Below are 230,686 nucleotides of genomic sequence, written 5' to 3' on the forward strand. Positions count from 1 at the left end.
CTGATGCCTGCCATGAACGTTGGCACTCAGGTGTCCCTTGCCGTGGTCATCGCCTGGGGCATGTCCCGTACAGCCACGGGCGCTCTGCCCATCGAGGACCTCACCGCGTTCATCATGTACCTCTTCTACCTGGTGTCCCCACTGGTGATGCTGTTCATGTCACTCGGGGAGATCCAACAGGGCCGGGCGGCCATAGACCGGGTCAAGGACCTGGCCCGCATCGAGACCGAGTCCACCGAAGGCGCTCCGGCCTCAACACCCGTCGCGGAGACGCCCGCCGTCGAATTCGAAGACGTCACGTTCTCCTACAGCGACACCACCGCGCCCGTCCTGACTGGTGTGTCGTTCTCGCTGCCGCGCACCGGCGTAACCGCCATCGTGGGTCCGTCCGGGGCAGGCAAGACCACACTGTTCCAGCTCATCGAGCGCTTCCAGGTGCCCGACGCAGGCACGGTCCGTCTGGCCGGCACAGACATAGGCGCTATGCGCCTGGACGAACTGCGGTCCCGAATCGGCCTCGTCGAGCAGGACGCTCCCCTGATGCGCGGGACCATCGGGGAGAATCTCACCTACGCTCGCCCTGATGCCACTGCCGCGGACATCGACGAAGTCATCGCCGCGGCTCACCTCGCTGACGTCGTCAGTGCTCTGCCGGACGGCCTGGACACCCACCTGGGTGAGGGCGGCATCGGTCTGTCCGGCGGGCAGCGGCAGCGCCTCGCCATCGCCCGCGCCCTGCTCACCCGCCCGGACGTACTGCTCCTGGATGAAGCCACCTCCCACCTCGACTCCGATTCCGAGACAGCGCTGCGCGAGGCCATCTCCGCCATCGGTACGCGGTGCCTCGTCCTCACTATCGCCCACCGTCTCTCCACCACCATCGGCGCGGACCGCATCCTCGTGATCGAGGACGGAAAGCTGCGTGCCACCGGCACCCACACCGAGTTGATGGAGGGCGACACGACGTACCAACGCCTCGCCAGCAGGCAGATGACACCCGTCGGGGGAGGCGTGCGGTGACCGACGCCGCGATCGTGGGCACAGGTCCCAATGGGCTGGCCGCCGCTGTGACCCTCGCCAGAGCCGGCCTCAAAGTCGTGCTGTACGAAAAGGCCGACACGCCTGGTGGTGGTCTGCGCTCGATGTCGCTGTTCGATAGCGCAGTCGTCCACGACATCTGCTCGGCAGTCCACCCGATGGCCGCCGCCTCCGCGTTCTTCCGGGCATTTGACCTGCCTTCTCGCGGAGTCCGCCTGCTCCAGCCCGACATCCCCTACGCACACCCCCTGCCTGGCGGCCACGTGGCGGCAGCCTGGCGCAGCATCGCCCGCACCGCCGAGCACCTCGGTGCTGATGGGCGACGCTGGACACGATTACTGGGCCCGCTTGCGGAACGGTCCACCGCCGTAGTTGACCTGTTCCTCTCCGACCAGCGCTCCTTGCCCCGTGACCTCCTCACGCCCGCGTTCCTGATGCCCCGGGTTCTGGCGCACGCCACGAACCGCACACCGTTCACGACCCCGGAGGCCAAAGCCCTGCTGACAGGTGTGGCCGCCCATGCCGTCGGAAGACTGCCTTCGCTGGCGTCGGCAGCGGTAGCCCTGCTACTGGCGCACACCGCCCATGCCAGTGGCTGGCCACTTCCGGAAGGCGGAAGCATTCGTATCGCCGACGCACTCGTCGACGACATCACCGCCCACGGCGGCGCCATTCACACCGGCCACCACGTCAAGGACTTGGCGGAGCTGGGCAATGTACCCCTCGTCCTCTTGGATGTGAGCCCCAATGAGTTCCTCGCCATCGCCGGCGACCAGCTCCCCACGGCGTATCGCCGAGCTCTGCGCCGCTACCGCTATGGCCCGGGTGCGGCCAAGGCCGACTTCCTTGTCAGCGAGCCCATCCCGTGGACCAACCCCCTCTTGCGGCAGGCCGGCACAGTGCACCTCGGCGGCACACACGCCGACATCGTCAGACAGGAGAACGCCACCGCCGCAGGTCAGCAGATACCCGACCCATTCATGCTGGTCGTCGACCCGGCCGTCACCGACCCGACACGAGCCTCCGGCCGCAAACGCCCGGTGTGGGCATACGCCCACGTGCCCAACAAAGACACCCGCGATCCGGTCGAGATGATCCGTGCACGCATCGAGGAGTACGCCCCCGGGTTCACGGACACGATCATCGCCTCTCGCGGCCTGTCGGCAGCCCAGTACGAGACGTACAACCCGAATTACGTCGGTGGGGACATCGCCTCCGGCGCTCTGACCCTGCGCCAGACCCTGGCGCGCCCGACCTTGCGCCGGGATCCGTACTCCACCCCCCTGCCAGGCGTGTACTTGTGCTCGGCCTCAACTCCGCCAGGCCCGTCCGTCCATGGCATGTGCGGCTACTTCGCCGCGCTCTCTGCGCTCCGACGCCACCACGGCGTCCGGACATCGCCCGACCTCTCCCCGAAGCAGAAGCAGGAGTTCTTCTAATGCGCACACACGTCTGGGTAACCCCCGCAGTCCTTGCCACCGGCCTGGCGTTAGCCATCACAGCCCCAGCCTCCGCGAGCGAAGACACGTCAGCCCGCACTGTCGAGTGGTCGACGGAGTTCGAGACGGCCGCCGCGGCAGGACAGCGGTGGACCGAGCCGGGGAGCTCCGGCTTGACGCGCGACTTGGTACTCAGCGGAACGCTCTCCAGCACCGGCGACAACTGTTACTCGCTGTGGACACGGTTCGTGTTCGACCTTGCTCCGGGACCCACCCGCAAGCAAGCCCAGATATGCGGTCCCGGAACCGTCGACGTCGACGCACGCCAGGCTTATCGGCCCACCACCACCGGATACCTCACGATCTGCAAGGGCACGGAAAACACCAAGGAATGCGCCCCGTGGGAGAACGTCACCTGGTGGCCCATCAACCAGAACTGACCTCTTCTTCCCGCCGCGCGTGCTCGGCGAAGTCGGGATCGCTGCAGCCGAGACAGAGAAGGCTCGGACCCATGGTTGGGACGACTGCCATCAGGCCCCAGACGTTGAACGAGCTGGGGGCGGCCATCCATCGTTTAGGCTTCTTCAGCCCGCTGTCCGCGCGACTAGCCACACGCGGTGACCTGCGCAACCACGGGAGTTCGGGGCTCATTGGAACGCCCCAAGAAGCCCTTGCCGCAGCCGTCGCTGTGCGTTGACCAGGCCATTGAGGCCACCTCATCGCCGGACATCTGAGGCGAGGGTCGAGCCCTCGCCAACCAGCAGTGAATCGTCGCAACATCCAATGAACGAGGTGCACTCTTGCTGACGTCCCTGTGGAAACGCCACGGCTTACTCATCGCTGTCGGGGCGCTCTGCATCCTGGTGAACAGTCAGGGCTTGGGGCCGCTGTGGTACACGGGGGTCGTCCTTCTGGCGCTCGGCGGGTTGATGCGCTGGGGCCTGTGGCGCAATCAGCGTCCGCCGCAAGGACAGACACCGATCCCGGTCGATGTGCCCGTCACTGGACGCTGGCGGGCCATCAACGGCCCTGGCACGAAGGTCCCCAGCCACACGCACAGCCATGCGCAAACCTACGCCATCGACCTGACATACCACCCGGCTGCAGAGCCCACGCCGGCATTCCGCTGGCTCTGGCCGCTCGCTAGCCGTCCGCACCAATACCCCGCCTTCGGTAGCCCTGTTCTGGCCCCCGGCGACGGCGTGGTCGTCACGAGCGCCGACCGTCAGCGCGATCACTTGTCCCGTACTTCGCTGCCTGGCTTCGTCTATCTCTACCTGGAGGGCTTCGTACGCAGCCTGGGGTGGCCCCGCCACTTATGGGGCAACCACATCATTCTTGATCTCGGCGAGGGCGTCTACGCGGGGTTCGCGCATCTCAAGCGCGGCTCCCTCCGTGTGGCTGTGGGCGACCAGGTCACCGCAGGTCAGCAGCTCGCCGAGTGCGGAAACTCCGGGAACTCCTCCGAACCCCACCTGCATTTCCAACTCATGAGCGGCCCGGACTCCGAGACCTCCTACGGGCTGCCCTTCGAGTGGCGCTACCAGGACGACGACGGCGCCGAACACAACGGAGTGCCCAAGGACGCCGTCTACTTCACCTCACTCGAGTCCCAGTCTCATTAGTGGTGTTGCCGCCTACGCCGGAGGGCGGACGGCGTGGACGCTGATCGTGGGCATGGGCCGGCGGGCGCGTTCGAGGGTGCGTAGCCGGGTCTCGTGGTCGGCGACATCGTTTCTGAGTTCGGTGAGGCCCTGGCCGATGCCCTGTGGGGGGCGGATGCCGGCTGACGACGGAGCTTTCGTCCGGGACGGCGACCTGGATGCCGGGCAGCGGATTCCGGATGGGCCGCAGACGCCGTGACCTGTCGGGTTGAGTACGCGTACTCAACCGCCGTCGTCCCCCTGGATGACAGAGTTGCTCCATGCCCACTTCAACATCCGTCCAGCGCACGGTACTTGTCGGCGCGGCCCTCATTCTGACGCTCGGCGCCTGCGGTCAGCAGAGGGCCTCGGACTCGGCGGCCGGGGTCGGCTCCAGCGCCTCGCCCAGCGCCCCGGGAGCTTCTCCGTACGTGGAGCCGGGGGCCGGTGACGGTGCTCCGCACTACAACGAGAACAACGCCTACCGGCGAACGGGCGAGATGTCCCCGGCCCATGAGCGGGATGCCGAGCGGGAGGCCGCCCGTATCGAGCCGGTGCTCAAGCGGCTGTGGGAGCAGGGGAAGTGGGACCCCGCGACTGTGCGCGCGGCGCTGCTCAAGCTCGGGTACGAGGAGGGGGACGACGCGCTGACCGTCCGGGAGATGTTCCGGCGTTTCAAGAACAACGGGTACTACACCCCCGAGGGGGCCATGGTCGGCCTGAGCGTCCACCCCGACGCCTGTGTCACCGCGTTCGTGCAGAAGTCCAACTACGGCGTGCGGACCAACGGCCCGTACCTGGAGACAGGCTGCTTCGAGCCTCCCTACGGGCACTGAGCGGACCGAAGAAGGGATTGGCCTGCCCCGGCTGCGCCAGTTCGACGTGCGAAGCAACGACCTCACGCGGCTGCCGGACTGGGTCGTCGACATGCCCGCGCTTGAGAAGCTGGACGTGCGCTGGAACGCCTGCGAGCCCTCGCCGTCGCTGCTGACCGAACTGGAGCGGCGAGGCTGCGTCGTGCTCTTGTAGACCGGAAAACTGCTGCTCAGCGGCCCACCGTGCGTGAGCGATGCGTGAGCGGATGATGTGGCAGAGGCCATCACGGCGTGGACTGAGCGAGGAGCGGCACCTGCCTTGACCAGGTGGTTCCGGACACCGACGAACCGTCCGGAACCACTCGGCAAGCTTTGGCCAGGACTGGGATCCCGAAGGTTCCACTTCAGAGGTCATCGCCGAGGCCCGGCACCAGCTGCGTGTGCACTTCCGGGCCCGTGCCGAGGAACGCCGCCAGGAGCTGGTGCAGGAATGGCGGGCAGACGGGATCTACCCCTATGAGGGGGAACCGACCGAGAATCGTGATCGAGCGGAACGCGAGACCTTCGACGCGGTGGCAACGACCATCGTCCGGCACCTGCCGAACGTGAAGAAGACCCGCCGGACGACCTTCCGCTTCCTGCGCTCCGCCCTCGCCCATGACCCCAACGACGCACTGCGCATCGTGGAGGAGGTCTTCGCGCTCACCCGACAGGAGCACGAGGAACTCGCCCGGCTGCTCGACCGCACCCCGCTGTCCTCACTCATCAAGGCGTCCACCGCCGTCACCGACCGGCTGGATTTCCTGGCCGCCCTTGAGCACCTGGTCTTCAACCCCGAGGCGAAGGGGCGCGTCAAGGAACGCACCGAACTCCACCGCATCCTGGAACGCGAGACCTGGATCTTCGGCGAGGAGTACGGTTTGTACGTCAGCGACCGGAGCCTCACCGAAGTACTCAACCGCCACTGCGCACTCCTCGGCCGCCCCGCCCCCGCAAGCGGCGAAGTCCTACGCACGGACGGCCGGCGCGGCATCGTCGACCTGATGCTCTCCCGCTCCGGCCCCTTGCGCAACGGTGAGCGGCACCACCTCGTGGTCGAGCTCAAGCGTCCCAAGCTCACCCTCGGCATGACCGAGTTTGAGCAGCTCAGCAGTTACGCCGAAGCTGTGATGGCGGACGACCGTTTCCGGGACAACCGCGTCACCTGGGACTTCTGGCTCGTTGGCAACGATATGAGCGGGTCGCTACGCGGCCTCGCCCATCAGAAGAACCGCGCGCCAGGGTGTGCTGTCGAACAGGGCAACTACCGGCTGTGGGTCCGCACCTGGGGCGAGATCGTCGAGGAGTGCGCTACCCGACTCCGTTTCTACCAGGATGAGTTGGAGTACCAGTCCAACAACGAGCATGCGATGGACTACCTCATCCGCGAGCACTCGGACACGGTCTCCGCTCTCGTCTCCGACGGCATCGTCCCGACGCAGAGCGGCAGTTCACCAGGCACGCCCGTTCGATAGAGGCCACCTGCGACCGAACTCCCGCACTCTTGTGTTCACCTGTGTGAGGGCGCACACGGAGTATCGGGCCGATGGGGGCTCCGGGGTGCGATCACGGCCGAACCCCGGAGCCGGATCGAGGTCGAGGTCGAGGTCGAGGCTAATCAATAGCTTCCGGCCCAATTCCGCGAATTGCTTCAGATCGGATTCGGTAGCCAATCGTGGCTTCGATGATTCTATCTTTAGTTTTATCCACGGTGTCGGATCGAAATGTAGGCAAATCGAGGGCCGAAGCAAGCGTTCGGAGTTTTTCTCTATTGAGCCCCAACTCTTCAAGATAGGCGTAACCCTTTTCTCGCGAATCCATCGCCGAAAGTGCTGCTCGAACTTCGACGGGATTCGGGAGGTCTGAAGGCGAGGACCTCTTTGTGTAGCCTTTTCTGGGCAATGACTCACAGACCAGTCGAGCCTGCCCCGTGACCAGTGCATCAATTTCTTCAGAGGTAAGACGTCTCAATAGGTTAGAAATTTGCTTGAGCACTTCGATCGGGACATCGGCAGAGCTACTCATATCGTCAGATTCCCAGCTTCCCTGAGAACTCTCGAACGAGAGCCTCGATTTCTCCAACGATCTTACCCGCACCCGTGGATGAATTCATTACCACGGGAACACCATCTTGTGGAGCTTCGGCGAATAGAGTCTTATTCTCACGCAGGTGATTGGAGAAAACCGGAACACCCAGAGATGAAGTCTGCGCCATGAATGGTCTCAGGGCAGCAATCGGCCGACCCCCGTAAATCTGCATCATGGTGAATACTACGCCGAGAATCCCAGGATCGATCTTATCTACAACGGAGCCTCCATCCTCTAGCTCCGCATACTCGTTATAGTCTCCAACTAGCTCGTTCAGACTGCGGATTAGATAGTCAATTCCCAACGTCGACAAGTAATCCGCTTTGGCTGGAATTAGGATGTGATTGCTGGCAACAATTGCAGTCTTAGTCACAACATTGAAATTAGGAGGGCAGTCGATCAAAATTACGTCATATTCACTAAACTCTGGTTCCAGTAGACCTTCCGCAAGTCTCCGGTGGACGCGCAGATAGTTCAGCTTAGTCTGCTTCATGTTCACGCCCCCAAGTTCTGTTGCCAACTCAAGGTCCACGTTGATTAGCCCTAGGTGTGAGGGAATGAGATGGAGTGATCCGGGGCTATCTTTTAAGCAGTCTTTCATGGCACGTGGCTCGAAAATCAAGCTGGACAATTCCAGACTCACTTTAGAGGCCAAGGAGTCATACCACTGCTTAATTGTTTTTTTCGGGGCAAGGTGACTTTTCCAATAATCTGGCATCACGAGAGAAAATGTAAGACTAGCCTGTGGGTCTAGATCAATAAGAAGTACCTTCTTTTCTCGGAATGCCAACTCTGCGCCAAGATTAGCGGTGAGGGTGGTCTTCCCTACCCCACCCTTGTAATTGATCACTGAAACGACGGGCACTGATGTTCTCCCTAGGGGCGCGCAACATGGGTTAACGCATGTCAAGCTACTCCTCTTGCGGTTCGGCTGTCTGGCATCTCGGCAATCAACCGGCCAGGGCCTCGGCCGGCACCCGGCGCAGGCGGCCTATGAGGACGGAGCCGACCTCGCCGGAAGCGATGAGCGCGTACATGGTGGTGCGGCCGACGCCGAGGCGGCGGCCTCCTCGACGGTGAGCGCGGCGAGGGTCGTGTCAGGGGTGGGTGCCGTGTGTTCCAGCACGAGGGTGCGAAGCCGCTGCTCGGGGACGCCGAGCGCGTCGGCGGGATCGGCTCGACGCCCGAGCCCAGGAGATCCGCCCCCTGCTTCTCGCCGACAGCGGCGCCCTGCTGCGCTTCGGGGGCCCGCTGGAGCCCGTCGCCGAGTGGGCCGACGCGTTCCGCAGCACCGGCCGAGCGCTCGCCCGTGGCGTCCAGGACGGAACAGTCGACCGCGGGCCACGGCAGGTGCTCAGCTACCACGTGATCTTCCACTGGAACCGACTCGGGCTGTCCATGCGAGGGCAGAGCATCCTGGCCTGGGCAGCCAGGGCGGCAATCCTGCACGGCGAGGAGAGTGCTCAGGTGGCGCGGCTGGCCAAATCAATTGACGGCGGGTAGCCAAGCACACGAGGCTCCTGGTGGGGAACAATTGACTGGTTGTGGCAACTCCCACTAGGCACTTCATCGCGCTGCGGAGCCGTCCAACTGGAAAATATCGCAGACAGGTCGGAAAGAAGGCTTCCTGATTCTCTGGAAGCCTTAAGGGACGCAATTTTCTGGAGGAGACTCTTGGCGAATAGCCCGTTGAACCTTGACGAGGCTGGCGAGTGGTCAGGCATCTGGTGGCTACCCGACGACCCAGACCAGCCGATACCAGGTATCCTCCGATATTCGCCGGACGACGGCCTGGTGCTTTCGCTGATTGGTGCGTTCGAGAACCGCATCATGTCGACGCCCTCTCCTGGCCTCACCATTTTCCACGAGGGGAGCCGGAATTGGGACGTCATCCATGGCGCTGCCGAGCAACAGGAGATCTCCCTCATCGGCTGTTACCCGAGCGACGTGAGGCGAACCATCGGTTCACGGGTGAAGAGCCCTGACAAACAAACCGTCGTGGCCATGACCGCCCTCGTCGGAGCGCATGTCAACGGCGAGGATGATGCTGTGTTTTCCGCGGCGGAGATCGCCGTCGAGGACCTCGACTTCTGGGCCGCGTCGTCGGTGTTCGAAGGCTTCCTCGGTGCTACCGATGGCGAGATCGACGGAACTGGGAGCATCTCCGTGAAGCCGGTGCCAACGCGGTCGGTCCTGGTCGCCGGGACCGAATTCCGCCTGCAGCACCAGCACACGCTGCCGTTCTTCGACCACCGCAAAGGCGGCACCGTCGGGCGCATGCACGACACAGCGTTCGTGCGCATCGTCCCAGCCGCCCCATTCTCCCTGGGCGGCGCGCGGGAAGCGGCCAGTCTGGTGCAGGACCTCGTCTCGCTTGCGACCCATCGAGCCGCCGGCGTGATCTGGCTCCGGCTTGAAATGGCGGAGCCGGAGCCCACGCTGCTGCCGGACGGCCACCCCGCGCCAAGGCGACGCGCCGAAGTGATCTACTCGCCTACCGCGCTCGGCAGGGGAAACGCCAAGGCAGTAGACCACAACCGTGTCTTCTTCACGTGTGAATCGCTCCCGTTCGAGGAGGTCGTGCCCCGCTGGCACGAGGCACGCGGCCGGCTGAAGGCAGCTACCAGCATGCTCCTGGGCCTCCGCTACGCCCCGGCCCGCTACGTGGAGAACAATCTCCTGACGGCAGTGGGAGCCGCCGAGGTCCTGCACCGCGGTCTCCGCATCGACGAGAAGCCGTTTCCAAGGGCGGACTTCAAGGCGATGCGCGACGCCATGCTCGAGCAGGTGCCAGGAAGGCACCGGGAGAGGTTCAAGGGAGTCATCCGCAACGACCCAACGCTCCGGGATCGGCTGTACGCCCTCGCCGCGCGCCCCGACCAGGACGCGATCGCGCTGCTCATGCCAGACGTGGACCGGTGGGCCGAAAGGACAACTCGGGCCCGCAACGACCTGACGCACGAGGGAAGGACGCCGAATCACTGCACGGAGGAGCTGATTGCCGTCGTGGAGGTGACCACAGCAGTCATCATTCTCAATCTCTTGCACGAGCTCGGCCTGCCTGCCGAGCGGCAAAGCGAGATCGTGCGGAAGCATCCCCAGCTCAGGGCAACAGCCACCACTGCTCGCGAATGGCTCGTCTCGCCCGGTAGCGTCCCCTGAGCCGCTACGACTGACGACCTCGCTCTTGCGGAGAAGTACCCCGGAGGTAGGGCAGAGGGTTGCAGTTCGGGTTGCATACGGGAGTGTTCACGACCGTTCATACGGCCGATTCGCTACCCCTGCACCGCAGGTCAGAACACCGACGAACCCGCCCGGACCCGCAGACGAACATTTGGAAAGCGTGTTGGGGGCAACCCCTCACGAGTTCGAATCTCGTATCCTCCGCCAGTGCCTCACCGGGCACGATGTCGAAGGCCCCACCGCTTGCGGTGGGGCCTTCGTCGTTGTCCGTCTCAGTTTCCGTCTCAGTTGGTTTTTTCGGCAGCGGTCTCGGTACCAGGCAGCACCCAGAGCGCGTCTCCGACTTGCTGGGCGACCTTGCGGAGCATGGTCCCGGTCACGTGCATGTAGCGGGCGCGCATCCGGGCCGCTCCCCCGGGCTCCCAACCCATGATCGAGTCGATCACGACGTCCGGGACGCCGAGGATCAGGAGCACGGTCGCGGCGGTGTGGCGAGCGTCATGGAGACGGCCGTTCCGGACACCGGCATCCCGGAGCAGCCGCTTCCAGGTGTGGAAGTCGGTGTTCGGGCTCAACGGTCCGCCGACCGGCGAGGCGAAGACGTACCCCTTGCCCTCCCAGTCGGCACCGGCCGCGATCCGCTCCCGCTCCTGGGCTTCCTGATGCTGGCGGAGAATCTTGATCAGCGGATCGGGCAGGCCGATGGTGCGCCGTCCGGCCCGGGACTTGGTCGACTTGTGTTCGCGACGGGTCTGCTCCCGCTTGGGGCAGTAGCCCGCCTTCCGGCCGCACGGGTTGGGGCCGCAGCCGTGCGCGTACTTCGGGCGCAGCCGGTTCTTGCGGATGCGGACGTACCCGGCGGTGAGGTCGACGTCTTCCCAGTGCAGGCCGAGCGCCTCACCTTGGCGCAGGCCGAGCGCCAAGGCGATGACCCGGCGCGCACTGTTGCGGAGCTTGGCCGCCTCGACGAGGAGGCTCTGCACCTCCTCGATCGTGTAAGGCTCGATGTCCTCTTCTTCGAGGCGGGGAGCCTTGGCGATCTCGGCCGCGTTGGTGGCGACGTGGCCACGCCGGACCGCTTCCCCGAGGGCGACTCGGATCGTCCGGTGAGCGTGGTGGGCGGTGCCGGCGGAGCTCCCGGACGCCTGCATCTTCCCGTAGAAGCGTTCGAGGTGCTCCGGCTCCAGGCGGTCGAGCTTGTGAGCACCCAGGCTGGGGACGAGGTGAACGCGTGTGGCCGCGGAAGCCGAGCATGTGGGCGCATGCGCGCAGGCGGAGGTGTTCCAGGTCCTTACGGGCCACCCGCTCCTGCGGGGCCGCGGCAACCACCTTGCCACACAACTTGCCCACTCGTCTATACGAGTAAGCATGTTGGGGTGTACGAGTTCGGAGAAGCGTCCCCGCGCACCACCACCGGTCATGCGCTCACGTGGCCGGGAGTTGGTACGACAGGACGTAGGCATCCGCCGCCATGACCGTGTCGCAGACCTCCACGGGCCGTCCCTCGGTGTCGAAGGCGGTCCGGATCAGGTGGATCACGGGTACGCCGGCCGCCAGGTGGAGCGTCTTCACCTCGGCGGGAGAGGGCATCCGGGCGCGGATCTCCTCCTCGAAGTGGTCGAGGCGGTGGCCCAGTTCTTCGAGGCGGGCGTAGATGCCGCCGGGCCCGGGGTTGGGTTCGGCGATCTGCGTACCGCGGGCGATGTCGAGCGGCAGGTAAGAGGTGGCGAACTCGACCGGGCGCCCGTCGAGGAGGTATCGGCGCCGACGGGCGAGCACCCGCCGCACGGACCCGAGCCGGGTGGAGATGTCCTGACTGGCCTTCTCCTCCTTCACCTCAAGGCTGTCGACCTGCGGGTGACTGCCGACGGCATCAGCTTCGACGATGAACGCGGACTTCCCCTGTTCACGGTGTCGGCGGGCGAACCGGTCGGAGGCGAGACGCCGAACGGGTGGCCGTGGCCGGACGAAGACGCCCTTGCCATGCTCGGCGTGCACCAGGCCCTCACCCTGAAGGATGGAAAACGAGTTTCTGACCGTCATGCGGGAAACCCCGTAGTGGTCCACCAACTCGGCCTCCGAGGGCAGCTTCTCGCCCTCCCGGAACCGCCCACGGTCGATGGCCTCACGCAACTGGTCGGCGATCTGCCGGAAGACCGCACGATCGCTCGTGGGGTCGAGATCACCGAGCAGGCCCGAAGACAGGGGGCTCACGTGTACTCCTTTAGGTATCTAGACGAGTGGGCAAGTGATTATTGCTACGGTGGAGAGCCTAGTCATCAGAGAGGGCCGAGGAACGTGAGCACAGAGCGCCCGCACTCCGTGAGCGTGGCCGGGGTCGTCGTCGACGACCAGGGCCGGGCCCTCCTGATCCAGCGCCGCGACAACGGTCACTGGGAACCGCCGGGCGGCATCCTCGAACGCGAGGAGTCCATCCCCGAGGCCCTTCAGCGCGAGGTCCTCGAAGAGACCGGCGTCAAGATCACGCTCCCCGCGACCCTTACGGGCGTCTACAAGAACATGACGGGTCTCATCGTCTCGCTGGTCTTCCGCTGCGAAGCGGCCGACGGCACGCCCATCACCGGAAGCGAGACTCGCGCCCTGCGCTGGGCCACCCGTGAAGAAGTCTCCGAACTCGCCGACGAGGCGTACGCGATCCGCGTCATCGACGCACTCGACGCGGCGTCCCCGCCGGCCATCCGCGCCCACGACGGCGTGAAACTCGTCTAGTCCGAACCCGCTGCACATGGCGGCCTACCTGCACGAAGGAACTTGTATGCACGAGTATACGAGTACGGCGAGGGTCTGGGGGCTCAGTTGCCCAGGTTTCCCGGAAGAGGTCAGCCGGGCCCGCCGCTGGACCCGGGACATCCTGCGCAACTCCCCTTTCGCCGAAGACGCCGAACTGATCGTGAGCGAGCTCAGCGCGAACGCGATCCTCCACACCGCCAGCGGCCAGGCGTACGGCAGCTTCCACCTGGCCGTAGCCGTCTCGGCGCTGGTGGTCGCGGTCTCGGTGACGGACGACGGAGGCACGGGCACGGCCCCGAAGGCCGGCCACCAGGACCAGGACGCCGAACACGGCCGGGGTCTGGGCATGGTCAGCGCGATCGCCCACCGGGTCGTGATCCACGACAGCAACGGCGGCCGAACGGTCACCGCGGAGCTCTTCACGGACGTACGACGAGGAGGCCACCCATGCCGAGGACGGCGACCAGGCCCGGCTTCTGGTGCGAGTGCTGGACGGAAAAGATCGGCGGGCGGCAACCGCCTACGCTCTTCGGCTCCTTCGACGCCTACTCGGCAGTCGAGGCGAACAACTGGGTGGCGACGATCCTCCGCACCATCTCGCCAGCCCTCGACACGGCTGCTTCCCAAGAGGCGTGGACGCGGCTCCACGACGACCGCATCGACACGAGACGAGCCCTCTTGCGCCGGAAGCCCTGGACGGTCTCCATCACTCACGTCAGCACGCGCATCACATGGACGGTCCGACCAGCGCTCTTCCTGCCGATGGCACACCGTCGGGCCATGGAACTTCCCTCGTGCGCGTACGACTTCAAGCCCCACAGGACCCACGCGACCGACTGAGTCACAACTTTCTCTACTGGTTCAAGGCGGCTCGCTCCGCTCCCCGCGCGCGGCCCGGCCCCCGGCCGGGCCTGCGCTCCTGCCTTCGTCCCGCTCCCCGCCCGGCCGGTGTCCGTGCCACGCTCCCAGCAGTCAGCCACCTGACGCCAGAGAAGGGTTACATCTTGGCTGGGGCGGTCGGCTCCACGGCTTTAGGCCAAGGCCGTGAAGTTACGGCTTCGGAGGCGCTGACAAGTACGCGCTGATCTGCGGTGACTCAGGACGTGAGAAGCGGAGCCCCGGTAGAACTGGCAGTCGACCAAGACAGCCGTTCACAGCACCGGAGGCTCCGCTGTCCGATCAGTGTGTCATCACGCGTGAAATCACGGTAGCCAAGGGCTTGTTCGCCCCCGGGCACCTGGGGGAACTCACCCGGATCGTCCCGTTCGATATGGTCGATGCGGCCCTCACCGAGACCGGCGCCGTCCAGCAGCGAATGCGGAAGATCCCCGCCCGGGTGGTGGTCTACCTGCTGCTGGCCGCCGCCCTGTTCGAGGACTGCGGCTACCTGGCCGTCTGGCGCAAACTCACCGCCGGTCTGGAGGCGATACCGGTCGCGAGGATCACCGGCACGGCGCTCTGGGGCGCCCGGGCCCGTCTCGGTGTCCGCCCCATGCGGGCCCTGTTCGACCTGTTGCGCGGGCCGGCCACGGCGATCCGTACCGTCGGCGCCCGTTTCAAGGGGCTGCTGACCGTCGCGATCGACGGCACCTACCTCGACGTCCCCGACAGCCCGCCGCACCGGGCCCGTCTGGGCAAGAGCACCAACCAGTACGCGACCTCCGGCTACCCGCAGATCTGCCTGACCGCGCTGGTGGCCTGCGGCACCCGCGCGGTCCTGGACGCCGCCTTCGGCTCCCGGTCCAGCGGCGAGACCGTCTACGGCAAGCGGCTGATGCGCTCGCTGCACGACGGCATGATCGTGTTACTGGACCGGGGCTTCTCCGGCAATACGTTCCTGGCCGCCGTCGCCGCCACCGAGGCCGCCTTCCTCGCCCGCGTCTCGGCCGCCCGCAGACCGCCGGTCCTGGCCCGCTTCGACGACGGCTCCCACCTCTCCCGCTTCGGCGGCATCGAGGTCCGCATCATCGAGTGCGAGATCACCATCACCACCAGCCAGGGCCGCCGGACCGGCCTCTACCGACTGGCCACCAACCTCCTCGACCACCACCGATACCCCGCATCCGACCTGGTCAGCCTGTATCACGAGCGGTGGGAAGTGGAGATGTGTCAACCACAGTGCACTCATATATGCGGGTTGGCGGCGTGAACCTGGTTGTCTCGCTCTGCTTCGGGTGGGTCGGTCCAGCGTAGGCGGGTGTAGTAGCCGTGGGGGCGGTTGCGTCGTTCGCGGAGTTCGGCGAGATCGTCGGGGTCGGCTTTGATGATCCACCGCCTGGGCGGTTCGGCTTGTCGGCGTGAGGTGACCCAGTCGCGTTGAATCCAGGTGTAGAGAGTGATGGCGGGCATGTCCAGGGCGCGGGCGAGGTCCGCGAGCCACCATTCGTGTTCGCCGGGGGCGTCAGGACTGGTGGGGGCCTGGTCCGGTTGTGGGGTGGTGGTGTGGCAGCCGAGGCGTCGCAGCAGGTTGCCGATGCCGGCCGGGCCGAAGTGCTCGTTGCGTTTGGGAGGGCGGAAGCCCTCGGCGTCGACCTGGCGGGCGATCTGCGTGGGAGTCCTGCCGGCCGCGTGCAGGGCCCTCAGCCGCTCGACCAGCTGGGGGTAGTAGCTGAGCTGGTCCAGTCGGGCGACCGGGCGCACGGATTCGCCGCTGCTGGTGCGGCCGCCGGCCCAGGTGATGGTGACCGTGACGCGTTCGCTGGTGCCCAGCACGGTGAGCGTGATGTCCTCGACGAGCGCGCGGACGATCTGTTTGCGGTCCTTGTCCGTCGTGGTGGGAGCCGTCCACAAGCCCGGGATGTCCTGGGCGAGGGTGGCAATGGTGTGGCGCTCGGCATCGGTGAGGATGCGCGGGCGGGCGGCGAGGACGCGGTCGTGCTCCTCGGTCAAATGCTGCTGATCGGCCAGGGCCTGTTCCCAGTCCTTCTCCAACTGCCGTACCACCAGGCGGTTCTCCGGTTCGGCCAGGCGGTAGCAGCGGCGGGCCCGGTCCACGGTGATCGCGGCGCGTTCCAGGCGCTGGGCCCAGATCTGTTCCAGGGCGGCCCGGTCGGCCTGCACCTGCTCGGCCGCCCGCAGCGAGACCTCTATCGCGGCCGGCGCCAGGGCCTGGAGCACGGCGGCGGTCACGAAAGCGTCGATGCAGGCCCCGGACAGGGACTGGCAGGGTGCGGCGGCGCCGTAGTCGCCGGCCAGGCGCGCGCAGCGGTACTCGGGCACCGTTCCCCTCTCGCGCACGTGGTAGCCCACCGCCATCCTGCGTCCGCACAGACCGCACCGGGCCAGGCCCGACAGCAGCGCGGAGCCGGCCCGGGGCGAGCCGCGGGCGTCGGAGCGCGAGGCATTGGCGGCCAACTGGGCCAGGTTGGCCCGGTAGTGGTCCTCGGTGATGTAGGCGGGCAGGATCCCGGGGATGAAAACCAGCCAGTCGTCCTCGGCCCGCACCACCCGTCCGGTGCTCGGCCTGCCCGGCTGCTGGCGGCGGGCCTCGACCCGCCGCCGCCCGTAAGCGTAGATTCCCGCGTAGACGGGGCTGTGCAGCATGCACTGCAACGTCATCCGGTTCGGGCGGCGCCACTCCAGCTCGCCCTTGTCCGGACCGCCCCGCAGCCGGACCCCCAGCTCGACGCCGTGGTCGACCAGCCAGCGCAGCACCGCGTGCAAGGTGGTGAGCTCGGCGAACTTGGCGAAGACCAGCCGCACCACCGTCTGGACCTGCTCGTCCGGGTCGAGCACGGCCTCGCCCGAGGGACGGCGCAGGTAGCCGATCGGCAGCGGCACGGCCAGCTCGCCGCGGCGGGCCTTGTTCAACCGCCCGGCCTGCATCCGCTGCTTGATCAGGTGGAGTTCCGCCTCCGCCAGCGTCCCCTTGAGACCCAGCAGCAACCTGTCGTTGTACTCGCCGGGGTCGTAGACGCCATCGGTGTCGGCCAGCAACGCCCCGGAGATCGCGCACAACTCCATGAGCTGGTACCAGTCCCGGCCCGCGCGGGCCAGCCGCGACATCTCGATGCCCAGCACCAGGCCGACGTGGTCCATCCCGATCTCGGTGACCAGCCGCTGGAACCCGGTGCGGGCCACCGCGCTGGAACCGGACTTGCCCAGGTCCTCATCGATGACCATGACCCGATCGGCCGACCAGCCCAGCGCGACCGCCCGGTCCACCAGGGCGTACTGCAGCCGGGTCGACTCCTGATGGTCCAGAACCTGCTGCCGGGAGGACTGCCGAATGTAGATCACCGCGAGTCTGGCGATCGCCCGGTCCGTCACCTTGCTCCGCGAGACCTGCTCCCACGGCATCAACGCCGTCATGACAGCACCGCCTCACCGCTCGCGCCAGTCGCCGGCGGGATCGCGGCCAGCCTCCGGGCCGCCAGCACCACCAGCCACCGCACCGCCACCTGGCGATTCACCTGCGGCAGCAGCGTCCACGTCTCCTCGCCCGGCACCTGCCGGGCCTGGCTCTGGGGCAGCCGCCCCCTGCGTCGTCCACGACGACTCGCCTTCCATCCCACGAACTCGGGCCCGCAGCCGTTCGACCAGCTCGACCAGCCGCAACAGACCCTCACGTGCGATTATCGGCGCTTCACCCTCCTGATGGCTATTCATAAGTGCAGTGTGCTTGGGTGATTGAATCCGCCTACTTCGCGATCAAGAAAACGATGCTGGGCCGCCGGGTCCTGCGCTCCAAGACCTGGGCCGGCATCACCCAGGAGGTCTACGCCCTGCTGAGCGCTTACCAGGTCCTGCGGATCGCGATCGCCGACGCCACCGGGACCACACCCGCAGCCGACCCGGACAGAGCCAGCTTCAGCGTCGCGCTCCGATGCGCCCGCGACCAGATCATCCAGGCCGCGGGCATCATCGCCGACACCGTGATCGACCTCGTCGGAACGATCGGACGGGCCGTCCTGGACCAGCTCATGCCCGCCCGCCGCCTCCGCATCAGCCCCCGCGCAGTGAAACGACCTCTGTCCCGATACGCACACAAAAGCCTCAAGGTCGACCGACGCACCTACAAAGCCACCCTCAGCATCAACATCTTGACGCCGACGATCAGCCCGTAACTTCACGGCCTTGGGCTTTAGGCAGCCACTTTGGCGCGAGCCTCGAAGATCACGGCCCCAACGTCGCGCCGTACCGGGCAGGTCCACAGACTGCCCCCGGAGCTGCTTCGGCGCGAGTGATCATGGCCCCGTAAGCTTCCGGCGCGTCCCAAAAGCTGCTTCGCCGACATGGTTTTGAGGCTCCTCACTTCCCGACCACGCCGCATCGCATTCTCAAGTTCTCCTCAGAGAATTGATCATTTGATTGTCCTGTACATGCCCTAACCCTAGTGTTCAAGTGCTCGATCGCCACGGGGGCGGTCCACCGGAAAGGTGTCACATAGGCATCGGTTCACGGCGCGCTGCGACCGGCGCTGCTACTGCTTTGCTTCTCTGCTTCGTGACTGCGGGTTCTGCTTCCGCCGAAGAGTTGCCGACCGGCGCCAACAGTGCGATATCCGCTGACCAAACGACGGACATCAACGACAGACAGGTCTGGGAGGACGCCACCGATCGGCCAGTCTCCGAGAAGGTGCCGTCCCTGTGTGACACACCGTCCACGTGGTACACCATCACGTCAAAGACGGCTTACCACGTTCCTTCTTGGTGGAACGGCACCAAGTACAAGGACGGTCCGGGTGGCACCATATCCGTGTCCGTTACCAAGACCGGCACCATTTCTGCCGAATTCTCAGCCAGCGGGGAGTGGTCGGCCGGGGCAATCCTCGCGAAGGCCAAGACCACCATCAGCATCAAGATCGGTGCCAGTGTCTCGGTCGCCATCGGTCACAACTACTCCCATGACATCGCCCGGAACAAGTACGGCCATCTGCAGTACGGCTCTTGGGGGTACAAGGTGACCTGGAAGCGGTACCGTTCCGCTGGCGGGAGCAGCTGTGGGGGCGTTGAGATCGCTCATGGGTCTGCGACGCTGCCCACGTCCGAGACTGGCTGGAAGTACTGGGAAACTTCGGCATGACCTATTCGAGCCCGCGAGCATGGCTCGCCGGATGCGCCGTGGCGGCATCCATATTCATGGTCACCTCGTGCACGTCCGGCAGCGCCGACGGTAATGCCTCCAAAGATCACTCGCCGCCTGCTGCGAGTGGTTCTCAGGCGGTAACAGGGGCGTCAGAGAAGAAGCTGACTGAGCAGGCTCAAGCGGCCCTGGCCGCCGTACACAACGGGAAGATGGTCGAGGCCGGCGCGGAGCGGGTCACCGACGGCATCCACACCGAGCCGAGCCTGAGCGAAGGCAAGGCCTACAGACTCAACCTGGTCTGCGTTGGTAACGGCAGTGCGCAGTTGACTTTCACACCGGCAAGCACAGGCACAGAGGCCAAGGTGCCGTGCGATCAGTCAGTGGTCCAGCAGCGGATCACCGTGCACAAGTCGGTACGCATCGATATCGACGGCGCCAAGGGGTCAACCGGCGTGATCGCCTGGCGGATCGACGCCATCTGATCTGGGAATACGAGCGCCCCCAGCACGGCTGCTGGGGCCCTCAAGTCCGTACGGCAGCAAAGTACAGCAACAACCTCAGCGACCGGCCCTGACCAGCCGCGTCCTCGTATGACCCTCAATGGCCGATCTCTGTGGAGCTACGGATCAGAAGGTTGTAAGGATCCTGGGCCCGACACCAGCGTCTGACACCAACAAGCCCGCACAGCGGCGGTCAGCGCCGAACCTCAACGGACGGTCAGCCGAGGACCCCGACCAGATGACCGAAGTCGTCGCCCCCCTGATCGACCTGATAAGGATGAGGCCCGATCTCAAACTCTGTGTCCAGTGCGGCCGCCGTCCCTCAGCCGGTGGACGGCGCCCGCTGACTCAACTCGGCCTCGGTTACTGTCTGGAGGCCCGAGAGCCGGGCGCCATGAAGGGGAGGCCGCCGCCGTGTCGATGAGTGAGAACTTCGCCAAGCTCTTCAAGAGGACGGCCAAGACTCCTGACGGCGACCCGTTCGCGGTACAACGCCCGTGCCCATGCTCGCCGGCATGGCCCGGCTTGGAGACGACGGCGAACGGGCACATGCTCCCGGCTCAGCCCTCCAGCCACTACAGCGTTCTCACGAACCCCGCGGTCGGTCCGTTCATCGCGCGCTGCACTGGTTGTCACGCTCACTATCCCCACCCTTGGGTGATCCCGCAGGGCGCGCCGATGCCTTTCGACTGGGCTCGTGAGGCTCCGCCAACCGTGTGAGCGCCACGCAGGCCCAGCGTGCGCAGGCGGCGTCCTGACTCATGAACGGCCGCAGCTTCCCAAGCTGAGGGCGCCCGCCGTACTCGCAGGCTCCCCGAGGAGTCAGGGCAAGTCCTTCCAGAAGGGGACCGTCGCTCGCGGGTTCCAGCTCTCGTCGACCTCGCCCCGAGCCTCGTCGAACTCCTGGTGCATGTAGTCGACCAGGTCCAGGCCGTAATAGATGACGTCGGTCTGCCACACCGAGAGCACTGGGTGCCCGAAGCTTCCCCGGCCGGCCGGCAGGTATCGGTGGGCATACACGGGCACCAGTACCGGCACCTCCGCCAGCTGATGCCGCGCTGTTGCCAGTGCCAGCGTCCCATCAGCTGGACGCTCATCCCAGCTCTCGTGCCAGAACCCGTTGTGCTCAACGTCGAACAGAACCCCCTCGACCGGCCCGTCGAGCTGTCGACGCAAGCTGTCCAGGTCACCGCCCCGCCACTCAGGCCAGGGCCTGGACCAGGTCTGCCCTTCCTCAGGAGGGATGTTGATCGGGAGCCCGGCCGCAAGGAATGCTCGGTGATCGTCCGCGAACTCGAAGCCGTACTCGCGCTCGATGCGCGTGAACTCGGCCTCCGTCAGCCCCGCCTCGAACTCATAGAGGCCTGTCTTTACCAGGCGATGTGCGGCCTCCGCACCCAGGCGTACTCCCTCATTGCTGATCACCGCCGCACGCTAGCGCTGACCGCAGCCAACCGTCTTAGTTATGCGCAGGCTCCGTCTCAGTTTCCGTCTCATTCAGCCCCGTTCACGGCCGTTCAGACCGGACCAGGAGCCGGGTGCGCCCCACCGGCCAACCGTCCATGAACGCAGGTGAACACCCCTGCACAATGCCCGAGGCCCCACCACCACAGTTGGAAAGCGTGTTGGGGGCAACCCCTCACGAGTTCGAATCTCGTATCCTCCGCAACCGCCTGAACAGGCGAAACGAAGAGCCGGGCCGCAATTGCGGCCCGGCTCTTCGGTGTGCGTCGGTTGCAGTTTTGGTTGCGCTTACAGGTGACATTCAGGATATATCGACAAGCAGGCAGGCGCACGCCCCGCGCCCCCCGGCGGGCAGTCGGCATCAACCTGCACTGCGGGGCCTACGGAACTTGGCGGTAGATGTCGCGGCGGTTGCCTACGGCCAGGACCCACACGATCAACTGGCCGTCCTCAACGGAGTAGACAACGCGGTAGTCGCCGACTCTGAGCCGCCAGCGGGCACTGTGCCCCTGGAGGGCCTTGATGTCGAACGACGCAGTCTCTCCCGCGTCCATCGCCTTCTGGAGTTCGGCGAGGCGGTAAAGGATGCGCAGGGCGTCCGGGCGCGGGATCTTGAGCATGTCCCGCTGGGCGTGCGGCGTGAAGCGCGTGACGTGCCCCATCAGGTCAGCCCTGATCGGCACGCAGCAAGGCGGCCATCTCTTCGAGCGAGACCGACCCCTCCGCACCCTCGGACTCGGCTTCGTCGGCCAGCTGGTTGAGCCACGCCTCTTCGGCGTTCTCCGCGATCTCACGCAGGCGCTGGTACTCCTGGATGTCGATCACGACGGCTTCCTGCTTGCCCCGCCGAGTGATGATCGTCGGGGTGTCCTCCCGGCGGGCGCGATCGATGACGTCAGCGAGGTGACTGCGGACATCCGCCATGGATTCGATCACTGGCTCAATCATGTCATGAATGTATCAGATGTACATGAAGGCTCGGGTGGTACCGGGAGGCCGCGGCGACATCGATCTCCGCGGCGTTTTCATCCGCCTCTCGATCACGAGGTGAGCCCGCGCACCCCACTGTCATAGAGACCGGGCCGGCACGTGGCGATCAGGGGGCTGCCTCTCGCGGCTCGAAACGCTTCGCCGCCCGGCACTCCACGACGACACGGCCGCCGATCATGAGTGCGAATCCGCGAATCGTTGTGTGCAGATCGCAAACTCCGACCGAGAAACCCACTGGTCGTACGGCGCCCGGCCGAGATCAGTAGCCGTTTGCACCACGCCGCGTGTTACGGCCTCGACTCAACTCCGGCCTCGCCGGAAAGGTTCCATGTCGAGGCCAGCCAGGTCAGGTCGGCTCCGGCCTGGCGGCGGGTCGCCCGCTCGCGCGAGAACAGTTCCTCGGTCTTCGTCAGCACCAGCGTGTACGGGCGTCCCTGCCGCCTGGTCTGATGGTCTACGGGCAGCTCGGCCGTGTCGATCCTGCTGTGCACGTGCCGCCGTCCGTCCTTCGCCAGCGGCCACTCCAGTGTCCGCCGCGAACGGGAGCCGAGAAACGCACCCAGGGTGCCGCACAGCTCGCAGCCGCACCCGGTCCACGCCACCGACCAGTCATCCGCGGCGCGCGGCGCCCGTCGCGCGAGCGCGCCGAGCCGGTCCCCGCACTCCCGTGCCACCGCTCCGAGCCCCGCCGCCCGGGGCTCGCCCTCCGTCTGTTCCTGCGCCGCGTGGCGCAGCATCGGCAGCAGGCACTCGAGGGCCGTGTCCGGGCAGGAACGCAACGCTGCCATGATCCGGCCGCGCAGCTTCGCGTCGGCCGCTTCCAGGATGCGCAGCAGCGGCAGGCTCAGCCGCTCCAACTGCGCGTGGCGGATCTCGGCCGGCCCGGTTTCGGCCCACAGCCGCAGCTCACCGTCCACCTGGGTCCAGGCCCCGGTCAACAGCAGCTGGGCCACCGCCGGACTCCGGGCGGAGCGCAGCGCCGCGCACAGCTGGGGAAGCCGCTCGGTCCAGTCGTACCGGTGTTCCTCGAAGCGGTTCTGCGCGCCACCGAACCAGCCCTCGGTGACCTGGTCCAGCCACGGGACGCCGTACCGCTTCGCCACCGCGGCCAGATCGTCCGCGTATTCCGGAGTGAGTGCGTCGGTCCGGAACGGCTCGAGGAGCATCGCGGCGGTCCCGGGCGCCTGAAGGCCCTCGGCCACCCGCAGCGCGCTCCCCAGCTGCCCGGGCTGTACACCACTGCCCTTCCAGAACGGCGCGAGGGACTCGGCCGCGGCGCGTGCGCCGTCCCGGTCGCCCTTGGTGATACGGGCCTGCAGTTCCTGGAGTGCCCACCGCGATCCGGCCTCGCCGCGCGCCGCGAAGGCCCGCTCTCGTGGCCACACCACGACCGCGGCCCGCCGGTACCAGCGGTCCAGCGTGTTGCCGTAGTTGCCCATGTAGCCCTCGTACTGGGAGTCATAGGGCTTCAGGTGCGCACTCGGGGTACTGGCGCAACTCTCGTAGTCGCGGACGTACAACGAGATCTGCTCGCCGCCGGCGCCATCCGGACCGGTCCACCAGCCGAGGGTGATCTCGTCGTCGATCAGCTCGCCGAGCTCGTAGTCCTCGTCGGCACCCGCGCCGCCGACCGCGGCTGCTTCCTCTCCCTCTTCCTCCTCGTCCTCCTCTTCGTAGCCGTAGTCGTCCCAGGGGTCGTACCCGGCCGGAGTGGCGTCCCAGGTCTCCTTCACCTCGGCGAGGGCGAGTACCGTCTCGCACCCCGCCTGGGCGGCCGCGGCGCGCAGCAGCGCGGCACGCTCCGCGTCGGCGCCCTTGAGCCGGTCCCAGCCGAGACCCCTCTGGGTGTACTCGTGATCGAGCAGGTAGACAAGACGACGGGGCGGATCGAGGTCCTGGCCGCCGTAGCGCGGCCTGGTCGGTGCGTTGAAGTGTTGCTCCAGGCAGTGCGCCATGTCGCCGAGCGGGCCGGACTCCCGCTCCGGGGCCCCTCGCTCGGCCAGCAGGTTGAACGTGAGGGTCACCCGGTGGCCGCTCCTGACCGGTGTCACCTCGTGCGGGCAGTCGGCGTAGAAGGCCACCAGGCTCAGCTCCGTCTTCGACGCACGGTAGGTCCGGCTCTGCCCGGCGTGCCCGATGACCAGCTCGCCGCCGGTGTGTGGCGAGGGCAGCGACAGCACCAGCGTGCCCACCATGGCGTCGTCCTTCTCCGAGTCCTGGTGAGGGAGGAAGAACTGCCCCTTGCCGTACACGAGGAGCGCGTGCGGCTCGGCCCTCAGCCTGCTCGACGCGGGGAGCCCGAGTTCGCCCCGGAAGTACTCCAGCGCGCCGTCGAGCAGCGTCGGCCAGGCCGGGCCGCCCAGCGTGACCTGGTCCGGCGGGATCTGCCAGGTGTCGCGCACACTGCTGTCGCTCAGGGTGTCCTCCCCCCGGCCGAACAGTGCCGGACGCGCCACCGCGATCAGCTTCTTCACCTGAGGCGCGCGCAGCGGCAGCCGCACCGGTCCGACCCCGGCCACCTCAAGGCCGACGCCGTCCGCCGGTGCTTCGAGCCGGGCGCTGAACTCCGCCGCCTTCGACCCGCCGAGCAGCACGCCCAGCCGCTCCCTCGGGCTTTTGGCCATCACTCCGTCCTCCCTGTTCCCGCGGCCGTGTCGCCTCGACCCGACTCTACGGAGCAGCGGGACCGCGGGTGGCCGTCTCGCCCGTACGGGAACGCCTTCCCCTGCACGGACGGGCGGCCGGGAAACACCCGGTTCGGGCCCGCGTGCCCACGCGCGTCCCCCCTCCGGGGACAACGGGAACAGCCGGTCCCCGCACCTGACGCCCCGGCGCTGCGGAACAATCGCCCCGTGGACGACGACGATGCGCAACTACTGTCCCAGGTACGGTCGCTGCGGGAGAAGGGCAGCGGACCGAAGCAGATCGCGCGAGCGCTCGGACTGAAACCGGCCCGGGCGAGTGCGCTGGTGCGCCAGGTGGCCTACGAACAGCAGAGCACGGCCACGCCGACCGCGCGCCCGGTGGTGGGCTGCTGGGTGAGCGTCGGCTGGAGCACCGGCCTGGAGCTGTCCGGGGCCCCCGACTGGGCGCGCGCCGACGCCGAGTGCGCCGAGGATCCCGAGGTTGCCGGTTTCGCCCAGGTCCTGATCGCCCGACAGGAGCGTGCCAGCCGGGTCACCCTCTGCGGGTTCCTGGTCGACGTCTACTGCCTCGGCGTCAAGGACACCGTCGGCCCACAGGTGATGGGCGGAGGATCGCTGGACGCCTACGTACGCGACTACTACCGGGCGTTCGACCAACCTCCGCTGCGGATCGGCCTGGAGCAGGCGCAGAGCATCGTGCACGGTGGTGTGGCCTACGCCCGCACCCTCGGCTTCGAGCCCGCGCCGGACTTCGCGCAGGTCTCCGTACACCTCGGCGAGCCCGGCCCGGCCGCCCCGCGGATCGGCTTCGGTCGCCAGGGGAAGCCGTTCTACATCAACGGCCCACGCGACGACGCGCAGAAGATCGTACGCACGCTGGAGCGCACCTGCGGCGCAGGCAACTACCACTACGTTCTGGGGACGGGGCCGCTGTGATCAGCAACCACGACGAGCATCAGCTACGCACGACCGAGCACGAGGCGCAGGCCAACCTGAAGGTGGTGCTTCAGCTGTGCGCGGCAGGCCGACTGCGCTGCAGCGAGAAGACACTCCGCCCGTCCGCGGCAACGGTCAAGGCGGTCGCGGAAGCGCTCAGCAGCGGCGACTTCTACGCCGAGGAACCGATCGCATCCTCGCCTGGCCGCTGCTGCTCCAGGCCGGCGGACTCGCCGAACTCACCTCCGGAAAACTCGCACTGACCGCACACGGCAGGGCGGCGCTGACCAAACCGACACACGACACGCTCGCCCTGCTGTGGCGGCGCTGGCTCAGCCGCGGCGTGATCGACGAGTTCTCCCGGGTCGAAGCGATCAAGGGCCAGCGCGTGGCGAACGTCCTCACCGCTGTCAAGCCGCGCCGGGCCCAGGTCGGCGCGGCCCTGGCCGCCTGTGCACCCGGTGAGTGGACCGACGTCGACACGCTCTTCCGCACCATGCGCAAGGCCGGTCACGATCCCAGGATCGCCCGCAGTGAGCGCGCCCTGTGGAAGCTCTACCTGGAAGACCCCGAATACGGCAGCCTCGGCTACGACGGGTTCCACGACTGGGAACTCCTCCAGGGCCGCTACACCCTCGCCGTGCTCTTCGAGTACGCCGCGGTCCTCGGCCTGATCGACGTGGACTACCGGCCGCCGGTGGGCGCCCGCGACGACTACCGCGACAACTGGGGCGCCGACTGGACCGACTGCATCAGCCGCTACGACGGTCTCCTCGCCCTCCGCCTCAACCCGCTCGGAGCCTATGCCACCGGGCAGACCGCCACCTACCTCCCCGCACCGGCCGACACCGCCCCGAAGAGTACTAGCGGCCTGAAGGTGCTCCCCAACCACGACTTGGTGGCCCTCGACGGACTCGCCCCCGCCGAGACCCTCCTCCTCGACGCCTTCGCCGAGCGCACCGGCGACCGCGTGTGGGCCCTGACCTCCGCCTCGCTGCTCGCCGCCGCCGACACGGGCCGCGATCTCGCCGAACTCCGCCACCATCTGGACGCCACCGCCGCTCCGCTCCCGCAGACGGTCACCACCCTGCTGGCCGACGCCGCCCGCCGCGTCGGCCAGGTCCGCGACACCGGGCCGGTGCACCTCATCGAGTGCGCGGACCCCGCCGTCGCGGCCCTCCTCGCCACCGACCGCCGCACCCGCACCCACTGCGCCCGCCTCGGTGAACGCCACCTCGCCGTCCCCCTCGACAAGCTCCCCGCCTTCCGCAAGTCCGCCCTTGCCCAGGGCTACCCCGTCGGCTGACACACGCCCTCGTGGGCACCGGACACGGACCGGCACAGTCAGTGGTCCCCGGGTTCAGGCCGAGGAAGCTCATCCCGTCAGGGGTGAAGGCTCCCGTATCCATGGCGTGATGCCCGCGTAGGACCCGGTGGCCAGGCCGAGGCGTCCGATGGCACCCCACAAGGACCCTCACGAGATATACTTGACCCCATATTTGATATCAGGAGGCACATATGAGTCGGACGGTTATCGACCTGGACGACGACCTGGTCGCGGACGTGGCGAAAGCCCTCGGGACGAACACCAAGAAGGAGACCGTCAACACCGCTCTTCGAGAGGTGCTGGAGAGCCGGCGTCGCGCCCTGGCTCTCGCCCGGCTGCGGGCCGCGGCGGGCGACGGCGCATTCGATCTGGAACTGTTCGAGAACAAGGCGAACTACCGCCGGTGAACGCGGCCCAGTTCCTGATCGACACCAGCGCGCTCGCGCGGTTCATGCGCGGGGAAGCGGAGCAGTACGGCTGGGACCAGGCCGCCGCGGCCGGACTCATCGCAACCTGCCCGATCACCGAGCTCGAGTTCTTCTACAGCGCACGGTCAGCTGCCGACCGGGCGCGCGGCATCGAGGACATGCGGCTGATCTTCGGCTGGGTTCCCGTCGACGACCGCGCCTACGACCGCGCCTGGCAGGTCCAGGAAGCCCTCACCAAGCAGGGGAAACACCGAAGTGCCGGAGCTGTCGACCTCGTCGTCGCCGCGACCGCTGAGCTGCAGGGGCTCACCCTGCTCCATCGCGATCACGACTTCGAGTGCATCGCCGCAGCGACCGGGCAAGCCCTCCAGTGGTACGGCCCGGAACACGGCAAGTAGGTCAGCGGTGGTTGCAGTTCTGGTTGCGTTCACCGCCGTACGACATCGTTCAGAAGCCCCACCCGAGTCGGCTGCACCGCAGGTCAGAATGCTCCCGCACATCCCCGTACCCCCAGACGAACATTTGGAAAGCGTGTTGGGGGCAACCCCTCACGAGTTCGAATCTCGTATCCTCCGCCAGTGCCTCACCGGGCACGATGTCGAAGGCCCCACCGCTTGCGGTGGGGCCTTCGACGTTGTCCTCAGGCCTCGTTGTCCTGGCCTTGTCCACAGGGTGGGTTCCTGAGGCTCCCAGATCGCATCCGCGGTCTTCCGGGCCGCTTCTCGGCGTGTACCGGTCGCGTTTCCTGTTGCGTCGTGCCGGCGCCCGCCAAGGGGGAATCTCCCTCATCCGGCACCCTCGGATCACGGGATACGCCATCCTTGAAGCCGGTCCCGAGGCTCCGGCCCCGCTACGAAAGCTCCCTGGTCCGACGAGGTGCACCTGTATGAAGTCCCGATCAACGCTGGCGACATGGCTGGGCAGCCTCGACGCGTCTCGTCTGGCACGCGTGCTCGGGGCGCGGAAGGACGCCGCGTCGCCTCCCGAGCCGCGCTCGGTGGGGGAACTGGCGGACCGTCTGCAGCGCCCGGGATCGGTGGCGCTGGTCCTGCCGCGGCTCGCGCTGCCGCACCTCCAGGTGGCCGAGGCGCTGGCGGCGCTGGGTACACCCGCGTCTCGCGATGCCCTGGCGGAGCTGCTGGGAGCAGTGGACGACGCGACCACACGCGCAGTGGACGACGTGCTCGAGGTGCTGGCCGATCACGCTCTGGTCTGGCCGGACGGCGCGGGGCAGCTCCGCATGGCCGGACCGCTGCGGCAGGTATGGGACGCGCCCCTGGGGCTGGACGCCCCGCTGGAGGAACTACTCGCGGGCACGACCTCCGACGAGCTGCGCGGCATACTGGCGGCACTGGGCGTCAAGCCACCGGGCACCAAGCCGCAGCGAGTGGCCGCGCTGGTGAAACACCACAGCGATCCGGTGCAGCTCGCCTCACTGGTCGCCAAGGCGCCCGCAGCGGCCCGGAAGCTGCTCGAACGCCGAGCGGAGGCCGCGCCGGGGCAGCCCCCGCGGTTCATCATGTTGGGGCATCCCGACCCCTCCCTCGAACCGGGCGCCCGATGGGCACTGGAACGGGGACTCCTGTTCCAGGACCGTCACCGCTACGGCCCCGCCCGTATGCCCGCCGAAGTGGCGCTCGCGCTGCGCGGGCCCGGCCGGCACGCTCCGTTCGATCCTGTGCCGCCTTCCGCGCGACTGGCGTCCGTCACCCCGGCGGAGGTGGACCGCGAGGCGTCGGCCGCGGCCACGGCGTTCGCTTCCCATGCCGCCTCGGTCCTGTCGGCCTGCTCGGCGACCGCGCCCACCCGGCTGAAGTCCGGCGGGATCGGTGCGCGTGAACTGGCCCGGATCGGTAAGGCCGCCCACGCCGACGACGCCGTCGTACGCCTTGCTCTCGAGACCGCGTACGCTGCCGGGCTCCTGGGCCAGGACGGCGATCGCGTGGCGCCCACCGGGGCGTACGACGCCTGGGCGGAACAGGAACCCGCGGAGCAGTTCGCCGTACTGCTTCAGGCATGGCGGAACCTGCCGCTCACCCCCACCCAGGCGCGCGACGAGGACGACAAGGCGCTGCCCGCTCTCGCCGGAGCAGCGCCCTGCCACGGCTGTGCGCGGGCCCGCCACGGGCTGTTGGCCGCAGCCGCAGCGCTCCCGGCAGGGCAGGGTGTGAGAACCACGTCGGTTCTGGGGCCCTTGATCGCCTGGCACAGCCCGCTCGCCGACTCCTCGTCCCGGGACTCCCGGGACTCCCGGGACGGAATTCCGTTCGCCGCCGTGATCCGTGAGGCCGAGCTTCTCGGCGTACTCGCGCGCGGTGCCCTGTCCGCCCTCGGCATCCACCTGCGGACCGGCGACACGGAGGGGCTGACGATCGAATGCCGTCGGCTGCTGCCCTCGGCCACCGCGACGGCCCGGATCGGCACCGACCTCACCGCCGTCGTCACCGGCACACCGTCCGCGCGGCTGGCCGCGCTCCTGGACCTCGTCGCCGACCGGGAGACCAGCGGCACGGCATCGGTGTGGCGGTTCAGCGCCGGCGGCATCCGCCGGGCCCTGGATGCCGGCCGTGTCCCCGAGGACATCACAGCCGACCTGGCCGCTGTCGCCGCCGGGCCCCTGCCACAGCCGCTGTCGTACCTGATCGCCGACACCGCACGCGGCCACGGGCGCGTGCGCATCGCCCCCGCCGCCTGCGTCCTCCACGGCGACGAGCCCGCGCTCCTGGCCGAACTCGCCGCCGACCGCAGGCTCGCCAAGCTCGGACTGCGACAGCTGGCGCCGACAGTGCTGCTCAGCCGCAGTGCGATCGACACAACCCTCGCCGCGCTCCGGGCCGAGGGATACGCCCCTGTCGCCGAGACGGCCGAGGGCACGGTACGCATCGAGAAAGCTCGGCCCCGGCGGACTGCCGCTCCCGTTCCGGCTCCGCGCGGCGTCGGCGCGAGGGACGGCGGCCGGAACGCTGCCACGCGCGCGGCGAAGGCGCCCGCCGCCATCGACCCGGACACCTTGGCGACCCAGCTGCTGGCCGCCCCGCCCACGACTCCCGAACCCGCGCCGTTCGACGGAGGACCGCCCTTCGCCACGGACATCGAGGAGATCGTCGCGGGGTGGGCGAAGCGGCTGCCGTACGGCGACGTCCGCCAGCTCGCGCATGCCATCGATGCCGGTCTGGCCATCACCGTCGAGTACGTCGCCACCTCGGGCAACCGGACCGTGCGCACCCTCAGCCGCCTCACGCTCGACCCGCCCTACCTCGAAGCCTGGTGTCACCTGCGGGACGCCGAGCGCGTTTTCACCCTCTCCCGCATCCACAGCGTCATGAGCGTCATGCCCGCGTGAGCGTCATGCCCGAACGCCTTGTGCGCTGTTCACGATGCCGTCGGGTCGGCGAAACCGGGGCAGTGCATCCTGATGCGGGGAAGGCGGCGGGTCGGCGAGTCCAGCCTCGCCGAGGAATTTCCCCGACGCACCGAGGTGCCGTACCTCTTCTTCACCGCGGCGGGCGGCACGGCGGAGGACGAGCTGACGGAACTGCTCGACGCCGTCGCCGGATCCGCCCTCCCGGAGCGGGGACCGGATAAAGGGCGTCGACGCCCAGGGCCGGCAGTACCACGCGCTGGATCCCGACACCTACTACTGGGCGCACGCCGCCTTCTTCGTCAGCACGGTCCTTGTCGCGGAGCGCTTCACGGGCGGCGGCGGCATCGGTGAGGCGGAGAAGCGGCGGCTGTTCGACGAGCATGTGCAGTGGTACCGGATGTACGGCATGAGCATGCGGCCGGTGCCGGAGAGCTGGGAGGACTTCCAGCGCTACTGGAAGCGCATGTGCGCGGAGGTACTGGAGGACAACAAGGCCACCCGGGACATACTCGACATAGCCGGGATCGCGAGGCCGCCGTTTCTGCCGTGGCTGCCGGACGTGATGTGGCGCCCGGCCGGTGCGCTGATCGGGCGGACCTTCGTCTGGTTCACCATCGGGCTGTACGACCCGGAGGTCCGCGCCCTGCTCGGCTTCACCTGGTCGCAGCGCGACGCCCGGCGGCATCGCCGGATCTGCCAGGTGATCAGCGCTGTCTTCAAGCTCGTCCCGCACGACCGCCGCTACCACCCGCGGGCGCGGGCGGGCTGGCGTCGCGCCCGCGGTGAACTCGCGGCGGACGCCGAGCCGGTCGAGACACCGCGCGGAACCTTCCGCCACCGTCCGAACGCGGCAAGCCGGAGCACTACGCGCCGGATGTCTCCGGGGCGTGGTGAGTCCGTGCCGGGGGTGGGGTACCAGTTCCGCGAATGTGACACTTACCCCCTCGAGTGTCACGTTCTCGGAACTGGTACCCCGCCCCCCGTGGATTCGCCGACAGCATCCGCTTCGACGTCAGCGAGCGCCGTCCGCGAGCAGTTTCAGTTCGTCGAGGAACGTCTCCGCCAGGAGTCCGGCGTCCCGGCTGCCCGAGTTGGTGGCGACGCTGAGCGTGTGGCCCTGGGTGCAGCCGCCCAGCGCGAAGGTGGCCGTGTCGGCCGGGGGGACCATGGGGACGATGGTGAGGTGGCGCAGCGGTCGTCCGGCCAGGGTCTGACCGTGCTCGCGCAGATGGACGTAGGAGCAGGCCGCCGGGGCGTACGCGGGCGCGAAGATCTTTCCGCCGGCCAGGGCCATGGTCGCCCCGGGAACCACCGCGAGGGTGCCCTCGACCAGCTTCTCGGAGGTGCGCCGGGGGCGGGTGACGGTGGTGAGCAGTCCGGTGCACGCGGTCAGCCGGGCCGCCGGGTCGGACAGCGTCACCGGCGCGGGGACGCGGACGTTGGCGAACGCGTTGCCCAGGAACTCCCCGCAGTCGTCGGGGCGTTCGTCGACCGGGACGGACAGCCAGACCTGCCGTGATCCCGGGGCTCCGACCTCGGCCGGGACCTGTTCTGCCGAGCCGAGGCAGGAGCGGAGTACTCCGGAGACCGTCGCCAGGAACACCTCGTTGGTGGTCGCCGGGCGGGTCGAGCCTGCTTCTCCCGTTCCTTCCGTTCCTTCCGTTCCTCCCGTACGGACGGCTTGGCGTGCGGCTCGCAGGACGTCGGCGCGTAGTCGTACGACCGTGTACGCGGGCTCGCGCGCGCCCTGGTGCGGCAGGGGCACCGCGCGTCCCGTGGTCAGGAGGCCGGGCGGGCCGCCGGCGGCCGTGCTGTCGGGGCGGACCATGCGTCGGCGGGGGCCGGGTACCGCCAGGGAGGCGGGGCCGTCCAGCGGGCCGCCGTCGTCGAGGAGGGCGCGCAGGAGGGTCGTCAGGGAGCGGCCGTCGAGCAGGCTGTGGTGCATCCGGAAGAGGAGGGAGAACTCGCCCTCCGTCGCGCCGCGCAGGAGGTGCAGGCTCCACGGCGGGCGGTCGGCGGGGAAGGGGGTGTGGAACCACTGCCGCACCGCGTCCCGGAGGGTGACGTCCGCGCTGTCGACCTGCTGGGCCAGGTCGTGGCCGTCCCGCCGCGCCCAGCGGTGCCGGCCGGTCCACCAGGCCAGGCTGCCCGGGCGGGCGGCGCCGGGCGCGACCAGGGTCTGGGTGAGGCGGGGCAGCGCCTTCCAGCGTTCCTCGACCAGCGCCCGCAGTTCGTCCAGCGCGGGCGGGGCGCCTACGAAGTCCAGGGCGATCCCGGCGTTCGGCGGGCCGAACGGCCAGCGGGCCATCCCCTCCTCCATCAAGGGCAGATGCGATCCGGGCATGAGACTGCTCCTGTCATGGGCTGAGGACGACGACGTCCTGTACTCCCAACGGCCGATCCGGACCGGCGGTCACGTCCCACGGCGGTCGTGTGGCAGTCCCACGGCGGTCCCACGGCGCTCTCAGGGGTCAACGCGGGGCCGTGCGGGCTCCCTGATGGGGTGACACTCCAGCAGGTTTGGGGTCAGGAACGGCGTCGGAGCGCCTTTAATCGGGACTCCGCGTCTGCCGTCTCTTCCGCCGTCCGGACGCGCGTCCTTGAGTCCCCGCCCCGGCTCGGTGCCGGTCAGGAGTTGCGTGTCGTGCCTGGTACTCGTCCGAATCCCGCGCACATCGCCGTCTTCAACGTTCCGATGCACGGGCACGTGAATCCCACGCTGGGGGTCGTCGAGGAGCTCGTACGCCGCGGTCACCGCGTCAGTTACGCCGTCACCGAGGACTTCGCGCACCAGGTGAAGGCGGCCGGCGCCGAGCCCGTGCTCTACCCGGACCCGGGGGACGACTCGGACGCGCCGGAGGACATGGGCGAGGGGTTCGCCCGGGTCGTCCGGGTGGCGCTGGCGTCCCTGCCCGCGCTGAGCCGCGCGTACGGCGACGACGAGGTCGACGGCACAGGCACAGGCACAGGCACAGGCACAGGCACAGGCGGCGACCGTCCGGACCTCGTGGTGTGCGACATCTACGCCTTCGCCGGGCTGCTGCTGGGCGCGCGCTGGCAGGTGCCGACCGTCGTGGCGTCGCCCACGCATCTCGCCTACGACGGCATCGTCCCCGAGTTCTTCGGCGTGCCCGGCCTTCCGCAGGTCCAGGGCTTCGGCGAGCTGGTGGCCGCCTTCGCGCAGCAGGGGGTCGACGGTGCGCGGGTCCACGAGCTGGTGCGGCCCGAGCACGCCGTCGCGTTCTTCCCGCGCGCCTTCCAGCGCCGGGCGGACACCGTCGAGGCCCGGCGCGTCGCGTATGTCGGGCCCGCGCTCGCGGACCGCTCCTACCAGGGTTCGTGGCAGCCGCCGCGGCCTGATCTGCCGGTGCTGCTGGTCTCGCTGGGCTCGCAGTTCACCCGGCGGCCGGAGTTCTACCGGTCCTGCGTCCAGGCCTTCGCGGAGCTGCCCTGGCATGTGGTCATGTCCGTCGGCCCCGCCGTCGCGCCCGAGCTGCTCGGGCCGCTCCCCGACAACGTGGAGGTGCATGCGCATGTGCCCCAACTGGCCGTGCTGGCCCACGCGGACGCCTTCGTCACGCACGCCGGGATGGGCGGCACGATGGAGGCCCTGTACTACGGCGTACCGCTGGTGGCGGTGCCGCAGATGGCCGAGCAGCGGGTCAACGCCGCCCAGATCGAACGGCTCCGGCTCGGGGTCCATCTGCCCCGCGAGACCGTCACCCCCGAGGCGCTGCGCGAGGCCGTCCTGCGGGTCTCGTCCGACCGGGAGATCCGCGCCGGCGTGTCCGCCATGCGCCGGGAGATCACGGCGGCGGGCGGGGCGGGCGCCGCGGCCGACCTGATCGAACAGGCGCTTCCCCAACCGTAGGCCCGGACCCGTAAGTCCCTGCGTCGTGGTCCGGACCTGTAATCCGGGACCCGTAGGCCCGGACCCGTCGTCCCGGACCCGTGATCCTGGACCCGTGATCCTGGACCTGTATCCGGGACCCGTAGGCCCGGACCCGTAAACCCCGGCAGCTGCCGCCGCCCCGTAGTCCCGGCACCGAACACCGGCCCGGGAGACCGGAACCCTTGCCGTTCCTAGGAGTTACTGACACATGTTGACCCACGCCCTGCCGACCGGCATCCCCGCCGCCCGCCCCGCGAACTGCCGCCCGCACCTCTATCTCCGCCAGGTACGCATGAGCGACCTGGACTCCATGCAGCACGTGAACAACGCCCGGCTGCTGGAGATGATCCAGGACGCCCACATCGACATGTTCTACCTGCGCTCCGGGCCGCCCGGGCAGGAGATCCGCCCCCGGTTCGTCTACGCACGCCACGAGCTCGACTACACGGAACCGCTCGTGCTCCAGCCCGAGCCGGTCACCATCACCACGACCATCGGCGACCTGCGCCGCTCGTCCTTCCGGCTCACCAGCCGCGTCACGCGCGACGCGCAGGTGTTCTGCACCAGCGTCAGCACGGCCGTCGCCTACGACCCGGACGCCCGCTGCTCGCGCCGGCTCGAGGAAGCGGAACTGGCCCTCGCGGCCCGCCACGCCACCCCGCCGGACCCGGCACACTGACCGGCCCTGATCAATCCGGGCTCCGTCAGGAAGGTGATGGGCGGGCCCTGCCTCAGCGCACGATCCGTACCGGCTTCGTCTCGCTCGCCTGGTCGATCTCCGACACCCGCACCGTCGCCTTCATCTCCCAGGTGCCGGGGATGGGCAGGTTGACGGCGTCGGCGGCCCAGTAGCCGCCCCGGTCGGTGACCTTGGCGTCGATGGGGCCGATCTTCTGGTCGGGGAGGCTGAAGGAGAGGCGCAGTTCGGGGACGCTGACGAAGCCGCCGTCGGGGCCGTAGACCACGGCCTGGAGGCTGTTGTCGCCGACCCGGCCCGGGTCGAGGGTGACCTGCACCTTGCCGCGGACGGCGCCGACGTCGGGGGAGTCGATCTCGAAGGGGATGTTGGTCACCGAGGCCACGGGCAGCCCGGCCGACTGCTCCGCCGTCGCCGCCTCGGCCGCCGCCCGGCCCGGAAGAGTGCCGGTCAGCACGGTCGTGAGGACGAGTACGACGACGGAGACGGCGACCTCGGCCAGCACGGACCGACGCAGTGCCCGGCGGTGGGCGTCCTCGGCGGGGGTGAGGGGCGTGGGCTGCTTGGCCGGGGGCTTGTCGGCCGGAGCGTTCTCCGCCGGGGGGTTGTCGGCCGCAGGCTTCTCGGGCAGTGCCGAAGCATCCGCCGGTCCGCCTACCGGCTCCGGAACCCGCGCCTCCGCCTTCAGGGACTCCGTCTTGAGCGACTCCACCTTGAGGGACTCTGTCTTCAGCGCCTCAGCCGTCTCGGTCGCCTCGGTCGTCACGTTCCGCTCCGTCCTTTGCCTGGTGGTCCTTGCCGTGCTTGCCGTCCTTGTCGCCGTCGTCACCGTCTGGCGTGACCGCGCGCCCGCCGCCAGCAGCAGGGTCACCACGGCCAGTTTGGCGAGCAGGATCCGGCCGTACGTCGTGTCCGTCAGCGCGGACACGGAGCCGAGGCCGCGCCAGGACTGGTAGACACCGGTCACCACCAGGACCGTCACCGACAGGCCGGCCAGCCGGGAGAAGCCGGTGACCACGTGGGACGGGACGGACGCGCGGTAGAGCAGGGTGAGCAGGGACGTCAGTCCGCCCAGCCACACCGCCATGGCCAGCAGGTGCAGCACCGAGGACGTCATCGCGGCCGGGACCTGGATGCCGGCCGAGGCGTGTTCGGCGGCGGCCCAGGTCAGAGCGAGGCCCACCGCCAGCGCGGCGCCGGTCAGAAGCGCCGCGCGCGACGGCCGCTCCCCCTTCCGCTCCCCGTTCCGTTCCGCCAGGAGCTTGCGCTGCCGCAGGAGCAGGACCGCGGCCGCCGCCAGCAGCGCGAGGCGCGCCACCAGGGCCAGGCCCGGACGGGTGCCCAGTGTGCGGGTCAGGCCGGACGGGTCGAGGGCCTGCGCCGGGCCGGTCCCGGTCTCGTAGGGGGCGCGGAGCAGGAGCAGGAACACCGTCGATCCGGCGAGCGCCCACCAGCCGGCCAGCAGCAGCCGGCGCAGCGGCCGGACGTCCGGCGGCCGGCAGACGGCGACGAAGGCGGCGGTGCCGATGAGCAGCGCCGCGGCGAGGTAGGCGACGTAGCGGCCGATGTTGAAGAGGCCGCTGGTGGCCGGGTCCTCCACGGAGGCGCTGGGCAGGGGCGGCGGGGTCGCGGAGGGTTCGCCCACGGAGAAGGTGAAGGCGCCCGCGATCGGGTGGCTGTCCGCCGACACGACCCGCCACGCCACGGTGAACGTGCCGGTGCCGAGCTTGCCGGGCAGGGTGACGCGCGCGGTGTCGGCGCGGCCGTCCGCGTGACCCGCCCTGCCCGTCTTCACCCGCTGGTTGTCGGGGTCGAAGACGCGGAAGGAGTCGTCGAGCAGGCCTACCGACTCGGTGAAGGTGAGGGTGATGGAACCGGGGGCCGTCTTGACGACGCTTCCGTCGGCGGGGTCGGCGCCGCGAAGGGCCGCGTGCGCCGAGGCCGGTCCGCCGCCGAGGAGGAGCAGGACCAGCACGGTGCCCAGCAGCACCAGCCCCTGAAGCCGCCTTCGGCCGCCGCCGTGTCGCCCGGCGCCCGCTCGCTCACCGCCGTGCCGTCCGCCATCGTGCCTTTCGCTCACGTCAACCGCTCCGTACTGCCGAGACTCGAGACTCGTGTGCTCAGGGATACGTACGCATGCACAGAGCATCCGGTTCACCTGCCCTCACCACGTCGGGCGGGCCGAGACCCCGCCGTCCACGACCAGGTCGTGCCCGGTGATCCAGGACGCGAGCGGCGAGGCCAGGAACACGCAGGCGTCGCCGACGTCCTCGGGGCGGCCGAGCCGGCCGACCGCGACGGCCTCCCGCCACCGCCGTACCCCCTCCGGCCAGGCCTCGGCCAGGCCCTCCCGGTCGATCAGCCCCGGCGAGACCGTGTTCACGCGGATGCCGGACGCCCCGTACTCCTGCGCCGCCGCCCGCGCGTGCATCACGACCGCCGCCTTGGCGGCGGAGTAGTGGGCGTGACCCGGGGCGGGCATCCCCGCCTCGACGGAGGCGATGTGGGTGATGGTCCCGCCGTGCTCCCGCATCACCTCCGCCGCGGCCTGCGTGCACGCGAACACGCTGGTCAGGTTGGTGTCCACGACCGCCCGCCAGTCCGCCGCCGCCATCCCGGGCAACGGCTGCACGGGCTGTACGCCCGCGTTGTTGACGAGCGCGGTCAACCGGCCGCCGTCTCGCCGAGCACCCTCCTGCGCGCCCCGCTGAGCACCCCACTGCGCGCCCCACTCGGCGGCATCGGCGACCAGCCGCCGGCACTCCTCCTCGACGGTCAGATCGGCGCCCGGCAGGACGACGGCCCGTTCGCCGATCTCCCGCGCCAGCGCCTCCGTCGCCGCCACCGCCGTACGGCAGTGCAGCGCCACCGCCGCGCCCTCCGCCGCGAACCGCAGCGCGATGCCGCGCCCGATCCCGCCGCCCGCACCCGTGATCAGGGCCACCTGGCCCGCCAGCAACGTCGTCGAACTCCTCGAACTGGTCGAACTCGTCGGCCTCGTCAACTTCGTCATGGCCGGCACAGTTCCCTGATCAGGGGCGTGCGGTCCGGATAACGCGCCGTCAGGACGACCGCGTCCCCGTGTTCGTAGTCCCCGTAGGTGAAGCCAGGGGCCATCGTGCAGCCGAAGAAGGTCCAGGCGCCCCCGGCGACCACCCGCGCCCCCATCCAGGTGCCGGCGGGCACGGTGAGCTGCGGCTGCTGTCCCCCGAGGACGTCCGGGCCGAGCACGGCCGTGCGGGAGGTGCCGTCGGGGGCGAGGAGCAGCAGTTCGAGCGGGTCGCCGAGGTAGAAGTGCCAGACCTCGTCGATGGGCAGGCGGTGCAGTGCCGAGTGGTCGCCGACGGTGACCAGCGCGACGATCGCCGTGCCGGCGGGGCGGCCGTCCGGCCCCTCGGGACCCACCCACGTACGGCGGAACAGGCCGCCCTCGCGGGGGATCGGTTCCAGGCCGTAGTGGGCGACGAGGTCCTCGGGGGTGATGTCAGGGGTCCCGTCGGGGGTGACGTCAGGGGTGGTGTCGGGGGTGATCGGGGGAGTCACCCGGGGAACGCTACCTCCCGCCTCAGGAAGGCGAGCTGGGCCTGCTTCTCCGGCAGGTACACGTCCGGCAGGTCGACCTCCGGGAGCGTGACGACCGGTCCCGCCTCGAAGCCCTGCCGCAGGAACCGGGCGATGGCCTTCTCGTGCCGTACGTCCGGGTCCACCACGGCCCGCCGCCGGTCCAGTCCGATCATGACGTACGAGGCGAACGCGCCCATGATCACCGCCGACCAGCCCGGCCGCGCGCCCCCCTCGCCCGCCGGCGCGAGGAGCAGGTGCACGCCGACGTCCCCGGGCTCGACCTCGTAGACCTCGCCGACCCGGTCCGCGGTCGGCTCGTAGAGCTGGAAGAGGGCTGCCGGGACGCCGTCCAGCTCGGCGAGGAAGGCGTGATGGGTGTCCAGCGTGTCCATGTGGGCGTAGATCCCGGCGACTTGGTCCCGCGTCAGGCCGTTCATGCCCCAGAACGCGGCCCGTTCCTCGCTCACCCAGGCGTGGACGACGTCGGCGTCGCCCTCGGCGTCGAGGCGGCGGATGCCGACGGTGCCGAAACCGTCGACCACCTGCTCGTGCACATGGGCGTTCTGTGTGCGGGGGTCAGACATCGTCGCTCTCCTTCGTCAGGTGTGCCCAGTCGGTGACGACCGGGGCCAGTTCGCCCTTGAGCCACAGAGGGAGCTGGTCGTGGTGGTGGGGGTGGCCGGGCAGCCCTGACGCCCCGTACGGGACGACCCACAGGCTGTCCTCGCGGCGGGCCAGGTCCCACACGTAACGGGCGGCCGGGCCACGCGCGGCGAGGTCGGTCCAGCCGGGCACGGCCGAGGTGCACAGCACACAGTCGTGGTCGCCGGAGAGGGCCGGGGCCGCCTGGTCCGAGGCGTCGGGGAGTGCCCGCCAGGGGGCGAGGCGGTGGGTGTCGCCCCAGCGGCCGGACAGCTGCGACTGGGCCTGGACCTGGGCCTGGACCTGGGCCTGCGCGGCGACCTCCTCCAGGGCCTCCCGGACGAGTGCCGGCCGGTCGATCCCGAACAACTCCTCGGCGCGCAGCAGGTGTTCGAGGGCGAAGCCGATGCGCGGGAGGAGCGCCAGCCAGGGGAGGAAGACCTCCGGGTAGGCGGGCGGGGCCGTCAGGGCGGCGAAGGCCGGGTGCGCGGCGAGGCGGCGGACGAGGGCGCTGCGCAGGACGGCGAACCCGGCCGCCTCCCGGCTGTCGGCGTCCATACGGCGGTCCCAGCGCAGCAGGCGATCGCGGAGTCCAGCGGCCGGTCCGGTCAGGTCGCCGAGGGCGGCCAGGTGGTCCAACAGGGGGGCTGCGGAGGCGAGATACGTGTCCATGTGGAGGGCCGGCATGTCGGACGCGGTCCAGGCGCGCTTCTCCGCCAGCAGCGCCCGGATGCGGTCGGCGCGGTGCGGCGGGGCGAACTCGACGCCCAACTCCCCTGCCGGGCCACGCTGGTTGGCCATCACGGCAACGCCGTCGGCCAGTCCCGCGCGGGGCGTCTCGTGCCAGCCGGTCCACTCGTGGCCGGGTTCCCAGGCGGGCACCAGCCGGGTGCCGTTGGCCGCCGCGCGCTGTGGCACCCGGCCCGCGACCCGGTGCAGCAGGCCGCCCTCGGTGTCGGCGGCCTGGACGACGTTGACGGGCTCGGCCCACAGGTCGAGGGCGCGGTCCACGTCGGCGACCCGGCGGGCCCGGAGCAGCGGCAGCAGCGCGCCGAACCCCAGGTCGCCGGTGACGCGGGGCGGGTGGCGCAGGCTCAGGGCGAGCGGGGGGCCGTCGTCCGGGGTCCCGTCGTCGAGGCCCTCCGGACCACCGGCGATCACCGGCCCGCGTTCCGTCTCCAGGATCTCGACCTCGGCGGTCTTCTCCCCTGCGACGCGCACGAGTTCGGTGTGCCGGGCGACCCGCCGCCAGGTGCCGTCGGGGCCGAGGGCCTCCACGCCCGCGCCCGTGCGACGCAGCCGTTCGCGGTAGAGGTCCTGGTAGTCGGCCATGGCGTTGGTGATGGCCCAGGCGACCGTGCCGGTGTGGCCGAAGTGCGCGATGCCGGGGACACCGGGGACGGCGAGGCCTACGACGTCGAACTCGTCGCAGGCCAGGCGGATCTGCTGGTAGACGCCGGGGTCCTCGATGAAGCGGTGCGGGTCGCCGGCGATCACCGGCTGCCCGGTGACCGTCCGGGCGCCGCTCACCAGCCAGCCGTTGCTGCCGGAGGTGCCGGGTCCGTCGGCGGCGAACAGACCGACCGCCTCGGGGCCGAGATGCCGGGCGGCCTCCTCGCGCCACAGCTTGGCGGGAAACCCGGCGAACAGGATGTGCGTGGCCAGCCAGACGGCCAGCGGGGTCCAAGGCTCCCAACGCCCGGGCACGAGCCCGACCCGCGCGAACTCGGGGGCTTGGCAGGGGGTTTGGTCGGGAGATTGGCCGGAGGTTCGGTCTGCGGCTTGCCCGGAGGGTTGGCCTGCGGCTTGCCCGGAGGGTTGGCCTGCGGCTTGCCCGGAGGGTTGGCCTGGGACTTGCCCGGTGGCTTGGCCCGGGGCTTGGCCTGGGACTTGCCCGGTGGCTTGGCCCGGGGCTTGGCCTGGGACTTGCCCGGTGGCTTGGCCCGGGGCTTGGCCGACGGCTTGGTCGGGCGCTTGGCCCGGGGCTTGTTGGGCGGTCTGCTCTGGGGTTTTTGCTGCCGTCAGCCCCTCGTTGACGCCGTCGACGTACGCCCGTACCCAGTCCGCCGTCTCCGGGTCCCGTCTCTCCAGTTCGTCGAAGCAGCGTCTCGCCGTGTCGTCGAGGCGGGCGCGGCGTACGAAACGGTCCCAGGGGAGGGCTTCGGGGCCGAGGAAGGAGGCCGAGGTGCCCCGGGCGCGGTGCCGTTCGACCTCCAGTTGCCAGGCGCGGTCGCGGGCGGTGACCAGACCCTGGAGACGGGCGAGCGCGCGGGCGCTGTCGGCCCGCAGATGCGGAACGCCCCAGGCGTCACGGTAGATCTCGGTGGTCACCCTGTGCCCCATCTTCGCTTTAGGTTAGCCTTGCCTAAGTAAGTTGCCGGAATCGTACACAAGGGGTGAAGAGGTCATGGCGCAGGGGCGGGGCTGGGAGGGCGCGGTCCTCAAATTGATGCGCGCGAAGGACTTCACACTCACCGTCACGGGGGTGGAGGAGGTCACCGGCGACTACCGCCGGCTGCACCTCACCGACGGCGGGCTGCTCGCCACCACCGGGGTCCACCCGACGATCTGGGTCCGGCTCTGGTTCGACAACGCGGGCAAACCGCACCAGCGGGCCTACACCCTGGTCGATCCGGACCCGGCGGCCGGCGCCTTCAGCCTGGAGTTCGCCCTGCACGAGGGCGCCGCCAGCGACTGGGCACGGGCCGCGAAGCCCGGCGACACCATCGAGGCGACCGTCCAGGGCACCGGCTTCGAACCGCCCGCCCCGGCCCCCTCCCACGTCCTCGTGATCGGCGACCCGGCCTCCCTGCCCGCCATCAACTCCCTGCTCGGCCCGGACGAGGGCGCGCTCGGCTCCGCCCCGGCGACCGTCTGGTTCGAGGGCTCCCCAGACGGCACGGACGGCCTCCCCTTCCGGACCGACCCCGCCCGCCACGAGATACGGCACGTGCCCCGCCGCGACGGAGGCGCGGGCCTCGTCGAACGCGTGAAGGCGGAACTCCCCGCCCTCCTGACGGCCACCCCCGACCCGTACATCTGGATCGCCTGCGACACCCTCACCACCCGGACCCTGACGGCCTACCTGCGCAAGGAACTGGCCGTCCCCAAGGAGCGCGTGCACGCACTGGGGTACTGGCGCGCAAGCTGAGGGTGTGGCGGGCAGGCCCATGGAACCGGGGGCGCTGCACGCGAGCCGGGGGGCGTGACGCGCGAGGCGACGGCGCAGGCGGGATCATCGACGCATGGACGTCACCCTTCACCTCTCCCAGGACCCCGAGGCCGACGAACTCCTCGGGCGCTCCCCGCTCGCCGCGCTGGTCGGGATGCTGCTGGACCAGCAGGTTCCGATGGAGTGGGCGTTCAAGGGCCCCCGCACGATCGCCGACCGCCTCGACGCCGACGACCTCGACGCGCACGTCATCGCCGCCCAGGACCCGGAGGCCTTCGCCGCGCTCCTCTCCGAGAAGCCGGCCGTGCACCGCTACCCCGGCTCCATGGCCAAGCGCGTCCAGCAGCTCTGCCAGTACCTCGTCGAGCACTACGACGGTGACGCCGGCGCCGTCTGGAGCGGCGTGAGCACCGGCAAGGAGCTGCTCAAACGCCTTGAGGACCTGCCCGGCTTCGGCAAGCAGAAGGCCCAGATCTTCCTGGCCCTGCTGGGCAAGCAACTCGGCGTACGCCCCACAGGCTGGCGTGAGGCCGCCGGCCCCTACGGCGAACCGAAGTCCTTCCGCTCGGTCGCCGACATCACCGGCCCGGAGTCCCTGACGAAGGTACGAGCCCACAAACAGGAGATGAAGGCGGCGGCGAAGGCGGCGAAGGCCGCCAAGGGCTGAGCGGCCACGGGGCAGGCAAGCGACCGCTGAGGGAAGTCGTGCGGTGCGGCCCGCCAGGGTCCGCGCAGCCGTCCGCGCACCCTCCGCCCCGCTGAACACGCCCCCGCACCCCTGCTCCGAACAGGTGATTCTCGCGGCCCGCGTGCTGAACGGCGGGCGTGTCGCGGGGAGATGACCTGCCATGGGCAGCACCGCACGCATGCACCCCCGCAGCCGCGCCTGGCTGCGGGTACTCGTCATGCTCCTCGCCCTGCTGGTGCCGGGCGCGCCCGCCGAGGTCTCCGCGAAGCCGGTCGCCGCCGCCGAGTTCGCCGAGTACGACGTCGTCGAACCGGTGCTGCGACCCGCCCCCTGCGCCCACCGCCCCGCCGCACCCCTGCGCCCCGCGCCGCTCCCGGCCCCGGCGCCCGGGGTCCCGGCGGACCGGCCGCTCCCCGCGCCGCCGAGCCCGTCGTACGCCCTGCACGTCCTGCGCACCGTGGTCCTGCGCTGCTGACCGGCCCCGCCCCGAGGTCCGTCAGTACGACGCAAGGAGCACAGCCATGCCCACCGACCCGTACGCCGTCCTGCGCGCCCTGCTGCGCGCGGAGGCCGTCCGCAACACACCGAAACCGCAGGTGCAGGTACAGGTGCAGGAACCGAGTCCGCAGCAGCCCGAAAAGAAGCGGGACCGCTGACCGGTCGGCGGAGGCGGCACCCGGCGGACACCCGCCGGTCTACCGCCTCCGCCGGGCCGTACCGAACAGGGAACGGGTGATCTCACGGCCGATCTGCGTCCCGACGGAACGGGCGAGGGACTTGAACATGCCGCTGCCGACGACCTGTTCGACGACGGACCGTTCCTTCTCCGGCTCCCGGCCCTTTGTCGCCTTCGGTGCCTTGGTCTCCGTCGGTCCTCCGCTCGCCCCCGCACCCTGCCGTTCGCCGCCCCGGGCGCCGACACCCGGGACAGGTCGCCCTTCACGTCCGCGAGGAAGACGGGCACGCCCTGCGCCGAGAGCTGTTCGGCGATCAACTGGAGCGTCCTGGTCTTTCCGGTGCCGGTCGCACCCGCGACCAGACCGTGCCGGTTCAGCACGGGGAGGGGGATGCGGACCGGGGCGCCGGGCAGACGCTCTCCGTCCCACAACAGGGCGCCCAGGTCGAGGGCGGGGCCGGTGAAGGCGTACCCGGCGGCGATGCCGGCGGCACTCGGCGACTCACTCATCGGCAGCCTCTCCTTCCGTTTTACCCCTGTTCATCACGTCTTTTCCAGCGTCGCACTCCGTCTCCATGGCTGCGCCCGGAACGTCAGGACCGGTAGGCTTTCCGTGTGATCTTCAAGCGCATCGGAAACGGCCGGCCGTACCCCGACCACGGCCGGGAAAGCACCCGGCAGTGGGCGGACGTCGCGCCGCGCCCGGTCCGCCTCGATCAGCTGGTGACCACCAAGCAGCAGCTCGACCTGGAAACCCTGCTCGCGGAGGACTCGACCTTCTACGGCGACCTCTTCGCGCACGTCGTGAAGTGGCAGGGCGACCTGTACCTGGAGGACGGACTGCACCGCGCGGTGCGGGCGGCGCTCCAGCAGCGACAGGTGCTGCACGCGCGCGTGCTCGAGCTGGACTGACCCTCCGCCCCAGACAGCGCCGCAAACAGCGGGTCTACCCGCTGAGTTGACCCGTTCGGGTTCTTTTCGCGCCCCGGCACGGTGTCGGATGATCGTTTATTAGTCACGGCGTCCCGGGCGCACTACGCTGCGCCCATGAGCATGCTGACTCCCCCCGGCATGGGCGGTAAATACCGGATCACGGGGGACAAGTTCCCCCGCATGCGCCCCCATCGGCGACGCGGCAGGCTGGGCGTCGTGGTCGTAGCCTGCGGCGCCTTGCTCGGCGTGGCCGGCTGGGGCACCCTGCAGCTCATCGACGTCTTCACGGGCGGCGGAGGGACAGCCACGGCTGCCGGTGCCGACTGCTCGACGAAGGCCACCAAGGCTACGAAAAACGCCGCGAACGCCGCGAACGCTACGAACAACGCGAAAAACGCCAAGGCGGGCCCCGCGCCCTCCTCGTCCGCCGGTGCCACGGGCGCCACGGGCACGCTGCCCAAGCCCGCGCAGATCACCGTGAACGTCTTCAACGCCACGACCCGCAGCGGCCTCGCCAAGACCACCGCGGACGAGCTGAGGAAACGCGGCTTCAAGATCGGCGAAGTGGGCAACGCCAGCAAGCAGTACGACAAGAAGGTCGCCGGAACCGGGATACTGCTCGGCCCCGCGGCCTCCCTGAACACCTCGCTACCGGTCCTCGCCACGCAGCTCAACACCGCCGAGCGCCGCACCGACGCCGCCCGCACCGGGCCGACCGTCGACCTGATCATCGGCACCGGTTTCAAGGCGCTGACCAGCCAGGCGGACGCGACCAAGGCACTGACGGCCCTGGCAGCACCGAAGCCGACAGCAGGCGCCGACACGAAGAAGGCCTGCTGACAGGCCTTCTCGCTCAGCGACTCCCCGCTACCCGGCCGCGCCGTGGCCACGGCGCGGTCACGCCGTGGCGGCTCGGCAGTTACTCGGCCGAGCCGTACAGCCGGTCGCCCGCGTCGCCCAGGCCCGGGACGATGTAGCCGTGCTCGTTGAGGTGGTCGTCGACGGCCGCCGTGACGACGGTGACCGGGGAGCCCGCGAGCTCGCGCTCCATGAGCTCCACACCCTCCGGGGCGGCGAGCAGCACCACGGCCGTCACATCGTCCGCGCCGCGCCGGATCAGCTCGCGGATCGCGGCGACCAGCGTGCCGCCGGTGGCCAGCATCGGGTCCAGGACGTACACCTGGCGGTTGGAGAGGTCCTCCGGCATCCGCGTAGCGTACGTGGACGCCTCGAGGGTCTCCTCGTTGCGGATCATGCCCAGGAAGCCCACCTCGGCGGTCGGCAGCAGCCGGACCATGCCGTCCAGCATGCCGAGGCCCGCCCGCAGGATCGGCACCACCAGCGGGCGCGGGTAGGAGAGCTTGACGCCGGTGGTCGGGGCGACCGGCGTCTTGATGTCGACCTGCTCGGTGCGCACGTCCCGCGTGGCCTCGTAGGCGAGCAGGGTGACCAGTTCGTCGGCCAGCCGGCGGAAGGTCGCGGAGTCCGTGCGCTGGTCGCGCAGCGTGGTGAGCTTGTGGGCGACCAGGGGGTGGTCGACGACGTGGAGACGCATGTCCACAACAGTAACCGGGCCGAACCCACCCGGCGTCCCCACACACAGTGAACCTCCCCCCTCGACTCTCCCCCTCGGCTTCGGCCGTTCACTGGCGGCAAACCGCCCGTCGGAGGGAAAGTGGGAGAAAGGGATGGAGACGGACCGGGGTACCCGAGGTGGTGTGCCGATGTCTGAGCTGCCCGACTCGCCCGACTCGCCCGACTCGCCCGACCGCGACGCGCCGGATATGCCGGAGGCATCCGGGGCGCCGGACAGGGCACGGCCGCCCGAGTCCGACGCCGAGCGACGGCGGCGCCGCGCCCGGTTCCTGCGCGAGCTGGCCGAGGCCCGCGAACTGCGCGACCGGGTCCAGCCGCGCCGTGCCAAGACCGCCCGCCTGCGCCACGCGATGCGCATGCGCACGTTCCGCTGGTAGCCGTAGCCGTACGGGACTTGGGGCATACGGGGAAGATCGCCACCGTCACGGGTGTCCCCGGGGGTGGCCATGCGTGGCGCGCGGGAAAGCCGCGTACGATCCGCTCGTGGCGGCAACGGGTGCTGGTGAGTCGCGCACGGACGTACTCAGGGACGAGCTCACGGACGTGCGATCAAAACCACCGGACACAGGGAGCCGAAGAAGTCCCCTGAACGCCTTGTTTCTGCCACGATTCCGAGTGGGTGGGGCTCGGAGCCCGAGCTCTCGCTCCGCCCGTAACCTCCGCCGGGGGGATCCCCAACCGGCACGCCTAAGACCAGTGGGAGAGTCACGGTGTACTTCGCCGCACTGCTCGCGCGCACCGAAGACGGGTGGGAAGCGAGCGACACAGAGCTCGACGATGTGGAAACCCTGTCGGATCTGGCCGACCTGGCCCGGGAAGCCTCTCCCGACGACGACACGGTGCTCGTGCTGATCGAGCAGGAGGACTCCTGGTTCGGAGTCGTCCGCATCGACGGCGAGGAGGACCCTCGCATCTTCGTCTCCGACGCCGCTGCCGCCGCCCGGAGCTCGTACGGCGAGATCCTGCTCACCGACGAACTGCTCGGAAGGGATCCGGATGCCGACGACGCGGATCTGGACGCCCTCGACCTCGACGGCACCGAGGACGGTGAGAACGACAACAACGAGGACGACGACGAGGCCTCCGCCGGCCCCGAAGGCGGCGGCTCCGCCGAAATCGTGCCGCACGGCCCGCTCGGCGACTCCCGCATCCTCGACGACCTCGGCGTCGGCGAGAAGGAACTGAAGTCGCTGTCCGAGGACGCCGTCACCGAGATCGCCGAGGCCCTGGGCGCCTCGGAGGTCCTGGAGACCGTCCGCTGACCACACCCGACGCATCCAGCACACCCGACGCGTACGACCGGGGCGGCCGGACACCCGACCCCGTACGCGACCGGTGGCGGGCCGCGATGCGGCTCGCGCTGGACGAGGCCCGGCTGGCCGCCCGGGGCGGAGACGTCCCGGTCGGCGCCGTCCTGCTGGCTCCGGACGGCACGACGGTCCTCGCCGCCGGCCACAACGAACGTGAGGCGGGCGGCGATCCGACGGCCCACGCGGAGGTGCTCGCCGTCCGGCGGGCCGCCGCGAAGCTCGGCGAGTGGCGGCTGACCGGCTGCACACTCGTCGTGACCCTCGAACCGTGCACGATGTGCGCGGGCGCACTCGTGCAGTCCCGGGTGGACCGGGTCGTCTACGGCGCCCGCGACGACAAGGCGGGCGCGGCCGGCTCCCTCTGGGACGTCGTCCGCGACCGACGCCTCAACCACCGCCCCGAGGTCGTCGAGGGCGTCCTCGCGCAGGAGTGCGCGGGGCTCCTCACGGAGTTCTTCCGCGACCGCTGATCCCCCTTTGATCCCCCCTCCGAATACCGATTTCAAACCGGGGCTCACCTTGTTGTAAGGTCTCTCTCGGTAGCGTGTCCGAGCGGCCGAAGGAGCTCGCCTCGAAAGCGAGTGTGGCGCAAGTCACCGAGGGTTCAAATCCCTCCGCTACCGCTGGTGGACCAAGGGTCCGGCTCGATGAGCCGGGCCCTTTGTCGTGCTTCGTATGTTCTCGCTCGGCATGGTCTCGTGCGGCAGGCTCTCGCTTGGCTTGGGGCGTTTGCCCAGGTACAGCCAGGCGAGGGCGCCGATGAGCGAGGTGCTGAGGATGAAGAGCAGCCACAGCAGCTTCGGCACGTAGCGGACGCGCTCGGCGGGTGTGCGGACGCAGTTGAGCAACGCCCCCAGGTTCAGCACGGCTACGAGGACCATCGGAACGGCGGTCAGCAGTTGCTCCAGCATGCGTCTTCTCTCCTTCTCGCCCACTTCGCCCGCCTCCGGGCGGCGGCCTTCATCCCTTCATCGGACGAGCACCCCCGATCGGTTCACGAACGCGCCGTGGATGTTCAAAAGCAGTGTGAAAATCGGACTGGCGGTTACACTCACCGCCGGCAACAGGGGCCCAAGTGGGCACAACAGGGGAGGCCAGGTGGCGGTGAACGCCAAGAAGATCGCCGTCTACGTACTCGTGGTCTTCGTGCTCTATGTGATCATCACGGACCCCGCGAAGGCGGCGGACTACGTCCAGATAGGCTTCCAGGGCATATCGGACGCCGCCAAGGCCGTCGGAGACTTCTTCACCTGGCTGGCCGACGGGGCGCGGTAGCCGGGGGCGTCGCCGAGGCCGTCGTACGCACTGGGAGTGTTCATGATCCGCCACCTGGTCCTTTTCAAGCTCAACGAGGGCGTCGAGCGCGACGATCCCCGGGTCGTTCGGGGCGAGGCGGCCTTCCGGGCGCTGGGCGGCCAGATCGACGAACTGCGCTTCTGGGAGCTGGGCTGGAACATCAGCGACCGCCCCATCGCCTACGACTTCGCGATCAACTCGGCCGTCGAGGACGCGGACGCGCTGAAGCGGTATCTCGAGCACCCGGCCCATCAGGCGGGTGTCGCCCTGTGGCGGGAGTTCGCCACCTGGGTGGTCGCCGACTACGAGTTCTGAGCCGTCCCACGCGCCAGCATTCGGCAGCACTCAAGCCCTCCGCCGGAACGATGGGGGGCTTTTGTGCATCCTGATTCATGATCAATACCCCAACTTCTCCCTCAACACGGCGTTATGGGGTGCTTGCACACAGTGCACATGTCTTGTGATGCTATGACCGCTTTTGACGGATGAGTTGACCGATGGTGATCTGACGAAGAGGTGGCGTTGACCGTGTCGGCCAGTACTGCGCCGCCTCAGCACGAGGCACCCCCGGCACCCGCTCCGGCGCCCGCCCTGGAAACCGTCCCGGAGGCCGCCGCGGAGACCGTCCCGGAAGCCGCCCCGGCGCCCGAGCGGCGCCGCGGCGCCGACACCCGGGCGCTGACCCAACTGCTCTTCGGCGAGCTCAAGGTGCTCCAGCCGGGCACGCCGGAGCACAACCGGGTGCGCGGGGCGCTCATCGAGGCCAACCTCCCGCTCGTGCGCTACGCGGCCGGCCGTTTCCGCTCCCGCAACGAGCCGATGGAGGACGTCGTCCAGGTCGGCACCATCGGCCTGATCAACGCCATCGACCGGTTCGACCCGGACCGGGGCGTGCAGTTCCCGACGTTCGCGATGCCGACGGTCGTCGGCGAGATCAAGCGGTACTTCCGCGACAACGTCCGCACGGTCCACGTGCCGCGCCGGCTGCACGAGTTGTGGGTGCAGGTGAACAGCGCGACCGAGGATCTGACGACCGCCTTCGGGCGCACCCCGACGACGGCCGAGATCGCCGAGCGGCTGCGCATCGGCGAGGACGAGGTGCTCTCCTGCATCGAGGCCGGACGGTCGTACCACGCGACGTCCCTGGAAGCCGCCCAGGAGGGCGACGGGCTGCCGGGCCTGCTGGACCGCCTCGGCTACGAGGACCCGGCGCTGGACGGCGTGGAGCACCGCGACCTCGTCCGCCACCTCCTGGTCCAACTCCCGGAGCGCGAACAGCGCATCCTGCTGCTGCGCTACTACAGCAACCTCACGCAGTCCCAGATCAGCGCGGAACTCGGCGTCTCCCAGATGCACGTGTCCCGGCTACTCGCGCGTAGCTTCCAGCGACTGCGCTCGGCGAACCGCATCGAGGCGTGAGCCGGGACGTGGTGCTCCAGGCGTGAGCCGGCACATGCCCTGGACGTGCTCCAGGCGCGCTCTGGACGCGCTTCAGGCGTGCTCACCGCGTGCTCTAGGCGTCGCTCGATCGGGGATCGCATGCGCGAGCGAGATGTCACCGGTAGGAGCGAATCGCTCATCGGGGTTGTTCCCGACAGATCTGCGCTGAAATAACGTCACACCCCCTCTTTCCAGGGCCGATTCGTCACTGACATGTCGACATGTCACTACAGCGTGTTGCCGACATGTGACATTCTGCCGGAAGCGCGTTTGCCGGGGCTTCGGCTCCGGTATTCAGGTGAAGGCTGACGTTCCTCAAGCGGGAATGTTCGCCACGACCGTCCCGCGACCCAAAGGGGGTGGCATGTCCGCAGATCAGGGCAGCTCGAAGGTGCTCATGCTCACGAAGAGCGAGTCCGCGCCCGTCGTGCCTGTAGAGCCCGACGTGCTCGACGACGTCACAGCCCCCGAGGCCGCACAGGCCCCGGCACTCACCACGGCCACGGGGGCCATCGACACCCGCACCCTGTCCCGCTCCCTGTTCCTGCGACTGGCCACGCTCGCCGAGGACAGCCCCGAGCGCGTGTACGTCCGGGACACCCTCATCGAGCTCAACCTCCCCCTCGTGCGCTACGCGGCGGCCCGCTTCCGCTCGCGCAACGAGCCGATGGAGGACATCGTCCAGGTCGGCACCATCGGCCTGATCAAGGCGATCGACCGCTTCGACTGCGAACGCGGCGTGGAGTTCCCGACGTTCGCGATGCCGACGGTCGTGGGCGAGATCAAGCGCTTCTTCCGCGACACGTCGTGGTCGGTGCGCGTGCCGAGGCGACTGCAGGAGCTGCGCCTCGCCCTCACCAAGGCCAGCGACGAGCTCTCCCAGAAGCTGGACCGCTCCCCGACGGTCGCCGAACTGGCCACTGTCCTGGGCGTGTCGGAAGAGGACGTGGTCGACGGCCTCGCGGTCGGCAACGCGTACACGGCCTCCTCCCTGGACTCCCCGGCGCCCGAGGACGACGGCGGCGAGGGCTCCCTGGCCGACCGCCTCGGCTACGAGGACACGGCGCTGGAGGGCGTGGAGTACCGCGAGTCCCTGAAGCCGCTGCTGGCCAAGCTGCCGCCGCGCGAGCGCCGCATCATCATGCTGCGCTTCTTCGCCAACATGACGCAGTCCCAGATCGGCGAGGAGGTCGGCATCTCCCAGATGCACGTGTCACGTCTGCTCACCCGGACGCTGGCCCAGTTGCGCGAGGGCCTGATCTCCGACTAGATCGTCGTCGACTCGACCTGATCCTGGTTCCTGGATCCTGGATCCTGGGGCTTCTTTCCTGACGGAGCGTCAATAACACTGACGTGATGCGAAGTCCGAGGCGGGCATGTGGCCGCCGGGGCGCCTCATGGGGCGCGTCGGCGGCCGCCGTCGTGATGGCGGTGGTGGGGGCTGCGGGACTGCTGGCCGGGTGCGGGGGTTGACGGCCGTGGAGGCGACTACGTCGCGGTCGGTGCGGCTCATACCGCTGGATGAGGAGAGCAACTCCCCTGCGGGGAAGCCCTCTTCCGGGGCGGCGGCAGCGCAGGACACGGCGAGGGCCGAGGCGGGGGCTACTGCGGCCTCGGCCACGGCCCGACCCTGGCCGCGAAGGTGGCTGTGCCAGCCACGCCGAGTCTCCCGACGGCCACCCCCCACACCCACCGTCACCAGCCCGTCCGGCGCGTGCGGTGAACCGGCCGACCTCGCCGTGAGTGAGCCCGTCCGTGCGGGCACGGATCAGCGATGGCGCGAGGACGTCACCTTCACCCTCCACAACTCCGGTGGCACAGCAGTGTGTTCCGGCACGGTCGCCTTCGGGACCCATGCCGTCGAGGCGCTCGGCATCGACGGGGCGACCCGCGAGTCGACGGCCCCGCTCCCGATGCCGATCGCCGCCGGCGTACGCGAGGAGAAGAGCTGGAGGGTGTCCGTGGACGCGGGACGTGTCGGTGCGGTGGGAGTGAGGAGGGGGTGTGGGGGAGGGCGAGGGCTAGGTAGGGGCGCGGGAAGGGGGAGTTACTTCAGCGCGAGCCAGGCGACCGCCGCGACGATCACTACGGCGGCGACGATGCCGACGATCAGGCCGATGCGGGGACCGGCCGGCGCGGGAGCCGGCTGGGCGGCCCGGGGGGCGCCCTCGTCGACGAACGCGCGGAACATCTGGGTGCTGCCTGCGGGGTCGGGGTTGCCCTGGGGGTTCTGGGTGTTGGCCATGGGCCGAGACACTAGCGAAAACGGGCCGGGCGGCCCAAGTGGGGGTCGCTTCACGGGTCGTCACAGGGGTCGACACAGGAACCTGGCGGAAACCCGTGAAGACGAACCCGAAGAGGACCCTGAAGCAGCACCTGAAGCGGCACCTGAGGAAACCCCTACAGCGTCCCCGCCTCCGGCCAGTGCGCCCAATGTGTGTTCGGGGGCAGAGTCGGCCGGTAGCGGGACGCGTCCCCCGAGTTCAGCACCTCCGCCAGCAGCCTGAACGTCTCGTGCGTGCCGGGCGGGACGTCCCACAGCTCCTCGGGCTGGTTCCACTCGTCGAGCCGCAGCAGCGCCGGCAGATCGGCGAGGATCTCGGCCCGCAGTTCCGTCTCGTCGGCCAAGAGCAGTTCCCGGTGCTCGGGGACCAGCAGCCGGAACACGTCCTGCAACGGTGTTCCGGCGTCGGCGGCCACCGTCAGCGCCGTTCCGTCGACGATGACCGGGGCCCCGCCCGCGTACACCTCGTCGCCCTCCGGGTCGATCTCCGCCATGTTGTCCACCCGGTCCAGGAAGGTGCCGTACCCGGGCCGGCCCCCCGTGAGGCAGTTGCCGTAGACGTGGAGGACGTCGGCGAGGCTGCCCTCGCGCGGGTTGTAGCCGAGCAGTTCCACGAGCAGGGCCCAGCGGGTGGCGTCGCCGAACAGGTGGAGGCGGACGTCGACCGGGTGGACGTAGCCGTTGTTCAGGTCGGGGAACGTCCCCTGGTCGGCAGAGGCGTCGAGCTGACCCAGGATCGACGAGGTCGTCATCATGGGCCCTCACCCTAGGGCGGCCCCCTGACACGACCCCGACCGGCCGGACCGCCTCGATCGCCCTGACCGCTCGATCACCCCCGATCACAACCCCAACCACTACCCCCACCTGCACATTTACCTTCGCAATACTTGCCTTTGCCAACTTTTTGCGGCCACCGCTTCCCGTTTTATTTGCCTGTAGCAACCAACCGGTTTATGGTTGCCCCAAGCAACAAATTAGGCCGGGTTCGGGAGGTGTGATGGCAGCGCAGGCGCAGTACGAGGAACTCGCACGTCAGCTCAGTGCCGTCGGAGCCGTGAAGCGGGAGGTCGCGCGGATCATGCCGGCCGACTGTTCCGCCGGATCGGCCGCCGTCCTGGCCCTGCTCGAACAGCACGGCGACATGCGCATGAGCAACCTCTCCGAGCTGCTGGCCGTGGACATGTCGGTGACCAGCCGGTACGCCGCCCACCTCGCCGAGCGCGGCTGGATCGAACGCTCCCCCGACCCGGCGGACAAACGCTCCCGCATCCTGCACCTCACCCCCGAGGGCCGCACCCTGCTCGCCGAGCTCTCCCGGCGCAGCGCCGGCCTGCTGGCGGATCGGCTGGGCGACTGGACCGACGACGAGGTGAGCCAGTTGATCCGGCTGATGACCCGGCTGCGCGCCAGCTTCGGCGACACCCGGACGACGACGACCGCGCACCCGCACGCCTCTCGGACCCACCCGAGCCGAACCACCGGAAGCACCGGAAGCAGCCGAACCACCGGAACGACCCGCACACCCGCATAAGCGAATCAACAGACTTAAGAGAATTAAGAGAAGGAAGTTCATGGCTACGACCACACCGGCCGGTGTGCGGGCTCACGCGGAGCACGGCGGAGGGTCGCACGGTTCCGCCGAGGCCGCTCCGATGACGCACCGGCAGATCATGGAGGCGCTCTCCGGGCTGCTGCTCGGGATGTTCGTGGCGATCCTGTCGTCCACGATCGTCTCGAACGCCCTCCCGGAGATCATCGGCGACCTCGGCGGCGGCCAGTCCGCGTACACCTGGGTCGTGACCGCCACCCTGCTGGCGATGACGGCGACCACCCCCCTCTGGGGCAAGCTCTCCGACCTGTACGACAAGAAGGCGCTCGTCCAGATAGCCCTGGTCATCTATGTGCTGGGCTCCGCGGCCGCCGGGCTCTCGCAGAACTCCGGCATGCTGATCGCCTGCCGGGTCGTCCAGGGCGTCGGCGTGGGCGGGCTCTCGGCCCTCGCGCAGATCGTGATGGCCGCGATGATCTCCCCGCGCGAGCGCGGGCGTTACTCCGGCTACCTCGGCGCGACCTTCGCCGTGGCGACCGTCGGCGGTCCGCTGCTCGGCGGTGTCATCACCGACACGAGCTGGCTCGGCTGGCGCTGGTGCTTCTACGTCGGCGTGCCCTTCGCCGTCATCGCGCTGATCGTGCTGCAGAAGACCCTGCACCTGCCGGTCGTGAAGCGGGACGTCAAGGTCGACTGGGCGGGCGCGTTCTTCATCTCGGCCGCGGTCTCGCTGCTGCTGGTGTGGGTCACCTTCGCGGGTGACAAGTACGACTGGCTGTCGTGGCAGACGTACACGATGGTGGCCGGTTCGGTCCTGCTCGCGCTGGTCTTCGTGTTCGTCGAGACGCGGGCCGCCGAGCCGATCATCCCGCTGCGGCTGTTCCGCAACCGGACCATCACGCTCTCCTCCATCGCCTCGATGTTCGTCGGTGTCGCGATGTTCTCCGGCACGGTGTTCTTCGCCCAGTACTTCCAACTGGCGCGGGACAAGTCGCCGACCATGTCGGGCGTCATGACGATCCCCATGATCGGCGGTCTGTTCGTCTCCTCCACCGTCTCCGGGCAGTTCATCACCCGCACCGGCAGGTGGAAGGCCTGGCTGGTCAGCGGCGGTGTGCTCATCACGGCGGGCCTCGGGATGCTGGGCACCATCCGCTACGACACGGACTACTGGAAGACCGCGGTCTTCATGGCGCTGCTGGGTCTCGGCATCGGCATGATGATGCAGAACCTGGTGCTGTCCACGCAGAACCAGGTGGATCCGAAGGATCTCGGGTCGGCCAGTTCGACCGTCACCTTCTTCCGGTCCCTCGGCGGTGCGATGGGCGTCTCGGCGCTGGGCGCGGTCATGGCCCACCGCATCACCGACTACGCCAAGGACGGCATCGCCGACCTCGGCCCCAAGTACGCCTCCCTCGCGTCCGGTTCGAGCTCCTCCAGCGAGATCCCGGACATGGACAAGCTGCCCGCGCCGCTGCGCACGGTCATGGAGAGCGCTTACGGCCACGGCATCGCGGACGTCTTCCTGATCGCCTCGGCCCTGGCCCTGCTCGCCTTCCTGATCACCCTGTTCATCAAGGAGGTCCCGTTGCGGACCAAGGGCGCGATGGCGCAGGCGGCTGCCGACGGGACGCCGGCCGAGGGAACGACGGCCGAGGTGGAGGCGAAGGTCCCGAGCTGGGCCGACGTCACCGTCGAGGCCCCCCAGGTCAGCGCCCAGGTCGGTCCCCAGGTCAGCCCTCTGGACACTCCCCAGGCCTCCTCCCAGACCTCCACGGGCGGCATCCCGGTCCACGGACACGTCCGTGGTGCGGAGAGCGCGCCCGTCCCGCAGGCCGCCGTCACGCTGATCTCGCTCGCCGGACGGCAGCTCGGCCGGTCGGTCGCGCAGGCCGACGGCGCCTACGCGCTGGACGCGCCGGGTACGGGTTCGTACGTGCTGATCGCCTCCGCGGACGGGTTCCAGCCGCAGGCCTCCACGGTCGTCGTGAACGGCGAGCCGGTCGCGTACGACATCCTGCTCAGCGGGACCAGCGGGCTCAGCGGTGTCGTGCGGGCCGCCCGGTCGGGTGAAGGCGTCAACGGCGCGATGGTCATCGTCACCGATGTGCGGGGCGATCTGCTGGCCACCGCTGCCACCGGTGAACGGGGGGAGTTCTCCTTCGCGGAGCTGGTGCCGGGCGCGGTGACCGTCGCGGTGAACGCCGTCGGGTTCCGGCCGCGCGCCCTGCCCGTCGAGATCGGCGCGACGGGCGTGACCCGGGCGGAGGTCGTCCTCGACGCGGGCGCGCAGCTCCAGGGTGTCGTCCGGGCCCCGCACGGTCCGCTGGGCGACGCACGGGTGACGCTCGTGGACGCGGCGGGCAACGTCGTCGGCACGGCCACCACCGGCACGGACGGGGCGTACGCCTTCGCCGACCTCGACGGCGGCGAGTACACGGTCAGCGCGACCGGCTACCCGCCGGTGGCCACCGCGCTGACCGTGGCGGGCCCCGGCGTCGACGGCCACGACATCGAACTCGCCCACCCCGGCGAGTAGCACGCGACGAGCAGCAGGACGGACGGCACCGAGTGGGCGGCGGGTACGGATCCCGCCGCCCACCGGGCTCTTTGGAGGAGTTACCGGAGATGGCACTGACATGGCACTGACCGCGAGGATCCGCACCAGGGACGGCTGGGCTCTGTCGCACGCCGTCGTCACGGTGACCGACATGACGGGCACCCAGATGCTGCGGGCGGAGGCGGACGACGAGGGGGCCGTCCGGGACACGACCGAGCTCGTGCCCGGCCCGTACACGGTGATCATCACGGCCGTCGGGTACGCGCCCTCGGCCTCCACCGCGATCGTCACGGCGAGCGGGCGGGCGGAGGTCGGCACCGTGACCCTGGCCCGGCAGGGCGGCGCGGAACTGCCGCCGCCCGGCCCGTGGACCGTCGACCCGGCGCACTCCACGGTCGGCGCGGTCGCCCGGCACCTGGGCATCTCCAGCGTGCGCGGCCGGTTCACGGACTTCACGGCGTCCGTCGAGATCGCCCCGGACGACGTCACCAAGTCCCGTGTGGAGACGGTGATCCGGGCGGCCTCCATCGACACCGGCAACGACATGCGCGACACCCACCTGCGCTCGTCGGACTTCCTGGACGTCGAGACGTACCCGAAGATCACCTACCTCTCGACCGGCCTGACGGCGGCGGGCCCCGACCGCTGGACGGTCCACGGCACGCTGACCATGCGCGGTGTCGCACGGCCCGTCGACCTGGATCTCGCCTACCTCGGCACCGGCTCGGACCCGTGGGGCGGCACCCGCGCCGCGTTCCGCGCGACGGCGGAACTCCACCGCGAGGACTTCGCGATGGACTACAACCAGGTCGTCCAGGCCGGCATCGCCGCCATCGGTACGACCCTCAAGGTCGAACTGGACGTCCAGGCGGTGCAGGGGGACGCCCTGCCGCATCCGTAGGCATGGGGGTGGGGATGGGCGTAGGCGTAGGCACGGCAGGGTCAGCCGGAACGTGGGTTCTGCCGCCTAGGCTGGGCCCATGGCACCGAACATCGCGACGAACACCAAGGTCTCTCTGGACGAGCTGCTGGACTTCGTCCGCCCCCGGCATCATGCGATCCTGCTGACCCGGCGGGGCGACGGCGGGCCCCAGGCATCGCCGCTGACCTGCGGGGTCGACGACGCGGGGCGGATCGTCGTCTCCACCTACCCCGAGCGGGCGAAGACCCGTAACGCCAAGCGGGACGAGCGGGTGAGCCTCCTCGTGCTCAGCGACGACTGGAACGGGCCCTGGGTCCAGATCGACGGCACCGCCGAGGTCGTCGACGCGCCGGACTCCGTCGAGCCGCTCGTGGAGTACTACCGCAACATCGCCGGCGAGCACCCCGACTGGGACGAGTACCGGCAGGCCATGCTGAAGCAGGGCAAGTCGATCATCCGGGTCACGCCGGAGCGGTGGGGGCCGGTGGCGACCGGCGGGTTCCCGGCACGGCTCGCACAACAGGACTGAACCCCGGACGACCCAGACCGACGGACGGAGTCCGGCGCAGCGTCTCGAAGCCTGCGCAGCAGTGCGAGGGACGCAGACAGAAGGGGCCCGGCAGGCCATGCTGAAGCAGGGCAAGTCGATCATCCGGGTCACGCCGGAGCGGTGGGGGCCGGTGGCGACCGGCGGGTTCCCGGCCCGGCTCGTCCAGGACTAAAAAAACCGAAGCCAGGGCTAACCGCGTTTCACCATCGCCTCGATGCCCGCCACCAGCAGGTCCAGGGCGAAGGTGAAGTCGCGGTCCAGCATCTCGGCGACCGTGTCGCCGCCGCGGGCCGCCATGAGGTTCTTGGACTGCGCGACGATCTCCGCGGTCTGCGGGGCCTCGTGGCTCGCGCTCAGGGCATGTTGGAAGTACTCGTCCGGGGTCAGACCGGTGTCCGCGGCGCGTGTCAGGAAGTGGCCCTCGATCGTGCCGTAGCCGTACACGAACTGGAAGACGGCCGAGATCGCGCCGGTGATGCCGCGCTCGGGCAGGCCGGTGCGCAGGACGGTCTGCTGGACCGTGCGGGAGAAGCGCACGGAGTTCGGGCCGAGGTTGAGGTAGCGGCCGGCGAGCGGGGACAGCCAGGCGTGGCGGACCAGCAGCCCCCGGTAGGCCGTGGCCAGCGTGCGCAGTTGCTCGCGCCAGTCCGCGCCCTCGTCCTGCGGGTCGGGCAGTTTCTCCAGCTCGCCGTAGACCCGGTCCAGGGCGATTTCGAGGAGGTCGTCCTTGGTGTCGACGTACCAGTAGACGGACATCGCCGTCACGTTCAGCTCGGCGGCCAGCCGGCGCATGGAGAACCTGGTCAGCCCCTCGGCGTCCAGCAGGCGCACGGTGACCTCGGTGATCCGGTCCAGGTCGAGCCCGGAGGGCTGGCTCCCGCCCCGCCCACGCCGGCGCGCCTTGCCCTCCAGCCACACGCTGCGCCGCGCGGCGTCCTTGGCGGTCCCGGCGTCCTTGGCGGTCTCGGCCATGGCAGGGCACCTTCCTCACGTCGCGGTAACTGGGAAAGATGCTAGGCCTGAAGACGGAGGCAGCGGAAAGCGGCAGCGGAAAGGAAACAAAGAGACCGGGGAAAAAAGCAAAGGCAAGGAGGTCACGCGCTCCTTGCCACTTTCAACTTATAGCGCAGTGGGGGGCTTGCGGCAAGGCCCCCGTCGTGCCGCAGAATCTCCCGCCTGGGCCGGAATCTGCGGAAAACGGGGTCGTGGAAATGCGTGTGCTGTTGTCGACGTACGGGTCGCGTGGGGACGTCGAGCCGCTGGCGGGACTGGCGGTGGCGTTGCGGGAACTCGGCGCGGAGGTGCGGGTGTGCGCGCCGCCGGACGAGGAGTTCGCGGAGCTGGTGGGAGGTGCCGGCGCGGAGTTCGTGCCGTTCGGGCGGTCGGTGCGCGAGCTGGTGACCGGGGTGACGCCGGTGTCGGCGGCGGACGTGCCCCGGTTCGCGGCCGAGCTGGTCGCCGCGCGGTTCGACACGGTCGCCGCGGCGGCCGAGGGATGTGACGTGGTGCTGGCGACCGGCCTGCTGCCGGTCGGCACCCGGTCGGTGGCCGAGCGGCTGGGCATCCCCTACGTGTACGCGTGCTTCCATCCGTGCGAACTGCCGTCGCCGCACTACCTGCCGTCGCCGTCGCGGCCGGGCCCGCCGTTCCCGCCGGGCGTGACCGACAACCGGGTGCTGTGGGACCTGGACGCCCAGAAGGTGGACGCGCTGTACGGCGGGGCGCTCAACACCCACCTGTCGGCGCTCGGCCTGCCCCCGGTGACAGGCGTCCGCGACCACGTGTTCACCGAGCAGCCGTGGCTGGCGGCCGACCCGGTCCTCGGCCCGTGGCAGGAGCTGACGGACCTCGACGTCGTGCAGACCGGCGCGTGGATCCTGCTGGACGAACGCCCGCTGCCGGCCGACCTGGTGGCGTTCCTGGAGGCCGGCGCGCCGCCGGTGTACGTCGGCTTCGGCAGCATGCCCATGCGCGGCCCGACGGACGTCGCCCGGGTGGCCGTCGAAGCGGTGCGCGCGCAGGGGCGGCGCGTGCTCGTCGGGAGCGGCTGGGCGGGGCTGGGCCTGATCGACGGCCGGGACAAGGATCGGGACGATGGCCGCGACGACGGTCGGGACGGCGGATGGGACGACTGTTTCGTCGTCGGCGAGGTCAACCAGCAGCGGTTGTTCGGGCGGGTGGCGGCCGTCGTGCACCACGGCGGCGCGGGGACCACGACGACGGCCGCGCGGGCCGGTGCGCCCCAGGTGGTCGTCCCGCAGATCGTGGACCAGCCGCGCTGGGCGGACCGGGTCGCCGAGCTGGGCATCGGCGCGGCGCACGACGGTCCGACGCCGACCTTCGCGTCCCTGTCGGCCGCGCTGACGACGGCCCTGGCCGACGAGACCCGCGCCCGGGCGACCACGGTGGCCGCCATGATCCGCACCGACGGGGCGGAGGTGGCCGCGAAGCTGCTGTTCGACGTCGTCGGCCGGGGGCGGGGCGCGCAGCGGACGCCCCCGGCCGCGTGAGGTCCGTCACGCCGGTCCGGACGGTCCCGCCAGTCCAGCCGGTCCAGCCGCTCTCGCCGGTCCAGCCGCTTCCCGTCACGTGCAATGGTCGTAAGCGACCTCATATCGGAGCTGATGCAGTGAACCCCCTGACCACCAGCGCGTTCGACCTTCCCGACCGCCTGTCCGCCAAGGCCGACCCGGCGCTGATCGCCGGCGACGAGCAGCACTTCGCGGCCATCGCCGAGTGCCTCGAGGAGGCGATCGCCGAGCTGACCGAGCGCCTCGACGCCGAGCGCAGGTCGCCCGGCGGTATCGGCCGGCAGGCGATGGACCGGGACATGGAGATCCACCGGCTGACCGGCCGGCTGCGCGCCCTGCGCCGCTTCGGTCTGGACCTGTGCCTGGGACACATGGTCGGCGCGGACGGCCCCGAGCCCCTGTACATCGGGCGGCTCGGCCTCACCGACAGCGAGGGGCGCCGGCTGCTGCTCGACTGGCGTTCGCCCGCCGCCGAGCCGTTCTTCGGGGCCACCCACGCCAACCCGATGGGGCTGGCGAGCCGCCGCCGCTACCGCTGGACCGGCGGCCGGATCAGCGACTACTGGGACGAGGTGTTCACCTCGGACGGGTTCGCCGGGCACGCCGCGCTCGACGACCAGTCCGCGTTCATCGCCAGCCTGGGCGGCAACCGGTCGGACCGGATGCGGGACGTGCTCGGCACCATCCAGTCCGACCAGGACGCCATCATCCGCGCGGGATCGCGCGGCGCGCTCGTCGTCGACGGCGGTCCCGGTACGGGCAAGACCGTCGTCGCCCTGCACCGCTCCGCCTACCTGCTGTACTCCGACCCGCGCCTCGGGCACCGCCGGGGCGGCGTGCTGTTCGTCGGGCCGAGCCGGCCCTACCTGGGTTACGTCGCCGACGTGCTGCCCAGCCTCGGGGAGGAGGGCGTGCAGACCTGCACCCTGCGGGACCTCGTCGCGGAGGGGGCCTCGGCGGCGGTCGAGGCCGATCCGGAGGTGGCCCGGCTGAAGTCGTCCGCGAACCTGGTGCGGGCGATCGAGAAGGCCGTCAGGTTCTACGAGGATCCGCCCACCGAGGGGATGACGGTCACCACCCACTGGTCCGACGTCCGGCTGACCGCCGACGACTGGGCCGCGGCGTTCGAAGCGGCGGAACCCGGCACTCCGCACAACGACGCGCGCGAGCAGGTCTGGGAGGAACTGCTCGCGATCCTGATGGACAAGCACGAGAGCGTGCACGACGGCGACGACGTCTCGCCCGTCCTGCTCCGCAAGTCACTGCTGCAGAACAGGGAGCTGCTCACGGCCTTCAACCGCGCGTGGCCGCTGCTCGCGGCGCCCGACCTCGTCTCGGACCTGTGGTCGGTGCCCGCCTACCTGCGGATGTGCGCTCCCTGGCTCGACCGGGACGACGTGGCGCGGCTCCAGCGCGCGGACGCCCAGGCCTGGACGGTGTCCGACCTGCCGCTGCTGGACGCGGCACGGCAGCGGCTCGGCGACCCGGAGGCGGCGCGGCGTCAGCGTCGGCAGAAGGCGGCGATCGCCGCCGAACGGGCACGCCGGGACGACGTCATCGACAGCCTGCTGCAGAACGTCGAGATCGACGAGAGCGAAGGCGCGATGGGGATGCTGCACGGGCAGGACCTGCGGGACACCCTGGTCGACGAGAGCGGGCTGACCGCCATCGAACCGGACCTGCTCGTCGGCCCGTTCGCGCACGTCGTCGTGGACGAGGCCCAGGAACTGACCGACGCGCAGTGGCAGATGCTGCTCCTGCGGTGCCCGTCCCGGAGCTTCACCATCGTCGGGGACCGCGCCCAGGCCCGGCACGGGTTCACGGAGTCGTGGCGGGAACGGCTGGAGCGGGTCGGGTTCGACCGGATCAGCCTGGCGTCCCTGAGCATCAACTACCGGACGCCCGAGGAGATCATGACGGAGGCCGAGCCGGTCATCCGCGCCGTCCTCCCGGACGCCAACGTGCCCACGTCCATCCGCAGCGGCGGTGTCCCCGTCGTGCGCGGCGCTGTTACGGAGCTGGACTCGATCCTCGACACCTGGCTCGCGGCGCATGCCGACGGGGTCGCCTGCGTCATCGGCGATGCCACGTTCCAGGCGACGTTCCGGGCGACGTTCCGGGCGACGACCGGGGCGACGTCGCGTGTGCGGTCGCTGACTCCGGAGCTGTCGAAGGGGCTCGAGTTCGACCTGGTCGTCCTCGTCGACCCGGAGGGGTTCGGCGAGGGCGTCGAAGGGGCGGTCGACCGCTATGTGGCGATGACTCGCGCCACCCAGCGACTCGTCATCCTGACCAGCGCCTGACCGGCACCTGATGGGGTGACGGGTGGCCCGGCCGAGGTCCGACGCTGGTGGCGAATCCACGGGCGGCCGGGTACCAGTTCCACGAATGTGACACTCACGGGGGGATGTGTCACATTTCGCGGCCGATAGTACCCGGGCCTCGGGCACGGACTCACCGGGCCACCCGTCATCCACTGTCACAAGCCGCCAGCACCTGACCTAGGCGGCCAGAACCGACGACTCCTCCCCCTCCCCCTCCTCCTCCGCCCTGCGCAGCAACCCCGCCGCCAGCACCCCGCCCGCCAGCACGGCCGACGCCCCCAGCAACTGGCTGGTCTCCAGCCCGGCGGCGAAGGAGTCGATCAGGCGCGCCTTCTCCGTCGCCGAGTTCGCCGAGGCCAACGCCACCGGCAGCGACTCCGCCGCGAACCGCGAGGTCAGCACCGCGCCCAGCACGGCGACCCCCAGCCCGGTGCCGAACTCCCCCAAGGTCCCGTTGATCCCCGCACCCACCCCCGCCTTCGCCGGCGGTGTGGAACTCATGATCGCGTGGGCCATCGCCGGGCTCGCGACCGCGGTGCCCACGCCGATGAGGACGAGCCCCGTCAGCATCCCGGCGTAACCGTCGGCGGCGAGCGTGGCGATGGACACCAGGCCGCCCGCCATCACCACCATCCCCACCAGCACCGACAGCGGCCCGCCGAGCCTGGCCATCACCTTGGCCGACACCCCGGTGAAGTTGAGGGCCACGACGGTCAGCGCCAGCGGCGCGGTGCGCAGGCCCGCCTCCAGAGGGCCGTATCCGAGAACGAACTGGAGGTGCTGGGTGAGCAGGAACAGCGCCCCGCCCATCCCGAAGGTCACCAGCACCGCGCCGGCCACCGCGCCCGTGAACCGGCGGTTGCGGAAGAACGCCAGGTCGAGCATGGGGTACGGGATCCTGCTCTCCCAGTAGGCGAACAGCGCGAGGACGACGACCGCCACGCCCGCGCTCACCACCACCCGCGACGACGTCCAGCCGTACGCCGGACCGGAGATGATCGCGAAGACCAGCGAGGCCATGCCGACCGTGGAGAGCAGCGCGCCGAGCAGGTCGGGACGGTCGCCCTGCTCCGGGGGTCCGGGGGTTGTCCCCCGGGAAGACGCGGCCTTCGACTCCGGGACCAGGGCGACGACGGCCACCAGGCCCAGCGCCACCACCGGCAGGTTGATCAGGAAGATCGCGCCCCACCAGAAGTGGTTCAGCACGAAGCCGCCTATCAGCGGACCGGTCGCGAAGCCCAGCGAGTTCACCGCGGCCCAGATGCCGATCGCCTTCGGCTGCTCCTCGGGCGCGAAGATCTGCATGGCCACGGCGAGGGTGGTGGTGATCAGCAGCGCCCCGCCCACGCCCATGCCCGCCCGCGCGGCGATCAACTGGGCGGTGGTGTCCGCGAGTCCGGCCACCAGGGAGCCGACACCGAACAGTGCCAGTCCCGCGACGAGCATCTTCTTACGGCCGTAGAGGTCGGCGGCGCTGCCCGCGGTGAGCAGCAGCCCGGACTGGACGAGCGAGTACGCGTTGATCATCCACTGGATGTCGGAGGTGGTCGCGTCCAACTCCCGGGTGAGGGAGGGGATCGCGACGTTCAGGACGGTGTTGTCGAGCAGCACGGTGAGCTGCGCGAGGCAGATCACGCCGAGGATCAGCCAGCGTTGGGGGTGAGAGGTAGTCGTCGTCACCCTGTACACCGTAGAAGACTTCCCATACACCGTACAACCGAGATACGAGTAAGGGGCGATGACCATTGGCCACCGCCCCTTACCTCTTGCTCAGAGCACCGCCGTCAGCTACTCGCCTTCTGCGTCAGGTCGTAGAAGGTGGCCGAACCCACCGTCACCTTCTTGTAGTTGGCCTCGACCCAGGACGTGATCTGCGAGGACGTGCCGCTGCTGCTGCTACCGCCGCCCATGCCGCCGCCGGACGAGCCACTGCTGATGAAGTAGTGGATCCTGCCGTCGGTCACGTACTGCTTGAACTGCGCCAGGGTCGGGGACGGGTCGGTGCCGTTGAAGCCGCCGATCGCCATCACCGCGTCACCCGTGGCGAGTTGGTAGCTCGCGGCGTTCTGGGCGCCGATCGCGGCGGCGACCCAGGTGTACTCGCCCGAGTCGGCGTCCAGCAGCTTCTTGGCCTCGTCGGTGACCGACGCGCCGTTGAGCAGCCCGCCGACACCGCCGCCGCCCATGCCGCCGCCGTCACCGGTCTGGCCGCCGGGCATACCGCCCTGCGTGTTGCCGTTTCCGTTCTGGGTGTTGCCGTTGCCGTTCTGCTGGTTCTGGCCGCCCGTGCCCCCGCCGGGGAAGCCGCCGGTGCCGCCGCCCTGCTGGTTCTGGCCCTGGCCTTGCCCCTGGCCCTGACCCTGGGTGTTGCCGTTGCCGTTCTGCTGAGTCTGGCCGCCGGGACCGCCGCCGTTGCCGCCGAAGCCGCCCCGGCCGCCACCGCCGCCGCCACCCGGACCGCCGCCGCCCATCATGCTCGCGCCGGCCGGACCGGCGGTCACGATGGAACCGGTGTGGCCCTCCTGGAGGGTGCTGATGGTGTACGCCGTCGGTCCGGCCAGCGCGGCGACCATGCCCACCGAGGCCGCCGCGAGGGCGAGTTGACGGTTGAGGCGACCCGCGAAGGTCAGGCCGAGCGCGGCGACCAGGCCGCCGATCAGGACCAGCCACTTCAGCCAGGGCAGGTAGTCGGGGGTGCGGTTGAGCAGGACGTACGACCAGCCGGCCGCCGCGACCACCGAGGCCGCGAGGGTGATCGAGGCCCAGATCTCGGACCGCTTCTCCCACAGCAGACCGGCGCCCATGCCGATCACGGCCGCCATGTAGGGGGCCAGGGCCACCGTGTAGTACTGGTGGAAGATGCCCGCCATGTAGCTGAAGACGACCATGGTGATCAGCAGCGAGCCGCCCCAGACCAGGAACAGACCGCGGGTCGTCGACGTCCGCTTCAGCATGGGGGTCCCCCCGCTCGAGCGGAGCCGAGAGTGGGGGAGGGTGGCGACCAGGCCGCCGACCAGCAGGACCAGCGCGGCCGGCAGCAGCCAGGAGATCTGGCCGCCGATCTCGGAATTGAACATCCGGTCCCAGCCGGTCTCGCCCCACTGCCCGGTGCCGCCTCCGCCACCGCCGCCGCCGACGCTGCCGGTCTCCTCGCCGTTGAGGCGGCCGAGACCGTTGTAGCCGAAGGTCAGCTCCAGGAAGGAGTTGTTCTGCGAGCCGCCGATGTAGGGGCGGGAGGAGGCGGGCCACAGCTCGACGATCGCGACCCACCAGCCACCGGACACGATCAACGCGCCGGTCGCGACGGCCAGTTGGCCGAACCGCTTCTTCACCGACACCGGCGCGCAGACCGCGTAGACGATCGCGAGCGGCGGCAGGACGAGGAACGCCTGAAGCGTCTTGGCGAGGAACGCGAAGCCGATCGCGACCCCGGCCCACACCAGCCACTTCGTCCGGCCGTCCTCCAGCGCGCGGGCCACCATGTAGCAGGCCACGGCCATCAGCAGGGCCAGCATCGCGTCCGGGTTGTTGAACCGGAACATCAGCGCGGCGACGGGGGTGAGCGCCAGCACGGCGCCCGCGATCAGACCGGCCGCGGGACTGAACCGGCGGCGCACGGAGGCGTAGACCACGGCGACCGTGCCGACGCCCATCAGCACCTCGGGCACGAGGATCGCCCACGAGTTCAGGCCGAAGATCTTCACCGACAGCGCCATCGGCCACAGCGAGGCCGGGGGCTTGTCGACGGTGATGGCGTTGCCCGCGTCCAGCGAGCCGAAGAACATCGCCTTCCAGCTCGCGCTGCCGGCCTGGACGGCCGCCGAGTAGAAGGAGTTGGCGTAGCCGGAGGCGCTCAGGTCGTAGAGGTAGAGGAGGAGGGTGGCGGCCAGCAGGCCGAGGAAGGCCGGGCGCGCCCAGCGCGGGTCCTCGGGGCGGCCACGCCACAGTCTGCGGACGAACGGCTGCTTCGGCTCGCCCGAACCGGGCGCCGCGGCGACCGGTTCCCGGGGGGCCGCGGGCGCGTCGGCCGGCGGCCGATCCCAGGCGGTGGTCGTCTGGTCGAGTTCGGTGGTCATCGGGTTTCCCCCGCGTCGGTGTCGTGGGGGCGCACGGGCTGCATCCGCATGGTGGCGTCCCTCCAGGTACCGTCCGCGGCTTCACCGGCGCGGAACTGAGTCGTGTCGTACTGAGTCGTGTGGTACGTGGTGCTGTTGAGGCTGTGGGTGGTGTGGGTGGTGTGGGTGGTGTTGATGTCGTGGGTGCTGCTGGTGCTGCTCTGCTGGTGGTTGACCTGGCGCTGCGGCAGCGGCACAAAGGGGCCGCCGGCCTGCAAGGACGCGGTCGCCGGGGCTGCCGAAGCCACCGGGGCTGCCGGCTCCGCCGGATCCTCGCCGTCCCGCCGGTCGGAGAACACCCACGCGCGGAAGAGCAGGAACCGCAGCACCGTCGCCGCGAGGTTGGCGGCGACGAGGACCGCCAGTTCGGTGGCGTGCGCGGGGTGGGCGCTCGCCGCGTCCAGCGCCGCGAGCGAGCCGCTGGTCAGCGCGAGGCCGACGCCGAAGACGACCAGGCCCTGCGCCTGGTGCTTGACGGCCCCGCCGCGGCCCCGCACCCCGAAGGTCAGCCGCCGGTTGGCGGCGGTGTTGGCGACGGCGGACACCAGCAGGGCGAGCGCGTTGGCCACCTGCGAGCCGCCGAACTGGCGGAAGCCGCTGTAGAGGAGGAGGTAGAAGAGGGTGGACAGGCCGCCGACGACACAGAAGCCGACGAGCTGACGGGCCAGGCCCTTGGGCACGTCCTGGATCTCACGGTCGCGCGGATCGTCGCCGAACGGGCGGGTGAGCCGGTCGAGGGACAGCGAACCGGTGGCCAGGGCCTTGCCCACGCGCCACACCCCTTTCAGGTCGTCGGTCGCCGTCTTCACGATGTGCACCGTGGAGTTCGGGTCGTCGACCCAGTCGACCGGCACCTCGTGGATACGGAGCCCGGCACGTTCGGCGAGCACCAGCATCTCAGTGTCGAAGAACCAGCCGGTGTCTTCCACCAACGGGAGCAGAACTTGAGCGACGTCACGCCTGATCGCCTTGAACCCGCACTGCGCGTCCGAGAAGCGGGCCTGGAGCGAGCCGCGCAGGATCAGGTTGTAGGCCCGGCTGATGAACTCCCGCTTGGTGCCCCGTACGACCCGGGAGCTACGGGCGAGCCGGGAGCCGATCGCCAGGTCGGAGTGGCCGGAGATCAGCGGTGCCACCAGCGGCAGCAGCGCGTTCAGGTCGGTGGACAGGTCCACGTCCATGTACGCGAGGATCGGGGCGTCCGAGGCCGACCAGACGGTCCGCAGCGCACGGCCGCGGCCCTTCTGCTCCAGCCGGAAGGACTTCACCTCCGGGATCCGCGCCTCCAGCAGCCGCGCCACCTCGGGGGTGGTGTCCGTCGACGCGTTGTCGGCGATGGTGATGCGGAAGGGGTAGGGGAACGTACGCGCCAGGTGGTCGTGCAGTCTCCAGACGCACGGCTGGAGGTCCTTCTCCTCGTTGTAGACGGGGATCACTACGTCCAGGACAGGCGTACCGGCTGCCGCGGCCGGGAGGTGCTCCCGCGCCGGCAGGGTGCCGGGAGAAGAGTCGGTTCGCATGTCATCGACTTTCGTCAGGCGCCCTGTTGCACCCATGTGGTGGCACTGTGCTCGACCTGTGAGTCGAGTTGCCAGTTCGTTTCGGGCGCCGGCTGGGGCACGGCGGGGCCGAGCGCGGGCAGGTGCACGGTGAACACGGTGCGTCCGGGCACGCTGTCGACGGTCACGGCGCCGCCGTGCGCGGTCGCGACGGCCTGCACGATGGCGAGGCCGAGGCCGGTCGAGCCGGTGGCGCGGGAGCGCGCGGAGTCGCCTCGGGCGAACCGTTCGAAGACGTGCGGAAGCAGGTCGGGCGGAATCCCCTGCCCGTTGTCCTGGACGTCCACGCACAGCCACGGCCCGCGCCGCTCCACGCGTGCGGTGACGGTCGTCCCCGGCGCGGTGTGCGTACGGGCGTTGGCGAGGAGGTTGACGAGGACCTGCTGCAGCCGGGCCGCGTCCGCGGACACCAGGGCGGGCTCGTCGGGGAGTTCGAGCCGCCAGACGTGGTCGCGTCCGGCGGCGCGGGCGTCGCTGATGGTGTCGATGACGAGGGGGACGAGGTCGGTCTGCTCGAACTGCAACGGCCGTCCCGCGTCGAGGCGGGCGAGCAGCAGCAGATCCTCGACCAGGAAGGTCATCCGGCCGGCCTCGGACTCGATACGGCCCAGAGCGTGCTTGGTGTCGGGGCCGACCTCTTCGCGTCCGCGCCGGGTCAGCTCGGCGTATCCTCTGATGGAGGCCAGGGGGGTGCGCAGCTCGTGGCTGGCGTCCGCGACGAACTGCCGGACCCGCATCTCGCTCTCCTGGCGGGCGTGCAGCGCGCCGTGGACGTGGTTCAGCATCCGGTTGAGCGCGGCGCCGACCTGCCCGACCTCGGTGTGCGGGTCGGTCTCGGACTCGGGCACCCGCTCGCTGAGGTTGACCTCGCCGGTGTGCAGGGGCAGCTCGGAGACCCGGGTGGCGGTCGCGGCGACCCTGCGCAGGGGGCGGGTGGCGACACTGACCATCACGGTGCCCGCGAGCCCGGCCGCGATGAGGCCGGCGAGGGTGAGGCTGACCTCGACGATGATCAGGGTGCTGATGGTGCCGTCGACGTCGGAGGTCGGGAAGCCTACGTAGAAGTCACCGTTGTTGCCGTTGATGTACTGGACCCGGTAGGTGCCGAGGCCGGGGATCTCGACGGTGTGCTGCTTCTGGTCCTGCGCGACCGAGCCGAGCGCCTTCATCTGGGCCTCGGTGAGGTCCTCGGGGCTCACGTCCATGTAGCCGGCGGTGTTCTTCGTCCTCTCGCCGACCTTGCCGCTGGTGATCGAGCCGTTCGCGACCTTGGCCGCGATGGCCTTCTGCGGCCCCGGGCCCCGGCTGACGAACTCGTCGATGGTGATCTGCTTGGGCCCGTCGGTGTCGCCGGTGGCGGTGCCGGTGCCGTTCTTGGCGCCGTCCTTGCCGCCAGGGCCCCCGACCGGCCCACCGGAGACTCGCATGGCGGCCTCCTTGACGGAGTCGTTCAACTGCCCGTACAGGTGGTCGCGCAGTACGAGGGTGGTGACGGTGCCGATCACCGCGCAGACCACGGCGATCAGGGTCACGGACACGACGACGAGCCGGGTCCGCAGGGTGCGCGGCTTACCCGCTCGTCTCTTCTGCGGACGCGGCCGTCGTCGCCCGCTCATGACGCCGCGGGCTTGATCAGGTACCCGGCGCCACGCCGGGTGTGGATCATCGGCTCACGCCCCGCGTCGATCTTGCGCCGCAGGTAGGAGATGTACAGCTCGACGACGTTGGCCTGCCCGCCGAAGTCGTACGACCACACGCGGTCGAGTATCTGCGCCTTGCTGAGCACGCGCCGCGGGTTGCGCATCAGGAAGCGCAGCAGCTCGAACTCGGTGGCGGTGAGGTGGATGTTGTCCCCGGACCGCGAGACCTCGTGACTGTCCTCGTCGAGGGTGAGGTCCCCGACGACGAGCATGGAGTCGGAGCGCCGGTCGGCGGCACCGGACCGCCGGATGAGCCCCCGCAGCCGCGCCACGACCTCTTCCAGACTGAACGGCTTGGTGACGTAGTCGTCACCGCCGGCGGTGAGCCCGGCGATACGGTCCTCGACGGCGTCCTTGGCGGTCAGGAACAGCACCGGAACGTCCGGCAGCTCCCGCCGCAGCCGCCCCAGGACGGTCAGCCCGTCCATGTCCGGCAGCATCATGTCGAGGACGACGGCGTCGGGCCGGAACTCCCGCGCGGTCTGGATGGCACCCGTGCCATCCCCCGCACTCCGGATCTGCCATCCCTCATAGCGCAGGGCCATGGACAGCAGTTCGGTGATCGACATCTCGTCGTCCACCACAAGCACTCGGACGGGGCTCCCGTCCGGCCTCAGCAGTTCGGTGCGCCCCTGGGGCGAGGTCGTGGTCATGTTGGACACCTTCTCCGGGTCCCCTGAGAGCACTCTTTCACTTATCTGTGATTTCCCTGAGAAACGCACAGGGACCTCTCAGGCAACACCTGGGAACCCTTCACCCCGCCCCGACACCACAGGGCGCCGACCTGGCACACATTCTCCCGAGCCTCAGAAAGATCATGAAATGAAGAACAATCAGAACGATCAGAACAACCCGTCCTGCCGATGCCCGTCCCCGACGTCGAAGTGCCGTACGGGAAAGGTGACTTCACCACCCCCCACCACCGGAACCAGCTCCCACCCCCGTACCAACCGCGTGTCCAGGACGACGACCGCCCCTCCCTGAGTGGCCAGATGCAGATCGGGCCCGGCGGCCGCCACCAGCTCCCCGCCCACCGAGCCCCCGGCGACGAGCTCGCTCACCTCCCCGAGCGCGGCCGGCGCCCCGGCGAGCCCGAACGCCCGCACATGATCCACAGGCCGGCAGGGCGCACGCTCCAACGACTCGGGCCATCCCTCCAGTTCCACGGCCCGCCCATACACCTCCCGTATCTCACGTGCCCGTTCCTCCTCCCCGTCCGGCAGCGCGGCCCGCACCGCCCGCTTCTCGGCGTACGGAATCCGGTCCGGCACCCGCAGCGCCGCCCGCAGCAGCTCCTCGGTGCGCCGGGCGGCCATCAGCGGCCCGGCGCCGAGCCACGTGAAACAGACGGCCCCCTGCTCCAGCAGCCGCACCGACCCCCGCTCGACGGCGGTGATCCCGACCTTGACGAGCCCGGGCCCGAACCAGGCCAGGTACACCCGGTACGGCCGCGGATCGTCGGCGACCCGGTCCGCGGCGACGGAGTGGGCCCGGTCCAGCCGCCCACACTCCTCGCACCGCCCGCCCGTACTCCGCCCCGACACGACCACCCCCCGAGGACACACATGCCCCCGAGCCCCGGCACACCGCCGCACACCCCCCTCCACGACCCCGAAGGCCACCCGTTTCCCCCAGGACAGCGGGCTACGACGCCCCCCGTCCCACATCAGCACGGGACCCTCCGCCGACCACCGCAGCCCCGCGCACTTCCATGCCTGTGCCATCACCGACAACGGTAGGCCCGGCCACTGACAACGCGCCCGGCCCCCGGCTGAGGTCGAGGCGACCGCGTCCAGGTGCGCGGCACGGGCGGGGGGTGGCTGCTGTGGGGCGAGCGCAGCGTCCCACGACGCGAACAGGCTCGGGGCGTGCAACGACCTCGTCAGCCGTGCGTCTCACCCTGGCCGACACTCAGTGGTGGTTCCCGGGGAAGGCGGGCGGGTACCCCGCGTCCGTCAGGCGCTGGGCCAGTCGGGACAGGCGATCGGGGGTGTCGTCGAGGAGGAGCAGCAGTCTCGGGGCGGCGTTGTCGTCGCCGGCGGCCTCGCTCAAGAGGTTCAGGAGGATCACGAGCGCGTTCCGGGGCTCGTCGGCGAGCAGGTTCCCGGCCTCGTGGACGATGACGGCCAGTTGCGGCGGGTTCTCCTGGTCTGGTGTGTCGATGTAGGCGTTCGACACGGCGTCGTGGAGGCAGTCGCGGAAGGCGTCCCAGTTGTGGCCGAAGTAGTCCGGGAAGCCGAGCCCGACAGCCCATGCGGTGAACAGGCCCTGGCTGGTGCGGCAGCGGGAGCCGTGCACGTCCCTGCGCAGGGGGACGCCGGTTGTCGCCTCGGTCAGCGGGCGGATCCAGGCCGTCGTGCTGGTCATGGTGATCCTGTTCTTTCTGCGGTGGGGGGAGGTGCGGCGTGCGGATCCCCCGCCTGCCGCCACCTCCCCCTGTCACCACGGTCCGCGCCTAGAAGTGGCCCAGGTAGTGGAAGGTGACGTAGTGGTCGAACGTGGCGTAGACGTCGCCCGTGATGAAGTTGCGCACGATCCGCCGCGCGTTGCGCCCGCTTCGCGCCGCGCCGTAGTAGTCGAGGTCGTACTCCACGTAGGAAGACATGTGGGTGAACCCGATCCGGTTGGTGAAGGTCGAGTAGGCCCGGTTCGCCGCCACTCCGCGGTTGCGCTCCATCTGGGTGACGACACCGTTGTAGTCGTTGTACGTGCCGCCGTAGTAGATGAACTGGGTGCGGTGAACGGCGGGCTCCCAGTATCCGAACCACTGGCGGCCATGGTTCTGACCGGGCCACCCGTGGCCGACGTTCGGCTCGAGGACGTAGTAGCTCCGCGCGTTGGACCAGTTCACGGCGAAGAAGTCGATCTCGTGGTTGGCCCAGAAGTCCGCCGCTTCACGCGCGTCGTTCCAGTCTCCCTGCGTCACGCCTTGCGGAGACGGGTTCTGCGCCGAGTTGCAGGGGCACGGGGCCGTCGGAGGCTGGGCGAAGGCGGCGCCGGAGTCGGCGATCACGCCGCTGACGAGGGCGAGCAGCAGGCTCACGACGGTCAGGATACGGCGACGGCCCCTGAGCCCGGGCTTTGTGCGGCGTTCCGCGTCAGATGCGGACGCCGGGACAAGATTAGAGGACACCTTTACTCCTTCACTTGTGTCTCTGCGGTTCCCCGAGGCCGTGTGCCTCGGGGGTCGGCGTGGTCGTAGCGGCCGGGATCGCCCTGGTCTGCGGCGAAGGGGTTGGCGGCCACGATCAGTGAGGCGCCCATGGCGAGGGCGGCGGCTTCCTGGATGAACAGTGCTGCGCCGCCCCCGGTGGGGGGTGTGCGCCGGCTTTGGCGGGAAGGTCGACGATGACCTGTCGCCGCCGTTGTGGGGCGACCGAAGCGAGGCACTCGCCGTCGGCCAGAACCGAGACTCGACGGCGGAGAGTTGACGCTCAACCCCCGCTCATCAGCGGAATCAACCCGCAGTGCGGCCCCACAGGGCCGTACCCGAACGTCACAGGCCGCACTGCCGGCGGCCCACGAAGTCCTGGAGACCGGGGACGGTCACGAGGCGAAGTCCGAGCGGCTCGACCCCCGGGCCCGATCCGTAGGCATCCGTCACTCGCAGATCGCCATGACGCGGCGAAGCGGGCTGACATCAGCCTCCGACATCAACCGTCGCTGTACTTCTCTGCTGTACGACCCGGAAACACCAAAGGCCCCGGATCTCTCCGGGGCCTTCGACCTGTGTGCACTCGGCAGGATTCGAACCTGCAACCTTCTGATCCGTAGGATCGGGCAACAAGCCGATCGAGATGCCGACAGCCTCGGATTTCGATCGGCCAGGTTAGTCATCATGCGCGTCGGTGTGCCGTCGTTGCCGTCAGAACTGCCGTCAAATCTGGACTGTGACGCCACCGCCCGGCTGTCCGCGCCCGTCCCAGCCCCAGCCCCAGCCGTCATTCTCTGCTGCTTCAGGCGGCTCGCTCCGCCGCGTGCCCCGTCGCCGTGGCAGGGTCAGTCAACCGTTGTCGAGGGAGGCCTGGGGGGCGCGGGCTCGTCGGCGAGCATGGTGTCTTTCGGTCCTGCCGGGAGCACGACTCGATGCTTCGAGCCGGGTGCGCCGCCGGGCCCGCCTTGCGCAGGTACGGCTCCGGGGCCTGCCGCCGCTCCGGGCGCCGGCCGTCCGCTGTCCGTCCGCTGGACCGCTCGTCGGCAGAGCTGAGGCAGGAAGGTGTAGAAGCGGTCGGGAAGGAACACGGCGTCCGCGACGATCATCGCGCCGGAGAAGAGAGGCAGCCCCATCAGCACGGCGATGCCAATGTGCATACCCAGCAGCATGGCGAGGACGGGGTACTTGAGCCTGCCGAAGAGCACGAACGGGAAGGCCACCTGCAAGAGCACGGTCATGTAGCCGACGACGGCGACCACGATCGTGTGCTCGTCCACGAAGTGGGAGAGAGCGGGCCAGGGCTGGAACAGTTCGAGGTTCAGGACGTAGTGGAGCGCGGTGCCGCCGCCCCAGAACGCTCCCTGCACCTTGTACAGGCCGGCTGATCCGTAGAGAAGACAGACCTGCACCGCGATCACGAACATGCCGCAGTTGTGCACCACCGTGATCAAAGTGGTCCGGGCATCAAGGAGTTGCCGCATGAGATTCCCGGCCGGCTGCGACGCGGTGCCCGCATCGACCGCCTTCAGCCTGTTTCTGCGCGCGTCCAGGGACCAGCGTCGGCCGCACGCGGTGAGGACTAGGTAGATGGACATCAGCAGGACCAGGTTGTCGCCCCCGTCCGTCATGAAGATCGCCCGGCCGTGGAACGAGGTCACCACGACGGCGAAGAGGACCGACAGGACACGGGTCCGCCAGCCCAGCATGAACAGTGCGGTCGTGACCAGCGCCAGCACATAGCAGAGCTCGAAGTACGCGCGGCTGTCGGACAGGGTCAGGACGCTCAACCAGCCCGTCTGCTCGAAGAGCTGGTGTGCCAGGGCGGGCGTCCACGCAGAACCCGGACCCCAGATCTCGTCACGGTGTGGGAACTCGCGCAGCAGAAAGATCAGGTAGAGCAGTCCGTAGCCGATGCGCAGCACCGACGCCGCGTACAGGGACACCGGGCGGCCGGTCAGGAGGTCCCACACGGCGGTGATCCGGTCGGCGAGCCACCGGTCGACGCCGGCGGACGCGGTCCTCTGCGCCTCAGTTTCCATGGCGGGACACCTTCCACCAGGGCAGGAGCCGGCTCTCGACCGGCGTCCGCGGGCGATCGCCGACGGCGGGGCCGGCCGCGGGGATGGGCAGTGTGACGACGCGGAGCTGGATGAAGTCGAAGGTGCCGTCCTTGCGGGCGGCGGCGCGGTCCGCGGCGATGTTGCTCAGGTACTTCTGCATCATCAGGGCGCGTTCGGTGCGCGCCTTGTCGTCTCCTCCGTGCGAGTCGACGTAGCCGGCCCAGGCCCGGCGCAACATGTTCTGCGCCGTGTGGCTCGGGAACGGATCATGCACGACTGCGGAACGGTCCACGGCGGTCAGGTCGAACCAGGGACTCACCTGAACCGATCCGTCGGAACCGGTGTGCGCGGTTCTCGCCAGAATCTGCCGATTGACGGATTCGGGGTCCGGAGCGAAAAGCCGCCAATTCTGTTCGAAGAAGGGGTACACCCAGGCATTGATCAGCGGGCTGTATCGCTTGGAGACGGTGTTGGCCGGTGCCACGTGGAGGAACATCAGAATCACGTGGACGACACTCGCCGCCAGGCACAGGACCACGGTGGTGCACAGTCCGGATTTCAGCGCACGGGAACCTCTCGGCAACCTGGGCGGTACGACCGTCGCGTCAGGACATTCCTGCACGACCGGACCTGATTCGGAGTGCTGAACTTCCTTCACATCCGCTGAGTCAATTCCGCTCGGCACCGCGTACCCTGTCTTTCTCATTTCAGCTGCTCGCACCTGATTTCTGCGTCGGCTGCCACCGACGGCGCGCGGCGGACTCGATGAGAGTTCCGCCGCGCGCCGTCATCCGGTGAGCGGACTGGCCGCAGTGAGCTGCCTAGCCCTCGTGGTCCTTGGAGTGGTCGTGGCCCTCGTGGCCCTCGTGGCCCTTGGGCACGTCGTCGTAGCCGAAGTTCTCGTCGGACTGCTTGCCGTGATCGTCCTGGCCGTGATCGCCCTGGCCGTGATCGCCCTGGCCGTGGTCGTACCTGCCGTGGTCTTCCCGGCCCTGGTCGTACTTGCCGTGGTCTTCCCGGCCCTGGTCGTACTTGCCCTGGTCGTACTTGCCGTGGTCGGGCTTACCGGGGTGGATGTACTGCCCGAGGTCGAGCTTGCCGCCGTGGTCCGGCCTTCCGTTGCCACCGTTGTCACCGTGGCCCGGTCCGCCCGGTCCGCCCGGTCCGCCCGGTCCGCCCGGTCCGCCCGGCGCATGGTCGTTCCCGCCGGGGCCGTTTCCGCCGGTCGTGTTCCCGGCGCTGTTGCCCGCGGTGTTCCCGCCGGTGGTGTTACCGGCGGTATTGCCCGCGTTGTTTCCGGCGGTGTTGCCCGCAGTGTTTCCGGACGAGTTACCGGCGGTGTTGCCCGAGGTGCCGCCGGTCCCGACGATGGGGCCGCCCAGGACGCCACCCGTGACGAGGCCACCGCTGACGAGGCCGCCGCCGAGGAGGCCCCCACTGGTGGTCGTTCCTGCGGTGGTTCCGGTCGTCGTTCCCGCGGTGGTGCCGGTAGTCGTTCCAGCCGTGGTGGATGTCCCGCAAGTCGGCCGGGTGATCGTGTTGTTGATCAACGACACGATCCCGGACTCGGCCACAGCGCCGGCCAGCACCCGACCCTCGACCGCCGCCCTGTTCTCCATGGTGATCGAGGTGTGGGCCATGAAGGTGCCCACGGAGAAGGAGTCGCTGCCGAAACTGGCGGAACTTCCGATCTGCCAGAAGACATTGCATGCCGTGGCGCCGCCTGTGAATTCCATTCGGCTGCCGGATGCCAGCGTCAGCCCGGAGGGGACCTTGAATACCCAGACGGCATCGGGGCCGCCGTTCAGCGTGAGAACACCCGAGTTCGTGACCACACCGGGGACGAAGCCGTACAAGCCCGGGCCCAGCCCCGTCGGGCCGCCTGCGCCGCTGAGCTCCGAGTTGAGGGTGCCGTCGACGGGGCCCCGGGCCGCGGCGACGCCGTACGCATTCTGCAGTGCGGCATGGGCAGAGTTGGCCGGCCCGTTTGTGATGTGGACGGTCCCGTTGATCACATTGGCACACGGCGGGGATGCTGCGATCGCCGGCGGCGGTGGGTCACAGAACCCAGTGACCGAAGTTCCTGGTGACACCCCGGCGTCTCCGCTGATCAGGGAAGAACCGGTATTGGTGACCGCCTCGCCGCCCAGCACCGCGAAGCTTTCGGCAGAACCGAGGGGAACAGGTGTCGTAATGGCACTTGCCCGCGTCGGCACCATTACCACTGCGACAGCAGCGATCAACGCCGTGATGACCACCGTGATCCAGGCGGGCATTGTGCGAAATTGATTCGCACCAGAGATGTTCTGCGTCATCGAGGGGTCTACTCCTCTAGGGAAATGCGGTGAGTGTTTTTATGTCCCTGTCGATTAGTCGCGAGCCAAAACCTCTTCTCGCCCACATGCGCCGCTGGCTCAATGGCCTGCGCGGCGGTCTCGGGAAAGAGGTTTTGGATGGAGATTAACTGGCCAGGAACCGCAGAGAACTTAACAACACGATCCATATGGGTGACTTTTGACGGACGCGGTAAGTCTCGAATCGGAATATCATATAAAGTAATTGGCGTGACGTGCCGGCCTCGCAAAATCCGTACAGCCGGAATCGCAGGTGCGCCTCCCTACTGCACGCTCAGGGCAGGACACTCGCACGATCATGGATCGGCCGGAGCCCGGAGTAACCCATGGCGCGCAACACAGTTGTCAGGTTGATCAGGTCGGGCGGACGTCGCCCGCGACCTGCAGCAACGTGGAGGGAAAAATGGCCATTCCTACCGTCGCTCGGCGGACCGCGGTACGCACGACGACAGTCGCCGTTCTTAATGCGGGACTCTTGATCGTCGGCATCGCCAGCGCCCAAGCTGCCGAGGCTCCGGCCCTTAAGAGCCTGATCCCGCAGGTCAACAACATCCTGTCGGGCATCCTGAGCGGCAACGCCCTCAGCACGCTCTTGCCTAACGGCATCCTCGGCGGCTGAACAGCCCTTCCAGGGGCGTTGCTGTCACCCCTTGACGCCAAAGGCCCCCCGGATTAACCGGCGGGGCCTTTGACCTGTGTGCACTCGGCAGAATTCGAACCTGCAACCCTTCTGATCCGTAGAACTCGTAGGTTACGAGAATGTGCAGTTCCGTCGGACCAGATCTCCGCCTTGAGTGACGGCGAACTCACCGACGCCAAAGTCGCCGGATACATCGCGAAGTACGCCACCAAGAACGCGGAAGGCGCGGGCACCGTGGACCGCACCCTCATGTGTCGCCCCTGCGCCGGACGCGGCTACGTACGGGGCCCCGACGGCTTCCGCGACCTCTGCGCCGACTGCGACGGCACCGGCCAGGCCGAACCCCTCACCGGCCTCCCCGTCCAGCAGCACGCCCGGCAGATGATCCGCACCGCCTGGGCGCTCGGCCACCTCCCCGAGTTCGCCCACCTCAAGCTCTGGAAGTGGGCCCACATGCTCGGCTTCCGCGGCCACTTCTTCTCCAGCAAGTCCCGCGCCTACTCGACCACCCTCGGCGCACTCCGCGACGTACGCCGAGCCTGGCGCACCGCCCAAGCCGAAGCCACCCGCATCCGCGCCGGCCTCCCCGTCGACGACGAGAACACCACCCTCGTCACCGCCTCCTCGTGGACCTACCTCAGCAGCGGCTACCGCCCCGGCGAAGAACTCCTCGCCGCGCAGGTCCGCCACGACATAGCCCACTCCCAACGCGCCAAACAAGAAGGGCTGCTGCCTGCATGACGACGGCCGTGCTCACCGTGGACCAGGTCGCCGAACGTCTCGGCATCAGCCGCTGGAAGGTCCACGACCTGATCCGCTCCCGCGAACTCGCCTCCTTCAAGATCGGCCGCTGCCGACGCATCAGCGAAGCCGCCGTCGACGCGTACATATCCCTCCGCACCGAACAGGAAGCCGCTTGATGGCCACGCCGAAGAAGAACCCCAACAACGAGGGCACCATCTACCTGCGCAAGGACGGCCGTTGGGAGGGCAGTGCCTACGTCCTCACGACGGACGGCACCTACAAGCGGCGCAGCGTCTACGGCAAGACCTGGGACGACGCGCACGAGAAGCTGACCAAGCTCAAGGCCGACTCCCTCAGCGGCCTCCCGGTCGCCACCAACAAGATGACCATTGCCGAGTACCTGACGTACTGGCTGACGAACATCGCCAAAGGCAAGGTCCGCCGGACGACCTACGTCAACTACGAGGCTCTTCAGCGGGTCGGCGGTGAACTGCTGATTCAGCGCGCGCAGCAGATCGCCGACCGGAAGGGAGCGGGCAACAACTGGAAGGGGACAGGGCAGGGCCTCGTCTTCACCACCCGGAACGGAACCCCTATCGAGCCGCGCAACCTGAACCGCTCCTTCGAGGCGCTGTCCATCCGGGCCGGCGTCCGCAAGGTCCGCTTTCACGATCTGCGCCACACCTGCGCGTCGCTCCTCCATGAACAGGGGCGCCGACGCCCGCATGATCATGGAGGTACTCGGCCACAGCTCGATCCGCGTGACCATGGACATCTACACCTTCGTGCGGCTCGACTCGCAGCGCTCGGCCTTCGATCGCGTCGGGGATGCCCTAAGGGGTGACGGCAACGACCCGGACGATGACGACGGTACGGCCGGTGTCCCGGTAGCCGTCTGATTCGCCCCCGAAGGCGGTTGCCGTCAAGCACTGCCGTCAAGGCAAAAGCCAGAGGCCCTAAGGAGTGATCCTTAGGGCCTCTGGTCTGCTGTGCACTCGGCAGGATTCGAACCTGCAACCTTCTGATCCGTAGTCAGATGCTCTATCCGTTAAGCTACGAGTGCTTGTTATTCGGTTTTTTTGTCTTTGCTTGTGGTCCTTCTGGCCCGCTCGCGGCGACAGGAAGAACATTACATGACTGCCGCCGTCATGTGAAATCCGTTTGCCATACCCCTTGTGAGCTGCGGAAACGGCTTCTGAGGGGGCGGGGACGCGACGAAGCCCCGGTCGCCTGGACCGGGGCTTCGATGATCGAGCGGAGGCGGAGGGATTTGAACCCTCGATGGGATTGAAGTCCCAAACCGCATTAGCAGTGCGGCGCCATAGACCGGACTAGGCGACGCCTCCAGCACAACCTCTCGCGTGTGCGAGTGGTGCGTGCAGATGATGACACAGTCTCGCGGTGCGTCACCAATCGGCATCCACGGTACTAGGCAGGTGGGCCGTAGGGCAAAGGCGTTGTCGGGGCGCAACGTCGTCGGGGGCGCGGCGTTAGTCCGGTCATGTTCCAGGTCATCCCGTTCCAGGGCATCCCGCTGCAGCGGTTCGCCGTCACCGCATCTGCCGTGTCTGCCCTGTCCGCCGTCTGTGTCGCCGCGGTCGCCTCGGTGGTCGTCTGGCCTGTCACCGCGTATGCCGGGGCCGGCGGCCATGGCGTCTCGCTCGCGCCGCCGCCCGTCCGGGAGGAGGACCGGGTCTCCGGCGATCATCTGACGGTCACCGTCCGGCAGGTCGGCGGGCGGGGCGACGGGACGTTCGAGGTCTACTGCCACCCGGGGAGTGGCAATCACCTGGACGTGGGAAGTGCGTGTCGTGTCGTTGACCGCAACACGCGGTGGGGGCGGGATGCCTTCGCGCCCGTGCCGGACGGTGGCGTCTGCACCATGCGGTACGGCGGACCGGCCACCGCCCATGTCACCGGTCGCTGGGCCGGGCGTCCGGTCGACGCGACGTTCGACCGCAGCAACGGCTGTCAGATCGAGCGGTGGGATCGGTTCGTGCCGTTGCTGCCGGATCTGAGCCCGTCCGCCACGCAGTGACACCCGCCCGCACCCGCCCGCACTCGTCGGTACCCGCCGGCACTCGTCGGCACTCGTCGATATCATGACTTGTGCTGACTTACGTTGCTCACAGACCGCTCGTGACAGAAGCACCCGTTCCGTAAAAGTCGCGCGGAGGTCCCGCGGAGCCTGAGCAGGCGGTCGTGCGCGACGACACGCGAGGACAGAGGTGAGGACGGGCGTAAGGACATACGTTCTGTGTCACTTCGTCGTGCGAGCTGCCTCTCATCCGGCGGCGACGGCGGTACCCCAGCCCTTAGACTCCCTCGCGTGACACGCTGCGGACCGGTTGGCAAGATGGCCCGAGCGGTGGGCAAGGTGCGGTAACAGGGAGGAAGCGACTCGTGAGCAGCAGGCCATCCCGAGGCGCTGCTCGCCTCGCAGCCATACTCGACGCTCTTCCCGACGCGTTGGTGCTGGTCAACGCCAACGGGACGGTCGTCAACGCGAACACCATCGCGCTCGAGGCGTTCGAGACGCCGGGTACGGCTCTGGTGGGGCGGGGGCTGCTCGATCTGCTGCCGCAGTTCGACTCCAAGCTGATCCCGGGGTCCATGCGGCGGCCCGATCACATGGATCCGCGCGGTCGGACCAAGCCGACGCGGATGGTCGCGCGGCGGACCGACGGGACCGAGTTCCCCGTCGAGGTGACCAGCGCGAACCTCGAGAACGGGCAGCAGGCCTACGACGGCTACGGCTACCCCTCCGCCTCCGACGAGCTGCTGATGCTCGTCGTACGCGACCTGTCAGGCACCGTCGACACCGAGGCCGAGCTGGCGCGTTCGCAGCGGCAGACCGAGATGATCCTGCGGGCCGCGTCCGAGGGCGTCGTCGGGACCGACACCGACGGGCGGATCGTGCTCGTCAATCCGGCCGCCGCCCAGATACTGGGTTATCGGGCGAGTGATCTCGGCGGCAAGGAACTGCACGACCTCGTGCTGCACTCGCGCGTCGACGGCACGCCGTTCCCGTACGACGAGTCGCCGCTCGCCGACACCCTGCGCTCCGGGCGCAAGCATCGGGTGCGCGGGCAGGTGCTGTGGTCCAAGGGCGGGGAGAAGGTGTCGGTCGATCTGACCACCGCTCCCGTGCGCGACGGCGACCAACTCGTCGGCGCCGTCATGACCTTCACCGACCGGCGGCCCTACGACGCCCTCTCCGAGGAGAAGGACGCCGTCGAGGAGCGGCACGCGGAGGAGCTGGAGAAGCTCTCCGAGGAGCACGCCTCCGACCTCACCGCGCTGCGCCAGCAGCACGTCACCGAGGTCGAGGAGCTGAGCGAGCGGCACGAGGAGGAGCTCGCGGCGGGCGAGGAGCGCTACGCCTCGCTGGGCGAGCGGGAGAAGGACCGGTACGAGGCGCTCGCCGGGCGGCACGAGCAGTTGCTCACCCTGCTCGGGGGCTCCCTGCGCGGTCCCCTGGACGAGCTGCGCCGCGAACTGGCCACGCTCGCCGCGGACGACGCCGGCCAGCTGTGGCCCGAGGCCAACCAGGTGCTCCATCACCTGTCCGCGGGTTACTCGCGGATCACCACGCTCATCGACAACGTCCTCGGGTACCAGCGGCTCGACACCGGGGTCGAGTCCGTCGTCCGTACGAAGGTGATGCTGGACGCCGTCGTCGCCGCCGGTGTCGACGGGGCCGTCGAGCTCATCGGGCCGGGGCGGGTGCAGTTCGCCGTGCACGCGCCGCCCATCGAGGCCGAGGTCGACGTGCGGCTGCTGGCGACCGCGCTCGCGCATCTCGTGGCCGACGTCGCGGGCGTCGACGCCACCGGCAACGCGCCCGTCTCGGCGGGCGGTTACATGGACAACACGGTCGTGGTGGCCGCCGCGCAGCGCGGTGAGGTCGTACGGATCGAGGTGCGCGGGCCGTACGCCGGCGGCGACCCCGTGCACGAGCCGATCGTGCGCGGGATCGTGCGGGCGCACGGGGGCGTGCTGCAGACGCACGAGGTGCCGGGCATGAGCGGCAGCGCGTACGTGCTCGAGGTGCCGTTGGGTGGGGGTGCGGGGGCCGTCGTGGCTCCGGCCGCTTCCATGGCTCTGCCCGCCCTCGTGGCCGGTGGGGGCGGCGGGGGTGCGGGTGCGGAACTCCCGGGTGAGCAGGGTGTCGGGGGGCGTCGGCGGGCTCGGCGGTCCTCCGTGGACGCCTTCCTGGAGGGTGACGGGCCGGCTGCCGCCGAGGGCGGCGCCGAGGCGGAGGCCGCGGTTCCGACCGGACGGCGACGCAGGCGTGCCGCCTCCGACTCGACCTCCGACTCAACCTCCAACTCCGCGTCCGAATCCGCTGCCGTGGCCGTGGCCGTGGCCGTGGACGAGACGCCGGGTGAGGTGTCCGTCGGCGACGATACGGACGGCGCGGAGGGCTCTGACGGCACCGGGCGGCGGCGTGGGCGGTCGGCCGAGATCGCCGTCGTGGGGGCCGAGGCGGGGGCCGGCACCGGGGTCGACGGGGGGGTGAGCGAGGGCGCCGTCGTCACCGCCGCCGAGCACGCGGCGGGGACCGCGGCCTCGGGTACGGGGCTTGGCGGCACCGTTCCGCCGCAGGGTGTGCCGGTGCCGGTGCCGGGCGGACGGCGGGCCCGGCACGCGCCGGACAGCCCGCAGCCCCACCAACCCCAGCAACCTCAACAGCTTCACCAACCCCAGCAGCTTCAGAACGCGTTGCCGCCCGCGTTGCCGGCGATCGCCAGTGCGCTGCCGCCTGCGGACGCCTCGGCGACGGGCACGGGTGGCGGTACGGAGGCGGAGAGCGGGCAGCCGACGGGGCGCCGTCGGCGTGCCCTGGCCGCCGCCAACGAGCGCGCCGCCGCGCAGGAGGCGGGGCCGCGTGCGGTGTTCGCCCTGCCGCCCGCGGAAGCGGACCGGGTGCCGGAGCCGGCGGGTTCCGGCGGTACGAGCGCCGCCGATCAGGCACGGGCTGCGGGGCCGATCCCGGCTCAGGGTCACGCCCAAAGTCCTGTTCCGGCTTCGGGTCCGGCGCCGGTTCCGGTTCCGGTTACGGCTTCGGGAGCCGTTCCGGTGCCCGCCCAGGCTCCGATTCCCGCCCAGGCCCAGGCCCACGCCCAGGCGCCGGCTCAGGGTTCCTCCGAGGGCTCGGCGGGCGAGCACGGACGACACGACGCCGTCCCGCACGACCAGGCCGACGACCACACCCCGCCCCAGCCGCACCCCACGAGCGCGCCCACGGGCCGTCGTCGACGGGCCGTCGCCCAACCCGCCGTGGCCCAGGCCGCCGTCCCGGCACAGGTTCAGCACCAGCACCAGCACCAGCCGCAACCCCAGGCACAGGCGCAGCCCCAGGTACAGGCAGGGGAGGGCGTCGATCGGCCCGTCGCCGCCGGTCAAGGGCAGCCGCTCCCGGCCGAAGCCGCGCCCGCCCCCGCGCAGGCCGTCCCGGTCGTCCCGGCCATGCCGACGCCCGGTGGAGGCACCCCGTTGCCGCCCGAAGCCGCCGTCGGACAGCCGCGGGCGGCGCAGCCGTTGCCCGCCGAGGCCGCGGCGAGCCGGCCGATGGACGCCCACTCGACGCAGAGTCGGGCGATCAGCGTGCGGACGCTGGGGCAGGGCGTGCCCTTCACCCGGCAGGCCGCGGAGGTGCAGCAGCCGCAGCCACAACCGCAGCAGGCACTGCCGCTGCATCAAGCACATCAAGCACAGCCAGCACATCAAGCGCATCAGGCACAGCAGGCGCAGCCGGGGCTGCCGTCGGCGCAGTCCTCCTCGGCCACCCCGGCCCCGCACGCCTCTGGCGGTTCCGGGCGGCGCCGCAAGCTGGGGACCCCGCCCGACCCGGCCACGCGCCCGGAGCAGACGGCCCGCCCGCACCCGTCGGCCGAGCAGCCCGTCGTGGCGCAGGCACCACAGGTCCCGCAGGCACCGGTGGCACCGCAGGCCGCCCCCTCGCCCACCCCGACCGCCACCCCCACGCCCACCTCCGCGCCCCTCCCGCACCCCTCCCTCGCCGGTCAGTCGCGGCTCGTGCCGGGTGAGCCGGGGACCGAGGGGGCCGGGCGGTCGTACGCCATAGGGGCCCCGGACGAGAACGCCGCCGAGGGGCCCGAGCCGCTGGACGGGCCCGGCGGTGCCGTCGAGGTGGCGGATCCGCCGCGGCCGCAGCCGCTGGACGACGAGTTGCCGCCGGAGCCGCTGGACAACCCCCGTCGGCTGCTGGTGTGGCCGGCGCCGGACGTCAACACGCAGCAGGCGCTCAGCGACCGTGGCTACCGGCCGGTGATCGTGAACTCGCGCGAGGAGGTCGACGCGCAGATCGCCGCCTTCCCGGCCGCGCTGTTCGTGGACCCGCTGACCGGGCCGATCACCCGGACCGCGCTGCAGTCGCTGCGTACGGCCGCCGTCGCCGCGGAGGTGCCGGTGCTGGTCACTGCCGGGCTGGGTCAGGCGAGGCGCGAGGCGGCGTACGGCGCCGACCCCGCCGTCCTGCTGAAGGCGCTCGCGCCGCGTGACAGTGAGCAGCATCCGCCACGGGTGCTGCTCGTCGAGGAGCACGCCGAGATCGCCCTCGCGCTGACCTCGACGCTGGAGCGGCGCGGGATGCAGGTGGCGCGGGCGGCGAGCGACGCGGACGCCGTCACGCTCGCCGGGCAGCTGCGGCCGAACCTGGTCGTGATGGACCTGATGCAGGTGGATCGCCGCCAGTCCGGGATCCTGGACTGGCTGCGGGCGAACGGCCAGCTCAACCGCACCCCGCTGGTCGTCTACACGGCCGCCGTCGACCAGGCGGACCTGCCGCGGCTGGCGTCGGGGGAGACGGTCCTGTTCCTCGCCGAGCGGTCCACCAGCCCCGACGTGCAGAGCAGGATCGTGGACCTGCTGGCCCGCATCGGCACCAACTGAGGCCTCTCATCACTTCGAGGCCTCCGGTTTCGAGACCGGCATCGCCGGGCAGCGTGCCTCGCGTCTCCTGCCCGGCGTACACACGTGAACGGCCGCACGCGAACGGCCGGACGTGAACGACCGCACATGGACGGCCGGACGTGAACAGCCGCACGTGAACGGCCGGAAGGGGATCAGAGCCGGGTGACGTCCAAGTCGCCCTCCGCGTACCGCCTGCGCAGCACCTTCTTGTCGAACTTGCCCACGCTCGTCTTCGGGACCGCCTCGATGATCGTCCAGCGCTCCGGGAGCTGCCACTTGGCGATGTTTCCCTCCTCGGAGAGGAAGGCGCGCAGGGACTCGAAGTCGGCGGTCGCGCCCTCCTTGAGGACGACCGTGGCCAGCGGGCGTTCGCCCCACTTGTCGTCCGGGACGGCGACGACGGCGGCCTCGGCGACGGCCGGGTGGGCCATCAGCGCGTTCTCCAGCTCCACCGAGGAGATCCACTCGCCGCCGGACTTGATGACGTCCTTGGCGCGGTCGGTGAGGGTGAGGAAGCCGTCGGGGGAGATGGTGCCGACGTCGCCGGTCTTCAGCCAGCCGTCCTCGCTGAACTTGTCGGCGGGGCGCAGGGGTTCGGCTTCGGGGCCGTTGTAGTAGGCGGCCGCGATCCAGTTGCCGCGGACCTCCAGTTCGCCGGCCGACTCGCCGTCCCAGGGGAGGATTTCGCTGCCGGGGCCCGTGAGGCGGCCCTCGACGCCGGCCGGGAAGCGGCCCTGCGTGACGCGGTAGCCGAACTCCTCGTCGGTGCCGAGCGCGTGGGCCGGCGGGCGGGACATGGTGCCGAGCGGGGAGGTCTCCGTCATGCCCCAGGCGTGGTAGATCCGCATGCCGAGGTCGTCGAAGGCGCTCATGAGGGAAGGCGGGCAGGCCGCGCCGCCGACACTGACCTGAGTGAGGGAGGAGACGTCGCGCGGCCTGGCGGTGAGCTCGGCCAGCAGGCCCTGCCAGATGGTGGGCACGGCCGCCGCGTGGGTCGGCTTCTCGCGCTCGATCATCTCGGCGAGGGGCGCGGGCTGCAGGAAGCGGTCCGGCATCAGCATGTTGATGCCGGTCATGAAGGTGGCGTGCGGCAGTCCCCAGGCGTTCACGTGGAACTGCGGTACGACGACGAGCGAGGTGTCCCGGTCGGTCAGGCCCATCGACTCGGCCATGTTGACCTGCATGGAGTGCAGGTAGATCGACCGGTGGCTGTAGACGACCCCCTTGGGCTCACCCGTGGTACCGGAGGTGTAGCACATGGCGGCGGCCTGACGTTCGTCCAGCTCGGGCCAGTCGAACGTCGTCGGCTTGTCCGCGATCAGCTCCTCGTACTCGTGCACGCGCGCGTGGGCGCCGTCGAGGAGGGAGCGGTCGCCGGGACCGGACACGACGACGTGCTCGACCGTGGGCAGCTTCGCCAGCAGCGGCGCGAGCAGCGGGAGCAGGGAGCCGTTGACTATGACGATCTTGTCGGCGGCGTGGTTGACGATCCACACCAGTTGCTCGGCCGGCAGGCGGAGGTTCAGGGTGTGCAGCACCGCGCCCATGGAGGGGATCGCGAAGTACGCCTCGACGTGCTCGGCGTTGTTCCACATCAGCGTCGCGACCCGGTCGTCGCCGCGGACGCCCAGGTCGTCGCGCAGGGCGTGCGCCAACTGCACCGCGCGCGTGCCCGCCTCGGCGAAGCTGCGCCGCTGCGGTTCGCCCTCACCGGTCCATGTGGTGATCCGCGACCGTCCGTGCACCAGCACACCGTGCTCGAGGATGCGGGTGACGGTCAGCGGTACGTCCTGCATGGTGCTCAGCACGGCGTCCTCCCAGGGCGGCGACATTGCCTACGCGGTGGTAACGGTTGTGCTGATTCTGCGCACATACCGATTGGTATGTCACTAGGAAGCGGTGAACGATCGGGTCACGTCAAGCCGGAGTCAAAACCCCACGTCGACCCCCGTGTAACCCCCATGCAGCCCCCATGCAGCCCCCATTTATCCCCCACGCCTCCACCACGTCGCCCCTCACCTCACCCCACCTCACCCCACACATCACCCTGTTATCGAACAAGCACCAGCTCAGGGTCCTCGCGGAGCTTGCCGAGCGCCCGTGACACCGCCGACTTCACCGTGCCCACCGAGACGCCGAGCACCTCCGCCGTCTGGGCCTCGCTGAGGTCCTCGTAGTACCTGAGGACTACCATCGCCCGCTGCCGCGCGGGCAGCTTCGTGATCGCCCGCCACATGGCGTCGTGCAGGGCCTGGCGCTCGGCCGGGTCGTCCGTGACGGGGACCGGGTCCGGCTCCGGCAGCTCGTCGCACACGTACTCGTCGACCTTGCGCTTGCGCCACTGCGACGTACGGGTGTTCAGCAGGGCCCGGCGGACATAGCCGTCGAGCGCCCTGTGGTCCTCGATCCGCTCCCACGCGACGTACGTCTTGGTGAGCGCGGTCTGCAGCAGATCCTCCGCGTCGCTCGGGTTCGCGGTCAGCGACCGGGCGGTGCGCAGCAGCACCGGCTGACGGGCCCTGACGTACGACGCGAAGGACGGGTACGGAGAAGGCCGCGTCATGCCGTTCGAAGCGCTGGTGCAGACGGGTGTGGTCATGACTCCACGCTAGGTTCGGTTGCCGCTCGGGCGGATCGGCCGCAGGTCCCGAAGCGGAGTCCCTCTCAGGTTGTAGGGGCGGTGCCTGCCCCACCTCCTGAAGGTGGACGAGCAGACGTCGACTACTACGGGATGACCCCTGGGTGACGCCCCCTACGTCCCCTACACCCCTCAGGGCCCCCGGAGTCTCATTCGTCCGCGGTCAGGACCAGGCCCGACGTCGGCACCCCGGTCCCCGCCGTCACCAGGGTCCGGCTCGCGCCCGGCAGCTGGTTCACGGACGTGCCGCGGAGCTGCCGTACGGCCTCCGCGATGCCGTTCATCCCATGGAGGTAGGCCTCGCCGAGCTGGCCGCCGTGGGTGTTCAGCGGCAGCCGGTCCTCCGCCACGAAGGCCGCTGCCTCGCCGGGCGCGCAGAAGCCGAACTCCTCCAACTGCATCAGCACGAACGGCGTGAAGTGGTCGTACAGGATCCCTACGTCGATGTCGGCCGGCGCCAGCCCGGAGCTCCGCCACAGTTGACGGGCGACCACGGACATCTCCGGCAGGCCCGTCAGGTCGTCGCGGTAGAAGCTGGTCATCTGCTCCTGGGCCCGCCCGGCGCCCTGGGCCGCCGCGGCGACCACGGCGGGCGGCTGCGGCAGGTCGCGAGCCCGCTCCACCGACGTGACCACCAGCGCCTGACCGCCGTCCGTCTCCTGGCAGCAGTCCAGCAGCCGCAGCGGCTCGGCGATCCAGCGGGAGGCCGCGTGGTCGGCGAGGGTGATCGGCCGGTCGTGGAAGTACGCCGCCGGGTTCGTCGCCGCGTGCCTGCGGGCGGTGACGGCGACCGGCCCGAAGGCCTCCTCCGGGGTCATACCAAAGGTGTACAGGTACCGCTGCGCCGCCATCGCCACCCAGGAGGCGGGGGTGAGGAGCCCGAACGGCAGGCTCCAGCCGAGCGCCGTCCCCTCCGCCGAGGGCTCGCGGTGCCGCACCCCCGAGCCGAAGCGGCGCCCCGAGCGCTCGTTGAAGGCGCGGTAGCAGACGACGACCTCGGCGACGCCCGTCGCGACGGCGAGCGCCGCCTGCTGCACGGTCGCGCAGGCCGCCCCGCCCCCGTAGTGGACCCGGGAGAAGAACGACAGCTCACCCATGCCGCAGGCCTGCGCCACGGTGATCTCGGGGTTCGTGTCCATCGTGAACGTCACCAGACCGTCCACGTCGGCGGGGGCGAGCCCCGCGTCGGCCAGCGCCGCCCGGACCGACTCCACCGCCAGCCGCAGTTCACTGCGCCCCGAGTCCTTGGAGAACTCCGTGGCCCCGACCCCGACGATCGCGGCCCGGCCCCCTAGGGAGTCCCGCGCCCGCACGCTCACCCCGCACCGCCTTCCGGGAGGTCGACCGTCACAGTGCCGATGCCGTGCCGCGGGTTTCCCACGTCGCACCCCGGCACGGTGACCGTCACCGTCCCGCTGACGTGCCGTCCGATGCCGTTGTCGCCGATGACGCGCACCACGACCGTGTCCTCGTCGCGGATGTCCTCGACCGTGGCCCACAACACCATCGTGTCGCCGGGGTAGTTGGGCGCCCCCAGCCGGATGGCCACCCTGCGGAGCACGGCCGCAGGACCGAAGAGTTCGGTGATGTAGCGGCCCACCAGGCCGTTGGTGGTGAGGATGTTCATGAAGACGTCCGGGGAGCCTTTCGCGCGGGCGGCCTCGGGGTCGTGGTGCACGTCCTGGTAGTCCCGCGAGGCGAGCGCGCCCGCGACGATCAGGGTGCGGGTGACCTCGATCTCCAGCGGCGGCAGCACGTCACCCACCTTCACCCCGTCACCCCCTTGAACACGGGGAGCGTCAACTCGTCGTCGTAACAATGGAATTCGAGCCGCACCGGCATCCCGATCCGCACCTTGTCGTACGGCACCCCGACCATGTTGCTCACGATCCGCACCCCCTCGGCCAGCTCGACGAGACCGATCGCGTAGGGCGGGTCGAAGGCCGGGAAGGGCGGGTGATGCATCACGACGTACGAGAACACCGTGCCCTCACCGCCCGCCTCGACGGTGTCCCACTCCGCCGAGCCGCAGGCGTTGCAGCCGGGGAGCCAGGGGAAGCGGAGGGTGTCGCAGGCGGTGCAGCGCTGGATGAGGAGGCGGTGGTGCCGGACCCCTTCCCAGAAACCGGCGTTGTCACGGTTGACGACGGGACGGGGCCGGAGCTCCTGCGGCTTCGGCTGCGCAGCACTCGGTTCCTGAGCTTTCTGTTCCTGAGGTTTCCGTTCCTGAAATGTCTGTTCCTGAGGTTTCCGTTTCCGCCCGGCCGGCGCGTACTTGAGGATGCGGAAGCGGTGGGTGCCGACGAGGGTCTCGCCCACGCGGACGTCCGTGCGGGTCGTGACGAAGTACCCGGTGCCGAGCTTGGTCGTCTTGCGCGGCGAGACCGACTCGATGACCGTGTCGAAGGCGACCTCGTCCCCCGGCCGCAGGGGGCGCAGGTACTCCTGCTCGCAGTCGGTCGCGACGACCGAGGTGCAGCCCGCCTCGTCGAGCAGGGCGAGCAGCTCGTCGTAGGCCTGCGCGCGCCCCTGGTGACCGCTCAGGCCGCCCATGATCCACGCCTGGAGCATGGTGGGCGGGGCGATCGCGCCAGGGCCGGTGTACGCCGGGTTCCGGTCGTCCATCGCCTCGCACCAGTGCCTGATCATGGGCGCGTTGACGGGATCGCGGCCGGTGCCGGCGACGGCGGCGGGGCGGCCCACGTGGGCCTTCAGCCGTGCGTACAGCGGATCGTCGTCCACCGGTGCGCTCCCTTCAGGACCCTTGCCGTAGCAGGTTTCTGACTGTCTGTCAGATCTGACGACCTGTCAAGGAGAGTGGGAGCGTCCCGTCGAGGAAGCCGGAGCGACCCGTCAGGAAAGGCGGAGAAAGCGAAATACGGTCCGCTACCGGAAAGCGCGTCTGCGCGGCGACGCCGAAGCACCGCCGCGCAGACGCGCTACCACCCCACGAGCCACACCCGGTACGGAACTCCCCCGAGGACCGGCGCCGGACGCCGGCCCCCTCAGATCACCACCACAGCGGGCTGAAGCCGACGGCCACGTTGCTGTTGCCCTGGTTGACCGCCGTGAACGCGGAACCGTTGACCTGCGCGGTATTGCTCTGGTTCGAGGCCCCCGATCCGACGGCGTTCTGCTGTGTGGTGGCCGAGTTGCCGCTGTTGTCGTGCCCGACACCGCTGCCGACGATGCTCGAGACACCCGCGTTCGATCCGTCGTCCGCGAAGCCACCGTTGTCCGCCGCCGCGACGCCGGTGAAGAGGGCGGCTGCCAGCGGGAGGGCGGAGACTGCGGCGATGACGCGGGCGGTACGGATGCTTGCCATGTTGTTCCTCCAGAACATTCAGAACATGAAGTACGGCTTCCACCAAGGCAGTTGGCCGACCGCCCTGACGTTTCGTGCTCGACGTCGCGAGATCAGAGTTGCCCACGAATCCCCGGCGAACCACCCCGGAAGCCATGATTAGCACGCAAGCGTGATGACAAGTCGATAAACCCCTAGCACCACTTTTCCTGCCCGTGACCCCATAACCCCCGGCAACTCGGACACCCGCCCCTCAGGCCCCACAAGAGGCGAACCGTTCCGGCACTTTTCCCGCCGACCGACCACCTTCGGGCGCGTCGCAGCCCAACCCTCTTCCTTTTTTCGAACACACGTACGACCATGGATGCATGGCCACCACCGACCCGTACCGGTACCGGCACCCCCGACAGGCCACCACGCTGGCCCTCGCCCACGCCCTGTCGACCGCCGAACGCGGCCTGGCCGTCATCCCCCTGTCCCGGACCAAACTCCCGGCCCTGCGCTCCCCTCACCGCGCCGCCCCGGAACAGGGGAGGCCGGCGGGGCTGGCGGGACCGACAGGGCTGGCGGGACCGGTGGGATCGGTAGGGCCCATGGGATCGGTAGGGGCGATGGGGCCGCCCTGCCACGGCGAGTGCGGCCGTTTCGGCCACGGCGTGTACGACGCCTCCGCCGACCCGGCCCGCGTCCGCGAGCTGTTCGCCGCCGCGCCCTGGGCCACCGGCTACGGCATCGCCTGCGGCCTGCCCCCGCACCACCTCATCGGCGTCGACCTGGACACGAAGTCGGACACGGACTCCACGGCCGCCCTGCGCGAAATCGCCCTGCGCCACCTCTTCACGATCCCGCCCACGATCGTCGTCCGCACCCCGTCCGGCGGCCGCCACCTCTGGCTCACCGGCCCACCGGACGTCGTCGTCCCCAACTCGGCCGGCCGCCTCGCCCCCGGCATCGACATCCGGGGCGCCGGCGGCTACCTGGTCGGCCCCGGCTCCCACACCGCCCACGGCGCCTACACCACGGCCCCCGGCACCGCCCACCTCACCCCGGCCCCCTGCCCCCGCGCCCTCCTACGCCTCCTGCTCCCACCGCCCCGCCCCCACCCAGGACCGTACGGCGGCGGGAACAGGGCGGACGGTGCGCACGGCCGGGGCCTGCTCCAGTTCGTCCTGGGCGCCCACGAGGGCCAGCGCAACACCCGCCTGTTCTGGGCAGCCTGCCGGGCCTACGAGGACGGAATCGGCCCGGAACTCTCCGAGCACCTGATCGACGCGGCCGTACGAACCGGCCTGACGGCCCGAGAGGCCCGGGCGACAATCGCGTCGGCGGCCCGCATGACCCGGGACGGCACACCTGGGTCCACCTAGAGGCCGTGTCCGACGGTCGCTTGCCCGCTGGTGGTTCGGTTGCGGTCGCCGTGGTGCTGAGGGCGACGCCCCGCGCGTCAGCGGGAGCTCTGTGCTGCCCGTAGAGCCCCCTGCCAAGGACACATCACCGCAGCTCAAGGCTCAACGAAGGGGTGGTCGTGATGACCGTGAGGCCGGTCAAAAAACGGTCATGGACACGCCGGGACGCCAATATGACCACCGCCCGACCGATCCCGCCGACCCGACCGATCCGACTCATCCGGCCGATCCACCCGGACCTGCGCGCACACGACAACGGCCCCCGACCGATCCCTACCTGGTCAGGGGCCGTTCGCACTGCTCACCACGCGGTGGGTGTGGGATTTGAACCCACGGTGACATCGCTGCCACGACGGTTTTCAAGACCGACCGCTTTCACGCTACAAGAGGGGCCCTGACCAGCCGAGATAGCCCTTGCCATCCACCGACTAACTCCCGTTGGCCAGAAGATGGCCGCCAGCTCCGTAGGCGACGTCGCCGCCTCCGTGCAGCAGCATCAAAGTCCCGCCCGGGGAGCCAACGAGCGATCGCACGCAGATGCAGGTCGCTGTCAGTGCCAGCGAGTATCGTTCAGAACCAAGACTGAGGTTTGGATCCTGACACCCAGCAAGGCCACCGGTTCATCCTGATGCAGAGATTACTGACATCGGATACAGTACCGGCCATGACCGAGCAGGATGAGGTCGTCAGCGACCTTGCGAAACCAGGCGTGCTTGCTGGCATCACCTGGGCGGTGGCCTCCGCCTATGCGGACACCATGCGGGGCTACGACGCACGCAGGGGCTACAAACCAGGCACCATCGGCTATGTAGCCCACGGACTCATTTGTGACCGCATGGATCGAGTCTTCTCATGCAGGGACTACCGCCTTCCCTCAGGCATGCCTGCCGGGGCCGGCATGGAGGCCGTCAGAGACGGCCTGCACCCTGACGACATTGACGCGATGCCTCGACTCGGTCCCGACCTGGTCTCCTACGCGCCACTCAACAACTCGCCCGGCTGGCTGTTCGGCACACGGCGATGGCTCTTGCAGTCGTTCGAGTTCGGGACGGTGAAAAAGATCCCGTGGGCCCGAAAGAGCGAGACGAAACAACGTGTCGCCTCGCACCCGGACCCCGAGCCCGCATGGGACCTGTTCGCGGCGGGGGTCCTCATCATGGATGCACAGCCAGAGATCCCCCTGGTCATCGATCCCGCCGAGGATCAAGGCATCGACACATTCGTGGTTGCCCACAGCATCCACGAGGAACTCGGCGAGCGAGAGCTCTTCTTCGGCAGACCCAACCTGGTCCGGCACACGTCGTGGCACTGGAGGCTTGACCTGATGGCCAATCCCCCCGCGCCAGGAGGGGGTGTTCCTATCGGACGCGATCCGCAGCCCTACACTCCAAACCCGAACGAAGTCGTCTCCGATGCTCCCGTGCGCCTCCGCAAGACGCCAAACGAGCGCAACCGTAACGAAACGAGTGGTTAAGCATGAATTATCGTCACCGGTCCCCGGTTCAGGTCGGTGATGTTGCACAACTCTTTGACGGGAAACGCTTGCGGTTGGCCCGCCATCTGGCAGGCCTCCGCAAGAATGGCCTAGCCGACAAAGTCGACAAAACGCCCACAGCGATTGCCTCATACGAAAAGAACACAAAAAGGCCAGCCCCAGCTACCGTCGCGCAGTTGAGTCTAGCTTTGGGTGTCGATCCGGCTTTCTTTCTGCCGGGACCAGTCGAACTGGAATTTTCGGACGTGGTAGCCCACTTCCGCTCACTTAGATCCACCACACAGCTAGCGCGAGATCAGGCCCTGGCCTACGGACTGGCCACGGTAGAAGTGTCCGCAACCCTGGAACGGCACGTCGAATTTCCCGCCGCAAGCGTGCCAAACTTCGAAGTAAAAAGCGACGATGACTCGCCGGAGGAAGCTGCTAATTCTCTGCGATCGGCTTGGGAAATGCCGCTAGGGCCCATTTCTCATCTGGTGCGCAGCGCCGAAAACAGAGGCGTACTCGTCGTGTTTAGTCCACCAGCAAGCGCCAGCGTGGACGCCTACTCTTTCGAAGGAATGTCCCGACCCGTGGTGGTGCTAAATCCCACCAAGCGTGACTATTACCGGCAGAGATTTGACCTTGCACACGAACTGGGTCACCTAGTAATGCACAGCGATGCAGAGCCAGGATCAGCGAAGATTGAAGCTCAGGCAGATCGTTTCGCGGCAGAATTTCTCATGCCGGGCGAGCAGATTTCTGAACTGCTACCGAGTAAGGCGGATTGGGGAAAGCTGCAACGCCTAAAGGAGTCTTGGGGTGTGAGTCTACAAGCTCTCCTATACCGCTCCCGCGCGCTGGGAGAAATGAGCGAAGTGACACACCGCAATGCGATGATGTTCTTGAGCTCTAAAGGTTGGCGTCGACAGGAGCCTGGCGTTATGCCTGTGCTTGAACAACCGTCACTACTCCCAGGGTCAGTTTCCCTCCTGGAAAGTTCAGGCGTCACTGCGTGGGAGCTTGCTGAAGAATCTCGCGTCCCACTAGATCTGTTTCAGAAGATCTGCTCTAGGTCTCCGCTATATGTCGCCGAAGAGGGAATCGAAGCAGAAAAAGAAGCTCTCCCGAATGGCGTCGTGTCGATTTTCAGCAATCGTCACTGATACGCGCACTTAGATCCTGAACCTGAAACTCGTCACCGATGGTATGCGATTCGCAATCCGCACTACTCGCACCCACACAGTGGCCTCGTGACGTGGCGGCCCGCTGCATTATTATGATCATGCCCATAAATCAGGTGCAGACTGATTCGGACCCATCTAGAATGCGTCACAACAGAGGCCAAAGGGACCGAAATGATCAGAAACCTCAAACACTCACGCAAGACCGGTGATGAAGATTACTTCACTCGCATAATCGAAGATGCCATTCTGGAAAAAGTTCGAAACGGCTTCGACCCGGATCGGGTCGACGAACTTGTTTCCAAAGCGGTTCCTGAACTGATCAACGAGCTTGGACCAAAACTGGCCGCTTCGATGATGAAAGACAAGCGTTCGTTGCGAGCCTACAAGCGGGGAGAAAGAGGGTACGACAGAAGGCTCCAGAAAAGATGGGGTAAAGCACTCGATCTCTACGCAATTATGCATGTTTTGTGCCGTGAATTGGGTGAGAAGGCTGCCCATAAGGAATGGACGGACCTCACGACTAGCCAGGAATGCACCTTGGAAGCTCTTACCGGGCTCCACGTGACCGCCTGTCGCGTCGCAGGTGAGGTGCTCACTCTTATTTCGCATGGCCAGGCGAGGGGGGCCTTGGCGCGATGCCGAACACTCCACGAGACGGCTATTATTGCCTGCGTGATCGCTGACTCGGCGACCGATCCGGATCATAGCGACCTGGCGGAGCGTTTCATTGATCACGAGATCATCCACTTGCGGAGAGACGCTCTTCAGTTCCAAAAGGATCACGAGACCCTCGGCGAGGAGCCGCTTGATCAGGGGTACCTTGACGAACTCGAAGGCAGATACAACGAAGTAATCGCAAAGTACGGCCCAGATTTCAGACGTGAATATGGATGGGCGAAGAAGTTTTCTCCAGATGACAATCTGAGGAAGCTGGAGGAAAAGGCTTCCCTTAGTCACTTTCGACCTCATTACCAGTGGGCAAGTAGTGAAGTCCATTGCGGTGCTAGGGGCCTGGCTCACAATTTTCTGGAGTACCGTGGAATCATCGTACGGGATGCCGGAAAGACGAACGTAGGACTTATCGACCCGGCGAACATGGCAATTGGTTCGCTGTTGCAGGTGACATTCTCACTTGTAGTTGGAGGCTCTCCGAAAGGTGCAGATTTCGAAGCACTCCTTTGCATGAAAGCATTGGAAGAAATGAGGACAACTTGCCTCGATGCTTTCATGGATACTCAACTTGGTATCGACCGAGACGAGGAAAAGATTCTGAAGCGCATACAAAGGAAGTCTCACAAAAGGTGAGCGCGCTCTCGCGATCGCTTTCTCGCACTCAGCTCTGCCCACTGGCCGTTGGGCCAGATCAGTGTTGGGGCGGGTGCGAGCTGGATCAGACGAGACCGGCCGGTTTCACACCGTCAGATGAGCCCTGACCTGCGAATTCAGCCTTCTGTGTCCGACCTTTTGGGACATGTTGTCCAGAGGATGGCCACAAGGGTGACGGCATGCGAGTCACGCGCCCGTATTGAGGGTGCCCCCGGCACGGGCGGGAACGAGACGACTCGTGAAGCCACGGGACACAAGTCGCTGGTGCGCTCGTGTCACATCGGCGGGCACGTCTTGCGAGATCATGAAGCCCTGCGCCGGGTAGATCAACAGACGTTGCAGCGACCCCACAACCATGTCGATCACAAGGCGCGCGTCCTGAATCGAATCGACATATTCGGGGAGGGTCATCGGGGTGGAAGCGCTGACGAACTCCACCCCGGGCCACAGCTTCCGGGCGGTGGCGTACGACCGCCGTTCCTCGTACGGCTTGCTGATCAGCAGCACTGAGGACGTCTCGATCCCGCGCTCTTCGAGTAGCGAGCAGGAGAGCGTGATGTTCTGCCCGGTGTTGCGTGCGTGAGGCTCCACGAGGATGGCGTCCCCCGGGACTCCCAGTTCGATCGCGCGGTCCCGGTAGTGCTCGGCTTCGCCACGCGGCATGCGTTCCCGCGTGGTCCTGCTGGTCGCTCCCGTGAACACGATGAGCGGCATCATCCCACGCAGGAACAGGTCCGCCGTCGTGTCAGCTACTCCCAGATCATGGCTGCCCAGACCGATACCGACGGAGCATGGGCGCGGTTCGTGGTGCATCCGCTGGTAGTCCCAGAGAAGTTGGGTGTCTTCCCAGTCTCGTACGGAGATCACGTCAAGCCTCTCTCGCCGTTGACCTGTTGGCTGGCGGAATCAGGAACGTCGAATTCGTACTCCCACGCGAAGCGGGAGGCGGCATGAACGCCGACCGCGAACTCAACCACAGTGCCGTCCGCCGTGTATGTCGTCCGGTGCAGTTCGACTACAGGTTCACCGACGGGAAGCTGTAGGAGCTTCACCTCATCGCCCGTTGGCACGCGGGCGAACAGCGCCTCTTTCATGTGGTCGATCTCGTAACCGGCGTCATAGAGGACGCGGTAACCGCCACCCCGGCCGGCGGGCCCCGGCGTGGGATCGACGATGCGGGTTCCCTCTACGTGCTCGGGACGGTAGTAGCTGGTCAGGGTATGGGTCGGCTGCGTCCCTTCCTTCACCAGCCGGGCCCGTGCGTACACGCCGGACCCAACCGGTACGCCAAGCCCTTCGGCTACGAGGGCGGTCGCTTCGGCGCGGGTCACCGTCTGCGTCTGCTCGTCCCTCTTGTACGCCCGCCCCGACGCCACACGGTCAGCGATGAACGCGACCTCATCACCGTCGCGCCACTTCGCCTTGTCGTAGCGGGCGATTCCGAGCCGCTTGAGGGGGGTACGCGCGCGCACGACCGTGCCGTGCCCGCGTGACGACGTCACGAGTCCTTCGGCCTCAAGTGCCTTGTAGGCCTGATGGACCGTGGACTTCGAGCCTTCCCCTGCCTCCACAAGCTCTCTGATCTGAGGCAACTGGGTCCCGGGCTTGCGCTCGCCACTCTTGATCTCCTGCGCGATCCGATCCGCCAGTTCGCGCCACTTGGGTGCCACAGCCGAACTCCCTTCGATGCGATCCAGTGAAACACAGTCCCAGGACTGTTGACAGTCCTGGGACTGTACGCCATTGTCTTCATCAGCAGCTCGCAGTCCTAGGACAGCGAGTACGGAGGCTCCTCTTTGGGGTGCTCCGACAACTCAACAGCGTGATCCACCGCAGATACGACGGCCGTGACCGCACCGGCTGAGGCGAGTGGAGACCAGTCGGTCATCTCCCGTCAGGGACACGAGCCGACTCAAAAGAACGGATCTGCCCAAGGGCACGGACGCCGCGCGAAGAGACCGAGATGCGATTCCTCGGAGGAGCGGGACTGAGGCACAGATCCATATCGCGCAGTACGGGCCGTCACCTCCCGCAAAGGGTGTCCAGCGCGGCTCAAGCTCGCGCATATCTGACCTTCGCCGCATCCGTGCGGCGGCCGGTTGCCTCCGCTGCTCGTCTCGTACGAGCAGCGCTGAGGGGAGCCGGATTTCCGACTTCAACGGCGCGCACCCACCGGAGGGCCAACTCCGGTGGGTGCTGTTCGGGCCGTTCGCCCTGTGAGAGGAACACGACCCTATGAACCCCATCGTGACTGTTCAGGACGCTGTTACGGCGTTCGCCGACTGGATTGAGCCGACCAGCGCTGAGCTGGACGCGATCGAGCTGGAGTCCCCCGTCACCTTGGCGGAGGTCGACCTGCTGGACGCGCAGATCATCACGCTGGACCGCATCCCGAACGAGCTGGACGCCCGCCGCATCCGCCGGGCCCGGAACCGGGTGCTGGCGGCCCGTCGGGACCTGGCCAACGGCCCGGCCGCCGCGATGCTGCCCGGTGGTGCCGCATGAGCGCCCCGACGCAGAAGCTGACGGCCGCGCACGCCGAGGTGAAGGCGGAGATCGCGCGGACGGACAGCAAGACGGGCCTGTTGCTGGCGTTCGTCGGCGCGGTATTCGCCGGCGCGTGGACCGTCGCCCGCACCCTCCCCCTGAACGTCCCGGCCTGCATCGCGGGCGGTCTGGGCGTGGGGCTGTTGGTCGGGGCGGCGGGTCTGCTGCTGCGGTCGGTGCGTCCGAACCTGCGCGGCCGGCACGGCTTCCCGCTGTGGGCCACCCTCACCCCCGAGGAGATCACCACCACCGTCAACGGCGGTGACCTCGCCGCCGACGTCGCCGGACTGTCCCGGCTGGCGGTCGCCAAGTTCACCAGCCTGCGCCACGCGGTCGACCTCACCTACGCGGGCGGCGCACTGCTCATCCTCGCCGCCCTCCTCACGGCAGGGGGTACGACATGAACGCGATCCCGCACACGGCGGTCCTGTCCGTGTCACCCGCGACCGGCACGTGGCGGGTGTTCGTGACGGTGCCGAAGACCAGCGGTCCGTGGCCCGAGCACGTGTTCGCCACCCCGCAGATCCCGACGCCCGAAGACAGGACGGCCGCTCTCTCCCTGCTCGGTTACGAGGGCGTCGCGGGTGCCGAGTGGCAGTGGGCCGAAGACACCACCGACCCCGCCGGGCCGGTTCGTCTGCTCGCCGGCCTCGCGGTGCGGGAGCGGGCGGGGGGTGCGGCATGAGCGCCAAGACCGCACTCCCGGCCGTCGCGATGACGGCTGTGTCCATGGTGCTGACCCTGGCCGTGGTCGTGATGTGGCTCGGGGACTCGATGCCCAAGGGCGTCGCCCTGGTCGTCGGCCTCGGTCTGGACGGCGGCTGGCTGGCCACCCTCGCATACGAACGCCGTCTGGCCGCGCAGGGCGACCACAACTGGTGGGTGACCGGGGTCGGCTGGGGCTTCGGTGCTGCCGCGACCGGCGTCCTGGTCGCCCACGCGGTCGGGGAGGACTCCCCCGGCGCATGGCTGGCCGTCTCCTGGCTGCCGATCGCGGCCAAGGCCCTGTGGCTCGTACACGGGCTGTGGGAGCGCACCGCACTCACCCCGTCCGCCCTCGGAGCGATCCGGGGCATCCAGCAGGAAGCCCGCGACGAAGCCGCCGTCGCCCGCGCCCGACTGCGGGCCGAAGCGGCGACCGAGGAGACGCGGCTGACGGCCGTGACGGGGGCCGGGGCACGCGTCGCACGCGTCCAGGCCAAGACCGCCGAAACCCTGTCCCGGGCGTGGTCGACGCTTGAGGCGGCGCGGCAGGGTGAGGACACGGGCAGGGCGCTGACCAGCGTGACGACCCGCGTCACACCCGACGTCACACCGGGCGTCACACCCTGCTGGGAACTCCCCGTCTGGGGCCCCGTAGAGGCGGTCCCGGCCCTCGCCCTCGTGCCGCCACCCGCGCTCACCGACAGCGAGTTGGATGCGCTGGTCGACGAGATCCGGCACAGCGAGACGCCCGCCCTGTCCTACCGCGAGATGGCCGCCCGCTTCCGCGCCGCCGGCCACTCCGCATCCGAGGGCCGCCTGCGCGACGCGTGGAAGCGCGTCGCGTGACACGGGTTCCCCGCTACTCCCCCGACCGCTCCGCAATCCCTGAGGAGTGCCTGACCATGGGCAAGCCCGACACTCGCCGCCTGGACCGTGAGATTCAGCAGACGACCCGCAAGCTCGAAGCGGTCCGCAACCAGGAGATGTGGCCGCTGACCGGTGCCGAACGGCGTGCCGTGATCGGTGCGATGGCTGGCGGCTCCTACCGGGTCATGCGGGGCAAGAGCCCCGGCCGCGCCGAACGGAAGCTGGACACGATGTGGGAGTCGGTCCAGACCCGGCTGATCGCCGAGATCACCGCGTTGCAGATGGAGCGGCAGCGGATCGTGAACGAGGCCGCCGCCGCCAAGGCCGCCAAGAAGTCGTCGGGGTGGTGGTGACCGTGTTCCGTGCCGGGGACAGGGTCACGGTCGTGGCCTGCGCGGACGACCCCCGCGCGGTGGGCCGGATCGGCCGGATCGTCGACGAGGTCCCGCCCGGCCCCCTCACCAACGGCCGCTGGTCGGTTCACGGCGTCGGCCTGCTGGTCGGCCCCGTCCTGTGCCACGGCCACGAGATCACGAAGACCGGCTGACACACGGCCCCGCCGGGACGGCCGCCCCGCCGTCCCGGCCCCCTCTTCCTTCCTGCCTTTCCTGCCCCCGCCCGTAGGGGCGTTGAGGAGACTTCCGCATGTCCGAGAACGTCGTTCACCTGCACAAAGACACCACCCCCGCCCAACCGGTCATCCTGACCGTGGTCCCCGACCCGGAACCGGCCGTTCCCGCCGAGTCGTCGGTCGTGGCCGGTCCGGCTGTTGAGGCCGTCGACCTGCCCGGCAACCCGCTGGCCGACTGGCTCACCGCCCCCGAGTCGCCCGTGCTGCCCGTGTGGGCCCGCTCGCGTGCGTCCGTGATCGCCAACGTCCGCGCGTTCGGCCGACTCACCTGGTGGCACACCCGCTACCACGGCTTCCGCACCCCGAAGTACCTGGTCAAGACGGCGCTGCTGGCCGCGCGTGGCTTCTTCCGGGCCGCCGCCGGACTGTGGCCGACCCTGTCCGCGCAGGACCACAGCGCGACCGTCAAGGCCCTGCGCGCGCAGGTCAAGGCCCGCCCGGAGGACGTCGACCTGGCCGTGCGGCTGCAAGTCGCGCACTACACCCGCACACAGGCCCGCCGTTGGCGGTTCGGTGCCGCCGCCGCTGCGGTCGCCGCCGCCGCACTCGGTGTCGCGCTGGCACCCCCGCTGCTGCAAGCCGGCATGGGGGCCGCCGTCATCACCCCCCTCGCCTACCTGGGACGCGGCAAAGAGACACGTCTCCTCGACCAGGCGGCCCCGCCGCTGAAGGTGGACATGTCCGCGCAGCAGCTCAACGAAGCCCTGCGGGCCGCCGGCCTCCTCAAAAGCGGCAGCGGCAAGGACGAAAAAGACCTTCCGAAGGTGCTCTGCACGATGGGCCCGGTCCGCGACGGCCGTGGCTGGGCCGTGATCTTCGACCTGCCGCGCGGTGGCGGCAAGACCGCCTCCGACGTCCTGGCCAAACGGGAGGTCATCGCGCAGGAACTCGGGGTCGACGAGATCCAGGTCATCATGTCCCGCGTCCGCGCGGCCAAAGGCGGCAACGCCGGCCGCGTCTCGATGTGGGTCGCCGACGACGACCCCTACCTGGGCCCGCTCAACCCCTCCCCGCTCCAGAAGGCCGAGAAGTTCTCGATCTGGGACGCGGTCCCGTTCGGGCAGGACGCCCGCGGCAACCGTGTGGCCGTGCCGGTCATGTGGCAGTCGATGTTCTTCGGTGGTCTGCCCCGCCGGGGCAAGACGTTCTCACAGCGGCTGCTCACCGCCGCCGGTCTGCTGGACGCCTACGTGCGCCACTACGTCGCGGACGGCAAGGGCGGAGCCGACTGGATGCCCATGAAGGCCGTCGCCCACCGCCTCGTCATGGGCGCGGAGGACGACGCGATCGAAGCGCTGAAGGCCATGCTGCAAGAGCTGCTGGCGGAGATGGAACGCAGGTTCGCGCTGCTGCGGGACCTGCCGACGTCCGTGTGCCCGGAGGGCAAGCTCACCCCCGACATCATGGTCAAGTACAACCTGCCCGTCACCTTCGTGACCATCGACGAACTGCAGGAGTACTTCACCGCGATGGAGCGCGAAGACCGCGAGCAGGTCATCAACGACCTATGCCGGATCGCCCGCCGGGGCCCGGCAGCCGGGTTCATCTCCAACTTCGCCTCCCAGCGCCCCGACGCCGAATCCGTGCCCGCGAAACTGCGGGAGATCATCACCATCCGCTACTCCACCCAGGTCGTCGACCGCACCAGTTCCGACATGGTCCTCGGCAAGGGCAAAGCCGCCCAGGGCGCAGACGCCTCCGTCCTGTCCGAGGACCACAAGGGCGTCGGTGTCCTGGTCACCGGCCCCGCCTCGTTCGTGACCGTGCGCGCCGACTACCTCGACGGAACCGGGTTCGCCGCGCTGTGCCGCAAGGGCCGCGCCCTGCGCGAGGCCGCCGGACAGCTCACCGGCGACGCGGCCGGCGACGTCACCGCCGCCGCCGACGCGGCCGGACTCACCGTGCCCGCCATCGTCTCCGACGCACTGGAAGTCATGCGGCACTCACCGCGCATGTTCACCACCGACCTCCTCGCCGGACTCGTCAACCTCGACGAAGACGTCTACGGCGACCTCAACGCCGAACGCCTCGCCTCCGAACTCGAGACGGCCGGCGTCAAGCGCACCAGCAAGCAAGTCAAGATCAGCGGCGCGAACGGTGCCGGCTACCAGCGGCGCGACATCGAAGCCGCCGTGCCCGCCGAGATCCTCCTCAGCACCGGCAGGTAAAGCCCTCCCCCCTCTACCCACACCGCGCTGGACCCCCCTCTGCCCGGCCGCGCGCCCCCTTCCGCGACCGCCCCGGAGTAGAGGGGGCTCTTTACCCCGGTAGAGGGGGAGGTAGAGGCCCCTGACCTGCAAGGTAAGGCCGGTAAAGGGGGGCATGCAGCCCCCCGCCCAACCCCCGGAAGGGGGTGGTTCCACCTCCCTGGCCTGCTGCCGGGAGGGAATCCCCACACGTCCCGCACCCACCCCTCGCGCGCCCTCGAAGGAGGACTCATGCGCCGCTCCGACCCGCCCGGAATCATCGCTCCGCACATCCCCGCCGACGCCTACCACCGCGCCCAGACCACCGGCCAGCCCATCGTGATCGTCGTCCACACCACCGACCACCACGGCCGCCCCCTCAGCCACTTCCTCTACCCCCTCGCCGTCGCCACGGCCGGCGCGATCGGCGTGTTCGCCACCGTCGCCGCGCTCCTCGCCCTCCTCGACTTCGCCGTCCACACCGCCCTCGCCATCGCCGCCGCCACCGGCCCCCTCAGCGTGGGCGGGATCACCTTCAAGCTCTTCGACTCCAAGCGCTGAAAGGAAACCCCGTGTTCGAGATCCGGATCATCTGCGACTACTCCGACGTCGACCGCCTGACCAACACCCTGAGCGGCGTATTCATCACCGGGCGGGCCGTCGTCCACCCTGCCCGCGACAGCAAGCGCGCCCGCGTCTACCTCGACGCCGAACAGCGCGAGATCTGGCCCGACCCCGAGCAGGCCTACACCGGTGCGCCGAAGGTGCGCAGTGAGCTGACGTGGCTGTCCGAGCGTGAGCCGCACGAGCGGGACCGCGTGTGGTGGCTGCGCCGCGCCGCCGCCACCGACCGCATGGCCTGCGGACTGACCTCCGACGGCATCGCCACCGAGGAACAGGCCCTCAACGTGGCATGCCGCCTGATGAACCTCGACCGCGCGGCCCTCGTCTGCGACCCCCGCGCCTACACCCGCCAGCAGTACGCCCACTGGATCGCCGACAACCAGTAGCTACGCCAAGGGCGACCCCCCTCTCGCCAAAGAAACGGGGCCGCCCTTGTCCACCTGCCATCAACTGACATGTGGAGGTCATCCAGCATGACGCAACCGACCAACATCCGGCGAGCCCTCGCCCTGCGCCTCGCCGCCCACGGTGTCCCGGCCCTGCCCCTGCGCGTGGGGAAGGTGCCGTTCGGCAACTGCCCGGCCTGCGCCAAGAACGCCTGCGGCAAGACCATCTGCGGCGGCCGGCCGAACATGAAGAACCCCGGCCCCTGCCACTGCCCCGACGTCTGCCACGCATGGGCCGCAGCCACCACCAACCCCCACATCCTCACCTCCCCGCCGTGGGAGGCGGCATGGCGACGGGCCGAAGCCGTCGCCTACCACCCCGGCGGGGCCGGGGTGACCGTGGTCGACCTCGACACCCCCGCCGCCGTCGCATGGGCCAGGGAGAGCCTGCCCGCGACCCGGACCGTGCCGACGACGCGCGGCGAGCACTGGCTCTACCGGGGCGTGATGCGGTCGGCGAACGCCGTGCGGCCCGGGGTCGACGTCAAGTCGCTCATGCAGTACGCCCGCTGGCTCGGCCCCGGCACCGGCCGCATGACCATGCTGCCGCTGGCCGTGCGCGCCCTGGTCGTGAAGGAAGACACCACCCCCGCCCCGGCAGGCTTGGCCTCTTCCGTCCCCGCCCGCGCCCCGTGGAGCCGCAGCGTGGCCACCGGATGCCGCCACACCGAACGCTACGTCCGTACCGGACTCGAACGCGGCCTCGCCCTCGTATCCGCCCGCACCGAATCCGGCGCAGGATCACAGGCCTTCGGTGTCGCCCGCTTCCTCGCCGCCCAGCACACCCACTGCCCTGGCCCCTGCGCACTGGACGCCATCGGCGAGGAGATCGTGGCCGCCGCCGTCGCCGTGGGCGTCCCGGAGGACTACGCCCGCCGCGCGGTCACCAACGGCCTCCAGACGCCCTCAGGGCGTGCGGCATGACCAAACCATCGTGTAACACCGCAAACGACCCTCAGGATGCCGTACAGGGCGCGCAGGGCGTGAGCGTGGGCGTGCTGAAGGTCGCCGCCCGCAAGGGCGTCCCCATTGCCCTTCGCTCCAACCCGCCGCAGGGCGACGGCCGTTACCCCGTCGCATGGCTGCACATCAGCGCCCCGCGCAGGTGCGGAGGCACGCCCACCGCAACCTCGAAGTGCCTGTGTGGCTGGGACCGAAGCGCCGTCGGCCACACCCGCGTACTCGCCCTGATCGAGGCACACACCGCCCACCGAGACGCCTGCCCGCTGCGCCACCCTCAGGAAGGCAGGGCCGCCGCGTGATGGACACCCGCACCACCGACGCCGAGGAACTGCCCGCGCCGTCCAACCCGTTGGCCGTCGCCCGCCGTCTCCTGCCGGACTGGCAGACCGAGGACGGACAGCTCGTGTGCCGACGCTGGCGCGCGTCCTGGATGCGCTGGACCGGGACCTGTTGGCGCGAGCTGGACGAAGCCCAGATCCGCGCCGCCATGTACACGCGCCTTGAGCACACCGTGTACAGCACCCCCGGCAAGGACGGGCAACCGGAACAGCGGGAGTGGGCACCGACGAAGCAGAAGATCAGCAACCTGCTCGACGCGCTCGGGGCCATCACCCTGCTGCCCACCGACACCGACGCCCCCACCTGGCTCGACACCGACGGCCAGGCCGGGGACGACGGAGGGCCGATCGTGGCGTGCGAGAACGGCCTGCTGAGGATTCGGGACCGCGCGCTTCTCCCGCATGGGCCGGGGTTCTTCAACCTCGTGTCCGTCCCCTTCGCCTACGACCCCACCGCCACCGCACCCACGTGGGAAAGCTTCCTGGCGCAGATCTGGCCCGACGACCCCGACAGCATCCAGGCACTTCAGGAGTGGTTCGGCTACGTGCTGTCCGGCCGGACCGACCAACAGAAGATCCTGCTCATCGTCGGACCGTCCCGCTCGGGCAAGGGCACCATCGCCCGCGTCCTCAAAGAGCTGGTCGGCAAGGAGAATCTCGCCGGCCCCACCCTTGCCGGACTCGGCACCAACTTCGGCCTTGCCACCCTGGTCGGCAAGCCGCTCGCGGTCATCTCCGACGCCCGTCTGTCCGGCAACGACAGCAGCCAAGTCGTCGAACGGCTCCTGACCATCTCCGGCGAGGACACCATCGACGTCGACCGCAAGTACCGCGAACAGTGGACCGGCAGACTGCCCACCCGGCTGATGCTGCTGTCCAACGAACTCCCGCACTTCGGCGACTCTTCCGGGGTCATCGCCAAACGGTTCGTGCTGCTCAACATGCGGGTGTCGTGGTTGGGCAAGGAAGACACCTCCCTCACCGACCGCCTCGCGGCCGAGATGCCCGGCATCCTCAACTGGGCCCTCGACGGACTCGCCCGCCTCCAGCGCACCGGCCGGATCACGGAACCGAAATCCAGCCGCGAAGCGGTCACCACCATGCAGGACACCGCCTCACCCACCAGCGCATTCGTCCGCGAACGCTGCACCACCGGACCCACGTGCAGCGTGCCCGTGGACACGCTGTGGAACGTCTGGCGGGAGTGGGCCGAGGACAACGGCGTCCGCCCCGGCACCAAACAGGTCTTCGGCCGCAACCTCCTCTCCGTCGTCCCCCCGCTCAACCGCACCCGCCCCCGCGACGCCTACAACCGGCAGGTGGCCACCTACACCGGAATCACGGTGAACGCGTCCGAACCACATTTGCCTGAGTCGTGACTCATCGCGGCTCAAGCCCCCACCAACCCGCTCTGAGTCGCGATGAGTCACGACTCAGAGCAATGTGTTCAGAACCCCATCACCGCGCTACCCCCGCGCTGAGGAGTGCCATGTCTCGCCCCAAGCTGCTGAAACTCCCCGAGGTTCTCGAAGAGATCGACATGAGCCGTGCCGCCTTCTACCGCATGCGGGCACGCGGGAAGGCACCGAAGCTCATCAAGTTGCCCAACGGGCAGATCCGTTGCCGCCGTCACGACCTGGACACCTGGCTGAACGGCTGCCAGGACGCGGCCTGATCCCACCCCGCACATGACCCGAGGGGCCCGCCGTCCGGTGGGCCCCTCGGTATGAGGAGAGCACTTGAAGACCTACAACGTGCGGATCTGGGGCATCCGGAAGCGCGCCAGCAAGTCGGCCCCCTTCCAACTCCGTTGGCTGGTCAACGGAGAGGAGTTCCAGGAACCGTTCACGACTCGGACGCTCGCCGACGCGCGACGGGCCGAACTGCTCACCGCGACCAAGAACGGCGAGCCGTTCGACGTGGCCACCGGGGTACCGATCTCGGAGATGCGCGAGGCATCCTCGCCTACCTGGTACGAGCACGCGTGCGCGTACGCCGTGATGAAGTGGCCCGGGGCGGCGGGTAAGCACCGCGCGAGCGTGGCCGAGACGTTGTCGGCGGTGACGGCGCACCTGGTCTCGACTCAGCGAGGCGTACCTGACCGTGCTGTACTTCGGCGCGCGCTCCAGACGTACGCCTTCCAGTGCCGGATCGATCCGGAGAGCGGCGAGCCGGTCGCCCGCAAGGACAGTGAGGAACTGCCGCGAGAGGTCGAGACCGCACTCGACTGGGTGGCGTCGCACTCATTGAAGATGGTCGACGTAGCGGAGTCCGATGTACTGCGCGGTGTCCTGCGCGTCCTGTCCAAGAGGCTGAACGGCCGCCCGGCCGCCGACAACACGGTGCGGCGCAAGCACTCGGTGCTGAGCAACTCGTTCAAGTACGCCATCGAGCGCGACCTTCTGACAGTCAACCCGCTGAAGCGAATCGACTGGACCCCGCCGGCCACCTCTGACGAGGTGGACTTCCAGTTCGTCCCCGGCCCCGCCCAGGTCGTCGAGCTGCTTGAGGCCGTACAAGAGACGGGGACCCGAGGGGGCCACCTCCACGGGTTCTTCGCGTGTATGTACTACGCCGCGATGCGCCCCTCGGAGGTCGCCAACCTGAAGCGGTCCGCCTGCAAGTTGCCTGATCAGGGGTGGGGCGAGCTGGTGTTGTCCAAGAGCCGCCCCGAGGTCGGGACCGGATGGACCGACGACGGCAAGCCCTACGAGGAACGGGGCCTGAAGAGGCGGGCCCGCAATGCGACGCGCCCCGTCCCGATCCCCCCGGCGCTGGTCAGTCTGCTGCGGGCGCACCTGGACACGTACGGGACGGCACCGGACGGACGGCTTTTCCGGGGTATCCGGGGTGGACGGGTGCCGTCGACCGAGTACGCCGAAGTATGGAAGGCGGCGCGCGAGCTGGCACTCGACGCCGAGGATCTGGAGACGCCCTATGCCCATGTGCCGTACTCACTGCGGCACGCGGGGGTCTCGCTGTGGATCAAAGCCGGGGTCGATCCGGTGGAGGTGGCCCGCCGCGCCGGGCACAGTCCAGCCGTCCTGTGGAAGTTCTACGCGAAGATCCTGCGCGGCCACCAAGACGCATCCAACAGCATGATCGACGCCGCCTTGGCCGACGAGACGGACGCCTGAGCGGCGCGGCCAGCTGGCCGCAGGTTGGCCACACGCGCTGATCAACGCCGGGATACCGGCGAGTCAGGGTGAGACAAGGTGAACGAAGAAGGGGTGCCTCCCATCGGAGACACCCCTTCTGACCAGTGCATACGCTGATCTGGCGGTGGGTGTGGGATTTGAACCCACGGTGACATCGCTGCCACGACGGTTTTCAAGACCGTTCCCTTAGGCCGCTCGGGCAACCCACCCCGCGCCGCTGGTGATCGGCGGCGCGGGGACAAGAGTAACGGGTGGGCACGCGCGCGTGGGTGTCGGTTGGCGTTGAAGCGAGATCAGCTGTCGCCCTTGCGAGAGGCGAGGGTGAGGTCGACGGTGTGGGACTTGCCGCCGCGCTCGTAGGTGATCGTGACCTTGTCGCCGGGCTTGTGGGTCCAGATCTCGCCGATGAGGGTCCGGCCGCTGTCGATCACCATGTCGTCGAGCTTGGTGATGACGTCGCCGGGCTTGAGGCCGGCCTGGTCGGCGGGGCCGCCCGACTCGATCGGGGAGGCGCTGCCCGAGACCGGCTCGGTGATCTTCGCGCCGCCCGTCGTGTCCTCCAGCGAGACGGACGCGCCGATCTTCGCGTACACCGGCTGACCGGTCTTGATCAGTTGCTGGGCGACGTACTTGGCCTGGTTGATCGGGATGGCGAAGCCGAGGCCGATCGAGCCGGACTGGGTGGTGCCGCCCAGGCCTCCGCCGCCGGTGGACTGGATCGCGGAGTTGATGCCGATGACGTTGCCCGAGGCGTCCAGCAGCGGGCCGCCGGAGTTGCCCGGGTTGATCGAGGCGTCCGTCTGCAGGGCGCTCATGTAGGAGGAGGTGCTGCTCGTACCGTCGGAGGAGGCCACCGGACGGTTCTTGGCGCTGATGATGCCCGTCGTCACCGTGTTGGACAGGCCGAAGGGCGCGCCGATCGCGATCGTCGAGTCGCCGACCGCGACCTTGTCGGAGTCGCCGAGGGTGAGGGGCTTCAGGTCCGAGGGGGCGTTCTTGAGCTTGATGACGGCGACGTCGTAGCCCTGGGCGTGGCCGACGACCTCGGCGTCGTACTTCTTGCCGTCCGGGAAGGTGGCCGTCACCTTGCCTCCGTCGACCGCGTCCGCGACCACGTGGTTGTTGGTGACGATGTGGCCCTGGGTGTCGAAGACGAAGCCGGTGCCGGTGCCGCCCTCGCCGTTGCTGGACTCGGCCTCGATGGTGACCGTGCTGGGCAGCGCCTTTGCGGCGACCCCGGCGACCGTGCCCGGGTCGCGCTTGACGGCGCCGCCGCTGGTGGAGGCGGAGACGGTCGTCGAGCCGTTGTTGTCGTCGTTCTTGGCGAGGGTGTAGCCGAGGCCACCGCCCAGACCGCCCGCGACCAGCGCGGCGATCAGGATCGCGGCGACCATGCCGCCGCGGCCACGGCCGGACTTGGGCGCGGGCTGCTGGTAGGCGGCGCCCCAGACGGTCCCACTCCCGTCGGACCCGCCTGCCTCACCCACTCCACCCGCTGCGACGTCCGCGAAGCCGGCGGTGCCGTACGCGTGCGTGCCTGCGCCCGGGTCGGCGTACAGCGGTGTGGCCGGGGGCTGGGTCGGCCAGTCGTCCACGGGGGCGGCCGGGGAGCCCTGCGGCGGCGAGGAGGGCGGCTGCGCGGCGGTCGGCGGCGGCCAGTCGCCGTCGACCGGGGCCGCCGGTGCTCCCTGGGGCACGGTGGGCGGCGGCCAGCCGCTCTCGGGCGCGCCCGCCGCGGAGGCCTGGGCGGCTTCCGGCGCCTGCGGGGAGGCAGAGGGAGACTCCACCGGCACGGGGGGTGCGGACGGGGCCGGGGGTACCTGGGTGCCCTCGCTCTTGCCCTCGTTCTCGGTGCTCACAGCTCTTCTCCTCGATCCACGGCTGTCGTCGTCGGTCGCACTAGGTCGCACTGGGTCACGCTGGTAAGCACTCGTAAGTACCTCGTAAGCGCTGGTGAGCACTCGTAAGGCTCGTCGCGCTTTGTCGCACGCTTTGTCGTCTTGTCGGCGACCCGGCGCGCTGAAGCTGTGCAGGGGTGCAGGTGCTTTTTTTGTACGTCTCAGCTTTTCCCACAGGCCGTCAGAGCACCATAAGCGGTGGCTGTGGGTCCATGGCCATTCCTTATATGGGTCATTACGCACAATAAGTGCGCATCCTCGAAACATCTCAGAGGGTTCTCAGACGACCGGGCGCCGATGACACGATGACGCGGTGACCCACGCACGGCAGCACCACATTCAAGTCGTCGCTCACCGCGGGGCCTCCGAGGAGGCCCCCGAGCACACCCTGGCCGCGTACAAGAAGGCGATCGAGGACGGTGCGGACGCCCTCGAGTGCGATGTGCGGCTGACCGCCGACGGCCACCTCGTCTGCGTACACGACCGTCGCGTCAACCGTACGTCCAACGGCCGCGGCGCCGTCTCCGCCCTGGAACTCGCCGATCTCGCGACGTTGGACTTCGGCTCCTGGAAGACGCGGGAGGCGCGCGAGGCCTGGCACGCGCGCGTGGAGGATCCCGACTGGGAGGTCCGGCCCGAGGACCACGAGGAGACCTCCGTGCTGACCCTGGAGCGGCTGCTGGAGCTCGTCTCCGACGCGGGGCGCCGGGTGGAGCTGGCGATCGAGACCAAGCATCCGACGCGCTGGGCCGGACAGGTGGAGGAGCGGCTGCTGGTGCTGCTGAAGCGGTTCGGGCTGGACGCGCCCGCCTCTGCGGCCGAGTCCCCGGTGCGGATCATGAGCTTCTCGGCCCGCTCGCTGCATCGCGTGCGTGCCGCCGCGCCCACGATGCCGACGGTCTACCTGATGCAGTTCGTCTCGCCCCGGCTGCGCGACGGACGGCTGCCCGCGGGGGTGGGCATCGCCGGCCCGTCGATCCGGATCGTGCGCAACCACCCGGCGTACATCGAGCGCCTGAAGGGGGCCGGTCACCGGGTGCACGTGTGGACCGTGAACGAACCGGAGGACGTCGACCTCTGTGTCGAGCTGGGCGTCGACGCCATCATCACCAACCGCCCGCGCGCGGTGCTGCGACAACTGGGCCGGCCCGGCCGGCCTGGACGACCGGGCCAACCGGGCCAACCGGGCCGACCCGGCCGCTGAGCCCTCCCCCTCCGGGCCAGTCCCCTCTGGAGCCAGTCCCAACAACACCTCAAGTCTCATCCGTACCTCTTGACCCCACAGCGCGGCCACAGCATCCTCCAATCTCGGCCACATCATTCAGATCAAGCCACTCGCTGACAGGCCCCTCACAGGGAGTGCACCGGCGCGTTCGGTCCGTGTTCGACCATTCCGAATGCGTCACGGCACCTGCGTTGGCCGGTTTCCGGTACAGGCCAATGGGGCATCCACACCGTGGTTGGGGCGAAGGAGGTCTCGGGGGTGGCGTTGGTGGTGGCACAGGAGGTGCCCGCGTCGTCGAGCATGGCCGTATCTCATGGCCCTGCGGGCGTAGGAAACGCGAGACACCGCATGCGTGATCAGTTGCGCAGCGGCGGGGTGTCGGAATCGGTCATCGACGACGCTGTACTGATCCTTTCCGAACTTTTGAGCAATGCGTGCAAGCACGGCAGACCACTGGGCGACGCTCTGGTCGGGGACGGCGACGTCCGGGCCGCGTGGCGCGTCGATCCGGGCGGCCGGCTGGTGGTCGAGGTGACCGACGGCGGCGGCCCGACCCGTCCGGCGCCGGCCACTCCCTCCGTCACCGCGCACGGCGGCCGCGGGCTCAACATCATCACGGCGCTTGCCGACGACTGGGGCGTCCGGGACGACGCCCGCGGCGAGGTCACGGTGTGGGTCGTCGTCCACGCGGACGTGTACGACCCCGACGCCGGATGTCGCCGCGACGACTTCGCGTCCCGGGTCGCGGCCCCGTCGGTGGCGTCGATGCCCGGCCTGGACTTCGCGGACGCGTTCGACGACCTGGACTAGACCGATGCGGTGCCTTACCAAAGGCTTGCGAAGAGCCTTGTGAACGGCCCCATGGCCAACCCTGCGAACGGCCCTGTGGGCACCCTTGTGGACGACGCAGGGCCCGTTGTCCACAGACCCCGGGTTGTCCACAGGTTCCGGTGACGGAGCGTGCGAGCGGCTAGGCTCCCGCCCGTACCAGACGAGCCGTACCCGGGAGACAGCCAGATGGCCAAGAAGCGACCCCAGACGAAGGCCGGACGGCCGCAGCTCACCGATGGCGAGGTCCCGGTCGTCGGCGCGCGGGAGCCCTGCCCGTGCGGCAGCGGCCGCCGCTACAAGGCCTGTCACGGCCGGGCCGCCTCGCATGCCGCGACCGAGCTGGTGCAGCGCCCCTTCGAGGGCCTGCCGGGCGAGGGCGACTGGGTGGCGCTGCGCGAACTGGTGCCGGCCGCCACGGTCGAGCTGGCCCTGAAGGCGGGTCTGCCCGAGGGCGTCCCGTCGGTCACGCTCGCCACGGTGCTGCCGATGGCCTGGCCCGCCCTGCGCCGCGACGACGGCTCGGTGCTGCTCGGCCTGCAGAACGACACGCCGTCCGGCGACATCAGCCGCGACCTGGCGGACACCCTGCGGCGGGCCCTGGAGGCGGACCCCGGCACCCCGGTGCAGGCCCGCCGCGCCCCGGCCGACGGTCCTCGGATGCAGGATCTGCTCGACCCCGAAGGCGCGTTCGAGCCAGTCGTCCACAGCGGTTTCGAGTTCTGGGTGCCGGACCCGCAGAACGCCGCGCCGGAGGTGGCCGCCTCCCTGGAGCGGGCCAACGCCGCCGCGATCCCGACCGTGAAGCTGACCGGTGTGGACGCCGCGTACTGGTGTGAGACGCCGGACAAGAACCACCTGCGCTGGGTCATGCCGTACCCGGAGGAGCAGCTTCTGGACGCCCTCGCGCGGCTGCACGCGGCGGGCGGTTCGAGCCTCGGCGAGGGCACGCGCCTGGTGGGTTCCTTCCGGGCGCACGGTCTGACGGTGCCCGTCTGGGACCTGCCGAGCGCGCTCACCGCGGACGACGTGGAGAAGCCGGCAGCCGAGTTCGCCGAGCGCCTCGCCACCGCCCTGGCCTCGGGCGAAGCGCTCACGGCCGACGAGCGGCGCGCGCGTGGCGGCCTGACCAACCGACAGGTCACGCTGAGCTGACGCACAGGGACCGGACCCGGCCGCACTGACCGACCGGTCAGTATCCCGGGCGCCGGCGGCCTGCGTGACTCCGCTCACAACTGCCGCCCGCGCAAGGCGAGTCGACGCCAGAAGCGTCGATTCGCCGGTGTCCGGAAAGCCGATGGAAACAGGAGATCGAATTTGCGTAGCGCCGATCTCTTGTTACCGTTCGAGTAGCCCGGTTGCTGGTGCATCCCCCGTCGCCAGCAACCGGGCCTCTCTGTGCGCGGCTCCGTTTACACGATGCCAGGGCACGTCAACTGCCCGTGTCCGCCCGGGAGTTGCTCCCTGAGCGCAGCAGCAGCGGCCCGTCGTCGGTCGCTCGGGCAAACTCCGCGACCGCCGTGTACGCCGCCAGCTGACCCCGGGTCCGCTCATGGGGCGTCTCGCAGGATTCCGGCTCGTCCTCGGCGCCCACCACGCAGCTCGTCCGCACCGTGCGCCCCGCGGGCCCCATGAGGCTCAGGAAGGCGTCCAGGGCGCGTCCGGTGGCGTTGCGGTAGTAGGTGCGCGCCCAGGTGTCCTCACCCTGGGACAGCACGCAGGTCTGCGCCTCCACGCCGTCGGGGGAGGTGAGCTCGGGGCCGCAGCGGGCGGCGGTGGCCAGACCCAGGCCGAGCAGCAGCGGGGAACGTGAGGGGGCGACGGGGGGCGCCTTGGGATCCGTACCGCCGTCGGCGCGCGCGTCGGCCGCGACATCGCCGCCTGGCGCGGCCGCATCGTCGGAGCGTGGCGCGGCCGCGTCGTCGGAGCGCGCGTCGGTGTAGGGGGAAGCATGCGAGGAAGCGCGTGGACCGGCGGCCGCTCGGGTCGCCGCGCGCCCTTCGTCGCCGGCCGGCCCCGCGGACGCCATGGCCAGAGGCAGTGCGATCGCGCCTGCCACGGCGCCACCGAGGGCGAGGAGACGAAGGTTCATGTAGCGGAAGATAGAGGGCGAACCCGGGCGTCCTGCCCGGCGCGCACCCGACACCCCTACAACTCGGGGGCGCTCACACCCGTACGAGTGAGGGCGTCGACGACGGCGTCCACCACGGCCTCGACGTCGGGCACCCAGGGCGAGGCCGAGCCGGGCAGCGGTGCGCGCTCCCACCAGATGTCGCCGCGGCCGGTCTCGGACGGGGGCAGCGTGATGTAGCCGCCCTCGCCGTGGAAGCGCAGGGAGCCGGGCACGAAGTCCTTGGCGTAGAGCAGCTCACCCAACTGCTCCATCGTGTACGGCCGGACGAGGAGGAACCAGCGGGTGGGCGAGGCCACGACCGGGCCGAGGCGCATGCCCTGACGGTCGAGCGCCACGAGCGCGCGCGAGGCCGCGAGGGCGGGGAGGCTGACCGCGCAGGGGGCCGGGCCCCCGGTGGCCAGGACGATCGGCGCGGCCGGCCGGTTGCTCCACCACCAGCGCACCATGCGCCCGTCGGTGGTGGCCGCGAGGAGGCCGGGGTCGAAGGGGTGAGCACCGGGGACCGTGCACTCCGGGTCGGGGCAGCTGCAGCGGGACGTGCTCCGCTGGTCGGCCATCACACCCGGGAGGACGGGCCACTGCCATTCCGTCGCGAAGGTCAGGGCCGAGTCCATCAACTCGGCCCGTCCGTCGCCGCGCCGGGACAGGAGCCTGCGTCGCTTTCCGAGGATCTCGCGCATGAGCGCTCGTTCCTTTCCGTTGCACCGCTGGCAACACCGTGGGCCACATCACACCATGTGTCGATCACTTCACTGTGCGTACCTTTTGGCGCATCACACCCCTGTCAGAGACCAGGGGAACCCCTCAGGGTCGAGCGGTGACTGCTTCCGCGGTCACTCCGTCCGACTTGCGTCCATCTCACACATGCTTTGGGCGTGGCGTGGGGTGGCGAAGTCTGGCGTTTGACGTCGCGCGTATTTCTCTCCGCCTCCGCCACGGGAGGATGGGGCACGGTCGTCGATGACTATGACGCCCGGGCCGGTCACCAGGTTCCGGGATGCTCCGCTGAGCTCCCAACGACCCCTGGCCCTTACCGAGTACGTACCCATCACGACCGCTGTGACGCTCCGTGGAGCAAGGCCAGTCGACCGCAATCAACCGTTACCCGAGGCAGTTTTAAGCCAACTTTGCAATTTCGCAAGGGAGCCGGAAGAAGCGTGCGCGATTCCCCCGAAGACCCCACGGACACCAGTAATCCCAGCAGGACAATGCTGGACATCCCCTCACGAGTGCGTGTACATGTGGAGACACCGCTAGCGGCGCAGAATGACATGGGGGTTTGCGATGCTTTTGAGCAATACGCTCCGGTCCGAGAGCCGGACGCCATGAACGCCCCTCACCCTCCGAAAGTGGCTGGAATCGATTCAACGGTTCCCTCGCCCGCACACACTGTCGCGCCCGCGCCCGCCACCCCGGGCACCCCGACGGTCCCCGCGGCCTCACCAGGCCCCTCCGATTCTTCCGGTACCTCCGGTTCGGCCGGCGCCTCCGGGGCCGCCGTGCCGGGAGCCCTTCTGACGGACCGGCTCGCCGGCTGGGTCTCGGACCTCACGACCCTCCACGAACTCACCGAACGCCTCGCCCGCACGGACGCGCTGACGGACGCCCTGACGGAGCTGTTGCGGGCCGGAGCCGCCCTGGTGGGCGCCCGGCGCGGTCTCGTCGTCCTCGAACCCGCCGACCGGCTCGGGCCGGACACCACCATCGGCCTGGGCCTCGGCCGCGCCGACCTCGGCCACATCGAGACCGTCCCGCGCAGCGCCCTGGCCTTCGGCCGGATCCTCGACGGGCTGCCCGGCGGCGAGGGGGAGATCGCCGAGCCCGACCTGCTGGCCGAGGACGGCCTCGACCCCCGTCACCGCGAGGTGGCCGCCCGCCTCGGCTACGCCGCCAGCTACGCGCTCCCCCTGGAGACGGACGGCGCGTCGGGCCGTCTGGGCGCCGCCGTGTGGCTCTACGACGAGCCCGCCGAGCCGGGCGAGCGCCAGCGCCACCTGGTCGGCCTGTACGTCCGGTACGCCGCCGAGCACCTGGCCAGGCTCCTGGAGATCGAGCGCACGCGCGCGTGCATGAAGACGATGGCCGAGGAGCTGCTGCCCTCCCGGCTGCCGCGCGTGCCCGGCGTCCAGCTCGCCGCCCGGCACCGCACCGGCCCGCGCGGGGGCGGCGACTGGTACGACGCGCTGCCGCTGCCGGACGCCGCGCTGGGCCTCGCCGTCGGGTCCGTCACCGGGTCCGGGCCGAGCGCCGTCGCCGCGATGGGCCGGCTGCGCGCCTCCCTGCGGGCGTACGCCGTCATGGAGGGCGAGGACCCGGTCGCCGTCCTGTCCGACCTGGAGCTGCTGCTGCGCCTCACCGAGCCCGCCCGCTCCGCGACGGCCCTGTTCGCCTACTGCGAACCCGCCCTGCGCAAGATCACCCTGGCCGGTGCCGGGCACTGCCCGCCGCTGCTGGTCGGCGAGCGGCGCACGGAGTTCGTCGAGACCTCCGTGTCCGCGCCGCTGGGCATGCTGGCCTGCTGGGAGGCGCCGAGCGTGGAGCTGGAGGCCGAGCCCGGCGAGACGGTTCTGCTCTACACCGACGGCCTGCTGCACCGCACCGGCGACACCGTCGACCGCGCCTTCGCGCGGCTGCACGCGGCGGCCGCCGGGGTGCCGAAGCCGCTGCGGCAGGACCCCGGCGCGATCGCCGACCACGTGCTGCGCACGGTGCTGCCGGACGGGCTGGCCGAGCAGGACAGCGACGAGGACGTGGTGCTGCTGGCGGCCCGCTTCGAGTGAGCGGCGACGGCAGCGGCCGTAACAGGTCATTCGCCCCTGGACCCCCTTACGTACGACCGTACGATGGATGGGGTCCAGTGCCGTATCTAGGAGGATGACCGTGGCCGACGAGCTCACCCCGGCTGTGCCGGATGATGCTGCTACCGCAGCGGGCCCGGAGACTGAGTCTGAAGAGCCCATCAAGAAGCGGAAGAACGGCCTGTACCCGGGCGTCTCCGACGAGCTGGCCGAGAGCATGAAGTCCGGCTGGGCCGACACGGAGCTGCACGACCTGCGGCCGATCGCCCAGGCCGCCGAGACCGCCGCCCGCCGCGCCGCGCTCTCCGCGCGCTTCCCGGGCGAGCGTCTGGTGATCCCCGCGGGCAACCTGAAGACCCGCTCGAACGACACGGAGTACCCCTTCCGGGCGTCGGTCGAGTACGCGTACCTCACCGGCAACCAGACCGAGGACGGCGTGCTCGTCCTGGAGCCCGTCGCGGACGGCCACCGGGCGACGATCTACCTGCTGCCGCGCTCCGACCGCGAGAACGGCGAGTTCTGGCTGTCCGGGCAGGGCGAGCTGTGGGTCGGCCGCCGGCACTCGCTCGCCGAGGCGGAGCAACTGCACGGCATCCCGGCCTCCGACGTCCGCGAGCTGGCGGACAGGCTGCGCGAGGCCACCGGTTCGGTGCGGGTCGTGCGCGGCTACGACGCGGGCATCGAGGCGGCCCTGACCGACAAGGTCACCGCCGAACGCGACGACGAGCTGCGCGTCTTCCTCTCCGAGGCCCGCCTCGTCAAGGACGAGTTCGAGATCGGCGAGCTGCAGAAGGCCGTCGACTCCACGGTCCGCGGCTTCGAGGACGTCGTCCGCGTGCTCGACAAGGCGCAGGCCACCTCCGAGCGCTACATCGAGGGCACGTTCTTCCTCCGCGCGCGGGTGGAGGGCAACGACGTCGGCTACGGCACCATCGCCGCCGCCGGCCCGCACGCCTGCACGCTGCACTGGGTGCGCAACGACGGCCCGGTCCGCTCCGGCGACCTGCTGCTGCTCGACGCGGGCGTCGAGACGCACACGTACTACACCGCCGACGTCACGCGCACGCTGCCGGTCGACGGCCGCTTCACCGAGATCCAGAAGAAGATCTACGACGCCGTGTACGACGCCCAGGAGGCCGGTATCGCGGCCGTCACGCCGGGCGGCAAGTACCGCGACTTCCATGACGCCGCGCAGCGCGTGCTGGCCGAGCGGATCGTCGAGTGGGGCCTCGTCGAGGGTCCGGTCGAGCGCGTTCTGGAGCTCGGCCTGCAGCGCCGCTGGACGCTGCACGGCACCGGTCACATGCTCGGCATGGACGTCCACGACTGCGCCGCCGCGCGCGTGGAGTCGTACGTCGACGGCACGCTGGAGCCGGGCATGGTGCTGACCGTCGAGCCCGGGCTGTACTTCCAGGCCGACGACCTGACGGTGCCGGAGGAGTACCGGGGGATCGGCGTCCGCATCGAGGACGACATCCTCGTCACGGAGGACGGCAACCGGAACCTGTCGGACGGGCTGCCGCGCCGCTCCGACGAGGTGGAGTCCTGGATGGCTTCACTGAAGAGCTGACGAGCTGACGGCGGGCCGAGGCGACCGGGCGGGCGGCATCGGTGAGTTGACGGGCGCCGGTCGGGCTGGACCGGCGCCCGTCCCGGGCGTGCCGCGACCGCGTGCGATGACCGCCGTTCGCCGGACGGTCGTCCGAGTCGTGCTCGCCGTATCGCCTCGATGGACACCGTCCGCGTCAGGCGGCTCTGGTCGGTGTGGTGGTCGGTAGGGCGTCCACGAACAGGGCGCCTGCCAGGAGGCCCGCGCTGCCGCGGGGGCTCCACGCGCGCGCGTGGAGGTCGGTGTCGAGGTCGGAGAGGGCCTTGCGGCCCGCCGGGGTCGCCGTGCCGCCCGCCTCCAGGACGGTGCGGGCGCCGGCCTGGACGTGGCGCAGGCCCAGGGGGCCGGCGGTGTGCAGGAGTTCGGTGTCCTGGAGGGTGGACATCACGGTGAGCAGGGCGTCGAGCCGGGCGTCGGGCTCGTCCGCGCCGGCCGAGCGGGCCGCGCCCAGCGCGCCCAGGGCCCGCCGTACGTGCGGGAATCCGGCGCGGGCCTCGCCGCGGGCGCCGGCCGCGCCGTACTTGGCCGAGACCGTCGCGCCCCGCGAGGGCCGCCGTGGGGCGGCCCGGTCGGGGTGTGCGGCGATCCGCTTGGCGGTCGCGGCGACGTCGACGCCCCGCGCGCGGGGTTCGAGGGCGGCCGCCGCGACGAGCAGGCCGAGCGTCCACAGCGCGCCCCGGTGCCCGCCGCCGGCGAGGCCCACCGAGTGCTCGGTGCACCTCCCGATCGCGCCCAGTTCCGCGCGGAGCCGGGGCGTGGGTTCGCCGGTGCGGCGGGCGGCCGCGGCCATCGCCGCGAGGCCGGGCGCGAGCGCCTTGGCCGACCAGCGCAGCCCGCAGTGGTCCCTGCGGGTGACGCGGGCGGCCAGGTCACGGGGGTCGGGCAGGCCCGGCTTGGGAGCCAGGGCCAGTTGACCGGTCAGCGCGGCCACCGCGGCCTGCGCGAGCTCCTCGTCCACACGGCTTGTCATGACCGCGACCCTACGAGGACGCGGAGGCCGACGGGGCGCCGCTGGGCGCACCGCTCGGCGCACCGCTCGGAGGCGTGCCGCCACCGCCACCGCCGCTGCCCGCGCCGGTGCTCTCGGCGTCGGGGTCTACGCCCAGGGTGATGGACCCCTTGTAGCCCTTGGACGGGTCGGCCTTGTGCACGGCCTTCAGCGTCAGCAGCCCGCTGGACGTGCCGCCGCCGTCGTACACCATGTCGTTGTCGAGGGTGGTGTAGCTGCCGGAGTGCTGGGAATAGGGATCCAGCGTGAAGATCTCCTCGGCGACGTCGTCGGCGAAGAACAACTGGCCCGTGTAGTTGACCTTGCCGCCCTCGTAGGTGCCGTCCTCCTTCTGGCCGCCGGTGTGCACCTTGAGGTGGATGTGGCAGGTGCGCGGCGTGTACCAGCCGGGGAAGATCGTCTCGAACTTGACGACCCCGTTGGCGTTGGCGATCTGGTAACCGCGCAGATAGGTGCCGTCGTTGGCGGTGGAGCCGTCCTCGCTCTCCGCCGGGGCCGAACCGCCGGGGTTGGCCGTGGTGTAGCCGGAGTAGTAGCCCCAGGCGTCGCAGTGCCAGATCTCGACGGCGGCACCGGAGACCGGCGTACAGCCGTCGGTGGCGTCGACGACGGTCAGACGCAGGGTCAGCGGCACACCGCTCTTGCCCTCGGTGATGTCCTTGCGCACCAAGGCACCATCGAGGTAGTACGGCCCTTCCGTGACGCTCGTCATCAGCGTCATGCACTCGCTGCTGGTCGAACTGACGGAGGCGGCGGACGTCGCCGCGCTCGCCTCGGCGTCCGTGGCAGTGCCCGTGTCGGCGAAGGCCGACTGGTAGCCGGCGACGGCGAGTCCGCCGGCCGCGACCGTGCCGCCGGTCACCACGAGGGCGCGCCGCCGGGTGATGCTGGTGTCCTGGTGATTTCCCGTCATGAGCATGAAGGTAGGAACGCCACCAGTGCGCTGCATGGGGGAACGCTGAGAGGAACCTGTGAGTGCCGGGAGGCGCCCTCAGGCGCTCTTACAGACCCTCAGACGGCCATCAGCGGCGCGTCCTTCTGCCACTTGAGCATCTTGTCGAAGCTCACCACCGCGCCGCTGAACCCCGGCCTGTTGCCGATGTGGACGTGGTCGGCGAGTTCCTGGATGAGGTAGAGGCCGCGGCCGTGCTCGGCGTCGGTGCCCGTGCGGACCGGGGCGGGGGCGGGGCGTTCACCCGTGAACCCCGGGCCCGAGTCGGCGACCTCGATGCGGCACTTCTCGCCGTCGAGGTACGCGGTGACGCGGTACGCCTCCGAACAGCCGCCGTGCGCGGTGTCCCCGCCATGCTCCACGGCGTTGGCGCAGGCCTCGCTCAGGGCGACGGAGAGGTCGTAACTGACGTCGGGATCGACGCCCGCCGTCTCCATGGTGCCGAGCAGCAGGCGCCGGGCGAGCGGAACGCTCGCGGCTTCGCGCCGGAGATGGAGTGACCACCAGATGCTCATGCTCCAGCCTCCTGGCCGCGGCTCGACATACCGATACGTATTGCCGCCCATGGCCGTGCGTAAGCACGAACTCCGCGTGATGCCGCCCATATGGGGGATGCACGCGGGCTCGGAATCGGTGTATGTGGGACCCAGGAGCACCAGTTCGTACCAGTCCTACCAGGCCTAACCGTCGGACACAGAAGGTGATCTTCCGCATCACAGGGAACCTTGTGGACCTGCCGTATGGACGCGGTAAGGCCAGTGCGATGATGAGCCCGCCATGACTGCCCCCCAGGGTGAGCGCTCCGGACGCGATCTACGGCTGCTGCGGGCCACGATGTTCGCCGCGGTCTGCGTCGTGCTGGCCGCCGCCGGGCACACCATGGCCTCCTGCGCCACGGTCCCGCTGTGGACGCTGGCCGCGGGATTCCTGGGCGCCCTCGCGGTCGTGGTGCCGCTCGCCGGACGCGCGCGCTCCCTGCCGGGCATCGCGGCGCTCCTCGCGCTCGGACAGACCGTGCTGCACACGCTGTTCGGACTCGGCCAGCACACCGCCTCGGCCGCCGTCTCCGCCGCGTCCACCACGTCGGCCTCTGCCACTGCCTCCGCATCCGTCTCCGCATCCGTCTCCGACGTCACGCTCGTCGAACGGGCGGCGCGGCTGGTGTGCGGGGCGTCGGCGGCGGTGATCAGCCCCGCCCAGGCCCAGAAGATGCTCGTCGAGGCGCGGCTCTACCCCCAGGGCACCGGCGGCGGCGCCGACAGCGGCGTCGGCACGGACATGAGCGGTATGGGCGGTATGAACGCCATGAGCGGGATGGGCGGGTTCGGCTCGCACCATCCGGCGGACGCCCTGTCCTCCGCCGGTTCGTCGATGTCCCTGCTGCCGTCCCTGCCCATGCTGCTCGGTCACGTCCTCGCCGCCCTCACCGCCGGATGGCTGCTGCGGCGCGGCGACACGGCCCTGCTGCGGCTGCTCGCCCTGTCGGCGCACGGCGTCGCCGAGGGGGCGCTCGTACGGTCCCTGCGCGGGGCGCTCGCGCTGGTGCGTGCCCTGCTCGCGGGGCTGCCCGCCGCGCCCGGTGCGGGACCGCGCGTCCCGCACCCCGCTCTGCACGCACCCGCTCCGCCCCGCACCACCGCACTTCAGCACTCGGTGATCAGACGAGGCCCACCGGCCGTATCCGTTCTCGTCCTCGCTGCCTGACGCGACACGACCAGCACTCCACCACACCGGGGAGCTGCCGCCGTCGTGCGGCACGCGCGCGTGCGCACCCCACACGGTGCACACGCCTCTCCTCACCCGCAGAACTCACTGCATCGCTGGCTCACCGATTCGCTGAATCACTGAGAGTGGAGTGCTCGCCGTTATGAAGACCTCTCGTATCGCCTCCCGCGTCGCCGCCACCGCCGCCGTCGCCGGTTGCGCCGTCCTCGTCCTGTCCTCGCCCGCCCTCGCGCACGTCAGCGTCGCCGCCGAGGGCAGCGCCGCCAAGGGCGGCTACGCGGTCGTCGACTTCAAGGTCCCCAACGAGCGGGACGACGCCTCGACCACCAAGCTCGAGGTCGCCTTCCCGACCGACCACCCGCTGGCCTCCGCGATGCCGGAGCCGATCAACGGCTGGAAGATCGACGTCACCAAGGCGAAGCTCGCCAAGCCCATCACGATGCACGGCAAGCAGATCTCCGAGGCCGTCTCCAAGATCACCTGGACCGCCACCGGCAAGGGCATCGAGACCGGCTACTTCCAGAAGTTCCCGGTCTCCGTCGGCGCGCTGCCCGAGGATGCCGACGAACTCGTCTTCAAGGCGATCCAGACGTACTCCAACAAGGAGGTCGTGCGCTGGATCGAGGTCCAGGAGGACGGCGCGGAGGAGCCGGAGAACCCGGCCCCGGTGCTGACCCTGGCCGCCGCCTCCGAGGACGGCCACCACGGCACGAGCGCCGAGGAAGCCTCCGACAAGTCCGACGACGCCAAGGCCACCGCCACGACGACCGAGGCCGCCTCCGACTCCGGTAGCAGCGACACCACCGCCCGGGTCCTCGGCGTGGTCGGCATCGCCGTCGGCGCCGCCGGTGTGGCGTACGGCGTGCTCGCCGGCCGCCGTCGGACGACGACCGACGCCTGATCCCGCACTCTGTACCTGCTCGACCGCCGCGCGCACCGGGGCCCGACCCGTACGGTTCCCTTCGCACCTCGGGGTCCACGGGTCCCTCCGGGCCGTAGGACCCCGGGCCATAGGACCCCGGTGCGCGCCGGATTTCATACATCTGGGACATTTCTCTATGCGCAAGAAGACGTTCGCCGTGGCCGCGCTGCTCGCCGCCGCCACCCTCACCCTCTCCGCCTGCGGCAGCGGGGGCAGTGACAGCGGCAGCCCCGTCGCCGTCGTCTCCGCAGACACCTCGCAGCAGGCCGCGACCGTGCTCGACCAGCCCTTCACCAAGCCCGACCTGGTCCTCACCGACACCCAGGGCAAGCCGTACGACCTCCGCAAGGAGACCGCCGGCCACCCCACGCTGATCTACTTCGGCTACACCAACTGCCCGGACGTCTGCCCGCTGACGATGAGCAACATCGCCGTCGCCAAGAAGCAGTTGCCCAAGGCCGAGCAGGACGAGCTGCGCATCGTGTTCGTCACCACCGACCCGGACCGTGACACCCCGGTCGCGCTCGGCAAGTGGCTCAAGGGCATCGACCCCCAGGTCGTCGGCCTGTCGGGGAAGTTCGCCACCATCCAGGCCGCCGCCCGCACCGTCGGCATCTCCGTCGAGGCGCCGCACAAGGACAAGAACGGCAAGATCGTCTCCACCCACGGCACCCAGGTCGTCGCCTTCTCCCCGAAGACGAACGGGGGATACCTCCTGTACGGCGAGGAGGCCACGGTCGACGACTACACCAAGGACCTCCCCAAGATCATCAAGGGCGAGAACCCGTGAGGCACCCGCTGGGGACCACAGCCCGTACCACCGCCGTGACCAGCGCCGCGATCGCCGGCTCCCTGCTCCTGGCCGGCTGTGGTTCGGGCTCCGACGGCACGTCCGACGGCACGGCGGAACTGTCCGTCGAGTCCGCCTACATACCGCAGCCCGTCTCCGACACCATGGCCGCCGGTTTCCTCACCATCGTCAACAAGGGCGCTGCGAAGGACGAGCTGACCTCCGTCACCAGTACCGCGGCGGGCAGCGTCACCCTCCACGAGACCGTCGGGTCGTCGATGGAGGAGGTCACGGCCCTCGATGTGCCCGCACACGGTCAACTCGTGTTCAAGAGCGGCGAGAACCATCTGATGTTCGAGAAGCTGAAGAGCAAGCCGGTGCAGGGCGAGACGGTGACCGTCGAACTGCACTTCGCCGCATCCGACCCCGTCAAGGTCGAGATTCCGGTGGAGTCCGCCACGTACAACCCGAAGACCGGCCACTGAGGGAGGGACCACCTTGACGCAGACCATCGCCCCCCGCGTCCGAACGCTCGTGCTGCTGTTCCTGGCGGTCACCGGCGCGCTTCTCGCCGGCGCCGGACCCGCCTCCGCGCACGCCGCGCTGACCGGCAGCGACCCCACGCAGGGGGTGGTGGTCGACAAGGCACCCACCCAGGTGACGCTGACCTTCTCCGAGACCGTCTCGCTGAACGACGACTCGCTGCGCGTCCTCGACCCCAAGGGCACCCGCGTCGACAGCGGCAAGCCCGCGGGCACGAGCGGCACGTCGTACGCGGTGCAGTTGCATTCGGGGCTGCCCGACGGCACGTACACGGTGACCTACCAGGTGGTGTCCGCCGACAGCCACCCCGTCGCCGGCGCCTACACCTTCTCCATCGGCTCCCCCTCCAAGACCAGCGTCTCGGTGTCCGACCAGGAGGCCGGCGGCGGAGTCGTCGGCTGGCTCTACGGCTTCGGGCGGTACGTGTCGTACGCCGGGTTCATGGTGATGGTCGGCGGGGCCGCCTTCGTACTGGCCTGCTGGCAGCGCGGCTCCGGGGTGCGGGCGGTACAGCGGCTCGTCGTCTCCGGCTGGCTCGCGATGACCGCGGCCACCCTGTTCCTGCTGCTCCTGCGCGGCTCCTACACCAGCTCGGGCAAGGTCGGCGACGTCTTCGACCTCGACCTCCTCGGGCAGGTCCTCCAGACCAAGACCGGCGCGGCCATGGTCTCCCGGCTGCTGCTGCTCGCCGCGGCCGCGCTGTTCATCGCCGTGCTCTTCGGCGCTTACGCCCGCCCGTCTCCCACCACCACCCTGAACGACGGCGCTACGCGCCGCCCCCTTGATTCAAGGGAAGCCGAGGAGAAGCGGGACCTGACCTTCGGGCTCGCCATCGGCGGCACCGTCGTCGCCGCCGGGCTCGCGGCGAGCTGGGCCATGGCCGAGCACGCCTCGACCGGCCTGCAGCCCGGCATCGCGATGCCCGTCGACGTACTGCACCTGCTGGCGGTCGCGACCTGGCTCGGCGGGCTCACCGCGCTCCTCGTCGCGCTGTACCGGGCGCCCGCCGACCGGGCCGTCGAGGGCTCGGCCGTCCGCCGCTTCTCCCAGGTCGCCTTCGGCAGCGTCCTCGCCGTGATCGCCACCGGGGTCTACCAGTCCTGGCGTCAGCTCGGCTCCTGGTCCGCCTTCACCGACACCCGCTACGGACAACTGCTGCTCATCAAGATCGGCCTCGTGGCGCTGCTCGTCGGCATCGCGTGGATCTCCCGACGCTGGACGGCCCAACTGGCGGATACGACCGCCAGGACGGCGGCGCTGACCTCCGCATCCGAGGGCCCCGCACCCGAGACAGTGTCTGGGAGCGCGTCCGAGACGGCGTCCGAGCCAGGGTCTGAGGCGGTGTCCGAGGCGGTGTCCGAGTCCGCGCCCGAGAAGGAGCGCGTCACGGCAGCGGCGGCGACCGGGACCGGCGACTCCGTCGCGGCAGCCTCCGGCGACACGCAGAGCGGCTCCAGCGCCGCCGACTCCGGCTCCTCCGAGGGCATGAAGTCCGGCTCCGAGGGCACGAAGCGGGCCGCGCAGCTCGCCCGGCAGCAGGCCGCCGTCGACGCCACCCGGCAGAAGCGGCTGCGGGACTCCGACCCTGCCCGCTTCGGCCTGCGCCGCTCGGTGCTCGCCGAGGCAGGCGTCGCGGTCGTGCTGCTCGCCGTCACCACCGTCCTGACGTCGACCGAACCCGGCCGTACGGAGCAGGACGCCGCCAAGGCCAACAAGTCCTCCGCGTCCTCTTCTTCGTCCTCCTCGGCGGACTCCACCTCGGGCGCCCTGACGCTGGACATGTCGTTCGACACCGGCGGCACCGACGGCAAGGGCGTGGTCAGCGTCGACCTCGACCCCGCGCGCGCCGGTGCCAACGAGATGCACGTCTACGTGACCCGGCCCAACGGCCGCGCCTTCGACGTACCCGAGGTCAAGGTCGCCTTCACCCTCGAAGCCAAGGGCATCGGGCCGCTGCCCGTCAGCCCCGACCGCATCACCACCGGCCACTGGGCGGCGACCGGAGTGCAGATCCCCCTGGCCGGCGAATGGAAGATCGCCGTGACCGTGCGGACCTCCGACATCGACCAGGTGACCGTCTCCAAGAACGCGCAGATCGGCTGAACCGCACCATGCCCGACCAGTCCATTCCGCAGACCCGCACCCCCGTGGACGACGAGGGCGCCCCCTCGGGAACCTCCTCGGAGACCCCCTCCCCCAAGGGCCTGACGCGGCGCCGGCTGCTCGGCACCGCCGGCACCACCGGGCTCGTGCTCGGCGCGGCCGGCGGCGCCGTGGGCTATGCGGCCGCACCCTCGCAGGCGACGCCACTGTCCTCGATCGGGGCCGAGGAGGTGATGTTTCACGTGAAACACCAGCCCGGCATCACCCAGGGCCTCCAGGCGCGCGGTCACCTGATCGCCTTCGACCTCGCGGCCGGCGCGGGCCGCAAGGAGGCCGCCGCGCTGCTGCGCCGCTGGTCGGAGACGGCCCGGCGGCTGATGGCGGGCGAGGCCGCGAAGGACGGCGACACAGACGTGGCGCGGGACGCCGGCCCCTCCTCGCTGACGGTCACCTTCGGCTTCGGCAACAGCTTCTTCGCCCGCACCGGTCTGGAGAAGCAGCTCCCGGTCGCGCTGGACCCGCTCCCCGACTTCTCCTCCGACCACCTCGACAAGGCCCGCAGCAACGGCGACCTGTGGGTGCAGATCGGCGCGAACGACGCTCTGGTGGCCTTCCACGCCCTGCGCGCGATCCAGAAGGACGCGGGCAGCGCGGCGAAGGTCCGCTGGCAGATGAACGGCTTCAACCGGACGCCGGGCGCGACCGCCCACCCCATGACGGCCCGCAACCTGATGGGCCAGTTGGACGGCACCCGCAATCCCAAGCCGGCCGAGTCCGACTTCGACGAACGCCTCTTCGTCCCGGCGGCCGGCACCAAGGACCCGGCGTGGATGGCGAACGGCTCCTACGCCGTCGTACGCCGTATCCGCATGCTCCTCGACGACTGGGAGAAGCTGTCGCTCACGGCGCAGGAGCAGGTCATCGGGCGTAAGAAGTCCGACGGGGCGCCGCTGTCGGGCGGCGGCGAGACGACTGCGATGGACCTGGAGAAGACCGACGCGAACGGCGATCTGGTCGTCCCGATCAACGCGCACGCCCGCATCACCCGCCCCGACGAGAACGGCGGCGCGGCCATGCTGCGGCGGCCCTTCTCCTACCACGACGGCATCGACGCGGACGGCACGCCGGACGCGGGCCTGCTCTTCGTCTGCTGGCAGGCGGACCCGCTGCGCGGCTTCGTCACCGTGCAGCGAAAGCTGGACCGCGGCGACGCCCTGTCGAAGTACATCCGCCACGAGTCGAGCGGCCTGTTCGCGGTGCCGGGCGGCGCGGCCGAGGGGGAGTACGTGGGCCAGCGACTGCTGGAAGCGTGAGATGACGGCTGGGGTGACGGGTGGAGGGTGAAGTGACGGGTGAGGTGAAGCGCGAGGTTACGCCCCGTCGCGCGGATTCATTCCTGCGAGGGGCTGTCATACAGATACGTCGGCCCCGGCTCGGCAAGGGCCATTAGGGTGAGGTCATGCCAGCCAGCTATGCCTATCTCGGCCCCGAGGGCACCTTCACGGAGGTCGCCCTGCGCACGCTTCCGGAGGCGGCCACCCGGCAGCTGATCCCGTACGTGTCGGTGCAGTCCGCGCTCGACGCGGTGCGCACCGGCGAGGCCGAGGCCGCGTTCGTGCCCATCGAGAACTCCGTCGAGGGCGGGATCACCACGACCCTGGACGAGCTGGTCGCGGGCGCGCCGCTGACGATCTACCGCGAGGTGCTGCTGTCGATCACCTTCGCGCTGCTGGTCCGGCCCGGCACGAAGATGACGGACATCAAGACGGTGTCCGCGCATCCGGCCGCGCAGCCGCAGGTGCGCAACTGGCTGAAGGCGAACCTCCCGGACGCCCTCTGGGAGTCGGCCGCCTCGAACGCGGACGCCGCCCGCCTGGTCCAGGAAGGCCGTTACGACGCCGCGTTCGCTGGCGAGTTCGCGGCCGCCCGCTATGGCCTCACGGCCCTGGAGACCGGGATCCACGACGCCGAGAACGCGCAGACCCGGTTCGTGCTGGTGGGCCGGCCCGCCCGGCCCGCGGCGCCGACCGGCGCGGACAAGACATCCGTCGTGCTGTGGCCGCGCGACGACCATCCCGGCGGCCTGCGCGACCTGCTGGGCGAGTTCGCCACCCGGGGCGTCAACCTGATGCTGCTGCAGTCCCGGCCGACGGGCGCCGGCATCGGCAACTACTGCTTCTGCGTCGACGCCGAGGGGCATATCTCGGACCGCCGGATGGCCGAGGCGCTCATGGGGCTGAAGCGGATCTGCAGCGAGGTGCGCTTCCTGGGCTCGTATCCGCGTGCGGAGGTGAGCCCGGCGGACCTGCCGGCTCCGCTGCCCGGGACCTCGGACGGGGAGTTCATGGCGGCGTCGGACTGGGTGGCGCGCTGCCAGGACGGCCGCTTCTAGCCGGTCCTACCTGCATATCTTCGTTATCCACAGAAGTTATCCACAGGGCGGCTTCTCGACCTGGGGACAAGTCGACAACAAAGCACCGTTCGGTCGACAAATCGGCCTGGACCCTCTCGGGGCGACTCGCAACCCGCGCGTCACCCTTCGTCCACCTGTTTCCTTCGATCAATCCCTTAGGGCGACCTATTTCCACCCGAAAGTGGTCGCGGGCCGGGTTCGGGCAAGGAATTCATGGCAGGCAATCGAGCCTCCGAATGATCAATTCCCGTGTCCACAGATCTTTCGCACACCCTGTGGATAACTATTCCGAGCGCGTGGACGCCTGTGGACAACGCCACCTTCAAGTCCCCTCCCGCACAAGGAAATCGAGTCAACGAGACGCCCGCCACATGCCCCGTCCCAGGGAGTGAGACGCTTTTCATTGACACGCACGGCAATTACCCCATAGCGGAACGTAAGCCATGAATCGGAACCCCGGCCCGCCATTCGGAATGGCGATCGGAATGGTGAGTCGTGAGCCGCAACCCCGCACGGGTAGCCTTGGCCGCGTGATTGACCTTCGCCTGCTCCGTGAGGACCCCGACCGTGTGCGCGCGTCCCAGCGCGCCCGTGGAGAGGACGTCGCGCTCGTCGACGCTCTCCTGTCCGCCGACGAGCGGCGCAGGTCGTCCGGCGTCCGCTTCGACGAGCTGCGCGCCGAGCAGAAGTCGCTCGGCAAGCTCATCCCCAAGGCCTCCGCGGACGAGAAGGCCGAGCTGCTGAAGCAGGCGAGCCAGCTCGCCGCCGACGTCAAGGTGGCCGACGCCGAGCGCGACGCCGCCGACACCGAGACCCAGGAACTCCTGCAGAAGCTCGGCAACCTCGTGCACCCCGACGTGCCCGTGGGCGGCGAGGAGGACTTCGTCACCCTCGAGACGCACGGCGAGATCCGCGACTTCGGCGCCGAGGGCTTCGAGCCCAAGGACCACCTGGAGCTCGGCCAGATCCTCGGCGCGATCGACGTCGAGCGCGGCGCGAAGGTCTCCGGCTCCCGCTTCTACTTCCTCACCGGCGTCGGCGCCCTGCTGGAGCTGGCCCTCGTCAACGCGGCGATCGCGCAGGCCACGGCCGCCGGCTTCACGCCGATGCTCACCCCGGCCCTGGTCCGCCCGCAGTCCATGGCGGGCACCGGCTTCCTCGGCCAGGCCGCCCAGGACGTCTACCACCTCGACAAGGACGACCTCTACCTCGTCGGCACCTCCGAGGTCCCCCTCGCCGCGTACCACATGGACGAGATCATCGACGCGGACAAGCTCCCGCTGCGCTACGCGGGCTTCTCGCCCTGCTTCCGCCGCGAGGCCGGCTCGCACGGCAAGGACACCAAGGGCATCTTCCGCGTCCACCAGTTCGACAAGGTCGAGATGTTCTCGTACGTCACGCCCGAGGACTCCCAGGCCGAGCACCAGCGCCTGCTGGCGTGGGAGAAGCAGTGGCTGACCTCCCTGGAGCTGCCGTTCCGCGTGATCGACGTCGCCTCCGGTGACCTCGGCTCCTCGGCCGCCCGCAAGTACGACTGCGAGGCGTGGATCCCCACCCAGGGCAAGTACCGCGAGCTGACCTCGACCTCGGACTGCACCGAGTACCAGTCCCGCCGCCTGTCGATCCGCGTCCGCGAGGGCAAGCAGGTCCGCCCGCTGGCCACGCTGAACGGCACGCTGTGCGCCGTCCCGCGCACGATCGTCGCCATCCTGGAGAACCACCAGCAGGCCGACGGTTCCGTGTACGTGCCCGAGGTGCTGCGCCCGTACCTCGGCGGCCGGGAGGTCCTGGAGCCGGTGGCCAGGTGACCGCCGGCTTCCCCTACCGCCTGATCGCGACCGACCTCGACGGGACGCTGCTGCGCTCCGACGGGTCGGTCTCGCGGCGCACCCGTGACGCCCTCGCCGCGGCCACCGCGGCGGGCGCCGCGCACATCGTGGTCACGGGTCGCTCGGTCCCCTGGACCAAGTACATCCTCGAGGACCTCGGCTACCGGGGCCTCGCGGTCTGCGGCCAGGGCGCCCAGGTCTACGACGCCGGCGAGCACCGCCTGCTGACGTCGGTGACCCTGGACCGGCAACTGGCCGGCCTGGCGCTGGCCAAGATCGAGGCGGAGGTCGGCCCGCTGTACCTGGCGGCGAGCCGTGACGGCCTGGACGGAGACGTGCTGGTCGGCCCCGGTTACGCGGTCACCGGCACCCTTCCGGCGACACCGTTCACGGACGCGTCCGACCTCTGGTCCGCCCCGCTGAACAAGATCTACATACAGCATCCGACGCTGTCGGACGACGCGCTGGCCGAGGCGGCCCAGGAGGCCGCGGGCGGCTTCGTCGGTGTCGCGATGGCCGGCGAGGGCATCGTGGAGCTACTCCCCCTCGGCCTCTCCAAGGCCACGGGCCTCTCCCTGGCCGCCCGCCGCCTGGGCCTGAAGCCCGCCGACACGATCGCCTTCGGCGACATGCCCAACGACATCCCCATGTTCGCCTGGTCCGCCCACAGCGTAGCCATGGCCAACGCCCACCCCCAACTGAAGGCCGTAGCAAACGAACTGACGTCCTCGAACGAGGCCGACGGCGTCGCGGTGACAGTAGAACGGCTTCTGAGCTAGCGCCTGCTGGGACGGGCGCATGCTGGGGGGCGGGTGCCGGCTGGGGCGGGTGCCGACGGTCCCCGATCGCCGGAGGCGATCAGGGGCGCGGGGAACTGCGCGACCAGCCACGATGCACCCGCACCCACCCACACACCTACCCGGCCCAGTCCCATCGGCCCGGCCAATCCTCCGGGTGGGCGGCCCACGCGAGAGCGACTTCGCGTGCTCGAAGCGGCCGCCCCGGGCAGCTCCCCTGTGTGGGGCGGGTCGACGGAGGAGTAACTACTCCGGAGCCCGCCCCCGGCTGCCCTGAAGGGAGCTGGACGTACTGCCCGTGCATGGGCATCGTCCCGCTCCTCTCCCGGTCGGTGGCGCCGGATTTCTTCCGGCGCTGGGGGTACAACCACTGTGCCCGGCAGGCGAGTTGGACGCCAACGAATAAACCGGCCGTACGAGCCGTACGACGAGCGGGCCCGAGCGGTGACTACCGGCGGCGCCACCAGCGTCGACGCGCCTTGCTGAAGAACCAGCCCGCGGGCGGATCGTCGGAACGCCACGGCTGCGGCTCGGGCTTCTCCGCGCGCCAGCGCGCTGCCAGCATCCGGGCCCGGGCGGACGGCTCGGACGTCTCGGCGGCCCGTATGAAGTCCTCGTCCAGGACGAGGTCGTCCCAGACCTCGCTCTCGGACCGCCCGCGACCGCCGCTCACCGGATTGTCGTCCGCCATCCCCGTCCTCCTGGCCGTATCCGCTCCGCATCAGTGTGCCGGGACCGGGTGAAGCCGCCGTCAAGACCGAACGCCCCACCCGGCAGGACCCGTCACTCCTGGCTCGTCACTCCTCGCCCGCCAGCTTCAGCGTCCGCAGCTTCTGTCCCGCGTACCAGGTGGCCAGCACGGTCACCACGACCAGCAGCACCGTCGCCGTCGTCAGTCCGACGTCCGAGGTGACGAGGTCCCCGCCGGCCACCTTGTGGGCGACGGCCAGCGACCACTGCTGGACGCTGAGCGTGCGCGCACCCGGCACCAGGGACCCGAACAGGGCCTCCCAGACGAGGGCGTAGACGAGGCCGAAGACCACCGCGTGCCGCGACACCGTGCCCAGCAGCAGGAAGACGGCCGCGTAGGCGATGGAGGAGACCAGCGCGGCCACCGTGTAGGCGACGGCGATCTGCTGGCCGTTGCCGTTGAGGATGAATCCGGCGATGAGCGTGGGCAGCGCCGAGAACACCATCGTCACCGCGATCGCCACGATGAGCTTGGTGAAGATGATCGTCGGCCGCTTCAGCGGCTTGGACAGCAGGTACACCACGGAGCCGTCGTCGATCTCCGGGCCGATCGCGCCCGTGCCGGCGATGACGCCGATGATCGGCACCATCGTGGCCAGCGCGAGCCCGCCGAGCAGGTCGGACGCGGTCTGGTCGTCGGCTCCGGCGAGGCCGCGCACGACCACGGAGATCGCGATCAGCAGCAGGGGCAGAGCGCTGAGGATGAGGGCCCGGCGACGGCCGAGCAGGGCCCGGTAGGTGAGCCGGGCGACTGTGGGGTCGTACATCTTGGGCCTCCTACGCCGCGACGAGATACGAGAAGACGGACTCGAGGGACTCGTCGGACGGCGAGACCGTGAGCAGCCGGATGCCGTGGTCGCGGGCGACCCTCGGCAGCAGGGCCGTGAAGCGGCCGAAGTCGACGGCCTGGACGCGCAACGCGCCCTCGGCGACGTCGACTTCGATGCCGGCCGTCGACGGGTCGGCGATCAGCGCGGCCGCGAGTGCCCGGTCGTCGCTGGAACGCACCAGGTAGCGGTGCGGGCGGTCGGTCATCAGACGGCGGATCTTGCGGAAGTCGCCGCTCGCCGCGTGCCGGCCCGCGACGACGACCTCGATGTGCCGGGCGAGCTGCTCGACCTCTTCGAGGATGTGCGACGAGAACAGCACCGTGCGGCCCTCGTCGCCCATGCGTCGCAGCAGGTCCATGAGCTGCATGCGCTGGCGCGGGTCCATGCCGTTGAAGGGCTCGTCGAGCAGGAGCAGCGAGGGCTCGTGGACCAGCGCCGAAGCCATCTTCACGCGCTGGCGCATGCCCTTGGAGTACGTGGAGATCTTGCGGTCCTGCGCGTACTCCATCTCGACCGTGGCCAGCGCCTTCTGGGCGGCCTTCGTGCCGAGTCCGTGCAACTCGGCGTTGGCGACGACGAATTCGCGGCCGGTGAGGAAGTCGTACATCGCCTCGCGCTCGGGGACGATGCCGATGTGCCGGTAGATCTCCTCGTTGCGCCAGACCGGCTGCCCGTCGAGGGTGACCGTGCCGGTGGAAGGGGCCAGGAAGCCGCCCATCATGTTGATGAGGGTGGACTTTCCGGCGCCGTTGGGGCCGAGCAGGCCGGTGACGCCGGGGCCGACGGTCATGGTGATGTCGTTGACGGCGACCACGTTGCCGAACCAGCGGGAGACGTGGTCGATGCTGAGCGTGGTCACAGGCCCACCTTCTGGTAGCGGCGGATCAGGAGGCCATAGCTCGCGGCGATCAGGCCGAGGACGACGAGGACGTAGACCACGCCCTCTCCGTCGGTCGGGCCGACTCCGCCCGGGAAGGCGGAGGCCGCGCCCAGGAAGGCCGACTGCACCCCGTCGATGAGCGTGACCGGCGAGAACAGGCCGATCCAGGGGATGGAGCCGGTGCTGCTCTGCGCGTCGGCGATGGCCTGGAGCGTGGAGACGGCGCCGTAGGAGATGGTCAGGACGGCGATGACGGCGGCGATGCCGAAGCCGCGCCGCGGGGTCGCCGAGGCGATGACCAGGCCGATGCCGGCGAAGAGGAGCGAGAGCAGTGCCACGGAGACGAGTCCTTGACCGAATCCCTTGGTCTGGTCGGCGAAGTCGAGCTTGGCCAGCAGCGCGCCCACGTACAGCACCAGCAGCGGGGCCGCGGTGAGGACGAAGATCGCCGAGGCCAGGGCGGCGAACTTCGCGCGCACGTAGTCCGCGGTCTCGATGGGCCGCGAGAAGTACAGCGGCACGGTCTTGAAGCGCAGGTCGCGCGAGACGGACTGGGGCGCCTGCGAGGCGACGTACAGGCTGATGACGGCCTGCAGGATGATCGCGTAGCGCGTGTAGTCGACGGGCAGTTCCTTGGCCTTCGTGGCGACCGCGACGGCGACCATGATGGCCGCGGGCACGCACATCACCACGAAGAGCAGCATCGGCAGCACCTTGGACTTCACCGAGCGGCCGAAGCCGTAGGCGCCGCGCAGGGACTGCGAGTAGAGGGACCGGCGGGCGTAGGCGCGGCCCAGGCGGGGGCCGTCGTAGCTGCGGTAGCCGATGTTGTGGATGCGGGTCTGGTCGCCCGAGGGGGCGACCGGGTGCTCAACTGCCATGGCCGACGGCCTCCTTCCGCTGCTGGTCGTTGATGGCGTCGCCGTCCGTGAAGACCTCGGAGATGTGGTGCCTGCGCTGTTCCATGCGCACCAGGCCGAGGCCGAGGTCGGCGACCACGTCCCGGACGACGTCGTAGGTGTCCTCGCCCTGTGCGGTCAGCAGCAGGACGTGGCCGGCGCCCGGCAGGCCGATGTTGCCGTCCAGGACGTCCACCCCGCGCGCGTGGAGCGCCTCGCGGACCGCGCGGGTGCCGTCCGGGTGGTCGTCGGTGTCGGTGACCTCGATCGCGAGGGTGGTCGTGGTCTGGGTGAAGTCGGTGGTGGAGCTGGAGCGCAGGAGCTTGCCGCCGTCGACGACCACGACGTGGTCGCAGGTGCGCTCCAGTTCGCCCAGCAGGTGGGAGGTGACCAGGACCGAGATGCCGAAGTCGGTGTGGATGCGGCGGATCAGGCCCAGCATCTCGTCCCGCCCGACCGGGTCGAGGCCGTTGGTCGGCTCGTCCAGGAAGACCAGTTGCGGGTCGTGGACGAGGGCCTGGGCGAGCTTCACACGCTGCTTCATGCCGGTGGAGTAGCCGCCTATGGGGCGGTAGCGCTCCTCGTACAGTCCGACATGGCGCAGGGTGTCCGCGGTGCGCTCACGCGCGGCGGTGGGCGGCAGGCCGGACATGCGGGCCATGTGCACGACGAACTCGGTGGCCGAGACGTCGGGCGGCAGGCAGTCGTGCTCCGGCATGTAGCCGACCCGCTCCCGGATGGCGGCTCCCTTGGTGGCCACGTCGAGGCCGAGCACCTCGGCTCGGCCCTCCGTGGCGGGCGAGAGACCCAGCAGGATCTTGATGAGCGTGGACTTGCCGGCGCCGTTGGCACCGACGAGTCCGGTCACACCGGGTCCGATGTCCATGGACAGCCGGTCGAGCGCGGTCACCCGGGGGTACCGCTTGCTCAGGCTTTCGGTCGCGATCACAGTCACAGCAACGAATGTAGTGACGCACGCCATGGAAATCGTCAGACCTCAGAGCCGTTTTCGCGTCAGACCTCAGATGTACGGGTCCATAGGGGTTCCCCCTGCCTGAGAGCTACGGGGGCTGGCTCTCCGGGGTCCTCAAGGGTTCTCAGGGCTTCCCGCCCCGCCCTATTGACGATTTATCTAACGAGTGTCAGATTCGGCTGCATGGCGACGGCAGCGACGTTGGAAGGCGCGCGTGAGCGCTGGGTGCGCACGGGCGGGATCGAGCTGTGCGTGGCCGAGCTGGGGGACCCCGGGCGGCCGACGGTCGTCCTGGTGCACGGCTACCCGGACAGCAAGGAGGTGTGGTCCGAGCTCGCCGCCCGTCTGGCCGGCCGTTTCCACGTGGTGCTGTACGACGTCCGGGGCCACGGCCGCTCCAGCGCGCCGAAGCCGCTGCGGGGCGGGTTCACCCTGGAGAAGCTGACGGACGACTTCCTGGCGGTCGTGGACGCGGTCAGCCCGGACCGGCCGGTGCACCTGGTGGGGCACGACTGGGGCTCGGTGCAGTCCTGGGAGTTCGTGACCGTGCCGCGCACCGAGGGCAGGATCGCGTCCTTCACGTCGATGTCGGGACCGTCCCTGGACCACCTGGGCCACTGGATCGGCAAGCGTCTGACCAGGCCCACTCCGCGGCGGGTCGGCCAGCTCCTCGGCCAGGGCGCCAAGTCCTGGTACGTGTACGTGCTGCACACCCCCGCCCTGCCCGAACTCGCCTGGCGCGGGCCCCTCGGCAAGGCGTGGCCCGGGCTGCTGCGGCGGATCGAGAAGCTGCCCGGCACCGGCTATCCGACGGCGTCGCTGCCGTCGGACGCGGCCAACGGCGCCTGGCTGTACCGGGACAACGTACGGACCCGGCTGCGCCGCCCGCGCGCGGACGCGCACGCCCACGCGCCCGTGCAGCTCATCACGCCCCTGGGGGACAGGTTCCTGTCGGAGCGGCTGTACGACGAGCTGGAGCAGTGGGTTCCGCGGTTGACCCGGCGCACGCTGCCGGCCCGGCACTGGGTCCCGCGCACCCGCCCCGACCAGCTCGCCTCCTGGATCACGGAGTTCGTCACGTCGGTCGAGGACGGACGGCCGGAGCGGCGGGCCACCGGCCGGCACGCCGAACGCTTCGGCGGGCAGCTCGTGCTGGTCACCGGGGCGGGCAGCGGTATCGGGCGGGCCACGGCGGTGGCGTTCGCCAAGGCGGGCGCGCGCGTGATCGCCGTCGACAGGAACGCGGAGGGCGCGGGCCGGACCGCCGAGATGTCCCGTCTGATCGGCGCGCCCGAAGCGTGGGCGGAGGCGGTGGACGTCTCCGACGAGCAGGCGATGGAGAAGCTCGCGGCGAAGGTGCACGCGGACCACGGCGTGGTGGACGTGCTGGTGAACAACGCGGGCATCGGTCTGTCGGGCTCCTTCTTCGACACGACGCCCGAGGACTGGCGCAGGGTCCTGGACGTCAACCTGTGGGGCGTGATCCACGGGTGCCGTCTCTTCGGCCGGCGGATGGCCGAGCGCGGGCAGGGCGGCCACATCGTCAACACCGCCTCGGCGGCCGCCTATCAACCCTCCAAGGTGCTGCCCGCCTACAGCACCTCCAAGGCGGCGGTCCTGATGCTGAGCGAGTGCCTGCGCGCCGAACTGGCCGGCCAGGGCATCGGCGTCACGGCGGTCTGCCCCGGCCTGGTGAACACCGGCATCACCGCGACGGCGACCTTCGTGGGAGTGGACGCGGAGGAGGAGCGACGCCGTCAGAAGCGCGCCACGCGCGCGTACGGGCTGCGCAACTACCCGCCGGAGAAGGTGGCGGACGCGATCCTGCGGGCGGTCGCGCTCAACAAGGCGGTGGTTCAGGTCACTCCGGAGGCGAAGGCCTCGTATGCCCTGTCGCGGTTCCTGCCAAGGGCGTTGAGGGCGCTGGCGCGGGTGGGACCATCTCTGTGAGCCGCCATGGCCCGTCACGTGATCTTGGTGAAAGCTCCTGAAACGGCGGGTAGTTGTCCACAGAATCTCCAATTAGCCTGTGGATAACTACAGTTGGTTGTGGATCAAACCTCCGGCACAAAATAAATGCGTGATCCACGTCTCTCCCGTCATGCTGAGCGGATGAACGAAAAGGACAGAGAGAACAGCGACGAGAGACGCACCGTGAAGGTGTCGAAGTACCTCTCGAAGCATCTGCGGCACCAGCCCGAGCGCATCGGCCTCACCCTTGACGAGGCAGGCTGGGTGGAGATCGACGAGCTCATCGCCGCGTGCGCCGCGCACCACTTCCACTTCACCCGGGACGAGTTGGACCACGTCGTCGCCGCCAACGACAAGAAGCGCTTCGCGATCGACGGCACCCGAATCCGCGCCAGCCAGGGCCACAGCGTCGAGGTCGACCTCGGACTGCCCCCGGCGACCCCGCCGGCGTACCTCTACCACGGGACCGTGGCCCGCTCACTGGATGCGATCCGGGCCGAGGGGCTGCAACCCATGAACCGGCACGACGTGCATCTCTCTTCCGACCGGGAGACCGCGACCCGGGTCGGCGCCCGCCGAGGCCGTCCCGTGGTCCTCTCCGTCGACGCGGGGGCCATGCACCGCGACGGCCACGTCTTCCACGTCAGCGCGAACGGGGTGTGGCTGACGAAGGCCGTACCGCCGCGGTACCTGCGGTTTCCCGAGCACCACTGATCCCTGGCCGATCACAGGTACGGCTCGCTGCCGTACGTGGTCCACATCGCGCTCAGCCCGTGGCTGCCCCGCCGCGCACGGTGACTGTTTCACGTGAAACACGGTCCGCCGCATACGCTCGATGACATGAGTCTGCGCCTGAGCACCGTGGTCCTTCCGTGCCTCCGCTGGAACGAGGGCGGCCGTTCCGCGTGGACACGGGCCGAGCAGCTCGGCTTCCACACGGCGTACACCTACGACCACCTGTCCTGGCGCAGTTTCCGCGACGGCCCGTGGTTCGGCGCGATTCCGACGCTGACCGCCGCCGCGACCGCCACCGAACGCCTGCGGCTGGGCACGCTGGTGACCTCGGTCAAGGCTTTCTCACCTATCGCGGCGTGACCTGCGAGGATTTCCATCGGTCAGCTATCGCAGCTGTCCCCTCAGATGCCGATGAGCCGGACACGGTCGCCACACAACCGGGCCATGTCGTCGACATCGGAGGTCAGCATGACCACTGGGCCCGGCTGACGCAGAGCCACCTCGGCCACGGTCGCGTCAATCGCGTACTTGTGGCCGTGCAGACCCGCGGCTTTGAGCAGTTCCGCGGACGCCTTCGCCGCGTCCTCGGTCACCAGCTCGACCTTGACGCGGGAGAGCGCCCACCGCAGCCGAGGCATGTTCACCCGCCCGTGGCTGACTTCCACGATGGTGTTGGCTCCGATGACGAAATCGGCACCCACGGCATGGAACATCTGGAACATCGCGAGGATCTTGCGGTCCTGGGCGATCCAGGCAGAAAGCCCCTGGGAGTCCAGGACGACCGTCTCGACGTGCTCGTTCACGCCGCGCTCGCCGAACCGCCCGTATCCGTCGTCCCGAAGATCCTGGAGCGCGCCTCCGCCAACTCCTCCTCGGTGAAGGCCCCGTACTCCTCCTGGTGACGCTGCAGGTCGGCACCGAGCAGTTGGTGCCGCAGCTGACGCGCCACCGCCTCGGCGACATAGCCGGAGACGTTGTCGGTGAGCTTCCTCAGCTCGGCGACCTGCTCGCTCGGCAGCGTCACCGTGATTCGTGTCGTGTCCGCCATGACCCGAGCATACTGCGATATGCGCCCCATGGCCGTATCGCTCGGCACACGTCCGCACGCGGGCGCACCATACACACTGCCAACGACACCGGGGCCATGCTTGCCGAAAGGGAACAGCCGCCGGCATCCGGGTTTGAGGAAGGCGGCGCCGACCCTCCATGATGGGCCTGCCTGGTGAGCGGGACGCGGTGAGGGCCGCCTGGAACACGATGGGGCGAATGAGCGTGGCACGGGTCGTCGTACGAGAACCACGCACCAGCACGAGGATCACGCCACCGCTCGCCACACCGGAGGCAACCGCCTTCGCGGTCGCCCTGCTCGACGGCGGCTGGGCGGCGGTGTTCCTGCCCGGCGAACCCGCCCGCCTCGGACGGCTGCTGCTCTGGAAGCCCACCGGGGCAGCGACTGCAGACGGCACAGCGCCCGAGGGCATCGAATCCGAGTCGGTGGAACTGGTGCTGCCGCACGGCCGGTCGGTCCGACGCCGCAGAGTCGAGGGCTACGCGCTGCCCGCCGCCGTCGCTGTCGCCGCCCTGGCCGACGCCCGGCCGGCGCATCCGTCCGCCGCGGCCTGGCAGGCCGCCTCCCGCTTCGCACTGCGGCTCCTCGCCGACGGCCGTCTCCATCCGACCCTCACCGACGCCGGCTACGACACGTGGCAGGCGGGTCCCCTCACCGCCGTACAGCGGCAGACGCTGGACGCCCTCGGCGCCGCCTTCCCACCCCACGCCCACTGCCTGCCCGAGCCCGGACCGGCTCCACTGCGCATCGCGGAACCGGTCGCGCTGGTACGCCAGTTCTGTGACGCGGTCGCCGACGACATGGTCCGTACTCCGGCCGCTCCGCTCGCCATGGGAGCGCTGCCGTACGCCTGGCGCGAGACGCGTGCCGTGCCCGCGCTGCGGGAGTGGGCCGAGGAGACCGCCGCCGCGTTCACCGCCGACGTCGGCGTCTCGCTGCGGGTCGACGTACCCGAGGGTCGGCGTCGGCAGTTCCGGGCCGTTCTGCAGTTGCACACCGCGGCGGATCCGGCGCTCGTCGTAGAGGCCGCACGGCTGTGGAACGAGCCGTCCGAGACCGAGCGCCTCCTCGGCCCTCGCGCCGAGACCGAGACGCTGCTCGCACTGCGCCGCGGCGCCCGCGCCTGGCCTCCGCTCGACCGGCTGCTGAAGGACGCCGCTCCGGACCAGCTGCGGCTGACCGACGACGAAGCCTTCGACCTGCTGGGCGACGCCACCGACACGCTGCGCGCCGCCGGTATCGACGTGCACTGGCCTCGCGAGCTGGTCAAAGCGCTCAGCGCGACTGCCGAGATCGGGCAGCGCACCGCGCCCGGCTCCAGTGCCGGTGGTCTGCTCGACGCCGACGCCCTCCTCGACTTTCGCTGGCAGCTCTCGCTCGGCGGTGAGCCGCTCACCGAGGCCGAGATGGACGCCCTCGCCGAGGCACGCCGCCCCCTCGTCAGACTGCGCGACCAATGGGTGGTCGCCGACCCGAAGCTGGTGGCCCGCGCCAGACGCCGCCGAATGGAACCGCTCACTCCCATGGAGGCCCTGGGCGCCGCGCTGACCGGCGAGGTGGAGCGGGACGGGGAGACGATCACCTGCGCTGCGGTCGGGGCGCTCGGCGACCTCGTCGCCCGTATCCGCGACCCCGAATCCCGCACGCCCACCGGCCAGCCCGCCGCTCTGAAGGCCACACTGCGCGACTACCAGAAGCGGGGCCTGGCCTGGCTGGCCGAGATGTGCGAGCTCGGTCTCGGCGGCTGTCTCGCCGACGACATGGGCCTGGGCAAGACCATCACCCTGCTCTCCCTGCACCTGCATCGCCAGACCGACCCCTCCACCGCGGGCCCCACCCTCGTCGTCTGCCCCACCTCCCTGCTCGGCAACTGGCAGCGCGAGGCCGCCAGGTTCGCGCCGGCCACCCCCGTGCGCCGCTACCACGGCGGCGACCGCCACCTGAAGGACCTGGCCGTGGACGAGATCGTCCTGGTCACCTACGGAGTGCTGCGCCGCGATCGCGATGCCCTCGCCGAGAACGCCTGGTCACTGATCGCCGCCGACGAGGCACAGCACGTCAAGAACCCCTACGCCGTCACCGCCCGCGAACTGCGCGCCCTCCCCGCCCGCGCCCGCGTCGCCCTCACCGGTACCCCCGTGGAGAACAACCTCTCCGAACTGTGGGCTCTCCTCGACTGGACCACCCCCGGACTCCTCGGCCCCCTCGCCGCCTTCCGCGACCGCCACGCCCGCGCGATCGAGTCGGGCGAGGACCCGCGGGCCGCCGAACGGCTGTCCCGTCTCGTCCGCCCCTTCCTGCTGCGCCGCAGGAAGTCCGACCCGGGCATCGCGCCCGAACTGCCCGCCAAAACCGAGACCGACCGCGTCGTCCCGCTGACCACCGAGCAGGCGAGCCTGTACGAGGCAGTGGTCCGCGAGACCATGGCGAAGATCGCCGAAGCCGACGGCATCGCCCGCCGGGGACTGATCCTCAAGCTCCTCACCGCGCTGAAGCAGATCTGCAACCACCCCGCCCAGTACTTGCGCCAGTCCACACCCCTGCACGGCCGCTCGGGCAAACTCGACCTCCTCGACGAACTCGTCGACACCATCACCGCCGAGGGCGAGTCGGTACTGGTCTTCACCCAGTACAAGCAGATGGCCACCCTCCTGGAGAAACATCTCGCGGAACGAGGCATCCCCACCCTCTTCCTGCACGGCGGCACGCCCGTCACCGCACGCGAGGAGATGGTGGAACGCTTCCAGCGAGGCGAAGTGCCGGTATTCCTGTTGTCGTTGAAGGCGGCCGGCACCGGCCTCAACCTCACCCGCGCCACCCATGTCGTGCACTACGACCGCTGGTGGAACCCCGCTGTCGAGGACCAGGCCACCGACCGCGCCTACCGCATCGGCCAGGACAAGCCCGTCCAGGTCCACAAGCTCATCGCCGAGGGCACCGTGGAGGACAGGGTGGCGAAGCTACTGGAATCCAAGCGGGCGCTCGCCGACGCCGTCGTCGGCTCAGGCGAGGCCACTCTGACCGAACTGTCCGACGCCGACCTCGCCGAACTCGTCGCCCTGGGGAGGCAGTCATGAGCCCGTCCGTCCCCGGACCCCGCCGTGCACCCGGCCGCGGCAGGCGGGCCTTCGCGGCGACGTGGTGGGGTCAGGCGTGGGTGACTGCCCTGGAGGGCTCCACCCTGGATTCGGGGCGTCTGTCCCGCGGACGCACCTACGCCCGCCAGGGCATGGTCGGCGCGGTCACCATCGCCCCGGGCCAGGTCAAGGCCGCCGTCCAGGGCAGCCGTCCGCGCCCGTACCGCTCCGCCGTCCACCTGCCTGTCCTCACCAACGCCCAGTGGGACACCCTCCTCGACACCATCGCGGCCCGAGCCGGGCATCTCGCCGCACTCCTCGACGGTGAGATGCCCGCAGAGCTCATCGACGACGCCCGCCACGCCGACGTCCCCCTCCTCCCGCAACCCACCGAGCTCGACCCCGAGTGCTCCTGCCCCGACTGGGGCCACCCCTGCAAACACGCCGCCGCGCTCTGCTACGCCATCGCCGCCACCATCGACAACGACCCGTTCGTGCTGTTCGCGCTGCGAGGCCGCGGACGGGACGACGTCCTCACGGAGCTGCGCGCACGCCGCACTGCGGGCCGGACCGTCGACGCCCCGCCCGCTCCAGCCGGTATCCACGCGGCCGGCGCCTACGCCGCGTGGACCGCCATGGCCGAACACGATCCGGGGTGGCCCGGCCTGCCCGACCTGCCCGAACCGTCCGACCACGCCGCCGCACTGCCGGTCCCCCCGCCGGTCGGCAGCGGTCTCGCCAGCGCGGACCTGGAGCGTCTGATGACCGATGTCTCAGCACGCGCGGCACGGCTGCTGTCAGGCGACACCACCACCCTGCACCTGACCCAGCACCAGGACGCCGTACGCATCGCCGCGAGCAGCCCCGGCCCCGAGTGGTTCCACCACCTGGTCCAGAACACCGGCGCCAACCCCACCGCCTTCGCCCGTCTCACCCGCGCCTGGCGCCACGGCGGCCCCACCGGCATCACCGTCGCCGAACAGCCCCACAGCCCGGAACCGTCGGCGATGACAGCAGCCCGTACCGCCCTGACCACGGCCCTCGCAGAGATGACCGACACCCCCGTCCGCCTCAGGGCCTGGCGCAACCGCCTCACCCTCCCCGACCACAGCATCCAGCTGCGCCTGGGACCCGACGCCCGCTGGTACCCCTACCTCCAGGAGAACGACGGCGAATGGTGGCCGTCGGCGCCGGCCGACACCGACCCCGTTACCGCGCTCACCGCGATCTGGCAGCGCACCGGGACGTAGTACAAATCCCTCAGCATTGCTCGCAGTCACCGGAGCATAGGGTCGTAGGCATGCGACTGAGCACCGTAATCCTTCCCATCCACAGGTGGGGCGAGGGACAGAAGGTCTGGCAGCGCGCCGAAGACCTCGGCTTTCACACCGCCTACACCTACGACCACCTCTCCTGGCGCACCTTCCGGGACGGCCCGTGGTTCGGGGCGGTACCCACGTTGACCGCAGCAGCTACGGCTACACAGAGTATGCGGTTGGGTACTCTCGTAACCTCGCCGAACTTCCGGCACCCGGTCACCCTCGCCAAGGAGCTGATCTCCCTGGACGACATCTCCCGCGGCCGGGTGATCCTGGGGATCGGCGCGGGCGGCACCGGTTTCGACGCCACCGCCCTCGGCCAGGAACCGTGGACCCCGCGCGAGCGCGCCGACCGGCTCGCCGAGTTCGTGCCGCTGCTGGACCGGCTGCTCACCGAGGACTCCGTGTCCTACGAGGGCGACCACTACTCGGCGCACGAGGCACGCAACATCCCCGGCTGCGTCCAGCGCCCCCGGCTGCCCTTCGCGGTCGCCGCGACCGGACCGCGCGGGCTGCGGCTCGCGGCGCGGTACGGGCAGGCGTGGGTGACGACGGGCGACCCCAAGCTGTACGAGAACGGCACCCCCGAGCAGTCGGTTCAAGCCATTCGCGGCCAGGCCGAGAAGCTGGCCGACGCCTGTGCCGAGCGCGGGCGGGACGTGCAGGAGCTGGACAAGATCCTGCTCACCGGGTTCACCCCGGACCGCGGCCGCCCGCTGGAGTCCCTGGACGCCTTCGTCGATTTCGCCGGACGGCACCAGGAGCTCGGCTTCACGGAGATCGTGGTCCACTGGCCCATCCCGGACTCCGACTTCGCCGCTGACGAGAAGATCTTCGAGCAGATCGCCATGGGGGCCGCGGCGCAGCTGCGCTGACCTCGCCATCAGGTCATCCGTGCCCCGCCCGTGCCTCATGTGTGCGGGCTCTCGCACGATCGTGCGGGCATATGCGCGAGAATGGCCCGGTGACCTCAGCGACTCGACAGCCCGAGACCCCGGCCGCCGCCCTCCCGCCCCGGCTGATCGCCACCGATCTCGACGGCACTCTGCTGCGCGACGACAAGTCGGTGTCCCCGCGCACGGTCGCCGCCCTCGCCGCCGCCGAGGAGGCGGGCATCGAGGTCTTCTTCGTCACCGGCCGCCCGGCCCGCTGGATGGACGTCGTCAGCGACCACGTCCACGGGCACGGCCTGGCGATCTGCGGCAACGGCGCCGCCGTGGTCGACCTGCACGGCGGCCCCGGCGCCCACCGGTTCGTGAAAGTGCGCGAGCTGGCACGGGAGAACGCGCTGGACTCCGTACGGCTGCTGCGCGACGCGGCACCCGGGACCATGTACGCCATCGAGCAGACGTACGGCTTCTACCAGGAGCCGGAGTATCCGAAGATGCACATGGAGATCCCCGACTCTCTCGCGCCGGCCGAGCAACTGCTCGCGCCGGACGCGCCCGGGGCTGGCGAGCCGGTGCTGAAGATCCTCGCCTTCCACCCCACGATCGACCCCGACGCCTTCCTCACCCTCGCCCGCCTGGCCATCGGCGACCGCGCCGACGTCACCCGCTCCAGCCCCAGCGCCCTGCTGGAGATCAGCGGCCCCGGCGTCTCCAAGGCCAGCACGCTCGCCCTGTGCTGCGCGGAACGCGGCATCTCGCACGAGGAGGTCGTCGCGTTCGGGGACATGCCGAACGACGTCGAGATGCTCACCTGGGCCGGCCGGTCCTACGCGATGGGCAACGCGCACCCGGACGTGCTCAAGGCGGCCTCCGGACAGACGGTCGCCAACAACGAGGACGGGGTCGCCGTCGTCATCGAGCGACTGATCTCCGAACGGGTGTGATCCCGGGACACTCTCCCCAGGAGTGGTCCGGCCCTATCCGACGGGCACCCCTCGTGCCGCCAGCCACGGCACCGGGTCCACCGCCGAGCCCGGCTCGGGCGTCACCCGCACCTCGAAGGGCAGATGCGGGCCGGTCGAGTTGCCGGACGTGCCCGACTGTCCGGATCCACTGCCCGGGGCCCACGCTGTCGCCCTGGTCGACGGTGACGGCGGCGAGATGGGCGTACTGCGTGAAGTAGCCGTCGGCGTGCGGCACCACGATCTCGATCCCGAACGCGCCCCCGCACGCCACCCGCACCACACGGCCCGCCCCGACTGCCCGCACCGGGGTGCCGATCGGCACCGCGAAGTCCTGACCGGTGTGCCGGTTCGCTCAGCGCGCACCGCCGCTGCCGAAGCCCGCGGACAGGCGGTACGTCTCGACCGGCGCAACCCCGTCACCATGCCGTTGCCAGCAGCTCCGCGGCCTCCTCCCGCTCGGCCATCCTGCGCAACGGCCCCTCCAGGGCGGTCAGTGCCTCGTACGGACCGCGCTGCACCACCCGGCCCTCGTCCAGGACGACCACCTCGTCGACCGCTTCGAGACCGGCCAGCCGGTGCGTGATGAGCAGGGTCGTACGGCCCTCGGTGGCGGTCAGCAGGTCTTCGGTGAGCGCGTCGGCGGTCGGCAGGTCCTGGTGCTCGGCGGGCTCGTCGAGCACCAGGACGGGGAAGTCGGCCAGCAGGGCCCTGGCCAGCGCGAGCCGCTGCCGCTGCCCGCCGGACAGCCGGGCCCCGTGCTCGCCGACGAGCGTGTCGAGCCCGTCGGGCAGACCGTCGGTCCACTCCAGCAGCCGGGCTCGCGCCAGCACGTCCCGCAGCTCCGCCTCGCTCGCCCCCTTTTTCGCGAGCAGCAGGTTCTCCCGGACCGAGCTGTCGAAGAGGTGCGCGTCCTGCGCGCACAGCCCCACGAGCCGCCGTACGTCGTCGCCATCCAAGGAGCAGGCGTCCACCCCGCCGAGCGTGTACGAGCCCGCGTCGGCGTCCAGGAACCGCAGCAGCACCTGCGCGAGCGTGGTCTTGCCGGACCCGGAGGGTCCCACGACGGCGATCCGGCGTCCCCGCGTCAGGGTGAGGTCGACTCCCGCGAGCGCGTCCCGGTCCTGCCCGGCGTGCCGGGCGGCCAGGCCCTTGACGACGAGCGGGAACGGCGACGCGGGCGCCTGGCGGGGCCGCTCCGGCTCACGCACCGGCTCGGGGGAGTCCAGCACCTCGTACACCCGCTCCGCGCTCCTGCGCACCCGCTGGCGGTACCGCACGGCCAGTGGCAGCCCCAGGACGGCTTCGAAGGCGGCCAGCGGGGTCAGCACGACCACCGCCATGGTCACGCCGCCCAGCCGCCCGTCGGCGACCGCCTGGGCGCCCACGAGGGCGGCGGCCGCGACGGTCAGCCCGGAGACGAGCGCGGTCAGTCCGTCGCCCAGCGCGGTGGCGGTCGCGGCACGCGAGGCGATCCGGGTGAGCACGGAGTCGGCCGCCCGCACGTCGCCGGTACGGGCGGGCAACGCGCCCGCGACGGTCAGTTCGGCGGTGCCGGTGAGCAGGTCGGCCGTGCGGGTGGCCAGCACCCCTCGGGCCGGGGCGAGCCGGCGCTCGGCCCGGCGCGCCACGGCACCGGTGACCAGCGGGACGCCCACCCCGGCGGTCAGCAGGCCCGCGGCGAGCACGGCCCCGGCCTCGGGCAGCAGCCACGCAGTGAAGGCGACGGACCCGGCCGAGACGGCGACGGCGGCACCGGCGGGCAGCAGCCAGCGCAGCCAGTAGTCCTGCAACGCGTCCACGTCGGCGACCAGCCGCGTCAGCAGGTCACCCCGCCGGGTCGAGCGCAGGCCCGCGGGTGCCAGCCGCTCCAGCCGCCGGTAGACGGCGACCCGGGTGTCGGCCAGCATCCGCAGCACGGCGTCGTGCGACACGACCCGCTCCGCGTACCGGAACACCGCCCGCCCGATGCCGAAGGCGCGGGTCGCCGTCACGGCCACCATCAGGTAGAGCACCGGCGGCTGTTGCGAGGCCCGCGAGATGAGCCATCCGGAGGTGGCCATGAGCCCCACGGCACTGCCGAGGGCGAGGCCGCCCAGCAGCAGTGCGAGCGCGAGCCGGCCACGCCGGGCACCGGCCATCGCACGGACCCGGGCGAGGACACTGCCGCCGGTCGCGGTGCTCTTCGTCTCGGGCTCCCCGACGACGGGGAGCACCGCCGCCTCTTCCAGCGGGGCGGGAGCGCCCTTGACCGCCGCTTCGGCGGGCCTGTGCGTGTCGGTCTCGGTGAGCCGCACTACGCGGTCCGCCACCGCCAGCAGCGCCGGCCTGTGCACGACCAGCAGGACCGTCCGCCCGGCCGCCAGTCGCCGTACGGCCGCCACGACCTCCGCCTCGGTCTCCCCGTCGAGCGCGGCCGTCGGCTCGTCCAGCAGCAGCACGGGCCGGTCCGCGAGGAACGCCCGGGCCAGCGCGAGCCGCTGCCGCTGCCCGGAGGACAGCCCGGTCCCGTCCTCGCCGAGCACCGTGCCGGCCCCGGCAGGCAGGGCGTCGACGAACTCCAGCGCCCCCGCGTCCGCCAGCGCCCTGCGCAGGGCCGCGTCGTCGGCGTCGGGACGCGCCAGCCGTACGTTCTCGGCGATCGTCCCGGCGTAGAGATGCGGGCGCTGCGGCACCCACGCGATCCGCGACCGCCACTGCTCCAGATCGGCCCCCGCGAGGTCGACTCCCCCGGCCAGCACCCGGCCCTCGGCCGGCCGCACGAACCCCAGCAGCGCGTTCAGCAGGGTGGACTTGCCCGTGCCGCTCGGTCCGACGAGCGCGACCGTCTCACCGGGGTCGACGGTGAGGGACACGTCCGAGACGGCGTCGGCGGAGCGGCCGGGGTAGCGGACGGTCACGCCCTCGAAGGCCACCCCGCCCTCGGTCACCGCGACCGTGCCCGACACGGGTGCCGGCGTCTCCAGTACCTCGAAGATCTCCTCGGCGGCCGCCAGCCCCTCGGCGGCCGCGTGGTACTGCGCCCCGACCTGCCGCAGCGGGAGATACGCCTCGGGCGCGAGCACGAGGATCACCAGGCCGATGTACAGGTCCATCTCGCCGTGCACGAGCCGCATGCCGATCGTCACGGCGACCAGGGCCACCGAGAGCGTCGACAGCAGCTCCAGCGCGAACGACGAGATGAACGCGATCCGCAGCGTCCGCATGGTCGCCTGCCGGTACTCACCGGTGATGCTCCGGATCGACTCGGCCTGCGCCTTGGCCCGCCCGAACACCTTCAACGTGGGCAGCCCCGCGACGACGTCCAGGAAGTGCCCGGACAGCCGGGACAGCAGCCGCCACTGACGGTCCATCCGCGACTGCGTCGCCCAGCCGATCAGCACCATGAAGACCGGGATCAGCGGCAGGGTGCCGACGATGATCGCGGCGGACACCCAGTCCTCGGTCACGATCCGCGCCAGCACCGCGACCGGCACGACCACCGCCAGCCCCAACTGCGGCAGATAGCGCGAAAAGTAGTCGTCGAGGGCGTCCACCCCCCGCGTGGCGAGAGCGACCAGCGAACCGGTGCGTTGCCCGCTGAGCCAGCCGGGTCCCAGCATGGCGGCCCGCTCCAGCAACCGCCCGCGCAGCTCCGACTTCACAGCGGCGCTCGCGCGGTGGGCGGCGAGCTCGGTGAGCCAGGAGACAAGGCTCCGGCCGATCGCGACGGCCACCAACAGCAGCAGGGGAGTGCGTAGTTCGGCGACCGCCATGCCGTGCTGGAAAGCGCCGACCACCACCTCGGCGATCAGCATCGCCTGCGCGATGACCAGCGCCGCTCCGACGGCACCCAGACCGACGACCGCCACCAGGAAGAAGCGGGTGGCTCGGGCGTACCGGAGCAGACGCGGGTCGATCGGTTTCACGTGAAACACCCTCTTCTCGAAGAGCCTGTTTCACGTGAAACAGGCTCTCTCCTCAAGGGGCATGTTTCACGTGAAACATGCCCCACCTCGGACTCAGTGCGCAGCCTCGGCGATGTGCTGCGTACCGATCCGCTTGCGGAACACCCAGTACGTCCAGCTCTGGTAGAGCACCACGATCGGTGCGGCGATCCCCGCACACCAGGTCATGATCTTCAGGGTGTACGGGCTCGACGAGGCGTTGGTCACCGTGAGGCTCCAGTCCGCGTTGAGCGTGGAGGGCATGACGTTCGGAAAGAGCGTGAGGAAGAGCATCGCCACGGCGGCCACGATGGTGACGCCGGAGAAGGCGAACGACCAGCCCTCACGCCCCGCCTGGTTCGCCACGAGCGCCGCGACCAGGGCGGCGACCGCCACGACCAGCGCGACCAGGCTCTTGGCGTCACCGCTGTCGACCTGCGTCCAGGACAGGAAGGCCAGCGCCAGAACGGCGGTCACGAGCCCCACCTTCAGCGCCAGCTTCCGCGCCCGCTCCCGGATCTCGCCGACGGTCTTGAGGGCCGTGAACACCGCGCCGTGGAAGGTGAACAGCGTCAGGGTCACCAGACCGCCGAGCAGTGCGTACGGGTGAAGGAGGTCCCAGGTGTTGCCCACGTACTCGAAGTCCCGGTCGATCTTGACGCCTCCCACGATGTTGCCGAAGGCGACGCCCCACAGGAACGCGGGGAGGAGCGAGGTCCAGAAGATCGCGGTCTCCCAGTTGCGCTGCCAGTTCTCCTCGGGCCGCTTCGCCCGGTACTCGAAGGCGACGCCCCGGACGATCAGGCAGACCAGGATGAGCAGCAGAGGCAGGTAGAACCCGGAGAAGAACGTGGCGTACCACTCGGGGAAGGCGGCGAAGGTCGCGCCGCCCGCGGTGAGCAGCCACACCTCGTTGCCGTCCCAGACGGGCCCGATGGTGTTGATGAGCACCCGCCGCTCGGGCCGGTCGCGGGCCAGCAGCTTGGTGAGGATGCCGACCCCGAAGTCGAAGCCCTCCAGGAAGAAGTAGCCGGTCCACAGGACGGCGATCAGGACGAACCAGACGTCGTGCAGTTCCATGACTGTGCAGCTCCCTCGGCCTAGTAGGAGAAGGCCATCGGCTTGTCGGCGTCACGGGAGTCGCCGCCGATCTTCGTGGGCGGGTTGAGGTCGGCTTCGGTGAGCTCGGGCGGGCCGGCCTTCACGTACTTCGCCAGCAGCTTGACCTCGACGACGGCGAGGACCGCGTACAGCGCGGTGAAGACGATCATCGAGGTGAGGATCTCGCCCTGGGAGACCCCGGGCGAGACCGCGTCGCGGGTCTGCAGAACGCCGTAGACGACCCAGGGCTGGCGGCCCATCTCGGTGAAGATCCAGCCCCAGGAGTTGGCGATCAGCGGGAAGCCCAGGGTCCAGATCGCCACCAGCCAGTAGAGCCGGGTGAGTTTGGGGTTGAGCGCCTTGTTCCTGAAGAGCACCACATGCGGCACCTCGTCCTCGCCGACCCTCAGATGCCGGGCCAGCAGGAACTTCTTGCGGGTGAGCCAGAGTCCGGCCAGGCCGATGGTGAAGGACGACATGCCGAAGCCGATCATCCAGCGGAAACCCCAGTACGCGACGGGGATGTTGGGCCGGTAGTCACCGGGCCCGAACTTCTCCTGCTCGGCCTTGTTCACGTCGTTGATGCCCGGGACGTACGAGTCGAAGTCGTCGTTCGCGAGGAAGGACAGCAGGCCCGGGATCTCGATGGCGACCTTGTTGTGCCCCCTGTCGACGTCGCCGTAGGCGAAGACCGAGAAGGGCGCGGGCGCCTCGCCGTCCCACAGCGCCTCGGCGGCGGCCATCTTCATCGGCTGCTGCTTGAACATGACCTTGCCGAGGACGTCACCGCTGACGGCGGTGAGCAGGCCGGCGATGACCACGGTGACCAGGCCCAGCCGCAGTGAGGTCTTCATCACCGGGATGTGCTTCTTGCGGTACAGGTGGAAGGCGGCGATACCGACCATGAAGGCGCCGCCGGTGAGGAAGGCCGCGGACATGGTGTGGAAGACCTGGCTGAGCGTGGTGTTCTGGGTCAGCACGGCCCAGATGTCGGTGAGCTCGGCCCGCCCTTTCGCCTTGTTGATCCGGTAGCCGACCGGGTGCTGCATCCACGAGTTGGCCGCGAGGATGAAGTACGCCGACAGGATCGTCCCGATCGAGACCATCCAGATGCAGGCCAGGTGGATCTTCTTCGGCAGCTTGTCCCAGCCGAAGATCCACAGACCGATGAAGGTGGACTCGAAGAAGAAGGCGATCAGGGCCTCGAAGGCGAGCGGGGCACCGAAGACGTCGCCGACGAAGCGCGAGTAGTCGGACCAGTTCATGCCGAACTGGAACTCCTGCACGATGCCGGTGACGACACCCATCGCGATGTTGATCAGGAAGAGCTTGCCCCAGAACTTCGTCGCCCTGAGGTACTTCTCGTTCTCCGTGCGCACCCAGGCGGTCTGCAGCCCGGCGGTGAGGGCCGCGAGGGAGATCGTCAGGGGGACGAAGAGGAAGTGGTAGACGGTGGTGATGCCGAACTGCCAGCGCGCCAGTGTCTCCGGCGCCAAAGCCAGGTCCACGTCGTCACTCCTTACCTCACAGGCTTGTGAATCACGCTTGTGAAAGCGTTCACATTCACAAGCTAGTATGACGCACCGATTTTCGACAAGCGAAGGGGGGTCCCGCTTACCCGCGGAAACCCCCCTGAACGCCACCGCCCGCAAGCCGTCGGCCCCAGTCGCAGCCCCAGCCAGCAGCCGCCGACCAGTCGAAAGACAGGCACTGCGGCTTTGGAACCCCGGCAGCCTCTGTAGCCCCTACAGCTCCTACAACTCCTACAACTCCTACAACTCCTACAACTCCTTACGGAACCCTTCCGCCACCTTCAGGAAGATGTCGTTCGCCTCGTTCTCACCGATCGTCACCCGCACACCCTCGCCCGGGAACGGCCGCACCACGACGCCGGCCTGCTCACACGCCGCCGCGAAGGCCACCGTGCGCTCGCCCAGCCGCAGCCACACGAAGTTGGCCTGCGTCTCGGGCACCGTCCAGCCCTGCCCGCGCAGCCCCTCGACCACGCGCAGGCGCTCGCACACCAGGGAGCCGACCCGGCCGAGCAGGGCGTCCTCGGCGCGCAGCGAGGCGACCGCGGCATCCTGCGCAAGCTGGCTCACGCCGAACGGCACCGCCGTCTTGCGCAGCGCCTCCGCCACCGGCTCGTGGGCGATCGCGAAGCCGACGCGCAGACCGGCGAGGCCGTACGCCTTGGAGAAGGTCCGCAGCACACACACGTTGGGCCGATTCCGGTACAGCTCCACGCCGTCCGGCACCTCGGGGTCGCGGATGAACTCCCGGTAGGCCTCGTCGAGCACCACCAGCACGTCACGCGGCACCCGGTCGAGGAACCGTTCCAGCTCGGCCCGCTTCACGACGGTGCCCGTGGGGTTGTTGGGGTTGCAGACGAAGATCAACCGGGTCCGGTCGGTGATCGCGTCGGCCATCGCGTCCAGGTCGTGCACGTCCCCCGGCGTCAGCGGCACCTGCACGGGCCGCGCGCCGCTGATCCGCGTGATGATCGGGTACGCCTCGAAGGACCGCCAGGCGTAGATCACCTCGTCGCCGGGGCCCGCGGTCGCCTGGACGAGCTGCTGGGCCACGCCGACCGAACCGGTGCCCGTGGCCACGTGCGAGGCAGGGACCCCGAAGCGCTCGGAGAGCTCGTTCACCAGCCCCGTGCAGGCCAGGTCCGGGTAGCGGTTGAAGGAGGCGGCCGCGGCCGTCACGCTCTCCATCACGCCCGGCAGCGGCGGATAGGGGTTCTCGTTGGAGGACAGCTTGTAGGCCACGGGACCACCGGACGCGGCCGGCCTGCCCGGCTTGTAGGTGGGGATCCCCTCCAGCTCGGCGCGCAGCTTGGGGCTCGTCTCGCTCACCGCAGTCCTCCTCATGACCACCACCGGCTTCAATACTGCTCACCTTATGAGGATTCGGCGCGGGTGCGTACAGGTGAGGGAGAGACCTCCGTACGAAACGGAGGGACCCGGGCAACTCGTCGGAGGGGACCTCCGGAACCCGTCGGAGGGACCTCCGCGACTTCTGAGGACGAAGGCGCACGAAGGCGTACTCACCAGGGGGCGCGCTGTGCATATATCTATGCGCCGGTGGCTCACGCCGTGGCGCGCATCCCTCGTACAGGTGAGTTGAGACCTCTTCGAGACATCGGCGCCTTGGCAGGCTCATCCGTGCCGACACGCCACATCTTGGCATGGGAGCAGTCAACTACCTTTGTTTCTAATGTACTTACCTCTATGCGACCTTGCAGAAACGTGCCTGTCAACGCGTGCATATGCGTCCGCCCTACCCCACCGAATGAGCCCTACTATCGGCTCGCCATGACAGCAGCAGGGAAGCACCAGGTGAGCCGCGCGGAAACCTCACGCCGAGGCAGCCGGCCGGGCCGGGCGGGCATCAGGGACGTGGCCGCCGCCGCCGGAGTCTCCATCACGACCGTCTCCGACGCCCTCAACGGCAAGGGCAGGCTCCCGGACGCCACCCGACGCCATGTCCGCGAGGTCGCCGACCGACTGGGCTACCGCCCCTCCGCGGCGGCCCGAACCCTCCGTACGGGCAAGTCAGGGCTCATCGGCCTGACCGTGACCACGTACGGGGATGAACCTTTCACCTTCACCGAGTTCGCGTATTTCGCGGAGATGGCGCGTGCCGCTACGTCGGCCGCGCTCGCCCGCGGTTACGCGCTCGTCATCCTCCCCGCGACCTCGCGCCACGACGTGTGGTCGAACGTCGCCCTGGACGGCACGGTCGTCATCGACCCCGCCGACGACGATCCGATGGTCAGCGAGCTGGTCCGGCAGGGGTTACCGGTCGTCTCCGACGGCCGCCCGGCCGGCCCGCTCCCGGTCACCGCGTGGGTGGACAACGACCACGAGGCCGCCGTCCTCGACATCCTCGACCACCTGGCCGACGCCGGCGCCCGCCGCATCGGCCTGCTCACGGGCACCACGACGGACACGTACACGCATCTGTCGACCAGCGCGTACCTGCGGTGGTGCGAGCGGGTCGGCCAGGACCCGGTCTACGAGGCCTATCCCGCGCACGACCCGTGCGCGGGCGCCATCGCCGCCGACCGGCTGCTGGCCCGTCCCGACCGCCCCGACGCCGTCTACGGCCTGTTCGACCCCAACGGCACCGACCTTCTCGCCGCCGCCCGCCGCTACGGGCTGCGCGTCCCGGAGGACCTGCTGATCGTCTGTTGCAGCGAGTCCATGGTGTACGCCAACACCGAGCCGCCCGTCACCACGCTCTCGCTGAAGCCGCGCCGCATCGGGACGGCGGTGGTCCAGCTCCTCATCGACGCGATCGAGGGCGTGGAGACGGACCGACCGGTCGAGCAGGTGATACCGACCGAACTGATCGTGCGGACGTCGTCCCAACGCCGCCCACCACGAACGACGGTCAGCCCACCCCGAGCCCCGGAAGAGAAGTAACCCATCCAGCCAGGAACCCTGCCGCCCTCTCCCTGCCCCACGCTTGTGGGGGTGGGAGAGGGCGGCTGAGGTTTGGGGGCGTTGGGTTTGGGGGGCGGTTGTCGGGGGCTGAGTGCGCTGAGGGGGCGGGGTGCAAGGCGGCGGGGTCTCTGGCCGGGAGCGGCGGGCAGGGGTACAGGGCTGAGACGGCCCCTTGGCATCGCGCCTGATCAGGCGCCGCCAAGCAAAACCGGCGGGTGGAATCCACGAGTCCGGCAGCGCGCGGGACGCCAGGTGTCAGACGGGGAAGCCTGTGGCGGGTTCACCGTGCGGCTCGGCACGAGCCCGTTCGCGTCAACGCAGGTTGGCGAGAGGCCCTTACGGGCGTTTCCGACGCCACCGGACGCATCTCGGGTGCCGCTGGCTTCCGGGATGCCACCTGGGAGACACCCGTGTTCCCTCGACCCGGCGGTACGGAACGCCGTAGGGCAGCTCTCCCCGCCGGGCCCCGGGACGTCCGATCGCCTCGAAGCAGCGCACGGAGCAGAGACCTCGGACGGCCCAGCCCAGGCCCGAACCTCGCTCACGGGCTGGCGGGCGGCGGCCACAGCCGGGGGAGAGCCCCACATCAGGCCGCCCGTCCACGACTCCGGCGAAACACCCCACCCTCAACCGCACCACCCGAAGCAAAGCCCCCTACGCGAATCACCACACTCCCCCGTCCCCTCCAGCCGAACCCGAACCAGTCCCCCACACAAACCGGCGGAGCCACCCATGGGCGTGACATGAGGGTGTGGGCACAGTGTGTGCCGGGTGAGTGTGCGCTGCCGAAGCCCTGCCCAATCGGGGCGAAAGCCGCGACGAACTGGAGCCTTGCTCCGATTCACCACCCCTGGGTCATCACACGGCACGATCCGCATTCCTATGATGGGCGCACGGCACCGCGGGCCGCTGCGACCAGGCAGCCCGAAGGGTGCAGATGCGGCGCGATGGTGGAGGGGTCTGATGACTCAGGGGGCCGGTCAGGGACCCGAGGTGGAGCGGACGGCGACGTTGCGCGACTTCCGGGTGCCCGCGTACGTCCACGAGACCGGTCCGTACGACCAGGGCACACCCCCCGGCAGCGCCGCGGAGCCGCCCGTCGAGGAGCCGCTGGAGCATCCGGACGGCTACACGCCCACCCAGCGCGACCTGCCCGTCATCAACCGCCGCGGCGACACCCTCCAGGTGGCCGTGGACCCGGCGGCCGTCCAGGCGGCCCCGGTGCCCGCGACCGGCCCGGGTCCGCTGTTCGTCGTCGGCGACGTACACGGCTACCTCGACGAACTGGTGGCCGCACTGCAGGAGAAGGACCTGATCGACGCCGCCGGCAACTGGTGCGCGGGCACCGCCCGGCTGTGGTTCCTCGGCGACTTCACCGACCGGGGCCCGGACGGCATCGGCGTCATCGACCTCGTCATGCGGCTGTCCGCCGAGGCCGCCGCCGCCGGCGGATACTGCAAGGCCCTGATGGGCAACCACGAACTGCTGCTGCTCGGCGCCAAGCGCTTCGGCGACACCCCCGTCAACTCCGGGGCGGGCACCGCCACCTTCCAGGCGGCCTGGCTGCTCAACGGCGGCCAGAAGTACGACATGGACCGTCTCCAGGACCACCACCTGCAGTGGATGGCCCGCCTCGACGCCGTCGAGGAGGTCGACGGCCACCTGCTCGTCCACTCCGACACCACCGCCTATCTCGACTACGGCGACTCGATCGAGGCGGTCAACGACACCGTCCGCGAGACGATCACGCGCAACGACGCGGACGAGGTGTGGGACCTGTTCCGCAAGTTCACCAAGCGCTTCTCCTTCCGGGACGAGGGGGGAGCCGACGCCGTCCGTTCCCTGCTCGATACGTACGGGGGCACCCGCATCGTTCACGGCCACAGCCCGATTCCCTACCTGCTGGGCGAGGTCGGCTCCGAGGACGGCGAGGACGAGGGCGGCCCGCACGTCGAAGGACCACATGTCTACGCCGACGGGCTGGCCATCGCGATGGACGGCGGCGTGACGATGGCCGGAAAACTGCTGGTCCAGCAACTGCCCCTAAATATCTGAGCGTTCCGGGGGCATGCGCACCCCACTATGGACACCTCGGCGACACCGCAGGCCAGGGGTCAATTTCAGCAAACCCCCTGTCACCCCATGCCGTCGCCGCTCTACCATCGGCTTATCCGTAGCAGGCTCCCCTCCGTTTCTGCCCGACGGCTCGTTGGCATGCGAGCCCCAAGCCCTACGGAGCATCGGGGGATGCACATGAACAGCGTTCCGCAGCACCTGCACAGCGAGGACCGCCAGGAGTACGAGCGGATCCTCGACGAGGCGCTGCGCTCCGCACCACGCCACCCGGAGCTGGCCGCTGTCGGACAGCGGCTCAACCCCGAACAACTGCGCACCATGGCGCTGAACGCCTCCGCACTCATCACGGTGGCCGCCGCGTCCGAGTACCAGCACTACGTGAAGGTCCGAGAGGAACTGCGCCACCCGGCGCCGTCCAACCCGTCGTCCACATCCGAGACCGGCCCCGCCGAGCCGGGCGCGGCCGCGATGGGACTCGCCACCACCGTGGGGGAGGCTGCCCAGGCCGCCGAGGCCGCCGGGGCGGGTGCCGTCGCCGCCGTCCTCACCCCCGTTCTCGCCGGGACCGCCGCGGTGATCTTCCTGCTCGTCGGCTACATCCTCAGGGTGCTCGACCCCGGGCAGGCGTTCGCCCGGACCATGCTCACCGCCGGCTGGGCGTTCGGGGCCGTGGCCGCGGCCGCGATCCTCGTCGCCACCGTCGCCCTGCTGCTCACCGCCCTGCGCAACCGTCCCTCCCTGGAGGACGAACCACACGGCGAACAGAGCGAGGAGGTCGCCCGAGCCAGGGAAGCCTGGCGGGAGGCACTTCTGGAACGCGGCATCCTGCCGTTCCTCCGGGAGGCGCTCGCCAACCCCGCCACGGCGACCGCCCTGCACACCGACCCGGCCCCACCGGCCCCCACCGGCCGCCTCCCGAAGATCGGCTACGACCGCCCGGGCTTCAGCAGCCCCGACGACGGCCGTTCGACAGGCCCACGCCCGAGCTTCAGCAGCCCGGACTACACCAGCCCGGACTTCGGCGGCCCGGAACACCGTCCGGAGTAGGCACTCGGCTTGCGCCCCCGCCGACCCCGACCGACCAACCGAGAGGAGCGCAAGCCGTACGCCTGGGCAGCCCTTGCACAACGCCCGCCCTGCACCTGCTGCCCAGGGCTGCTCAGGCACGTCGGTCAGTCAGCCAGCGGCAGGTACACCCGGTTCCCGCTCGCCGCGAACTCCTTCGATTTCTCCAGCATCCCCTCGGCGATCTCCTCCGCCGAGGCGCCGGCAGCCACCCCGCCGCCGAACCTCTCGTTGATGGTCTGGCTGATCTTCATCGAGCAGAACTTCGGCCCGCACATCGAGCAGAAGTGCGCTGTCTTCGCCGGCTCCGCCGGGAGGGTCTCGTCGTGGAACTCCCGTGCCGTGTCCGGGTCGAGGGCCAGGTTGAACTGATCCTCCCAGCGGAACTCGAAGCGGGCGTCGGACAGCGCGTCATCCCATTCCTGCGCACCGGGGTGCCCCTTGGCGAGGTCGGCTGCGTGGGCGGCGATCTTGTAGGTGATGACGCCGGTCTTGACGTCGTCACGGTTGGGCAGGCCCAGGTGTTCCTTGGGCGTGACATAGCAGAGCATGGCCGTGCCCCACCAGGCGATCATCGCGGCACCGATGCCGGAAGTGATGTGGTCGTACGCCGGCGCGACGTCCGTCGTCAGCGGGCCGAGCGTATAGAACGGAGCTTCATCACAGATCTCCTGCTGAAGGTCGATGTTCTCCTTGATCTTGTGCATCGGGACATGTCCCGGGCCCTCGATCATCGTCTGTACATGGAAACGCTTCGCGATCCGGTTGAGTTCCCCGAGCGTCCTCAACTCCGCGAACTGCGCCTCGTCGTTGGCGTCCGCGATGGACCCCGGCCGCAGCCCGTCGCCCAGCGAGTACGTGACGTCGTAGGCGGCGAGGATCTCGCAGAGTTCCTCGAAGTTCTCGTAGAGGAACGACTCCTTGTGGTGCGCGAGGCACCAGGCGGCCATGATCGAGCCGCCACGCGAGACGATGCCGGTCTTGCGGTTGGCCGTGAGCGGAACGTACGCGAGGCGGACACCGGCGTGGACCGTCATGTAGTCCACGCCCTGCTCGGCCTGCTCGATGACCGTGTCCTTGTAGATCTCCCAGGTGAGCTCCTCAGCGCGGCCGTCCACCTTCTCCAACGCCTGGTAGAGCGGAACCGTGCCGATGGGGACGGGGGAGTTGCGCAGCACCCACTCCCGGGTGGTGTGGATGTTGCGGCCGGTGGACAGGTCCATGACCGTGTCGGCGCCCCAGCGCGTCGCCCAGGTCATCTTCTCGACCTCCTCCTCGATGGAGGACGTCACCGCCGAGTTGCCGATGTTGGCGTTGACCTTCACCAGGAACCGTTTGCCGATGATCATCGGCTCGATCTCCGGGTGGTTGACGTTGACCGGCAACACCGCACGGCCCGCCGCGATCTCCTCACGCACCACCTCTGGAGAAACGTTCTCTCGGATGGCCACGAACTCCATCTCGGGCGTGATCTCCCCCCGGCGCGCATACGCGAGCTGGGTGACCGCCACGCCGTCCCTGCTGCGACGCGGCAGACGCGGCCGCCCCGGGAAGACCGCGTCCAGGTTGCGCAGACCACCGCGCGGCGAGGTGTGCTTGAGGCCGTCGTCCTCAGGACGGACAGGACGGCCCGCGTACTCCTCGGTGTCCCCGCGAGCGATGATCCAGTTCTCGCGCAGCGGCGACAGCCCCCTGCGGACGTCGGTGTCGACGAGTGGATCGGTGTACGGGCCTGAGGTGTCGTACAGCGTGACCGACTGCCCGTTGGTGAGGTGCACCTGACGAACTGGCACCCGTAGATCGGGGCGAGCGCCCTCGACATACCCCTTGTGCCAGCCGATGGACTTCCCAGCCTCCGAACCGCTCCCGTCGACCGCGTTTTCGCTGGTCGCGTTCTGCGTGAAGGCAGGCGTGCGTACGTCCTTGTTGGTCATGAGACCTACTCCCTACGCCGGCATTACCCGGTAACAGGTTCGGCGGTCGACGCAGCGGCTACCGCCTGCCGACGTTTCATGTGAAACATCACTCGATTCGAGAGACGTTCCACGTGAAACATCGCGAAGACGGAGGTCAGCGCCCTCTCAGCCCGGTGCTCCGAGCTCCCGCGTGTGCAAAGGTGCCTCCACGCTAGCGTCAATTCGGGCGCGGTGAACAGAGGGCCCCTGTCGTTCTTGCGATGATCGGTCGGTGACCACGACACACCAACCCCCGTACCCGCCCCCCGAGCCGCCCCGCCGGCCGGGCTCCGGAAACGGCCCCGGCAATGGCACCGGCCCCGGAGCGGGTTCCGGAGGCAGCCCTGGTGGCGGCTCCGGAGGGGGTTCCGGCGGCCACGGCGAGCCCGGAAACGGCCGCGATTTCAGCAGCGGTCACGATCACGGACGTGATCACGGCCAGAGCCCCGATCACAGGCCGGGATACGCCGGCGGACTGGGCGGGCTACGACGCCGTGGGGTGCCCAGCGGCCAGGGGCCGGGCCCTGGCGGAGACCCCGGACAAGGACGCGGAAACGGGACCGGGAACGGGTACCAACCCGGTCTCGGCCCCGGACAGGGACCTGGACCTGGACCTGGACCTGGACCTGGACACGGTGCTGGACCTGGACCTGGCGCCGAATACGGCCTTGACCGCGGCGAACACGGTCATGGACAACGCCCCGACGGTGGTCATCGTGGCGACTCTCGGAACGGCCCCCGCACCGGCCCTGGCAACCGCCCTCACGGCGAAGGCCACGAGCATGGCACCGGCGACGGGCATGGTCACGGTCCCGGCGCCGGGCACGGTCACGGAACGGGTTCCGGCGACGGTCACGGACCGGATTCCGGAAGTGGGAAAGGCCCCGGTTCCGATGGTGGGCACGGGCATTCGCACAGCCACAGTCATGGCCCGGCGGCCCCCGTCTCCCAGCACCTGCGCAAGGTCATCGCGGCCATCCTCATCCCGTTCGCCGCGGCTGTGGTGGTCGGGCTCGTGGTGCTGTGGCCCGACGGCGCACCGGCGCACGAGCGCACCGGCGTCGGCTTCGACCGGCAGACCCAGCAGGCCACGGTCACCAAGGTCGTGAGCGTGAGCTGTGCGTCGGTGAACGCCTCGAGCGAGACCCCGACGGGCGACACCTCCACGGCCGAGGGCTCCTCCGCGCAACAGCAGGCGAGCGGTACCTGCAAGAAGGCCACGATCCGCGTGGACACCGGCAAGGACAAGGGCCGGACGTTCACCGAGATCGTCCAGCCGGACCAGTCACGGCAGTTGGAACAGGGCGAGAAGGTCGTGGTCGCCTACGAGCCCTCCGCGCCGAAGGACCTGCAGTACTCGGTCACCGACGTGAACCGCCGTGTACCCATGACGGTGCTCGCCCTCATCTTCGCGGTCGCCGTCGTGGTCGTCGGGCGGCTTCGGGGCGTCATGGCGCTGGTCGCGCTGGCCATCAGCTTCCTGCTGCTGAACTTCTTCGTCCTCCCCGCGATCCTGCAGGGGTCGAACCCGTTGGTCGTGGCGGTGGTGGGGTCGAGCGCCATCATGCTGATCGCGCTCTATCTGTGTCACGGGCTCTCGGCCCGCACCTCCGTCGCGGTGCTCGGCACGCTCATCTCACTGCTGCTGATCGGCGTCCTCGGTTCGCTGTTCATCGACTGGGCCGCGCTGACCGGCAACACGGACGACAGCACCGGCCTGATCCACGGGCTGTACCCCTCGATCGACATGAGCGGTCTACTGCTCGCAGGCATCATCATCGGCTCGCTCGGTGTCCTCGACGACGTGACGGTCACCCAGACGTCGGCGGTCTGGGAGCTGCACGAGGCCAACCCGTCGATGGGCTGGCGCGGGCTGTACCGGGCGGGCATCCGCATCGGCCGCGACCACATCGCGTCCGTGGTGAACACACTCGTCCTCGCCTACGCCGGTGCCGCGCTGCCGCTGCTGCTGCTCTTCTCGATCGCGCAGAGCAGTGTGGGCACCGTCGCCAACAGTGAGTTGGTCGCCGAGGAGATCGTGCGCACGCTGGTGGGCTCGATCGGCCTGGTCGCCTCCGTGCCCGTCACGACGGCCCTGGCCGCCCTCGTGGTCGCCGCCGACCGACCGAGCCGCGGAACGGCCCCCGCGGTTGTCACGGAGACGACTCCGCCGTCCCCGGCAGGAACGACGGCCGCGGGTCCTGCCCAGGGCCGGGGCGGCCGGGGCAGGCGACGCAAGCGCTGAGGCGAGAGGCGCCCGAGAGCCGGAAGCACCGGCCGGCTCGGACGCCCGCCCCACTCTCCCCTCGGGGGAGGAGCTGAGAAGCACAGGACGCGCGAGACGCCCGAAACCTGAGGAGCCCGGAGAAGGCCCTGCCCGAGCGCCCGCACCACCCCAGAAGAAGCGTTCCTGCACAGCCCCACCCGTGACGACAGCGTTCCGTCACCCTGCGCTGCCGACACGTCAGCCCGCGCTCTGCTCCTCCGCCAGGATCCGGTCCAAGGCCTCGTCCAGATGCGCGTCGAAGTCGGCGAGCGCACCCTCCTGGCCCAGCGGGACCAGCTTGTCGGTGCGGTCGAGGAAGGCCACGAGCGGACCCGCCGAGGAGCGGAACAGAGCCTGGTCACCACCGACCTGAAGCCGGATCAGAACCTCTCCCAGCACATCGGGATCGACGGGCGAGACACGGACGTCCCCTTCGCCACATGCCCTGCCCACCCCGTCGATGAGCAGCTCGCGCCCGAAGGCCCAGGTCACCGGGGCGTCACCGGGCAGATGGAAGGTGAGCCGCACGGCATACGGATCGCACGACTCGTAGCCCAGCTCCACCGGGATGCGGAACGAGAGCTCCTCGGACACGAGGAAGCTCATCATGACCTCTGCCTGTACTGCCTGTACGGACTCGCGCATCGCCTTACCCCGTCACTTGCTGTCGACTGGCCGAGAATCAACCTTCTGACACTGGAGGCATCTTGCTGAACGTACACGGCAGATCACAAGGAGTGAGTTTTCAGATACTGATAGAGATCGCGAGCGAGCCCAGCAGCCGTCCGACCTCCTTCTGCAGTTGCCGGGCCGCCGGGAGCAGTCGGTCGGCGTGATGGGAGGGGAGGGAGATCGCCATCGTCGCCGCCGTGGTGCCCACGGTGATCGGGATCGCGGCGCACACCGTGCCCAGCGCGTACTCCTGCCGTTCGACGACCGGTTCCATGCGCCGCATCCGCTCCAGGCGCCGTAGCAGAGTGTGGTTGTCACGCACGGTGTACGGGGTGACCGACTGCGCCGGATAGCGGTCCAGGTGATCACGGCGGGCGTCCTCGTCCAGTTGGGAGAGCAGGCACTGGCCGATGGCGTGCGCGTGTCCGGTCTCGCGGAAGTCGGCCCATTCCTCCACCGCCGGGTTGCCCGGGGTGTCGGAGACGCACATGATCTCGATCTCGCCGTCGCGGTACTGGGCGTAGTACACGGGGACACCGATCGAATCGCGCCACTGGGCAAGGGTGTCGGCGACCGTGCTGCGACGTTTCTGCGCCGCCCCGCTGCTGCCGAGCCGCTCGGCCGCCTCGCCGAGGAAGAACAGCCCCTTGTCCCGTCGCAGATAGCCCTCGTGCACGAGGGTGCGCAGCAGGTGGTAGGCCGTGGGCAGCGCGAGGCCGGTCTCGCGGGCGAGTTGTTTGGCCGGAGCCCCGTACTCGTGCTCGGCGACGGATTCCAGCAGGCGCATCGCGCGCTGGACGGAGCCGATCAGGGTGGCCGCGGGGTGCGGATGCTCGGGGACGGCGGTGCCCGGCGGGCGTTGGAGCGGGGGTGCGGAGGAGCGCGACCGGGTAGGGGGTGCGTACGGCTGCGCGGATGCGGTGTCAACCATGGCCAAGGGGGTCACTCCCGAAGCGCGAGGGGGCGGTCCGTGCGGGGGAACACGGGAGGGGGGTGTACGCCGCTCGCGGGGTTCTTCCCCGCGTCGAATTCCGGACTTTAACCGTCCGCCACCGCTTGCAGACGGGCTGTCAGGGAAACTTCCCCCGGCCGAGGGAACCGGTGATTCCTGTTACAGATCACCGGCTTCCCGGACGGCTCACCAGTCGCTGCGCGACGACGAACTCGACATGAACTTCCGTACGACGTAGATCAGTCCGCCGACCAGCGCCACGAAGACCAGCAGCTTGAAGAGCAGGCCGATCACGAACCCGACGACGCTGGTTATCAGCCCGCCGAACACGACCAATGCGATGACCGGCACCGCGACCCACTTCACCCACCATGGCAGTCCCGTGAAGATCTCTCGCATCGCCCTTGCCCTCATCCTCTTCGGTCGAGGTCCGGCACCCCTGTCGGGCCGGAGCCTTTCGATGTCCTGCCGTCGATGCTAGGTCCGAAGAGGGTGCCGGCGGGGGCCTCGCACCCCTTGTCCTCCCCTGACCGATCCCCTAGGGAACCCCGAGACCAGGGATCGGCTGCGAGGCGGAGACGCTCAGCCCTCGGGCGGCGAGAACACCACCAGGACCCGGAGATCCTCGCTGATGTGGTGGAACTTGTGGGCGACCCCGGCCGGGACGTAGACCACGCTGCCACGCGCCACCTGCGTGGTCTCCAGTCCGACGGTGATCGAGGCGCGCCCGCTCACGACGAAGTACACCTCGTCCTGGTTGTGCGGGTTCTGTGGATCATGCGTGCCCGCGTCGAGCGCGTACAGCCCGACGGACATGTTCCGCTCCCGCAGGAACTGCAGGTAGGCGCCGTCGTTGGCGGCTCGCTCCGCCTCCAGCTCATCCAACCGGAATGCCTTCATCGACCTTGTCCGCCCTCGTCCGGTGCTCGTTTGCGATCTCTCTGCCACGATCAGACACATGAAGAATTTCGTAGTCAAGACGATCGCCAACGCAGGCGCCCTGGCGGTCGCCGTCTGGCTGCTCGACAAGATCACTCTGACCGGTGACAGCACGGGCAAGAAGATCGGCACCCTCATAGTCGTCGCACTGCTCTTCGGCCTGGTGAACTTCATGGTGAAGCCGGTCGTGAAGGTGCTGACCTTTCCCCTGTTCATCCTCACGCTCGGTCTGATCACCCTGGTGGTCAATGCCTTGATGCTGCTGCTGACCTCGTGGCTGGCCGACAAGTTCGATCTCAGCTTCCACGTGGAGGGTTTCTGGACCGCGGTCCTGGGCGGCCTGATCATCTCCGTCGTCTCCTGGGCGCTCAACGTCGTCCTGCCCGATGGGGACTGAGTCCGAGATGTCCTACCGCGTCTGCTTCGTCTGCACCGGCAACATCTGCCGCTCGCCGATGGCCGAGTCGGTCTTCCGCGCGCGTGTGGCTGACGCCGGCCTGGACGGGCTGGTCGAGGTCGACAGTGCCGGCACGGGCGACTGGCACGAGGGCGAGAACGCCGATCCGCGCACCCTCTCCGTCCTGGAGCGGCACGGATACGCCCTCGACCACACGGCCCGGCGCTTCGAGCCGTCCTGGTTCGCCCGCCTCGACCTGGTGATCGCCCTGGACTCCAGCCATCTCAAGGCCCTGCGCCTCCTCGCTCCCACGGAGGAGGACGCGGCGAAGGTCCGGCTGCTGCGCTCTTTCGACCCCGTGGCCCCCGAAGACCTGGACGTCCCCGACCCCTACTACGGGGGCCGGGACGGCTTCGAGGAGTGCCTTGAGATGGTGGAGGAGGCGAGCGCCGGTCTGCTCGCCGCCGTACGTGACGACGTGGAAGGACACATTGCATGAAAGATTCCGCTACGAACGGAGGACTTCCCCGAGGCTCGGGCGAGGGCACGCGCGCGGTGCGGGCCGGGCTGCCCGAGCCGGTGAAGTACGAGCCGACCCTCCCCGGCCCGGTGTTCGCAGCGCACTTCCACCTGCCCGGCGAGCCCACGGGCCCGTACACCTACGGCCGTGACGAGAACCCGACCTGGACCCATCTGGAGCGCGCCATCGGCGAGCTCGAGGCTCCGGGGAGGGACGGCGTCGAGACGCTCGTCTTCGCCTCCGGCATGGCCGCGATCTCGTCGGTCCTCTTCTCCCAACTGCGGGCCGGGGACACCGTCGTGCTGCCCGACGACGGCTACCAGGCGCTCCCCCTGGTGCGTGCGCAGTTGGAGGCGTACGGCATCGAGGTGCGCACCGCGCCGACCGCCGGCGACGCCCAGCTCGGCGTCCTCGACGGTGCGAAGCTGTTGTGGATCGAGTCCCCGTCCAACCCCGGGCTCGACGTGTGCGACATCCGGCGGCTCGTCGGGGCGGCACACGCGCGTGGCGCGCTCGTGGCCGTCGACAACACGCTCGCCACCCCGCTCGGGCAGCGTCCGCTGGAGCTCGGCGCCGACTTCTCGGTGGCCAGCGGCACCAAGCAGCTCACGGGCCACGGTGACGTCCTCCTCGGCTACGTGACCGGGCGCGCCGGCGAACCGATGACGGCCGTACGGCGCTGGCGGAAGATCGTCGGGGCCGTCCCCGGCCCGATGGAGGCCTGGCTCGCGCACCGGTCGATCGCCACCCTGCAGTTGCGCGTCGACCGGCAGAACGCCAGCGCCCTGGCCGTGGCCGAGGCGCTGCGGGGGAGGCCCGAAGTGAGCGGGCTGCGCTACCCGGGGCTGCCCGACGACCCCTCCCACAAGGTCGCCTCGCAGCAGATGCGGCGCTATGGGTGCGTCGTCTCCTTCACGTTGCCCACGCGCGCGCGTGCCGAGCGTTTCCTCGAGGCACTGCGCCTTGTGGACGACGCGACGAGCTTCGGCGGAGTGCGCTCCACCGCGGAGCGGCGCGGGCGCTGGGGTGGGGATGCCGTGCCGGAGGGCTTCATCCGGCTGTCCGTCGGTGCCGAGGATCCCAAGGACCTGGTGACGGATGTGCTGCGTGCGTTGGAGGAGTCGGCGCGGTGACCGGCTTACGCACACCTCTGACGAGGTCCCGGTACATACAACGGACGGTCCGAGCCTCCCCCTCGTGGCTCGGACCGTCCTCGGTTCTGCGCGCGAAGAACCGCGCGCACAAGGCTAGTTGACTCTGTGTCAGTGTCCAATCACTGCAGCGACAGAGACCTATCGACTTATTTATGGTTGGGCCCTGCTCGGAGCCGGAGGAAAGGCAGGGAAGAGGGAGGACGCTCCATGGATCTGGCCTTGCTGCGCACCTTTGTGACCGTGCACCGGGCCGGCTCCTTCACCCGCGCCGCCGCGCTGCTGGGCCTGTCCCAGCCGACCGTCGCCTGCCAGATCCGTACGCTGGAACGGCAACTGGGCCGTCCCCTGTTCCTGCGCCAGGCCCGCGGCGTCACGCCGACGAGCATCGGGGACGAGCTCGCCCACAAGGCCGCCCCTCATCTCGACGCCCTGGTGGAGATCGCCGAGACCGGCCTCGACGACGAATCCGCCGTGCGGACGCTGCACCTCGCCGGTCCTCCCGAGTTCATCGCCGAGCGGGCTCTTCCCGCCCTCACCGAACTGTCCGGCGACGACGGACAGGGTTTCTGCGCGCCTCCTTCGGAAACGCCGAGGAGGTCCTGGAGGGTCTGGCCGCCGGACACCACGACCTGGCCATCAGTACGGCTCGGCCGCGCGGAGCGCTGCTCACGGCCGCTCCGCTTCGCGACGAGGAGCACGTCCTGGTCGCCGCCCCGCAGTGGGACGAGCGGATCGACGCTGGGGAGGTGTGCCGCAAGGGGGTGTCCGCGCTGGAGAACCTCCCTGTCGTCGAGGTCCACGAGTCTCTGCCCCTGGTCTCCCGCTACTGGGCCTCGGTCTTCGACTCCCGTCCCGCCGCCTCGGGCACCGTCATCGTCCCCGACCTGCGCGCGGTGCTCGCCTTCGCGGGCGCCGGTCTGGCCGTCCTGCCCCGCTATCTGTGCGCGGCCGCTCTCGAGCGCGGAGAGGTCGTCGCACTGTACGAGTCCTCCGTGCCGCCGCTGCGGACGTACGTTCTGGTGGTGCGCACCGGAACGCTGGCGATGCCGCATGTCGCACGAGCCCACGACTGGTTGTTGGGGGCAGCCGCCGACTGGTACTGACCCGATTTCCGGGGCCGATGTCACGGCATGAACTCACCCGATGACGTCTCGCGATGTTTCACGTGGAACCAGCCGGGCCACATTTCTTCCATGACCGTCCGACCCGTGGTCAAGCGCACCGCACGAGCCGTTCTGCTGGACGGCGACAACCTGATCCTGATCAAGCGCACCAAGCCCGGCGTGGATCCCTACTGGGTGACGCCCGGTGGCGGGGTCGAGCCTGATGACGCGACCGTCGTGGACGCCCTGCACCGTGAGGTGCACGAAGAGCTCGGCGCCAAGATCACCGACGTGGTGCCCTGCTTCGTCGACACCGTCGAACACATCGGCGACGACGGCGGCGCCACCGGCGTGAAAGTGCAGCACTTCTTCGTCTGCCATCTGGAGTCCATGGACCCGGCCCTGCGGCACGGCCCCGAGATCGAGGAGCCCGCCGGCGAGTACGAGATCGTCCGCGTGCCGTTCACCCGGGTCGGGATCGCCTCCGTCCACCTCGTACCGCTGTCGCTGCGGCACTACCTCGACGGCAACATCGAGGGCGTTCGCGCCATGCACGCTCCCGACCTCGGCTGACGTCCCGGTCCGGGTCCGGAGTGTTCTACGGGGCGGCGAGTCAACTCCCGGAGGCGACGAGCTCCTCGACCGAGTCGTGGCGTATGCGCTCCGAGGGGATGCCCACACCCCGCAGGACGTCCACCCCGCTGCGGATCATCCCGGGCGGACCGGAGACATAGGCGTCGTATCCGGTCCAGGGTCCGAAGGCACGTATCGCCTCGGGCAGTTGGAGCAGACCGTCCCGGTCGACCACCGGGCGGACCTCCAGCCAGGGGTGGGACCGCTGGAGTCCGAGCATCGTGTCGAGGTCGTACAGGGCGTGGTCACTGCGGGCGCCGTAGAACACCTCCACCGAACGGCGGACGCCGTGCTCGGCGATGTCCTCGACCAGCGCCTTGATGGGGGCTATGCCTGTGCCACCGCCCAGGCAGAGCAGTCCGCTGTCCCTGGTGTGATCGACGGTCATCGACCCGGCTGACGGCCCGAGCCGGATGACGTCGCCCGGCCGGGCGCGGTGCACCAGGGCATTGGACACCCAGCCCGCGGGGACAGCCTTCACGTGGAACGTCAGCAGACCGTCGGAGCGCGGCGCCGAGGCGAACGAATAGTGCCGCCAGATCCGCGGCCACCACGGCGTCTCCACGCTCGCGTACTGCCCGGCCAGGAACGGGTAGGGCTGGTTGGGGCGGACGGTGAGGATCGCGACGTCCGGCGTCCTGAGGTCGCGCGAGACGACCTCCGCGTACCACCAGGCCGGTGCGCGCAGTTCATCGACAGCCGCCGCGTCGATCATGACCTGGGAGATCGTGGTGTAGGTCCGGACCCAGGCCGCCTCCGTCTCGGCGTCCCACTCGGAGTCTGCGTACTTGCTCAGCGCCCCGATGAGGCACTCGCCGACGGCTGGATAGTGCTCAGGACGGGTGCCGTACTTACGGTGGCCACGGCCGAGGTTCTGCAGGTACTCGACGAGGACCGGGGTGTTGTCGATGTGCTCGGCGGCGGTGAGCAGTGCTTTGAGGAGCCGGTCCCGTTGGGCGTCCATCGCGGGCGGGAAGAGCGAGCGCAGGTCGGGGTGGCGGACGAAGAGCATCGCGTAGAAGTACGACGTGACCTTGTCGGCCACCGGGGCCACCTCGGCCATGGTGCGCCGGATGAGGATGGCGTCCGGCGACGCTTCCTTGACGGGCGCGGACCTCTGGGCGGGCACGAGGAGCTCGGCGGGCGAGGCAATGGGCTGCTGCGCGGGCGCATGCGCTTCCACGGGCGCCTGCGGCTGGGCGGGCGCCTCGGGTCGGGCGGGGGCCTCCTGCTGGCCGGCGGGTCGAGGCTCCACGGAGGTGTCTGCCTCGGCCGGGTACTGAGCCTCGACGAGCGCCGGCAGTTGGGTAGGCGACTGGGGTTGTGCGCTCGCGGGGGCAGCCGTCGCGGCGGGGCCTGGCGAGCTCGGCTGTATTCGGGTCCCAGCGTCCGTCGTGCCGTCCTGGGGTGCGTTGCCGTGGGAGTCGGCAGTGTTCCGGCCCACCGGGCGTAGCGCGGCCAGACGGCGGCCTCCTGAAGCCCCCTGCTCGTCCCCCGCACCCGGTTCCGGCTGGGTGCGCGACGCGAACCATCCGTCCCCGCCGCCGGACCTGCCGTTGTCGGCCGACCTGGTGGTCGGAGCGTCCATGGTGTGCCTCGCCTCGAACATCTCTCGGTCGGTCTGCGCACTTCCTGGCTCGGAAGGTGTCTGCTAGGTCGCAGACGGCTCGCTTTCCTCTTCGGTTCCGCAGCCGAGACAGCCGCGGTCCACCCGTATTTCCGCCCCGCACGAACAAGTAAGGAGAGAGCGCGACATGGGCCGCAGCGCTCTCACCGCAGCATCCCATCCCGTGCGGGCGCCTCGGTCACATCACCGGAAATGCGGGTCTTCGATCTCTCCGTCCCGTTAGGCTGCATTGCCCTGTTCTCGGCTCGCGCGGACTGGGTGCACCGCGTCTGGGGCACCTCGACCCGAAAGCGAACCGGAGTCGACCATACCGGCCGTCGCTCGCCGCACAAGTCTCGCCTTCTCTCCTTGGAAGACGCTTGAGGTGCGAACCGCTGGTTCCTTCAACTGTCGGGCAGGACGCACCAATCACAGACATCCCATAGATCCTTCCCGACGTATGAGTGGGTCGCGAGGTCGCTGTTTCACGCGAAACAGTCCCTCTGCCCCGCCCCTCTGTTTCACGTGAAACATGCCCTCGCCGTCGACGCACCGATCAGTCACCCACCGCATGGCCAAAAGCACACATGCCTCAGGGGAAACAGAGGAAACAGGTGGACGCCGACGGCACCGGTCGGACAGCCTGACCTGCGTGCCGACTCCTCCCCTCACCGCTCTGCCCATCCGCCGTCTGACGCACCGCGATCTCACCGCCTGCGCCGACTTGTCCGAGGATCGGGGGTGGCCGCGAGAGGAGCACAAGTGGGGCCTCCTCCTCTCGGCCGGCCAGGGTTACGGCATCGACGACCCCGACGGGGGACTCGTCAGCGCCTGCGTCGTCACCGAGTACGGCCCGCACGGGAGCCCCACTCTCGGCGCCATCGGCATGGTGCTGGTCGCCGAGCGCCACGCCCGGCAGGGCATCGGCCGGCGACTGATGCGACACATCGTCGCCCTCATGGGCACCACCCCACTGTCTCTGCATGCCACACCGAACGGCCGTCCGCTCTACGAAGAGCTGGGCTTCAAAACCACGGGCCGGGCGGAAATGATGCGTGGGCATTTCACGCCAGGTGAACCGACGTCCGGCATCGCCACCCGTGCGGCCACAGCCAGGGACCTCACCTCGATCCTCCGGCTCGACGAAGAGGTCTTCGGCACCGATCGAACGCACGTGATCACCCGCCTGCCCGCCTTCGGCGACCAGCTACGAGTCGCCGAGGACGAGGGCCGGATCATCGGCTACGCGGCCGCGTGGCCCAACATGGACACCCAGGTCGTGGGACCACTGATCGCCCGGGACACGGAGACCGCGAAGGCCTTGCTGGCCTCCCTCGCCGCCCACACGGACCGGCCGCTGCGCACCGACATCGACGTACGGCACGAGGAGCTGCTGGCGTGGGTGAAGGCACACGGACTGGAGCCCGTTGCCTTCAACTCCGTGATGACCTACGGGATCACGGAGTTGCCAGGCGACTGGCACCGCCGCTTCGCTCCGCTGACGGTGGCGGCTGGCTGAGGACACCCAACCCCGAGAGAACGCCGGTTCCCCTGATGGTCGGGGAGCCGGCGTTCTTCGTGGACGGCCGCCGTCAGACGGATGGCTTGCGCGTGCTCGTCTCCCCGGAGGTCAGCACGGCCCGGCCGTCCCGCCGGAAGGCCGGCCCAGGACGGTGACTGCTGTCGCACGGGTGCTGGTCCGCTGGGCCGGCCCCGGCCCAACGGACGGCCTGGGTTCAGCGCTGGACGGCCGCTTGCCGAGCGGCAGGCGCGCCACCCGCGAGGACGGGGCTGAGGCCACCAGAGACGCCGTCGCGGCGCTCCAACGCGGCCGAGACGAAGGCGAGGAGCAGGGCGCCTACGGCGAGGGCGGCGCCGACCCAGTTCGGCGCGGTGTAGCCGAAGCCAGCGGCGATGACGAGTCCGCCGAGCCAGGCGGACAGCGCGTTGCCGAGGTTGAAAGCACCGATGTTCACCGCCGACGCCAGCGTCGGTGCACCGTGCGCCTGGTCCAGGACACGCTTCTGCAGGGGCGGGACAGTAGCGAAACCCAGGGCGCCGATCAGGGCGATCGTGAGGGCCGCGAGGACCTTGTGGTGGGCGGTCAGCGGGAAGAGTGCCAGGACGACCGCCAGTGCGCCCAGAGAGGCGTACAGCATGGGCATCAGGGCTCGGTCGGCGTACTTGCCGCCGACGAGGTTACCGCCGACCATTCCGAGCCCGAGGAGGACCAGCAGCCAGGTGCCGGAGCCGTCGGCGAAGCCGGCCACGTGGGTCATCATCGGCGCGATGTAGGTGATGGCCGCGAAGACGCCGCCGAAGCCGAGGACGGTCATCGTCATGGCGAGCAGGACCTGGGCGTTCTTGAAGGCTGCCAGCTCATGCCGCAGGCGCACGCCCTCGGCCCGCGGCATCTCGGACACGAGCCTGGCGATACCGACCAGGCCGACGACGCCGAGCGCGGCGACGAGGGCGAAGGTGACGTGCCAGCCCACGTTCTGCCCGACGAGAGTGCCCAGCGGGACGCCGACGACGTTGGCGACGGTGAGGCCGGTGAACATCGTCGCGATGGCCCCGGCCTTCTTGTCGGAGGCGACCAGGTCGGCCGCGACAACCGAGCCGATGCCGAAGAAGGCGCCATGGGCGAGGGAGGCGACCACACGGCCGATCAGCATCACGGCGAAGGTGGGGGCGACGGCGGAGAGCAGGTTACCGACGATGAACAGACCCATCAGCACCATCAGCATCCGCTTGCGGGGAACCCTGGTGCCCAGGACGGTCATCAGCGGGGCGCCGAACATGACGCCGAGCGCGCAGCCGGTCACCAGGAAGCCCGCCGTGGCGATGGAGACCCCGAAGTCGCCCGCGACCTCGGGAAGCAGGCCCGTGATCACGAACTCGGTCGTTCCGATTCCGAAGGCCCCGATCGCGAGGGCCAGAAGCGCGAGAGGCATGCAGGTTGAACCTTCCCAAAAGATTGCAGGTGCGCTTTTCGTGCGTTCACAATAGTTGCATACGCGGGCTACAGGCAGCCACGGACTATTTCGATGTTGCTTATCCTGGGTGTCAGCCGCTCCGGGACGGAGGAGAACCCCATGACTGCGACGGACCCCGCGCTCACCGCCCTCGCCCAGGGCTGGTGCGCCCTCTCCCTGCTGCACGGGAGGATCGAGGCCCACATCGAACGCGCGTTGCAGGCCCGCCACGACCTGAGCGTGCGCGAGTACTCCCTGCTCGACGTGCTCAGCCGACAACACGACGGCGACGGCGGGCATCTGCAGATGAAGCAGGTGGCCGACGCGGTCGTCCTCAGCCAGAGCGCCACTACCCGACTGGTGACCCGGCTCGAGGACCGCGGCCTGCTCGAGCGGTACCTGTGTCCCACCGACCGCCGCGGCATCTACACCAACGTCACAGAAGCCGGTCTGAAGCTGCTCGCCGAAGCCCGCCCCACCAACGACTCCGCCCTGCGCGAGGCCCTCGATGAAGCGGCCAGGAACCCGGAACTGGCCCCGCTGGTGCGGGTCATGGAGTCGCTGAAGGCATCCACGGCCGCCTTGGGTGCATAGGGTCGCGGGCATGGGAGATCTTGAAATACGCGTGGCCGTCGCCGAAGACATCCCCGCGATCGTCGGCATGCTCGCGGACGACCCCCTGGGCGCACAGCGCGAGTCGCCGGACGACCTCAGCCCGTATCTGACAGCACTGGAACGGCTCACCGCCGACCCGAACCAACGCCTCGTCGTCGCCGTCCGCGAGGGACGCGTCGTCGGCACCCTCCAGCTGACGATCGTCCCGGGCCTGTCCCGCCGCGGCTCGACCAGGTCGATCATCGAAGGGGTACGGGTACACGCCGACGAACGCGGCAGCGGTCTGGGCACGCGGTTCATCGAGTGGGCGGTCGAGGAATCCCGGCGGGAGAACTGCCAGTTGGTGCAACTGACCTCCGACAACACGCGCACCGACGCACACCGCTTCTACGAGCGTCTGGGCTTCGTGGCCTCACACGTCGGCTTCAAACTGCAGCTCTGAAGACTCCACCTTCCAGGAGAGACGGTTCTCGGGACGGAGGCGCTCTGTTTCACGTGAAACAGAGCGCCTCCGCCTGTCGGCGTGGCTAGCCGATCCCCCGCCAGCCCTCCGGGCCGACACCACCGGGCACCGCCGCCCGCTCGTCGTACGGCTCGCGCGTGAACACGAACGACCCGAGGTCCAGGTGGTCCACGCTCCCGTCCGGCCGCCGTACGGCCCGCAGGAGCTCACCGGCGTAGTAGCCCTCCAGGCCAGTCCAGGTGCCGTCCCCGTTCGGCCTGAACCGGGAGCGCCGACCACTCCCGGAGAGCGGCCCCAAGGAGACGAGACCGTCGGCCGTCACGCGCAGGGCGAAGGAGCTGGTACCCCAGTACCACTGGCCCGCCAACTCCAGCAGGGAAGGGTCGGCTTCCCCTAGCGGACGCCATGGCTCAGGAATCCGCGGCTCGGCCTCGGCGACGATGCGTACGAGGTCGGCGGCCACCTGGGACGTCAGAAGGCCGGAGGTACAGTTGGCGAGCACCACTGCGGCGACGTCGTCCGCCAAGCCGATGGTCAGGGCCGCCAGAAAGCCGGGCACCGAGCCGGAGTGGCCCACAAGCAGCCGGCCGTCCCGGTGCTGGATCTGCAGTCCGAGTCCGTACGTGGCGCCGTCCGCCACTTCCGCCAGCTCGGCCGGCGCCGCGGGCGTCCACATCTCGCGCAGGGTTTCCGCGCTCAGCACCCGGTCGTCGCCCCGCGTCAGGAAGGCGGCGAAACGCGCGAGGTCTCCGGTCGTGGACCAGAGCTGGCCTGCCGGAGACATCCGTCCGAAGTCCTCGGCGGGCTCGGGCAGCAGCACGTCGGCCCAGGGGTGAACCGCCCAGCCGCCCGCAGCAGGCGCCTGCGGCTGGACACTCGTGCGGTCGAGGTCCAGAGGTTCGAGCACTTCACGCCGCAATACCTCTTCCCAGGGCGCCCCGCGGAGCTCTTCCACGAGAGCGCCCAGGAGGGTGTAGCCGGGGTTCGAGTAGTGGAAGCGGCGTCCGGCCGGGTGCGGGGCGGCCCGGTCGCCGAGGACGTCGGCGAGTTCGGGCCGCAGCGATCCCGGGGTCCGTTCCCACCACGGTCCGGGTGCCTCGGCCGGCAACCCTCCGGTGTGGGCGAGCAGTTCGGCCACCGTGACCTCCCCCGCACCGGTGCCCGGCAGGTGCTTCTCCAGCGGGTCCTGGAGGTCGAGCACCCCCTCGTCGCGCAGCCGCAGTACAAGGACGGAGGTGAAGGTCTTGGTGATCGAGCCGATCCGGTATTGCACGTTCTCGTCCGGCGCGTGCCCGTCGACCGAGGTCCGGGCCCCGTGCCACACGGCCCGCCCGTCCCGCACGACCGCGGCGACCAGCGACGGGGCGCGCCCTTCGCTCTGGGCCACGGCGATCCGGTGGAGCAGCGCACGCCGGGTGCCGGAGAGCAGCTCTTCCTGAGGTGTCGTCATGGGCTCAGTCCACCTGCCCGCGCGGCCGACGTCGAGGTCATTTCACACCAAGAGGGATCAGGTCTGCGCCATGTCCACGAAGCGGGAGTAGTGGCCCTGGAAGGCCACGGTGATCGTGGCCGTCGGGCCGTTACGGTGCTTGCCCACGATGATGTCCGCCTCGCCCGCGCGCGGGGACTCCTTCTCGTACGCGTCCTCGCGGTGCAGCAGGATCACCATGTCGGCGTCCTGCTCGATGGAGCCGGACTCACGCAGGTCGGACACCATCGGCTTCTTGTCCGTGCGCTGCTCGGGACCACGGTTGAGCTGCGAGAGCGCGATCACCGGGACTTCCAGCTCCTTGGCCAGCAGCTTGAGGTTACGGGACATGTCCGAAACCTCCTGCTGACGGCTCTCGGAACGCTTGGAACCACCGGCCTGCATCAGCTGCAGATAGTCGATGATCACGAGCTTGATGTCGTTGCGCTGCTTCAGTCGGCGGCACTTCGCGCGGATCTCCATCATCGACAGGTTCGGGGAGTCGTCGATGTACAGCGGCGCGGAGGAGACTTCGGGCATCCGGCGCGCCAGGCGGGTCCAGTCCTCGTCCGTCATGGTGCCGGAGCGCATGTGGTGCAGGGCGACACGGGCCTCGGCGGACAGCAGACGCATCGCGATCTCGTTGCGCCCCATTTCCAGGGAGAAGATGACGCTCGGCAGGTTGTGCTTGATCGACGCCGCGCGCGCGAAGTCCAGCGCGAGCGTGGACTTGCCCATGGCGGGACGGGCCGCGATGACGATCATCTGGCCCGGGTGCAGGCCGTTGGTGAGCGAGTCGAGGTCCGTGAAGCCGGTGGGCACACCCGTCATCTCGCCGCTGCGCGAGCCGATGGCCTCGATCTCGTCGAGGGCGCCCTCCATGATGTCGCCGAGCGGGAGGTAGTCCTCGCTGGTGCGCTGTTCGGTGACCGCGTAGATCTCCGCCTGGGCGCGGTTGACGATCTCGTCGACGTCGTCGTCGGCCGCGTATCCCATCTGGGTGATGCGGGTGCCGGCCTCGACCAGGCGGCGCAGCACCGCGCGCTCGTGGACGATCTCCGCGTAGTACTCCGCGTTGGCGGCCGTCGGCACCGTCTGGACGAGGGTGTGCAGATAGGACGCGCCGCCGACCTTGTTGATCTCGCCGCGTTTGGTGAGCTCTGCGGCGATCGTGATCGGGTCGGCCGGTTCGCCCTTGGCGTAGATGTCGAGGATCGCCTGGTAGATCGCCTCGTGCGCGGGCTTGTAGAAGTCGTGGCCCTTGAGGACCTCGACCACGTCAGCGATGGCGTCCTTGGACAGGAGCATGCCACCGAGGACGGACTGCTCAGCGTCGAGGTCCTGCGGCGGTACCCGCTCGAAGGCGGTGCCTCCGCCCTCCCACTCACCGCTGTCCCGGCCGCGATCGTGCTGTTCCTCGCGGCCGCGCCCGCCGTCGCCGCGCCGGCGGGAAGAGGGCAGACGATCACTGGGGCCGCTGTCGGCCCACGGGTCGTCCAAGGGCTCGGAAATGCTCACCGAGCGACCTCCTCCCGTCCGCCGAGCGGACCTCGCCGTGTCTCATTTCTACGGCACGGCACTGACAATTGAGAGGCCCAACTCCGGTTGTGATGCGTCGGTTTTTCAAGCGTCTTCTCGACCGACGAACGGAGCGGGCGCCGCACCACGGTAGGCCCGCAGGCACCGTCAGCCAATCTGGTTATCCACAGGCCATGTGGACGACCGCCCTTATGCTGTGGAGAACTCCGCAAAACCTGTGCACGACCCGGTGGACAGTGCTGTGAACAAGCCCTCGACTTTTCTTTCCAAGCGCCTCTGACCTGCGCTTTCCCCATCCACCGGCTGTGCAGAAGAAAAAGTTTCCCGGTCGGGCCAAGATCCCTTCGAACGGCGCGCGAGAGGACACGCAAAGCGACGGCACGTAAGGGTCGCTAGGCCATTGAATCTATTACCTGTGGACGATTAGATTGGTGGTCATGACACAGGCTCCCGCGCCCCCCAAGGCCACCCGGCGACAGCACGATCGAGAGATCGTCGCACTGGCCGTCCCGGCCTTCGGCGCACTCGTCGCCGAGCCGCTCTTCGTCATGGCCGACAGCGCGATCGTTGGCCATCTGGGCACCGCGCAACTCGCCGGTCTCGGAGTCGCCTCCGCCCTCCTCATGACAGCCGTCAGCCTCTTCGTCTTCCTCGCCTACGCCACCACTGCCGCCGTCGCACGCCGTGTGGGCGCCGGTGACCTCCCGGCTGCCATCCGCCAGGGCATGGACGGCATCTGGCTGGCACTGCTGCTCGGTGCCGCCGTGATCGTGGCCGTCCTGCCCACCGCCCCGACACTCGTCGAACTCTTCGGCACCTCGGACACGGCCGCCGCGTACGCGACCACCTATCTGCGCATCTCGGCGCTCGGCATACCGGCCATGCTCGTCGTGCTGGCCGCGACCGGTGTCCTGCGCGGACTCCAGGACACGAGGACACCGCTCTACGTCGCCGTGGGAGGCTTCGTCGCCAACGCCGCACTGAACGTCGGACTGGTCTACGGCGCGGGCCTCGGCATCGCCGGCTCCGCCTGGGGAACCGTCGTCGCGCAATGGGGCATGGCCGGGGTCTACCTCGTAGTGGTCGTCCGGGGAGCCCGCCGCCACGGCGCGTCTCTGCGGCCCGACGCCGCCGGCATCAGGGCCTCCGCCCAGGCGGGGGTGCCCCTGCTGGTCCGCACGCTCTCGCTGCGCGCGATCCTGATGATCGCCACCGCCGTGGCAGCCCGACTCGGGGACGACGACATCGCGGCCCACCAGATCGCCCTGGGCCTGTGGAGCCTGCTCGCCTTCACCCTCGACGCCATCGCCATCGCCGGGCAGGCCATCATCGGGCGCCATCTCGGTGCCGACGACGCCCAGGGCGCCCGAGACGTCTGCCGCCGGATGGTCGAGTGGGGCAGCGCCGTGGGTGTCCTGCTCGGCCTGCTGGTCGTGAGCAGTCGGCCACTCTTCCTGCCGCTCTTCACCAGCGACCCGGCGGTGAAGGATGCCGCGCTGCCTGCACTTCTCGTGGTGGCGCTCTCCCAGCCCATCTGCGGCATCGTCTTCGTGCTGGACGGCGTGCTGATGGGCGCGGGAGACGGTCCCTATCTCGCCTGGGCGATGGTGCTCACCCTGGTCGTCTTCACTCCGGTGGCCCTGCTGGTGCCGGTCCTCGGCGGCGGCCTCGCCGCGGTGTGGGGAGCGATGACACTGATGATGGCCGTCCGGATGCTCACCCTCTGGCTGCGTGCCCGTTCCGGCCGCTGGGTCATCACCGGCGCGACCCGCTGACTGTTTCACGTGAAACATGTCGATCGCGGGAAACCGATGGCCGCGTGAAACCGACGTTTCACGTGAAACAAGCGAACAGAAGGGGCCGCACCCAGTGGGTGCGGCCCCTTCTCAGCTCTTCAAGCCGAGCGCAGCGATCAGGCCGCGACGACCTCGATGTTGACCTTGGCGGCAACCTCGGGGTGCAGACGCACGGACGTCTCGTGGGCGCCCAGGGTCTTGATCGGCGAGCCGAGCTCGATGCGGCGCTTGTCGACCTCGGGGCCACCGGAAGCCTTGATCGCCGAGGCGATGTCGGCCGGGGTGACGGAGCCGAAGAGACGACCGGCGTCGCCGGAGCGGACGGCCAGGCGAACCTTGACACCCTCGAGCCGGGCCTTCACAGCGTTGGCCTGCTCGATGGTCTGGATCTCGTGGATCTTGCGAGCACGACGGATCTGCTCGACGTCCTTCTCGCCACCCTTGGTCCAACGGATCGCGAAGTTCCGCGGGATCAGGTAGTTGCGAGCGTAGCCGTCCTTGACGTCGACGACGTCGCCCGCGGCGCCGAGGCCAGAGACCTCGTGGGTGAGGATGATCTTCATCTGTCGGTCACCCTTCCCTTATCGCGCTTGCGCGGTGTAGGGCAGCAGCGCCATCTCACGGCTGTTCTTGACGGCCGTGGCGACGTCACGCTGGTGCTGCGTGCAGTTGCCGGTCACGCGACGGGCACGGATCTTGCCGCGGTCGGAAATGAACTTCCGCAGCATGTTCGTGTCCTTGTAGTCAACGTACGTGACCTTGTCCTTGCAGAAAGCGCAGACCTTCTTCTTAGGCTTGCGCACAGGCGGCTTCGCCATGGTGTTTCTCCTGTGTGATCAAGAAGTTGGGATACGACCCGCCTTCGGCCCGATCGGGCCCGGACATCCGGGCCCGAAGGCCTAGAAGGGGGGCTCGTCCGAGTAGCCGCCGCCGGCGCTGCCGCCGGAGTTTCCACCCCAGCCACCGCCACCGCCACCGCCACCGCCTTGGCTGCCACCGCTGGCACCCGGGTTGCCACCGGCGGGAGCGCCGGTAGCCCACGGGTCTTCGGCGGGAGCGCCGCCGCCCTGCTGGCCGCCGCCGGAGTTTCCACCCCAGCCGCCGCCACCCTGGCCGCCACCGCCGCCGTAACCACCCTGGCCGCCCTGGCCACCGCGGCCGGCGGCCTTGGTGACCTTGGCCGTGGCGCTGCGCAGGCTGGCGCCGACTTCCTCGACGTCCAGCTCGTAGACCGTGCGCTTGACGCCCTCACGGTCCTCGTAGGACCGCTGCTTCAGCCGGCCCTGCACGATGACGCGCATGCCTCGCTGGAGCGACTCCGCGACGTTCTCCGCCGCCTGACGCCAGACCGAGCAGGTCAGGAACAGGCTCTCGCCGTCCTTCCACTCGTTCGTCTGCCGGTCGAAGGTGCGGGGAGTGGACGCGACACGGAACTTCGCGACCGCCGCACCGGAGGGGGTGAAGCGCAGCTCGGGGTCGTCGACAAGATTGCCGACGACCGTGATGACGGTCTCGCCTGCCATGGGGGAACCTCTCGGCGGGTTTGCTGCTGGCTGCTTGTGCTGCTACTCAGAATCCCGAGATCAGCTGAGCTCGCGAGCTCAGTGGGTCTCGGGACGGAGGACCTTGGTCCGGAGGACCGACTCGTTCAGGTTCATCTGGCGGTCGAGCTCCTTGACGACCGCAGGCTCTGCCTGCAGGTCGATGACCGAGTAGATGCCCTCGGGCTTCTTCTTGATCTCGTACGAGAGACGACGACGGCCCCAGGTGTCGACCTTCTCCACCTTTCCGTTGCCCTCACGGACGACGGAGAGGAAGTTCTCGATCAGCGGGGAGACAGCGCGCTCCTCGAGATCGGGGTCGAGGATGACCATCACTTCGTAGTGACGCATGTGGAACCCACCTCCTTTGGACTCAGCGGCCACGGTCGATCCGTGGCAGGAGGGTTGTGATGCGTACGCAACGGTATCGGCCGCCACTGACAGTCGGGGATCGGCAAGCGAAATCCCCGCTCTGAGCTGGGCGGACTCCCTGGCTCTGCCTGGGCAGACACCGGTGCAGACGGTACAGACTACCTGCACACGTGCTTCCGGTTGAAATCAGGCGGGTGTGACCGTCAATCTGTACACGTCGGGTGTGTATGGCGCTACGATGCGCCGCCTTCCGCAGGAGGTGCCACATGGCACAGGCATTGCGACCCAATACCGCCGGATCTCTCTTCGCCACCGACGGCAAACCCCATCCGCTCCAGGACACCCTGCTCGCGGTAACGCTGGTGCTCGGCTTGACGGCCTTCATCACGTCGTTCTTCCACAGCCTGCATCTGCTCAGCTCCTGGGCCGGTCTGGTGGGAATCCTGACCGGCGCGTACGGACAGTGGATCTCCGAGACCACCCGTGAGCGCTTCGGTCTGATCCTGGGTCTCGGTGCCTCGGCCGTCGGCTTCTTCATCGGCATGGCGCACGGCGGTCTCTTCGGCGGACTCTGGTGACCCGACCGGCTCCGGTAGCGGCATCACGGACACCGTCAGCACCGGAACACGCGTAGGACACGTACGAACCCTGACGGAACGCCCCGGCCGCGCACGGGCCGGGGCGAAGGTTCCGTACGCCCAGTCAGGGCGCTCGCAGGGCGCAGTAGGCTTCGGCGCGAGAGCCGGAGCCCCTGTACCCATGGGGACACACCAGCCCGAGGAGCGCCCCGAATGAGCCTGACCCTGAGGACGATCAGCCGTGAGCAGCATCTGGCATACATCCAGAGCCTGCCCTCGGCGAGCCACATGCAGGTTCCGGCCTGGGCCGACGTCAAGGCCGAGTGGCGGTCGGAGAGCCTCGGCTGGTTCGACGAGCGCAGCGGTGAACTGGTCGGCGCGGGTCTGGTCCTCTACCGCCAGTTGCCCAAGATCAAGCGCTACCTGGCCTATCTGCCCGAGGGTCCGGTCATCAACTGGTATGCGCCGAATCTGGCCGAGTGGCTGGAACCGATGCTCGCGCACCTCAAGCAGCAGGGCGCCTTCTCGGTGAAGATGGGCCCGCCGGTGATCATCCGTCGCTGGGAGGCCATCTCCATCAAGGCGGGCATCCAGAACCCGGACGTGAAGCGGCTGCGTGACATCGAGGCCGACTTCATCGAACCGCGCGCCTTCGAGGTGGCCGACAAGCTGCGCCGCATGGGCTGGCAGCAGGGCGAGGACGGCGGTGCCGGCTTCGGCGACGTCCAGCCGCGCTACGTCTACCAGGTGCCGCTCGCGAACCGCTCCCTCGAAGAGGTCCACAAGAACTTCAACCAGTTGTGGCGCCGCAACATCAAGAAGGCCGAGAAGGCCGGTGTCGAGGTGGTCCAGGGCGGCTACCAGGACCTCGAGGAGTGGCAGCGGCTGTACGAGATCACGGCCGTGCGCGATCACTTCCGGCCGCGCCCGCTGTCGTACTTCCAGCGCATGTGGTCGGCCCTCAACACCGAGGACCCCAACCGCATGCGGCTGTACTTCGCCCGCCACAACGGCGTGAACCTGTCGGCGGCGACGATGCTGATCGTCGGCGGGCACGTCTGGTACTCCTACGGCGCCTCCGACAACATCGGCCGTGAGTTCCGCCCCTCGAACGCCATGCAGTGGCGGATGCTGCGAGACGCCTACGCGCTCGGCGCGACCGTCTACGACCTGCGCGGCATCTCCGACTCGCTGGACGAGACCGACCACCTCTTCGGCCTGATCCAGTTCAAGGTCGGCACGGGCGGACAGGCCGCGGAGTACCTCGGCGAGTGGGACTTCCCGCTGAACAAGCTGCTCCACAAGGCGCTCGACATCTACATGTCGCGCCGCTGACGTCACGCTGACTGATTCCCTACCCCTGACACCGCAGCCACCAGAAAGGTCCCAGGTCCGGCCATGGCGCTCACGCTCTACGTCGACACCGCGCGCTGGCGGGCGCACCACAAGCACGTGCAGGAGCAGTTCCCGGCCCTCGTCCCGGTCTGCAAGGGCAACGGCTACGGCTTCGGGCACGAGCGGCTGGCGGAGGAGGCCACCCGGCTGGGCTCGGACATCCTCGCCGTCGGCACGACCTACGAGGCCGCGCGCATCAAGGACTTCTTCGGCGGTGACCTGCTGGTGCTGACGCCCTACCGGCGCGGCGAGGAGCCCGTCCCGCTGCCCGACCGGGTCGTGCGCTCGGTGTCGTCGGTCGACGGCGTGTACGGCCTGGTGGGCGCCCGCGTGGTCATCGAGGTGATGTCGTCGATGAAGCGGCATGGCATCAGCGAGCAGGATCTGCCGCAGTTGCACGCAGCGATCGAGAACGTTCGGCTGGAGGGCTTCGCCATCCACCTGCCGCTGGACCGCACCGACGGCTCCGACGCCGTCGAGGAGGTCATCGGCTGGATGGACCGGCTGCGGGCGGCCCGGCTGCCGCTGCACACGATGTTCGTCAGCCACCTCAAGGCCGACGAACTCGCCCGGCTGCAGCAGCAGTTCCCGCAGACCCGCTTCCGCGCCCGGATCGGCACGCGGCTGTGGCTGGGGGACCACGACGCGACGGAGTACCGCGGAGCGGTCCTGGACGTCACACGGGTCGCCAAGGGCGACCGCTTCGGCTACCGGCAGCAGAAGGCGGCCTCGGACGGCTTCCTGGTGGTCGTGGCGGGCGGTACGTCGCACGGGGTGGGTCTGGAGGCCCCTAAGGCCCTGCACGGCGTCATGCCGCGCGCCAAGGGCGTCGCCCGCGCCGGCCTCGCCACGGTGAACCGGAACCTCTCGCCGTTCGTCTGGGGCGGCAAGCAGCGCTGGTTCGCCGAGCCGCCTCACATGCAGGTGTCCATCCTGTTCGTGCCCTCGGACGCTCCGGAGCCGCACGTCGGCGACGAGCTGGTGGCCCATCTACGGCACACCACCACGCAGTTCGACCGGCTCATGGACCGCTGAGCCTCGTGAACCGCTGAGCAGACGCCGCAACGAAAAGGGCCGTACACAGAGATTCCGTGTACGGCCCTTCCCTTACGGCCCGCTGTTCGCTCAGAGCGAACTGTCGGTGGCGTCCTGCTTGCCCCAGTCCACCTGCGGCCCATCGAAGGAGGGGGCGTGCCGCGGCGGATGGGCCGCGGCGCCGAAGACAAAGGCGTCCTCCGCCCCGTCGAGCACCCCGCCCGAGGGATCGTCGTCCCCGGCCTGCCGCACCACGTCCCGCTCCGGCATCAGGATGTCGCGCACGACCACACCGCACAGGTAGAGCGTCCCCAGCAGGTGCACACCGATGGCCCAGTAGTAGCCGTCGGGCGGCAGGCCCTTGTGGGCGTCTCCGCTCATCGTGTACGCGAGGTACATCCAGATGCCCAGGAAGTAGGCGACCTCGCATGCCTGCCAGATCAGGAAGTCCCGCCACTTCGGCCGGGCCAGCACCGCCAGCGGCACCAGCCACAGGACGTACTGCGGCGAGTAGACCTTGTTGGTGAGGATGAAGGCCGCCACGATCAGGAAGGCCAGCTGGGCGAAGCGAGGACGGCGCGGCGCGGTCAGTGCCAGCGCCGCGATACCCACGGCGCACAGCACGACGAGCAGCGTGGCGAGGGTGTTGACACTGTCCGTGGTGAGGGGATCGCTGGAGTTCTGGGCCAGGATCAGCCAGAAAGAGCCGAAGTCGACGCCCCGCTCCTGACTGAACCGGTAGAACTTCGACCACCCATCGAAGGCGAAGAGCATCACCGGCAGGTTCACCACCAGCCAGGCGACGGCCGCACCGCCGAAGGCCTTGCCGAAGTCCCGCCACTTCCCCGCGCGCCAGCACAACACGAACAGGGGGCCGAGCAGGAAGACGGGATAGAGCTTGGCGGCCGTGGCGAGCCCCAGCAGGACGCCAAAGGCCAGGGACCGGCCCCGGGACCACATGAGCATCGCCGCGGCCGTCAGGGAGACCGCCAGCAGGTCCCAGTTGATGGTCGCGGTCAGCGCGAAGGCGGGCGCCAGGGCGACCAGCAGGCCGTCCCAGGGGCGCCGGGCATGCGTCCGGGCCACGCAGACGGCGATGACGGCCGCGCACGCCATCAGCATCCCGGCGTTGACCATCCAGTACCACTGCTCCTGGTCCTGGATGCTGCCGCTGCCCGGTGTGAGCCAGGCGGCCACCTCCATGAACACGCCGGTCAGCACCGGGTATTCGAGGTAGTCCATGTCGCCGGGAAGCTTGTCGAAGTACGGCACGAGCCCGTCGGCGAAGCCACGCCCCTGGTACAGGTGCGGGATGTCCGAGTAGCAGGCGTGCGTGTACTGGGAGGTGGCGCCGAAGAACCAGCCTCCGTTGTAGCAGGGCGCCTTCTGGATCAGTCCTAGGGCGAACATCCCGATCGCCACGAGCGCGACGATCCGTACGGGAGTCCACCAGGACGTCCCCAGCAGGGCCCGGCGGCCGAGGGGACCGCCGATGAGCTCACTGCCGGCCACGGCCACCGGGTCGTCGCTGGTCGGCCTGACCGGATCCGGCTCGTGCACGGGCGTCGGCGTCGATTCTGCACTGGGCATGGGCGCCATCCTGCCGTACAGACCTAGGAAAACGTCGAGGGCCGCCCCACCTGGTCCGGCGGAGCGGCCCTCGTTTCACGTGAAACATGCGCATGTTTCACGTGAAACACCCAAGCCGGGCGATCACAGACCTAGCCGCCCGGGCCTCCGAAGAAGCCGCCGTTGGCATTTCCTCTGGTGTTGCCGTTCGTCTCCGTGTCGGTCGGCGACGGGGACACTTCCCCTGTTCCGCCGTTCCCGTTTCCGTCGGTCGTCCCGCCGGTCTCCTCGTTGCAGTTGAAGATGTTCGTGCAGGTCTCGGTCGGCGTGGGTGAGGGCTCGACCTCCGTCACGCTGGGAGACGGGGAAGGCGACGGCTCCGCTTCCTCGGTCTCGGTGGCCGAAGGAGACGGGGACGGGGACGGCTCCGCGTTGACGACCTCGCCGATGGGCTCGGGCTCCGGGAAGTCCTTCGGCTGGGTGCCCTTCAGCGCCTCGGCCATGTAGTCGTGCCAGATCTGCGCCGGGAACGAGGCACCGTGGATCTTCTTCTGGCCACCCGTTCCGAACATCTCCAAGAACGTACGGTTCTTGTTCGACTCGTCGTCGTCGTAGCGGAACATGCTGACCGCGGTGGACAACTGCGGGGTGTAGCCCACGAACCAGGCCGACTTGTTGCCGTCGGTGGTACCGGTCTTGCCCGCGACCTGACGGCCGGGAAGCTGGGCGTTGGTGCCGGTGCCGTCCTCGACCACGGTCTTCAGGACGTCCGTGACGTTGTCGGCCACCTTCGAGGTGAAGGCCTGGTTCGTCGTGGTCTCGTGCGTGAAGATCTGCCCCTTCTCGCTCGTGACCTTCTCCACGGAGTACGGATCACGCTGCTTGCCACTGGCGGCGAAGGTCGCGTACGCGCCCGCCATCCGGATCGCGCTCGGGTCGGAGATGCCGATCGAGAACGACGGGAAGCCGCTGTTGGTGAGGCTGGAATCCTTCAGGCCCGCGCTGGCGGCGGACTCCTTCACCTTGTCCAGACCGACGTCCATGCCGAGCTGCACGAAGGCGGAGTTCACCGACTCGCGCATCGCCTCCCGCAGGTCGATCTTGAATTCGGGCGGAGAGCCGAGAGAGACGTCGCCGTCATTGGTCTGCAGCCACTCCTCGCCCTTCTCGTTCTTCCAGACCGTGTCGTCGTAGTTCTTGATCTTGAGCTTGTTCTGGCCGCTGAACAGGCTCTCGGGCGAGACGATGGTGCGTTCGTCCTGTGCTTGCGACGACCCCAGATTCGGGTCGCGCACACCCCAGGTCATCGCGGCCGCCAGCACGAACGGCTTGAACGTCGAACCGACCTGGGCACCGGTCTGGTCGGCGTTGTCGGTGAAGTGCTTGGTGGCGTCCTCACCGCCGTAGATGGCCCGGATGGCACCGGTGTCCGGTTCCACGGACGCTCCACCGAACTGGACGTGCGTGTCCGTCTCCGGTCGTTCCTCCGGCTTGATGTTGGCCTTCTGGACCTTCGTGACCGATTCCTCGAGCTCCTTGACCTTGTTCTTGTCGAAGGTCGTGTAGATCGAGTAGCCGCCCAGCTGCAGCAGGTCCTGGGTGATCCCGGTCTCCTTGCTGTGGGTGACCAGGTAGCCGTTGGCGAGGTCGACGAGGTAACCGATCTGCCCCTTCAGGTCGGTGTTCGACCGGGGGTTCTGCCACTTGGGGAGCTTGGTGTACTTGGCCCGCACGTTGGCGTCCAGATGCCCGTACTCGACCATCTTGTCGAGGGTGTCCTGCATCTGCTGCAGGGCCCGCTTCTGGTTGGCCGCGGACGTCGCGCCGACCGGGTCGACGGAGGGCGTGCCGGCGGGGTCGTAGTACGTGGCGCCCTTCAGCGTGGCGGCCAGGAAGGCGCACTCACCCGGGTCGAGCTTGATCGCGTCCTTGTTGAAGTAGGCGCGGGCGGCGGCCTGGATTCCGTAGGCGTTGCGCCCGTAGTACGCGGAGTTCAGGTAGCCGGCCATGATCTCGTTCTTGTCGACCTCGGCGCCCACCTTTATCGACACGAAGATCTCCTTGAACTTCCGGGAGATCGTCTGCGACTGGTCGTTCAGCATGGCGTTCTTGACGTACTGCTGGGTGATCGTCGAACCACCCTGCGTCTGTCCGCCCCGGGCCATGTTGAACACGGCGCGGGCGATGCCCTTGGGGTCGATGCCGCTGTCGTCGTAGAAGGTCTTGTTCTCCTGCGAGATCACCGCCCAGCGCATCTCCTCCGGGATCTGCGAGAGGTCGATCTTCTGACGGTTCGTCTCACCACCGGTGGCAACCATCTGGCTGCCGTCCTTCCAGTAGTAGACGTTGTTCTGCGCCGTCGCCGTCTTGGCGACGTCCGGGATGCCCACCATGGCGTACCCGATGCCCGCCACGGCCACCAGACTGCCGACGAAGCCGACGAACAGGCCCGCCACGAGCTTCCAGGACGGCATCCAGCGCTGCCAGCCGTACTTGTCGGCGCGCGGGTAGTCGATCAGGCGTTGCCGGTCGGGCGACGAACGCCCTCTGCCCCGTCCGGGGCCGGTCGGGTCGCCGCGGCGGCCCCCTACGGCTTCGGCCGCTCCGCGCCGCCCGCCCGAGTTTCTCTGGGACGCGCGTCGGGTCTCGGTACGGCTGCCGTGAGACTGATCCTCGCCTGCGGACCCGTGACCCAACCCGTAGTCGGAAGGAGATCCGGTGGCGCCTCGCGGTGCCGCGCGGCGGCCGGAGGACGGACCGGACTGACCGCGTCGGGCCGCGGCACGTCCGCCTTCCTGCGACTGCGGCGGTTTGCGACGGTGCTCGCTCATCGAACGATTACTCCTCGGGCAGGCGCATCCGTGCGCGCCTGGAAAGGGCGGCTGGTTTCCTGTCCCCCCAAAGTACGGATGCGGCCGGTTGCGCATTCACCCGTACTGCACCGAGGACCTCGACGCCCCCCGGCGTCTCATGGATCCCGGTGGTGTGCATGGCGCACAGACTACGCACCGTCAAAACCTGCCTAGGCCCGAGATTCACCCCAAATCAGGCAACTCGCCTGCAATGAATCAGTGATGTGATCCCGTTCACCATCCCCCCTCTTGTCGCATCCGGAAGGCCGTTCTATCGTCGTGATGTATCGAGTCGATACATCGGAGCGACATAAGGACGGAAGGAGGCGACGATGAGCCGGCGCGCCGGAATCCTCGAGTTCGCCGTCCTGGGCCTTCTTCGCGAGTCCCCGATGCACGGCTATGAGCTGCGCAAACGACTCAATACGTCACTGGGCGTGTTCCGTGCGTTCAGCTACGGCACGCTCTACCCCTGCCTCAAGACGCTGGTCGCCAACGGCTGGTTGATCGAGGAGCCGGGAAACACCTCCGAGGACGCCCTCGCCGCACCACTCGCAGGGCGTCGCGCCAAGATCGTCTACCGGTTGACGGCGGAGGGTAAGGAGCACTTCGAGGAGCTGCTCTCGCAGACGGGTCCCGACGCGTACGAGGACGAACACTTCGCCGCCCGTTTCGCCTTCTTCGGGCAGACGTCGCGCGATGTTCGCATGCGCGTACTGGAAGGCCGGCGCAGCCGGCTGGAGGAGCGCCTGGAGAAGATGCGCGCCTCCCTGGCACGCACGCGAGAGCGCCTCGACGACTACACACTCGAGCTCCAGCGCCACGGGATGGAGTCCGTGGAGCGCGAAGTGCGCTGGCTGAACGAGCTCATCGAGAGTGAGCGGGCCGGACGGGACCTGAAGGGTTCCGCCTCCGGGGAGTCCGCTCAGCAGAACACCACATCTGGATCGTCGGGCGGCCTGCCCCGTCCCGGGGACACCCCCGGGACGGATACGTCCGACGAAACCGCCACGTGAGTGCCCATTCAGGGCCTCACTCGTACACACAGGGAGCAACCGGAATGGGTTCGGTTCGCGTAGCCATCGTCGGCGTGGGCAACTGCGCGGCGTCACTGGTGCAAGGCGTCGAGTACTACAAGGATGCCGACCCGGCGTCCAAGGTCCCGGGCCTGATGCACGTGAAGTTCGGGGACTACCACGTCGGTGACGTCGAGTTCGTCGCCGCTTTCGACGTCGACGCGAAGAAGGTCGGACTCGACCTCTCGGACGCCATCGGTGCCAGCGAGAACAACACCATCAAGATCTGCGACGTCCCGCACAAGGACGTCACGGTCCAGCGCGGTCACACCCTCGACGGTCTCGGCAAGTACTACCGCGAGACCATCGAGGAGTCCGCCGAGACCCCTGTCGACGTGGTCCAGATCCTCAAGGACAAGCAGGTCGACGTCCTCGTCTGCTACCTGCCCGTCGGTTCCGACTCCGCGGCGAAGTTCTACGCACAGGCCGCCATCGACGCCAAGGTCGCGTTCGTCAACGCCCTTCCGGTCTTCATCGCCGGCACCAAGGAGTGGGCGGACAAGTTCACCGAGGCGGGCGTCCCGATCGTCGGCGACGACATCAAGTCGCAGGTCGGAGCCACCATCACGCACCGTGTGATGGCGAAGCTGTTCGAGGACCGCGGTGTCCGTCTCGAGCGCACCATGCAGCTCAACGTCGGCGGCAACATGGACTTCAAGAACATGCTGGAGCGCGACCGCCTGGAGTCCAAGAAGATCTCGAAGACGCAGGCCGTCACCTCGCAGATCCCCGACCGCGACCTGGGCGAGAAGAACGTCCACATCGGCCCGTCGGACTACGTGCCGTGGCTGGACGACCGCAAGTGGGCGTACGTCCGCCTCGAGGGCCGTGCCTTCGGTGACGTCCCGCTGAGCCTGGAGTACAAGCTCGAGGTCTGGGACTCGCCGAACTCGGCCGGCGTCATCATCGACGCCCTGCGCGCCGCGAAGATCGCCAAGGACCGCGGCATCGGCGGCCCGATCCTGTCGGCGTCGAGCTACTTCATGAAGTCCCCGCCGGTCCAGTACTTCGACGACGAGGCCTACGACAACGTCGAGAAGTTCATCCGCGGCGAGGTCGACCGCTAGCTCGACCGAGTACGGAAAATTCGCTCCTGCCAGGGCTGAGAAGGGTCCCCGGGTCACATGACCCGGGGGCCCTCCCCGTGTGTGAGGCTGTGCCCCATGGCCGTCGTCCGTGATCTGCGCGTCCTGTTGCGCTTGGGGAACTTCCGGCGTCTGCTCGCCGTGCGGCTGCTCTCCCAGGGCGCGGACGGCGTCTACCAGGTCGCGCTCGCCACCTATGTCGTGTTCTCCCCGGAGAAACAGACCTCGGCCACAGCGATCGCCTCTGCCATGGCGGTCCTGCTCCTGCCCTACTCGCTGGTCGGCCCGTTCGCCGGCGTCCTGCTGGACCGCTGGCGCCGCCGCCAGGTCTTCTTCTACGGCAACCTGCTGCGCGCCCTGCTGGCGTCCGTGACAGCCGTCCTGATGATCAGTCATGTCCCGGACTGGCTCTTCTACGCTTCCGCGCTGTGCGTGACCGCGGTCAACCGCTTCGTCCTCGCCGGTCTGTCGGCGGCTCTGCCGCGCGTGGTCGACGGCGAGCGCCTGGTGATGGCCAACTCCCTCTCCCCGACGGCCGGAACGCTCGCCGCGGTCGCCGGCGGCGGCCTCGCCTTCGTCGTCCGGCTGGTGATCGCGGACTCCGACGCTGCGGTGGTGCTGCTGGGATGCGTGCTGTACCTGTGCTCTGCGCTCGTGTCCCTGACCATGGCTGCGGATCTGCTCGGGCCCGACCGTGAGCTGATCCAGCCCCGGCTGGCGACCACACTCCGGGGCACCGCCCGCGGCCTTTCGGCCGGCATACGTCACCTGGCCGAGCCGAAACGCAGGGAGGCCGCCTGGGCGCTCGGCGCGATCTCGCTGATGCGGTTCTGCTACGGCGCCCTGACCGTCATGGTGCTGATGCTGTGTCGGTACGCCTGGTCGTCCGACCCGGACCAGGGACTGGCCCTCCTGGGGCTGGCGGTAGGCGTTTCCGGCATCGGTTTCTTCGTCGCCGCGGTGGTGACCCCGCTGGCCGCTGGACGTCTGGGCCCGGTCCGCTGGATCGTGGTCTGCTCCGCGGCCGCCGCACTTCTGGAACTCGCCCTGATGCTCCCGTTCACCCAAGTCACCACGTTCATTGCGGCGTTCGTGCTGGGACTGGTCACCCAGGGAGCGAAGATCGCCACCGACACCATCGTCCAGTCCTCCGTGGAGGACGGCTTCCGCGGCCGGATCTTCTCTCTCTACGACGTCCTGTTCAACGTCGCCTTCGTCGGCGCCGCCGCAGTTGCCGCCCTGATGCTGCCGCCTGACGGCCGTTCAGCGGCGCTGGTGGTCACGGTCGCTGTTATCTACGGAACAATTGCTGGCACTATGGCCCGCTTTGAACGCCAGTAAGTGTCACATCAAAGACACAGACTCCCCCTCGGCTACAGGGTTGTCAGTGGATCCCGGTAACTTACGTGCGTCTTACCTCGCGAGTGATTTCGCGCCACACGTCTAAGTTTTCTAGGGGGACCCCAAGTGTCGACTCCGCCGCCCCAGGGCCAGGGCCAGAACCCGTTTGCGCAGCAGGGCCAGCAGCCCTACGGCCAGCCCGAGGGCCAGGCCCCGTACCCGCCGCAGGGCGGCTACCCCCAGCAGCCCGGCCAGCCCGGCTACCCAGCCGCCCCCTACGGCGCGGTCCCGCCGGAGCAGCCCCGCCGCAAGGTCAGCTTCAAGCTGGTCAAGAACGTCGTCATCGTCATCGCTGTGATCGGTGTGGTCATCGGCGGCTACATAGCCAGCCGGGACGACGCCAAGACGGCGGCGGTCGGCAACTGCATGCACCGGGGCAGCAACAGTGACGACAACCCCGACCTCGAGGTCGTCAAGTGCGACTCCACGCAGGCGCAGTACATCGTGCTGGCGAAGGTCGAGGGCACGTACACCCAGGTCACGGCCGACAGTAAGTGCGCGGAGAAGGCCAAGGACTTCCAGTACTCGTACACCGAGACCGGTGACAACAGTAACTTCCTGCTCTGCCTGAAGGACTACAAGAAGTAGGGCAGTTGCAGACAGGGGCGGTGTTTCACGTGAAACACCGCCCCATCGCATGTCCGCATGCCACGTGGAAGGGGTCATGTTTCACGTGAAACATGACCCCTTCCACGGCCTCAGTCCTGCTGGGTCCACCACTCCTTGAGCGCGTCCACCGCCGCGTCGTATTCCATCGGACCGTTCTCCAGGCGCAGTTCCAGCAGGTGCTTGTACGCCTGGCCGATGGCGGGTCCGGGGCCGATGCCCAAGATCTCCATGATCTGGTTGCCGTCGAGGTCGGGACGGATCGCGTCCAGCGTCTCCTGCTTCTTCAGCTGGGTGATGCGATCCTCCAGCCCGTCGTACGCTCGCGAGAGCGCGACCGCCTTGCGCTTGTTTCGCGTCGTGCAGTCCGAGCGGGTCAGCTTGTGGAGACGTTCGAGGAGCGGTCCCGCGTCACGCACATAGCGACGCACCGCGGAGTCCGTCCACTCGCCCATGCCGTAACCGTGGAAGCGCAGGTGGAGTTCGACGAGGCGAGAGACGTCCTTCACCAGCTCGTTGGAGTACTTCAGAGCCGTCATCCGCTTCTTCGTCATCTTCGCTCCGACCACCTCGTGGTGGTGGAACGAGACGCGGCCGTCGTTCTCGAAGCGACGGGTCCGCGGCTTGCCGATGTCGTGCAGCAGCGCGGCGAGCCGCAGGACGAGGTCGGGACCGTTCTCCTCCAGGGCCATGGCCTGTTCCAGGACGATCAGCGTGTGCTCGTAGACGTCCTTGTGCCGGTGGTGCTCGTCGCTCTCCAGCCGCAGAGCGGGCAGCTCGGGCAGCACATGGTCGGCGATGCCGGTGTCGACCAGCAGCGACAGCCCCTTGCGCGGGTGCGCGGACAGGATCAGCTTGTTCAACTCGTCCCGGACCCTCTCGGCCGAGACGATCTCGATGCGGCCGGCCATGTCGTTCATCGCCATGACGACCTCGGGGGCGACCTCGAAGTCGAGCTGGGCGGCGAAGCGGGCGGCGCGCATCATGCGCAGCGGGTCGTCCGAGAAGGACTCCTCGGGCGTACCCGGAGTGCGCAGCACCTGTGCCGCGAGGTCTTCGAGGCCGCCGTGCGGGTCGATGAACTCCTTCTCGGGAAGCGCCACGGCCATGGCGTTCACGGTGAAGTCCCGCCGGACGAGGTCCTGCTCGATGGAGTCGCCGTACGACACCTCGGGCTTGCGCGAGGTGCGGTCGTACGCCTCGGAACGGTACGTCGTCACCTCGATCTGAAAGCTTCGGTCCACGTCACCGACGCGGGCGTCCTTCTGGGCTCCGACGGTGCCGAAGGCGATCCCGACCTCCCAGACGGAGTCCGCCCATGGCCGCACGATCTTCAGGACGTCCTCGGGTCGGGCGTCCGTGGTGAAGTCCAGGTCGTTGCCGAGCCGGCCGAGCAGCGCGTCCCGGACCGAGCCGCCGACCAGGGCGAGAGAGAACCCGGCCTCTTGGAAACGGCGGGCCAGGTCGTCGGCGACAGGGGCGACCCGTAGCAGTTCACTCACCGCACGGTGCTGCACCTGGCTCAGGACATTGAGATTGTCTTTGTTGGCGTTCGGCACAACAGAAGAGGGTACGTGGCCCGGCCAGCCGCGGTCGCCCCGATTCCGGGCGGGAGGACATCTCCCCTGATAGGCAGGCAAGCCTGCTCCTTGCCGCCTACACAGGTACTCCTCTCTATACGCGCACATAGCGGATGTCCCGGCCGTCTCTCACGATCTTGTGGAGCAGACCGCGGCACTTCCCCTCGGCGCGCATCGTTACCATGCGTGGACGCACATTCCGACGACCACTGACGACGACGAGGGACGGGCGAACGCGTGGCCGAGGCGGCAGACTTTCCGGGGATGAGTCCCTCACCTGCCCGCCGGTGGCTGCGGCGCACCGGCGCACTGCTCGCCGGGGCGCCTCTGCTGGCCGGTCTCGTCCAGCTGCCCGGCGCCTCCGCGCAGGCCGTCGGCCAGACCTCCGCCAAGGCGGCCTCCGACACGGGCACGGTCGCCGTCGCCGTCGACTCGCTGAGCCCCGGCGCCCCGACCGACGGGGACACCCTGACCCTCTCCGGCACGGTCATCAACAACGGCAAGCGGGCGGTCACCGACGCCCACGTGGGTCTGCGGGTGGGCGCCGCGCTCACCACCCGCTCGGCGATCGACACGGCCGTCAAGCGCTCGGCCGCCCTCCCCGGCAACGACGGCTCCGAGGTGGGCGGCAAGTACGTCGCCGAGTTCGCCAAGCTCACGCCGGGCGTCGCCGAGCACTTCAGCATCTCCATCCCGGTCGACAAGCTCGACCTCGGCGCTGACGGGGTCTACCCGATCAGTGTCGCCCTCTCGGGCGAGACATCCGCTCAGCCGTGGGAGCAGGTGCTGGGCGTCCAGCGGACCTTCCTGCCGTGGCAGCCCGACGAGGCGGACACCCGGACCCGGACAACCGTGCTGTGGCCGCTGGTGTCCACCGTGCACATGACCGCGGAGACGGGTTCGAACGCGCAGCAGACGCCGGTCTTCCTCAACGACGACCTGGCCGCGGAGATCGCTCCCGGCGGCCGCCTCGACCAGCTCCTGACCCTGGGCAAGGAACTCGACATCACCTGGGTGATCGACCCGGACCTGCTGGCATCGGTCGACGCCATGACCGGCAGCTACCGGGTCCGGGGCGACGGCGACACCACCACGGCCGGCACCCACCAGGCGATCGCCAAGCAGTGGCTCGACGATCTGCAGGACGCGGTGATCGGCAAGGAGGTCGTCGCGCTGCCCTTCGCCGATCCCGACCTGGCCGCCCTCGCCCACAACGGCACCGGCGTCGCCGGCTCGCTGAGCCAGCTCAAGGCGGCCACCGACGTCGCCGCCACCACGGTGGAGACGGTGCTCCACGTGACGCCGAGCACCGACTTCGCGTGGCCGGTGGACGGCGCCGTAGACCCGTCGATCGTCAAGGTCGCCACCTCCGCCGGCGCCGACAAGGTGATCGCGCGCAGCGACAGCCTGACCGAGACCGGCGATCTCACCTACTCGCCGTCCGCGGCCCGGCCCATCGGCGGCGGCACCACGGCGGTCGTCGCGGACGCGCGGCTGTCGACGACGTTCCAGGGCGATCTGACGAAGGCATCCGCGTCCACGCTCGCCGTGCAGGAGTTCCTCGCGCAGAGCCTGGCGCTGAACCTGCAGACGGACAAGCAGCGCAGCATCGTCGTCGCCCCGCAGCGGATGCCGACGGCGAGCCAGGCCCGGTCGCTGGCGGAGGCCGTGACGACGCTCCAGGGCGGCACCTGGTCGCAGTCCCAGCAGCTCGTGGCGACCGCAAAGGCCAAGCCCGATCCGCGCGCCAGCACGAAGGTGTCGTCGAAGTCGGCCTACCCGTCCTCGCTGCGCAAGCAGGAGCTGTCCCGGTCGGCCTTCGGGCAGATCGCGGACACGCAGGACAACCTCGACAACTTCAAGGTGATCCTCACCAACGAGGCCCGGGTGGTGACCCCCTTCGGGCGAGCCATAAACCGTGAGATGTCCACGTCGTGGCGGGGCCGGAGCACCGCTGCGAGCACCTTCCGCCAGGGCGTGCAGGCCTACCTCGACAGCTTGACCGGCCAGGTCAAGCTGATCGACAAGTCGGAGACCAAGCTCTCGGGGCGCAGCGCCACGATCCCGGTGACCGTGCAGAACAACCTGGTGCAGGGCGTCGACCACCTGGTGCTGCGGCTCACCTCGACGAACCCGACCCGTCTGGAGATCTCCGGCGAGGACTACGCCGAGCAGCGGATCACGGTCTCCGGCGGGCACACCACGACGGTGAAGTTCACCACCTCCGCCAACGTCAACGGCCAGACGACGGTGGTCGCCCAGTTGTTCACCGAGGACGGCCAGAAGTACGGCGCGCCGGTCAGGTTCGATGTGAGGGTCACGGAGATCACGGCCACCGTGATGCTGGTCATCGGCGGCGGTGTCCTGCTGCTCGTGCTGGCAGGCTTCCGTATGTACACCCAGCGCAAGCGTGCTGCGGCCCGCCAGGCCGAGGAGTCCGGCGAGGACGGCGAGTCCGCCGTGGACCGTGACGAGGAAGAATCCGACGCCCGAGCCGGGGCAGACGACCCGGAGCAGCCGAGTGACGAGACACCGGACACCGCGACCGAAAGCGCCGACCCGTCCGCCACGGGTGAGAGAGTGGACCGTTGAGGATGTCGTGGCCGGTGGGCCCGGGACGATGAGGTGGGGTAAGCATGAACGCGCCGTACGACGGTGACCGCGGCCAGGCCGCGGGCGGCTCGGGCCACCCCGAGGGCCCGCCGCCCGAGCACGGCCAGGTGCCGCCGCAGCTCCCCGCGGACATGTACCTCCAGGACGCCTACGACCAGGACCCCTACCGGGCCCAGGACCTCACGGCGCAGGATCCGGTCGCCGAGGCGCTCTACGACCGCGCCGCGCACCCCCCGCCGCCCCCGGGCACGTACGAGCCGCCGCAGCCGCTGTACGGCACACCCCCGCAGTCCCCGTACGCCCCCGACCCGCACGTGTGGGCGCAGACTCCGGCGCCCGAGCCGGAGGGCCCCACCCAGTACCTGCCGTACGGCGACGACCCGCGCACGACCCAGTTCGTGGGCGTGGACGACCTGGTGACGCACTCCGGTGAGGAGCAGCACCAGCCCGACGCCTTCGCCCACCTCTTCCGCGACCAGCAGCAGAGCGGCACCCGCGGCCCGACGGAGCCCCCGGCGGTACCGGGCCCGGCCCAGGAGCCGGCTGGTCAGGGAGCGGCGTCGCAGTACCAGGCACCGCAGTACCAGGGTCCGAAGGCACCGTCTCCCGCGGCGGACCAGACCATGAACCTCACCGCCACGCCGATCGCGGCTCCCGCCCCGGCCGCCGCCCCCGCCTCGAAGAAGGGCGGACGCGCCGCGGGCCTGCTGAAGTCCAGCGCCGTCATGGCGGCGGGCACGATGGTCTCCCGCCTCACCGGCTTCGTCCGCTCCGCGCTGATCGTCTCGGCGCTGGGCGTCGGCCTGCTCGGCGACACCTTCCAGGTCGCCTACCAACTGCCGACGATGATCTACATCCTGACCGTCGGCGGCGGCCTCAACTCCGTCTTCGTGCCGCAGCTCGTGCGGGCCATGAAGGAGGACGAGGACGGCGGCGAGGCCTACGCCAACCGTCTGCTGACGCTGGTGATGGTGGCGCTGGGCCTGCTCACGGTCGCCGCGATCGCCGCGGCCCCTCTGCTGATCCGGGCGCTGTCCGACTCGGTCGCCAGCGACCCGGCGGCCAACGAGGTCGGCATCACCTTCGTCCGCTACTTCCTGCCCTCGATCTTCTTCATGGGCGTCCACGTGGTGATGGGCCAGATCCTCAACGCGCGCGGGAAGTTCGGCGCGATGATGTGGACGCCGGTCCTCAACAACATCGTCATCATCGTGACGCTGGGCATGTTCATCTGGGTCTACGGCACCGCCGCGGACTCCGGCATGAAGGTCACGACCATCCCGCCGGAGGGCGAGCGGCTCCTCGGCATCGGCGTCCTGCTCGGCCTCGTCGTGCAGGCCCTCGCGATGATCCCGTACCTGCGCGAGACCGGGTTCCGGCTGCGGCTGCGCTTCGACTGGAAGGGCCACGGCCTCGGCAAGGCCGCGACGCTCGCCAAGTGGACCGTCCTGTTCGTCCTGGCCAACCAGGCCGGCGCGCTCGTCGTCACCCAGCTCTCCACGTCGGCCGGCAAGGACTCGCCGGTCGACGGCACCGGTTTCTCCGCCTACGCCAACGCCCAGCTGATCTGGGGCCTGCCGCAGGCCATCATCACCGTCTCGCTGATGGCCGCCCTACTGCCCCGCATCTCCCGCTCGGCGGCCGAGGGCGACGCCGGCGCGGTCCGCGACGACATCTCCCAGGGCCTGCGCACCACGGCCGTCGCGATCGTGCCGATCGCCTTCGGCCTCCTCGCGCTCGGCATCCCGATGTGCACGCTGATCTTCGGCTCCTCCGGTACCAGCGAGGCCACGAACATGGGCTTCATGCTGATGGCCTTCGGCCTCGGCCTGATCCCCTACTCCGTGCAGTACGTCGTTCTGCGCGCCTTCTACGCCTACGAGGACACCCGGACGCCCTTCTACAACACGGTCATCGTGGCCGCGGTCAACGCGAGCGCCTCGGCGGTCTGCTACTTCGTCCTGCCCGCCCGTTGGGCCGTGGTCGGCATGGCGGCCGCCTACGGACTGGCGTACGCGATCGGCGTCGGCGTGGCCTGGAACCGGCTGCGCAAGCGGCTCGGCGGCGACCTTGACGGCTCCCACGTCCTGCGGACGTACGCCCGGCTGTGCATCGCCTCCGTACCGGCCGCACTGGTCAGTGGCGCCGCCTGTTACGGCATCGGCCACAGCCTGGGCCAGGGCGTCCTCGGTTCTTCGGCCGCCCTGCTGGCCGGCGGGGCCCTTCTTCTCGGTATCTTCTTCGTCGCCGCCCGCCGCATGCGCATCGAGGAGCTCAACTCGCTCGTCGGCATGGTCCGCGGACGCCTGGGTCGCTGAGTCGGGGGCGAGCGCACAACCATCGTCTGCTGCCGCGTGTCGTGCATAGCGGCGGACTGTGGGCACAATTGGGTTCGGCGTCGGACGGCGCGCACGAGGTCGGACGGCGCGCACTGGATGGGGAGGCAGGAACGACGGTGGCGGAACGGAGCACAGCTGCCGTCGACGTGGCAGACAACAGCGGTGACGAGCCGCTGACCGCACAAGCGGACCAGTCCACGGCCGACGGGGTGGTCAAGAACCGGGAGCAGGACACGGACAGCGACGAGGCACAGGGGAGTGGCGGGACGGAACGTCCCGGGGAGAAGGCCTCACCGCCGGAACTGCACAGCGGTCACAAGCTCGCCAGACGCTACCGCCTCGAAGAGTGCGTCACCCGTCTGGACGGTTTCAGCAGTTGGCGTGCGGTCGACGAGAAACTCCGTCGTGCCGTGGGCGTCCACATCCTGCCCGCGGACCACGCACGGGCACGTTCGGTGCTGGCCGCGGCCCGTTCCTCCGCCCTGCTCGGCGATCCTCGCTTCGTCCAAGTACTGGACGCCGTCGAGGAGAACGACCTCGTCTACGTCGTCCACGAGTGGCTGCCCGATGCCACCGAGCTGACCGCGCTACTCGCGGCCGGCTCGCTGGAGCCGCACGACGCCTACCAGATGGTCAGTCAGATCGCGGCGGCCATGGCCGCCGCGCACCGCGAGGGCCTGTCGCATCTGCGGCTGAACCCCAACGCCGTACTGCGTACTTCCTCGGGCCAGTGGCGCATCCGCGGCCTCGCTGTGAACGCCGCTCTGCGCGGCATCATCACCGATACCCCTCAGCGCACCGACACCGAGGCGATCGGCGCCCTGCTGTACGCGGCGCTCACCCAGCGCTGGCCGTACGAGAACGACGCCTACGGCCTGTCCGGGCTGCCCAAGGACGTAGGGCTGATCGCCCCCGACCAGGTGCGCGCCGGTATCCACCGGGGCCTGTCCGAGTTGGCCATGCGCGCCCTCGCCAACGACGGCGCGACCGCCTCCCGGCACGAGGCCGCCTGCACCACGCCGGAGGAGCTGGTGAAGGCGATCGGCGAGATGCCCCGCATCCGCCCGCCGGAGCCCGCGTTCACGGCACCGCCGGAGTACCAGCGCACGACGTACCAACAGGGCACCTACGGCCGCCCGTCGCCGCACCCGGGCGTCACCCAGGCTGTGCCGACCCCGCCGCCTCCGCTGCAGAGCCGCACCGGCAAGGCCCTGAAGTGGGCGGTCTCCGCCCTCCTCATCGCCGCCCTCGGCCTGGGCAGCTGGCAGCTCGCGGACGCCCTGATGGACCAGGGCAAGTCCGACGACTCCAACCAGACCCAGACGACGGACGACGGCGACAAGGCCCCGACTAAGCCCGCCAGCCAACCGATCACCATCACCAGCGCCCGGGACTTCGACCCCGACGGAGACGGCTCCGAGAAGCCCGCTGACGTGGGCAAGGCATACGACAACAGCACCGCGACGTACTGGCAGACGGACTTTTACAAGGGTGCCGACTTCGGCAACCTGAAGCCGGGCCTCGGCATGATCCTCGATCTCGGCAAAGTTCAGCAGGTCGGGAAAGTGACCGTTACCTTCGTGGGAAAGACCTCGGTCGAACTCCGTACCGCCTCCAGCGAAGCGGGCTCCGAGCCCACCTCTTTGGCCGCCTTCACGAAGGTTGCGGAGGGGTCCGGTACAAGCGTGACGCTCCAGCCGACCAAGTCCGTCAAGACCCGCTACCTCTTGGTCTGGCTGACCCAGCTGCCGCCGACCGACGAGGGTACCTATCGTGGCCGTGTGGCGGACATCAAAGTGACCAGCTGAGGGCGAGGGGGAGGGGGTCCGATGGCGGAAGGCGCCGGGTATGACGGGGTGAGCGATCAGGACCTCCTCAACCGTCACGTCGAGGGCGACCCCGAGGCCTTCGGTGAGGTCGTGCGGCGTCATCGTGACCGGCTCTGGGCGGTGGCGCTGCGCACGCTGGGAGACCGCGAGGAGGCCGCTGACGCCGTCCAGGACGCCCTGGTGTCCGCCTACCGGGCCGCCCACACCTTCCGCGGCCAGTCCGCTGTCACGACCTGGCTGCACCGCATCACGGTGAACGCCTGTCTGGACCGCGCCCGTAAAGCGGCTTCCCGCAAGACCTCCCCCGTCGACGACACCGAGCGCCTGGACCAGTTGCTCGAGCCCCACGAGTCGGCGGCGGCCCCCGCGGAGCGCAACGACCTGCACCGCCAGCTCCTCGAAGCGCTCGGCACCCTCCCGCCCGACCAGCGGGCCGCCCTGGTCCTCGTGGACATGCAGGGCTACTCGGTCGCCGAGGCTGCCCGCATGCTCGACGTGCCGACCGGAACGGTGAAGAGCCGCTGCGCCCGAGGCAGAGCCAGACTCCTGCCGCTGCTCACCCATCTCCGGCCGGACGGCACCGCCGGCAAGAGAGAAAGCGGCGCAGGACGGAACCGGGCGCAGGGGACATCCGTCCCACCGGCAGCGGACCCTCAGGACGAGGGGCCGGACAACGCCGGGACAGGCGATTCAGCTGCTGTGAAGGGCGGAGGTGGGCGAGCGTGACATCGACGACGGACACGACCGGGCACCCGGACGTCGCGGAGATCTCCGACCTCACCGAGGGCCTGCTCGCTCCCTCCCGGAGCGCCGATGTACGTCGGCATCTGGACACCTGCGAACTCTGCGCGGACGTCCATGCCTCGCTGGAGGAGATCCGCGGCCTTCTGGGCACCCTCCCCGGCCCGCCACGCATGCCGGACGACGTCGCCCACCGCATCGATGCCGCACTCGCCGCCGAGGCGCTGCTGAACGCCACGCCCCCGGAGAGCGAGGATGCTCCGGAGACCGACGCCAGCGCCGTCGCGGTCGACTACGACGCCGACGCGCTCCATGTTTCACGTGAAACAACGACGGCGACGGACCGACCCGCAGGGCACGCCCGCGCCACCTCCACCGGCCCAGGCCGCAAGGACCGCAAGCGCATGGGACGCCGCAAGGTCGCCGTCCTCGGCGCGGTCTTCACAGCCGCGGCTCTGGGGCTCGGTTCCGTCCTCGTGTCGTCGCTCACGGGCGGCGGGGGGCCGAGCAGTTCGGCGCATCAGTCCGCCGCACCGGACACCTTCTCCGCCACCAAGCTGGAGACACAGGTCACCGACCTCCTGGCCAAGGCCGGCGGCTCCCGCTCCGCAGAGAGTATGGGCATCCAGGGAGAGACCGGCAGCAAGTCGCCCCAGATCCTCCGCCAGCCCGTGGTTCCCCCCTGCGTACAACAGGGCATCGGCCGCGACGATGAGGCTCTCGCCACCGAGGAGGGCATGTATCAGGGGAAGAACGCCCTGCTCGTCGTGCTGCCCGACACCTCCGACAGCACCCGGATCGACGCCTACATCATGGACAAGACCTGTGTGGATCACCCGTCGTCGGGCCCGGCCAAGGTCCTGCTGACGAACTCCTACACGCGTCACTGACAGCCGACGCCACGCCTCGGTCCTGCGTCCGTATCCCCCGTGGAATCCCCTCCGGTGTCGTCCCTCCGTGTGCCCGGACACAGCGGGAATGTACGCCCCTTAGGATCCGTTGGGTGGGGTGAGAGTTCAAGCAGCTCCCACCCGGCTGACCGACGCAGTCCAGAGACGAGGAACATAGCCGTGAGCGACGTCCGTAACGTGATCATCATCGGCTCCGGGCCCGCCGGCTACACCGCGGCGCTGTACACGGCGCGCGCGTCGCTGAAGCCGCTCGTGTTCGAAGGAGCCGTCACCGCGGGCGGTGCACTGATGAACACCACCGAGGTGGAGAACTTCCCCGGCTTCCAGGACGGCATCATGGGCCCCGAGCTCATGGACAACATGCGCGGCCAGGCCGAGCGCTTCGGTGCCGAGCTCATCCCGGACGACATCGTCTCCGTCGACCTCAGCGGTGAGATCAAGACCGTCACGGACACCACCGGTACGGTTCACCGCGCGAAGGCCGTCATCGTGACCACCGGCTCCCAGCACCGCAAGCTCGGTCTGCCGAACGAGGACGCCCTCTCCGGCCGCGGCGTCTCCTGGTGCGCCACGTGTGACGGCTTCTTCTTCAAGGACCAGGACATCGCCGTGATCGGCGGCGGCGACACCGCGATGGAGGAGGCCACCTTCCTCTCGCGGTTCGCCAAGTCCGTGACGATCGTCCACCGCCGGGACACCCTGCGCGCCTCCAAGGCGATGCAGGAGCGTGCCTTCGCCGACCCGAAGATCAAGTTCGTCTGGGACAGCGAGATCGCCGAGGTCCAGGGCGACCAGAAGCTGGCCGGGCTGAAGCTGCGCAACCTCAAGACCGGCGAGCTCTCTGACCTCCCGGTGACCGGCCTGTTCATCGCGATCGGCCACGACCCGCGCACCGAGCTCTTCAAGGGCCAGCTCGACCTCGACGAGGAGGGCTACCTCAAGGTCGCCGCCCCCTCCACCCGGACGAACGTGACAGGTGTCTTCGCCGCCGGTGATGTGGTCGACCACACCTACCGCCAGGCGATCACCGCCGCCGGTACCGGCTGCTCTTCCGCTCTCGACGCCGAGCGCTACCTCGCCGCCCTGGCGGACGAGGAGCAGGCCGAGCCCGAGAAGACCTCCGTCTGACCCTCTCCCGCCCCGCACAAGGAATTGAATTAAGGAGCCCCTGTGGCCGGCACTCTGAAGAATGTGACCGACGACGACTTCGATGAGGTCGTCCTCAAGAGCGACAAGCCCGTCCTGGTGGACTTCTGGGCCGAGTGGTGCGGCCCGTGCCGCCAGATCGCCCCCTCGCTCGAGGCCATCGCCGCCGAGCACGGCGACAAGATCGAGATCGTCAAGCTCAACATCGACGAGAACCCGAGCACGGCTGCCAAGTACGGCGTCATGTCGATCCCGACCCTGAACGTGTACCAGGGCGGCGAGGTCGCGAAGACCATCGTCGGTGCCAAGGCGAAGGCCGCGCTCGTCCGCGACCTGGAGAGCTTCATCTCCGAGTGACGCACTGAGCCGTCCCGCCGACGGCTGATGATGTTTCACGTGAAACACGATGGGGCCGACCCGTGCGGGTCGGCCCCATCGTGTTGCTGAACCTGTTACAACGGTCGCAGCGCAGGCTCCTTCTGGACCGCGCCCAGCAATCGGTCGAGCGCCATCTCCACGTCTTCCTTCCAAGAGAGCGTGGTCCGCAACTCCAGCCTCAGCCGCGGATGGACGGGATGGGGACGCACCGTCTTGAAGCCCACCGCCAGCAAGTGATCCGCCGGGAGCACGCAGGCCGGTTCCTTCCACCGGGCGTCACCGAACGCCTCGATCGCTTTGAAGCCCCGGCGCAGCAGATCCTTGGCCACCGTCTGGACCATCACGCGGCCAAGTCCCTGCCCCTGGTACCCCGGCATGATGAACGCGGTCATCAACTGCACCCCGTCCGGCGACACGGGACTCGTGGGAAAGGCCGTCGAGCGGGGGACGTAGGCGGGAGGCGCGTAGAGGACGAAGCCCACGGGGACGTCGTCCACGTAGACGACCCGGCCGCATGACCCCCAGTCCAGCAGGACGGCCGAGATCCAGGACTCCTTCTCCAGGGCGGACGTGCCCGCCTTTACCGCGGCCGCACCGCGGACGGGGTCCAGCTCCCAGAAGACACACGAGCTACAGCGCTTGGGAAGGTCCTGAAGGTTGTCCAGCGTGAGCGGTACGAGCCGGCGCCCCATGAAGGCTGTTCCTCGCTTCCTTCGCCCGCAGCGTCGCGGGCGGCTGTCAGAGCGCTCCGTTCCCTGAGCAGACTGCCGACGAAGCCGCCGACCGCGCCTAGCCCCAGTCCGGCACTCACCAGTCCGGTCCGGCTCATCGTTCGCATGGCCCCCGCCTCCCGCTCCGAGGTACTGCCAGGTGGATGCGCCAAAGCCTCATCGCATCGTATCCACGATGCGATTCCATCGATACCGCCTGAAAGCAAAGAGCGAGCCGTGTTCCGTTACACACCGGACACGGCTCGCTCACAGGGGTCCCACGGCCGACACGGCCCGGCGGGACCGTGGCTCAGTCGTCTGTTTCCTCGGTGTCGCCCTCGACGAGGCCCTTCTGCAGGACCGGGCCCTCGCCGGGAGCGAGCGAGCCGAGGATGCGCTCGAGGTCCTCCATGGACGCGAACTCGACGGTGATCTTGCCCTTCTTCTGCCCCAGGTCGACCTTCACCCGTGTCTCGAAGCGGTCCGAGAGCCGGGTCGCGAGGTCGGTCAGCGCCGGGGAGACCCGACCGCCGGCACGCGGCCCCTTGGCACGCTGAGCCGTCTGCGGACGCGAGCCCATGAGGGTCACGATCTCCTCGACAGCCCGCACCGAGAGTCCCTCGGCCACGATGCGGTGAGCCAGCCGGTCCTGCTCCTCCGAGTCGTCGACGGAGAGCAGCGCCCGGGCGTGACCGGCGGAGAGCACTCCCGCCGCGACCCGGCGCTGGACCGCCGGCGAGAGCTTCAGCAGCCGCAGTGTGTTGGAGACCTGCGGGCGGGATCGACCGATGCGGTCCGCCAGCTGGTCGTGCGTGCAGTTGAAGTCCCTCAGCAACTGGTCGTAGGCGGCTGCCTCTTCCAGCGGGTTCAGCTGGGCCCGGTGGAGGTTCTCCAGGAGGGCGTCCAGGAGCAGCTTCTCGTCGTCCGTGGCCCGCACGATCGCAGGGATCGCCTCCAGGCCGGCCTCACGGCAGGCCCGCCAACGCCGCTCACCCATGATGAGCTCGTAGCGCGAGGGACCGGTCTGGCGCACGACGACCGGCTGGAGAAGGCCGACCTCCTTGATGGAGGTGATGAGCTCGTGCAGCGCGTCCTCGTCGAAGACCTCACGCGGCTGGCGCGGGTTCGGCGTGATGTGGTCCAGGGGGATCTCGGCGAAGAACGCCCCGATGGGCGGCGCGGGCATCTCCAAGCCGCCGTTCGCCGACAGCTCCTCAGTTTCACGTGAAACAGGCGGCAGCGTGGCCACCTTCGCCGCGGCCACCCCGCGGTCCGTCGTCAGGACCGGGACGGCTGCGGGGGACGTGGATCCCCCGCCTCCCAACGCGGCCTGCGCCGGCATCTTCTCCGTCGGGGCAGCGGGGATCAGTGCGCCAAGACCTCGGCCTAGTCCCCTCCGTCGCTCACTCACTGGATCCCCTCCACCATGTTCCGGTTGTTCTGGGCGCCAATATGGGCGCGCGTCGCGTCATAGCTGACGTCGACACCCTTCAGCGCGAGTTCTCGTGCTGCCTCAAGGTAGGAGAGGGCACCGCTCGATCCTGGATCGTAGGTCAGCACCGTCTGTCCGTAGCTCGGTGCCTCGGAGATGCGGACCGAGCGTGGAATGCTCGTCCGCAGCACCTCGTTACCGAAGTGGGTGCGCACCTCGTCGGCGACCTGCGACGCGAGGCGCGTCCGGCCGTCGTACATGGTGAGCAGGATGGTCGACACATGCAGAGCGGGGTTGAGGTGCCCCCGCACCAGGTCGACGTTGCGCAACAACTGCCCCAGTCCCTCCAGCGCGTAGTACTCGCACTGGATCGGGATGAGGACCTCGGCGCCGGCCACCATCGCGTTGACCGTCAGCAGGCCGAGCGAGGGCGGGCAGTCGATGAGGATGTAGTCCAGCGGCTGTTCGTATGCCTGGATCGCTCGCAGTAGGCGGCTCTCACGTGCCACCAGGGACACCAACTCGATCTCCGCACCGGCGAGATCGATCGTGGCGGGAGCACAGAAGAGTCCCTCTACATCGGGGACCGGCTGAACCACTTCGGCGAGGGGCCGACTCTCGATCAACACGTCGTAGATGGACGGAACCTCGGCGTGGTGGTCGATCCCCAGGGCGGTGGACGCGTTGCCCTGTGGGTCCAGGTCGACCACGAGGACACGGCTGCCGTGCAGGGCCAGGGAGGCGGCAAGGTTGACGGTCGTCGTCGTCTTGCCTACCCCGCCCTTCTGGTTCGCGACCACGATCACACGGGTCTGCTCAGGGCGTGGCAGGCCCTCGCCGGCGCGGCCCAGAGCCTCTACCGCAAGTTGGGCAGCACGACCGATCGGAGTGTCGTCCATGGGGGGCGGTGTTTCACGTGAAACATCCTCCCCGAACGACTCGGTACGGGGACCGGGGACCGGATCGGTCATCGGTCCCGCGATGTTGGCGTCGGACCGCACGGATTCACTCTCCTCGACTTCAGGCTCGCAGTGAGCAGAGCCTCCCATGTCTTCGGGGTCGTGAACCAGTGAGGCCTGTTGTTCTGTGGAGAAATCCACCTCTGTGGACAACTTCGACCCCTCATCGAGTGAACCGAGAGGCTTGCGGTCGCGGGGTTCGGCCGCGGCGCGGCCGCGGCTGATGATGCCGTGGAGCAGAGAGCGACGTTTCACGTGAAACACGATGCCCGGCGGTCAGGTTGGCGTCTGCGCGACACCCCGGTATGCGTACGTTTGGCTTCCTATGTGGACTGAGGTGACTGCCGAGCCGATCCCGACGGTGACCGAGTGCCTTACGTCACCATATAAATGGCCGAATTGAGAGCTCTAGTGGACCGCGAAACGCAGACCAGGACGCGTCACATTTTCACTTCAGCCATCCCACAATTCACTGGACTCTCAACATCACCGAGCCTCTGATTTGCGGGCAAGTAAGGCAAGCGGCTCGCCGGAACAGCCCAAGGCACCCCTCGCTCAAAACTGACATCGAGCACCCGGACCCCCTCGCCGACCTGCATGAAAACGCTTGATCCCTTCGCCTCGGCGCGGCAATGCGTGGCTGCCACGTGGTGCGGAAGTCGCAGGCGCGGTTGTCGCCGCTTTCTCCGCAGCCCTTTTGGGCGCCTCCCCGGCTTTCGGTGACGCCGGGGAGAACGTGACCTCCTCGTACGGCTTCACCCGGACCGACGGCGTGAAGATCACCTGGGTGTCCGCCTGGAGCTACCAGAGCTCGGGCAACAAGACCGTCTCCGTCAAGGACGGCTCCAGCGACAGCCACTCCGTGTACACCCTGTACGACCGGAAGAACTCCACGGACCTCCGGCTGGACAACGACCGTGGCTCCGGCACCACCATCACGAGCGGCTCGTCCGCCAGCAACTACGTCGTCAAGGTGACGGCCTGCATCGACGTCCAAGCCGCTCCGGACCAGTGCGGTCCGGACGACCGTCCGGGCGACGGCCGCTGATATCTCGTGCCGCGGGGGGTGTCTCCCCCGCGGCACGCTGCCGTAGCCGCAGCACGTTGCCGTACCCGCGTCACCAGCCGAAGCCAGAACACTGAGGGCCCCCGTGAGCACAGTCACGACCGAGTCCATCGGCGGCAACGCCTCGGACACTTCCATCGAGCCCACAGCGGCGGAAGCCCATGGGCACGTTTCATCGCACTGTTTCTTGCCGCTCTGGTCATCGCGCTCGGTCTCAGCGCCGTGGCGGGTGTGCATGGCGCGTATCAGGGCAAAGAACGTCACCGCGAGGCCCGTACCCCCGTACCCCCGTGCCGCAGGAGCAGGAGCAGGAGCAGGGGCAGGGGCAGGGGCAGGGGCAGAAGCAGGAGAACGCGACGCGGTGGCTCGTCGGCTCGGATTCCCTGCAGGGCGAACGGCGCTTCAGCGTCGTCTATATATCTCCGCACTCCGGAATCGCGCCGCTGCCCCCGGGCGTGCGGCACTGGCCGGAGCCCGGAGAGGCGGTGCCGTCTCCCGCCCTCCTGAAGGCGGGCGCGGGCGAACACATCGAGCGCCGCTACGGCAAGCCGGCGGGAACCATCGGCCAGGACGGTCCGGAGGATCCCGGCGAGTGGCTCGCCTATGTGCGTCCCGCTGCCGAGCTGAGCTCGCGGCAGCCGACCGAGATCGTCACCGGTTTCGGCCCGTCAGCAGGCTCGACAGCCCAGGGACTTGAGCCCGGATCAGGGCGAGCCGACGACAGGCCGGAGTGGATGTTCCTGGCCGCCGTCACAGGCCTGCTTCTTCTGCCCGGTTTCGCTCTGCTGATCGCGGCGATGTGTCTCGGGTCGCCCACGCGACAGGGCGGCACCCCGGCATGGCGGCCCGCCCTCCTGGGCACTGCCGCCGCTGCCCTGCCCGTCGCCGCCGCTCTGCTGTGGGACGTCCGCGTGCCCCACACCGACTATCTGCTCTCCTCCACGGACCTGCGGACCTACGGTTGGCTGCTCGCTCTGGGACCGGTGGCCGGTGCTGTCACCGGTAGACGTCGTCCCGAACGGCGCGGTGACCACCGATCAGATGGCTTCCTTCCTTCGCCGGGTCCCGGAATCCGGAGCCGTGCTCCTGACGCCTCCGTCCGACGACCCTGAAGGCCCGCTCTCCCTCCAGGGCGACTGCCCCGCCCTGGAGAGCCTGCACCTGCCGTGTCAGGCCGAACCCGTCCGCCTCGACGCGCTGCCCTCGGACGCACACCTCCAGGAGCTGATCAAGTGGCACCTGGGGAGCAGCCCCTTCGTGGAGGTTCCCGGATCGGCACCGGCGACCTCGCGAAGCAGGCGGCTGAGGACACCACAAGCACCCTGGCCCTAGTGCACCCGGGCGGTCAGAACCTGGACGTGCCCGGCCTCAAGGCCGTCGGCTACCAGGTCTTTCCCCGAGGCGCAGGGGTGAAGGCGCTCGGCGAGGACAACATCACGGCTGACATCCCCAACCGCGACCAGGGCCGCTGGATCGTGCTCCTCGGGATCGCGGGGATCGGCGTGGTGGCCGTGGCCGCGGGGTGCGCCGCCACGGCCACGTTCCTGCGCCGGGACCGGGCGCTCGCCGCACGGTCGACGAGGGCCGACCGCGGCCGGGTCGTACGGAGCACGGCGCTGTGGTCCGTGCTGGTCCCCCTGGCCTCCGCCGGACTCGTCGGCCCCCTCGTAGCCGCCTGGCTCACCGCGCCGGTCAGCAACGGAGGACCGACGTACGTCACCACCGGACTGCTGATCACCTGTGGCGCTGTCGTCGTGGTCGTGGCTCTGCTCGCATGGCCGTACTCCGTGCTGATCGCCACGCGTCGCCCGCACGCATGGGCCCTGACGGCGGAAGACCGGACCGCCGCGAAGTGACGCGGCCGGCTCCCCGGCATGCCCCTGCTCGAACTCTCCGTCGTCCCGGACCCTACGGGCAGAACGGCCAGGTCAGCGGCGCCGTCGGACCCGTCCGGTCCTGGCGGCCTTGGCCCGCTTGGCCGCGAAGCGCACACCGCCCGGGCTCTCGCCGACCTCGACCCGTACGACCGTGGAAAGCGGGTCGACCACGCCCTCGCCGACATGCAGGATCGAGGTGCTCACGGCGCCGAGCTTGCTCAGTGCCGTGGCGGCGCTCTTCAGCTCCTCCTCGGCGGCGTCGCCCTTGAGGGCGAGCATCTCGCCGTAGGGGCGCAGCAGCGGGACGCCCCAGGCGGCCAGGCGGTCCAGAGGCGCGACGGCACGGGCGGTCACCACATGGACCGGCTGGAGCGTGCCCATGACCTCCTCGGCGCGGCCCCGCACGACCGTCACATGGTCCAGGCCGAGGAGCTCGACGACCTCGGTGAGGAAGTTGGTGCGGCGCAGGAGCGGCTCCAGCAGGGTGATCTTCAGGTCCTCCCGTACGAGCGCCAGGGGAATGCCGGGCAGACCGGCGCCCGAGCCGACGTCGCACACGGTCACGCCCTCGGGCACGACCTCGGAGAGCACCGCGCAGTTCAGGATGTGCCTCTCCCACAGGCGGGGCACCTCGCGTGGGCCGATGAGCCCGCGCTGCACGCCTGCCTCGGCCAGGAGCTCGGCGTACCGGACCGCATCGCCGAAGCGATCGCCGAATACCTCACGTGCCACTTCGGGCGCGGGGGGGAGCTCCGCTGCCTCCGTCACGGGGACCGTCCTTCCGTACCGCATCAGCGCTCGACGCGCCGACCACCAGAACTACCAGGCTGACAAAGACCGGCCCCGTCTGCGCAACAGACGGGGCCGGGGATACGCACGTACCGAATCAGTTGGGCAGCACGACGACGAAGCGCTGCGGCTCCTCGCCCTCGGACTCACTGCGCAGGCCGGCGGCCTTGACCGCGTCGTGGACGACCTTGCGCTCGAAGGGCGTCATCGGCCTCATCTTCACCGGCTCACCGCTGTTCTTCGCGTCGGCGGCGGCCTTTGCGCCCAGCTCGGAGAGCTCGGTGCGCTTCTTGGCGCGATAGCCGGCGACGTCCAGCATCAGACGGCTGCGGTCGCCGGTCTCCCGGTGCACGGCCAGGCGCGTGAGTTCCTGCAGCGCCTCCAGCACCTCGCCGTCCCGGCCGACCAGCTTCTGCAGGTCACGGGTGCCCGAGTCGCTGATGATCGACACGGCGGCGCGGTCGGCCTCGACGTCCATGTCGATGTCGCCGTCGAGATCGGCGATGTCCAGCAGACCCTCGAGGTAGTCCGCCGCGATCTCGCCCTCCTGCTCCAGGCGGGTCAGGGTGTCTGCACCCTCGTCGGCAGCGGAGGTGGTGCCTTCCGTCACGGGATGGGCTCCTTCTTACTTCTTGGACGGGGACTTGGGGCGCTGCGGGCCGCCCTTGCGCTGCCCGGACTGGGCCTTGCTGCGGCCTGCGGCCCCGGGCTTGGCAGCGCCCTGCTGGGCGGCGCCGGTGGCACCGGAGGGCTTGGCGTCCTCCGGCTCGTCGGACTTGGTCAGCGAGGTGGTCTCGCCGGCCGCCTTGGGGGCCGTGGAATGGCGCTGGGACTTCGACTGCCGCTTGGGCTGCTGACGCTTGGCGGCGGCCGCGCTCGTCGGCGTGCCGTCCTCCGCCTGGGTGGCGGCCTGGGCCTCGCTCTTGATCACGGTGCCGTCGGTCTGGGCGGCGAAGCCCACCTTGGTCAGACCGGTGATGAACTTGCGCTCGGCGTCGTTACGGTCACGGCCCTTGGCCACGATGGCCTTGATGATGGCCTTCTCGCTGCGGCGACGCGTCTTGCCGGCGTGCGTGACGTGCTTGTACAGGCGCTCCAGGTAGGCGGCCTGGGCCTTGGAACCCGGGGTCGGGTTGTTGCGGATGACGTACATCTGCTGGCCCATGGTCCACATGTTGGTGGTGAGCCAGTAGACGAGGACACCTACGGGGAAGTTGATGCCGAAGACGGCGAACATGACGGGGAAGACGTACATCAGCATCTTCTGCTGCTGCATGAACGGCGTCTTCACCGTGGTGTCGACGTTCTTCGTCATCAGCTGGCGCTGCGTGAAGAACTGCGAGGCCGACATCAGGACGATCATGATCGCGGTGACCACACGGACGTCCATCAGCGAGGCGCCGAGGGCCTCCACCTTCGCGGAGCCGTCGGTGAACTTCGCGGCCAGCGGAGCGCCGAAGATGTGGGCCTTGCGCGCGCTCTCGAGCAGTTGCTCGTTGATGACGCCGATCTTGTCGCCCGTCGCGATGCCGTTGAGCACGTGGTAGAGGGCGAAGAAGAACGGGGACTGCGCCAGGATGGGAAGGCACGAGGAGAGCGGGTTGGTGCCCGTCTCCTTGTACAGCTTCATCATCTCTTCGGACTGGCGCGCTTTGTCGTTCTTGTAGCGTTCCTGGATCTTCTTCATCTCGGGCTGCAGCGTCTGCATGGCCCGGGTCGACTTGATCTGCTTCACGAAGAGCGGGATCAGGCAGATGCGGATCAGGATCACCAGGGACACGATCGACAGGCCCCAGGCCCAGCCGGTGTCAGGGCCGAAGATGGCCCCGTACACCGAGTGGAACTGGACGATGACCCAGGAGACAGGTGTCGTGATGAAGCTGAAGAGGCTGGCAATCGTGTCCACTAATCATGCTCCTTGGGCATGGGACGGTGTCTCTGCGGCCGGGCTCGAAGGAGGATTCGCTCCGGTGGCCGTTTCGGCGGCGGAGGTCCCGCCCCTGCGTGCACGCCAGGCGTCACGCAACATTTCGTGCCACCGCGGGCGCTTACGCGGCGGGACATGATCCACTCCGCCCAGCGACCACGGGTTGCACCGCAGGATGCGCCAGGCGGTGAGTGCCGTTCCCTTGATGGCACCGTGCCGGTCGATGGCCGTGTAGCCGTAGTGGGAGCACGACGGGTAGTACTTGCACACCGGCCCGAGCAGTGGACTGATCGTCCACTGGTAGAGCTTGATCAGAGCCAGTAGCGGGTACTTCATCGCGCGCCCCCTCCCAGTAGCCGTTGTAGGGCGGCATCCAGGTCTTGGGCCAGCTGTGCGTGGTCGGCGTCGCCCGCCCCGGGCAGCGCCCGTACGACTACCAGGCTACCGGGGGGGAAGAGGGTGACTCGGTCGCGCATCAGGTGACGCAGTCTGCGCTTCACCTTGTTGCGTACGACCGCGCCTCCCACGGCCTTGCTCACGACGAAACCCGCACGCGTCGGGGGAGCGCTCTCCCCAGGCGCGTGCGGGTCTGTGGCACCGCTTCGGAAATGGACGACGAGAATCGGGCGTCCGGCCCGACGGCCCCGTCGTACTGCGGTCGCGAAGTCTTCGCGCCGCCTCAGCCGATGCTCGGTAGGCAGCACGACGTCATGACCTGATCAGGATCAGGCGGACAGGCTCGCGCGACCCTTGCCACGGCGGTTCGCGAGAATCGCGCGACCGGCACGGGTACGCATCCGCAGGCGGAAGCCGTGGGTCTTGGCGCGACGACGGTTGTTCGGCTGGAAGGTGCGCTTGCTCACTCGGGGGCTCCAGAAATCAATCGGTGGTGGCGGGGTGCCGTCCTGGCTGTCACCGTGCGCCCACGAGGTAGCTCGCGGTCAACGCCCGAGTGCACCGCTTCCCGATCACCTGACGCGATCTGTGCCCATCGGAGGCAGGCGGCAGCAGCCATCGACAACTCGACCTGGTTACGGTACGCGCGGCTACGCCATCCGGTCAAACCGGCGGTCACGGGGAGACACTGTCCACAGGCTGGGGACAACAACTTGAACCGCAGCCGCCGCCCTGACTACCTTGGCTGAACTCCGATTCGTTCCTTTGTCCCTGCCCCCACCCGATCTGAATCCCGACCGTCCCGCAACCACACGTTCGTGGGACCCACGAGAGAGCGTGCCCTGTGGCTGACGTGCCTGCCGATCTTGCCGCAGTGTGGCCACGAGTACTGGAACAGCTCCTCGGTGAGGGCCGGGGCCAGGGTGTCGAGGTGAAGGACGAGCGCTGGATCCGGCGCTGCCAGCCGCTCGCGCTGGTCGCCGACACCGCCCTGCTCGCCGTACCGAACGAATTCGCGAAGGGCGTCCTCGAAGGCCGCCTCGCGCCGATCGTCAGCGAGACGCTGAGCCGCGAGTGCGGGCGACCGATCCGCATCGCGATCACCGTCGACGACTCCGTCGGCGAGCCCCCGACCCCGTCGGCGCCCCCCGTACAGCAGCAGTCGCGCTACGAGGAGCCCGAGCTCCCGGACGGCCGGTACGACACCACATACGACAAGCCGTACGAGAGTCAGTACGAGGGCTACGGCCGGCACCGCGCCGACCAGTTGCCCCCGACGCCCGGCGACCAGCTCCCCGGCTCGCGCCCGGACCAACTGCCCACCGCGCGGCCGGCGTACCCGTCGGAGTACCAGCGCCCCGAGCCCGGCGGCTGGCCGCGGCCCCAGCAGGACGAGTACGGCTGGCAGCAGCAGCGGCTCGGTTTCCCGGAGCGCGACCCGTACGCGTCGCCTTCGTCGCAGGACTCGTACGGGCCCAACTCCCAGGGCCCGTACGGCTCCCCGTCGCAGGACTCCTACGGCCCTCCGTCGCAGGACTACCGTCCCCAGTCGATGGAGCGGCCGCCCTACGATCCGTCGCCGTACGAGCAGAAGCGCGCGGAGTACGAGGCGTCGCGCTCCGACTACGACCAGCGCGACGGGGGCCGGCGTGACCTGTCCGATCCGTCGGCCGGTCCCGGGCATCCGCACCGCGGCGGCCCGGGCGGTCCCGGACCGTCGGGCGGGCAGTCCTCGCCGAAGGCCGGCCCCGGTGAGCCGACCGCGCGGCTGAACCCGAAGTACCTCTTCGACACGTTCGTCATCGGCGCGTCCAACCGGTTCGCGCACGCGGCCGCCGTCGCCGTCGCCGAGGCGCCCGCGAAGGCCTACAACCCGCTGTTCATCTACGGGGAGTCGGGCCTCGGCAAGACGCACCTGCTGCACGCCATCGGGCACTACGCGCGCAGCCTCTACCCCGGCACGCGTGTGCGGTACGTGAGCTCCGAGGAGTTCACCAACGAGTTCATCAACTCCATCCGCGACGGCAAGGGCGACAGCTTCCGCAAGCGGTACCGCGAGATGGACATCCTGCTCGTCGACGACATCCAGTTCCTCGCGGACAAGGAGTCGACGCAGGAGGAGTTCTTCCACACCTTCAACACGCTCCACAACGCCAACAAGCAGATCGTGCTGTCCAGCGACCGGCCGCCGAAGCAGTTGGTCACGCTGGAGGACCGGCTGCGGAACCGTTTCGAGTGGGGGCTGATCACCGACGTCCAGCCGCCCGAGCTGGAGACGCGGATCGCGATCCTCCGCAAGAAGGCGGTGCAGGAGCAGCTCAACGCCCCGCCGGAGGTGCTGGAGTTCATCGCCTCGCGGATCTCGCGCAACATCCGTGAGCTGGAGGGCGCGCTGATCCGGGTGACGGCGTTCGCGTCGCTCAACCGGCAGCCGGTGGACCTGGGCCTGACGGAGATCGTCCTGAAGGACCTGATCCCCGGCGGCGACGACTCCACGCCGGAGATCACGTCGACGGCCATCATGAGCGCGACGGCCGACTACTTCGGCCTCACGATCGAGGACCTGTGCGGCAGCTCGCGCGGCCGCCAGCTCGTCACGGCCCGGCAGATCGCCATGTACCTGTGCCGCGAGCTGACGGACCTGTCGCTGCCGAAGATCGGCGCGCTGTTCGGCGGCCGCGACCACACGACGGTCATGCACGCGGACCGCAAGATCCGCAATCTGATGGCCGAGCGGCGCTCCATCTACAACCAGGTGACCGAGCTGACCAACCGCATCAAGAACGGCTGACGGCACCACCGGAGAACGCGTCGCAACGCGTCGAGAACACGTCACAAGAGCGCGTCGCGGACGTCGCTGAGGGCGCCCCTGGAGGACATCCGGGGGCGCCTTTTCGTCGTTCCGGGGCCGGGCACGGGTTCTGCGGCTGCCTTGGAGGGGGTCTGCGGGCGCCGGCGGCGGCCGGCGGCGGTCGTCCGCTGCTCACCCGGTGTTCGATTACCGGCCGGGTTACGGCCACTCTCCACAGATTCGGTGACTTTTTCCCGTCCACACCCTGGGGACCGGGAAGTTGTCCAGACTGTGTCCACAGGCGTCCCCGGGGAGAGATCATCAGACCAGGTCAACAGGCTGTGGATTAGTGGACAAACGATATCCACAGGCTGTGGACAAAAAAATGATCCACAGCCTGTGCACGAAGTTGTCCACCGGCAACCCACAGGCTGGGGCCGGTTGTCCCCAGCGATCTCCGGCTTCTCCACACGTCTGTCCACTGTTCGGCAACCCGACGCGCCTCCTCACCGGGTCGAGTGAAAGGCGTCACACGAAGTTGCCGGGTTGGCCTGTGGGAAAGACGGGTAAAGCTGGGGACGAATCTGGGGACAAGTCGGCCCTCCCTGTGCATGGAGTGTGCAGAACTTTCTGTTCTCCACAGAAGGCCCCGGTTTTCCACCGCCTCCACCCACAGGGTCAGTGGATAAAATATCGCCTCTGAGCTGCGAAAACGGGGTTATCCACGGTTTCCACAGGCCCTACTACTACTAACAACTAGAGAGAGCTGAGAATCCGTTTCGAAGCGGGTCCTGTGCACAACTCGCTCCTCGGTGCCCGGCTGCCCCTCGTCACGACTTGACCCCGAGGGGCACCGACTGTCAGTGCGGTGCGTCAGACTGGTCCCCGTTGGTCGGTCCTTCCCCTCAGCGGAACCGACCACACCGAGACAGACGACGAAGGCCAGGCAGGGCGAGAAGCGCCGGCAACAGCAGGAGGCGGCAAGAGTGAAGATCCGGGTGGAACGCGACGTACTCGCGGAAGCCGTGGCCTGGGCGGCACGCAGCCTCCCGGCCCGTCCGCCGGCGCCGGTCCTCGCCGGCCTGCTGCTGAAGGCCGAGGGCGGCCAGCTGAGCCTGTCCAGCTTCGACTACGAGGTCTCCGCGCGGGTCTCCGTGGAGGCCGAGATCGAGGAGGAGGGCACGGTCCTCGTCTCCGGCCGCCTGCTCGCCGACATCTGCCGCGCCCTGCCCAACCGCCCGGTGGAGATCTCCACGGACGGTGTGCGGGCCACGGTGGTCTGCGGCTCCTCGCGCTTCACCCTCCACACACTGCCTGTGGAGGAGTACCCCTCCCTGCCGCAGATGCCGAACGCGACGGGCACGGTCCCCGGCGAGGTCTTCGCCTCCGCCGCCGCCCAGGTCGCCATCGCCGCCGGGCGCGACGACACGCTGCCCGTGCTCACCGGTGTGCGCATCGAGATCGAGGGCGACACGGTCACGCTGGCCTCCACCGACCGCTACCGCTTCGCGGTCCGCGAGTTCCTGTGGAAGCCGGAGAACCCGGAGGCCTCCGCGGTCGCCCTGGTGCCCGCCAAGACGCTCCTGGACACCGCCAAGGCCCTCACGAGCGGCGACAGCGTCATCCTGGCGCTGTCCGGCGGCTCGGGCTCCGGAGAGGGCCTGATCGGCTTCGAGGGCGCGGGCCGGCGTACGACCACCCGCCTTCTGGAGGGCGACCTCCCGAAGTACCGCACGCTGTTCCCGACCGAGTTCAACTCCGTCGCCGTGATCGAGACCGCCCCCTTCGTGGAGGCCGTCAAGCGTGTGGCCCTGGTCGCCGAGCGCAACACCCCGGTGCGGCTGAGCTTCGAGCAGGGCGTGCTCATCCTGGAGGCCGGCTCCAGTGACGACGCACAGGCTGTGGAGCGGGTCGACGCCCAGCTCGACGGCGACGACATCTCGATCGCCTTCAACCCGACCTTCCTGCTGGACGGCCTGAGCGCCATCGACTCCCCGGTCGCCCAGCTGTCCTTCACGACGTCCACGAAGCCCGCGCTGCTCAGCGGCAAGCCGGCGCTGGACGCGGAGGCGGACGAGGCCTACAAGTACCTGATCATGCCGGTGCGCCTCAGCGGCTGACCTGCCGCCCGAGCTGTCTGCCGAGTTGCCTGAAGTCGTCCACAGGCCGTGGAGAGAGTCCGCCCGGCCTGTGGACCCTGTGGACGAAGCCGCAGGTGAACGCGTGGATGGGCCGTACGTTTGAGCGCCTGGGCCCACAGGTGTGCGTGACGGTCCGGGTCTAGGCTCGGACATGGGTACGAAGGTGCCCCACACGCCACACAGCGACCTAAGGAACAACTGATGGAGCTCGGTCTCGTCGGCCTCGGCAAGATGGGCGGCAACATGCGCGAGCGGATCCGCCGCGCCGGCCACACCGTCGTCGGATACGACCGCAACCCGGACCTCGCCGACGTCCACAGCCTCGAAGAGCTTGTGGGCAAGCTCCAGAGCCCGCGCGTGGTCTGGGTGATGGTCCCGGCCGGCGCCGCCACGCAGTCGACCGTCGACGAACTCGCCGAACTGCTGGAGCCGGGCGACGTCGTCGTGGACGGCGGCAACTCCCGCTGGACGGACGACGAGAAGCACGCCGAGGAGCTGGCCGCCAAGGGCATCGGCTTCGTCGACTGCGGCGTCTCCGGAGGCGTCTGGGGCCTGCAGAACGGCTACGCGTTGATGTACGGCGGCGACGCGGAGAACGTCGCCAAGGTGCGGCCGGTCTTCGACGCGCTCAAGCCCGAGGGCGACTTCGGCGCGGTGCACGCCGGCAGGGTCGGCGCCGGGCACTTCGCGAAGATGGTCCACAACGGTATCGAGTACGCCATGATGCAGGCCTACGCCGAGGGCTGGGAGCTCCTGGAGAAGGTCGACTCCGTCACGGACGTGCGCGAGGTCTTCCGCTCCTGGCAGGAGGGCACGGTCATCCGTTCCTGGCTGCTCGACCTGGCCGTCAACGCGCTGGACGAGGACGAGCACCTCGACAAGCTGCGCGGCTTCGCACAGGACTCCGGCGAGGGCCGCTGGACGGTGGAGGCGGCGATCGACAACGCCGTGCCGCTGCCCGCGATCACGGCCTCGCTGTTCGCGCGGTTCGCCTCCCGGCAGGACGACTCGCCGCAGATGAAGATGATCGCGGCGCTGCGCAACCAGTTCGGCGGCCACGCGGTCGAGACGAAGTAGTCCACAGGGTCGCCCCGCGATCCACAACCCTGGGGGAGGTCGGCGAACGACCATGCACGTCACGCATCTGTCGCTGGCCGACTTCCGCTCGTACGTCCGGGTCGAGGTTCCGCTCGACCCGGGCGTCACCGCCTTCGTGGGCCCCAACGGGCAGGGCAAGACGAACCTCGTGGAGGCCGTCGGCTACCTCGCGACCCTCGGCAGCCACCGGGTCGCCTCGGACGCCCCCCTGGTCCGCATGGGCGCCGACCGCGCGATCATCCGGGCGCAGGTCAGACAGGGCGAGCGGCAGCAACTGCTCGAACTGGAGCTGAACCCCGGCCGCGCCAACCGCGCCCGCATCAACAGGTCCTCGCAGGTCAGACCCCGTGACGTGCTGGGCATCGTACGGACCGTGCTGTTCGCGCCCGAGGATCTCGCGCTGATCAAGGGCGACCCCGGTGAGCGGCGCCGCTTCCTGGACGAGCTGATCACCGCGCGCTCCCCGCGCATGGCGGGCGTGCGCTCCGACTACGAGCGGGTGCTGAAGCAGCGCAACACGCTCCTGAAGACGGCCGCGCTCGCGCGCCGGCACGGCGGCCGCTCCATGGACCTCTCGACGCTCGACGTGTGGGACCAGCACCTCGCGCGCGTGGGTGCCGAGCTGCTCGCCCAGCGGCTCGACCTGGTGGCCGCGATCCAGCCGCTGGCCGACAAGGCGTACGAGCAACTGGCCCCGGCCGGGGGTCCGGTCGCCCTGGAGTACAAGCCGTCCGCGCCGGGCGAGGCACACACGCGTGAGGACCTCTACGGGCAGCTGATGGCCGCGCTCGCGGACGTCCGCAAGCAGGAGATCGAGCGGGGCGTCACCCTCGTAGGGCCTCATCGGGACGATGTGATTTTCAAACTCGGCTCGTTGCCCGCCAAGGGGTACGCCTCCCACGGCGAGTCCTGGTCCTACGCGCTCGCCCTGCGGCTGGCCTCCTACGACCTGCTGCGCGCCGAGGGCAACGAGCCGGTGCTGGTCCTGGACGACGTCTTCGCCGAACTGGACGCGCGGCGGCGGGAGCGGCTGGCCGAGCTGGTCGCGCCCGGCGAGCAGGTGCTGGTCACGGCCGCCGTCGACGACGACGTACCGCAGGTGCTCGCCGGGACGCGGTACGTCGTGGCCGAGGGGACGGTGGAGCGGGCATGACCGCCGACGAGTCCGTCCCGAAGGTTCCTCACAAGGCGCCCGAGCTGTCCGGCGTCGACCTCGCGCGCGTGGCGCTCAAGGCGGCGCGGGAGCAGGCACGCGCGCGTGGGGACGCGGCGCAGCAGAAGAAGCAGGCGCGGCGCGGGGGCGGCCTGCGCTCCGGCGCGCGCGCGGACGGCCGCGACCCGATGGCGCTGGGCGCCGCGATCAACCGGCTGCTCACCGAGCGCGGCTGGGAGGCCCCGGCCGCGGTGGGCGGTGTGATGGGCCGGTGGCCGCAGATGGTCGGCGAGGACCTGGCCAAGCACTGCGTGCCGGAGCGGTACGACGAGGACGAGCGGGTGCTGGTCGTGCAGTGCGACTCCACGGCTTGGGCGACCCAGTTGCGTCATCTCACGCCCACCCTGGTGGCCCGGCTCAACGAGGACCTGGGGCACGGCACCGTGCGGATGATCAAGGTGCTCAACCCCGGCGGCCCGCCCCGCCGCTACGGCCCCCTCAGAGCCCCTGGGAGCACCGGTCCCGGCGACACCTACGGGTGACGTGTGTCACGTGCGCGAAGGCCGGGACGGTCCTGTGGCGACCGCCCGGCCTTCGTCGTGTCCGCCCGCCTACGGGTGCGTATGGCGTGGTGACTCCCAAGTAGCCAAGGGTTGACACCCGGAAGCGCTGAGTGCCTCCGTGAGCCTCTTGGAGCCCCCTTCCGCATATCGGGACCCGGAAGAGACCGGTTGAGGGCGGCACATGCGGACTCAGGTACCGGCAAACCCCCATCACTGTCAGTGCTACCGGTAGACTGGAAGCTAATCCCGCCCCGAACGTGGGGACCGCCCGGGAAAAGCTGAGCAACGCTGATCAAGGCTTACCAACGCAACATGCCGCAGCCGCTCCGGCAACCCGCCGACGAGCCTGGCTAGTGCTGTGCCAGAAAGGGCGCTTCGTGGCCGATTCCGGCAACCCCAACGAGAACATCCCGTCCACCGACGCCGGCGCGAGCAGCGCGGCGAGCATCTCGAGCCACGAGGTGACCGCTTCGTACGACGCCAGCGCCATCACCGTCCTCGAGGGTCTGGACGCGGTCCGCAAGCGACCCGGTATGTACATCGGCTCGACCGGTGAGCGCGGTCTGCACCACCTGGTGTACGAGGTCGTCGACAACTCGGTCGACGAGGCGCTGGCCGGCCACGCGGACACCATCGACGTGACGATCCTGGCCGACGGCGGTGTGCGCGTCATCGACAACGGCCGCGGTATCCCGGTCGGCATCGTCGCCTCCGAGGGCAAGCCGGCCCTTGAGGTCGTGCTCACGGTGCTGCACGCGGGCGGCAAGTTCGGCGGCGGCGGCTACGCGGTCTCCGGTGGTCTGCACGGCGTCGGCGTCTCGGTCGTGAACGCCCTGTCGGGCAAGGTCGCCGTCGAGGTGAAGACGGACGGCCACCGCTGGACGCAGGACTACAAGATGGGCGTGCCCACGGCGCCGCTCGTCAAGCACGAGGCCACGGACGAGACGGGCACCTCGGTCACCTTCTGGGCCGACGCCGACATCTTCGAGACCACCGAGTACTCCTTCGAGACGCTCTCGCGGCGCTTCCAGGAGATGGCGTTCCTCAACAAGGGTTTGACGATCAAACTCACTGACGAGCGCGAGTCGGCGAAGGCCACGGCCGGGGCGGACGAGGCGGGTGCGGACGAGAAGAACGAGGTCAAGACCGTCACGTACCACTACGAGGGCGGCATCGTCGACTTCGTGAAGTACCTCAACTCCCGCAAGGGAGAAGCGGTGCACCCCACGGTCATCGACCTGGAGGCGGAGGACAAGGACAAGAGCCTGTCCCTCGAGGTCGCCATGCAGTGGAACAGCGGTTACAGCGAGGGTGTGTACTCCTTCGCCAACATCATCCACACGCATGAGGGCGGTACGCACGAAGAGGGCTTCCGCGCGGCGCTGACGAACCTGGTCAACAAGTACGCGCGCGACAAGAAGCTGCTGCGCGAGAAGGACGACAACCTCACGGGTGACGACATCCGCGAGGGTCTGACGGCGATCATCTCGGTCAAGCTCAGCGAGCCGCAGTTCGAGGGCCAGACGAAGACCAAGCTGGGCAACACGGAGGCGAAGACCTTCGTCCAGAAGGCCGTCTACGAGCACCTGAACGACTGGCTGGACCGCAACCCGGTCGAGGCGGCGGACATCGTCCGCAAGAGCATCCAGGCGGCCACCGCGCGCGTGGCGGCCCGCAAGGCCCGCGACCTGACCCGGCGCAAGGGTCTGCTGGAGTCGGCGTCGCTGCCGGGCAAGCTCTCCGACTGCCAGTCGAACGACCCCGTCAAGTGCGAGATCTTCATCGTCGAGGGCGACTCCGCCGGCGGCTCGGCCAAGTCCGGCCGCAACCCGCAGTACCAGGCGATCCTTCCGATCCGCGGCAAGATCCTCAACGTGGAGAAGTCGAGGATCGACAAGATCCTGCAGAACCAGGAGATCCAGGCGCTGATCTCCGCCTTCGGCACCGGTGTGCACGAGGACTTCGACATCTCCAAGCTCCGCTATCACAAGATCATCCTGATGGCGGACGCCGACGTCGACGGCCAGCACATCAACACCCTGCTGCTGACCTTCCTGTTCCGCTTCATGCGGCCACTGGTCGAGGCCGGGCACGTGTTCCTGTCCCGCCCGCCGCTCTACAAGATCAAGTGGGGCCGTGAGGACATCGAGTACGCGTACTCCGACCGTGAGCGCGACGCCCTGATCGAGATGGGCCGCCAGCGCGGCAAGCGCATCCGCGAGGACTCGATCCAGCGCTTCAAGGGTCTCGGCGAGATGAACGCCGAGGAGCTGCGCATCACGACCATGGACCAGGAGCACCGCGTCCTCGGCCAGGTCACGCTCGACGACGCCGCGCAGGCCGACGACCTGTTCTCGGTCCTCATGGGCGAGGACGTCGAGGCGCGCCGCGCCTTCATCCAGCGCAACGCCAAGGACGTCCGCTTCCTCGACATCTGAGTCGGTCTCAGCTGACCGCACCAGGAAGGATTCCCACCAGCTATGACCGACGAGAACACTCCCGTCACCCCTGAAGAGGGCGGCGACATCGTGATGCGCATCGAGCCCGTCGGGCTCGAGACGGAGATGCAGCGCTCGTACCTCGACTACGCGATGTCCGTCATCGTGTCCCGCGCCCTCCCGGACGTCCGGGACGGCCTCAAGCCCGTCCACCGCCGCGTCCTGTACGCCATGTACGACGGCGGCTACCGGCCCGAGAAGGGCTTCTACAAGTGCGCCCGCGTCGTCGGCGACGTCATGGGCAACTACCACCCGCACGGCGACTCCTCGATCTACGACGCGCTGGTCCGCCTCGCGCAGCACTGGTCGATGCGGATGCCGCTGGTGGACTCCAACGGCAACTTCGGCTCTCCCGGCAACGACCCGGCGGCCGCCATGCGGTACACCGAGTGCAAGATGATGCCGCTGTCGATGGAGATGGTCCGCGACATCGACGAGGAGACCGTCGACTTCACGGACAACTACGACGGCCGCTCCCAGGAGCCGACCGTCCTGCCGGCCCGTTTTCCGAACCTGCTGATCAACGGCTCGGCCGGCATCGCGGTCGGCATGGCGACGAACATCCCCTCGCACAACCTGCGCGAGGTCGCGTCCGGCGCCCAGTGGTACCTGGAGAACCCGGAGGCCTCGCACGAGGAGCTGCTCGACGCCCTCATCGAGCGCATCAAGGGCCCCGACTTCCCGACCGGCGCGCTCGTGGTGGGCCGCAAGGGCATCGAAGAGGCGTACCGCACGGGCCGTGGCTCGATCACCATGCGGGCGGTCGTCGCGGTCGAGGAGATCCAGAACCGCCAGTGCCTGGTGGTCACGGAGCTGCCCTACCAGGTCAACCCCGACAACCTCGCGCAGAAGATCGCCGACCTGGTGAAGGACGGCAAGGTCGGCGGCATCGCGGACGTCCGTGACGAGACGTCGTCGCGCACCGGCCAGCGCCTGGTCATCGTCCTGAAGCGGGACGCGGTCGCCAAGGTCGTCCTGAACAACCTGTACAAGCACACGGACCTGCAGTCGAACTTCGGCGCCAACATGCTGGCGTTGGTCGACGGCGTCCCGCGCACGCTGTCCCTCGACGCGTTCATCCGTCACTGGGTGACGCACCAGATCGAGGTCATCGTCCGCCGTACGAAGTTCCGGCTGCGCAAGGCGGAGGAGCGGGCGCACATCCTGCGCGGCCTCCTGAAGGCCCTGGACGCCATCGACGAGGTCATCGCGCTGATCCGGCGCAGCGACACCGTGGAGATCGCGCGCGGGGGCCTGATGAGCCTCCTGGAGATCGACGAGATCCAGGCCAACGCCATCCTCGAGATGCAGTTGCGCCGGCTCGCCGCCCTGGAGCGCCAGAAGATCATCCAGGAGCACGACGAACTCCAGGCGAAGATCACCGAGTACAACGCGATCCTCGCGTCCCCGGTCCGCCAGCGCGGCATCGTGAGCGAGGAACTGGCCGCGATCGTCGAGAAGTACGGCGACGACCGCAAGACGATGCTGGTGCCCTACGACGGTGACATGTCCATCGAGGACCTGATCGCCGAAGAGGACATCGTCGTCACCATCTCGCGCGGCGGCTACGTCAAGCGCACGAAGACGGACGACTACCGCTCCCAGAAGCGGGGCGGCAAGGGCGTGCGCGGCGCGAAGCTGAAGGAGGACGACATCGTCGACCACTTCTTCGTCTCCACCACGCACCACTGGCTGCTGTTCTTCACCAACAAGGGCCGCGTCTACCGCGCGAAGGCCTACGAGCTGCCCGACGCCGGTCGTGACGCGCGTGGACAGCACGTCGCGAACCTGCTGGCCTTCCAGCCGGACGAGTCGATCGCCGAGATCCTCGCGATCCGCGACTACGAGGCGGCGCCGTACCTGGTCCTGGCCACCAAGGGCGGCTTGGTCAAGAAGACGCCGCTGAAGGATTACGATTCACCGCGTTCCGGCGGCGTCATCGCGATCAATCTCCGTGAAACAGAGGACGGTTCCGACGACGAACTGATCGGAGCCGAACTCGTCTCGGCGGACGACGATCTGCTTCTGATCAGCAAGAAGGCCCAGTCGATCAGGTTCACCGCCACGGACGAAACGCTGCGGCCCATGGGCCGTGCCACCTCGGGCGTCAAGGGCATGAGCTTCCGTGAGACGGACCAGCTGCTCTCGATGAATGTTGTTCGACCCGGTACGTTCGTGTTCACTGCCACAGACGGCGGGTACGCGAAGCGGACCGCCGTCGACGAGTACCGCGTCCAGGGTCGCGGTGGCCTCGGTATCAAGGCCGCCAAGATCGTCGAGGACCGCGGTTCGCTTGTCGGCGCGCTGGTGGTCGAGGAGACCGACGAGATCCTCGCCATCACGCTGTCGGGCGGTGTGATTCGTACGCGAGTCAACGAGATCAGGGAAACCGGCCGTGACACCATGGGCGTCCAACTGATCAACCTGGGCAAGCGCGATGCCGTCGTCGGCATCGCACGTAACGCCGAGGCGGGGCGCGAGGCGGAAGAGGTCGACGGCGAGGACGCCGTGGACGAGACCGCCGAGGGCGCCGCGACCACCGGCACGGACGAGGGTGAGTCGCCCTCCTCCGAGTAGCACGAGGAGAGAGTCATCGTGAGCGGAGCCACGGGCGCCGGTACGTCTGCCGGTACGGAAAAGAACGGCGGCGGCCGTGGCTCCGCCGCTCCGGCGGGGGACGCGCGTACGACCGACGCGCGCGGCGCCGGGGGCGGTGACGGGCGTCCGGCGGACACCCACACGACCCAGCTGAAGGCCATCAAGGCGCCCGTGGCGGACCCGCCGTCGCCATCAGCTTCGCCTTCGTCCTCGCCCGAGACGCAAGGACCGAAGGGATCCCAGGGGGGAACCGTGACGGACACCCGAGGCGCGCAGGCCAAGCAGCCTGCCGAAGGCTCGCCGCTGCCCGGGGAACGGCAGCCGCAGCAGCCCGCCGGTCCCTACCACCCGCCGCAGGCCTACCCGCCGCAGGCACCTGCGGCGCCGGCCGCCGCCTCTGCATCCGCATCTGCTGGAGCCGATGCCGTACGGCGTCCGCGGACCGGCGCCCGCACCACGCCCCGCGTGCGCAAGGCGCGGCTGCGCGTGGCGAAGGCCGACCCGTGGTCGGTGATGAAGGTCAGCTTCCTGCTCTCCATCGCGCTGGGCATCTGCACGATCGTCGCGGCCGCCGTGCTGTGGATGGTCATGGACGCGATGGGCGTGTTCTCGACGGTCGGCGGCACGATCTCGGAGGCGACCGGCTCGAACGAGTCGAACGGCTTCGACCTCCAGGCGTTCCTGTCGCTCCCCCACGTCCTGATGTTCACGTCGATCATCGCGGTCATCGACGTCGTCCTCGCGACGGCCCTCGCGACGCTCGGCGCGTTCATCTACAACCTCTCCGCCGGCTTCGTCGGCGGCGTCGAGCTGACGCTCGCCGAAGACGAGTGACCTTTGTCGTCGTAGCGGCTTCAAACCTCCCCTGAGGGCACCGCGACTATCGATTTTGGGACTGCCCACGTCGTGCGCTAATCTTCAGGAGTCAGCGCGCGGGACACACTCCCGTAAAGCGCGGCGGGGCTATAGCTCAGTTGGTTAGAGCGCATCCCTGATAAGGATGAGGCCACAGGTTCAAATCCTGTTAGCCCCACCAGCACTGAGACCCCCAACCGATCATGGTTGGGGGTCTTTGGCGTCCACGACATCTTCTTCTACGTCCTCTACGTCTTCTTCTACGTCGTCGACATCTGTGGGTGACACCAACGGGCCGCTCCCGACCTTCGCAGGGTCGTGGCACGGCGAAGGCCCGGTGGGCTCCTGGGGAGCTGCCGGGCCTGGTTCGTGCGGGCTGTACGCAAGTTCGCCGTCACGTCGGGGGTGGGGAGCGCTCAGCGCTGGAGGGGGACGGCCGGTTCGGGCTGTTCGGCAGGGGCGCAGGTGGTCGTGGTGTGCTCGGCCGATTCCGTGTCCGGGAGGCCGCGGTGGCGGCAACTGGGGGACTTGCCGTGCGCCTCGGCGCGGATGCGCTGCTTCATCGTGGGGGGCAGGGAGCGGGCTTGGGCCCAGAGCCAGGCGGATGAGGTCGGCGGCCATGCCGTCGTCTGCGCGGTGGTGCCGGTCTCGCTGCTGTGCGTCGGCTCGGTGCGGGCCACCGCCGTCGCGGCGGTCGTCGTGATGAGTCCGAGCGCCGTGCACAGCGCGAGGAAGGCGGTGACGATGGCGGTCCACAGCTTCATGATCCGGTTGTCGGTCATGGCCCCTCACTTTCAGGTTGGGCGATTTGCG

Annotated in this window: 204 protein-coding genes, 6 tRNA genes and 10 pseudogenes (1 of these 220 only partly in view); 129 read left to right on the forward strand and 91 right to left on the reverse strand. The window is 69.4% G+C overall.

Annotated elements, in window-relative coordinates; all coding sequences use genetic code 11:
• The 7 genes from OG352_RS20760 to OG352_RS20790 all read left to right on the forward strand — a co-directional run.
• A protein-coding gene (locus OG352_RS20760; protein ID WP_329218832.1) for an ABC transporter ATP-binding protein crosses the window boundary here: on the forward strand, positions 1-1,020 show its 3' portion. The gene continues 702 nt to the left of window position 1, outside the view; only the last 1,020 of its 1,722 coding nucleotides appear in the window; its start codon lies off the left edge, out of view; the stop codon is at positions 1,018-1,020.
• Positions 1,017-2,477: a phytoene desaturase family protein gene (locus OG352_RS20765; RefSeq protein WP_329218834.1), complete on the forward strand. Its 1,461-nt coding sequence runs from the start codon at positions 1,017-1,019 to the stop codon at positions 2,475-2,477. The genes OG352_RS20760 and OG352_RS20765 overlap by 4 nt, the downstream gene beginning before the upstream one ends.
• A 173-nt stretch (positions 2,478-2,650) precedes the next feature.
• Positions 2,651-2,917 (forward strand): hypothetical protein, encoded by a 267-nt coding sequence (locus OG352_RS20770; RefSeq protein ID WP_329218835.1) that lies wholly within the window; start codon positions 2,651-2,653, stop codon positions 2,915-2,917.
• A 360-nt stretch (positions 2,918-3,277) separates the two neighbouring features.
• Positions 3,278-4,102, forward strand: a complete 825-nt coding sequence (locus tag OG352_RS20775; RefSeq protein ID WP_329218836.1) for a M23 family metallopeptidase — start codon at positions 3,278-3,280, stop codon at positions 4,100-4,102.
• Positions 4,103-4,401: 299 nt separating this feature from the next.
• Positions 4,402-4,956 (forward strand): hypothetical protein, encoded by a 555-nt coding sequence (locus tag OG352_RS20780; protein ID WP_329218838.1) that lies wholly within the window; start codon positions 4,402-4,404, stop codon positions 4,954-4,956.
• Positions 4,957-5,002: 46 nt separating this feature from the next.
• The gene (locus OG352_RS20785) at positions 5,003-5,149 is read left to right on the forward strand and encodes a hypothetical protein (protein ID WP_329218839.1); all 147 of its coding nucleotides are present in this window, start codon (positions 5,003-5,005) and stop codon (positions 5,147-5,149) included.
• 358 nt (positions 5,150-5,507) lie between these two features.
• Complete coding sequence (locus OG352_RS20790; RefSeq protein WP_329218840.1) at positions 5,508-6,449, forward strand: hypothetical protein; 942 nt, start codon at positions 5,508-5,510, stop codon at positions 6,447-6,449.
• A 139-nt stretch (positions 6,450-6,588) separates the two neighbouring features.
• On the opposite strand, the gene OG352_RS20795 is transcribed toward OG352_RS20790, so the two are convergent.
• The 3 genes from OG352_RS20795 to OG352_RS20805 all read right to left on the reverse strand — a co-directional run bounded on the left by OG352_RS20795 (position 6,589) and on the right by OG352_RS20805 (position 8,099).
• Entirely contained in the window at positions 6,589-6,999 is a 411-nt protein-coding gene (locus OG352_RS20795; RefSeq protein ID WP_329218842.1) for a hypothetical protein, read from the reverse strand.
• A gap of 4 nt (positions 7,000-7,003) precedes the next feature.
• On the reverse strand, positions 7,004-7,912 hold the full coding sequence (locus OG352_RS20800; protein WP_329218843.1) for a ParA family protein: 909 nt from the start codon (positions 7,910-7,912) through the stop codon (positions 7,004-7,006).
• 100 nt (positions 7,913-8,012) lie between these two features.
• Complete coding sequence (locus OG352_RS20805) at positions 8,013-8,099, reverse strand: hypothetical protein (RefSeq protein ID WP_329223901.1); 87 nt, start codon at positions 8,097-8,099, stop codon at positions 8,013-8,015.
• A gap of 70 nt (positions 8,100-8,169) precedes the next feature.
• On the opposite strand from OG352_RS20805, the gene OG352_RS20810 reads away from it, so the two are divergent.
• Positions 8,170-8,565 (forward strand): hypothetical protein, encoded by a 396-nt coding sequence (locus OG352_RS20810; protein WP_329218844.1) that lies wholly within the window; start codon positions 8,170-8,172, stop codon positions 8,563-8,565.
• Between the two features lie 171 nt (positions 8,566-8,736).
• Complete coding sequence (locus OG352_RS20815) at positions 8,737-10,224, forward strand: HEPN domain-containing protein (protein ID WP_329218846.1); 1,488 nt, start codon at positions 8,737-8,739, stop codon at positions 10,222-10,224.
• Positions 10,225-10,529: 305 nt separating this feature from the next.
• Here OG352_RS20815 and OG352_RS20820 read toward each other — a convergent pair whose 3' ends face one another.
• Both OG352_RS20820 and OG352_RS20825 read right to left on the reverse strand, forming a co-directional pair.
• A complete protein-coding gene (locus tag OG352_RS20820) occupies positions 10,530-11,708 on the reverse strand; it encodes a tyrosine-type recombinase/integrase (RefSeq protein WP_443072308.1) in 1,179 nt (392 codons plus the stop codon).
• On the reverse strand, positions 11,671-12,459 hold the full coding sequence (locus OG352_RS20825; RefSeq protein WP_329218848.1) for a GntR family transcriptional regulator: 789 nt from the start codon (positions 12,457-12,459) through the stop codon (positions 11,671-11,673). Before OG352_RS20825 ends, OG352_RS20820 begins: the two co-directional genes overlap by 38 nt.
• Before the next feature lie 108 nt (positions 12,460-12,567).
• Between OG352_RS20825 and OG352_RS20830 the strand changes: the two genes are divergently transcribed.
• The 4 genes and pseudogenes from OG352_RS20830 to OG352_RS20845 all read left to right on the forward strand — a co-directional run bounded on the left by OG352_RS20830 (position 12,568) and on the right by OG352_RS20845 (position 15,145).
• Positions 12,568-12,975, forward strand: coding sequence for an NUDIX hydrolase (locus OG352_RS20830; RefSeq protein ID WP_329223902.1), 408 nt, complete (start codon positions 12,568-12,570; stop codon positions 12,973-12,975).
• Positions 12,976-13,021: 46 nt separating this feature from the next.
• A pseudogene (locus OG352_RS20835) lies at positions 13,022-13,447 on the forward strand (ATP-binding protein); the annotation flags it as partial.
• Positions 13,444-13,836, forward strand: a complete 393-nt coding sequence (locus tag OG352_RS20840; RefSeq protein ID WP_329218849.1) for a hypothetical protein — start codon at positions 13,444-13,446, stop codon at positions 13,834-13,836. The pseudogene OG352_RS20835 and the gene OG352_RS20840, both read left to right, overlap by 4 nt.
• Positions 13,837-14,215: 379 nt before the next feature.
• Entirely contained in the window at positions 14,216-15,145 is a 930-nt protein-coding gene (locus tag OG352_RS20845) for an IS4 family transposase (protein ID WP_329218851.1), read from the forward strand.
• On the opposite strand, the gene OG352_RS20850 is transcribed toward OG352_RS20845, so the two are convergent.
• A complete protein-coding gene (locus tag OG352_RS20850) occupies positions 15,121-17,307 on the reverse strand; it encodes a recombinase family protein (protein WP_329218853.1) in 2,187 nt (728 codons plus the stop codon). The genes OG352_RS20845 and OG352_RS20850 overlap by 25 nt on opposite strands.
• A complete protein-coding gene (locus OG352_RS20855) occupies positions 17,304-17,564 on the reverse strand; it encodes a hypothetical protein (protein WP_329218855.1) in 261 nt (86 codons plus the stop codon). The genes OG352_RS20850 and OG352_RS20855 overlap by 4 nt, the downstream gene beginning before the upstream one ends.
• A gap of 57 nt (positions 17,565-17,621) precedes the next feature.
• On the opposite strand from OG352_RS20855, the gene OG352_RS20860 reads away from it, so the two are divergent.
• The 3 genes from OG352_RS20860 (at position 17,622) to OG352_RS20870 (ending at position 19,505) form a co-directional block, all read left to right on the forward strand.
• A complete protein-coding gene (locus OG352_RS20860; RefSeq protein ID WP_329218857.1) occupies positions 17,622-18,062 on the forward strand; it encodes a hypothetical protein in 441 nt (146 codons plus the stop codon).
• A gap of 379 nt (positions 18,063-18,441) precedes the next feature.
• Positions 18,442-19,020 carry a hypothetical protein gene (locus OG352_RS20865; protein ID WP_329218859.1) on the forward strand — a complete coding sequence of 193 codons (579 nt, stop codon included), beginning with the start codon at positions 18,442-18,444 and terminating at the stop codon, positions 19,018-19,020.
• Positions 19,017-19,505, forward strand: coding sequence for a hypothetical protein (locus OG352_RS20870; protein ID WP_329218861.1), 489 nt, complete (start codon positions 19,017-19,019; stop codon positions 19,503-19,505). Before OG352_RS20865 ends, OG352_RS20870 begins: the two co-directional genes overlap by 4 nt.
• An 840-nt stretch (positions 19,506-20,345) precedes the next feature.
• Here OG352_RS20870 and OG352_RS20875 read toward each other — a convergent pair.
• From OG352_RS20875 to OG352_RS20890, 4 genes are all read right to left on the reverse strand, one after another.
• Positions 20,346-20,948, reverse strand: a complete 603-nt coding sequence (locus OG352_RS20875; RefSeq protein WP_329218862.1) for a hypothetical protein — start codon at positions 20,946-20,948, stop codon at positions 20,346-20,348.
• A gap of 419 nt (positions 20,949-21,367) precedes the next feature.
• Entirely contained in the window at positions 21,368-21,649 is a 282-nt protein-coding gene (locus tag OG352_RS20880) for a type II toxin-antitoxin system RelE family toxin (protein WP_329218864.1), read from the reverse strand.
• A 4-nt stretch (positions 21,650-21,653) separates the two neighbouring features.
• Positions 21,654-21,935: a type II toxin-antitoxin system Phd/YefM family antitoxin gene (locus tag OG352_RS20885; RefSeq protein ID WP_329218866.1), complete on the reverse strand. Its 282-nt coding sequence runs from the start codon at positions 21,933-21,935 to the stop codon at positions 21,654-21,656.
• Positions 21,936-22,264: 329 nt separating this feature from the next.
• Positions 22,265-24,601 (reverse strand): 2OG-Fe(II) oxygenase, encoded by a 2,337-nt coding sequence (locus tag OG352_RS20890; protein WP_329218867.1) that lies wholly within the window; start codon positions 24,599-24,601, stop codon positions 22,265-22,267.
• A 228-nt stretch (positions 24,602-24,829) separates the two neighbouring features.
• On the opposite strand from OG352_RS20890, the gene OG352_RS20895 reads away from it, so the two are divergent.
• The 7 genes and pseudogenes from OG352_RS20895 to OG352_RS20925 form a co-directional block, all read left to right on the forward strand.
• A complete protein-coding gene (locus OG352_RS20895; RefSeq protein ID WP_329218868.1) occupies positions 24,830-25,558 on the forward strand; it encodes a hypothetical protein in 729 nt (242 codons plus the stop codon).
• A gap of 76 nt (positions 25,559-25,634) precedes the next feature.
• Positions 25,635-26,864 carry a helicase-associated domain-containing protein gene (locus OG352_RS20900; RefSeq protein WP_329218869.1) on the forward strand — a complete coding sequence of 410 codons (1,230 nt, stop codon included), beginning with the start codon at positions 25,635-25,637 and terminating at the stop codon, positions 26,862-26,864.
• A gap of 212 nt (positions 26,865-27,076) precedes the next feature.
• Positions 27,077-27,292: a type II toxin-antitoxin system VapB family antitoxin gene (locus OG352_RS20905; RefSeq protein WP_329218871.1), complete on the forward strand. Its 216-nt coding sequence runs from the start codon at positions 27,077-27,079 to the stop codon at positions 27,290-27,292.
• The gene (locus tag OG352_RS20910; RefSeq protein WP_269647363.1) at positions 27,289-27,711 is read left to right on the forward strand and encodes a PIN domain nuclease; all 423 of its coding nucleotides are present in this window, start codon (positions 27,289-27,291) and stop codon (positions 27,709-27,711) included. The genes OG352_RS20905 and OG352_RS20910 overlap by 4 nt, the downstream gene beginning before the upstream one ends.
• A 488-nt stretch (positions 27,712-28,199) precedes the next feature.
• Positions 28,200-30,656, forward strand: coding sequence for a helicase C-terminal domain-containing protein (locus OG352_RS20915; RefSeq protein WP_329218873.1), 2,457 nt, complete (start codon positions 28,200-28,202; stop codon positions 30,654-30,656).
• 18 nt (positions 30,657-30,674) lie between these two features.
• A pseudogene (locus OG352_RS20920) lies at positions 30,675-30,887 on the forward strand (ATP-binding protein); the annotation flags it as partial.
• Positions 30,888-30,933: 46 nt separating this feature from the next.
• Positions 30,934-31,326, forward strand: a pseudogene (locus tag OG352_RS20925) (oxygenase MpaB family protein); the annotation flags it as partial.
• Between the two features lie 363 nt (positions 31,327-31,689).
• Here OG352_RS20925 and OG352_RS20930 read toward each other — a convergent pair.
• Positions 31,690-33,021, reverse strand: a complete 1,332-nt coding sequence (locus tag OG352_RS20930; protein ID WP_329218875.1) for a wax ester/triacylglycerol synthase domain-containing protein — start codon at positions 33,019-33,021, stop codon at positions 31,690-31,692.
• A 351-nt stretch (positions 33,022-33,372) separates the two neighbouring features.
• Here OG352_RS20930 and OG352_RS20935 point away from each other — a divergent pair, with 351 nt between their 5' ends.
• Positions 33,373-34,548 (forward strand): macrolide family glycosyltransferase, encoded by a 1,176-nt coding sequence (locus tag OG352_RS20935; protein WP_443072489.1) that lies wholly within the window; start codon positions 33,373-33,375, stop codon positions 34,546-34,548.
• A 229-nt stretch (positions 34,549-34,777) separates the two neighbouring features.
• Positions 34,778-35,248 carry an acyl-CoA thioesterase gene (locus OG352_RS20940; protein ID WP_329218877.1) on the forward strand — a complete coding sequence of 157 codons (471 nt, stop codon included), beginning with the start codon at positions 34,778-34,780 and terminating at the stop codon, positions 35,246-35,248.
• Positions 35,249-35,300: 52 nt separating this feature from the next.
• Here the strand turns inward: OG352_RS20940 and OG352_RS20945 are convergent, their stop codons facing one another.
• The 5 genes from OG352_RS20945 to OG352_RS20965 form a co-directional block, all read right to left on the reverse strand.
• Positions 35,301-37,256, reverse strand: a complete 1,956-nt coding sequence (locus OG352_RS20945; protein ID WP_329223903.1) for a copper resistance CopC/CopD family protein — start codon at positions 37,254-37,256, stop codon at positions 35,301-35,303.
• A gap of 174 nt (positions 37,257-37,430) precedes the next feature.
• On the reverse strand, positions 37,431-38,279 hold the full coding sequence (locus OG352_RS20950) for an SDR family NAD(P)-dependent oxidoreductase (RefSeq protein ID WP_329218878.1): 849 nt from the start codon (positions 38,277-38,279) through the stop codon (positions 37,431-37,433).
• Positions 38,276-38,749 carry a cupin domain-containing protein gene (locus OG352_RS20955; protein ID WP_329223904.1) on the reverse strand — a complete coding sequence of 158 codons (474 nt, stop codon included), beginning with the start codon at positions 38,747-38,749 and terminating at the stop codon, positions 38,276-38,278. The genes OG352_RS20950 and OG352_RS20955 overlap by 4 nt, the downstream gene beginning before the upstream one ends.
• A 56-nt stretch (positions 38,750-38,805) precedes the next feature.
• Positions 38,806-39,414: a GNAT family N-acetyltransferase gene (locus tag OG352_RS20960; RefSeq protein WP_329218879.1), complete on the reverse strand. Its 609-nt coding sequence runs from the start codon at positions 39,412-39,414 to the stop codon at positions 38,806-38,808.
• Positions 39,407-41,803 (reverse strand): penicillin acylase family protein, encoded by a 2,397-nt coding sequence (locus OG352_RS20965; RefSeq protein ID WP_329218880.1) that lies wholly within the window; start codon positions 41,801-41,803, stop codon positions 39,407-39,409. The genes OG352_RS20960 and OG352_RS20965 overlap by 8 nt, the downstream gene beginning before the upstream one ends.
• A gap of 76 nt (positions 41,804-41,879) precedes the next feature.
• Here OG352_RS20965 and OG352_RS20970 point away from each other — a divergent pair, with 76 nt between their 5' ends.
• The 4 genes from OG352_RS20970 to OG352_RS20985 all read left to right on the forward strand — a co-directional run bounded on the left by OG352_RS20970 (position 41,880) and on the right by OG352_RS20985 (position 43,988).
• Positions 41,880-42,623 carry a siderophore-interacting protein gene (locus tag OG352_RS20970; RefSeq protein WP_329218881.1) on the forward strand — a complete coding sequence of 248 codons (744 nt, stop codon included), beginning with the start codon at positions 41,880-41,882 and terminating at the stop codon, positions 42,621-42,623.
• Positions 42,624-42,717: 94 nt separating this feature from the next.
• On the forward strand, positions 42,718-43,311 hold the full coding sequence (locus OG352_RS20975) for an HhH-GPD-type base excision DNA repair protein (RefSeq protein ID WP_329218882.1): 594 nt from the start codon (positions 42,718-42,720) through the stop codon (positions 43,309-43,311).
• Positions 43,312-43,492: 181 nt separating this feature from the next.
• The gene (locus tag OG352_RS20980) at positions 43,493-43,807 is read left to right on the forward strand and encodes a hypothetical protein (protein WP_329218883.1); all 315 of its coding nucleotides are present in this window, start codon (positions 43,493-43,495) and stop codon (positions 43,805-43,807) included.
• 46 nt (positions 43,808-43,853) lie between these two features.
• Complete coding sequence (locus tag OG352_RS20985) at positions 43,854-43,988, forward strand: hypothetical protein (protein WP_329218884.1); 135 nt, start codon at positions 43,854-43,856, stop codon at positions 43,986-43,988.
• A 39-nt stretch (positions 43,989-44,027) separates the two neighbouring features.
• On the opposite strand, the pseudogene OG352_RS20990 reads toward OG352_RS20985, so the two are convergent.
• Positions 44,028-44,180: pseudogene (locus OG352_RS20990) on the reverse strand (helicase HerA-like domain-containing protein); the annotation flags it as partial.
• Positions 44,181-44,203: 23 nt separating this feature from the next.
• Positions 44,204-44,552, reverse strand: a pseudogene (locus OG352_RS20995) (helicase HerA-like domain-containing protein); the annotation flags it as partial.
• Positions 44,553-44,623: 71 nt separating this feature from the next.
• On the opposite strand from OG352_RS20995, the gene OG352_RS21000 reads away from it, so the two are divergent.
• Positions 44,624-44,920, forward strand: a complete 297-nt coding sequence (locus OG352_RS21000; RefSeq protein WP_004943146.1) for a type II toxin-antitoxin system VapB family antitoxin — start codon at positions 44,624-44,626, stop codon at positions 44,918-44,920.
• A gap of 159 nt (positions 44,921-45,079) precedes the next feature.
• Positions 45,080-45,781, forward strand: coding sequence for a LytR C-terminal domain-containing protein (locus OG352_RS21005; RefSeq protein WP_329223905.1), 702 nt, complete (start codon positions 45,080-45,082; stop codon positions 45,779-45,781).
• 79 nt (positions 45,782-45,860) lie between these two features.
• On the opposite strand, the gene upp is transcribed toward OG352_RS21005, so the two are convergent.
• Positions 45,861-46,496: a uracil phosphoribosyltransferase gene (upp, locus tag OG352_RS21010; protein WP_329218886.1), complete on the reverse strand. Its 636-nt coding sequence runs from the start codon at positions 46,494-46,496 to the stop codon at positions 45,861-45,863.
• A gap of 229 nt (positions 46,497-46,725) precedes the next feature.
• Here upp and OG352_RS21015 point away from each other — a divergent pair, with 229 nt between their 5' ends.
• The 4 genes from OG352_RS21015 to OG352_RS21030 all read left to right on the forward strand — a co-directional run bounded on the left by OG352_RS21015 (position 46,726) and on the right by OG352_RS21030 (position 48,470).
• Complete coding sequence (locus OG352_RS21015) at positions 46,726-46,914, forward strand: hypothetical protein (RefSeq protein WP_329223906.1); 189 nt, start codon at positions 46,726-46,728, stop codon at positions 46,912-46,914.
• Between the two features lie 333 nt (positions 46,915-47,247).
• Complete coding sequence (locus OG352_RS21020) at positions 47,248-47,799, forward strand: tRNA adenosine deaminase-associated protein (RefSeq protein ID WP_329218887.1); 552 nt, start codon at positions 47,248-47,250, stop codon at positions 47,797-47,799.
• A gap of 86 nt (positions 47,800-47,885) precedes the next feature.
• On the forward strand, positions 47,886-48,317 hold the full coding sequence (tadA, locus tag OG352_RS21025; protein WP_329218889.1) for a tRNA adenosine(34) deaminase TadA: 432 nt from the start codon (positions 47,886-47,888) through the stop codon (positions 48,315-48,317).
• A gap of 68 nt (positions 48,318-48,385) precedes the next feature.
• Positions 48,386-48,470 (forward strand) — tRNA-Ser (locus OG352_RS21030).
• Here OG352_RS21030 and OG352_RS21035 read toward each other — a convergent pair.
• Complete coding sequence (locus tag OG352_RS21035) at positions 48,465-48,758, reverse strand: PLD nuclease N-terminal domain-containing protein (protein WP_329218892.1); 294 nt, start codon at positions 48,756-48,758, stop codon at positions 48,465-48,467. The two genes, OG352_RS21030 and OG352_RS21035, sit on opposite strands and share 6 nt — an antisense overlap.
• 187 nt (positions 48,759-48,945) lie before the next feature.
• Here OG352_RS21035 and OG352_RS21040 point away from each other — a divergent pair, with 187 nt between their 5' ends.
• The 4 genes from OG352_RS21040 to OG352_RS21055 all read left to right on the forward strand — a co-directional run bounded on the left by OG352_RS21040 (position 48,946) and on the right by OG352_RS21055 (position 51,853).
• Positions 48,946-49,122 (forward strand): hypothetical protein, encoded by a 177-nt coding sequence (locus tag OG352_RS21040; protein WP_329218893.1) that lies wholly within the window; start codon positions 48,946-48,948, stop codon positions 49,120-49,122.
• Between the two features lie 42 nt (positions 49,123-49,164).
• Positions 49,165-49,458, forward strand: a complete 294-nt coding sequence (locus OG352_RS21045; RefSeq protein ID WP_329218894.1) for a Dabb family protein — start codon at positions 49,165-49,167, stop codon at positions 49,456-49,458.
• A gap of 207 nt (positions 49,459-49,665) precedes the next feature.
• The gene (locus tag OG352_RS21050; protein WP_329218895.1) at positions 49,666-50,562 is read left to right on the forward strand and encodes an RNA polymerase sigma factor SigF; all 897 of its coding nucleotides are present in this window, start codon (positions 49,666-49,668) and stop codon (positions 50,560-50,562) included.
• Between the two features lie 385 nt (positions 50,563-50,947).
• On the forward strand, positions 50,948-51,853 hold the full coding sequence (locus OG352_RS21055; protein ID WP_329218896.1) for an RNA polymerase sigma factor SigF: 906 nt from the start codon (positions 50,948-50,950) through the stop codon (positions 51,851-51,853).
• Between the two features lie 777 nt (positions 51,854-52,630).
• On the opposite strand, the gene OG352_RS21060 is transcribed toward OG352_RS21055, so the two are convergent.
• Together OG352_RS21060 and OG352_RS21065 are read right to left on the reverse strand one after the other, a co-directional pair.
• Entirely contained in the window at positions 52,631-52,828 is a 198-nt protein-coding gene (locus OG352_RS21060) for a hypothetical protein (RefSeq protein WP_093780956.1), read from the reverse strand.
• Positions 52,829-52,983: 155 nt separating this feature from the next.
• The gene (locus OG352_RS21065) at positions 52,984-53,622 is read right to left on the reverse strand and encodes a DUF7003 family protein (protein WP_329218899.1); all 639 of its coding nucleotides are present in this window, start codon (positions 53,620-53,622) and stop codon (positions 52,984-52,986) included.
• 242 nt (positions 53,623-53,864) lie between these two features.
• Here OG352_RS21065 and OG352_RS21070 point away from each other — a divergent pair, with 242 nt between their 5' ends.
• The 4 genes from OG352_RS21070 (at position 53,865) to OG352_RS21085 (ending at position 58,427) form a co-directional block, all read left to right on the forward strand.
• Positions 53,865-54,398, forward strand: a complete 534-nt coding sequence (locus OG352_RS21070) for a MarR family winged helix-turn-helix transcriptional regulator (protein ID WP_329218900.1) — start codon at positions 53,865-53,867, stop codon at positions 54,396-54,398.
• Positions 54,399-54,438: 40 nt separating this feature from the next.
• The gene (locus OG352_RS21075; protein ID WP_329218901.1) at positions 54,439-56,955 is read left to right on the forward strand and encodes an MFS transporter; all 2,517 of its coding nucleotides are present in this window, start codon (positions 54,439-54,441) and stop codon (positions 56,953-56,955) included.
• A 100-nt stretch (positions 56,956-57,055) separates the two neighbouring features.
• Positions 57,056-57,877: a YceI family protein gene (locus OG352_RS21080; protein ID WP_329218902.1), complete on the forward strand. Its 822-nt coding sequence runs from the start codon at positions 57,056-57,058 to the stop codon at positions 57,875-57,877.
• Between the two features lie 79 nt (positions 57,878-57,956).
• Positions 57,957-58,427, forward strand: a complete 471-nt coding sequence (locus tag OG352_RS21085) for a PPOX class F420-dependent oxidoreductase (protein WP_329218903.1) — start codon at positions 57,957-57,959, stop codon at positions 58,425-58,427.
• 210 nt (positions 58,428-58,637) lie between these two features.
• Here OG352_RS21085 and OG352_RS21095 read toward each other — a convergent pair whose 3' ends face one another.
• On the reverse strand, positions 58,638-59,420 hold the full coding sequence (locus OG352_RS21095; protein WP_329218904.1) for a TetR/AcrR family transcriptional regulator: 783 nt from the start codon (positions 59,418-59,420) through the stop codon (positions 58,638-58,640).
• A 239-nt stretch (positions 59,421-59,659) separates the two neighbouring features.
• Here OG352_RS21095 and OG352_RS21100 point away from each other — a divergent pair, with 239 nt between their 5' ends.
• Together OG352_RS21100 and helR are read left to right on the forward strand one after the other, a co-directional pair.
• Positions 59,660-60,958: a glycosyltransferase gene (locus OG352_RS21100; protein ID WP_329223907.1), complete on the forward strand. Its 1,299-nt coding sequence runs from the start codon at positions 59,660-59,662 to the stop codon at positions 60,956-60,958.
• Positions 60,959-61,077: 119 nt separating this feature from the next.
• Entirely contained in the window at positions 61,078-63,282 is a 2,205-nt protein-coding gene (helR, locus tag OG352_RS21105; RefSeq protein WP_329218905.1) for an RNA polymerase recycling motor ATPase HelR, read from the forward strand.
• A gap of 198 nt (positions 63,283-63,480) precedes the next feature.
• On the opposite strand, the gene OG352_RS21110 is transcribed toward helR, so the two are convergent.
• From OG352_RS21110 to OG352_RS21160, 11 genes are all read right to left on the reverse strand, one after another.
• On the reverse strand, positions 63,481-64,983 hold the full coding sequence (locus OG352_RS21110) for an MFS transporter (protein ID WP_443072309.1): 1,503 nt from the start codon (positions 64,981-64,983) through the stop codon (positions 63,481-63,483).
• A gap of 104 nt (positions 64,984-65,087) precedes the next feature.
• Positions 65,088-67,379 carry a glycosyltransferase family 39 protein gene (locus tag OG352_RS21115; protein ID WP_329218908.1) on the reverse strand — a complete coding sequence of 764 codons (2,292 nt, stop codon included), beginning with the start codon at positions 67,377-67,379 and terminating at the stop codon, positions 65,088-65,090.
• Positions 67,376-68,938, reverse strand: coding sequence for a bifunctional glycosyltransferase family 2/GtrA family protein (locus tag OG352_RS21120; RefSeq protein WP_329218910.1), 1,563 nt, complete (start codon positions 68,936-68,938; stop codon positions 67,376-67,378). The genes OG352_RS21115 and OG352_RS21120 overlap by 4 nt, the downstream gene beginning before the upstream one ends.
• Before the next feature lie 14 nt (positions 68,939-68,952).
• The gene (locus OG352_RS21125; RefSeq protein WP_329218911.1) at positions 68,953-70,593 is read right to left on the reverse strand and encodes a HAMP domain-containing sensor histidine kinase; all 1,641 of its coding nucleotides are present in this window, start codon (positions 70,591-70,593) and stop codon (positions 68,953-68,955) included.
• On the reverse strand, positions 70,590-71,330 hold the full coding sequence (locus OG352_RS21130; RefSeq protein WP_177244770.1) for a response regulator transcription factor: 741 nt from the start codon (positions 71,328-71,330) through the stop codon (positions 70,590-70,592). The genes OG352_RS21125 and OG352_RS21130 overlap by 4 nt, the downstream gene beginning before the upstream one ends.
• 189 nt (positions 71,331-71,519) lie before the next feature.
• Complete coding sequence (locus OG352_RS21135; protein ID WP_329218913.1) at positions 71,520-72,401, reverse strand: DUF2797 domain-containing protein; 882 nt, start codon at positions 72,399-72,401, stop codon at positions 71,520-71,522.
• 187 nt (positions 72,402-72,588) lie between these two features.
• Positions 72,589-73,044, reverse strand: coding sequence for a barstar family protein (locus OG352_RS21140; RefSeq protein ID WP_329218915.1), 456 nt, complete (start codon positions 73,042-73,044; stop codon positions 72,589-72,591).
• Between the two features lie 88 nt (positions 73,045-73,132).
• Positions 73,133-73,720 (reverse strand): ribonuclease domain-containing protein, encoded by a 588-nt coding sequence (locus OG352_RS21145; RefSeq protein WP_329218917.1) that lies wholly within the window; start codon positions 73,718-73,720, stop codon positions 73,133-73,135.
• A 956-nt stretch (positions 73,721-74,676) separates the two neighbouring features.
• Complete coding sequence (locus tag OG352_RS21150; RefSeq protein WP_329218919.1) at positions 74,677-75,870, reverse strand: HTTM domain-containing protein; 1,194 nt, start codon at positions 75,868-75,870, stop codon at positions 74,677-74,679.
• Positions 75,860-76,387 (reverse strand): DUF5819 family protein, encoded by a 528-nt coding sequence (locus OG352_RS21155; RefSeq protein ID WP_329223908.1) that lies wholly within the window; start codon positions 76,385-76,387, stop codon positions 75,860-75,862. The genes OG352_RS21150 and OG352_RS21155 overlap by 11 nt, the downstream gene beginning before the upstream one ends.
• A 325-nt stretch (positions 76,388-76,712) precedes the next feature.
• The gene (locus tag OG352_RS21160; RefSeq protein ID WP_329218920.1) at positions 76,713-78,206 is read right to left on the reverse strand and encodes an ice-binding family protein; all 1,494 of its coding nucleotides are present in this window, start codon (positions 78,204-78,206) and stop codon (positions 76,713-76,715) included.
• Positions 78,207-78,648: 442 nt separating this feature from the next.
• Between OG352_RS21160 and OG352_RS21165 the strand changes: the two genes are divergently transcribed.
• The 4 genes and pseudogenes from OG352_RS21165 (at position 78,649) to OG352_RS21180 (ending at position 80,473) form a co-directional block, all read left to right on the forward strand.
• Positions 78,649-78,864, forward strand: coding sequence for a hypothetical protein (locus OG352_RS21165; protein WP_329218921.1), 216 nt, complete (start codon positions 78,649-78,651; stop codon positions 78,862-78,864).
• 159 nt (positions 78,865-79,023) lie between these two features.
• Positions 79,024-79,626: pseudogene (locus OG352_RS21170) on the forward strand (replication initiator); the annotation flags it as partial.
• On the forward strand, positions 79,623-79,805 hold the full coding sequence (locus OG352_RS21175) for a helix-turn-helix domain-containing protein (RefSeq protein WP_132835788.1): 183 nt from the start codon (positions 79,623-79,625) through the stop codon (positions 79,803-79,805). The pseudogene OG352_RS21170 and the gene OG352_RS21175, both read left to right, overlap by 4 nt.
• Positions 79,805-80,473, forward strand: coding sequence for a tyrosine-type recombinase/integrase (locus tag OG352_RS21180; RefSeq protein WP_329218924.1), 669 nt, complete (start codon positions 79,805-79,807; stop codon positions 80,471-80,473). Before OG352_RS21175 ends, OG352_RS21180 begins: the two co-directional genes overlap by 1 nt.
• A 146-nt stretch (positions 80,474-80,619) precedes the next feature.
• On the opposite strand, the gene OG352_RS21185 is transcribed toward OG352_RS21180, so the two are convergent.
• Positions 80,620-80,692 (reverse strand) — tRNA-Arg (locus tag OG352_RS21185).
• A gap of 192 nt (positions 80,693-80,884) precedes the next feature.
• Positions 80,885-80,975: transfer RNA gene (locus OG352_RS21190), tRNA-Ser, on the reverse strand.
• Between the two features lie 155 nt (positions 80,976-81,130).
• On the opposite strand from OG352_RS21190, the gene OG352_RS21195 reads away from it, so the two are divergent.
• Both OG352_RS21195 and OG352_RS21200 read left to right on the forward strand, forming a co-directional pair.
• Positions 81,131-81,667, forward strand: coding sequence for an SSI family serine proteinase inhibitor (locus OG352_RS21195; RefSeq protein WP_329218926.1), 537 nt, complete (start codon positions 81,131-81,133; stop codon positions 81,665-81,667).
• A 365-nt stretch (positions 81,668-82,032) separates the two neighbouring features.
• Positions 82,033-86,547 carry a PAS domain-containing protein gene (locus OG352_RS21200; RefSeq protein WP_329218928.1) on the forward strand — a complete coding sequence of 1,505 codons (4,515 nt, stop codon included), beginning with the start codon at positions 82,033-82,035 and terminating at the stop codon, positions 86,545-86,547.
• Positions 86,548-86,720: 173 nt separating this feature from the next.
• On the opposite strand, the gene OG352_RS21205 is transcribed toward OG352_RS21200, so the two are convergent.
• The 6 genes from OG352_RS21205 to OG352_RS21230 form a co-directional block, all read right to left on the reverse strand.
• Positions 86,721-88,376, reverse strand: coding sequence for a long-chain fatty acid--CoA ligase (locus OG352_RS21205; protein WP_443072490.1), 1,656 nt, complete (start codon positions 88,374-88,376; stop codon positions 86,721-86,723).
• A 242-nt stretch (positions 88,377-88,618) separates the two neighbouring features.
• On the reverse strand, positions 88,619-89,167 hold the full coding sequence (locus OG352_RS21210; RefSeq protein WP_329218930.1) for a SigE family RNA polymerase sigma factor: 549 nt from the start codon (positions 89,165-89,167) through the stop codon (positions 88,619-88,621).
• A 188-nt stretch (positions 89,168-89,355) separates the two neighbouring features.
• Complete coding sequence (locus tag OG352_RS21215) at positions 89,356-90,525, reverse strand: lipid-transfer protein (protein WP_329218932.1); 1,170 nt, start codon at positions 90,523-90,525, stop codon at positions 89,356-89,358.
• On the reverse strand, positions 90,522-90,977 hold the full coding sequence (locus OG352_RS21220) for a MaoC/PaaZ C-terminal domain-containing protein (RefSeq protein ID WP_329218934.1): 456 nt from the start codon (positions 90,975-90,977) through the stop codon (positions 90,522-90,524). The genes OG352_RS21215 and OG352_RS21220 overlap by 4 nt, the downstream gene beginning before the upstream one ends.
• Positions 90,974-91,948 (reverse strand): bifunctional MaoC family dehydratase N-terminal/OB-fold nucleic acid binding domain-containing protein, encoded by a 975-nt coding sequence (locus tag OG352_RS21225; RefSeq protein ID WP_329218936.1) that lies wholly within the window; start codon positions 91,946-91,948, stop codon positions 90,974-90,976. Before OG352_RS21225 ends, OG352_RS21220 begins: the two co-directional genes overlap by 4 nt.
• Positions 91,949-92,216: 268 nt before the next feature.
• The gene (locus OG352_RS21230; protein WP_329218938.1) at positions 92,217-92,531 is read right to left on the reverse strand and encodes a hypothetical protein; all 315 of its coding nucleotides are present in this window, start codon (positions 92,529-92,531) and stop codon (positions 92,217-92,219) included.
• Positions 92,532-92,878: 347 nt separating this feature from the next.
• On the opposite strand from OG352_RS21230, the gene OG352_RS21235 reads away from it, so the two are divergent.
• Positions 92,879-93,877 (forward strand): bifunctional DNA primase/polymerase, encoded by a 999-nt coding sequence (locus OG352_RS21235; RefSeq protein WP_329218940.1) that lies wholly within the window; start codon positions 92,879-92,881, stop codon positions 93,875-93,877.
• A gap of 348 nt (positions 93,878-94,225) precedes the next feature.
• Here OG352_RS21235 and OG352_RS21240 read toward each other — a convergent pair.
• A tRNA-Ser gene (locus OG352_RS21240) sits at positions 94,226-94,342 on the reverse strand.
• Between the two features lie 238 nt (positions 94,343-94,580).
• Between OG352_RS21240 and OG352_RS21245 the strand changes: the two genes are divergently transcribed.
• The 3 genes from OG352_RS21245 to OG352_RS21255 all read left to right on the forward strand — a co-directional run bounded on the left by OG352_RS21245 (position 94,581) and on the right by OG352_RS21255 (position 97,882).
• Positions 94,581-95,390, forward strand: coding sequence for a hypothetical protein (locus tag OG352_RS21245; protein ID WP_329218942.1), 810 nt, complete (start codon positions 94,581-94,583; stop codon positions 95,388-95,390).
• Between the two features lie 2 nt (positions 95,391-95,392).
• Positions 95,393-96,556 carry a helix-turn-helix domain-containing protein gene (locus OG352_RS21250; RefSeq protein ID WP_329218944.1) on the forward strand — a complete coding sequence of 388 codons (1,164 nt, stop codon included), beginning with the start codon at positions 95,393-95,395 and terminating at the stop codon, positions 96,554-96,556.
• A 192-nt stretch (positions 96,557-96,748) separates the two neighbouring features.
• Positions 96,749-97,882, forward strand: a complete 1,134-nt coding sequence (locus OG352_RS21255; protein WP_329218946.1) for a DUF5677 domain-containing protein — start codon at positions 96,749-96,751, stop codon at positions 97,880-97,882.
• Between the two features lie 207 nt (positions 97,883-98,089).
• Here OG352_RS21255 and OG352_RS21260 read toward each other — a convergent pair whose 3' ends face one another.
• Both OG352_RS21260 and OG352_RS21265 read right to left on the reverse strand, forming a co-directional pair.
• Positions 98,090-98,770 (reverse strand): YdcF family protein, encoded by a 681-nt coding sequence (locus tag OG352_RS21260; RefSeq protein ID WP_329218947.1) that lies wholly within the window; start codon positions 98,768-98,770, stop codon positions 98,090-98,092.
• Positions 98,767-99,573 carry a GntR family transcriptional regulator gene (locus OG352_RS21265; protein WP_329218949.1) on the reverse strand — a complete coding sequence of 269 codons (807 nt, stop codon included), beginning with the start codon at positions 99,571-99,573 and terminating at the stop codon, positions 98,767-98,769. Before OG352_RS21265 ends, OG352_RS21260 begins: the two co-directional genes overlap by 4 nt.
• A gap of 565 nt (positions 99,574-100,138) precedes the next feature.
• Here OG352_RS21265 and OG352_RS21270 point away from each other — a divergent pair.
• From OG352_RS21270 to OG352_RS21335, 14 genes are all read left to right on the forward strand, one after another.
• The gene (locus tag OG352_RS21270; protein WP_329218951.1) at positions 100,139-100,408 is read left to right on the forward strand and encodes a DUF6284 family protein; all 270 of its coding nucleotides are present in this window, start codon (positions 100,139-100,141) and stop codon (positions 100,406-100,408) included.
• On the forward strand, positions 100,405-100,854 hold the full coding sequence (locus OG352_RS21275; protein WP_329218953.1) for a Pycsar system effector family protein: 450 nt from the start codon (positions 100,405-100,407) through the stop codon (positions 100,852-100,854). The genes OG352_RS21270 and OG352_RS21275 overlap by 4 nt, the downstream gene beginning before the upstream one ends.
• The gene (locus tag OG352_RS21280; protein WP_329218955.1) at positions 100,851-101,135 is read left to right on the forward strand and encodes a DUF6303 family protein; all 285 of its coding nucleotides are present in this window, start codon (positions 100,851-100,853) and stop codon (positions 101,133-101,135) included. The genes OG352_RS21275 and OG352_RS21280 overlap by 4 nt, the downstream gene beginning before the upstream one ends.
• On the forward strand, positions 101,132-102,001 hold the full coding sequence (locus OG352_RS21285; RefSeq protein WP_329218957.1) for a protein spdB: 870 nt from the start codon (positions 101,132-101,134) through the stop codon (positions 101,999-102,001). The genes OG352_RS21280 and OG352_RS21285 overlap by 4 nt, the downstream gene beginning before the upstream one ends.
• 56 nt (positions 102,002-102,057) lie before the next feature.
• Complete coding sequence (locus OG352_RS21290) at positions 102,058-102,375, forward strand: hypothetical protein (RefSeq protein WP_329218959.1); 318 nt, start codon at positions 102,058-102,060, stop codon at positions 102,373-102,375.
• The gene (locus tag OG352_RS21295; protein WP_329218961.1) at positions 102,366-102,569 is read left to right on the forward strand and encodes a hypothetical protein; all 204 of its coding nucleotides are present in this window, start codon (positions 102,366-102,368) and stop codon (positions 102,567-102,569) included. The genes OG352_RS21290 and OG352_RS21295 overlap by 10 nt, the downstream gene beginning before the upstream one ends.
• A 98-nt stretch (positions 102,570-102,667) precedes the next feature.
• Positions 102,668-104,821 (forward strand): cell division protein FtsK, encoded by a 2,154-nt coding sequence (locus OG352_RS21300; protein WP_329218962.1) that lies wholly within the window; start codon positions 102,668-102,670, stop codon positions 104,819-104,821.
• A gap of 270 nt (positions 104,822-105,091) precedes the next feature.
• On the forward strand, positions 105,092-105,400 hold the full coding sequence (locus tag OG352_RS21305) for a hypothetical protein (RefSeq protein WP_329218963.1): 309 nt from the start codon (positions 105,092-105,094) through the stop codon (positions 105,398-105,400).
• A gap of 11 nt (positions 105,401-105,411) precedes the next feature.
• Positions 105,412-105,849: a hypothetical protein gene (locus OG352_RS21310; protein WP_329218964.1), complete on the forward strand. Its 438-nt coding sequence runs from the start codon at positions 105,412-105,414 to the stop codon at positions 105,847-105,849.
• An 87-nt stretch (positions 105,850-105,936) separates the two neighbouring features.
• Positions 105,937-106,833, forward strand: a complete 897-nt coding sequence (locus OG352_RS21315) for a bifunctional DNA primase/polymerase (RefSeq protein WP_329218966.1) — start codon at positions 105,937-105,939, stop codon at positions 106,831-106,833.
• Between the two features lie 59 nt (positions 106,834-106,892).
• The gene (locus OG352_RS21320) at positions 106,893-107,171 is read left to right on the forward strand and encodes a hypothetical protein (protein ID WP_329218968.1); all 279 of its coding nucleotides are present in this window, start codon (positions 106,893-106,895) and stop codon (positions 107,169-107,171) included.
• Positions 107,171-108,589, forward strand: a complete 1,419-nt coding sequence (locus tag OG352_RS21325) for a DNA primase family protein (RefSeq protein WP_329218970.1) — start codon at positions 107,171-107,173, stop codon at positions 108,587-108,589. The genes OG352_RS21320 and OG352_RS21325 overlap by 1 nt, the downstream gene beginning before the upstream one ends.
• Before the next feature lie 110 nt (positions 108,590-108,699).
• A complete protein-coding gene (locus OG352_RS21330; protein ID WP_093781296.1) occupies positions 108,700-108,885 on the forward strand; it encodes a helix-turn-helix transcriptional regulator in 186 nt (61 codons plus the stop codon).
• Between the two features lie 64 nt (positions 108,886-108,949).
• The gene (locus tag OG352_RS21335) at positions 108,950-110,347 is read left to right on the forward strand and encodes a tyrosine-type recombinase/integrase (protein WP_329218971.1); all 1,398 of its coding nucleotides are present in this window, start codon (positions 108,950-108,952) and stop codon (positions 110,345-110,347) included.
• Between the two features lie 140 nt (positions 110,348-110,487).
• Here OG352_RS21335 and OG352_RS21340 read toward each other — a convergent pair.
• Both OG352_RS21340 and OG352_RS21345 read right to left on the reverse strand, forming a co-directional pair.
• Positions 110,488-110,577 (reverse strand) — tRNA-Ser (locus tag OG352_RS21340).
• 84 nt (positions 110,578-110,661) lie between these two features.
• On the reverse strand, positions 110,662-112,227 hold the full coding sequence (locus OG352_RS21345; RefSeq protein ID WP_329218972.1) for a S1C family serine protease: 1,566 nt from the start codon (positions 112,225-112,227) through the stop codon (positions 110,662-110,664).
• A 352-nt stretch (positions 112,228-112,579) separates the two neighbouring features.
• Between OG352_RS21345 and OG352_RS21350 the strand changes: the two genes are divergently transcribed.
• The 3 genes and pseudogenes from OG352_RS21350 to OG352_RS21360 all read left to right on the forward strand — a co-directional run bounded on the left by OG352_RS21350 (position 112,580) and on the right by OG352_RS21360 (position 115,474).
• Positions 112,580-113,470, forward strand: coding sequence for a glycerophosphodiester phosphodiesterase (locus tag OG352_RS21350; protein ID WP_329218974.1), 891 nt, complete (start codon positions 112,580-112,582; stop codon positions 113,468-113,470).
• Positions 113,471-113,663: 193 nt separating this feature from the next.
• Positions 113,664-114,301: pseudogene (locus OG352_RS21355) on the forward strand (ATP-binding protein).
• A gap of 207 nt (positions 114,302-114,508) precedes the next feature.
• Positions 114,509-115,474 (forward strand): DUF5926 family protein, encoded by a 966-nt coding sequence (locus tag OG352_RS21360; protein ID WP_329218975.1) that lies wholly within the window; start codon positions 114,509-114,511, stop codon positions 115,472-115,474.
• A gap of 277 nt (positions 115,475-115,751) precedes the next feature.
• Here OG352_RS21360 and OG352_RS21365 read toward each other — a convergent pair whose 3' ends face one another.
• Together OG352_RS21365 and OG352_RS21370 are read right to left on the reverse strand one after the other, a co-directional pair.
• The gene (locus tag OG352_RS21365) at positions 115,752-116,411 is read right to left on the reverse strand and encodes a hypothetical protein (RefSeq protein WP_329218976.1); all 660 of its coding nucleotides are present in this window, start codon (positions 116,409-116,411) and stop codon (positions 115,752-115,754) included.
• Between the two features lie 56 nt (positions 116,412-116,467).
• Entirely contained in the window at positions 116,468-117,133 is a 666-nt protein-coding gene (locus tag OG352_RS21370) for a bifunctional DNA primase/polymerase (RefSeq protein ID WP_329218978.1), read from the reverse strand.
• Between the two features lie 528 nt (positions 117,134-117,661).
• Here OG352_RS21370 and OG352_RS21375 point away from each other — a divergent pair.
• Together OG352_RS21375 and OG352_RS21380 are read left to right on the forward strand one after the other, a co-directional pair.
• A complete protein-coding gene (locus tag OG352_RS21375; RefSeq protein ID WP_329223909.1) occupies positions 117,662-119,233 on the forward strand; it encodes a PP2C family protein-serine/threonine phosphatase in 1,572 nt (523 codons plus the stop codon).
• 94 nt (positions 119,234-119,327) lie between these two features.
• The gene (locus OG352_RS21380) at positions 119,328-120,821 is read left to right on the forward strand and encodes an aminopeptidase P family protein (protein WP_329218979.1); all 1,494 of its coding nucleotides are present in this window, start codon (positions 119,328-119,330) and stop codon (positions 120,819-120,821) included.
• A gap of 175 nt (positions 120,822-120,996) precedes the next feature.
• Here the strand turns inward: OG352_RS21380 and OG352_RS21385 are convergent, their stop codons facing one another.
• From OG352_RS21385 to OG352_RS21395, 3 genes are all read right to left on the reverse strand, one after another.
• On the reverse strand, positions 120,997-121,830 hold the full coding sequence (locus tag OG352_RS21385) for a triphosphoribosyl-dephospho-CoA synthase (protein ID WP_329218980.1): 834 nt from the start codon (positions 121,828-121,830) through the stop codon (positions 120,997-120,999).
• A gap of 10 nt (positions 121,831-121,840) precedes the next feature.
• Entirely contained in the window at positions 121,841-122,782 is a 942-nt protein-coding gene (locus tag OG352_RS21390) for an intradiol ring-cleavage dioxygenase (protein ID WP_329218981.1), read from the reverse strand.
• 98 nt (positions 122,783-122,880) lie between these two features.
• Positions 122,881-123,336: an ATP-binding protein gene (locus OG352_RS21395; RefSeq protein ID WP_329218982.1), complete on the reverse strand. Its 456-nt coding sequence runs from the start codon at positions 123,334-123,336 to the stop codon at positions 122,881-122,883.
• Positions 123,337-123,598: 262 nt separating this feature from the next.
• On the opposite strand from OG352_RS21395, the gene OG352_RS21400 reads away from it, so the two are divergent.
• From OG352_RS21400 to OG352_RS21440, 9 genes are all read left to right on the forward strand, one after another.
• Positions 123,599-124,525: a hypothetical protein gene (locus tag OG352_RS21400; protein WP_329218983.1), complete on the forward strand. Its 927-nt coding sequence runs from the start codon at positions 123,599-123,601 to the stop codon at positions 124,523-124,525.
• Positions 124,526-124,688: 163 nt separating this feature from the next.
• Positions 124,689-125,447, forward strand: coding sequence for a YcnI family copper-binding membrane protein (locus tag OG352_RS21405; protein WP_329218984.1), 759 nt, complete (start codon positions 124,689-124,691; stop codon positions 125,445-125,447).
• 157 nt (positions 125,448-125,604) lie between these two features.
• Positions 125,605-126,258, forward strand: a complete 654-nt coding sequence (locus OG352_RS21410) for an SCO family protein (protein WP_329218985.1) — start codon at positions 125,605-125,607, stop codon at positions 126,256-126,258.
• On the forward strand, positions 126,255-126,743 hold the full coding sequence (locus OG352_RS21415; protein ID WP_329218987.1) for a copper chaperone PCu(A)C: 489 nt from the start codon (positions 126,255-126,257) through the stop codon (positions 126,741-126,743). Before OG352_RS21410 ends, OG352_RS21415 begins: the two co-directional genes overlap by 4 nt.
• Positions 126,744-126,756: 13 nt before the next feature.
• On the forward strand, positions 126,757-128,904 hold the full coding sequence (locus tag OG352_RS21420) for a copper resistance CopC/CopD family protein (protein WP_329218988.1): 2,148 nt from the start codon (positions 126,757-126,759) through the stop codon (positions 128,902-128,904).
• An 8-nt stretch (positions 128,905-128,912) separates the two neighbouring features.
• A complete protein-coding gene (gene efeB / locus OG352_RS21425) occupies positions 128,913-130,217 on the forward strand; it encodes an iron uptake transporter deferrochelatase/peroxidase subunit (RefSeq protein WP_329218989.1) in 1,305 nt (434 codons plus the stop codon).
• 146 nt (positions 130,218-130,363) lie between these two features.
• On the forward strand, positions 130,364-131,296 hold the full coding sequence (gene pheA / locus OG352_RS21430) for a prephenate dehydratase (RefSeq protein WP_329218990.1): 933 nt from the start codon (positions 130,364-130,366) through the stop codon (positions 131,294-131,296).
• 551 nt (positions 131,297-131,847) lie between these two features.
• The gene (gene serS / locus OG352_RS21435) at positions 131,848-133,125 is read left to right on the forward strand and encodes a serine--tRNA ligase (RefSeq protein ID WP_329218992.1); all 1,278 of its coding nucleotides are present in this window, start codon (positions 131,848-131,850) and stop codon (positions 133,123-133,125) included.
• Positions 133,122-133,925, forward strand: coding sequence for an HAD family hydrolase (locus tag OG352_RS21440; RefSeq protein ID WP_329218993.1), 804 nt, complete (start codon positions 133,122-133,124; stop codon positions 133,923-133,925). Before serS ends, OG352_RS21440 begins: the two co-directional genes overlap by 4 nt.
• Positions 133,926-134,391: 466 nt before the next feature.
• Here OG352_RS21440 and OG352_RS21445 read toward each other — a convergent pair whose 3' ends face one another.
• The 5 genes from OG352_RS21445 to OG352_RS21465 all read right to left on the reverse strand — a co-directional run bounded on the left by OG352_RS21445 (position 134,392) and on the right by OG352_RS21465 (position 138,251).
• Entirely contained in the window at positions 134,392-134,634 is a 243-nt protein-coding gene (locus OG352_RS21445) for an SGM_3592 family protein (RefSeq protein ID WP_329218994.1), read from the reverse strand.
• A gap of 106 nt (positions 134,635-134,740) precedes the next feature.
• Positions 134,741-135,460, reverse strand: a complete 720-nt coding sequence (locus tag OG352_RS21450) for an ABC transporter permease (RefSeq protein WP_329218995.1) — start codon at positions 135,458-135,460, stop codon at positions 134,741-134,743.
• 10 nt (positions 135,461-135,470) lie between these two features.
• Positions 135,471-136,382 carry an ABC transporter ATP-binding protein gene (locus OG352_RS21455; protein WP_329218997.1) on the reverse strand — a complete coding sequence of 304 codons (912 nt, stop codon included), beginning with the start codon at positions 136,380-136,382 and terminating at the stop codon, positions 135,471-135,473.
• Positions 136,379-137,284: an ABC transporter permease gene (locus OG352_RS21460; protein ID WP_329218998.1), complete on the reverse strand. Its 906-nt coding sequence runs from the start codon at positions 137,282-137,284 to the stop codon at positions 136,379-136,381. The genes OG352_RS21455 and OG352_RS21460 overlap by 4 nt, the downstream gene beginning before the upstream one ends.
• A complete protein-coding gene (locus OG352_RS21465) occupies positions 137,274-138,251 on the reverse strand; it encodes an ABC transporter ATP-binding protein (RefSeq protein ID WP_329223910.1) in 978 nt (325 codons plus the stop codon). Before OG352_RS21465 ends, OG352_RS21460 begins: the two co-directional genes overlap by 11 nt.
• 207 nt (positions 138,252-138,458) lie before the next feature.
• Between OG352_RS21465 and OG352_RS21470 the strand changes: the two genes are divergently transcribed.
• The 3 genes and pseudogenes from OG352_RS21470 to OG352_RS21480 all read left to right on the forward strand — a co-directional run.
• Positions 138,459-140,225: an SDR family oxidoreductase gene (locus OG352_RS21470; protein ID WP_329218999.1), complete on the forward strand. Its 1,767-nt coding sequence runs from the start codon at positions 138,459-138,461 to the stop codon at positions 140,223-140,225.
• Between the two features lie 162 nt (positions 140,226-140,387).
• A complete protein-coding gene (locus OG352_RS21475) occupies positions 140,388-140,960 on the forward strand; it encodes an RNA 2'-phosphotransferase (protein WP_329219000.1) in 573 nt (190 codons plus the stop codon).
• A gap of 126 nt (positions 140,961-141,086) precedes the next feature.
• Positions 141,087-141,332: pseudogene (locus OG352_RS21480) on the forward strand (LLM class flavin-dependent oxidoreductase); the annotation flags it as partial.
• Positions 141,333-141,382: 50 nt separating this feature from the next.
• On the opposite strand, the gene OG352_RS21485 reads toward OG352_RS21480, so the two are convergent.
• Entirely contained in the window at positions 141,383-141,784 is a 402-nt protein-coding gene (locus tag OG352_RS21485; RefSeq protein WP_329219001.1) for a DNA-binding protein, read from the reverse strand.
• Positions 141,781-142,029, reverse strand: a complete 249-nt coding sequence (locus tag OG352_RS21490) for a type II toxin-antitoxin system CcdA family antitoxin (RefSeq protein WP_329219002.1) — start codon at positions 142,027-142,029, stop codon at positions 141,781-141,783. The genes OG352_RS21485 and OG352_RS21490 overlap by 4 nt, the downstream gene beginning before the upstream one ends.
• A gap of 218 nt (positions 142,030-142,247) precedes the next feature.
• On the opposite strand from OG352_RS21490, the gene OG352_RS21495 reads away from it, so the two are divergent.
• From OG352_RS21495 to OG352_RS21510, 4 genes are all read left to right on the forward strand, one after another.
• Positions 142,248-145,127: a DEAD/DEAH box helicase gene (locus OG352_RS21495; RefSeq protein ID WP_329219003.1), complete on the forward strand. Its 2,880-nt coding sequence runs from the start codon at positions 142,248-142,250 to the stop codon at positions 145,125-145,127.
• A complete protein-coding gene (locus tag OG352_RS21500; RefSeq protein WP_329219004.1) occupies positions 145,124-146,377 on the forward strand; it encodes an SWIM zinc finger family protein in 1,254 nt (417 codons plus the stop codon). Before OG352_RS21495 ends, OG352_RS21500 begins: the two co-directional genes overlap by 4 nt.
• A 50-nt stretch (positions 146,378-146,427) precedes the next feature.
• Positions 146,428-147,321 carry an LLM class flavin-dependent oxidoreductase gene (locus tag OG352_RS21505; RefSeq protein ID WP_329219005.1) on the forward strand — a complete coding sequence of 298 codons (894 nt, stop codon included), beginning with the start codon at positions 146,428-146,430 and terminating at the stop codon, positions 147,319-147,321.
• A gap of 71 nt (positions 147,322-147,392) precedes the next feature.
• Positions 147,393-148,280, forward strand: coding sequence for an HAD hydrolase family protein (locus OG352_RS21510; protein ID WP_329219006.1), 888 nt, complete (start codon positions 147,393-147,395; stop codon positions 148,278-148,280).
• A gap of 33 nt (positions 148,281-148,313) precedes the next feature.
• Here OG352_RS21510 and OG352_RS21515 read toward each other — a convergent pair.
• From OG352_RS21515 to hisC, 5 genes and pseudogenes are all read right to left on the reverse strand, one after another.
• A pseudogene (locus OG352_RS21515) lies at positions 148,314-148,713 on the reverse strand (M23 family metallopeptidase); the annotation flags it as partial.
• A 4-nt stretch (positions 148,714-148,717) separates the two neighbouring features.
• Positions 148,718-152,206 (reverse strand): thiol reductant ABC exporter subunit CydD, encoded by a 3,489-nt coding sequence (gene cydD, locus OG352_RS21520; RefSeq protein WP_329219007.1) that lies wholly within the window; start codon positions 152,204-152,206, stop codon positions 148,718-148,720.
• A gap of 93 nt (positions 152,207-152,299) precedes the next feature.
• Positions 152,300-153,304, reverse strand: a complete 1,005-nt coding sequence (cydB, locus tag OG352_RS21525; protein ID WP_329219008.1) for a cytochrome d ubiquinol oxidase subunit II — start codon at positions 153,302-153,304, stop codon at positions 152,300-152,302.
• A gap of 20 nt (positions 153,305-153,324) precedes the next feature.
• Positions 153,325-154,833: a cytochrome ubiquinol oxidase subunit I gene (locus OG352_RS21530; protein WP_329219009.1), complete on the reverse strand. Its 1,509-nt coding sequence runs from the start codon at positions 154,831-154,833 to the stop codon at positions 153,325-153,327.
• Positions 154,834-155,106: 273 nt separating this feature from the next.
• On the reverse strand, positions 155,107-156,186 hold the full coding sequence (hisC, locus tag OG352_RS21535; protein WP_329219010.1) for a histidinol-phosphate transaminase: 1,080 nt from the start codon (positions 156,184-156,186) through the stop codon (positions 155,107-155,109).
• 459 nt (positions 156,187-156,645) lie between these two features.
• On the opposite strand from hisC, the gene OG352_RS21540 reads away from it, so the two are divergent.
• The 3 genes from OG352_RS21540 (at position 156,646) to OG352_RS21550 (ending at position 160,902) form a co-directional block, all read left to right on the forward strand.
• On the forward strand, positions 156,646-157,758 hold the full coding sequence (locus tag OG352_RS21540) for a LacI family DNA-binding transcriptional regulator (protein ID WP_329219012.1): 1,113 nt from the start codon (positions 156,646-156,648) through the stop codon (positions 157,756-157,758).
• Between the two features lie 984 nt (positions 157,759-158,742).
• Positions 158,743-159,834, forward strand: a complete 1,092-nt coding sequence (locus OG352_RS21545) for a metallophosphoesterase (RefSeq protein WP_329219014.1) — start codon at positions 158,743-158,745, stop codon at positions 159,832-159,834.
• A gap of 192 nt (positions 159,835-160,026) precedes the next feature.
• Positions 160,027-160,902 (forward strand): hypothetical protein, encoded by an 876-nt coding sequence (locus OG352_RS21550; RefSeq protein ID WP_329219015.1) that lies wholly within the window; start codon positions 160,027-160,029, stop codon positions 160,900-160,902.
• A 125-nt stretch (positions 160,903-161,027) separates the two neighbouring features.
• Here OG352_RS21550 and thiC read toward each other — a convergent pair whose 3' ends face one another.
• Positions 161,028-162,854: a phosphomethylpyrimidine synthase ThiC gene (gene thiC / locus OG352_RS21555; RefSeq protein WP_329219017.1), complete on the reverse strand. Its 1,827-nt coding sequence runs from the start codon at positions 162,852-162,854 to the stop codon at positions 161,028-161,030.
• A gap of 496 nt (positions 162,855-163,350) precedes the next feature.
• On the opposite strand from thiC, the gene OG352_RS21560 reads away from it, so the two are divergent.
• Positions 163,351-165,120, forward strand: coding sequence for a YibE/F family protein (locus tag OG352_RS21560; RefSeq protein ID WP_329223911.1), 1,770 nt, complete (start codon positions 163,351-163,353; stop codon positions 165,118-165,120).
• Between the two features lie 219 nt (positions 165,121-165,339).
• On the opposite strand, the gene OG352_RS21565 is transcribed toward OG352_RS21560, so the two are convergent.
• The 4 genes from OG352_RS21565 to OG352_RS21580 all read right to left on the reverse strand — a co-directional run bounded on the left by OG352_RS21565 (position 165,340) and on the right by OG352_RS21580 (position 167,665).
• A complete protein-coding gene (locus tag OG352_RS21565; RefSeq protein ID WP_329219018.1) occupies positions 165,340-165,786 on the reverse strand; it encodes an SsgA family sporulation/cell division regulator in 447 nt (148 codons plus the stop codon).
• A gap of 100 nt (positions 165,787-165,886) precedes the next feature.
• Positions 165,887-166,744: an IclR family transcriptional regulator gene (locus tag OG352_RS21570; protein WP_443072310.1), complete on the reverse strand. Its 858-nt coding sequence runs from the start codon at positions 166,742-166,744 to the stop codon at positions 165,887-165,889.
• Positions 166,745-166,951: 207 nt separating this feature from the next.
• A complete protein-coding gene (locus tag OG352_RS21575) occupies positions 166,952-167,164 on the reverse strand; it encodes a DUF5326 family protein (RefSeq protein WP_329219020.1) in 213 nt (70 codons plus the stop codon).
• Positions 167,165-167,347: 183 nt separating this feature from the next.
• The gene (locus OG352_RS21580) at positions 167,348-167,665 is read right to left on the reverse strand and encodes a cupin domain-containing protein (protein ID WP_107442990.1); all 318 of its coding nucleotides are present in this window, start codon (positions 167,663-167,665) and stop codon (positions 167,348-167,350) included.
• A gap of 58 nt (positions 167,666-167,723) precedes the next feature.
• Between OG352_RS21580 and OG352_RS21585 the strand changes: the two genes are divergently transcribed.
• From OG352_RS21585 to OG352_RS21605, 5 genes and pseudogenes are all read left to right on the forward strand, one after another.
• Complete coding sequence (locus tag OG352_RS21585) at positions 167,724-168,101, forward strand: phage holin family protein (RefSeq protein ID WP_329219024.1); 378 nt, start codon at positions 167,724-167,726, stop codon at positions 168,099-168,101.
• A 7-nt stretch (positions 168,102-168,108) separates the two neighbouring features.
• Complete coding sequence (locus OG352_RS21590; protein WP_329223912.1) at positions 168,109-168,600, forward strand: low molecular weight protein-tyrosine-phosphatase; 492 nt, start codon at positions 168,109-168,111, stop codon at positions 168,598-168,600.
• Positions 168,597-169,754 carry a cystathionine gamma-lyase gene (locus OG352_RS21595; protein ID WP_329219026.1) on the forward strand — a complete coding sequence of 386 codons (1,158 nt, stop codon included), beginning with the start codon at positions 168,597-168,599 and terminating at the stop codon, positions 169,752-169,754. The genes OG352_RS21590 and OG352_RS21595 overlap by 4 nt, the downstream gene beginning before the upstream one ends.
• A gap of 228 nt (positions 169,755-169,982) precedes the next feature.
• Positions 169,983-170,878, forward strand: a pseudogene (locus tag OG352_RS21600) (LysR family transcriptional regulator).
• A gap of 90 nt (positions 170,879-170,968) precedes the next feature.
• A complete protein-coding gene (locus OG352_RS21605; RefSeq protein ID WP_329219027.1) occupies positions 170,969-171,451 on the forward strand; it encodes an NUDIX hydrolase in 483 nt (160 codons plus the stop codon).
• Positions 171,452-171,491: 40 nt separating this feature from the next.
• Here the strand turns inward: OG352_RS21605 and OG352_RS21610 are convergent, their stop codons facing one another.
• On the reverse strand, positions 171,492-173,099 hold the full coding sequence (locus OG352_RS21610; protein ID WP_329219029.1) for a globin domain-containing protein: 1,608 nt from the start codon (positions 173,097-173,099) through the stop codon (positions 171,492-171,494).
• 670 nt (positions 173,100-173,769) lie between these two features.
• Here OG352_RS21610 and OG352_RS21615 point away from each other — a divergent pair.
• Positions 173,770-174,636 (forward strand): GNAT family N-acetyltransferase, encoded by an 867-nt coding sequence (locus tag OG352_RS21615; RefSeq protein ID WP_329219031.1) that lies wholly within the window; start codon positions 173,770-173,772, stop codon positions 174,634-174,636.
• Between the two features lie 217 nt (positions 174,637-174,853).
• On the opposite strand, the gene OG352_RS21620 is transcribed toward OG352_RS21615, so the two are convergent.
• The gene (locus OG352_RS21620) at positions 174,854-176,071 is read right to left on the reverse strand and encodes an MFS transporter (RefSeq protein WP_329219032.1); all 1,218 of its coding nucleotides are present in this window, start codon (positions 176,069-176,071) and stop codon (positions 174,854-174,856) included.
• A gap of 141 nt (positions 176,072-176,212) precedes the next feature.
• Between OG352_RS21620 and OG352_RS21625 the strand changes: the two genes are divergently transcribed.
• Both OG352_RS21625 and OG352_RS21630 read left to right on the forward strand, forming a co-directional pair.
• Positions 176,213-176,686, forward strand: coding sequence for a MarR family winged helix-turn-helix transcriptional regulator (locus OG352_RS21625; RefSeq protein ID WP_329219033.1), 474 nt, complete (start codon positions 176,213-176,215; stop codon positions 176,684-176,686).
• A 10-nt stretch (positions 176,687-176,696) separates the two neighbouring features.
• A complete protein-coding gene (locus tag OG352_RS21630; RefSeq protein WP_329219035.1) occupies positions 176,697-177,149 on the forward strand; it encodes a GNAT family N-acetyltransferase in 453 nt (150 codons plus the stop codon).
• A gap of 85 nt (positions 177,150-177,234) precedes the next feature.
• On the opposite strand, the gene OG352_RS21635 is transcribed toward OG352_RS21630, so the two are convergent.
• Positions 177,235-178,620 (reverse strand): serine hydrolase domain-containing protein, encoded by a 1,386-nt coding sequence (locus OG352_RS21635; protein ID WP_329219036.1) that lies wholly within the window; start codon positions 178,618-178,620, stop codon positions 177,235-177,237.
• A 57-nt stretch (positions 178,621-178,677) separates the two neighbouring features.
• Complete coding sequence (gene dnaB, locus OG352_RS21640) at positions 178,678-180,156, reverse strand: replicative DNA helicase (protein WP_329219037.1); 1,479 nt, start codon at positions 180,154-180,156, stop codon at positions 178,678-178,680.
• A 449-nt stretch (positions 180,157-180,605) separates the two neighbouring features.
• Between dnaB and OG352_RS21645 the strand changes: the two genes are divergently transcribed.
• Positions 180,606-181,952 carry an MATE family efflux transporter gene (locus OG352_RS21645; protein ID WP_329219038.1) on the forward strand — a complete coding sequence of 449 codons (1,347 nt, stop codon included), beginning with the start codon at positions 180,606-180,608 and terminating at the stop codon, positions 181,950-181,952.
• A 137-nt stretch (positions 181,953-182,089) separates the two neighbouring features.
• Here OG352_RS21645 and rplI read toward each other — a convergent pair whose 3' ends face one another.
• The 4 genes from rplI to rpsF form a co-directional block, all read right to left on the reverse strand.
• Positions 182,090-182,536: a 50S ribosomal protein L9 gene (gene rplI, locus OG352_RS21650; RefSeq protein WP_329219040.1), complete on the reverse strand. Its 447-nt coding sequence runs from the start codon at positions 182,534-182,536 to the stop codon at positions 182,090-182,092.
• 18 nt (positions 182,537-182,554) lie between these two features.
• Positions 182,555-182,791 (reverse strand): 30S ribosomal protein S18, encoded by a 237-nt coding sequence (rpsR, locus tag OG352_RS21655; protein WP_020130672.1) that lies wholly within the window; start codon positions 182,789-182,791, stop codon positions 182,555-182,557.
• Positions 182,792-182,872: 81 nt separating this feature from the next.
• Positions 182,873-183,496: a single-stranded DNA-binding protein gene (locus OG352_RS21660; RefSeq protein ID WP_329219042.1), complete on the reverse strand. Its 624-nt coding sequence runs from the start codon at positions 183,494-183,496 to the stop codon at positions 182,873-182,875.
• Positions 183,497-183,574: 78 nt separating this feature from the next.
• Positions 183,575-183,865 (reverse strand): 30S ribosomal protein S6, encoded by a 291-nt coding sequence (rpsF, locus tag OG352_RS21665; protein WP_006604399.1) that lies wholly within the window; start codon positions 183,863-183,865, stop codon positions 183,575-183,577.
• A gap of 287 nt (positions 183,866-184,152) precedes the next feature.
• Here rpsF and OG352_RS21670 point away from each other — a divergent pair, with 287 nt between their 5' ends.
• The 3 genes from OG352_RS21670 (at position 184,153) to OG352_RS21680 (ending at position 186,894) form a co-directional block, all read left to right on the forward strand.
• Entirely contained in the window at positions 184,153-184,464 is a 312-nt protein-coding gene (locus tag OG352_RS21670) for a hypothetical protein (protein WP_329219044.1), read from the forward strand.
• 213 nt (positions 184,465-184,677) lie between these two features.
• Positions 184,678-185,799 (forward strand): peptidoglycan bridge formation glycyltransferase FemX, encoded by a 1,122-nt coding sequence (gene femX, locus OG352_RS21675; RefSeq protein WP_329219045.1) that lies wholly within the window; start codon positions 184,678-184,680, stop codon positions 185,797-185,799.
• A 63-nt stretch (positions 185,800-185,862) separates the two neighbouring features.
• A complete protein-coding gene (locus OG352_RS21680; RefSeq protein ID WP_329219046.1) occupies positions 185,863-186,894 on the forward strand; it encodes an alanine racemase in 1,032 nt (343 codons plus the stop codon).
• 90 nt (positions 186,895-186,984) lie between these two features.
• On the opposite strand, the gene OG352_RS21685 is transcribed toward OG352_RS21680, so the two are convergent.
• Complete coding sequence (locus OG352_RS21685; RefSeq protein WP_329219048.1) at positions 186,985-188,484, reverse strand: glycosyltransferase family 87 protein; 1,500 nt, start codon at positions 188,482-188,484, stop codon at positions 186,985-186,987.
• A 131-nt stretch (positions 188,485-188,615) separates the two neighbouring features.
• Positions 188,616-191,294: a transglycosylase domain-containing protein gene (locus OG352_RS21690; RefSeq protein ID WP_329219049.1), complete on the reverse strand. Its 2,679-nt coding sequence runs from the start codon at positions 191,292-191,294 to the stop codon at positions 188,616-188,618.
• A gap of 353 nt (positions 191,295-191,647) precedes the next feature.
• Here OG352_RS21690 and OG352_RS21695 point away from each other — a divergent pair, with 353 nt between their 5' ends.
• From OG352_RS21695 to OG352_RS21710, 4 genes are all read left to right on the forward strand, one after another.
• The gene (locus OG352_RS21695; RefSeq protein ID WP_329219050.1) at positions 191,648-192,331 is read left to right on the forward strand and encodes a PadR family transcriptional regulator; all 684 of its coding nucleotides are present in this window, start codon (positions 191,648-191,650) and stop codon (positions 192,329-192,331) included.
• A 44-nt stretch (positions 192,332-192,375) separates the two neighbouring features.
• The gene (locus tag OG352_RS21700) at positions 192,376-193,458 is read left to right on the forward strand and encodes an inositol-3-phosphate synthase (RefSeq protein WP_329219052.1); all 1,083 of its coding nucleotides are present in this window, start codon (positions 192,376-192,378) and stop codon (positions 193,456-193,458) included.
• A 96-nt stretch (positions 193,459-193,554) separates the two neighbouring features.
• Complete coding sequence (locus OG352_RS21705) at positions 193,555-194,817, forward strand: MFS transporter (RefSeq protein WP_329219053.1); 1,263 nt, start codon at positions 193,555-193,557, stop codon at positions 194,815-194,817.
• Between the two features lie 126 nt (positions 194,818-194,943).
• On the forward strand, positions 194,944-195,465 hold the full coding sequence (locus tag OG352_RS21710; protein ID WP_329219054.1) for an LppU/SCO3897 family protein: 522 nt from the start codon (positions 194,944-194,946) through the stop codon (positions 195,463-195,465).
• Between the two features lie 110 nt (positions 195,466-195,575).
• On the opposite strand, the gene OG352_RS21715 is transcribed toward OG352_RS21710, so the two are convergent.
• Positions 195,576-197,042: a CCA tRNA nucleotidyltransferase gene (locus OG352_RS21715; RefSeq protein ID WP_329219056.1), complete on the reverse strand. Its 1,467-nt coding sequence runs from the start codon at positions 197,040-197,042 to the stop codon at positions 195,576-195,578.
• 258 nt (positions 197,043-197,300) lie between these two features.
• Between OG352_RS21715 and OG352_RS21720 the strand changes: the two genes are divergently transcribed.
• The 7 genes from OG352_RS21720 to trxA all read left to right on the forward strand — a co-directional run bounded on the left by OG352_RS21720 (position 197,301) and on the right by trxA (position 206,999).
• Entirely contained in the window at positions 197,301-199,655 is a 2,355-nt protein-coding gene (locus tag OG352_RS21720) for a DUF6049 family protein (RefSeq protein WP_329219057.1), read from the forward strand.
• Between the two features lie 44 nt (positions 199,656-199,699).
• Positions 199,700-201,994, forward strand: a complete 2,295-nt coding sequence (gene murJ, locus OG352_RS21725; protein WP_329219059.1) for a murein biosynthesis integral membrane protein MurJ — start codon at positions 199,700-199,702, stop codon at positions 201,992-201,994.
• Between the two features lie 137 nt (positions 201,995-202,131).
• A complete protein-coding gene (locus OG352_RS21730; protein WP_329219060.1) occupies positions 202,132-203,823 on the forward strand; it encodes a protein kinase family protein in 1,692 nt (563 codons plus the stop codon).
• Positions 203,824-203,844: 21 nt separating this feature from the next.
• Positions 203,845-204,570, forward strand: coding sequence for an RNA polymerase sigma factor SigM (gene sigM, locus OG352_RS21735; RefSeq protein ID WP_329219062.1), 726 nt, complete (start codon positions 203,845-203,847; stop codon positions 204,568-204,570).
• Positions 204,567-205,475, forward strand: coding sequence for an anti-sigma factor family protein (locus OG352_RS21740; protein WP_329219064.1), 909 nt, complete (start codon positions 204,567-204,569; stop codon positions 205,473-205,475). The genes sigM and OG352_RS21740 overlap by 4 nt, the downstream gene beginning before the upstream one ends.
• Before the next feature lie 180 nt (positions 205,476-205,655).
• A complete protein-coding gene (gene trxB / locus OG352_RS21745; RefSeq protein WP_329219065.1) occupies positions 205,656-206,624 on the forward strand; it encodes a thioredoxin-disulfide reductase in 969 nt (322 codons plus the stop codon).
• A gap of 42 nt (positions 206,625-206,666) precedes the next feature.
• The gene (gene trxA, locus OG352_RS21750) at positions 206,667-206,999 is read left to right on the forward strand and encodes a thioredoxin (RefSeq protein ID WP_329219066.1); all 333 of its coding nucleotides are present in this window, start codon (positions 206,667-206,669) and stop codon (positions 206,997-206,999) included.
• Positions 207,000-207,094: 95 nt separating this feature from the next.
• On the opposite strand, the gene OG352_RS21755 is transcribed toward trxA, so the two are convergent.
• The 3 genes from OG352_RS21755 to OG352_RS21765 form a co-directional block, all read right to left on the reverse strand.
• Complete coding sequence (locus OG352_RS21755; RefSeq protein ID WP_329219068.1) at positions 207,095-207,712, reverse strand: GNAT family N-acetyltransferase; 618 nt, start codon at positions 207,710-207,712, stop codon at positions 207,095-207,097.
• A 328-nt stretch (positions 207,713-208,040) separates the two neighbouring features.
• On the reverse strand, positions 208,041-209,141 hold the full coding sequence (locus tag OG352_RS21760) for a ParB/RepB/Spo0J family partition protein (protein ID WP_329219070.1): 1,101 nt from the start codon (positions 209,139-209,141) through the stop codon (positions 208,041-208,043).
• Positions 209,138-210,211: an AAA family ATPase gene (locus tag OG352_RS21765; protein ID WP_329223913.1), complete on the reverse strand. Its 1,074-nt coding sequence runs from the start codon at positions 210,209-210,211 to the stop codon at positions 209,138-209,140. The genes OG352_RS21760 and OG352_RS21765 overlap by 4 nt, the downstream gene beginning before the upstream one ends.
• Positions 210,212-210,857: 646 nt before the next feature.
• On the opposite strand from OG352_RS21765, the gene OG352_RS21770 reads away from it, so the two are divergent.
• The 3 genes from OG352_RS21770 to OG352_RS21780 all read left to right on the forward strand — a co-directional run bounded on the left by OG352_RS21770 (position 210,858) and on the right by OG352_RS21780 (position 213,043).
• Entirely contained in the window at positions 210,858-211,169 is a 312-nt protein-coding gene (locus OG352_RS21770; RefSeq protein ID WP_329219072.1) for a hypothetical protein, read from the forward strand.
• Positions 211,170-211,477: 308 nt separating this feature from the next.
• Complete coding sequence (locus tag OG352_RS21775; protein WP_329219073.1) at positions 211,478-212,299, forward strand: hypothetical protein; 822 nt, start codon at positions 211,478-211,480, stop codon at positions 212,297-212,299.
• A gap of 120 nt (positions 212,300-212,419) precedes the next feature.
• Positions 212,420-213,043: a hypothetical protein gene (locus tag OG352_RS21780; protein WP_329219075.1), complete on the forward strand. Its 624-nt coding sequence runs from the start codon at positions 212,420-212,422 to the stop codon at positions 213,041-213,043.
• 72 nt (positions 213,044-213,115) lie between these two features.
• Here the strand turns inward: OG352_RS21780 and rsmG are convergent, their stop codons facing one another.
• The 6 genes from rsmG to rpmH form a co-directional block, all read right to left on the reverse strand.
• The gene (rsmG, locus tag OG352_RS21785) at positions 213,116-213,832 is read right to left on the reverse strand and encodes a 16S rRNA (guanine(527)-N(7))-methyltransferase RsmG (protein WP_329219077.1); all 717 of its coding nucleotides are present in this window, start codon (positions 213,830-213,832) and stop codon (positions 213,116-213,118) included.
• Positions 213,833-213,950: 118 nt separating this feature from the next.
• Positions 213,951-214,463: a Jag family protein gene (locus OG352_RS21790; RefSeq protein WP_329219079.1), complete on the reverse strand. Its 513-nt coding sequence runs from the start codon at positions 214,461-214,463 to the stop codon at positions 213,951-213,953.
• Positions 214,464-214,478: 15 nt separating this feature from the next.
• A complete protein-coding gene (yidC, locus tag OG352_RS21795) occupies positions 214,479-215,759 on the reverse strand; it encodes a membrane protein insertase YidC (RefSeq protein WP_329219080.1) in 1,281 nt (426 codons plus the stop codon).
• A 3-nt stretch (positions 215,760-215,762) separates the two neighbouring features.
• Entirely contained in the window at positions 215,763-216,116 is a 354-nt protein-coding gene (gene yidD / locus OG352_RS21800) for a membrane protein insertion efficiency factor YidD (protein WP_329219081.1), read from the reverse strand.
• Entirely contained in the window at positions 216,113-216,484 is a 372-nt protein-coding gene (gene rnpA, locus OG352_RS21805) for a ribonuclease P protein component (protein WP_329219082.1), read from the reverse strand. The genes yidD and rnpA overlap by 4 nt, the downstream gene beginning before the upstream one ends.
• Before the next feature lie 21 nt (positions 216,485-216,505).
• A complete protein-coding gene (gene rpmH, locus OG352_RS21810) occupies positions 216,506-216,643 on the reverse strand; it encodes a 50S ribosomal protein L34 (protein ID WP_006381191.1) in 138 nt (45 codons plus the stop codon).
• Between the two features lie 377 nt (positions 216,644-217,020).
• On the opposite strand from rpmH, the gene dnaA reads away from it, so the two are divergent.
• From dnaA to OG352_RS21855, 9 genes are all read left to right on the forward strand, one after another.
• Entirely contained in the window at positions 217,021-218,967 is a 1,947-nt protein-coding gene (dnaA, locus tag OG352_RS21815) for a chromosomal replication initiator protein DnaA (RefSeq protein WP_329219084.1), read from the forward strand.
• A 986-nt stretch (positions 218,968-219,953) separates the two neighbouring features.
• Positions 219,954-221,087: a DNA polymerase III subunit beta gene (dnaN, locus tag OG352_RS21820; RefSeq protein ID WP_329219086.1), complete on the forward strand. Its 1,134-nt coding sequence runs from the start codon at positions 219,954-219,956 to the stop codon at positions 221,085-221,087.
• 222 nt (positions 221,088-221,309) lie between these two features.
• Positions 221,310-222,185, forward strand: a complete 876-nt coding sequence (gnd, locus tag OG352_RS21825; protein WP_329219087.1) for a phosphogluconate dehydrogenase (NAD(+)-dependent, decarboxylating) — start codon at positions 221,310-221,312, stop codon at positions 222,183-222,185.
• Between the two features lie 52 nt (positions 222,186-222,237).
• A complete protein-coding gene (gene recF / locus OG352_RS21830; protein ID WP_329219088.1) occupies positions 222,238-223,359 on the forward strand; it encodes a DNA replication/repair protein RecF in 1,122 nt (373 codons plus the stop codon).
• The gene (locus tag OG352_RS21835) at positions 223,356-223,901 is read left to right on the forward strand and encodes a DUF721 domain-containing protein (protein ID WP_329219089.1); all 546 of its coding nucleotides are present in this window, start codon (positions 223,356-223,358) and stop codon (positions 223,899-223,901) included. Before recF ends, OG352_RS21835 begins: the two co-directional genes overlap by 4 nt.
• 374 nt (positions 223,902-224,275) lie before the next feature.
• Positions 224,276-226,360 carry a DNA topoisomerase (ATP-hydrolyzing) subunit B gene (gyrB, locus tag OG352_RS21840; RefSeq protein ID WP_329219090.1) on the forward strand — a complete coding sequence of 695 codons (2,085 nt, stop codon included), beginning with the start codon at positions 224,276-224,278 and terminating at the stop codon, positions 226,358-226,360.
• A gap of 42 nt (positions 226,361-226,402) precedes the next feature.
• Positions 226,403-228,997, forward strand: a complete 2,595-nt coding sequence (gene gyrA, locus OG352_RS21845; RefSeq protein WP_329219091.1) for a DNA gyrase subunit A — start codon at positions 226,403-226,405, stop codon at positions 228,995-228,997.
• A gap of 18 nt (positions 228,998-229,015) precedes the next feature.
• Entirely contained in the window at positions 229,016-229,852 is an 837-nt protein-coding gene (locus tag OG352_RS21850) for a DUF3566 domain-containing protein (RefSeq protein ID WP_329219092.1), read from the forward strand.
• Positions 229,853-229,977: 125 nt separating this feature from the next.
• A tRNA-Ile gene (locus tag OG352_RS21855) sits at positions 229,978-230,054 on the forward strand.
• A gap of 235 nt (positions 230,055-230,289) precedes the next feature.
• Here OG352_RS21855 and OG352_RS21860 read toward each other — a convergent pair.
• Positions 230,290-230,655: a DUF6344 domain-containing protein gene (locus OG352_RS21860; RefSeq protein WP_329219095.1), complete on the reverse strand. Its 366-nt coding sequence runs from the start codon at positions 230,653-230,655 to the stop codon at positions 230,290-230,292.
• Between the last annotated feature and the right edge of the window lie 31 nt (positions 230,656-230,686).

Origin of the sequence: Streptomyces sp. NBC_01485, from assembly GCF_036227125.1 — a bacterium.
Classification (GTDB): Bacteria; Actinomycetota; Actinomycetes; order Streptomycetales; family Streptomycetaceae; genus Streptomyces.

Coding starts and splice junctions, on each gene's coding strand:
- OG352_RS21175 (WP_132835788.1), top strand. CDS start 79,623: ATGACGACGGCCGTGCTCACCGTGGACCAGGTCGCCGAACGTCTCGGC.
- OG352_RS21140 (WP_329218915.1), bottom strand. CDS start 73,044: ATGACCAGCACGACGGCCTGGATCCGCCCGCTGACCGAGGCGACAACC.
- OG352_RS20850 (WP_329218853.1), bottom strand. CDS start 17,307: ATGACGGCGTTGATGCCGTGGGAGCAGGTCTCGCGGAGCAAGGTGACG.
- OG352_RS21605 (WP_329219027.1), top strand. CDS start 170,969: ATGACCGTCCGACCCGTGGTCAAGCGCACCGCACGAGCCGTTCTGCTG.
- OG352_RS21180 (WP_329218924.1), top strand. CDS start 79,805: ATGGCCACGCCGAAGAAGAACCCCAACAACGAGGGCACCATCTACCTG.
- OG352_RS21660 (WP_329219042.1), bottom strand. CDS start 183,496: ATGGCAGGCGAGACCGTCATCACGGTCGTCGGCAATCTTGTCGACGAC.
- OG352_RS21135 (WP_329218913.1), bottom strand. CDS start 72,401: ATGGCACAGGCATGGAAGTGCGCGGGGCTGCGGTGGTCGGCGGAGGGT.
- OG352_RS20870 (WP_329218861.1), top strand. CDS start 19,017: ATGACCTATTCGAGCCCGCGAGCATGGCTCGCCGGATGCGCCGTGGCG.
- OG352_RS21695 (WP_329219050.1), top strand. CDS start 191,648: ATGAGCCGGCGCGCCGGAATCCTCGAGTTCGCCGTCCTGGGCCTTCTT.
- rplI (WP_329219040.1), bottom strand. CDS start 182,536: ATGAAGATCATCCTCACCCACGAGGTCTCTGGCCTCGGCGCCGCGGGC.
- OG352_RS21510 (WP_329219006.1), top strand. CDS start 147,393: ATGCGCGAGAATGGCCCGGTGACCTCAGCGACTCGACAGCCCGAGACC.
- OG352_RS21245 (WP_329218942.1), top strand. CDS start 94,581: ATGACCGAGCAGGATGAGGTCGTCAGCGACCTTGCGAAACCAGGCGTG.
- OG352_RS21290 (WP_329218959.1), top strand. CDS start 102,058: ATGGGCAAGCCCGACACTCGCCGCCTGGACCGTGAGATTCAGCAGACG.
- OG352_RS21400 (WP_329218983.1), top strand. CDS start 123,599: ATGACTGCCCCCCAGGGTGAGCGCTCCGGACGCGATCTACGGCTGCTG.
- OG352_RS21035 (WP_329218892.1), bottom strand. CDS start 48,758: ATGCTGGAGCAACTGCTGACCGCCGTTCCGATGGTCCTCGTAGCCGTG.
- OG352_RS21755 (WP_329219068.1), bottom strand. CDS start 207,712: ATGGGGCGCCGGCTCGTACCGCTCACGCTGGACAACCTTCAGGACCTT.
- OG352_RS21365 (WP_329218976.1), bottom strand. CDS start 116,411: ATGAACCTTCGTCTCCTCGCCCTCGGTGGCGCCGTGGCAGGCGCGATC.
- OG352_RS21070 (WP_329218900.1), top strand. CDS start 53,865: ATGGCAGCGCAGGCGCAGTACGAGGAACTCGCACGTCAGCTCAGTGCC.
- OG352_RS21495 (WP_329219003.1), top strand. CDS start 142,248: ATGAGCGTGGCACGGGTCGTCGTACGAGAACCACGCACCAGCACGAGG.
- thiC (WP_329219017.1), bottom strand. CDS start 162,854: ATGACCAACAAGGACGTACGCACGCCTGCCTTCACGCAGAACGCGACC.
- OG352_RS21045 (WP_329218894.1), top strand. CDS start 49,165: ATGATCCGCCACCTGGTCCTTTTCAAGCTCAACGAGGGCGTCGAGCGC.
- OG352_RS20970 (WP_329218881.1), top strand. CDS start 41,880: ATGGCGCAGGGGCGGGGCTGGGAGGGCGCGGTCCTCAAATTGATGCGC.
- OG352_RS21500 (WP_329219004.1), top strand. CDS start 145,124: ATGAGCCCGTCCGTCCCCGGACCCCGCCGTGCACCCGGCCGCGGCAGG.
- pheA (WP_329218990.1), top strand. CDS start 130,364: ATGCCAGCCAGCTATGCCTATCTCGGCCCCGAGGGCACCTTCACGGAG.
- OG352_RS21315 (WP_329218966.1), top strand. CDS start 105,937: ATGACGCAACCGACCAACATCCGGCGAGCCCTCGCCCTGCGCCTCGCC.
- sigM (WP_329219062.1), top strand. CDS start 203,845: ATGGCGGAAGGCGCCGGGTATGACGGGGTGAGCGATCAGGACCTCCTC.
- OG352_RS21210 (WP_329218930.1), bottom strand. CDS start 89,167: ATGACCACACCCGTCTGCACCAGCGCTTCGAACGGCATGACGCGGCCT.
- OG352_RS20985 (WP_329218884.1), top strand. CDS start 43,854: ATGCCCACCGACCCGTACGCCGTCCTGCGCGCCCTGCTGCGCGCGGAG.
- OG352_RS21160 (WP_329218920.1), bottom strand. CDS start 78,206: ATGACGCAGAACATCTCTGGTGCGAATCAATTTCGCACAATGCCCGCC.
- OG352_RS21325 (WP_329218970.1), top strand. CDS start 107,171: ATGGACACCCGCACCACCGACGCCGAGGAACTGCCCGCGCCGTCCAAC.
- OG352_RS21015 (WP_329223906.1), top strand. CDS start 46,726: ATGCCGGAGGCATCCGGGGCGCCGGACAGGGCACGGCCGCCCGAGTCC.
- OG352_RS21155 (WP_329223908.1), bottom strand. CDS start 76,387: ATGTTCCTCCACGTGGCACCGGCCAACACCGTCTCCAAGCGATACAGC.
- OG352_RS21405 (WP_329218984.1), top strand. CDS start 124,689: ATGAAGACCTCTCGTATCGCCTCCCGCGTCGCCGCCACCGCCGCCGTC.
- OG352_RS21165 (WP_329218921.1), top strand. CDS start 78,649: ATGGCCATTCCTACCGTCGCTCGGCGGACCGCGGTACGCACGACGACA.
- OG352_RS21085 (WP_329218903.1), top strand. CDS start 57,957: ATGGCACCGAACATCGCGACGAACACCAAGGTCTCTCTGGACGAGCTG.
- OG352_RS21445 (WP_329218994.1), bottom strand. CDS start 134,634: ATGGCGGACGACAATCCGGTGAGCGGCGGTCGCGGGCGGTCCGAGAGC.
- cydB (WP_329219008.1), bottom strand. CDS start 153,304: ATGGAACTGCACGACGTCTGGTTCGTCCTGATCGCCGTCCTGTGGACC.
- gyrA (WP_329219091.1), top strand. CDS start 226,403: ATGACCGACGAGAACACTCCCGTCACCCCTGAAGAGGGCGGCGACATC.
- OG352_RS21075 (WP_329218901.1), top strand. CDS start 54,439: ATGGCTACGACCACACCGGCCGGTGTGCGGGCTCACGCGGAGCACGGC.
- OG352_RS21680 (WP_329219046.1), top strand. CDS start 185,863: ATGGCGCTCACGCTCTACGTCGACACCGCGCGCTGGCGGGCGCACCAC.
- OG352_RS20840 (WP_329218849.1), top strand. CDS start 13,444: ATGCCGAGGACGGCGACCAGGCCCGGCTTCTGGTGCGAGTGCTGGACG.
- OG352_RS20885 (WP_329218866.1), bottom strand. CDS start 21,935: ATGATTGAGCCAGTGATCGAATCCATGGCGGATGTCCGCAGTCACCTC.
- OG352_RS21570 (WP_443072310.1), bottom strand. CDS start 166,744: ATGGTTGACACCGCATCCGCGCAGCCGTACGCACCCCCTACCCGGTCG.
- OG352_RS21130 (WP_177244770.1), bottom strand. CDS start 71,330: ATGACCACGACCTCGCCCCAGGGGCGCACCGAACTGCTGAGGCCGGAC.
- OG352_RS21860 (WP_329219095.1), bottom strand. CDS start 230,655: ATGACCGACAACCGGATCATGAAGCTGTGGACCGCCATCGTCACCGCC.
- OG352_RS21055 (WP_329218896.1), top strand. CDS start 50,948: ATGTCCGCAGATCAGGGCAGCTCGAAGGTGCTCATGCTCACGAAGAGC.
- OG352_RS20905 (WP_329218871.1), top strand. CDS start 27,077: ATGAGTCGGACGGTTATCGACCTGGACGACGACCTGGTCGCGGACGTG.
- OG352_RS21685 (WP_329219048.1), bottom strand. CDS start 188,484: ATGCCCAGTGCAGAATCGACGCCGACGCCCGTGCACGAGCCGGATCCG.
- OG352_RS21305 (WP_329218963.1), top strand. CDS start 105,092: ATGCGCCGCTCCGACCCGCCCGGAATCATCGCTCCGCACATCCCCGCC.
- OG352_RS21385 (WP_329218980.1), bottom strand. CDS start 121,830: ATGACAAGCCGTGTGGACGAGGAGCTCGCGCAGGCCGCGGTGGCCGCG.
- OG352_RS21670 (WP_329219044.1), top strand. CDS start 184,153: ATGGCACAGGCATTGCGACCCAATACCGCCGGATCTCTCTTCGCCACC.
- OG352_RS21080 (WP_329218902.1), top strand. CDS start 57,056: ATGGCACTGACCGCGAGGATCCGCACCAGGGACGGCTGGGCTCTGTCG.
- OG352_RS20805 (WP_329223901.1), bottom strand. CDS start 8,099: ATGTACGCGCTCATCGCTTCCGGCGAGGTCGGCTCCGTCCTCATAGGC.
- OG352_RS20930 (WP_329218875.1), bottom strand. CDS start 33,021: ATGCCCGGATCGCATCTGCCCTTGATGGAGGAGGGGATGGCCCGCTGG.
- OG352_RS21230 (WP_329218938.1), bottom strand. CDS start 92,531: ATGGCAAGCATCCGTACCGCCCGCGTCATCGCCGCAGTCTCCGCCCTC.
- OG352_RS21620 (WP_329219032.1), bottom strand. CDS start 176,071: ATGCCTCTCGCGCTTCTGGCCCTCGCGATCGGGGCCTTCGGAATCGGA.
- recF (WP_329219088.1), top strand. CDS start 222,238: ATGCACGTCACGCATCTGTCGCTGGCCGACTTCCGCTCGTACGTCCGG.
- OG352_RS21765 (WP_329223913.1), bottom strand. CDS start 210,211: ATGGGAGGCTCTGCTCACTGCGAGCCTGAAGTCGAGGAGAGTGAATCC.
- OG352_RS21585 (WP_329219024.1), top strand. CDS start 167,724: ATGAAGAATTTCGTAGTCAAGACGATCGCCAACGCAGGCGCCCTGGCG.
- OG352_RS21285 (WP_329218957.1), top strand. CDS start 101,132: ATGAGCGCCAAGACCGCACTCCCGGCCGTCGCGATGACGGCTGTGTCC.
- OG352_RS21390 (WP_329218981.1), bottom strand. CDS start 122,782: ATGACGGGAAATCACCAGGACACCAGCATCACCCGGCGGCGCGCCCTC.
- OG352_RS20975 (WP_329218882.1), top strand. CDS start 42,718: ATGGACGTCACCCTTCACCTCTCCCAGGACCCCGAGGCCGACGAACTC.
- tadA (WP_329218889.1), top strand. CDS start 47,886: ATGCGGCTCGCGCTGGACGAGGCCCGGCTGGCCGCCCGGGGCGGAGAC.
- OG352_RS21835 (WP_329219089.1), top strand. CDS start 223,356: ATGACCGCCGACGAGTCCGTCCCGAAGGTTCCTCACAAGGCGCCCGAG.
- OG352_RS21275 (WP_329218953.1), top strand. CDS start 100,405: ATGAGCGCCCCGACGCAGAAGCTGACGGCCGCGCACGCCGAGGTGAAG.
- OG352_RS20915 (WP_329218873.1), top strand. CDS start 28,200: ATGAAGTCCCGATCAACGCTGGCGACATGGCTGGGCAGCCTCGACGCG.
- OG352_RS21470 (WP_329218999.1), top strand. CDS start 138,459: ATGGCGACGGCAGCGACGTTGGAAGGCGCGCGTGAGCGCTGGGTGCGC.
- OG352_RS20880 (WP_329218864.1), bottom strand. CDS start 21,649: ATGGGGCACGTCACGCGCTTCACGCCGCACGCCCAGCGGGACATGCTC.
- OG352_RS21395 (WP_329218982.1), bottom strand. CDS start 123,336: ATGAGCATCTGGTGGTCACTCCATCTCCGGCGCGAAGCCGCGAGCGTT.
- upp (WP_329218886.1), bottom strand. CDS start 46,496: ATGCGTCTCCACGTCGTCGACCACCCCCTGGTCGCCCACAAGCTCACC.
- OG352_RS20890 (WP_329218867.1), bottom strand. CDS start 24,601: ATGGCCAAAAGCCCGAGGGAGCGGCTGGGCGTGCTGCTCGGCGGGTCG.
- OG352_RS21380 (WP_329218979.1), top strand. CDS start 119,328: ATGACCGTGGCCGACGAGCTCACCCCGGCTGTGCCGGATGATGCTGCT.
- OG352_RS21580 (WP_107442990.1), bottom strand. CDS start 167,665: ATGAAGGCATTCCGGTTGGATGAGCTGGAGGCGGAGCGAGCCGCCAAC.
- OG352_RS21120 (WP_329218910.1), bottom strand. CDS start 68,938: ATGCGAACCGACTCTTCTCCCGGCACCCTGCCGGCGCGGGAGCACCTC.
- OG352_RS20780 (WP_329218838.1), top strand. CDS start 4,402: ATGCCCACTTCAACATCCGTCCAGCGCACGGTACTTGTCGGCGCGGCC.
- OG352_RS21100 (WP_329223907.1), top strand. CDS start 59,660: ATGCGTGTGCTGTTGTCGACGTACGGGTCGCGTGGGGACGTCGAGCCG.
- OG352_RS21575 (WP_329219020.1), bottom strand. CDS start 167,164: ATGCGAGAGATCTTCACGGGACTGCCATGGTGGGTGAAGTGGGTCGCG.
- OG352_RS21490 (WP_329219002.1), bottom strand. CDS start 142,029: ATGGCGGACACGACACGAATCACGGTGACGCTGCCGAGCGAGCAGGTC.
- gnd (WP_329219087.1), top strand. CDS start 221,310: ATGGAGCTCGGTCTCGTCGGCCTCGGCAAGATGGGCGGCAACATGCGC.
- OG352_RS21235 (WP_329218940.1), top strand. CDS start 92,879: ATGGCCACCACCGACCCGTACCGGTACCGGCACCCCCGACAGGCCACC.
- OG352_RS21610 (WP_329219029.1), bottom strand. CDS start 173,099: ATGGACGCTCCGACCACCAGGTCGGCCGACAACGGCAGGTCCGGCGGC.
- OG352_RS21255 (WP_329218946.1), top strand. CDS start 96,749: ATGATCAGAAACCTCAAACACTCACGCAAGACCGGTGATGAAGATTAC.
- OG352_RS21370 (WP_329218978.1), bottom strand. CDS start 117,133: ATGCGCGAGATCCTCGGAAAGCGACGCAGGCTCCTGTCCCGGCGCGGC.
- OG352_RS21625 (WP_329219033.1), top strand. CDS start 176,213: ATGACTGCGACGGACCCCGCGCTCACCGCCCTCGCCCAGGGCTGGTGC.
- rpsR (WP_020130672.1), bottom strand. CDS start 182,791: ATGGCGAAGCCGCCTGTGCGCAAGCCTAAGAAGAAGGTCTGCGCTTTC.
- OG352_RS21550 (WP_329219015.1), top strand. CDS start 160,027: ATGCACATGAACAGCGTTCCGCAGCACCTGCACAGCGAGGACCGCCAG.
- OG352_RS21630 (WP_329219035.1), top strand. CDS start 176,697: ATGGGAGATCTTGAAATACGCGTGGCCGTCGCCGAAGACATCCCCGCG.
- OG352_RS21095 (WP_329218904.1), bottom strand. CDS start 59,420: ATGGCCGAGACCGCCAAGGACGCCGGGACCGCCAAGGACGCCGCGCGG.
- OG352_RS21635 (WP_329219036.1), bottom strand. CDS start 178,620: ATGACGACACCTCAGGAAGAGCTGCTCTCCGGCACCCGGCGTGCGCTG.
- OG352_RS20820 (WP_443072308.1), bottom strand. CDS start 11,708: ATGCCTACGTCCTGTCGTACCAACTCCCGGCCACGTGAGCGCATGACC.
- OG352_RS21115 (WP_329218908.1), bottom strand. CDS start 67,379: ATGACCACCGAACTCGACCAGACGACCACCGCCTGGGATCGGCCGCCG.
- OG352_RS21690 (WP_329219049.1), bottom strand. CDS start 191,294: ATGAGCGAGCACCGTCGCAAACCGCCGCAGTCGCAGGAAGGCGGACGT.
- OG352_RS21540 (WP_329219012.1), top strand. CDS start 156,646: ATGACAGCAGCAGGGAAGCACCAGGTGAGCCGCGCGGAAACCTCACGC.
- OG352_RS20935 (WP_443072489.1), top strand. CDS start 33,373: ATGCACGGGCACGTGAATCCCACGCTGGGGGTCGTCGAGGAGCTCGTA.
- femX (WP_329219045.1), top strand. CDS start 184,678: ATGAGCCTGACCCTGAGGACGATCAGCCGTGAGCAGCATCTGGCATAC.
- OG352_RS20940 (WP_329218877.1), top strand. CDS start 34,778: ATGTTGACCCACGCCCTGCCGACCGGCATCCCCGCCGCCCGCCCCGCG.
- OG352_RS21705 (WP_329219053.1), top strand. CDS start 193,555: ATGGCCGTCGTCCGTGATCTGCGCGTCCTGTTGCGCTTGGGGAACTTC.
- efeB (WP_329218989.1), top strand. CDS start 128,913: ATGCCCGACCAGTCCATTCCGCAGACCCGCACCCCCGTGGACGACGAG.
- OG352_RS20950 (WP_329218878.1), bottom strand. CDS start 38,279: ATGACGAAGTTGACGAGGCCGACGAGTTCGACCAGTTCGAGGAGTTCG.
- OG352_RS21590 (WP_329223912.1), top strand. CDS start 168,109: ATGTCCTACCGCGTCTGCTTCGTCTGCACCGGCAACATCTGCCGCTCG.
- OG352_RS21250 (WP_329218944.1), top strand. CDS start 95,393: ATGAATTATCGTCACCGGTCCCCGGTTCAGGTCGGTGATGTTGCACAA.
- OG352_RS21565 (WP_329219018.1), bottom strand. CDS start 165,786: ATGCGCGAGTCCGTACAGGCAGTACAGGCAGAGGTCATGATGAGCTTC.
- OG352_RS21450 (WP_329218995.1), bottom strand. CDS start 135,460: ATGTACGACCCCACAGTCGCCCGGCTCACCTACCGGGCCCTGCTCGGC.
- OG352_RS21300 (WP_329218962.1), top strand. CDS start 102,668: ATGTCCGAGAACGTCGTTCACCTGCACAAAGACACCACCCCCGCCCAA.
- OG352_RS21410 (WP_329218985.1), top strand. CDS start 125,605: ATGCGCAAGAAGACGTTCGCCGTGGCCGCGCTGCTCGCCGCCGCCACC.
- OG352_RS21065 (WP_329218899.1), bottom strand. CDS start 53,622: ATGATGACGACCTCGTCGATCCTGGGTCAGCTCGACGCCTCTGCCGAC.
- OG352_RS21150 (WP_329218919.1), bottom strand. CDS start 75,870: ATGGAAACTGAGGCGCAGAGGACCGCGTCCGCCGGCGTCGACCGGTGG.
- OG352_RS21700 (WP_329219052.1), top strand. CDS start 192,376: ATGGGTTCGGTTCGCGTAGCCATCGTCGGCGTGGGCAACTGCGCGGCG.
- OG352_RS21005 (WP_329223905.1), top strand. CDS start 45,080: ATGGGCGGTAAATACCGGATCACGGGGGACAAGTTCCCCCGCATGCGC.
- murJ (WP_329219059.1), top strand. CDS start 199,700: ATGAACGCGCCGTACGACGGTGACCGCGGCCAGGCCGCGGGCGGCTCG.
- OG352_RS20960 (WP_329218879.1), bottom strand. CDS start 39,414: ATGTCTGACCCCCGCACACAGAACGCCCATGTGCACGAGCAGGTGGTC.
- OG352_RS21505 (WP_329219005.1), top strand. CDS start 146,428: ATGCGACTGAGCACCGTAATCCTTCCCATCCACAGGTGGGGCGAGGGA.
- OG352_RS21545 (WP_329219014.1), top strand. CDS start 158,743: ATGACTCAGGGGGCCGGTCAGGGACCCGAGGTGGAGCGGACGGCGACG.
- OG352_RS21060 (WP_093780956.1), bottom strand. CDS start 52,828: ATGGCCAACACCCAGAACCCCCAGGGCAACCCCGACCCCGCAGGCAGC.
- OG352_RS21280 (WP_329218955.1), top strand. CDS start 100,851: ATGAACGCGATCCCGCACACGGCGGTCCTGTCCGTGTCACCCGCGACC.
- rpsF (WP_006604399.1), bottom strand. CDS start 183,865: ATGCGTCACTACGAAGTGATGGTCATCCTCGACCCCGATCTCGAGGAG.
- OG352_RS20795 (WP_329218842.1), bottom strand. CDS start 6,999: ATGAGTAGCTCTGCCGATGTCCCGATCGAAGTGCTCAAGCAAATTTCT.
- yidD (WP_329219081.1), bottom strand. CDS start 216,116: ATGAAGTACCCGCTACTGGCTCTGATCAAGCTCTACCAGTGGACGATC.
- OG352_RS21460 (WP_329218998.1), bottom strand. CDS start 137,284: ATGGCAGTTGAGCACCCGGTCGCCCCCTCGGGCGACCAGACCCGCATC.
- OG352_RS21330 (WP_093781296.1), top strand. CDS start 108,700: ATGTCTCGCCCCAAGCTGCTGAAACTCCCCGAGGTTCTCGAAGAGATC.
- OG352_RS21475 (WP_329219000.1), top strand. CDS start 140,388: ATGAACGAAAAGGACAGAGAGAACAGCGACGAGAGACGCACCGTGAAG.
- OG352_RS21125 (WP_329218911.1), bottom strand. CDS start 70,593: ATGAGCGGGCGACGACGGCCGCGTCCGCAGAAGAGACGAGCGGGTAAG.
- OG352_RS21270 (WP_329218951.1), top strand. CDS start 100,139: ATGAACCCCATCGTGACTGTTCAGGACGCTGTTACGGCGTTCGCCGAC.
- OG352_RS21375 (WP_329223909.1), top strand. CDS start 117,662: ATGCTGGACATCCCCTCACGAGTGCGTGTACATGTGGAGACACCGCTA.
- OG352_RS21195 (WP_329218926.1), top strand. CDS start 81,131: ATGTTCCAGGTCATCCCGTTCCAGGGCATCCCGCTGCAGCGGTTCGCC.
- OG352_RS21595 (WP_329219026.1), top strand. CDS start 168,597: ATGAAAGATTCCGCTACGAACGGAGGACTTCCCCGAGGCTCGGGCGAG.
- OG352_RS20980 (WP_329218883.1), top strand. CDS start 43,493: ATGGGCAGCACCGCACGCATGCACCCCCGCAGCCGCGCCTGGCTGCGG.
- OG352_RS21360 (WP_329218975.1), top strand. CDS start 114,509: ATGGCCAAGAAGCGACCCCAGACGAAGGCCGGACGGCCGCAGCTCACC.